209 protein-coding genes, 1 tRNA gene, 1 other RNA gene, 2 pseudogenes and 2 riboswitches (2 of these 215 cut by a window edge) are annotated in these 226,343 nt (G+C 67.3%); of the genes and pseudogenes, 98 read left to right on the top strand and 115 right to left on the bottom strand.

Annotated features, from left to right (window positions below; translation table 11 throughout):
* The 3 genes in view from AC3EF3_RS13210 to AC3EF3_RS13200 are tightly spaced (at most 31 nt apart) and all read left to right on the top strand, a layout consistent with a single transcriptional unit that may run on beyond the window.
* Positions 1-1,161, top strand: partial view of an aconitate hydratase gene (locus tag AC3EF3_RS13210; protein WP_488532611.1) — the 3' end only. The gene continues 1,713 nt to the left of window position 1, outside the view; the window shows 1,161 of its 2,874 coding nt (coding positions 1,714-2,874); its start codon lies off the left edge, out of view; it ends in the stop codon at positions 1,159-1,161.
* A complete protein-coding gene (locus tag AC3EF3_RS13205) occupies positions 1,158-2,081 on the top strand; it encodes a BLUF domain-containing protein (protein ID WP_488532610.1) in 924 nt (307 codons plus the stop codon). The genes AC3EF3_RS13210 and AC3EF3_RS13205 overlap by 4 nt, the downstream gene beginning before the upstream one ends.
* Before the next feature lie 31 nt (positions 2,082-2,112).
* Positions 2,113-3,234 carry an FAD-dependent monooxygenase gene (locus tag AC3EF3_RS13200; protein WP_488532609.1) on the top strand — a complete coding sequence of 374 codons (1,122 nt, stop codon included), beginning with the start codon at positions 2,113-2,115 and terminating at the stop codon, positions 3,232-3,234.
* Here AC3EF3_RS13200 and kynA read toward each other — a convergent pair.
* Genes kynA through AC3EF3_RS13180 form a run of 4 tightly spaced genes read right to left on the bottom strand, consistent with a single transcriptional unit; the run spans position 3,231 to position 6,308 of the window.
* Positions 3,231-4,073, bottom strand: coding sequence for a tryptophan 2,3-dioxygenase (gene kynA, locus AC3EF3_RS13195; RefSeq protein WP_488532608.1), 843 nt, complete (start codon positions 4,071-4,073; stop codon positions 3,231-3,233). The genes AC3EF3_RS13200 and kynA overlap by 4 nt on opposite strands.
* Positions 4,073-5,329 carry a kynureninase gene (kynU, locus tag AC3EF3_RS13190; RefSeq protein WP_488532607.1) on the bottom strand — a complete coding sequence of 419 codons (1,257 nt, stop codon included), beginning with the start codon at positions 5,327-5,329 and terminating at the stop codon, positions 4,073-4,075. Before kynU ends, kynA begins: the two co-directional genes overlap by 1 nt.
* Positions 5,326-5,952 (bottom strand): arylformamidase, encoded by a 627-nt coding sequence (kynB, locus tag AC3EF3_RS13185; protein WP_488532606.1) that lies wholly within the window; start codon positions 5,950-5,952, stop codon positions 5,326-5,328. The genes kynU and kynB overlap by 4 nt, the downstream gene beginning before the upstream one ends.
* A gap of 20 nt (positions 5,953-5,972) precedes the next feature.
* Positions 5,973-6,308 (bottom strand): YkgJ family cysteine cluster protein, encoded by a 336-nt coding sequence (locus AC3EF3_RS13180; RefSeq protein WP_488532605.1) that lies wholly within the window; start codon positions 6,306-6,308, stop codon positions 5,973-5,975.
* Positions 6,309-6,388: 80 nt separating this feature from the next.
* Between AC3EF3_RS13180 and AC3EF3_RS13175 the strand changes: the two genes are divergently transcribed.
* Entirely contained in the window at positions 6,389-6,763 is a 375-nt protein-coding gene (locus tag AC3EF3_RS13175) for a hypothetical protein (protein WP_488532604.1), read from the top strand.
* A 57-nt stretch (positions 6,764-6,820) separates the two neighbouring features.
* On the top strand, positions 6,821-7,048 hold the full coding sequence (locus tag AC3EF3_RS13170) for a hypothetical protein (RefSeq protein ID WP_488532603.1): 228 nt from the start codon (positions 6,821-6,823) through the stop codon (positions 7,046-7,048).
* A 3-nt stretch (positions 7,049-7,051) separates the two neighbouring features.
* Here AC3EF3_RS13170 and argF read toward each other — a convergent pair whose 3' ends face one another.
* Both argF and AC3EF3_RS13160 read right to left on the bottom strand, forming a co-directional pair.
* Entirely contained in the window at positions 7,052-7,969 is a 918-nt protein-coding gene (gene argF / locus AC3EF3_RS13165) for an ornithine carbamoyltransferase (protein WP_488532602.1), read from the bottom strand.
* Positions 7,970-7,971: 2 nt separating this feature from the next.
* Positions 7,972-9,159 (bottom strand): acetylornithine/succinylornithine family transaminase, encoded by a 1,188-nt coding sequence (locus AC3EF3_RS13160; RefSeq protein ID WP_488532601.1) that lies wholly within the window; start codon positions 9,157-9,159, stop codon positions 7,972-7,974.
* Positions 9,160-9,390: 231 nt separating this feature from the next.
* On the opposite strand from AC3EF3_RS13160, the gene AC3EF3_RS13155 reads away from it, so the two are divergent.
* Positions 9,391-9,708 carry a DUF3579 domain-containing protein gene (locus tag AC3EF3_RS13155; protein ID WP_488532600.1) on the top strand — a complete coding sequence of 106 codons (318 nt, stop codon included), beginning with the start codon at positions 9,391-9,393 and terminating at the stop codon, positions 9,706-9,708.
* 21 nt (positions 9,709-9,729) lie between these two features.
* Here the strand turns inward: AC3EF3_RS13155 and AC3EF3_RS13150 are convergent, their stop codons facing one another.
* Positions 9,730-9,984: a hypothetical protein gene (locus AC3EF3_RS13150; protein ID WP_488532599.1), complete on the bottom strand. Its 255-nt coding sequence runs from the start codon at positions 9,982-9,984 to the stop codon at positions 9,730-9,732.
* A 73-nt stretch (positions 9,985-10,057) separates the two neighbouring features.
* Here AC3EF3_RS13150 and AC3EF3_RS13145 point away from each other — a divergent pair, with 73 nt between their 5' ends.
* Positions 10,058-11,743, top strand: a complete 1,686-nt coding sequence (locus AC3EF3_RS13145) for a winged helix-turn-helix domain-containing tetratricopeptide repeat protein (RefSeq protein ID WP_488532598.1) — start codon at positions 10,058-10,060, stop codon at positions 11,741-11,743.
* A 117-nt stretch (positions 11,744-11,860) separates the two neighbouring features.
* On the opposite strand, the gene rpsT is transcribed toward AC3EF3_RS13145, so the two are convergent.
* The gene (gene rpsT / locus AC3EF3_RS13140; RefSeq protein ID WP_488532597.1) at positions 11,861-12,163 is read right to left on the bottom strand and encodes a 30S ribosomal protein S20; all 303 of its coding nucleotides are present in this window, start codon (positions 12,161-12,163) and stop codon (positions 11,861-11,863) included.
* Positions 12,164-12,277: 114 nt separating this feature from the next.
* Between rpsT and murJ the strand changes: the two genes are divergently transcribed.
* Together murJ and AC3EF3_RS13130 are read left to right on the top strand one after the other, a co-directional pair.
* Positions 12,278-13,843: a murein biosynthesis integral membrane protein MurJ gene (murJ, locus tag AC3EF3_RS13135; RefSeq protein ID WP_488532596.1), complete on the top strand. Its 1,566-nt coding sequence runs from the start codon at positions 12,278-12,280 to the stop codon at positions 13,841-13,843.
* A 58-nt stretch (positions 13,844-13,901) separates the two neighbouring features.
* Positions 13,902-14,753, top strand: coding sequence for a SirB1 family protein (locus tag AC3EF3_RS13130; protein ID WP_488532595.1), 852 nt, complete (start codon positions 13,902-13,904; stop codon positions 14,751-14,753).
* On the opposite strand, the gene AC3EF3_RS13125 is transcribed toward AC3EF3_RS13130, so the two are convergent.
* The 4 genes and pseudogenes from AC3EF3_RS13125 to AC3EF3_RS13110 all read right to left on the bottom strand — a co-directional run bounded on the left by AC3EF3_RS13125 (position 14,750) and on the right by AC3EF3_RS13110 (position 18,434).
* Positions 14,750-15,517, bottom strand: coding sequence for a ParA family protein (locus AC3EF3_RS13125; protein ID WP_488532594.1), 768 nt, complete (start codon positions 15,515-15,517; stop codon positions 14,750-14,752). The two genes, AC3EF3_RS13130 and AC3EF3_RS13125, sit on opposite strands and share 4 nt — an antisense overlap.
* 82 nt (positions 15,518-15,599) lie before the next feature.
* Positions 15,600-16,590 (bottom strand): annotated as a pseudogene (locus tag AC3EF3_RS13120) (GlxA family transcriptional regulator).
* Positions 16,587-17,153: a cysteine hydrolase family protein gene (locus AC3EF3_RS13115; protein WP_488532593.1), complete on the bottom strand. Its 567-nt coding sequence runs from the start codon at positions 17,151-17,153 to the stop codon at positions 16,587-16,589. The pseudogene AC3EF3_RS13120 and the gene AC3EF3_RS13115 overlap by 4 nt, the downstream one beginning before the upstream one ends.
* Before the next feature lie 84 nt (positions 17,154-17,237).
* Positions 17,238-18,434, bottom strand: a complete 1,197-nt coding sequence (locus AC3EF3_RS13110; RefSeq protein ID WP_488532592.1) for an MFS transporter — start codon at positions 18,432-18,434, stop codon at positions 17,238-17,240.
* Here AC3EF3_RS13110 and AC3EF3_RS13105 point away from each other — a divergent pair.
* From AC3EF3_RS13105 to atpE, 7 genes are all read left to right on the top strand, one after another.
* On the top strand, positions 18,433-19,557 hold the full coding sequence (locus tag AC3EF3_RS13105) for an AIR synthase-related protein (RefSeq protein WP_488532591.1): 1,125 nt from the start codon (positions 18,433-18,435) through the stop codon (positions 19,555-19,557). The two genes, AC3EF3_RS13110 and AC3EF3_RS13105, sit on opposite strands and share 2 nt — an antisense overlap.
* Before the next feature lie 10 nt (positions 19,558-19,567).
* Entirely contained in the window at positions 19,568-20,638 is a 1,071-nt protein-coding gene (locus tag AC3EF3_RS13100) for an AI-2E family transporter (protein ID WP_488532590.1), read from the top strand.
* A 5-nt stretch (positions 20,639-20,643) separates the two neighbouring features.
* Entirely contained in the window at positions 20,644-21,318 is a 675-nt protein-coding gene (hda, locus tag AC3EF3_RS13095; RefSeq protein WP_488532589.1) for a DnaA regulatory inactivator Hda, read from the top strand.
* Positions 21,315-22,001 carry a histidinol-phosphatase gene (locus AC3EF3_RS13090; protein WP_488532588.1) on the top strand — a complete coding sequence of 229 codons (687 nt, stop codon included), beginning with the start codon at positions 21,315-21,317 and terminating at the stop codon, positions 21,999-22,001. The genes hda and AC3EF3_RS13090 overlap by 4 nt, the downstream gene beginning before the upstream one ends.
* Positions 21,998-23,569: a polynucleotide adenylyltransferase PcnB gene (pcnB, locus tag AC3EF3_RS13085; RefSeq protein WP_488532587.1), complete on the top strand. Its 1,572-nt coding sequence runs from the start codon at positions 21,998-22,000 to the stop codon at positions 23,567-23,569. The genes AC3EF3_RS13090 and pcnB overlap by 4 nt, the downstream gene beginning before the upstream one ends.
* A 6-nt stretch (positions 23,570-23,575) precedes the next feature.
* The gene (folK, locus tag AC3EF3_RS13080) at positions 23,576-24,043 is read left to right on the top strand and encodes a 2-amino-4-hydroxy-6-hydroxymethyldihydropteridine diphosphokinase (RefSeq protein ID WP_488532586.1); all 468 of its coding nucleotides are present in this window, start codon (positions 23,576-23,578) and stop codon (positions 24,041-24,043) included.
* 65 nt (positions 24,044-24,108) lie between these two features.
* Positions 24,109-24,351 carry a F0F1 ATP synthase subunit C gene (gene atpE / locus AC3EF3_RS13075; protein WP_488532585.1) on the top strand — a complete coding sequence of 81 codons (243 nt, stop codon included), beginning with the start codon at positions 24,109-24,111 and terminating at the stop codon, positions 24,349-24,351.
* On the opposite strand, the gene AC3EF3_RS13070 is transcribed toward atpE, so the two are convergent.
* A complete protein-coding gene (locus tag AC3EF3_RS13070) occupies positions 24,348-24,824 on the bottom strand; it encodes a protein-tyrosine phosphatase family protein (RefSeq protein WP_488532584.1) in 477 nt (158 codons plus the stop codon). The genes atpE and AC3EF3_RS13070 overlap by 4 nt on opposite strands.
* Complete coding sequence (locus tag AC3EF3_RS13065; RefSeq protein WP_488532583.1) at positions 24,821-26,749, bottom strand: c-type cytochrome; 1,929 nt, start codon at positions 26,747-26,749, stop codon at positions 24,821-24,823. Before AC3EF3_RS13065 ends, AC3EF3_RS13070 begins: the two co-directional genes overlap by 4 nt.
* A 79-nt stretch (positions 26,750-26,828) precedes the next feature.
* Here AC3EF3_RS13065 and AC3EF3_RS13060 point away from each other — a divergent pair, with 79 nt between their 5' ends.
* Complete coding sequence (locus AC3EF3_RS13060; RefSeq protein ID WP_488532582.1) at positions 26,829-27,005, top strand: hypothetical protein; 177 nt, start codon at positions 26,829-26,831, stop codon at positions 27,003-27,005.
* On the opposite strand, the gene AC3EF3_RS13055 is transcribed toward AC3EF3_RS13060, so the two are convergent.
* Complete coding sequence (locus AC3EF3_RS13055) at positions 26,999-27,271, bottom strand: 2Fe-2S iron-sulfur cluster-binding protein (protein ID WP_488532581.1); 273 nt, start codon at positions 27,269-27,271, stop codon at positions 26,999-27,001. The genes AC3EF3_RS13060 and AC3EF3_RS13055 overlap by 7 nt on opposite strands.
* A 21-nt stretch (positions 27,272-27,292) precedes the next feature.
* On the opposite strand from AC3EF3_RS13055, the gene AC3EF3_RS13050 reads away from it, so the two are divergent.
* Both AC3EF3_RS13050 and AC3EF3_RS13045 read left to right on the top strand, forming a co-directional pair.
* The gene (locus tag AC3EF3_RS13050; RefSeq protein WP_488532580.1) at positions 27,293-28,183 is read left to right on the top strand and encodes a DUF808 domain-containing protein; all 891 of its coding nucleotides are present in this window, start codon (positions 27,293-27,295) and stop codon (positions 28,181-28,183) included.
* Positions 28,111-29,244 (top strand): annotated as a pseudogene (locus tag AC3EF3_RS13045) (methyltransferase); the annotation flags it as partial. The gene AC3EF3_RS13050 and the pseudogene AC3EF3_RS13045, both read left to right, overlap by 73 nt.
* Before the next feature lie 414 nt (positions 29,245-29,658).
* Here AC3EF3_RS13045 and AC3EF3_RS13040 read toward each other — a convergent pair.
* Complete coding sequence (locus tag AC3EF3_RS13040; RefSeq protein WP_488532579.1) at positions 29,659-30,129, bottom strand: hypothetical protein; 471 nt, start codon at positions 30,127-30,129, stop codon at positions 29,659-29,661.
* Positions 30,130-30,158: 29 nt separating this feature from the next.
* Between AC3EF3_RS13040 and AC3EF3_RS13035 the strand changes: the two genes are divergently transcribed.
* Both AC3EF3_RS13035 and AC3EF3_RS13030 read left to right on the top strand, forming a co-directional pair.
* On the top strand, positions 30,159-30,935 hold the full coding sequence (locus AC3EF3_RS13035) for a hypothetical protein (RefSeq protein ID WP_488532578.1): 777 nt from the start codon (positions 30,159-30,161) through the stop codon (positions 30,933-30,935).
* Between the two features lie 121 nt (positions 30,936-31,056).
* Positions 31,057-31,656: a L,D-transpeptidase gene (locus tag AC3EF3_RS13030; RefSeq protein WP_488532577.1), complete on the top strand. Its 600-nt coding sequence runs from the start codon at positions 31,057-31,059 to the stop codon at positions 31,654-31,656.
* Between the two features lie 12 nt (positions 31,657-31,668).
* Here AC3EF3_RS13030 and AC3EF3_RS13025 read toward each other — a convergent pair whose 3' ends face one another.
* From AC3EF3_RS13025 to AC3EF3_RS13005, 5 genes are all read right to left on the bottom strand, one after another.
* Entirely contained in the window at positions 31,669-32,109 is a 441-nt protein-coding gene (locus tag AC3EF3_RS13025) for a DUF4864 domain-containing protein (RefSeq protein WP_488532576.1), read from the bottom strand.
* 189 nt (positions 32,110-32,298) lie between these two features.
* Positions 32,299-33,078, bottom strand: a complete 780-nt coding sequence (locus AC3EF3_RS13020) for an NUDIX hydrolase (protein ID WP_488532575.1) — start codon at positions 33,076-33,078, stop codon at positions 32,299-32,301.
* A 22-nt stretch (positions 33,079-33,100) separates the two neighbouring features.
* A complete protein-coding gene (locus tag AC3EF3_RS13015) occupies positions 33,101-34,099 on the bottom strand; it encodes a PA2778 family cysteine peptidase (RefSeq protein WP_488532574.1) in 999 nt (332 codons plus the stop codon).
* Between the two features lie 19 nt (positions 34,100-34,118).
* Positions 34,119-34,484, bottom strand: a complete 366-nt coding sequence (locus tag AC3EF3_RS13010) for a PA2779 family protein (RefSeq protein ID WP_488532573.1) — start codon at positions 34,482-34,484, stop codon at positions 34,119-34,121.
* A gap of 144 nt (positions 34,485-34,628) precedes the next feature.
* Positions 34,629-35,015, bottom strand: a complete 387-nt coding sequence (locus AC3EF3_RS13005; RefSeq protein ID WP_488532572.1) for an HPF/RaiA family ribosome-associated protein — start codon at positions 35,013-35,015, stop codon at positions 34,629-34,631.
* A gap of 194 nt (positions 35,016-35,209) precedes the next feature.
* On the opposite strand from AC3EF3_RS13005, the gene AC3EF3_RS13000 reads away from it, so the two are divergent.
* Positions 35,210-35,836: an alpha/beta hydrolase gene (locus tag AC3EF3_RS13000; protein ID WP_488533787.1), complete on the top strand. Its 627-nt coding sequence runs from the start codon at positions 35,210-35,212 to the stop codon at positions 35,834-35,836.
* Positions 35,837-35,840: 4 nt separating this feature from the next.
* Here AC3EF3_RS13000 and AC3EF3_RS12995 read toward each other — a convergent pair whose 3' ends face one another.
* On the bottom strand, positions 35,841-36,926 hold the full coding sequence (locus AC3EF3_RS12995) for a substrate-binding domain-containing protein (protein ID WP_488532571.1): 1,086 nt from the start codon (positions 36,924-36,926) through the stop codon (positions 35,841-35,843).
* Between the two features lie 94 nt (positions 36,927-37,020).
* Between AC3EF3_RS12995 and AC3EF3_RS12990 the strand changes: the two genes are divergently transcribed.
* The 3 genes from AC3EF3_RS12990 to AC3EF3_RS12980 are packed head-to-tail and all read left to right on the top strand — an operon-like array spanning position 37,021 to position 39,250.
* Positions 37,021-37,752 carry an ABC transporter permease gene (locus AC3EF3_RS12990; RefSeq protein ID WP_488532570.1) on the top strand — a complete coding sequence of 244 codons (732 nt, stop codon included), beginning with the start codon at positions 37,021-37,023 and terminating at the stop codon, positions 37,750-37,752.
* Positions 37,749-38,453: an ABC transporter ATP-binding protein gene (locus tag AC3EF3_RS12985; protein ID WP_488532569.1), complete on the top strand. Its 705-nt coding sequence runs from the start codon at positions 37,749-37,751 to the stop codon at positions 38,451-38,453. The genes AC3EF3_RS12990 and AC3EF3_RS12985 overlap by 4 nt, the downstream gene beginning before the upstream one ends.
* On the top strand, positions 38,450-39,250 hold the full coding sequence (locus AC3EF3_RS12980) for an ABC transporter substrate-binding protein (protein ID WP_488532568.1): 801 nt from the start codon (positions 38,450-38,452) through the stop codon (positions 39,248-39,250). Before AC3EF3_RS12985 ends, AC3EF3_RS12980 begins: the two co-directional genes overlap by 4 nt.
* Here the strand turns inward: AC3EF3_RS12980 and modC are convergent.
* The 6 genes from modC to AC3EF3_RS12950 are packed head-to-tail and all read right to left on the bottom strand — an operon-like array spanning position 39,247 to position 44,553.
* Positions 39,247-40,317 (bottom strand): molybdenum ABC transporter ATP-binding protein, encoded by a 1,071-nt coding sequence (gene modC, locus AC3EF3_RS12975; protein ID WP_488532567.1) that lies wholly within the window; start codon positions 40,315-40,317, stop codon positions 39,247-39,249. The genes AC3EF3_RS12980 and modC overlap by 4 nt on opposite strands.
* On the bottom strand, positions 40,314-40,979 hold the full coding sequence (gene modB / locus AC3EF3_RS12970) for a molybdate ABC transporter permease subunit (RefSeq protein ID WP_488532566.1): 666 nt from the start codon (positions 40,977-40,979) through the stop codon (positions 40,314-40,316). Before modB ends, modC begins: the two co-directional genes overlap by 4 nt.
* A 6-nt stretch (positions 40,980-40,985) precedes the next feature.
* Positions 40,986-41,753 (bottom strand): molybdate ABC transporter substrate-binding protein, encoded by a 768-nt coding sequence (gene modA, locus AC3EF3_RS12965; protein WP_488532565.1) that lies wholly within the window; start codon positions 41,751-41,753, stop codon positions 40,986-40,988.
* Positions 41,732-43,027 carry a TRAP transporter large permease gene (locus AC3EF3_RS12960; RefSeq protein WP_488532564.1) on the bottom strand — a complete coding sequence of 432 codons (1,296 nt, stop codon included), beginning with the start codon at positions 43,025-43,027 and terminating at the stop codon, positions 41,732-41,734. The genes modA and AC3EF3_RS12960 overlap by 22 nt, the downstream gene beginning before the upstream one ends.
* Positions 43,020-43,529 (bottom strand): TRAP transporter small permease, encoded by a 510-nt coding sequence (locus tag AC3EF3_RS12955; RefSeq protein WP_488532563.1) that lies wholly within the window; start codon positions 43,527-43,529, stop codon positions 43,020-43,022. Before AC3EF3_RS12955 ends, AC3EF3_RS12960 begins: the two co-directional genes overlap by 8 nt.
* A 55-nt stretch (positions 43,530-43,584) precedes the next feature.
* Entirely contained in the window at positions 43,585-44,553 is a 969-nt protein-coding gene (locus AC3EF3_RS12950) for a TRAP transporter substrate-binding protein (protein ID WP_488532562.1), read from the bottom strand.
* 96 nt (positions 44,554-44,649) lie between these two features.
* On the opposite strand from AC3EF3_RS12950, the gene AC3EF3_RS12945 reads away from it, so the two are divergent.
* From AC3EF3_RS12945 to AC3EF3_RS12930, 4 genes are all read left to right on the top strand, one after another.
* Complete coding sequence (locus tag AC3EF3_RS12945; protein ID WP_488532561.1) at positions 44,650-45,330, top strand: aspartate/glutamate racemase family protein; 681 nt, start codon at positions 44,650-44,652, stop codon at positions 45,328-45,330.
* Between the two features lie 14 nt (positions 45,331-45,344).
* Entirely contained in the window at positions 45,345-48,944 is a 3,600-nt protein-coding gene (locus AC3EF3_RS12940; RefSeq protein WP_488532560.1) for a hydantoinase B/oxoprolinase family protein, read from the top strand.
* 802 nt (positions 48,945-49,746) lie between these two features.
* A complete protein-coding gene (locus tag AC3EF3_RS12935) occupies positions 49,747-51,942 on the top strand; it encodes a type I secretion system permease/ATPase (protein ID WP_488533786.1) in 2,196 nt (731 codons plus the stop codon).
* Complete coding sequence (locus tag AC3EF3_RS12930; protein WP_488532559.1) at positions 51,939-53,363, top strand: HlyD family type I secretion periplasmic adaptor subunit; 1,425 nt, start codon at positions 51,939-51,941, stop codon at positions 53,361-53,363. Before AC3EF3_RS12935 ends, AC3EF3_RS12930 begins: the two co-directional genes overlap by 4 nt.
* An 11-nt stretch (positions 53,364-53,374) precedes the next feature.
* Here the strand turns inward: AC3EF3_RS12930 and AC3EF3_RS12925 are convergent, their stop codons facing one another.
* Complete coding sequence (locus AC3EF3_RS12925) at positions 53,375-54,604, bottom strand: glycosyltransferase family 4 protein (protein ID WP_488532558.1); 1,230 nt, start codon at positions 54,602-54,604, stop codon at positions 53,375-53,377.
* A gap of 648 nt (positions 54,605-55,252) precedes the next feature.
* Here AC3EF3_RS12925 and AC3EF3_RS12920 point away from each other — a divergent pair.
* Together AC3EF3_RS12920 and AC3EF3_RS12915 are read left to right on the top strand one after the other, a co-directional pair.
* Positions 55,253-56,077 (top strand): hypothetical protein, encoded by an 825-nt coding sequence (locus AC3EF3_RS12920; protein WP_488532557.1) that lies wholly within the window; start codon positions 55,253-55,255, stop codon positions 56,075-56,077.
* 11 nt (positions 56,078-56,088) lie between these two features.
* Entirely contained in the window at positions 56,089-68,313 is a 12,225-nt protein-coding gene (locus AC3EF3_RS12915) for a putative Ig domain-containing protein (protein WP_488532556.1), read from the top strand.
* 201 nt (positions 68,314-68,514) lie between these two features.
* Here the strand turns inward: AC3EF3_RS12915 and AC3EF3_RS12910 are convergent, their stop codons facing one another.
* The 11 genes from AC3EF3_RS12910 to gyrA form a co-directional block, all read right to left on the bottom strand.
* Positions 68,515-69,069 carry a ComEA family DNA-binding protein gene (locus AC3EF3_RS12910; protein ID WP_488532555.1) on the bottom strand — a complete coding sequence of 185 codons (555 nt, stop codon included), beginning with the start codon at positions 69,067-69,069 and terminating at the stop codon, positions 68,515-68,517.
* Positions 69,070-69,146: 77 nt separating this feature from the next.
* Positions 69,147-70,154: an ADP-glyceromanno-heptose 6-epimerase gene (gene rfaD / locus AC3EF3_RS12905; protein ID WP_488532554.1), complete on the bottom strand. Its 1,008-nt coding sequence runs from the start codon at positions 70,152-70,154 to the stop codon at positions 69,147-69,149.
* Positions 70,151-71,074, bottom strand: a complete 924-nt coding sequence (rfaE1, locus tag AC3EF3_RS12900) for a D-glycero-beta-D-manno-heptose-7-phosphate kinase (protein WP_488532553.1) — start codon at positions 71,072-71,074, stop codon at positions 70,151-70,153. The genes rfaD and rfaE1 overlap by 4 nt, the downstream gene beginning before the upstream one ends.
* Positions 71,071-72,204 (bottom strand): lipopolysaccharide assembly protein LapB, encoded by a 1,134-nt coding sequence (lapB, locus tag AC3EF3_RS12895; RefSeq protein WP_488532552.1) that lies wholly within the window; start codon positions 72,202-72,204, stop codon positions 71,071-71,073. The genes rfaE1 and lapB overlap by 4 nt, the downstream gene beginning before the upstream one ends.
* A complete protein-coding gene (locus AC3EF3_RS12890) occupies positions 72,194-72,469 on the bottom strand; it encodes a LapA family protein (protein ID WP_488532551.1) in 276 nt (91 codons plus the stop codon). Before AC3EF3_RS12890 ends, lapB begins: the two co-directional genes overlap by 11 nt.
* Positions 72,470-72,506: 37 nt before the next feature.
* Positions 72,507-72,812: an integration host factor subunit beta gene (locus AC3EF3_RS12885; protein WP_488532550.1), complete on the bottom strand. Its 306-nt coding sequence runs from the start codon at positions 72,810-72,812 to the stop codon at positions 72,507-72,509.
* A 45-nt stretch (positions 72,813-72,857) separates the two neighbouring features.
* Entirely contained in the window at positions 72,858-74,534 is a 1,677-nt protein-coding gene (rpsA, locus tag AC3EF3_RS12880) for a 30S ribosomal protein S1 (RefSeq protein WP_488532549.1), read from the bottom strand.
* A 132-nt stretch (positions 74,535-74,666) separates the two neighbouring features.
* Positions 74,667-76,661: a bifunctional 3-phosphoshikimate 1-carboxyvinyltransferase/cytidylate kinase gene (locus AC3EF3_RS12875; RefSeq protein ID WP_488532548.1), complete on the bottom strand. Its 1,995-nt coding sequence runs from the start codon at positions 76,659-76,661 to the stop codon at positions 74,667-74,669.
* Between the two features lie 16 nt (positions 76,662-76,677).
* Entirely contained in the window at positions 76,678-77,550 is an 873-nt protein-coding gene (locus AC3EF3_RS12870; protein ID WP_488532547.1) for a prephenate dehydrogenase, read from the bottom strand.
* A complete protein-coding gene (gene pheA / locus AC3EF3_RS12865; protein ID WP_488532546.1) occupies positions 77,550-78,635 on the bottom strand; it encodes a prephenate dehydratase in 1,086 nt (361 codons plus the stop codon). The genes AC3EF3_RS12870 and pheA overlap by 1 nt, the downstream gene beginning before the upstream one ends.
* Entirely contained in the window at positions 78,632-81,271 is a 2,640-nt protein-coding gene (gene gyrA, locus AC3EF3_RS12860) for a DNA gyrase subunit A (RefSeq protein WP_488532545.1), read from the bottom strand. Before gyrA ends, pheA begins: the two co-directional genes overlap by 4 nt.
* A 235-nt stretch (positions 81,272-81,506) precedes the next feature.
* On the opposite strand from gyrA, the gene ompA reads away from it, so the two are divergent.
* The 5 genes from ompA (at position 81,507) to AC3EF3_RS12835 (ending at position 84,768) form a co-directional block, all read left to right on the top strand.
* Positions 81,507-82,184, top strand: coding sequence for an outer membrane protein OmpA (gene ompA, locus AC3EF3_RS12855; RefSeq protein ID WP_488532544.1), 678 nt, complete (start codon positions 81,507-81,509; stop codon positions 82,182-82,184).
* A gap of 65 nt (positions 82,185-82,249) precedes the next feature.
* Entirely contained in the window at positions 82,250-82,960 is a 711-nt protein-coding gene (gene ubiG / locus AC3EF3_RS12850) for a bifunctional 2-polyprenyl-6-hydroxyphenol methylase/3-demethylubiquinol 3-O-methyltransferase UbiG (protein WP_488532543.1), read from the top strand.
* Entirely contained in the window at positions 82,960-83,634 is a 675-nt protein-coding gene (locus AC3EF3_RS12845) for an HAD-IA family hydrolase (RefSeq protein WP_488532542.1), read from the top strand. The genes ubiG and AC3EF3_RS12845 overlap by 1 nt, the downstream gene beginning before the upstream one ends.
* Positions 83,635-83,647: 13 nt before the next feature.
* Positions 83,648-84,023, top strand: a transfer-messenger RNA (tmRNA) gene (ssrA, locus tag AC3EF3_RS12840).
* Positions 84,024-84,042: 19 nt separating this feature from the next.
* Positions 84,043-84,768: a 16S rRNA pseudouridine(516) synthase gene (locus tag AC3EF3_RS12835; RefSeq protein ID WP_488532541.1), complete on the top strand. Its 726-nt coding sequence runs from the start codon at positions 84,043-84,045 to the stop codon at positions 84,766-84,768.
* Here AC3EF3_RS12835 and AC3EF3_RS12830 read toward each other — a convergent pair whose 3' ends face one another.
* Positions 84,769-85,539 (bottom strand): alpha/beta fold hydrolase, encoded by a 771-nt coding sequence (locus tag AC3EF3_RS12830; protein ID WP_488532540.1) that lies wholly within the window; start codon positions 85,537-85,539, stop codon positions 84,769-84,771.
* A 49-nt stretch (positions 85,540-85,588) separates the two neighbouring features.
* Between AC3EF3_RS12830 and AC3EF3_RS12825 the strand changes: the two genes are divergently transcribed.
* The 5 genes from AC3EF3_RS12825 to ntrC all read left to right on the top strand — a co-directional run bounded on the left by AC3EF3_RS12825 (position 85,589) and on the right by ntrC (position 91,208).
* Positions 85,589-86,389, top strand: coding sequence for a competence/damage-inducible protein A (locus AC3EF3_RS12825; protein WP_488532539.1), 801 nt, complete (start codon positions 85,589-85,591; stop codon positions 86,387-86,389).
* Between the two features lie 207 nt (positions 86,390-86,596).
* Positions 86,597-88,015, top strand: coding sequence for a type I glutamate--ammonia ligase (gene glnA / locus AC3EF3_RS12820; RefSeq protein ID WP_488532538.1), 1,419 nt, complete (start codon positions 86,597-86,599; stop codon positions 88,013-88,015).
* A gap of 138 nt (positions 88,016-88,153) precedes the next feature.
* Positions 88,154-88,639, top strand: a complete 486-nt coding sequence (locus tag AC3EF3_RS12815; RefSeq protein WP_488532537.1) for a hypothetical protein — start codon at positions 88,154-88,156, stop codon at positions 88,637-88,639.
* On the top strand, positions 88,584-89,690 hold the full coding sequence (gene glnL / locus AC3EF3_RS12810) for a nitrogen regulation protein NR(II) (RefSeq protein WP_488532536.1): 1,107 nt from the start codon (positions 88,584-88,586) through the stop codon (positions 89,688-89,690). The genes AC3EF3_RS12815 and glnL overlap by 56 nt, the downstream gene beginning before the upstream one ends.
* A 39-nt stretch (positions 89,691-89,729) precedes the next feature.
* On the top strand, positions 89,730-91,208 hold the full coding sequence (gene ntrC, locus AC3EF3_RS12805) for a nitrogen regulation protein NR(I) (RefSeq protein WP_488532535.1): 1,479 nt from the start codon (positions 89,730-89,732) through the stop codon (positions 91,206-91,208).
* Positions 91,209-91,211: 3 nt separating this feature from the next.
* Here the strand turns inward: ntrC and AC3EF3_RS12800 are convergent, their stop codons facing one another.
* Positions 91,212-91,961 (bottom strand): SDR family NAD(P)-dependent oxidoreductase, encoded by a 750-nt coding sequence (locus AC3EF3_RS12800; protein ID WP_488532534.1) that lies wholly within the window; start codon positions 91,959-91,961, stop codon positions 91,212-91,214.
* A 182-nt stretch (positions 91,962-92,143) separates the two neighbouring features.
* Here AC3EF3_RS12800 and AC3EF3_RS12795 point away from each other — a divergent pair, with 182 nt between their 5' ends.
* Entirely contained in the window at positions 92,144-92,506 is a 363-nt protein-coding gene (locus AC3EF3_RS12795) for an ArsR/SmtB family transcription factor (RefSeq protein WP_488532533.1), read from the top strand.
* Here AC3EF3_RS12795 and xth read toward each other — a convergent pair whose 3' ends face one another.
* Genes xth through AC3EF3_RS12765 form a run of 6 tightly spaced genes read right to left on the bottom strand, consistent with a single transcriptional unit; the run spans position 92,507 to position 97,017 of the window.
* Positions 92,507-93,283, bottom strand: a complete 777-nt coding sequence (gene xth, locus AC3EF3_RS12790) for an exodeoxyribonuclease III (protein ID WP_488532532.1) — start codon at positions 93,281-93,283, stop codon at positions 92,507-92,509.
* 4 nt (positions 93,284-93,287) lie between these two features.
* The gene (locus AC3EF3_RS12785) at positions 93,288-93,887 is read right to left on the bottom strand and encodes a DUF4337 domain-containing protein (RefSeq protein ID WP_488532531.1); all 600 of its coding nucleotides are present in this window, start codon (positions 93,885-93,887) and stop codon (positions 93,288-93,290) included.
* 3 nt (positions 93,888-93,890) lie between these two features.
* A complete protein-coding gene (locus tag AC3EF3_RS12780; RefSeq protein ID WP_488532530.1) occupies positions 93,891-94,388 on the bottom strand; it encodes a dihydrofolate reductase in 498 nt (165 codons plus the stop codon).
* A gap of 4 nt (positions 94,389-94,392) precedes the next feature.
* Entirely contained in the window at positions 94,393-95,208 is an 816-nt protein-coding gene (locus AC3EF3_RS12775) for a thymidylate synthase (protein ID WP_488532529.1), read from the bottom strand.
* Between the two features lie 8 nt (positions 95,209-95,216).
* Positions 95,217-96,641 (bottom strand): FAD-binding oxidoreductase, encoded by a 1,425-nt coding sequence (locus tag AC3EF3_RS12770; protein WP_488532528.1) that lies wholly within the window; start codon positions 96,639-96,641, stop codon positions 95,217-95,219.
* Entirely contained in the window at positions 96,625-97,017 is a 393-nt protein-coding gene (locus AC3EF3_RS12765) for a DUF2069 domain-containing protein (protein WP_488532527.1), read from the bottom strand. The genes AC3EF3_RS12770 and AC3EF3_RS12765 overlap by 17 nt, the downstream gene beginning before the upstream one ends.
* Positions 97,018-97,047: 30 nt before the next feature.
* On the opposite strand from AC3EF3_RS12765, the gene AC3EF3_RS12760 reads away from it, so the two are divergent.
* Entirely contained in the window at positions 97,048-98,313 is a 1,266-nt protein-coding gene (locus tag AC3EF3_RS12760) for a YihY family inner membrane protein (RefSeq protein ID WP_488532526.1), read from the top strand.
* On the opposite strand, the gene AC3EF3_RS12755 is transcribed toward AC3EF3_RS12760, so the two are convergent.
* Positions 98,248-99,525 (bottom strand): cytochrome P450, encoded by a 1,278-nt coding sequence (locus tag AC3EF3_RS12755; protein ID WP_488532525.1) that lies wholly within the window; start codon positions 99,523-99,525, stop codon positions 98,248-98,250. The two genes, AC3EF3_RS12760 and AC3EF3_RS12755, sit on opposite strands and share 66 nt — an antisense overlap.
* A gap of 68 nt (positions 99,526-99,593) precedes the next feature.
* On the opposite strand from AC3EF3_RS12755, the gene AC3EF3_RS12750 reads away from it, so the two are divergent.
* The gene (locus AC3EF3_RS12750) at positions 99,594-100,379 is read left to right on the top strand and encodes an alpha/beta fold hydrolase (RefSeq protein WP_488532524.1); all 786 of its coding nucleotides are present in this window, start codon (positions 99,594-99,596) and stop codon (positions 100,377-100,379) included.
* Here the strand turns inward: AC3EF3_RS12750 and AC3EF3_RS12745 are convergent.
* Complete coding sequence (locus AC3EF3_RS12745) at positions 100,376-101,179, bottom strand: alpha/beta fold hydrolase (RefSeq protein WP_488532523.1); 804 nt, start codon at positions 101,177-101,179, stop codon at positions 100,376-100,378. The two genes, AC3EF3_RS12750 and AC3EF3_RS12745, sit on opposite strands and share 4 nt — an antisense overlap.
* A gap of 1 nt (position 101,180) precedes the next feature.
* The gene (locus AC3EF3_RS12740) at positions 101,181-102,479 is read right to left on the bottom strand and encodes an O-acetylhomoserine aminocarboxypropyltransferase (RefSeq protein ID WP_488532522.1); all 1,299 of its coding nucleotides are present in this window, start codon (positions 102,477-102,479) and stop codon (positions 101,181-101,183) included.
* A gap of 95 nt (positions 102,480-102,574) precedes the next feature.
* On the opposite strand from AC3EF3_RS12740, the gene AC3EF3_RS12735 reads away from it, so the two are divergent.
* From AC3EF3_RS12735 to AC3EF3_RS12705, 7 genes are all read left to right on the top strand, one after another.
* On the top strand, positions 102,575-103,039 hold the full coding sequence (locus AC3EF3_RS12735; protein ID WP_488532521.1) for a CBS domain-containing protein: 465 nt from the start codon (positions 102,575-102,577) through the stop codon (positions 103,037-103,039).
* 30 nt (positions 103,040-103,069) lie between these two features.
* Entirely contained in the window at positions 103,070-104,167 is a 1,098-nt protein-coding gene (gene aroC, locus AC3EF3_RS12730) for a chorismate synthase (protein WP_488532520.1), read from the top strand.
* A gap of 122 nt (positions 104,168-104,289) precedes the next feature.
* On the top strand, positions 104,290-104,475 hold the full coding sequence (locus AC3EF3_RS12725) for a DUF3606 domain-containing protein (RefSeq protein WP_488532519.1): 186 nt from the start codon (positions 104,290-104,292) through the stop codon (positions 104,473-104,475).
* 98 nt (positions 104,476-104,573) lie between these two features.
* Positions 104,574-105,581: an SDR family oxidoreductase gene (locus AC3EF3_RS12720; protein ID WP_488532518.1), complete on the top strand. Its 1,008-nt coding sequence runs from the start codon at positions 104,574-104,576 to the stop codon at positions 105,579-105,581.
* Positions 105,582-105,621: 40 nt separating this feature from the next.
* Entirely contained in the window at positions 105,622-106,389 is a 768-nt protein-coding gene (locus AC3EF3_RS12715) for an alpha/beta fold hydrolase (RefSeq protein WP_488532517.1), read from the top strand.
* Between the two features lie 47 nt (positions 106,390-106,436).
* Positions 106,437-107,099, top strand: coding sequence for a DsbA family oxidoreductase (locus tag AC3EF3_RS12710; protein WP_488532516.1), 663 nt, complete (start codon positions 106,437-106,439; stop codon positions 107,097-107,099).
* A 105-nt stretch (positions 107,100-107,204) separates the two neighbouring features.
* Positions 107,205-107,999, top strand: a complete 795-nt coding sequence (locus AC3EF3_RS12705; protein ID WP_488532515.1) for a sensor histidine kinase — start codon at positions 107,205-107,207, stop codon at positions 107,997-107,999.
* Here the strand turns inward: AC3EF3_RS12705 and AC3EF3_RS12700 are convergent.
* The 7 genes from AC3EF3_RS12700 to AC3EF3_RS12670 form a co-directional block, all read right to left on the bottom strand.
* Positions 107,996-108,403, bottom strand: a complete 408-nt coding sequence (locus AC3EF3_RS12700) for an Hsp20/alpha crystallin family protein (RefSeq protein ID WP_488532514.1) — start codon at positions 108,401-108,403, stop codon at positions 107,996-107,998. The two genes, AC3EF3_RS12705 and AC3EF3_RS12700, sit on opposite strands and share 4 nt — an antisense overlap.
* Positions 108,404-108,416: 13 nt before the next feature.
* Positions 108,417-108,863: an Hsp20/alpha crystallin family protein gene (locus AC3EF3_RS12695; protein WP_488533785.1), complete on the bottom strand. Its 447-nt coding sequence runs from the start codon at positions 108,861-108,863 to the stop codon at positions 108,417-108,419.
* Between the two features lie 111 nt (positions 108,864-108,974).
* Positions 108,975-111,869 (bottom strand): aminomethyl-transferring glycine dehydrogenase, encoded by a 2,895-nt coding sequence (gene gcvP / locus AC3EF3_RS12690; protein WP_488532513.1) that lies wholly within the window; start codon positions 111,867-111,869, stop codon positions 108,975-108,977.
* A gap of 25 nt (positions 111,870-111,894) precedes the next feature.
* Positions 111,895-112,272, bottom strand: a complete 378-nt coding sequence (gene gcvH, locus AC3EF3_RS12685) for a glycine cleavage system protein GcvH (RefSeq protein ID WP_488532512.1) — start codon at positions 112,270-112,272, stop codon at positions 111,895-111,897.
* A gap of 27 nt (positions 112,273-112,299) precedes the next feature.
* The gene (gene gcvT, locus AC3EF3_RS12680) at positions 112,300-113,433 is read right to left on the bottom strand and encodes a glycine cleavage system aminomethyltransferase GcvT (RefSeq protein WP_488532511.1); all 1,134 of its coding nucleotides are present in this window, start codon (positions 113,431-113,433) and stop codon (positions 112,300-112,302) included.
* Positions 113,434-113,477: 44 nt separating this feature from the next.
* Positions 113,478-113,577: riboswitch (glycine riboswitch) on the bottom strand.
* 15 nt (positions 113,578-113,592) lie between these two features.
* A riboswitch (glycine riboswitch) is annotated at positions 113,593-113,688 on the bottom strand.
* Positions 113,689-113,714: 26 nt separating this feature from the next.
* Positions 113,715-114,998, bottom strand: coding sequence for an MFS transporter (locus AC3EF3_RS12675; RefSeq protein WP_488532510.1), 1,284 nt, complete (start codon positions 114,996-114,998; stop codon positions 113,715-113,717).
* A 223-nt stretch (positions 114,999-115,221) separates the two neighbouring features.
* Entirely contained in the window at positions 115,222-116,895 is a 1,674-nt protein-coding gene (locus tag AC3EF3_RS12670; protein WP_488532509.1) for an electron transfer flavoprotein-ubiquinone oxidoreductase, read from the bottom strand.
* Between the two features lie 69 nt (positions 116,896-116,964).
* Between AC3EF3_RS12670 and AC3EF3_RS12665 the strand changes: the two genes are divergently transcribed.
* Positions 116,965-117,747 (top strand): SDR family oxidoreductase, encoded by a 783-nt coding sequence (locus AC3EF3_RS12665; protein WP_488532508.1) that lies wholly within the window; start codon positions 116,965-116,967, stop codon positions 117,745-117,747.
* Position 117,748: 1 nt separating this feature from the next.
* Here AC3EF3_RS12665 and AC3EF3_RS12660 read toward each other — a convergent pair whose 3' ends face one another.
* The gene (locus tag AC3EF3_RS12660; protein WP_488532507.1) at positions 117,749-118,336 is read right to left on the bottom strand and encodes a peroxidase-related enzyme; all 588 of its coding nucleotides are present in this window, start codon (positions 118,334-118,336) and stop codon (positions 117,749-117,751) included.
* A gap of 39 nt (positions 118,337-118,375) precedes the next feature.
* Here AC3EF3_RS12660 and AC3EF3_RS12655 point away from each other — a divergent pair, with 39 nt between their 5' ends.
* Complete coding sequence (locus tag AC3EF3_RS12655; protein WP_488532506.1) at positions 118,376-118,762, top strand: carboxymuconolactone decarboxylase family protein; 387 nt, start codon at positions 118,376-118,378, stop codon at positions 118,760-118,762.
* On the opposite strand, the gene AC3EF3_RS12650 is transcribed toward AC3EF3_RS12655, so the two are convergent.
* On the bottom strand, positions 118,759-119,307 hold the full coding sequence (locus AC3EF3_RS12650) for a LuxR C-terminal-related transcriptional regulator (protein ID WP_488532505.1): 549 nt from the start codon (positions 119,305-119,307) through the stop codon (positions 118,759-118,761). The two genes, AC3EF3_RS12655 and AC3EF3_RS12650, sit on opposite strands and share 4 nt — an antisense overlap.
* 108 nt (positions 119,308-119,415) lie before the next feature.
* Between AC3EF3_RS12650 and AC3EF3_RS12645 the strand changes: the two genes are divergently transcribed.
* The 4 genes from AC3EF3_RS12645 (at position 119,416) to AC3EF3_RS12630 (ending at position 122,686) form a co-directional block, all read left to right on the top strand.
* The gene (locus AC3EF3_RS12645) at positions 119,416-120,114 is read left to right on the top strand and encodes a CoA transferase subunit A (RefSeq protein ID WP_488532504.1); all 699 of its coding nucleotides are present in this window, start codon (positions 119,416-119,418) and stop codon (positions 120,112-120,114) included.
* Between the two features lie 13 nt (positions 120,115-120,127).
* The gene (locus AC3EF3_RS12640; RefSeq protein WP_488532503.1) at positions 120,128-120,763 is read left to right on the top strand and encodes a 3-oxoacid CoA-transferase subunit B; all 636 of its coding nucleotides are present in this window, start codon (positions 120,128-120,130) and stop codon (positions 120,761-120,763) included.
* A 1-nt stretch (position 120,764) separates the two neighbouring features.
* Positions 120,765-122,144, top strand: a complete 1,380-nt coding sequence (locus AC3EF3_RS12635; protein WP_488532502.1) for a CoA transferase — start codon at positions 120,765-120,767, stop codon at positions 122,142-122,144.
* 110 nt (positions 122,145-122,254) lie between these two features.
* Positions 122,255-122,686, top strand: a complete 432-nt coding sequence (locus tag AC3EF3_RS12630) for a hypothetical protein (RefSeq protein ID WP_488532501.1) — start codon at positions 122,255-122,257, stop codon at positions 122,684-122,686.
* Here the strand turns inward: AC3EF3_RS12630 and AC3EF3_RS12625 are convergent, their stop codons facing one another.
* Entirely contained in the window at positions 122,687-122,965 is a 279-nt protein-coding gene (locus AC3EF3_RS12625; protein WP_488532500.1) for a hypothetical protein, read from the bottom strand.
* 282 nt (positions 122,966-123,247) lie between these two features.
* Here AC3EF3_RS12625 and AC3EF3_RS12620 point away from each other — a divergent pair, with 282 nt between their 5' ends.
* On the top strand, positions 123,248-123,904 hold the full coding sequence (locus tag AC3EF3_RS12620; RefSeq protein ID WP_488532499.1) for a head GIN domain-containing protein: 657 nt from the start codon (positions 123,248-123,250) through the stop codon (positions 123,902-123,904).
* On the opposite strand, the gene AC3EF3_RS12615 is transcribed toward AC3EF3_RS12620, so the two are convergent.
* Positions 123,905-124,474 carry a DNA-3-methyladenine glycosylase gene (locus AC3EF3_RS12615; RefSeq protein WP_488532498.1) on the bottom strand — a complete coding sequence of 190 codons (570 nt, stop codon included), beginning with the start codon at positions 124,472-124,474 and terminating at the stop codon, positions 123,905-123,907. It abuts the gene before it with no gap.
* Between the two features lie 23 nt (positions 124,475-124,497).
* Here AC3EF3_RS12615 and imuA point away from each other — a divergent pair, with 23 nt between their 5' ends.
* From imuA to infA, 5 genes are all read left to right on the top strand, one after another.
* Entirely contained in the window at positions 124,498-125,214 is a 717-nt protein-coding gene (imuA, locus tag AC3EF3_RS12610) for a translesion DNA synthesis-associated protein ImuA (protein ID WP_488532497.1), read from the top strand.
* Positions 125,183-126,469 (top strand): Y-family DNA polymerase, encoded by a 1,287-nt coding sequence (locus AC3EF3_RS12605; protein ID WP_488532496.1) that lies wholly within the window; start codon positions 125,183-125,185, stop codon positions 126,467-126,469. Before imuA ends, AC3EF3_RS12605 begins: the two co-directional genes overlap by 32 nt.
* Complete coding sequence (locus AC3EF3_RS12600; RefSeq protein WP_488532495.1) at positions 126,462-129,620, top strand: error-prone DNA polymerase; 3,159 nt, start codon at positions 126,462-126,464, stop codon at positions 129,618-129,620. The genes AC3EF3_RS12605 and AC3EF3_RS12600 overlap by 8 nt, the downstream gene beginning before the upstream one ends.
* Positions 129,621-129,657: 37 nt before the next feature.
* Entirely contained in the window at positions 129,658-131,805 is a 2,148-nt protein-coding gene (locus tag AC3EF3_RS12595; RefSeq protein WP_488532494.1) for an FUSC family protein, read from the top strand.
* 102 nt (positions 131,806-131,907) lie between these two features.
* Positions 131,908-132,174, top strand: coding sequence for a translation initiation factor IF-1 (gene infA / locus AC3EF3_RS12590; protein WP_488532493.1), 267 nt, complete (start codon positions 131,908-131,910; stop codon positions 132,172-132,174).
* A gap of 45 nt (positions 132,175-132,219) precedes the next feature.
* Here the strand turns inward: infA and AC3EF3_RS12585 are convergent.
* Positions 132,220-132,293: transfer RNA gene (locus tag AC3EF3_RS12585), tRNA-Gly, on the bottom strand.
* Between the two features lie 86 nt (positions 132,294-132,379).
* Between AC3EF3_RS12585 and AC3EF3_RS12580 the strand changes: the two genes are divergently transcribed.
* On the top strand, positions 132,380-132,595 hold the full coding sequence (locus tag AC3EF3_RS12580) for a helix-turn-helix domain-containing protein (protein ID WP_488532492.1): 216 nt from the start codon (positions 132,380-132,382) through the stop codon (positions 132,593-132,595).
* 12 nt (positions 132,596-132,607) lie between these two features.
* On the opposite strand, the gene AC3EF3_RS12575 is transcribed toward AC3EF3_RS12580, so the two are convergent.
* The 6 genes from AC3EF3_RS12575 to AC3EF3_RS12550 form a co-directional block, all read right to left on the bottom strand.
* Positions 132,608-132,826, bottom strand: a complete 219-nt coding sequence (locus AC3EF3_RS12575; protein ID WP_488532491.1) for a DUF1059 domain-containing protein — start codon at positions 132,824-132,826, stop codon at positions 132,608-132,610.
* 86 nt (positions 132,827-132,912) lie between these two features.
* A complete protein-coding gene (locus AC3EF3_RS12570; RefSeq protein ID WP_488532490.1) occupies positions 132,913-134,805 on the bottom strand; it encodes a sensor histidine kinase in 1,893 nt (630 codons plus the stop codon).
* 7 nt (positions 134,806-134,812) lie between these two features.
* Entirely contained in the window at positions 134,813-135,478 is a 666-nt protein-coding gene (locus AC3EF3_RS12565) for a response regulator (protein ID WP_488532489.1), read from the bottom strand.
* A 114-nt stretch (positions 135,479-135,592) separates the two neighbouring features.
* Positions 135,593-136,324 (bottom strand): SGNH/GDSL hydrolase family protein, encoded by a 732-nt coding sequence (locus tag AC3EF3_RS12560; protein WP_488532488.1) that lies wholly within the window; start codon positions 136,322-136,324, stop codon positions 135,593-135,595.
* 140 nt (positions 136,325-136,464) lie between these two features.
* A complete protein-coding gene (locus tag AC3EF3_RS12555) occupies positions 136,465-137,283 on the bottom strand; it encodes a mechanosensitive ion channel family protein (RefSeq protein ID WP_488532487.1) in 819 nt (272 codons plus the stop codon).
* 125 nt (positions 137,284-137,408) lie between these two features.
* The gene (locus AC3EF3_RS12550) at positions 137,409-138,950 is read right to left on the bottom strand and encodes an amidase (RefSeq protein WP_488532486.1); all 1,542 of its coding nucleotides are present in this window, start codon (positions 138,948-138,950) and stop codon (positions 137,409-137,411) included.
* Between the two features lie 70 nt (positions 138,951-139,020).
* Between AC3EF3_RS12550 and alaS the strand changes: the two genes are divergently transcribed.
* Positions 139,021-141,645 (top strand): alanine--tRNA ligase, encoded by a 2,625-nt coding sequence (alaS, locus tag AC3EF3_RS12545; protein WP_488532485.1) that lies wholly within the window; start codon positions 139,021-139,023, stop codon positions 141,643-141,645.
* 3 nt (positions 141,646-141,648) lie between these two features.
* On the opposite strand, the gene AC3EF3_RS12540 is transcribed toward alaS, so the two are convergent.
* From AC3EF3_RS12540 to AC3EF3_RS12525, 4 genes are all read right to left on the bottom strand, one after another.
* Entirely contained in the window at positions 141,649-142,782 is a 1,134-nt protein-coding gene (locus AC3EF3_RS12540) for an ABC transporter substrate-binding protein (protein ID WP_488532484.1), read from the bottom strand.
* Between the two features lie 122 nt (positions 142,783-142,904).
* Positions 142,905-143,618, bottom strand: a complete 714-nt coding sequence (trmB, locus tag AC3EF3_RS12535) for a tRNA (guanosine(46)-N7)-methyltransferase TrmB (RefSeq protein ID WP_488533784.1) — start codon at positions 143,616-143,618, stop codon at positions 142,905-142,907.
* The gene (gene gluQRS, locus AC3EF3_RS12530; RefSeq protein WP_488532483.1) at positions 143,602-144,486 is read right to left on the bottom strand and encodes a tRNA glutamyl-Q(34) synthetase GluQRS; all 885 of its coding nucleotides are present in this window, start codon (positions 144,484-144,486) and stop codon (positions 143,602-143,604) included. Before gluQRS ends, trmB begins: the two co-directional genes overlap by 17 nt.
* Positions 144,487-144,490: 4 nt before the next feature.
* A complete protein-coding gene (locus AC3EF3_RS12525; RefSeq protein ID WP_488532482.1) occupies positions 144,491-145,438 on the bottom strand; it encodes a LysR family transcriptional regulator in 948 nt (315 codons plus the stop codon).
* A 121-nt stretch (positions 145,439-145,559) separates the two neighbouring features.
* Between AC3EF3_RS12525 and AC3EF3_RS12520 the strand changes: the two genes are divergently transcribed.
* The 3 genes from AC3EF3_RS12520 to AC3EF3_RS12510 are packed head-to-tail and all read left to right on the top strand — an operon-like array spanning position 145,560 to position 147,643.
* Positions 145,560-146,264 carry a pirin family protein gene (locus tag AC3EF3_RS12520; protein WP_488532481.1) on the top strand — a complete coding sequence of 235 codons (705 nt, stop codon included), beginning with the start codon at positions 145,560-145,562 and terminating at the stop codon, positions 146,262-146,264.
* A 39-nt stretch (positions 146,265-146,303) separates the two neighbouring features.
* Positions 146,304-146,750: a DoxX family protein gene (locus AC3EF3_RS12515; RefSeq protein WP_488532480.1), complete on the top strand. Its 447-nt coding sequence runs from the start codon at positions 146,304-146,306 to the stop codon at positions 146,748-146,750.
* Positions 146,747-147,643, top strand: a complete 897-nt coding sequence (locus AC3EF3_RS12510) for a pirin family protein (RefSeq protein ID WP_488532479.1) — start codon at positions 146,747-146,749, stop codon at positions 147,641-147,643. The genes AC3EF3_RS12515 and AC3EF3_RS12510 overlap by 4 nt, the downstream gene beginning before the upstream one ends.
* Here AC3EF3_RS12510 and AC3EF3_RS12505 read toward each other — a convergent pair.
* Positions 147,618-148,361, bottom strand: coding sequence for a sulfurtransferase (locus AC3EF3_RS12505; RefSeq protein ID WP_488532478.1), 744 nt, complete (start codon positions 148,359-148,361; stop codon positions 147,618-147,620). The two genes, AC3EF3_RS12510 and AC3EF3_RS12505, sit on opposite strands and share 26 nt — an antisense overlap.
* A 34-nt stretch (positions 148,362-148,395) precedes the next feature.
* Here AC3EF3_RS12505 and dnaE point away from each other — a divergent pair, with 34 nt between their 5' ends.
* Positions 148,396-151,851, top strand: coding sequence for a DNA polymerase III subunit alpha (gene dnaE / locus AC3EF3_RS12500; protein WP_488532477.1), 3,456 nt, complete (start codon positions 148,396-148,398; stop codon positions 151,849-151,851).
* A 142-nt stretch (positions 151,852-151,993) separates the two neighbouring features.
* Positions 151,994-152,893, top strand: coding sequence for a hypothetical protein (locus AC3EF3_RS12495; protein ID WP_488532476.1), 900 nt, complete (start codon positions 151,994-151,996; stop codon positions 152,891-152,893).
* A 9-nt stretch (positions 152,894-152,902) separates the two neighbouring features.
* Here the strand turns inward: AC3EF3_RS12495 and tolA are convergent, their stop codons facing one another.
* Genes tolA through ribD form a run of 10 tightly spaced genes read right to left on the bottom strand, consistent with a single transcriptional unit; the run spans position 152,903 to position 160,331 of the window.
* Positions 152,903-153,727, bottom strand: coding sequence for a cell envelope integrity protein TolA (gene tolA, locus AC3EF3_RS12490; RefSeq protein ID WP_488532475.1), 825 nt, complete (start codon positions 153,725-153,727; stop codon positions 152,903-152,905).
* A gap of 7 nt (positions 153,728-153,734) precedes the next feature.
* Positions 153,735-154,160, bottom strand: a complete 426-nt coding sequence (locus AC3EF3_RS12485) for a biopolymer transporter ExbD (RefSeq protein ID WP_488532474.1) — start codon at positions 154,158-154,160, stop codon at positions 153,735-153,737.
* A gap of 1 nt (position 154,161) precedes the next feature.
* A complete protein-coding gene (tolQ, locus tag AC3EF3_RS12480) occupies positions 154,162-154,854 on the bottom strand; it encodes a protein TolQ (protein WP_488532473.1) in 693 nt (230 codons plus the stop codon).
* On the bottom strand, positions 154,851-155,270 hold the full coding sequence (gene ybgC / locus AC3EF3_RS12475) for a tol-pal system-associated acyl-CoA thioesterase (protein WP_488532472.1): 420 nt from the start codon (positions 155,268-155,270) through the stop codon (positions 154,851-154,853). The genes tolQ and ybgC overlap by 4 nt, the downstream gene beginning before the upstream one ends.
* Positions 155,267-156,451, bottom strand: a complete 1,185-nt coding sequence (locus AC3EF3_RS12470) for a pyridoxal phosphate-dependent aminotransferase (RefSeq protein WP_488532471.1) — start codon at positions 156,449-156,451, stop codon at positions 155,267-155,269. Before AC3EF3_RS12470 ends, ybgC begins: the two co-directional genes overlap by 4 nt.
* Positions 156,448-156,948, bottom strand: a complete 501-nt coding sequence (gene nusB, locus AC3EF3_RS12465; RefSeq protein WP_488532470.1) for a transcription antitermination factor NusB — start codon at positions 156,946-156,948, stop codon at positions 156,448-156,450. Before nusB ends, AC3EF3_RS12470 begins: the two co-directional genes overlap by 4 nt.
* The gene (gene ribH / locus AC3EF3_RS12460) at positions 156,948-157,409 is read right to left on the bottom strand and encodes a 6,7-dimethyl-8-ribityllumazine synthase (RefSeq protein ID WP_488532469.1); all 462 of its coding nucleotides are present in this window, start codon (positions 157,407-157,409) and stop codon (positions 156,948-156,950) included. Before ribH ends, nusB begins: the two co-directional genes overlap by 1 nt.
* A gap of 10 nt (positions 157,410-157,419) precedes the next feature.
* On the bottom strand, positions 157,420-158,547 hold the full coding sequence (gene ribBA, locus AC3EF3_RS12455; RefSeq protein ID WP_488532468.1) for a bifunctional 3,4-dihydroxy-2-butanone-4-phosphate synthase/GTP cyclohydrolase II: 1,128 nt from the start codon (positions 158,545-158,547) through the stop codon (positions 157,420-157,422).
* Positions 158,548-158,605: 58 nt separating this feature from the next.
* Positions 158,606-159,229 (bottom strand): riboflavin synthase, encoded by a 624-nt coding sequence (locus AC3EF3_RS12450; RefSeq protein ID WP_488532467.1) that lies wholly within the window; start codon positions 159,227-159,229, stop codon positions 158,606-158,608.
* A gap of 4 nt (positions 159,230-159,233) precedes the next feature.
* Positions 159,234-160,331 (bottom strand): bifunctional diaminohydroxyphosphoribosylaminopyrimidine deaminase/5-amino-6-(5-phosphoribosylamino)uracil reductase RibD, encoded by a 1,098-nt coding sequence (gene ribD / locus AC3EF3_RS12445; protein WP_488532466.1) that lies wholly within the window; start codon positions 160,329-160,331, stop codon positions 159,234-159,236.
* A gap of 150 nt (positions 160,332-160,481) precedes the next feature.
* On the opposite strand from ribD, the gene AC3EF3_RS12440 reads away from it, so the two are divergent.
* The 8 genes from AC3EF3_RS12440 to AC3EF3_RS12405 all read left to right on the top strand — a co-directional run bounded on the left by AC3EF3_RS12440 (position 160,482) and on the right by AC3EF3_RS12405 (position 169,378).
* Positions 160,482-160,913, top strand: a complete 432-nt coding sequence (locus AC3EF3_RS12440; RefSeq protein ID WP_488532465.1) for a type IV pilin protein — start codon at positions 160,482-160,484, stop codon at positions 160,911-160,913.
* Positions 160,913-161,425, top strand: a complete 513-nt coding sequence (locus AC3EF3_RS12435) for a GspH/FimT family pseudopilin (RefSeq protein WP_488532464.1) — start codon at positions 160,913-160,915, stop codon at positions 161,423-161,425. Before AC3EF3_RS12440 ends, AC3EF3_RS12435 begins: the two co-directional genes overlap by 1 nt.
* Complete coding sequence (gene pilV, locus AC3EF3_RS12430; RefSeq protein WP_488532463.1) at positions 161,422-161,973, top strand: type IV pilus modification protein PilV; 552 nt, start codon at positions 161,422-161,424, stop codon at positions 161,971-161,973. Before AC3EF3_RS12435 ends, pilV begins: the two co-directional genes overlap by 4 nt.
* Before the next feature lie 7 nt (positions 161,974-161,980).
* Positions 161,981-163,036, top strand: coding sequence for a PilW family protein (locus AC3EF3_RS12425; RefSeq protein ID WP_488532462.1), 1,056 nt, complete (start codon positions 161,981-161,983; stop codon positions 163,034-163,036).
* Positions 163,036-163,599, top strand: coding sequence for a pilus assembly PilX family protein (locus tag AC3EF3_RS12420; RefSeq protein ID WP_488532461.1), 564 nt, complete (start codon positions 163,036-163,038; stop codon positions 163,597-163,599). The genes AC3EF3_RS12425 and AC3EF3_RS12420 overlap by 1 nt, the downstream gene beginning before the upstream one ends.
* A gap of 28 nt (positions 163,600-163,627) precedes the next feature.
* Complete coding sequence (locus tag AC3EF3_RS12415; protein ID WP_488532460.1) at positions 163,628-168,316, top strand: PilC/PilY family type IV pilus protein; 4,689 nt, start codon at positions 163,628-163,630, stop codon at positions 168,314-168,316.
* A gap of 130 nt (positions 168,317-168,446) precedes the next feature.
* Positions 168,447-169,007, top strand: coding sequence for a GspH/FimT family pseudopilin (locus AC3EF3_RS12410; RefSeq protein WP_488532459.1), 561 nt, complete (start codon positions 168,447-168,449; stop codon positions 169,005-169,007).
* Between the two features lie 95 nt (positions 169,008-169,102).
* Positions 169,103-169,378, top strand: coding sequence for a hypothetical protein (locus tag AC3EF3_RS12405; RefSeq protein WP_488532458.1), 276 nt, complete (start codon positions 169,103-169,105; stop codon positions 169,376-169,378).
* Positions 169,379-169,561: 183 nt separating this feature from the next.
* Here AC3EF3_RS12405 and AC3EF3_RS12400 read toward each other — a convergent pair whose 3' ends face one another.
* Positions 169,562-172,930, bottom strand: coding sequence for a transglutaminase family protein (locus tag AC3EF3_RS12400; protein ID WP_488532457.1), 3,369 nt, complete (start codon positions 172,928-172,930; stop codon positions 169,562-169,564).
* A gap of 97 nt (positions 172,931-173,027) precedes the next feature.
* Here AC3EF3_RS12400 and AC3EF3_RS12395 point away from each other — a divergent pair, with 97 nt between their 5' ends.
* The 5 genes from AC3EF3_RS12395 to AC3EF3_RS12375 all read left to right on the top strand — a co-directional run bounded on the left by AC3EF3_RS12395 (position 173,028) and on the right by AC3EF3_RS12375 (position 180,261).
* Positions 173,028-175,385 carry a DNA internalization-related competence protein ComEC/Rec2 gene (locus AC3EF3_RS12395; RefSeq protein ID WP_488532456.1) on the top strand — a complete coding sequence of 786 codons (2,358 nt, stop codon included), beginning with the start codon at positions 173,028-173,030 and terminating at the stop codon, positions 175,383-175,385.
* Between the two features lie 65 nt (positions 175,386-175,450).
* Complete coding sequence (locus AC3EF3_RS12390; protein ID WP_488532455.1) at positions 175,451-176,947, top strand: circularly permuted type 2 ATP-grasp protein; 1,497 nt, start codon at positions 175,451-175,453, stop codon at positions 176,945-176,947.
* A 2-nt stretch (positions 176,948-176,949) separates the two neighbouring features.
* Positions 176,950-177,909: an alpha-E domain-containing protein gene (locus tag AC3EF3_RS12385; protein ID WP_488532454.1), complete on the top strand. Its 960-nt coding sequence runs from the start codon at positions 176,950-176,952 to the stop codon at positions 177,907-177,909.
* Between the two features lie 17 nt (positions 177,910-177,926).
* Positions 177,927-179,591, top strand: a complete 1,665-nt coding sequence (locus AC3EF3_RS12380) for a tetratricopeptide repeat protein (protein WP_488532453.1) — start codon at positions 177,927-177,929, stop codon at positions 179,589-179,591.
* A 55-nt stretch (positions 179,592-179,646) separates the two neighbouring features.
* Entirely contained in the window at positions 179,647-180,261 is a 615-nt protein-coding gene (locus AC3EF3_RS12375) for a TMEM175 family protein (protein WP_488532452.1), read from the top strand.
* Between the two features lie 3 nt (positions 180,262-180,264).
* Here AC3EF3_RS12375 and mltB read toward each other — a convergent pair whose 3' ends face one another.
* The 4 genes from mltB to AC3EF3_RS12355 all read right to left on the bottom strand — a co-directional run bounded on the left by mltB (position 180,265) and on the right by AC3EF3_RS12355 (position 185,339).
* Entirely contained in the window at positions 180,265-181,368 is a 1,104-nt protein-coding gene (mltB, locus tag AC3EF3_RS12370) for a lytic murein transglycosylase B (RefSeq protein WP_488532451.1), read from the bottom strand.
* Entirely contained in the window at positions 181,368-183,371 is a 2,004-nt protein-coding gene (locus AC3EF3_RS12365) for a transglutaminase TgpA family protein (RefSeq protein WP_488532450.1), read from the bottom strand. The genes mltB and AC3EF3_RS12365 overlap by 1 nt, the downstream gene beginning before the upstream one ends.
* A gap of 64 nt (positions 183,372-183,435) precedes the next feature.
* On the bottom strand, positions 183,436-184,416 hold the full coding sequence (locus AC3EF3_RS12360) for a DUF58 domain-containing protein (RefSeq protein ID WP_488533783.1): 981 nt from the start codon (positions 184,414-184,416) through the stop codon (positions 183,436-183,438).
* Positions 184,417-184,418: 2 nt separating this feature from the next.
* Positions 184,419-185,339, bottom strand: coding sequence for an AAA family ATPase (locus AC3EF3_RS12355; RefSeq protein WP_488532449.1), 921 nt, complete (start codon positions 185,337-185,339; stop codon positions 184,419-184,421).
* 48 nt (positions 185,340-185,387) lie between these two features.
* Between AC3EF3_RS12355 and AC3EF3_RS12350 the strand changes: the two genes are divergently transcribed.
* Genes AC3EF3_RS12350 through AC3EF3_RS12340 form a run of 3 tightly spaced genes read left to right on the top strand, consistent with a single transcriptional unit; the run spans position 185,388 to position 188,413 of the window.
* The gene (locus AC3EF3_RS12350) at positions 185,388-186,341 is read left to right on the top strand and encodes a histone deacetylase family protein (RefSeq protein ID WP_488532448.1); all 954 of its coding nucleotides are present in this window, start codon (positions 185,388-185,390) and stop codon (positions 186,339-186,341) included.
* A gap of 1 nt (position 186,342) precedes the next feature.
* Positions 186,343-187,137 (top strand): enoyl-CoA hydratase, encoded by a 795-nt coding sequence (locus AC3EF3_RS12345; protein ID WP_488532447.1) that lies wholly within the window; start codon positions 186,343-186,345, stop codon positions 187,135-187,137.
* 7 nt (positions 187,138-187,144) lie between these two features.
* On the top strand, positions 187,145-188,413 hold the full coding sequence (locus AC3EF3_RS12340; protein WP_488532446.1) for a mechanosensitive ion channel family protein: 1,269 nt from the start codon (positions 187,145-187,147) through the stop codon (positions 188,411-188,413).
* Here AC3EF3_RS12340 and AC3EF3_RS12335 read toward each other — a convergent pair.
* From AC3EF3_RS12335 to AC3EF3_RS12325, 3 genes are read right to left on the bottom strand one after another with little or no spacing between them, the layout of a single operon-like run.
* On the bottom strand, positions 188,382-189,674 hold the full coding sequence (locus tag AC3EF3_RS12335) for a TRAP transporter large permease (RefSeq protein ID WP_488532445.1): 1,293 nt from the start codon (positions 189,672-189,674) through the stop codon (positions 188,382-188,384). The genes AC3EF3_RS12340 and AC3EF3_RS12335 overlap by 32 nt on opposite strands.
* On the bottom strand, positions 189,671-190,156 hold the full coding sequence (locus AC3EF3_RS12330; RefSeq protein ID WP_488532444.1) for a TRAP transporter small permease: 486 nt from the start codon (positions 190,154-190,156) through the stop codon (positions 189,671-189,673). Before AC3EF3_RS12330 ends, AC3EF3_RS12335 begins: the two co-directional genes overlap by 4 nt.
* Positions 190,153-191,166 (bottom strand): TRAP transporter substrate-binding protein, encoded by a 1,014-nt coding sequence (locus tag AC3EF3_RS12325; protein WP_488532443.1) that lies wholly within the window; start codon positions 191,164-191,166, stop codon positions 190,153-190,155. Before AC3EF3_RS12325 ends, AC3EF3_RS12330 begins: the two co-directional genes overlap by 4 nt.
* 303 nt (positions 191,167-191,469) lie before the next feature.
* On the opposite strand from AC3EF3_RS12325, the gene AC3EF3_RS12320 reads away from it, so the two are divergent.
* The 4 genes from AC3EF3_RS12320 to AC3EF3_RS12305 are packed head-to-tail and all read left to right on the top strand — an operon-like array spanning position 191,470 to position 195,954.
* Positions 191,470-192,219 (top strand): electron transfer flavoprotein subunit beta/FixA family protein, encoded by a 750-nt coding sequence (locus tag AC3EF3_RS12320; protein ID WP_488532442.1) that lies wholly within the window; start codon positions 191,470-191,472, stop codon positions 192,217-192,219.
* Positions 192,220-192,221: 2 nt separating this feature from the next.
* On the top strand, positions 192,222-193,154 hold the full coding sequence (locus AC3EF3_RS12315; protein ID WP_488532441.1) for an electron transfer flavoprotein subunit alpha/FixB family protein: 933 nt from the start codon (positions 192,222-192,224) through the stop codon (positions 193,152-193,154).
* Between the two features lie 12 nt (positions 193,155-193,166).
* Entirely contained in the window at positions 193,167-194,957 is a 1,791-nt protein-coding gene (locus tag AC3EF3_RS12310; protein WP_488532440.1) for an acyl-CoA dehydrogenase, read from the top strand.
* A gap of 13 nt (positions 194,958-194,970) precedes the next feature.
* A complete protein-coding gene (locus AC3EF3_RS12305; protein ID WP_488532439.1) occupies positions 194,971-195,954 on the top strand; it encodes an NAD(P)H-dependent flavin oxidoreductase in 984 nt (327 codons plus the stop codon).
* Here AC3EF3_RS12305 and AC3EF3_RS12300 read toward each other — a convergent pair.
* The 3 genes from AC3EF3_RS12300 to AC3EF3_RS12290 are packed head-to-tail and all read right to left on the bottom strand — an operon-like array spanning position 195,951 to position 198,901.
* Positions 195,951-196,952: a cytochrome d ubiquinol oxidase subunit II gene (locus AC3EF3_RS12300; RefSeq protein ID WP_488532438.1), complete on the bottom strand. Its 1,002-nt coding sequence runs from the start codon at positions 196,950-196,952 to the stop codon at positions 195,951-195,953. The genes AC3EF3_RS12305 and AC3EF3_RS12300 overlap by 4 nt on opposite strands.
* 10 nt (positions 196,953-196,962) lie before the next feature.
* Positions 196,963-198,324: a cytochrome ubiquinol oxidase subunit I gene (locus AC3EF3_RS12295; RefSeq protein ID WP_488532437.1), complete on the bottom strand. Its 1,362-nt coding sequence runs from the start codon at positions 198,322-198,324 to the stop codon at positions 196,963-196,965.
* A 1-nt stretch (position 198,325) separates the two neighbouring features.
* Positions 198,326-198,901, bottom strand: a complete 576-nt coding sequence (locus AC3EF3_RS12290; protein WP_488532436.1) for a GbsR/MarR family transcriptional regulator — start codon at positions 198,899-198,901, stop codon at positions 198,326-198,328.
* Between the two features lie 119 nt (positions 198,902-199,020).
* On the opposite strand from AC3EF3_RS12290, the gene AC3EF3_RS12285 reads away from it, so the two are divergent.
* Complete coding sequence (locus AC3EF3_RS12285) at positions 199,021-200,106, top strand: PA0069 family radical SAM protein (RefSeq protein ID WP_488532435.1); 1,086 nt, start codon at positions 199,021-199,023, stop codon at positions 200,104-200,106.
* Here AC3EF3_RS12285 and AC3EF3_RS12280 read toward each other — a convergent pair.
* The 4 genes from AC3EF3_RS12280 to grpE all read right to left on the bottom strand — a co-directional run bounded on the left by AC3EF3_RS12280 (position 200,103) and on the right by grpE (position 204,531).
* Positions 200,103-200,603 carry a MarR family winged helix-turn-helix transcriptional regulator gene (locus tag AC3EF3_RS12280; protein WP_488532434.1) on the bottom strand — a complete coding sequence of 167 codons (501 nt, stop codon included), beginning with the start codon at positions 200,601-200,603 and terminating at the stop codon, positions 200,103-200,105. The genes AC3EF3_RS12285 and AC3EF3_RS12280 overlap by 4 nt on opposite strands.
* A gap of 69 nt (positions 200,604-200,672) precedes the next feature.
* A complete protein-coding gene (dnaJ, locus tag AC3EF3_RS12275; protein WP_488532433.1) occupies positions 200,673-201,818 on the bottom strand; it encodes a molecular chaperone DnaJ in 1,146 nt (381 codons plus the stop codon).
* A 71-nt stretch (positions 201,819-201,889) separates the two neighbouring features.
* Positions 201,890-203,827 carry a molecular chaperone DnaK gene (gene dnaK / locus AC3EF3_RS12270; protein ID WP_488532432.1) on the bottom strand — a complete coding sequence of 646 codons (1,938 nt, stop codon included), beginning with the start codon at positions 203,825-203,827 and terminating at the stop codon, positions 201,890-201,892.
* Positions 203,828-203,910: 83 nt separating this feature from the next.
* Positions 203,911-204,531 carry a nucleotide exchange factor GrpE gene (grpE, locus tag AC3EF3_RS12265; RefSeq protein WP_488532431.1) on the bottom strand — a complete coding sequence of 207 codons (621 nt, stop codon included), beginning with the start codon at positions 204,529-204,531 and terminating at the stop codon, positions 203,911-203,913.
* 167 nt (positions 204,532-204,698) lie between these two features.
* On the opposite strand from grpE, the gene AC3EF3_RS12260 reads away from it, so the two are divergent.
* The 3 genes from AC3EF3_RS12260 to AC3EF3_RS12250 all read left to right on the top strand — a co-directional run bounded on the left by AC3EF3_RS12260 (position 204,699) and on the right by AC3EF3_RS12250 (position 207,019).
* Positions 204,699-205,082, top strand: a complete 384-nt coding sequence (locus tag AC3EF3_RS12260; protein WP_488532430.1) for a RidA family protein — start codon at positions 204,699-204,701, stop codon at positions 205,080-205,082.
* Between the two features lie 90 nt (positions 205,083-205,172).
* Entirely contained in the window at positions 205,173-206,255 is a 1,083-nt protein-coding gene (locus AC3EF3_RS12255; protein ID WP_488532429.1) for a sensor histidine kinase, read from the top strand.
* Positions 206,252-207,019, top strand: coding sequence for a LytR/AlgR family response regulator transcription factor (locus AC3EF3_RS12250; RefSeq protein WP_488532428.1), 768 nt, complete (start codon positions 206,252-206,254; stop codon positions 207,017-207,019). The genes AC3EF3_RS12255 and AC3EF3_RS12250 overlap by 4 nt, the downstream gene beginning before the upstream one ends.
* A gap of 150 nt (positions 207,020-207,169) precedes the next feature.
* Here the strand turns inward: AC3EF3_RS12250 and AC3EF3_RS12245 are convergent, their stop codons facing one another.
* From AC3EF3_RS12245 to AC3EF3_RS12200, 10 genes are all read right to left on the bottom strand, one after another.
* Positions 207,170-208,336: a fumarylacetoacetate hydrolase family protein gene (locus AC3EF3_RS12245; RefSeq protein WP_488532427.1), complete on the bottom strand. Its 1,167-nt coding sequence runs from the start codon at positions 208,334-208,336 to the stop codon at positions 207,170-207,172.
* Entirely contained in the window at positions 208,333-208,659 is a 327-nt protein-coding gene (locus AC3EF3_RS12240; RefSeq protein WP_488532426.1) for a winged helix-turn-helix transcriptional regulator, read from the bottom strand. The genes AC3EF3_RS12245 and AC3EF3_RS12240 overlap by 4 nt, the downstream gene beginning before the upstream one ends.
* Positions 208,660-208,750: 91 nt before the next feature.
* The gene (locus AC3EF3_RS12235; protein ID WP_488532425.1) at positions 208,751-209,233 is read right to left on the bottom strand and encodes a MarR family winged helix-turn-helix transcriptional regulator; all 483 of its coding nucleotides are present in this window, start codon (positions 209,231-209,233) and stop codon (positions 208,751-208,753) included.
* Positions 209,230-209,988 (bottom strand): ABC transporter ATP-binding protein, encoded by a 759-nt coding sequence (locus AC3EF3_RS12230; protein WP_488532424.1) that lies wholly within the window; start codon positions 209,986-209,988, stop codon positions 209,230-209,232. Before AC3EF3_RS12230 ends, AC3EF3_RS12235 begins: the two co-directional genes overlap by 4 nt.
* Positions 209,988-211,757 carry a branched-chain amino acid ABC transporter ATP-binding protein/permease gene (locus AC3EF3_RS12225; RefSeq protein ID WP_488532423.1) on the bottom strand — a complete coding sequence of 590 codons (1,770 nt, stop codon included), beginning with the start codon at positions 211,755-211,757 and terminating at the stop codon, positions 209,988-209,990. Before AC3EF3_RS12225 ends, AC3EF3_RS12230 begins: the two co-directional genes overlap by 1 nt.
* Positions 211,757-212,794 carry a branched-chain amino acid ABC transporter permease gene (locus AC3EF3_RS12220; protein ID WP_488532422.1) on the bottom strand — a complete coding sequence of 346 codons (1,038 nt, stop codon included), beginning with the start codon at positions 212,792-212,794 and terminating at the stop codon, positions 211,757-211,759. The genes AC3EF3_RS12225 and AC3EF3_RS12220 overlap by 1 nt, the downstream gene beginning before the upstream one ends.
* A gap of 1 nt (position 212,795) precedes the next feature.
* Complete coding sequence (locus AC3EF3_RS12215) at positions 212,796-213,929, bottom strand: ABC transporter substrate-binding protein (protein WP_488532421.1); 1,134 nt, start codon at positions 213,927-213,929, stop codon at positions 212,796-212,798.
* Between the two features lie 26 nt (positions 213,930-213,955).
* On the bottom strand, positions 213,956-214,720 hold the full coding sequence (locus AC3EF3_RS12210) for an SDR family NAD(P)-dependent oxidoreductase (protein WP_488532420.1): 765 nt from the start codon (positions 214,718-214,720) through the stop codon (positions 213,956-213,958).
* Positions 214,717-216,495: a feruloyl-CoA synthase gene (locus AC3EF3_RS12205; RefSeq protein ID WP_488532419.1), complete on the bottom strand. Its 1,779-nt coding sequence runs from the start codon at positions 216,493-216,495 to the stop codon at positions 214,717-214,719. Before AC3EF3_RS12205 ends, AC3EF3_RS12210 begins: the two co-directional genes overlap by 4 nt.
* Positions 216,496-216,497: 2 nt before the next feature.
* Positions 216,498-217,271, bottom strand: coding sequence for a crotonase/enoyl-CoA hydratase family protein (locus AC3EF3_RS12200; RefSeq protein ID WP_488532418.1), 774 nt, complete (start codon positions 217,269-217,271; stop codon positions 216,498-216,500).
* Positions 217,272-217,370: 99 nt separating this feature from the next.
* Here AC3EF3_RS12200 and AC3EF3_RS12195 point away from each other — a divergent pair, with 99 nt between their 5' ends.
* Positions 217,371-218,231, top strand: a complete 861-nt coding sequence (locus AC3EF3_RS12195; RefSeq protein ID WP_488532417.1) for an amidohydrolase family protein — start codon at positions 217,371-217,373, stop codon at positions 218,229-218,231.
* A gap of 42 nt (positions 218,232-218,273) precedes the next feature.
* On the opposite strand, the gene AC3EF3_RS12190 is transcribed toward AC3EF3_RS12195, so the two are convergent.
* Positions 218,274-219,755 carry a glycine betaine ABC transporter substrate-binding protein gene (locus AC3EF3_RS12190; protein ID WP_488532416.1) on the bottom strand — a complete coding sequence of 494 codons (1,482 nt, stop codon included), beginning with the start codon at positions 219,753-219,755 and terminating at the stop codon, positions 218,274-218,276.
* An 80-nt stretch (positions 219,756-219,835) separates the two neighbouring features.
* Here AC3EF3_RS12190 and AC3EF3_RS12185 point away from each other — a divergent pair, with 80 nt between their 5' ends.
* A complete protein-coding gene (locus AC3EF3_RS12185) occupies positions 219,836-220,438 on the top strand; it encodes a 3-keto-disaccharide hydrolase (protein WP_488532415.1) in 603 nt (200 codons plus the stop codon).
* 10 nt (positions 220,439-220,448) lie between these two features.
* Here the strand turns inward: AC3EF3_RS12185 and AC3EF3_RS12180 are convergent, their stop codons facing one another.
* The 5 genes from AC3EF3_RS12180 to AC3EF3_RS12160 form a co-directional block, all read right to left on the bottom strand.
* Positions 220,449-221,210, bottom strand: coding sequence for an SDR family NAD(P)-dependent oxidoreductase (locus tag AC3EF3_RS12180; protein ID WP_488532414.1), 762 nt, complete (start codon positions 221,208-221,210; stop codon positions 220,449-220,451).
* A 10-nt stretch (positions 221,211-221,220) separates the two neighbouring features.
* Positions 221,221-222,519, bottom strand: a complete 1,299-nt coding sequence (locus AC3EF3_RS12175) for a TRAP transporter large permease (protein WP_488532413.1) — start codon at positions 222,517-222,519, stop codon at positions 221,221-221,223.
* On the bottom strand, positions 222,516-222,965 hold the full coding sequence (locus AC3EF3_RS12170) for a TRAP transporter small permease (protein WP_488533782.1): 450 nt from the start codon (positions 222,963-222,965) through the stop codon (positions 222,516-222,518). Before AC3EF3_RS12170 ends, AC3EF3_RS12175 begins: the two co-directional genes overlap by 4 nt.
* 95 nt (positions 222,966-223,060) lie before the next feature.
* Positions 223,061-224,026 carry a TRAP transporter substrate-binding protein gene (locus AC3EF3_RS12165; protein WP_488532412.1) on the bottom strand — a complete coding sequence of 322 codons (966 nt, stop codon included), beginning with the start codon at positions 224,024-224,026 and terminating at the stop codon, positions 223,061-223,063.
* Positions 224,027-224,059: 33 nt separating this feature from the next.
* A complete protein-coding gene (locus AC3EF3_RS12160) occupies positions 224,060-224,860 on the bottom strand; it encodes an NAD-dependent epimerase/dehydratase family protein (RefSeq protein ID WP_488532411.1) in 801 nt (266 codons plus the stop codon).
* 47 nt (positions 224,861-224,907) lie between these two features.
* On the opposite strand from AC3EF3_RS12160, the gene AC3EF3_RS12155 reads away from it, so the two are divergent.
* Positions 224,908-225,696, top strand: a complete 789-nt coding sequence (locus tag AC3EF3_RS12155) for a FadR/GntR family transcriptional regulator (protein ID WP_488532410.1) — start codon at positions 224,908-224,910, stop codon at positions 225,694-225,696.
* Positions 225,697-225,766: 70 nt separating this feature from the next.
* Positions 225,767-226,343 carry the 5' portion of a Bug family tripartite tricarboxylate transporter substrate binding protein gene (locus AC3EF3_RS12150; RefSeq protein WP_488532409.1) on the top strand. 386 nt of this gene lie beyond the right edge of the window, so the window shows 577 of its 963 coding nt (coding positions 1-577); its start codon is at positions 225,767-225,769; its stop codon lies off the right edge, out of view.

Raw genomic sequence — 226,343 nt, 5'->3', positions numbered from 1 at the left:
GACCTGGTCTGCGCGGCGGTGCTTTCCGGCAACCGCAACTTCGAGGCGCGCATCCACCCGAACATCAAGGCCAACTTCCTCGCGAGCCCGCCGCTGGTGGTGGCCTACGCCATCGCGGGCACCGTGCTCAAGGACCTGATGACCGAGCCCGTCGGCAAGGGCCACGGCGGCGAGGACGTGTGGCTGGGCGATATCTGGCCGACCAGCGACGAAGTGCACAAGCTCCTGAAATACGCGCTCCATGGTGACGCGTACCGCGAGAACTACGCGAAGGTGAAGGCCGAGCCGGGCGCGCTGTGGCAGGGCATCCACGGCGTCAGCGGCGAGACCTACACCTGGCCGAAGAGCACCTACATCGCGCAGCCGCCGTTCTTCGCCGAGTTCAAGCTCGATGCGAAGGGCGAGCCGGGCGGCGCGCAGGAAATCGAAGTGCGCAATGCCCGCATCATGGCGCTCTTCGGCGATTCGATCACCACCGACCACATCTCGCCCGCCGGCTCGATCAAGGAGAGCTCGCCCGCCGGGCAGTGGCTGCTCGCGCACGGCGTGATGAAGCCGGACTTCAACAGCTACGGCTCGCGGCGCGGCAACCACGAGGTGATGATGCGCGGCACCTTCGCGAACGTGCGGATCAAGAACCTGATGATCCCCGCGCGCGCGGACGGCTCGCGCGAGGAAGGCGGCCTCACCCTCTACCGCGACGCGCAGGGCCAGGCCGAGAAGATGTTCATCTACGACGCGGCGATGAAGTACATGGCCGAGGGCCGGCCCACGGTGATCTTCGCGGGCGAGGAATACGGCACCGGCTCGTCGCGCGACTGGGCGGCGAAGGGAACGCAGCTGCTGGGCATCCGCGCCGTGATCGCGCGCAGCTTCGAGCGCATCCACCGCAGCAACCTCGTGGGCATGGGCGTGCTGCCGCTGCAGTTCCAGGGCAGCGACACCTGGCAGTCGCTGCGGCTGGATGGCAGCGAGCTGGTCGACATCTTCCCGGACCCGCAGTTGCGCCCGCAGAGCGCCGCACGCGTGGTGATCACGCGCGCCGACGGGTCCCGGCAGGAGATCGCGGTGACGCTGCGCATCGACACGCCGATCGAGGTGGACTACTACAAGCACGGCGGGATCCTGCCTTTCGTCCTGCGGCAGTTGCTCGCGCCGTGACTTCCACGGGCGTCACTCGCGTCCTGCGCGCCAGCACTTCGCGCGTCACCGGTTCGGTGATGGAGGAGCTGTTCGCCGCGCGCGACCGCATCGTCCAGGAGCGCATCGAGGGCTTGAGGGCCTCGCTCATGTACTCGAGCGGCTGGTTCCTCCTGTGGCTGGAAGGCGGCGACGAGGCCGTGGACATGGTGCTCAAGCGCTCGTCGAAGCACCGGCGCCTGCACGCCAAGCCTCGCGTGATCCATCGCAGCCGGGGCATCGCGACGCTGGACGAGCCGCTGACCGTGATGACCACGCAGTGGCCCGAGACGCCGGACAACTTCGGGCTGCGAATCGATGCGGTGGAGCACGCCCGGCCGGCCCTCGAGCCGGGCGAGATGTGGCGTCGGCTCGCCGAGCCCTGTGCCCTCGCGGACGCCGAGCCGACGCGGCGCGTCGCACTGGTCGGCGCGGACGACACGCATCCGCTGGACTTCGTGCGCCAGCTGGCGGACCGCTTCCGCTCGCCCGTGGTGTACCAGCGCTTCGCGAGTTCCGAACTCGGTACGCGCGATGTCGGCACGGCCTACGTGGACCTGCCGGTCGACGGCGCGCCGACGCGGGTACAGGTGCTGGGCCGCCGGGCGCTCGTCAACCGCATGGTGCGCGAATCGCTCAAGCGGGTGCACAAGCTGGCCGTATGGCTCGGGCCGCATCCTGGCACGGCCGTGGAGCTGGTGGACAGTGTCGCGGGATTCATGCACGCGTCGCCGGGCGTGCCGGAGATCGACCTGGTGGGCCACCGCCCCGAGACGGCGCGCAGCGTGCGCGAGTACCTGTGCCGCCAATTGGGCCGCACGGTCCCGGGCCGCGCGGTCGAAGCGACGGAAGCGCACCTGCTCGAGGTGCTGTTCGCCCCCGCGCTTCCGCGGGCCACTTAGGGGCGGGTGCCCGGGCGGGCAGAATCCGCCCATGACTCTTCGACTCGTCATCGCCGGCGGCGGCATCGGTGGCCTCGCCGCGGCCTTGGCCTGCCGGCGGTCGGGGTGCGACGTCCGCGTCTTCGAGCAGTCGCCGGTCCTCGGCGAAGTCGGCGCCGGCATCCAGCTGGGTCCCAACGTGACGCGCGTGCTCGCGTCGTGGGGCCTGGGCGATGCACTCAGGCGTGTGGCCGCGCAGCCGCGATCGCTCGTCGTGGCGGACGCCGCGCGCGGCCACGAGTTGGCGCGCATGCGATTGGCCGAGGCCATGGTGGAGCGCTATGGCGCGCCGTACCTGACCATCCATCGCGCCGACCTGCAGCAATTGCTTTGCGATGCCGCGCGGGACGCCGCCGCCGTGCTGGAGCTGGGCACACCTGCCATGCAGGTCGATGCGGACGCGCTCGTCGCCGCCGACGGCGTGTGGAGCACGCTGCGCGCACAGGTCGTCGACGACGGGCCGGCCCTGCCCAGCGGCCATATCGCCTATCGCGGGCTCGTGGACCAGGCGCAATTGCCCGCGCCCCTGCGGCGCGAGGACGTCCAGCTGTGGCTCGGCCGGTCCACGCACGTCGTCGCCTATCCGGTGCGGCGCGGCGAACAAATGAACATCGTCGCGCTCGTCGAGGCTCCAGGCCGCGCCGCGTCGCAGGACTGGGACCAGGGCGGGGTCGCCGGCGAACTGCTGCGCGCGATGGGCGGCATCGCCCCCGGGCTGCGCGCACTGGTGGACGCGATCCCGTCGTGGCGCGTGTGGAGCCTGCACGATCGCCCGCCCGTGGCCGGCCCGCACGCGATGGCGCGCGGGCGCATCGCGCTGCTGGGTGACGCGGCGCATCCGATGCTGCCGTACCTCGCACAGGGCGCGGGCATGGCGATCGAAGACGCCGATGTGCTCGGCCGGGTGCTGGCCGACGCCTCGCCGGACACGGTGCCGGATGCCTTCGCGCGCTATGCGCAGGCGCGCTGGCGCCGCTGCGCGCAGGTGCAGGCGGCGGCGCGCCGCAACGCGAGGATCTTCCATGCCAGCGGGCCGCTCCGCTGGGGACGCGACGCGGCGATGCGCGTACTGGGCGAGCGGCTGCTCGACCAGCCCTGGCTGTACGCGCGCTAAAGGTCGGTGCGCAGCTTCCAGATCTCCGGGAACAGCACCACGTCCAGCATCTTGCGCAGGTAGCTCACGCCGCCGGTGCCGCCGGTGCCGCGCTTGAAGCCGATGATGCGCTCCACGGTGGTGACGTGGCGGAAGCGCCAGAGGCGGAAGGCGTCCTCGAGGTCGGTGAGTTCCTCGCCCAGCTGGTACAGGTCGAAGTACTTGTCGTTCTCGCGATAGACCGTGAGCCACGCCTGTTCCACCTGCGCGTTCTCGACATAGGGTTGCGTCCAGTCGCGCTCGGTATGCGATGGCGGGACCGGCAGGCCGCGTGCGGCGAGCAGGCGCAGCGCCTCGTCGTAGAGCGAGGGCGATTCGAAATAGGAGCCGACCTGCGCGTGCAGGTCGGGCCGGTGCTCGTGCGGCTTGAGCATCGCGGCGTTCTTGTTGCCCAGCGCGAACTCGACGCAGCGGTACTGCACGCTCTGGAAGCCGCTGGAGTTGCCGAGATAAGGCCGGATCGCGCTGTATTCGGGCGGCGTCATGGTCGCCAGCACGTCCCACGCGTGCACCAACTGCTCCATGATGCGCGAGACGCGCGCGAGCATCTTGAAGGCGCTGCCCAGTTCGTCGCGCGCCACGCACGAGATCGCCGCGCGCAATTCGTGCAGCATCAATTTCATCCACAGTTCGCTGGTCTGGTGCTGGATGATGAACAGCATCTCGTTGTGGTCGGGCGAGAGCGGCCGCTGCGCGGCCAGGATCTTGTCCAGCTGCAGGTAATCGCCATAGCTCATGGCCTGGCTGAAATCGGTGTGCGCGCTTTCGGCGCGCACGATGTCCTCGGGCTTGTGGGCCATCAGGTCACCGCCTGTTTCTGGTTGAACTCGGGCCGGCGCCACTCTCCGGATTCGAACACCTGCCGCAGGTGTTCGACGGCGTTCCACACGTCCTGGAACGTCGTGTACATCGGCGTGAAGCCGAATCGCAGGATATCGGGCGCACGGAAGTCGCCGATCACGCCGCGCGCGATCAGGGCCTGGACGATCGCATACGCGCCTTCGCCGCGCGCCAGGCAGACCTGGGAGCCGCGGCGCGCAGGATCGCGCGGCGTGACGATGGCCAGGCCCTGTCCGGCGCAGCGTTCTTCGACCAGCGCCATGAACAGCCGGGTGAGCGCGAGCGACTTGACGCGCAAGGCTTCGATGCCACCGAGCGGCTGCGCGGCCAGGAACGCATCGAGCCCGCATTCGAGCGCCGTCATCGACAGCACCGGCTGCGTGCCGCACAGGTAGCGCGCGATGCCCGGCGCGGGCCGGTACCCGGGCGTGAACTCGAAGGGCGCGGCATGGCCCCACCAGCCGGCGAGCGGCTGCTCGAAGTCCTCGCGATGCCGCGGATGCACCCACACGAAGGCCGGAGCGCCCGGGCCGCCGTTCAGGTACTTGTAGCCGCAGCCGATCGCGAAGTCCGCGTCGGCCGCAGGCAGGTCGAGCGGCACGGCGCCCGCGCTGTGGCACAGGTCCCAGACCGCCAGCGCGCCCACGGCGTGCGCGGCGTGCGTGACCGCGCGCAGGTCGTGCATCGCGCCGGTGCGGTAATTGACATGCGTGAGCATCAGCACGGCGACGTCGGCTTGCAGCGCGGGCAGGGCCTGCTCGTCGTCGACCAGCCGCAGTTCGCAGCCGCGCTCGCGGCACAGTGCCTGCGCGATGTAGAGGTCCGTCGGGAAGTTGCTGCGCTCGCTGAGGATCACGTTGCGCGAGGGGTCGCGCGTTCGTGCGATCGTGATCGCGGCACTCAGCACCTTGTAGAGGTTGATCGACGTGGTGTCGGTCGCGACGACTTCGTTGGGCCGTGCGCCGACCAACTGCGCGATCTTGTCGCCCACGCGGCGCGGCATCTCGTACCAGCCGGCTTCGTTCCAGGACCGGATCAGTCCCTGGCCCCATTCCTGGTTCACCGCGCGCGCGATGCGATCGGGGACCGATTTCGGCATCGCGCCCAGCGAATTGCCGTCGAAGTAGATCACGCCTTCGGGCACGATGAAAAGATCGCGCAAGCTGCGCAGCGGGTCCCTCGCGTCCAGCGCGCGGCAGTCCTCCAGCGTCGTCATAGCTGCCTCAGCACCGCGCGCACGGGCGACGCGTCCGCGGTCACGAGTTTCAGGGGCAGGGCGATCAGCTCGTAATCGCCTTCGGGCACGTCGTCGAGCACGAGGTTCTCCAGCACGCGAAGATCGAGCCGGCGGATCGCCTGATGGCTGTCCAGGGTCTTGCTCGCCGCGGGGTCGATGCTCGCGGTGTCGATGCCGACCAGCTTTACGCCGCGTGCGGCGAGCTTCTCGATCGTGTCCGGCGCATACGCCGCCAGGTGTTCGTCCCAGCGGTCGACGGGCGCGTGCTCGTAAGTGCGCACGAGCACGCGCGGCGGCAAGCCGTGCACCGCATGCTCGAGGTGGTGCCACTCGATGAGCGGCCCGCAGCCGATGGCATGGATGACGCGGCACGGGCCCAGGTAAGGGGCGAGCTCGACATGGCCGATCGTCGTGCCTTCGTTGTCGTAATGAAGCGGCGCGTCGGCATGCGCGCCCACGTGGGGCGAGAGCGCGATGCGACTGACGTTCACCGGGCAGCCGGGTGCGAGTTGCGCGGTCCACTCCTGCGAGTAAGGCGTGTCGCCGGGAAACACCGGCGAGCCCGGCGCCACCGCAGGGGAAATGTCCCAGATCCTTTTCATGCGGCGGAGTGTGAACCGCCTCAGAACATCGTGGTGTCGGTTAATTCCAACAGGCCGTGCCGTGCCCGTGCCCGGTTGCAAGCGTCGCTGCCGGTCTGGAGTTCGTGGCAGGGCGAGGGCCGCCATTCGTAGATCGCGCAGCTCGCGCTTTGGCCGATGGTTCCGACGAGCGCGGCGCAACGCGGGCGCGCGTAATCGGTGCCCCGCATCCTGCATTGGGAGGAGGTCACTTCGACGGCGAGGCCCTCGGGCACGCGACCGCCCAGCGACTCGAGCTCCTCGGCCGCGAAGTCGACGCGGAAGCTCGCGCAGCAGGCCCCGCATTCGAGGCAAGGGTGTACCCGGTCAACCGCCATGCACGTCAACGGCCGCGCCGGCGCTTGCGTTGCAGGCGAACTGTACGTCGATACAGTGAATCGTCAACCAGGAGGAAACCATGGAACTTCAGGCGGCACGCCAGATTATCGATACGCTCGCGCAGGGCATCCATCCGGTCACGGGCGAAGTGATGCCCGAGGACAGCCCCTACAACGCACCACCGGTGATCCGCGCGCTGTTTGCGGTGTCGCAAGCGCTCGACGGCGGGCCCATTGCGGCCCCGAAGCCGCGCCGCGACTTGCCGCCCAACGCAGGCAAAGCCTGGCTGCCGGCGGAAGACGGCCAGCTCGAGACGGCTTTCGCCGCCGGCGTCGACGTGAAGCAGATTGCCGACGAACTCGGTCGCACGACCTGGGCCATCGAGGCGCGCCTGGTGAAGCTCGGCAAGCTGCCGCCCAAGCCGGGGATGCGGGTGACGGCGCCGGTGAACTGATCGCATGGCGGACGGGGTGCGCGCGTAAAGTGGGGCAAGGAACAAGCCACGCACCCGATGACGCCTTATCTCGACCTCGACGGTGACTCCGGCATCGCGGCTTTCGAAATCGGCGACACCTGGATCCAGGTGGAGTTCAAGGACGGCGGGTGCTATCTCTACGACGGCGTCAAGCCCGGCGTGGCGCATGTCAAGGAGATGTCTCACCTCGCACCCTCCGGAAGGGGCCTGAATACCTACATCAACCGACATGTCCGCGACAACTTCCGCAGAAGGCTCCGGTAAGTCTCAGACCTTCCCGAGCAGCAGGTACTCCATCAGCGCCTTCTGCACGTGCATGCGGTTCTCGGCTTCGTCCCACACGACCGACTGCGGACCGTCGATGACTTCGGCTTCGACTTCCTCGCCGCGGTGCGCGGGCAGGCAGTGCATGAAGAGCGCATCGGTCTTGGCCGCGCGCATCATCTCCCGGTCCACGCACCAGTCGGCGAAGGCCTTGCGGCGCACTTCGTTTTCGGCCTCGTAGCCCATGCTGGTCCACACATCGGTGGTCACGAGGTCGGCGCCGGCGCAGGCCTGCATCGGGTCCTTGAAGACCTTGTAGCTCTGTTCGCTGCGGATGCCGGCCAGGGCCTGGTCGACTTCGTAGCCCAGGGGCGTGGAGACATGCACCGTGAAACCGAGCAGGTCGGCCGCCTGCAACCACGTGTTGGCCATGTTGTTGCCGTCGCCGACCCATGCCACGACGCGGCCTTCGATCGAGCCGCGCTGCTCGATGAAGGTGAAGATGTCCGCGAGCACCTGGCAGGGATGGAACTCGTTCGTCAGGCCGTTGATCACCGGTACGCGCGAGTGCGCGGCGAAGCGCTCGATCTTCTCCTGCCCATAGGTGCGGATCATCACGAGGTCGACCATGCGGCTGATCACGCGCGCCGTGTCCTCGATCGGCTCGGCGCGGCCCAGTTGCGTGTCGCCCGTGGTGAGGTTCAGCACGCTGCCGCCCAGCTGGTACATGCCGGCCTCGAAGCTCACGCGCGTGCGCGTCGAGGCCTTCTCGAAGATCATCGCCAGCGTGCGGTCCACCAGGGGGTGGTACTTCTCGTAGTTCTTGAACTTGCGCTTGATCTCGGTCGCGCGCTGGAAGACCCACGCGTATTCGTCGGCCGTGAAGTCCGAGAACTGCAGGTAATGCTTGATCGGTTCCATGGTCACTCGCCCAGGAAGTGTTTCACGATGGGTGCCAGCCGCGCGACGATCTCGTCCGCGTCGGCTGGCGTGAGGATGAGTGCGGGCACCAGGCGGATCACGTTGTCCGCGGTCACGCTGATCAGCAGGCCATTGTCCGCCGCGCGCTGTGTCAGCACGCCGCAGGGCTTGCCCAGCTCGATGCCGATCATCAGGCCCTGGCCGCGGATTTCGGTCACGCCTTGCAGGCCGCCGAGCTCGCGCTCCAGTGCGGCCTTCAGGTGCGCACCGACCTTGGCCGCGTTCTCGAGCAAGCCTTCTTCTTCCATGATGCGGATCGTCTCGACACCCGCGCGCATGGCGAGCGGATTGCCGCCGAAGGTCGTGCCGTGGTTGCCCGGCTGGAAGATGTTGGCGGCCTTCGGCCCGGCGACCACCGCGCCCACGGGCACGCCCGAGCCCAGGCCCTTGGCGAGCGGCATCACGTCCGGCACGATGCCGGCCCACTGGTGCGCGAACCACTTGCCGGTGCGGCCCATGCCGCATTGCACCTCGTCGATCATCAGCAGCCAGTCGCGCTGGGTGCACAGCTCGCGCACCTGCTGCAGGTACTCGACGCGCATCGGGTTGACGCCGCCTTCGCCCTGGATGGTCTCGAAGAACACCGCGACGATGTTCCTGTTGCCCTCCGTCTTCGCCTTCAGGGCGGCGAAGTCGTTCAGCGGCACACGCACGAAGCCTTCGACCAGCGGGCCGAAGCCTTTCTGCACCTTCTCGTTGCCGGTGGCGGAAAGGGTGGCGATGCTGCGGCCATGGAAGGCCTTCTCGTACACCACGATCTCCGGCCGCTCGATGCCGCGGTCGTGACCGTACTTGCGCGCGAGCTTGAGCGCGGCCTCGTTGGCCTCCAGCCCCGTCGAGCAGAAGAAGGCGTTGGTCATGCCGGCCAGCTCGGCCAGCCTGGCCGCGAGCTTCTCCTGGTTCGGCACGTGGTAGTAGTTGGACGTGTGGATCAGCTTCGCGACCTGGTCCTGCAGCGCCGGCACGAGCTTCGGGTGCCCGTGGCCGAGCGTGTTCACCGCGATGCCGGCCAGCGCGTCGAGGTATTCGCGGCCGTTCACATCCCACACTCGCACGCCTCGGCCGTGCGACAGCGCGATCGGCAGCCGGCCGTAGGTGTTCATGGTGTGGGGCGATGCAGCCTCGATCATCGAAACGTTCCTTTCACAGGTCCAGAAAAGAAAATCGGCTCAACGAGGAGCCGCTGAGGCCCAATTCTAGGCACACGGCTTGCTGCGGTTGGATGACGATTCCGCATCACTGCGATGCACCGGCGCCGCATGACGGCGGCCGGATAGAAGTCTTATATAAGATACAATAATTGTTGCGCTGCAGCACTCGGGCGATCCCCTTGGAGGCAACGCATTGCGATCCTTCTACCGATGGTCTCGAGCAGCGCGAAAGAACTCTTCATCATGGGCGTGACCCGCGACGGGCGCACGTTCCGCCCCAGCGACTGGGCCGAGCGCCTTGCGGGCGTGATGAGTCCTTTCCGCCCGGGCGGCGCGCAGCCAGGCAGCCATCTCAGCTATTCGCCCTGGTGCGTACCCACGGTCGTCAACGGCATCAAATGCGTGGTGGTCAACACCGCCTTGCGCCAGGCCGAGCCCATGGCCTGGGACTTCGTCGTGAACTTCGGCAAGGACAACAACCTGGAGATGGGCGAGGCCTGCCTCATCCCCGAGCCCGCGAAGAAATAGCGGGCGACGTCGAGCAGCGGATCAACGACCGCTCGAGTCCAGCACGGAGAACTCGCCCGCCAGGGTGGCCGCCACGGACAGACCGGAGGCGTCGCCGGCCTGGACGGGCACCGAACGTTCGGGCTGCCCATCCGGCCACAGGACGCTCACGACCGACGCCGCAACCAAAGCGGCGCCCGCCCAAAACGCAAACCGCAGGGTCGCTCGTTTCGACAGGGGAGCGGACACGGCGTTCTTGCCGAGAGCTTCGTTTGCTGAAATCATGGGGTTCGTCATGGCTTCCTCCGCCGGGTGGGTTGGACCGGTTCACCTTAGGCGCGCGGTCCGGGCCCGAACGACGAGACCCCGAATGAACCCCGAACTTGCCGCGAAAGATGCCGAGGCCGTGCTTCGATTCGCGGGCTTCGAGATCGACCTGGACCGCGGCGAACTTCGCGTGGCGGGCAAGCCGGCGGCGTTGCGACCCAAGAGCTTCGAGCTGCTGGTCCTGCTGGCCCGGCATCCGGGACGCCTGATGACCAGGGAAGAACTCGTCGACGCCCTGTGGCCCGACGTGATCGTGACCGCCGACTCCCTCGTGCAGTGCATCAGCGAGTTGCGCGCAGCCTTGGGCGGGCGCGGCCAGTCACTCATCCGCACGCTGCCGCGGCGCGGCTACATGCTCGACGCCCAGCCCGTCGGCGCCAGCGAGGCCGGGCCGGTCTCAGTGGTCGCGGTGGGGTCCGTGCGCCGCTGGCTGGTCCCGGCCGTCGTCTCCGGTGCGGCAGCACTCCTGGCGGCCGGCATCTGGTACAGGTGGTACGCAAATCCGCTCGACAACACGGCCGCAGCGACTGCCCAGCACCGGTCGATCGCGGTCTTGCCCTTCAAGAACCTCAGCGGGGACCCCGCGCAGGACTATTTCGCTGAAGGCGTCACGACCGACGTGACCGGCGCTTTGTCGGCGTTCCCCAGGACCCTGGTCGTCGACGAGGCATCAACGCGGGTCTATCGCGGGGAAAGCCTGAACCTGCCCCGCATTGGCCGGGAGCTGAACGTTCGCTACGTCGTGGTCGGGGAGGTGCGGCGCGCCGGCTCCGACGTGCATATCGACGCGCGGTTGCTGGCGGTGGATACCGGTGCCGTGCTCTGGAGCGATGCGCTCGACTACTCCGGCGATCGAGCCTGGAGCTGGCGGCTCGACATCGGGCCGCGCGTGGCCCAGGCCCTCAACCTGCGCCTGGACGAGACGGCGCTGGAGCGTCCGTCGGTCGGCCCGCACGACGCCATGGAGCACACGATGCGGGGAATGGCCACGCTGAGGCGCGGCACACAACGCCCGGACTACGAAGCCGCTGCCCGGGAGTTTCGGGCAGCGCTGAAGCTCGCGCCGGACTTCTCGTCGGCCTGGGCGGGCCTGAGTCTCGCGTTGACCGAGCCGATCTTTCAGCGCATGGTCCCGCAGCCTTTGCCGCAGTTGCGCGAGGCTGAAGAAGCGGCCGACCAGGCCATGGGGTTCGACGTGAACAACCCGGTGGCGCACTTCGCCCATGCGCAGGTCCTGATCCTGAGAGGCCGCCTGGAATCCGCCCTGGAAGCCTTTCAGCGCTGCGTCGCGCTGAACCCGAGCGACGCGTCGGCCTACGGACGCATTGGCGTGGTCCTGATCGAGCTGGGGCGTGCCGGCGAGGCCATCGCGCCGGCCGAGGTGACCCTGCGCTTGAGCCCCAAGGATCCGAAGCGCGCCGCTTATGCCCACTTCACGATGGGCATGGCGCTGTTCCATCTTGGGCACGACGACGAGGCCTACGCGGAAATGCAGAAGATGGCGGCCGCCAATCCGCGCATCGGCTTTTCCTATCAATGGATGGCGGCGATCGACGCCTTGCACGGACGCGATGCCGCCGCCAAGGAAAACCTCGCCCATTACATGCAGCTGATCCCGATCCACACCATCAGCGGCCTGAAGGCCACCGAGCGATCGAAGAATCCGGTCTTCGTGCAGCAGCGCGAGCGCTTCTACGAAGGGCTGCGCAAGGCCGGGCTGCCGGAGTGAGGGCCTGGCGGGCAACAAAAAAGCCGTCTTGCGACGGCTTCTTGCTTTTGCTGGCAGCGCACCCGTTTCAAACGGCGCCGGCTCGAAAGCCTGCGGGCTGTGACCTGATGGGGACCGTCAGGCGGCGGCTTGCGCCAGGGCTTTCACCTTGGCGGCCAGGCGGCTCTTGTCGCGAGCGGCCTTGTTCTTGTGGAAGACCTGCTTGTCGGCCACGGTGTCGATGATGCTCTGCGCCTTGGCGAAAGCTTCAGCAGCCTTGGTCTTGTCGCCGGCGGCGGCGGCCTTCTCGACGTTCTTCACCGCGGTGCGGTATTTGGAGCGCAGGGACGTGTTCGCAGCGTTGAGCTTGACGTCCTGGCGCGCGCGCTTGCGACCCGACGCGAGGCGCGGGTTCTTCTTCTTGGGTTTTCCAGAAGCCATGAATGTGTTTCCTTGTGTCTGAGGATGATGCCAGCAAAGCCCACCATTATAGCCGTCACTGCCGTCCGGTGCCGAGGGCGGGCGGGCTCGCGCGGCTACACTCGCCCGCACCCGATGAGCCTCTTCAAAGCCGCTTCCACCGTCTCGCTGCTCACCCTCGCTTCCCGCATCACGGGCCTCGTGCGCGACCTGCTCATGGCGGCCACCTTCGGGGCGAGCGGATTGACCGACGCATTCAACGTCGCGTTCCGCATTCCCAACCTGTTTCGCCGCCTGTTCGCCGAAGGCGCCTTCAGCCAGGCCTTCGTGCCGGCCCTGGCGCATTCCAAGGAGACCGACGGCGAGGCCGCCACGCAGCGCCTGATCGACGGTGTTGCCACGGCGCTCGCGTGGGCGCTGGTCGCGACCTGCGTCGTCGGCGTGGCGGCCGCACCCGCGCTGGTCTGGGCGCTCGCGAGCGGCTTCAAGAACACGCCGCACAGTTTCGACGCCGCGGTGTTCATGACGCGCTGGATGTTCCCGTACATCGCGTTCATGTCGCTGGTCGCGCTGTCGGCAGGCATCCTGAACACGTGGAAACATTTCGCGGTGCCGGCGGCGACGCCTGTGCTGCTCAACGTGGCGATGATCCTCGCCGCGTGGCTGGGCGCGCCGTGGTTCCGCAGCCTGGGCATCGAGCCGATCTACGCGATGGCCGGCGGCGTGATCCTGGGCGGCGTGCTGCAGCTGGGCGTGCAGGTTCCCGCCTTGATCCGCATGGGCCTGCTGCCGCGCATCGGCACGAGCTGGGCGGCGCTGAAGCAGGCGCTCGCCGAGCCGGGCGTGCGCCGCGTCGCGTCCATGATGGCGCCGGCGCTGCTGGGCGTGAGCGTCTCGCAGATCTCGCTGATGATCAACACGCAGATCGCGTCCTGGCTGGGGCCCGGCAACGTGACCTGGCTCGATTACGCCGGACGGCTGATGGAGTTCCCGACGGCGCTGCTCGGTGTGGCGCTCGGCGTGGTGTTGATGCCCCAGCTCGCCGGCGCACGCGCGAGCGGCGAGACGCTGCGGTATTCGTCGATGCTGGACTGGGGACTGCGGCTGGTGGTGCTGCTCGCCGTGCCCAGCTCGCTGGCGCTGGTCGTGTTCAACGTGCCGCTGATCGCGACCCTGTTCCACTACGGTGCCTTCAAGGACACCGACGTGCTCCAGGTCGCGCGGGCGCTCGCCGGCTATGGCGCGGGCCTCGTGGGCCTCGTCGCGATCAAGGTGCTCGCGCCCGGTTTCTACGCGAGCCAGGACATGAAGACGCCGGTGCGCATCGCGATCGTCGTGCTGGTCGTCACGCAGTTGCTGAACATCGCGCTCGTGCCGTGGCTGCGGCAGGCCGGCCTGGCGCTGTCGATCAGCCTCGGCGCGATGCTCAACGCGGGCTGGCTGCTGGTCGGCCTGATGAAACGCGGCAGCTACAAGCCATCGCCGGGCTGGGGGCGTTTCCTGCTCCAGGTGACCGCGGCCACGGCGCTCGTGACGGTTTTCCTCATGTGGTCGGCCGCATCGTTCCAATGGATCGCCTTGCGATCGCAACCGCTCGCGCGCGTGGGCCTGCTCGCCGGCGTCCTGGCCGCTTCGGCCGCCATCTACTTCGGCGCGCTCTGGGCCGCGGGCCTGAAACTGCGGCAATTTCTCTCGCACTGAGCCATTCGGCGCGGGCTCGCGGCTTGACGCGTCGGGAGCGTCGCATTACAAAGTCCGCATGCTCCTGAATTTCACGGCGCCGACGTCCCTCGAGTACTTCAGCGCACTGGTGCAGAGCGACGACGAGTTCCCGTTGCTGGAGGCGGCCTGCAGCATCGCGCAGGACGAGTATCCCGAACTCGACGTGCAGCAGGTGCTCGGCGAAGTCGACCAGCTGCTCGCGCGCCTGAAGCGCCGCCTGCCCGCCGATGCGGCCGCGTTGCAGCGCCTGCGCGCGCTGAACCAGTTCTTCTTCCGCGACCTGAGCTTCGGCGGCAATGTCAACGACTACTGCGACCCCGACAACAGCTACCTGAACGTCGTGCTGCGCACGCGCCGCGGCAACCAGATCGCGCTGGCCGTGCTGTGGATCGAGCTCGCGCAAGGCCTGGGCCTGCACGCGCGCGGCGTGTGCTTCCCCGGCCACTTCATGGTCAAGGTGAACCTCCCCAAGGGCCAGGTGGTGATCGATCCTTTCAGCGGGCAGTCGCTCTCGCGCGAGGAACTGGAGGAAAGGCTCGAACCCTACAAGCGCCGCAGCGGCCTCATCGACGAGTTCGAGGTTCCGCTGGGCCTGTACCTGCAGGCTGCGCCGGCGCGCGACATCATCGCGCGCATGCTGCGCAACCTGAAGGAGATCCACCAGGCGCAGGAAGACTGGCAGCGGCTCATCGCGGTGGAAGACCGCCTGCTGGTGCTGCTGCCCGAAGCCTGGGCCGAGTACCGCGATCGCGGCCTGGCCCACGCTGAGCAGGGCCACAGCCAGCTCGCCGTCGTCGATCTCGAGACCTACCTCATTCACGCGCAGGACGCGCTCGACATCGACGCCATCGCGGACCGCGTGGCCGATCTGCGAAGAGAGAAGAGCTAACGCTTCAAGAATTGCGGCACTTGCGTGCGCTGGGCCGCCACGCGCAGCGTGGGGGCCAGCCGGGTGCCGCGTATGGACGATTCCTGCGCCGGCATCGGCGTCACCGGGCCTGCCGCGACATGGGTCGCGACCGCGGGCGACACCACGGGTCGGAGCCAATCGAAGACGGGTTGCCATTGCGCGAGGTCCGCGGCCGCCTGCGCGGCCGGCAGGTCGAACAAGGTGAGGCCACGCTCGATGCTGCGCGGGTACAGCTGCGTTTCGCGCAGGCTGCCCAGGAACGGCACGCCGATCGCTTCGGCCCACTGCTGCAACACCTCCGCGCCGTTGGTGCGGCCGTTGATGCGCATGCCGACCGCGCCGATCCGGCAGCGGCCGCTGGCCAGGCGCGGCAGGGCCGCAAGCTCGGCATGGCATTGCGCGGCCGATTCACGGTCGAACATCGAGGCACCCACGGGCATCACGATCGCATCGGCGAACATGACGGTGCGCGCCAGCTCGAAGCCGTGCAGGCCGCCGGGCGTATCGAGCACGACGTGGCTGATGCCGGCAGGCACCTTGAGCATGTTCTGGTCCATGGCCCAGGGCGCGATGGGGGGCAGGGACGCGGGACGGCGCCGCAACCAGGCGCGGCTGGACTGCTGCTTGTCGACGTCGCCGAGCATGACGGCATGACCGAGCTGCGCGCACCACGCGGCCACGTGGGCGGCGAAGGTGCTTTTGCCGCTCCCGCCCTTGCGGTTGACGACGGCGATGACGGGCATCGGGCTCCTCCTCTATGGGAGGCCCAGTCTCCTATCAAATGAGGGAGCCGTCCACAAAACGAGATGTTGCCAATTGTTTGTGCTAGCGGTTTTGTAGCGTCCAGACGTCAGACGGGCGTCCCGCGAGGCCCAAGGCGTGCCATGCCCGCCGCAATTGCGTGTCCGAGGAAAAGCCCGCGAGTTCGGCGGCCTCCGTCACGCCCTGGCCCGATTCGAGGGCGGCCTGCGCGAGCGCGAGGCGGATGCGGCGCAGGTACGCAAGGGGCGCCGTGCCCGCATGTTCGACGAACAGGCGCGTGAGGTGCCGCGGCGACGTGCGGCCCACTTCGGCCATGCGCGCGACGCTCCACTCGCGCTGGGGCTCCGCGCAGACCGCGTCCTGCACGCGGTGCAGTACCGGGTGCATGTGGTCGCGATGGGCGAGGAAGGGCGAGAGTTCCGGGTCCTGCGGCCCGCGCCTGAGGCCCACGACCATGGTCTGCGCCACGCGCGAGGCGAGCGGCGCGCCGCACTCCTGCGCGATCAGTTGCAGGGCGAGGTCGATGCCCGGTGGTGACGCCGGCGCTGGAGGCGACCGGGTCGTCGAGCACGAACACGCGATTGGCGACGACCTCGCAGCGCGGCGCGATCGCGCGCAGTTCGTCGAGATGGTGATGGTGCGTCGTTGCGCGCCGGCCATCCAGCAGGCCCGCATGCGCCGCGATGAGCGAGCCGGCGCACACGGTGACCACTCGCAGGCCGTCGTGACCCGGCGTGAGGCCGCGCAGCCAGTGCAGCGTTTCGGCGGCACCGGCCTGCCTGGCGTCGAAGCGGCGGCCCGGCATGCCCACGAGCACGATCCATGCGTTGCGAGGCGGTGTTTCCGGCAACGGCTCGACGCCCGCCACGGCGATGCCCACCGACGTGCGCGGCGCCTCGATCGGCCCGACGAAGCGCAGGTCGAAGCGCGGTGCGTGCCCGCCTTCGGCGAGGCACTGGTTGGCGATGCGGAAGGCCTCGGCCGGCCCGGCCCAGTCCAGCACCAGGCTGCCGGGCAGCAGCAGGAACAGGACGGGGATCGGCGGCTTCGTCACGCCGCGGGCGCCATCCGTTCGACGGCTTGCGGCACCGTGCAGATCGTGGCGAAGCGATCCTTCAGCACGGTGGCCGTGCGCTGCCGGATGTCGCCGCAGGAAAGTATCGAGCCGTCCTCGTTCTTCATGTCGAAGGTCAGTGTCGCTTCGGTCACGTAATCGACCGCGAAGCCCAGGTCCGACGCGTGGCGCGTGGTCGTCTCGCAGCACTGTTCGGTGCGGATGCCGCTCACGACGAGGCGCTGCACGCCGTTCTGCGTGAGCCAGACGTCCAGGCCCGTGCCCACCAGTGCGCTGTGGCGCGACTTGTGGAAGGTCGCGGCCGGCTGCACCTCGCGCAGGCCTTCGAGCGGGCGCACGTGGCCGGATTCGAGCGCGAAGGGGTTCGCGGCGGTCGCCGGTCCGGCGACGTGGAAGACGCGCACGATCGGCACGCCATGCCGCTGCGCGCCTTCGATCAGCGCGTTCTGCGCCTCGAGATAGGCCGGCAGCTCGCGCTCGGTGAAAAACGGGCGGTGGCGGAAGGATTCCTGGATGTCGATCAGGAGCAGGGCGGATTTCATGGGGTCACCTCGGGTTGCGATGGGACGGATCATGCCTTTGCAAATCCGGACCGGCCATTCGGCGCCGGACCAGTTTCGATCAATTCAGGACATGCCCGGCGGGCGCCGCGCCAGGCCCGCGAGCGCCACCCCGGCGAAGCCCGCGCCGCACCAGAACGTCACCGACGCGCCCCATTGGTCCCACAGCCATCCGGCCAGCGCACTCGCTGCCAGCAGCGCCACACCGCTCACCAGGTTGAAGAAGCCGAACCCCGTGCCGCGCAGGTCGGGCGGGGCCGATCCCGCGACCATTGCCGAGAGCAGGCCTTGCGTCATCGCCATGTGCAGGCCCCACAAGGCGATGCCGGCCCACAGCAGCGGCCCCTGGCCGGCCATCGCCAGCAAGGCGTCGGAGGCGACCAGCACGAGCAGGCCACCCGCCAGCAGCACGCGATGGCTCATGCGGTCGGCGAGTTTGCCGAACGGGTACGCGCCCACGGAATACACGACGTTCATCGCGATCAGGACCAGCGGCACCAGCGCGAGTGCCAGCCCGCCCTGCTGCGCGCGAAGGACGAGGAACGCCTCGGAGAAGCGGGCCAGCGTGAAGACGCCCCCCACGACCACCACCCACCAGTAGGCCGGCCCCATGCGGCGCAGGTTCTCGCGCTTGACCGGGAATTCGCGCTTGCCGCCCAGCGTGGCGTCGGGTTCGCGGACACCGAACACCAGCAGCGACACCGACAGCACGGCCGGGATCACGGCGATCCAGAACACGGCGCGGAAATCGTTGGCCCACAGCAGCATCAGGCCCATGGCCAGCAGCGGTCCGATGAAGGCGCCCACCGTGTCCAGCGCCTGCCGCAGGCCGAAGGCGGCGCCGCGGATCGAAGGGGGCGTGACGTCGGCGATCAGCGCGTCGCGCGGCGCGCCGCGGATGCCCTTGCCGACGCGGTCCGACAGTCGGGCGACCAGCACCAGCCCGGCGCTGTTCGCGAGCGCGAACAGCGGCTTGGACACCGCCGCCAGCCCGTAGCCGAGCACCGCCAGGGGCTTGCGCCGGCCGATGTAGTCGCTGAGCACCCCCGAGAAGACCTTGGCGATCAGGGCGGTGGCTTCCGCCAGCCCCTCGATCACCCCCACGGCGAGTACGCTGGTGCCCAGCGTCGTCACCATGAACACCGGCAGCAGGCTGTGGATCAGCTCGGACGAGGTGTCCATCAGCAGGCTGACGAAGCCCAGCGCCCAGACGGCGACCGGCATGCGGGGGGTGTTCGTGGCGAGCGGCGATAATTTCGTCATGAATTCGAATGCTTCGGGCCAACCGGGCACCCTCAGCTACGAGCAGTCGGGCGTCAATTACGAGCTCATCGACCCGCTCAAGGTGGCCGCGCAGCGCGCTGCCGCCGCCACCGCCGGGCACCTGGCCGCCCACGGCTTCTCCGAGGTGAAGGCCTCGCGCGGCGAATCCGCGTACGTCGTGGACGTCGGGCCCTTCTACCTCGCTTCCATCGTCGAGTGCCTCGGTTCCAAGGCGCTGGTCGCCGACGAGATGCAGCAGCTGACGGGCAAGAGCTACTACGACAGTATCGCCCAGGACACCATCGCGATGGCGGTGAACGACCTGATCACCGTGGGCGCGACGCCGCTGGTGATTCAGGCCTACTGGGCCGCGGGCGGTTCCGACTGGTTCGGCGATGCGCAGCGATCGAACGCGCTGGTCGAAGGCTGGAAGAAGGCCTGCGAAGTCTGCGGCGTGGCCTGGGGCGGCGGCGAGACGCCGGCGCTGGCGGGCATCGTCGAGGGCGGGCGCATCGACCTCGCGGCCTCGTGCACGGGTCTCATCAACCCGAAGGAGCGCCTGTCGGTCGGCGACAAGCTCGCGGCGGGCGACGCGATCGTGCTGCTGGCATCCAGCGGCATCCACGCCAACGGCCTGAGCCTGGCGCGCAAGCTGGTCGAGCGGCTGCCTCAAGGCTACCTGACGAAGCTGGCCGACGGGTCCACCTACGGCGAGGCGCTGCTCGCGCCGACGGTGCTCTATTCGCCGGTGACCGAAGCCCTCTACAAGGCCGGCATCACGCCGCATTACTGCGCGAACATCACGGGCCACGGCTGGCGCAAGCTCCTGCGCCATCCCGCGCAGCTCACGTACCGCATCGACCGGGTGCCCCCGGTGCCGCCGGTGCTGTCGTTCATCCAGCAGCAGGCCAAACAGGACGACCGCGAGGCCTACAGCACGCTGAACATGGGTGCGGGATTCGCACTGTTCGTCGACGCGAAGGACGCGCAGTGGACCGTCGATGTCGCGCGCGGCTGCGGCATCGAGGCGATCGTCGCCGGCCGACTCGAAGCCGGCCCCAAGCAGTTGCTGATCGAGCCGCTCTCGATCCGCTTCGGCGACGACGACCTGCAACTGCGCTGACCCCGAACGGATGCAACTGACGCCCACCCAGAAACGCGCCGCCACCTGGCTGCTGTTCGCGTTGCTGGCGGTGTTCGCGCTGCGCGCGCTCGGGCCGGTGCTCACGCCCTTCATCGTGGGGGCGGTCTTCGCCTACATCCTGGCGCCGCTGGTGGAGCGCCTGTGCGAGGTGAGCGGCAACCGCCTGCCGCGCGTGCTCGCCGTGGTCGTGGTCGAACTGCTGCTGGTGCTCGCGCTCACGCTGCTGGTGCTGTTGGTCGTCCCGGTCTTCTACAAGGAGCTGCCGCAGATCCGCGAGCAGCTGCCCACCGTGTTCGACAAGCTCGACAGCACGCTGGGCCCCTGGCTGAAGGAGCTGGGCATTCGCGTGGCGCTGGACCTCGGCAGCCTGAAGGCGCAGGCGATCGGGTACCTGAACGCGAACTACAGTGACGCCATGGCGTCGCTCTTTTCGTCGCTGCGCCTGGGCGGCAGCGTCGCGGCGGTGGTGGTCGCGAACCTGTTGCTGATCCCGGTGGCGCTCTTCTACCTGTTGCTGGACTGGAAGACCTTCGTGGCCCGCCTCTTCGAGCTCGTGCCGCCCGCCGCGCGGCCGCGGGTCGATTCGTTCACCAGCGAATGCGACGCCGTGCTGGGCCAGTACCTGCGCGGCCAGCTGATGGTGATGCTCACGATGGCGGTGTACTACAGCACGGGCCTCGCGCTCTTCGGGCTCGATCTCGCGCTGCCGATCGGCGTGTTCACGGGACTGGCCATGTTCGTGCCTTATGTCGGCTTCGGCATCGGCCTGATCCTGGCGCTCCTCGCGGGCCTGTTGCAGTTCGCGTCGGCCAAGGCCTTCATCATGGTCGCGGCCGTGTACGGCAGCGGGCAGATCGTCGAAGGCTTCTTCCTCACGCCGCGGCTGGTGGGCGAGCGCATCGGCCTGCACCCGCTCGCCGTGATCTTCGCGCTGCTGGCGTTCGGGCAGTTGTTCGGGTTCGTCGGCGTGCTGGTCGCGCTCCCGGCCAGCGCCGTGCTGCTGGTGGCCATCCGGCGCCTGCGCGCGGGCTACATGGGCAGCAGGCTGTACCAGGGGTGAGGTCGATGAAGCAGATTGCGCTCGACATCGGCATCGCCGCGCCGCCTTCGCTGGCGAACTTCTTCGCCGGGCCGAACGAGGCGGCGGTGAAACACCTGTTGCTCTGGGTCGGAAGCCCCACGCGCTCGCCCGTGCCCACCTACCTGTGGGGCGCGAGCGGCAGCGGCAAGACGCACCTGCTGAAGGCGGTGGAGGAGGCCTTGCGCGAGCAGGGCGCGACCGCCGGCTGGCTCGACGCCGGCGTGCTCGAGCCGCCCCCGTTCGACGAGCGCTGGGCCGTCGTGCTGCTGGACGAGGTGCATCTCTACACGGCCGTGCAGCAGCACGCGGCCTTCAACTGGTTCGTGAACGCACAGACGTTGCAGCGCGGCGTGCTCGCCGCCGGCACCGTGCCTCCCGCGGACCTCAAATTGCGTGAGGACCTGCGCACGCGCCTGGGCTGGGGCCATGTCTTCCGGCTGCAGGTGCTCAGCGAACCGGAGCGCCGCGCCGTGCTGCGCCAGGCTGCCGACGAGCGCGGCGTCTTCCTTTCCGACGAAGTCATGGATTACATGCTCACGCGTTTTTCGCGCGACCTCGCGAGCCTGATGCAGTTGCTCGGGCAGCTCGATGGCTACGCCCTGCAGACCAAGCGCGCCATCACCATTCCGCTGATCAAGGCGATGCTGGAGGACGAGTGAAGCCCGGGCACAAGCGCATCGCGCTGTTCGACCTCGACCACACGCTGCTGCCGATCGATTCGGATTTCACCTGGGGCGTGTTCACGCAGACGATCGGGTGGACCGACCCGGTGGAGTTCAAGCGGCGCAACGACGAGTTCTACGAGCATTACAAGGCCGGCACGCTGGACGTCCACGAGTACGTGCGCTTCGCGACCGACGCCGTGCGCAGGAAGGGCTCGAAAGCCGCGGCCGAGGCGCACCAGCGCTTCATGGCCGAAGTCATCGCCCCCGAGATCCGGCCCGAGGCGCTGAAGCTCGTGGAGCAGCATCGCGCTGCCGGTGACGAGGTGGTGATCGTCACGGCCACCAACGAATTCGTCACGGCGCCGATCGCGAAGGCCTTCGGCATCGAGGAGCTGATCGCGGTGAAGCTCGCGCTGGACGGCGACGGCTGGATCACCGGCGAGATCGATGGCGTGCCGTCGCTGCGCGAAGGCAAGGTGCACCGCGTCGCCGAATGGCTGCAGGCCCGGGGGCTGGGCTGGGAAGACGCCGAGATCACCTTCTACTCCGATTCGATCAACGACCTGCCGCTGCTCGAGCAGGTCGATCACCCGGTCGCCACCAATCCGGACGAGAAACTGCGCGCCGTCGCCGTGCAGCGCGGCTGGCGCATACTCGACCTGTTCGACAACAAATGATCAAGCGATTCATCGACAAGCTGCTGGGCAGCACCAAGTCCGCCCGCCCGAATTTCGGCAAGCGGCGGGAAGTGGGCCCCGAGGAACACGGCATCGACCCGGCGCTGGTGGACGAGCGTGCGCTCAACGTCGTGCACACGCTCAAGGAAGCGGGGCACGAAGCCTATATCGTGGGCGGCGCGGTGCGCGACCTGCTGCTGGGCCTGCGCCCCAAGGACTTCGACGTCGCGACCGACGCGACGCCCGAGCAGGTGAAAGGCCTGTTCCGCCGTGCCTTCATCATCGGCCGGCGCTTTCGCATCGTGCACGTGGTGTACGGACGAGGCCGCGAGCACGAGGTGATCGAGGTCTCCACCTTTCGCGCCTACATGGACAACGCGGCGGCCGAGCAGGTGGCCGGAAACGAGAAGACCAGCCGCAGCGAGCTCGCCGGCCTGAAGCACGCCGTCGATTCCAGCGGCCGCGTGCTGCGCGACAACGTCTGGGGCCCGCAGGAAGAAGACGCGACGCGGCGCGACTTCACCATCAACGCGATGTACTACGACCCCGAGACGCGCACGGTGGTCGACTACCACGGCGGCATCAAGGACGCGAAGAAGCGCGTGCTCAGGATGATCGGCGACCCGCTGACGCGCTACCGCGAGGACCCGGTGCGCATCATCCGCGCCGTACGCTTCGCGGCGAAGCTGAACGGGCTGGGCTTCAAGCTCGACCCGAAGACGGGCGCGCCGCTGAAGGAAAGCCTGGCGCTGCTGCAGGACGTGCCGCAAAGCCGCCTGTTCGACGAGATGCTCAAGCTCCTGCAGACGGGGCACTCCCTCGCGACCATCGAGCAGCTGAAGGCGCTCGGGCTCGCAGGCATTTATCCCTTGCTGGACCTGGTGGTGGAGCGCGCCGACCAGGCTTTCGTGCGCAGCGCGCTGCAGGACACCGACCGCCGCTGCGCCGAAGGCAAGCCGGTCGCGCCGAGCTTCCTGCTCGCGTGCGTCCTGTGGTCGGACGTGCGCGACGGCTGGTCGCGGCGCCTTGCGCAGAAGATGCACCCGTTCCCCGCACTGCAGGAGGCGATCGACGATGTGTTCGACGCGCGCATCGGCGACGTGTCCGGCCGGGGCAAGCTCGGCGCCGACATGCGCGAGATCTGGATGATGCAGCCCCGTTTCGAGAAGCGCAGCGGCAATACGCCGTTCACGATGGTCGAGCAGCCGCGCTTCAGGGCCGGCTTCGATTTCATGCGGCTGCGCGCGGATGTCGGCGAGGTCGACGTCGTGCTGGCCGACTGGTGGCAGGAATTCAGCCAGGCGAGCGACGCGGTGCGCGAGGACCTGGTGGCGCAGTTGCGCGAAGAGCAGCACCGCGGTGCCCGGCGCGTGCGTGCACCGCGCGCGGACAAGCCGGTGAGCACGGAGCCCCGGCCGGAGCCGCAGCGGCAGCAGCAGCCGCAGGCCGAGGGTGAAGACTCGCTGCAGGCGGGCGAGGCACCGGCCAAGAAGCGCCGCCGCCGTCGCCGCAAGCCGGCGGGCGATCGCGCGGCCGCGCCGACGCCGGCGCCCGGCCCGCAAGAGTAAGCCGCCGTGCGCGACGCCGTCGTCGCCTATGTCGGCCTGGGGGCGAACCTGGGCGATGCGGCTGAGGCGGTTCGCGACGGGATCGCCAAGCTGGCGCGCTTGCCCACGACGCATGTGGGGCGCACGTCGTCGCTGTATCGCACGGCGCCGCACGAAGCGAGCGGTCCCGATTTCATCAATGCCGTCGCGCAGCTCGAAACGCGGCTCGATGCGATGACGCTTTTCGCGGAACTGCAGCGCATCGAGAACGAGGCCGGGCGCGAGCGTCCCTACCGCAATGCGCCACGCACGCTGGACCTGGACCTGCTGCTGTACGGCAGTGCGCGCATCGACAGCCGGCGCCTCGCCGTGCCCCACCCTCGGCTGAACGAACGCGCCTTCGTGCTGGTGCCGCTCGCCGAGATCGCACCCGCGCTCGTCACGCGTGAACAGCTGGCCGCCGTCGCAGGCCAGGCCGTCGAGCGGCTCGCATGACCTCCGGCGTAATTGGCGGGGCGCAGCCCGGCCCGCATCATGAGGCCATCACAACGGAGGTCTTCATGAGCGACACAGGACTGATTGCGGTGGCATGCGGGTTGATCATCGGGCTGGGCGCCATCGGCGCCTGCCTCGGGATCGGCACGATGGGCGGGCGTTTCATCGACGGCGCGGTGCGCCAGCCCGAGATGATGGAGCCGCTGCAGACCAAGATGTTCCTGCTGGCGGGCCTGATCGACGCCAACTTCCTGATCGGCGTCGGCATCGCGATGATGTTCGTGTTCGCGAATCCGTTCGCGCACTAGAACCACTCGACGAAGCCCGACTGCTCCGCGTTCTGCGGGTTCGATCCCGCGGCGCGCACTCCTTCGAGCGCTTCCTCGGTGGGCAGGCCGAGTGCCTTCAGCACGCAGGCCGCGGCGCTCCCGGTGCGGCCCATGCCGGCAGCGCAATGCATCATCACCGGCTCGCCCGCACGCAGGGCCCGCACCACGCGTTCGATGCCGCGGCGGAAGGCCCGGGGCTCTTCGGGCACGCCGAAATTCGGCACCGGCAGGTGCACCCATTCGCAAGGCAGGCCGCCGTGTTCGATGGCCGCGTGGTACTGCGGCGAGAGCTCTTTCACCTCGTCGCGCGGCGTGAGGCACACCACCATCCTGAGGCCCGCATCACGCGCGTCCTGCTCGAACTCGCGCCACGAGGCGAACCGGCCGGGCATGGAAGACAGCCACAGCGACCCCGGCACGCCGGCCGGCAGTTGCACGCGTCGCAGGCTCATGGCGCCGTGCTGCTCCTTTGCTGCGCGACCTCGAACTCGCTCACCGCGCCCGAACGGTTGCCCCAGGACATGCGGATGTAGCTCAGGGCAGCGGCGATGTCCTCGTCGCTGAGGGTCGTCGCATACGGCGGCATGCCGAAGGGACGCGGGTTGGCCGCCGTCGCGGGCGGAAAGCCCCCGCCCAGCACGATCTGCACGAGGTTGGAGGTGACCGGCAGGTTCACCGCGCGATTGCCCGCCAGTGCGGGGTAGACGCCCGGCCTGCCTTCGCCCTTGTCGCCATGGCACTGCGCGCAGCGATCACCGTAGATCTTCTCGCCGCGTTCGGCGACGCGCCCGGGAAGCGCCGCCGTGCGGTCGGGCTCACCGATGCGCTGCAGCGCCTTGAACCATGCGGTGATCGCGCCGGCCACCCCGGGCTCGCGGGTTGCGGGCTCCGGCACCGCCTTGAGGAACACCGCCATCGCCTTCGCGTCCTCCGGCGTGAGGTATTGCGTGCTTTGCAGCACGACCTCCGCCATCGGGCCCAGCACCGTCCCGCGTGGCGCGACGCCGGACAGCAGCAGCCGCTCGACATGGGCGATGTCCCACTCGCCGACGCTGGCCTCGTTCCTCGATGCCAGCGAGGGCGCGTACCAGTTCTGCATCGGGATGACCCCGCCCGAGAGGTCCATCATGTTCGCCTGCGCGCCGAGCGCGTTGCGTGTCGTGTGGCAGGCGCTGCAGTGGCCGAGCCCGCTCACCAGGTACGCGCCGCGGTTCCATTCGGGCGGTTTCGCCTTGTCGGGCTCGAAGACGCCCGGCTTGAAGTACATCGTGCGCCACGCCCAGAGCGCGGCTTGCGTGCCGTACGGCCAGCGCAGCCGATGCGGCGTATTGGCACGCGGCGTGGCAGGCAGGCCGCGCAGGAAGGCATAGATCGCATCCGAGTCCTCGCGCGTCACCTGCGTGTAGTTCGGGTAGGGAAACGCCGGGTACAGGAGACGCCCGTCGCGCGATCGACCCTCGTGCAGCGCACGCCAGAAGTCGTCGGCCGACCACGCGCCGATGCCCGCCGCGCGATCCGGCGTGAGATTGCTCGAGTACACCGTGCCGAACGGCGTCTCGATCGCGCGTCCGCCCGCGAACGGCGCGCCGCCGCGCTCGGTGTGGCACGCGATGCAATTGCCCACGCGGGCGAGGTAGGCGCCGCGTGCTGCCGCGGGCGCTTCCACGCGGGCGGGCGTCGCCTTCGCTTGCGGCGCGGCCGCGCTGCCGCACTCCAGCGTCGGCTTCTTCTCGATCGAAGCGACGGGATGCGCGTCGGCGGGCAGCGGTTGCGCGGCCAGCCAGGCGGCGACCGCCGTGAGGTCTTCCGGTGCCAGCTGCTTCGCGATCTTCGCCATGCAGTCGGGCGCCTGCGCGCGGCGCTGCCCGGCCCGCCAGGCGCCGAGCTGCGAATTGAGGTAGTCGCGCGACACGCCCAGCAGGCCCGGCGTGTTCGGTTGCGCACCCGTGAGCCGGTCACTGTGGCACTGCACGCAGGCGGGAATCTTTTTCGCGTCGTCGCCTTGCGTCGCCAGTACGCGGCCGCGCTCGAGCACCGCCGGTGGCAGTGTCGCGGGTTGCGGCGGCGGGTAGGGCAGGTCCAGCGATGCGAAGTACTGCGCCAGTTCGAACACGTACGGCTCGGACAGCGGGTCCAGCAGCCGCGCCATGAGGCCGTAATGGCGGCGGCCTTCGCGGAAATTCAGCAGCTGGTTGTAGAGGTAGCCGGCGGGCTTGCCCGCGATGCGCGGGTAATAACCGTCCGGCCCGGCGCGGCCCTCCTTGCCGTGGCACGACGTGCACGCGAGCGCACGCTGGGCGATCGTGTCTTCGAATTGCGGTGGTGCGGCCGTCGCGAAGCCGCAGACGAACCAGAAGCAAAGAAGGACGAGGCGCATGCGCCGACTATGCCACCGCGCGCCGGAGGCGGGCAGCAGTCCTACAGTGCAGCCGGCCCCGCCGGCCTAGATTGGCTGCATGACTTCCCCCAAATCACCCGAAGCCGCCAGGGAGCTCGACAAGCCCCTGCCGCCGGAAGAGGACAAGCCGGACACGAACGACGTCCAGCATCACCCGGACCCGAAGGCCGAACCGATCCCGGGCGTCGACCACAAGTGGCACCCGAAGAGCCCGTACACCACCGGAAACTACTGAGCCGGAATCTCGATCTCGACTTCGCCGCGGGCCTGCGCGACGCAGGGCAGGATCCAGCCCTGGGCCCGCTCCTCGGGGATGAGCCCCGGCCACTCCACCACGTAATGGATGTCGCCGCGCACCAGCAGCGCGATGCACGTGCGGCAGGTGCCCGTGCGGCACGAGCTCGGCACGTCGAGGCCGGCACGCAGCGCGGCGGCGAGCAGCGTCTCGTCCTCGCGAGCGCTGATCGTGTGCCCGCCGTAGCGCACCAGGTGTTCGGCCATGGCCCATCATAATCAGCGCCCATGGCCTCCAGCCTGCTTGCCCTTCTCGACGACATCTCCACCATCCTCGACGACGTCTCGCTGCTTGCGAAAGCGGCGGCGCAGAAGACCTCGGGCGTCATCGGCGACGACCTCGCGCTCAATGCGCAGCAGGTCGCGGGCGTGCGCGCCGAGCGCGAGCTGCCGGTGGTGTTCGCGGTCGCGAAAGGGTCGCTCGTCAACAAGGCGATCCTGGTGCCCGCCGCGCTGGCCATCAGCGCCCTGGCGCCCTGGGCGGTGACGGTGCTGCTCATGATCGGTGGCGCGTTCCTGTGCTACGAGGGTTTCGAGAAGCTCGCTCATCGCCTGTTGCACTCACGGGCCGAAGATGCCGCGGAGCACCAGGCGCTGGCGCGGCAAATGGCCGATCCGCAGCGCGATCCGGTGGACATCGAGCGCGACAAGATCCGCGGGGCGATCCGCACCGATTTCATCCTGTCCGCCGAGATCATCGCGATCACGCTCGGGACCGCGGCGGGCGCGGACCTGCTGCAGCAGGTGATCGTGCTCGCGGGCGTCGCGATCGCCATGACCGTGGGCGTGTACGGCGTGGTCGCGGTGATCGTGAAGCTCGACGATTTCGGTTTCTACCTCACGCGCCGCTCGCGCGCGCTGCCGCAGCGTGTCGGCCACGCGATCGTGCGGTCGGCGCCTGCGCTGATGAAGACGCTCTCGGTCGTGGGCACGGCGGCGATGTTCATGGTCGGTGGCGGCATCCTGGTGCATGGCTTCCCGTTCCTGCACCATGCGATCGAGGACCTCACGCACTCGGCCGTCCTCACCCTGGTGCTGAACGTGCTGGTGGGCAGCATGGCCGGTGCGATCGTGCTGGGCGTCGTGGCTCTCGCGCGGCGCTCGATGCGCAAGTCATGACCCGCAGGCTGGACGTCGACGACACGCTCACGGCCGACGCGGCCTTGCGGCTGGCGAGCGAGGGCAACGACCTGGTGTGGCGCGGCGACTATCACAACGCTCGCCAGCTGATGCAGGCGATGGCTCGGCGCGCGGACCGCAAGCGCCGGCGCGCGAAGCCGCCCGCATCCATGCTCGATGCCTTCCACCAGCACCGGCAGGCGCAGGGCCAGCGGGCCGGCATCCTCAATCGCCTGCTCGTGCCGATGGAGGGCGACTACCGCGTCCCGCTGCCGCGCGCGCCCGATGTGGCCGATGCCTGCCGGGAGGCCTGGGGTCCGCCGGACGGCGCGCCCCGGCTGGTGCCCTTGAGGGAGTTGCTCGGGCTGATCGGTGCGCACGAGTGGCGCAGGCGGGGCGTGGAGATTCCGGCACTCGGGACAGCGCCGGACAACCGCATCCATCCCCATTACGGCGTGTTCTCGCCGGTGCGCGGCGAATACCTCGACCTGGTCGCGAAAGCGCCGCTGCCGTCGAAGGAACTCGCCTTCGACATCGGCACCGGCACCGGCGTGATCGCGGCGCTGCTCGCCCGGCGCGGCGTGCAGCGCGTCGTGGCCACCGACCTCGACCCCCGGGCGCTCGCCTGTGCGCAGGACAACGTCGACCGCCTCGGCCTGGCCGGCAAGGTCGAAGTGGTCCGGGCCGACCTCTTCCCCGAAGGTGCGGCCCCGCTGGTCGTGTGCAACCCGCCGTGGCTGCCGGCGCGCCCGAGTTCGCCGCTCGAGCACGCGATCTACGACGAGGACAGCCGGATGCTGCGCGGCTTTCTCTCGGGCTTGCGCGCACACCTCGCGCCCCGCGGCGAGGGCTGGCTGGTGATGTCCGACCTCGCCGAACACCTGGGGCTGCGTGCCGCGGGCGAGCTCGCGGGCTGGATCGAAGCCGCCGGCTTGCGCATCGTCGCGAAGGAGGGCACACGCCCGCGCCACCCGAAAGTCGGCGACGCGTCCGACCCGCTGCATGCGGCGCGCGCGAAGGAAACGACCTGGCTCTGGCGTCTTGGCGCGGCGGCAGGGTAGGCGGACTCCTACGCGGGCTCAAGCGCTTGGCGGATATGGCTGTGCCAGTCTGTATCCGAAGATGGCAGCCAATTACCACGAGTTGCCCGAAGGACCTGCATGAAATCGCCTACCGCCCTCGCGAACTTCTCCACGTCCGGTCGCGCGGCAGCTCGCGCATTCGATCCATCTTTCGATGCCTGCGAGGACGATGTCGCGCTTGGCTGCGAGTGCGCCAACCCGGCGCTGCAGATCGAAGTGTGGAGCCACGAGAGCGCTGCACAGCCGCAAATCGTGACAGTGCCGGTCCTACAGGCTGTGCCTGCATAGACCCACTTCTGCGCTCCATCCCCATCGATAGGCTTCGAGGCAGTCGGCCATTTCGAGCCGGCTTGTTTCAACCTCGATCCCCGCACCGGGGAGTATTTCCTTTTTTCAAGGAGCGAAAGACATGACCACGACCAAAAAAACGCTGACGACGTTGGCCGCCGCGGCGGCGCTGGCCATCGGCGGCTTTGCGATGGCGCAAGGGACCAGCAGCTCGGATTCGGCCACCGCGGGCGGCGGCGGCACACCGTCCACGATGCAGAAGACCGACAAGAGCACGGGCGGTTCGACCGGCACACCAGCACCCAGCGCATCCCCGAGCACGAGCGCCTCTCCGAGCACCAGCAGCTCGACCTCCCCGAGCACGAGCGCGACGACGACCCCGAGCACCAGCTCGAGCACCGCCAACAGCTCGTCGAGCCCCAGCACGTCCAGCATGGGCGCGGCGGGCACGAGCGGCAGCACGACGAGCAGCGACACGTCGTCTTCGACCTCCAGCAACACCGCTTCGACCGACACGACGACATCGAGCGGCGCGGCACGCGCGGACCGGAACTGAGCGCCCTGCCGATGCCCCATCGGGCTCACCCCCCGATGGGGTTGTCGCCATGACCCGACGAGAGACCGCCAGCGCCCAGCCCAGCTCCGAACTCGCGCAGTCGCTGCGCCGGGGCGCGCTGATCGGTGCCGCGGTGCTCGTGCTGGTCCTTCCCCCTGCGGTGCACTTCGCATCGCGCTTCGCCAGGAGTTCCCCGCCGGCCACGACCGTGCAGCCGCGAGGCGGTGTGCACCCGGCCGACCTGGGCGGCGAGACAGCCTCGACCGACGTGCGCCGGATGGCCAACTGGGTCGCGGTTTCCGGTGACAACGGGACGCGCGCCTTCGTCATCATCGACAAGCCACGAGCGCGGGTTTACCTGTTCGGGCCCGATGCGCGCCTGCGCGCGGCGGCCACGGCCTTGCTCGGCTCGGCCCGCGGGGACGACACGTTCCCGGGCGTGGGCGACAAGCCCATCAAGGACGTGCTGCCCGAAGAGAAGACGACCCCGGCCGGCCGCTTCATCGCCCGCGTCGGCGAGAGTTCCACGCGCCACGAGGACGTGGTGTGGGTCGACTATGAAGCGGCCGTGTCGATGCACCGGATCATCAAGGTCCCCGAGCGCCTGAAGGCGATGGCCACGCCCGACGTCGAGGACAACCGCATGTCCTTCGGCTGCATCAACCTGCCCGATGCCTTCTACGAAGGGCAGTTGCGGCCGGCCATCGACCGGCACGGGCTCGTGGTCTACGTGCTGCCCGAAACCCGGCCGATCGAGCAGACCTTCGCATCCTTCTACGACGTCGATCCCGCGACAAATGCGCCCTTGAAGATGGCGCAACACTGACTTTCTCCGCACTTGGCCCCACTGTTGTGTAACAGGGCCTTGTCGCGGCGCAGCTCATCGTTAACATCGGTCCCCTGCTGAGCTTGCGCGTGCCGCGCGCCGGCACCGATGGGGGACTCGAATGTTTTGGAAGGCCGTGGCCGCGGCGTCGTTTGCCGTGGCCGCCGCGGTGCCGGCCGGCGCCGCCCCGCTGACGCCCGATGCGCGCCAGCTGCATGACCGGATCATCTCGGCAAGCGACCATGGCGAGCGTCCATTCGCCATCGTCGACAAGAAGGCGGCGCGCATCTTCGTGTTCGATGCCTCCGGGCGGATGCAGGGCGAATCGCCCGCGCTGCTCGGGCAGGCGCCGGGTGACGAGAGCGCGCCCGGTGTCGGCGAGCACACGCAGCAAGGTTTCGTGCCTTTCGAGGAGCGCACCACGCCCGCCGGCCGCTTCGTCGCGCAACCGGGCGTCAATGCCTCGGGCGAGCAGGTGATCTGGGTCGATTGGGGCAGCGCCTTCGCCATCCACCGGCTGCGTCCCGGGCCGTCGCAGCGGCCGCGCGAGCTGCGCCTCGCGTCGTCCCGGCCCGAGGACCATCGCGTGTCCTACGGCTGCGTGGTGGTGCCGGTGCGCTTCTACGACGACGTCGTGCAGCGCTGGCTGGGCGGGGGCCCCGCGGTGGTCTACGTGATGCCCGAAGGCGGGGCGCTGCAGGACATCTTCAGCGCGCTTTGAAAGTCCGGCGCCTCACACGGGGAGCCACTGGTTCTCCGTCACGACGCAGCCGCTGATCGCCCAGGTGTTGTCGGCCTGGCGCTCCACCGCGAACATCGCCATCCACGACTTCATCCGCTGGTCCGTGATCTCGACCAGCTGCAGCACCGTGGTGCCGTTCGCCTCGGGCTTCTGGAAGACGACCGTGGCGGGGCGATACACCATCGGGTAAGTGCCTTTCACCATCGCGGAGAAACGGCCGGCGTCGCCGATCGCCTTGCGCACGGCCGGCGTCGTCGTGGCGAACGCCCCGGCGGCATCGTCGCTCGCGAAGGCCACCAGTTGGGCCATGACGATGCGCTCCACTTCGCGCGTTTCCTCTTCGGTGAGTGCGCCGGCATGGGTCTTGATCGCCGTCGTCGCGGCAATAGCCACGGCGACCAGGATGATGAGGCGCATCAACAGAGAAGGCATGGCCGCGCTCCCGAAGCTGGATGCGGCCGGGCCCGCTGGACAATGTTCTCGCGTTTCGCCGATGGCAGCGAAAGCCCGATACCTGTCTTTGTGGCGCGTGGCGCCGGCCGGCTACTGCAGTTTGGGAAAGCCCGGCCAGCTGCGCCGCAGGGTGGCGCGCCGTCGGCATGTAGGGGGCTTTCGCTGCGCCTAGTCCGCGAACAGCGCGTCGAATCCGCCGGCCGGCTCGAACCGGCCATGCACGTGGTGCAGCCGCGTCGGCCCGGGCAGGGCGCGCTCGCGCACGGAGTGGCGCTCGTCGCCGGGATAGCAGATCACGCGGATGCCGTCCTGCTGGAACGGCTCGGGATGGACCAGCGGCGGCTGCCGCAAGCGTGCCGCAACGATCGCCTCGTCCACGCCCGGGTAACGCGACAGGTGGGCCAGGCTCATGATCTGCGGCGGCGCAAGCTCGATCGCGCCGTCCCAGTACTGGCGCAAGGCCTGGCGCGGCGCCAGCCACGCACTCTCGATGGCCTCGTGGTCATCGTGGCGCGGCTCCTGGCCAGGCGGCACCCGCGCGAGGAAGAAGCGGGCATCGAAGCGCTTGCGGATCACGCCACCGACCGCGGGCGTGATCCAGCGCGACCACGGCACGAGGTCGCTGGCGGCCAGCTTCACCCCGGCCTCTTCAAATGTCTCGCGCAATGCGGCGGCGAAGATGGCGGCCGCCTCGACCGCAGAGAGCGACGGCTCGTTCAGGGCCGCATGCAGCTCCTGCGGCGTGCGGTCGAGGCGGGCCAGTGCCGACGCCTCGGCATCGCTTGCATCCACCTTGCCGCCCGGAAACACGTACGCGCCGCCGAGCACGTCCGACAAGCCGTGCCGCTTCAGCAGGAAGACTTCCAGTCCCGACGCGCCATCACGCAGCAGCACCACGGTGGCCGAGTCGCGAACCGGCGATCCCGATGGCTCGAGATTGAAATCCATGCCGAGAGGTTAGCAGAGCGCTTCAACGGCGATTGCCGGCCCTCTGTTGCGCCAGGCGCTGCAGGATCAGCGCGCGCGTGGACTTGATCTCGGAGGCGAACGGACTGTGCGGGTCCGAGACCTTCTCGATCTGCGCGAGCGCCTCGCTGTTGCGTCCGGCATCGGACAGCGCCTGCGCCAGGTTGTTGGTGACGATGGCCGATTGCGGGTGCTTCTGCTGGGCCTCGCGCAACAGCGCGATCGAGCGTGCGTTGTCGCCGCGGTCGTGGTGGAGGTTGGCGAGGCCGATCATCGCCGGCAGGTTGCCGGGCCAGCGCTGGAGCGTCGCCTCGTAGCCTTTCATCGCGGCATCGGCGCCGCTCACGCGCGCCATCGCGATCACGGCATTGACCCAGCCGTCCTCGGTCGCCGTGACGGGGACGCGGTCCGGCGTGGTGACGACCATCGCCCAGCGCTTGCCCGGGATCCACTCGCGCTCGAAGTAGGTGAAGGGCATCTCCTGCCGCGGCTTTTTGCCTGAGCGCAGGTAGATCGTGCCCGACGGGTAGTCGAAACCGTTGACCACGGCGTAGTGCCACTCGGGGAACATCGGCGACATCACGCCCACGTCCTGCAGCACGACGACAGGATTGCCGGCCGCGACTTCGCGCAACACGTCGGCATAGCTCGGCGCAAGCTGGTATGTCACGCGCCCCCGTGTCCGCGGCGCGGCCAGCATCTCGAGCTGGAGGCTGCCCTGGCGCGCGGGCAGGAACACCTGCTTGACCAGGTCCTCGGGCGTGACGGCCAGGCCGGTGTAGCCCAGCACGGTCGCCAGCGCCGCCGGCCCGCACTGGTAATCCTCCTGCGGGAAGAACGGCACCGACGTCAGTTCGACGGTGCGCGGCACGCCTTCGGGCCACGCGCTGCGCAAGGCGACCGTCTGCGGCACGAGCTGCGCGCAGCCGGCCAGCAGCGCGGCGACCGCGAATGCGAGAAGGCCCGCGCTGCGGCGGGCCGACGCTTTCGATCCCGCCGTCATGCGGCGGCCGCTTGGCGCATCACTTGCGATACGCGAAGTACCAGACCGCGGCGACAACGATCACCACGGCGGCCCAGCCCCATCCGCTCATCGCGCCCGCAGGGGCGGTCTGGATGTCCTGGGCCAGCGCGTGCACTTCCTGGTCGGTCATCGACGCGACGCGTTCGCGCGCGGCTTGCGGATCGACCCCCATCGCCTGCAGCTGGGCGGTGGTCTCCGCGCGATTGAGTACGCTCATGACGACGGTGCGATCCGATTGCGCCCCTTGCGCGGCCGCAGCCTGGTCCGCGCCGATCATGCCGGCCCGCGCCGTCTGGAACGACAGCGCCAGGAGCGATACCACCAGAACGCGGCAGGTCATCTTCTTGATTGTGGATGTCATCATCAGGCTCCTTGGAAGTTGAAGCGCCCGCGGCGAAGACCCCACCAAGGCGCGAAACGAATATACGCGCGCGCACGATTTTCGTGTGGGTCTGCAGTGGCGGCAATACGACTCATCAATACGCCGTGTGACAACCCGCAGTGCGTCTTACGTGAGTTCCTCACCCGGCTTCACTTCGGTCGCTTCGGGCTCGCGGCGGATCGTGTCCCGCACGCGGTGCTCATGCCGGTCGAGTTTGCCCAGGGTGTGCTCCAGCGCACGCATGAGCTTGGTCGACGCGCCGCGGATGGCTTCGTCCATCGTGGCGCCATGGTGCTGCACCGCGACCGGCTGGTGCCCGTTCAGGCGCGCCTCGAGCATGCAGCGCATGTCCTGCGCTCCCTTCCTGCCCTTGGCCTCGTCCGTGAGCTGCACCTCGACGCGCGTGATCTCGTTGCGAAAGCGCGCGAGTTCCTCGTTCAGGAAATCGTCCACCCAGCGTTCCAAGGTGTCCTTGCCCGTGAGGCCGTCGCCGGTGTTCACTTGCACTTGCATGTCCAGCATCCTTTCGTCCGATGTGCTTGCTGTCCAACCCAGTTTGGGCGCACCGCAGCGCGGCAGGTGTAAGGCAACGTCGGGATGCGGCTGTCGGACGCCTCGGGCCGGGCACACAGTATGCTCGCGTGTCGCATTTGAAACCCGAGAGAGATACCGCCGTGCTGGACACCATCGACATCGAGACCGCGCCCATGCCCCGGACCAGCATCATCGTGCTGCACGGGCTGGGCGCCGACGGCAACGACTTCGTGCCGTTCGCGCAAGAGCTTGACCTGCGACCGGTCGGGCCGGTGCGCTGGGTCTTCCCGCACGCGCCCGTGATGCCGGTGACGATCAACGGCGGCTATCGCATGCGCGCCTGGTACGACGTGCTCGCCGGCGACCTGCGCCAGCGCCAGGACGAGAAGGGCTTGCGCCACTCGCAGGCCCTGGTCGAAGAACTGATCGCGCGCGAAGTGGAACGCGGCACGCCGGCCAGCCGGATCGTGCTCGCGGGTTTCTCGCAGGGTTGCGCGATGGCGCTGCTCACGGGCCTGCGCCACAAGGAGCGGCTCGCCGGCATCGCGGGCATGTCGGGCTACCTGCCGCTGGCGGAAATGACGCGGAGCGAACGCGCCGACGCCAACCAGCTCACGCCCGTCTTCCTCGCGCACGGGACGACGGACCCGGTGGTTCCCCTCGAAGCCGGGCGGAAGTCATGCGAGGCGCTTCGCGCGCTCGGCTACGACGTGCAATGGCACGAGTACGCCATGCCCCACTCGGTGTGCATGGAGGAAGTGCGCGACCTGAATGCCTGGCTGTTGAAGGTGCTGGCCTGAACCGTCATTTCCTGAACTGCCACCAGGGCAACTGGTCCTTGAGGCTCAGCACCTCGCCGCTGCGCATCGGTTCGTAGCCGGGCAAGGTGTGCAGGCGCTGTTGCCAGGCCCTGCTGCGCAGGAATTCGCGCAGGGCTTGCACCGGCGGCTCGTCGAGTGCGTCTTTGAGGCAGACGAGGTAGTAGTCTTCTTTCAGCAGCGGCACGAAATCCAGGCCGCGGGCGCGTGCGGCGGGCTCGATGCCGAGGCCCGCATCCGCGGCTCCCGACGCCACGGCGAGTGCGACGGCGGCATGTGAAGGTTCGGCGCTGGCATAGCCTTCGATCACCCTGGGCTCGATTCCGGCTTCGGCGAGCAACTCGTCGAACAGCACGCGCGTGCCGGTGCCGATGGCGCGGTTGACGAAGCGCGCGCGTTTCGCCGCGATGTCGGCAACGCATTGCACGCGCAGCGGGTTCCCCTTCCCGACGATGAGCCCCTGGCTGCGGCGCGCGAAGCCGATCAATTTGTGGTGGCCGGTTTGCAGCAGCGGCTGGTAGGTGCGCTGGGCGAGGGAGCCGGGCCGGCGCTGCGGCGGCACGTGGAAGCCCGCCATCACGCAGCGGCCCTGGTTCAGCCCCGTGATCGCGTCGACGCTGCCGCAGAAACGGATGTCCAGGTGCAGCCGCGCGCGGGCGGCGTCCTCGCGCAGGGCTGCCAGCGCCTCGTCATGGCTGGCGAACAGCGTGAGCACGTGCGCGCCTTCGTCGAACGCCACGGCGAAGGTGCGCTCGAGGTCGGCGTGCAGCGCCTCGATCTGCGGCGCGAGCCGCGCCTGCGCCTGGCGCTCTGCCCACAGCAGCTTGTCGCCGAACTCCGACAGGCGGGCGCGCTGGCCTTTCTCCCACATCACGAGCGGCTGGCCGAGCTCGGCCTCCCAGCGTTTGAGTTCGCCCCAGACATGGCGATACGACAGGCCCAGTGCCTTGGCCGCCGCGGAGATCGATCCGTGCTCGCGCACGGCGCCGAGCAGGTCCATCAGCGCATTGCCGATGGCCGTGCGGCGGCCGGCTTCCGCCGCGAACGAGTAGGAGAGGCAAACCTTGCGCACGGCCCGGAGTATCGCCGAGCCGCTATGCAGGCCGGTTCATAGCTCGCTTGCCCTATCGCCCGGGCGCCATGACATCGGTAGCATGCCACTCTGGATGAATACGTTCAGCGGGAGCTTCGCGCGGGCCTGGGACCTGGTCGCGGGGTTGGATCAAAACCTGGTCGAGATCGTGGCGCGCTCGCTCGCGGTGAGCGGCGCGGCGTGCCTGATCGCGTGCACGTTCGGCCTCGCGGCCGGCGCGTGGCTCGGTGTCGCGCGTTTTCGCGGCCGCGGCGTACTGCTCACCGTCCTCAATACGATGCTGGCCCTGCCTTCGGTGGTGGTCGGCCTGGTGGTGTACCTGCTGCTGTCACGCTCGGGCCCGCTCGGATCCTTCGGCTGGCTCTTTTCGCTGAAGGCGATGGTGGTCGCACAGGCCATCCTCGTGCTGCCGGTCGCCGCCGCGCTCACGCGCCAGCTTGTCGAGGACGTCGACGCCGCGAGCGGCGAGCAACTCGCTTCGCTGGGCGCCGGCTCGGCGCTGAGGGCACTGCTGATCGCCTGGGACGAACGGTATGCCTTGCTCACCGTGATCATCGCGTGCTTCGGCCGCGCCATCTCCGAAGTCGGCGCCGTGATGATCGTGGGCGGCAACATGGAAGGCTTCACGCGCGTGATGACAACGGCCATCGCGCTCGAAACGAGCAAGGGCGACCTGCCGCTCGCGCTGGCGCTGGGCTTCGTGCTGCTCACGGTGGTGTTGCTGCTCAACGCGCTCATCGCGGGCGTGCGGCGGTGGCGGCTCGACCGGGTCGATCGGCCGGTGCTGCAGGAAGCGGCGGTATGAGCGGCGTGGTGCAGGTGCGGTCCGTGGACGTGCGCTTCGGCCGCGTGCACGCGCTCAGCGCCGTGAACCTGCGCATCGCCGGGGGCGAGTGCGTCGCCGTCATCGGCGGCAACGGCAGCGGCAAGAGCACGCTGCTGCGCCTGCTGCACGGGCTGGTCCAGCCGGCCGCGGGCTCCGTGCTGCGCGACGGCCGCGCCCGCCAGGCGATGCTGTTCCAGCGGCCTTACCTGCTGCGCACCAGCGCCCTGAACAACGTCGCGCTGGGCCTGTGGATTCGCGGCGGCATGAGCTGGGTAGAGTCGCGCGAACGCGCCTTGCTGGCGCTCGGCCGGGTCGGCCTGAGCGCGCAGGCCCTGCGCAGCGCGCGCGCCCTGTCGGGCGGGCAGCAGCAGCGGCTGGCGTTGGCGCGCGCGTGGAGCCTGCAGCCGGACGTGCTGTTCCTCGACGAGCCGACCTCCAACCTCGATCCGCACGGCAAGCGCGAAGTCGAGGCGCTGATGGAGGAGTTCGCCCATGGCGGCATGACGCTCGTCTTCGCCAGCCACAACCTGGGGCAGGTCAAGCGGCTCGCGAGCCGAGTGGTCTATCTCGAGCATGGCCGGGTGCTGGCGGACCTGCCCGTGCGTTCCTTCTTCGATCACGAGGTGCTGGCGCGCACCTCGCACGATGCCGAAATGTTTTTGAAAGGTGAACTGGCATGACCGTCTCACGCGCGCTGTCCGCGCTCTTCGCTTTCTGCATCGCGCTCGCCGCCCATGGCGAGACGATCACGATGGCGTCCACCACGTCCACCGAGCAATCGGGGCTCTTCTCGCACCTGCTGCCCGAGTTCAAGAAGGCGACAGGCATCGACGTGAAGGTCGTGGCCGTGGGCACCGGCCAGGCGATCGACATCGCCCGCCGCGGCGACGCCGACGTGCTGTTCGTGCACGACCAGGCGGCCGAGGAGAAGTTCGTCGCCGAAGGCGGGGCGGCGAGGCGCTACCCCGTCATGTACAACGATTTCGTGCTCGTCGGGCCGAAGGCGGATCCGGCCGGCGTGAAGGGCAGGGACGTCGTCGAAGCGCTGAGGAAGATCGCAGCAGCGAACGCGCCCTTCGTCTCACGCGGCGACAAGAGCGGCACCAATGCGGCGGAGCTGCGTGACTGGAAGGCCGCGGGCATCGACAACAAGGGCAGCGGCTACAGGGAATGCGGCTGTGGCATGGGCCCGGACCTGAACATCGCCAGCTCCACGAATGCCTACACGCTCGCCGACCGCGGCACGTGGCTCAGTTTCAGGAACCGCGGTGATCTCACGATCCTCGTCGAGGGCGACAAGCGCCTGTTCAACCAGTACGGCGTGATGGTCGTGAACCCGCAGAAGTTCCCGCAGGTGAAGGCGGCGCAGGCGCAGAAGTTCGTCGACTGGGTCACGTCGCCCGAAGGGCAGGCCGTGATCGCCTCGTACAAGATCAACGGCGAGCAGCTCTTCTTCCCGAACGCCAACGCACGTTAGCCGACGAGCGCGACGGACTTCACCTGCGCCCAGACGGCCTGCCCGGGTGCGAGTTCGAGCGAGTGCGCCGCGCGCGCCGTGATGCGTGCGAGCAGGATCGAGCCCTGCGACCGCAGGCGCACGGTCACCTGCGAAGGATTGGAATCCGCCGCGACTTCGGCAACCGTCACTGGGACGATGTTCTGGATGCTGCTGCCCTGCGGCTCGCGCGTCGTGACGCTCACGTCCCGCGCGAGCACGCGCAGGCGCGCCCGGCGACCCAGCGCCAGGCCGCTGTCGCGCAACCACAGGCTGCCGCCGTCGAAAGCGATGCGGGCGAGCTGCCAGCGTTCGTCGCGCTCGGCCACGATGCCCTCGAGCAGCGCGCCCGCTTCGTCGCCGAGCATGGCGGCCGCGTCGATGCTCGACAGGACCTCGCCCGCCGGGCCACTGGCCTTCACGCGCCCCTGGTCCATCAGGGCGACCGTGTCCGCGAGCCGCGCGACCTCGTCGATCGAATGCGTGACGTACAGCATCGGCAGCTTCAGCTCGTCACGCAATTTCGACAACCACGGCAGGATCTCCTGGCGGCGGGCCGCATCGAGCGCGGCGAGTGGTTCGTCCAGCAGCATCAGCTGAGGCGCGCTGGCGACGGCGCGCGCGATCGCGACACGCTGTCTCTCGCCGCCCGAGAGCGATGCCGGCCGGCGGCCGAGCAGGTGCGCGATGCCGAGCAGCTCGATCGCCGCATCGAGCGAGGCGCCGCCCGCGCCGGCCCGTTTGCGTCCGTATTCGACGTTGGCGCGCACGTCCAGGTGCTCGAACAGGCTCGCTTCCTGGAACACGTAGCCGACCGCGCGTTGCCAGGTGGGCAGGAAGACGTGCTCGTCCTGCCAGGTCTCGCCGGCGATGCGCACGAGCCCGGGCTGCGCGCGCTCCAACCCGGCCACGCAACGCAGGACGCTGGTCTTGCCGGCGCCGGATGGCCCGAACAGGCCCGTGATGCCGGTGGCCGGCAACTCCAGGTCGACGTCGAGCGTGAATCCCGCGCGCGGCAGCACCAGCCGGATGCGATCGGCCGCGTTCACGGCATCACCCGCGCGCCGCGGCGGGCGTAAAGGTTGATCGCGAGCAGCACGACGAAGGAGAACGCGACCATCCCCGCTGCCAGCCCGTGCGCCTGCGCATATTCGAGCGCCTCGACGTGGCCGTAGATCTGCGTCGAGACCACGCGCGTCTTCCCGGGGATGTTGCCGCCGATCATCAACACCACGCCGAACTCGCCGACCGTGTGCGCGAAGGTGAGGATCGCGGCCGTGACGAAGCCGGGCCGCGCGAGCGGGACGGCGACGGAGAAGAACGCGTCGAGAGGGGATGCCCGCAGCGTCGCCGCCGCCTCGATCGGCCGTGCGCCCACGGCTTCGAAGGCATGCTGCAGCGGCTGCACGGCGAAAGGCAGCGAGTAGATGACCGAGCCCACGAGCAGGCCGCCGAAGGTGAAAGGCAGCGCCAACATGCCCAGCGGGCCGTCCGGCCCGAGCGCGACGAGCAGGTAGAAGCCCAGCACGGTGGGCGGCAGCACCAGCGGCAATGCGACCAGCGCACCGACGGCTGCACTCCAGCGGGAGGACGAACGCGCGAGCCACCACGCGAGCGGTGTCGCGATGGCGATCAGGATGAGGGTGGTGAGCGCCGCCAGCTTGCCCGTGAGCCAGATCGCATCGAGGTCACCGGCACTGAAGGCGGGCATGGCGGGTCAGGGCGAGAGTTCGTATCCGTAGGCGCGGATGATGCCATGCGCCTTGTCGCCCTTCAGGAACTGCGCGAGCTCGCGCGCGGCGGCGTTGTCCTTGCCCTTGGCGAGGACGACCGCATCCTGCTGCAGCGGCGCGTGGAGCCGGGCGGGGACGACCCAGGCCGATCCTTTGGCGATCCGGCCGTCCTGCGTCACCTGCGACAGGGCGACGAAGCCGAGTTGCGCATTCCCGGTGGCAACGAACTGGAAGGCCTGGCCGATGTTCTCGCCCTGCACGATGCGCGGCTGCAGCCGCTCGAGAAGTCCCATGTGCTGCATCGTTTCCACCGCCGCCCGCCCGTAAGGCGCGAGCTTCGGGTTGGCGATGGCCAGCCGTTCGAATTCGCCGCGCGCGAGTACCTCGCCCTTGCCGTCGACGAAGTCTGGACGAGCGCTCCACAGGACGAGCCGGCCGAGGGCGTATGTGAAGCGGGAGCCGGGCACGGCCAGGCCTTCCTGCTCGAGCCGCGCGGGCGTCTCGTCGTCCGCGGCCAGCAACAACTCGAAAGGCGCGCCGTTCCTGATCTGCGTGTAGAAGGCGCCCGTCGAGCCGAAGGCGAGCCTGGCGCGGTGGCCGGTCTGCGCCTCGAAGGCCGCGGCGATCTTCTGCATCGGCGCCGTGAAGTTCGCGGCGACCGCGACGGTGACCTCGCCAGCACGCGACACCAGCGCGCCAAGCGCCAGCGCCGCGGCGAACAGTCCGCGAACTACATGTGTCCGGGCAGCCATACGGCGATCTGGGGGAAGAACCACAGCAGCAGCACCATCGCGCACATGAGGAAGAAGAACGGCATCGTCACGCGGGCGATCCAGGTGATCTGGCGGCCCGTCATGCCTTGCAGCACGAACAGGTTGAAGCCCACCGGCGGCGTGATCTGCGCCATCTCCACCACGATCACGATGAAGATGCCGAACCACAGCAGGTCGATGTGTGCGGCGTTCACCGTCGGCAGGATCACGCCCATCGTCAACACCACCATCGAGATGCCGTCGAGGAAGCAGCCCAGGATGACGTAGAAGACGGAGAGCGCGAGGATCAGCCCGAAGGGCGACAGGCCCAGCGATGCGACGAACTCCGCCAGGTGGCGCGGCAGCCCGATGTAGCCCATGGCCAGCGTGAGGAACTGCGCGCCCGAGAGGATCAGCGCGATCATGCAGTACAGGCGGGTGGCGCCGAGCAGCGAATCGCGGAAGGTCTGCCAGTTGAGCGAGCGCTGCACGGCCGACAGGAGCAGCGAGCCGACGACGCCCACCGCCGCGGCCTCGGTCGCCGTCGCAAAGCCGGTATAGATCGACCCGAGCACCGCGGCGATCAGCAGGACGACGGGGATGAGGTGGCGCGACTCGAAGACCCTCTCGCCGAAGGTCATGGACCGGTCCGGCGGCGGCACGCGTTTCGGGTTCATCGCGGCCCAGATCGCGAGATAGGCCGAGAACATGGACGCGAGCACGATGCCGGGAATGATGCCGGCGATGAACAGGCGCGCGATCGACACGTCGGCCGTCACGCCGTACACGATCATGATGATCGAAGGCGGGATCAATAGGCCGAGCGTTCCGGCACCGGCCAGCGAGCCGATGGTGATGTCGTCCGGGTAGCCGCGCTTGGACAGCTCGGGCAGTGTCATCTTGCCGATCGTCGCGCAGGTGGCGGCGGACGAACCCGACACCGCCGCGAAGATCGTGCAGCCGATGACGTTCGTGTGCAGCAGCCGCCCGGGCAGGCGGGTGACCCAGGGCGCGAGGCCCTTGAACATGCTCTCGCTGAGCTTCGTGCGAAAGAGGATCTCGCCCATCCAGACGAACAGGGGCAGGGCCGTGAGCGTCCAGCTCGAGGCGGCGCCCCAGACGGTGAGCGCCATCGCGTCGCCGGCGGGGCGCGAGGAGAACAGCTGCATGCCGATCCAGGCCACCCCGGCGAGCGTGAGGCCGATCCACACGCCCGTGCCGAGGAGGGCGAAGAGCGCGACGATCAACAGCGTGGTGATGGCGACTTCATTCATTGTGGAGTGCCTCCTCGCTTTGGGCGACCACGCGCCGGCCCGTGAATTCGAGCCACCATTCGTCCATGAACGCCACGAGCAGGACGACGGCGCCGAGCGCCATCGAGAGCTGCGGGACCCACAAGGGCGTCGCGTCGTTGCTGGTCGAGATGTCGTTGAAGGCGTGCGAGTTCCACGCGAGGCGCACCGAGTACCACGCGAACAGGCCCGCCAGCAGGACGGCGGCCGTCAGCGCCCACATTTCCAGCGCGTGCAGCGCGCGTCCCTTCAGCCGCCCGAGCAGCAGCGTGACGCGGATGTGCTCGTTGTGCTTGAGCGTGTGCGCGAGGGCGAGGAAGCCCGCGGCCGCCATGCTGTAGCCGGCGTAGGCGTCGGTGCCCTGGAAGTTGATGCCCAGCTGGCGCGTGACGATGGACGCCAGCACCATGGCCAGCACGCCGATCATGGCGAGGGCGGCGAGCCAGGCGGCTGCGTCGTAGAGGAAATCGAGTGTTCTTCGCATATGAAAAATCCCGCAGCACCGGGAGGTACTGCGGGATCGGCTCTCCGTGGTGGCGTTATTGCTTGTGGTAGGCGTCGACCAGCGCCTTGCCATCCGGGCCGGCCTTGTCGAGCCATTCCTTCAGCATGGTGTCGCCGACCTTCTTCAGGTCCGCTTTCAGTTGCGGGGGCGGCGTGACGATTTCCATGCCGTTCTGCTTGAGCAGGTTGATCGTGCGCGCGTTTTCGGCCTTGGACATCTGCCAGCCGCGGGCCTCGGCATCGGCGCCCGCCTTGAGCAGGGCGGCCTGCGTCGCCTTGTCCAGGGCATCGAAGGCGGCCTTGTTCATGATCACGGCGTTCTTCGGCAGCCAGGCCTGCGTGTCGTACCACTTCTTCAGGTGCTCGTAGGTCTTGGTGTCGTAGCCGGTCGAGCCCGAGGACATGTAGGAATCCACGACGCCGGTGGCCAGTGCCTGCGAGAGCTCCGCCGCCTGCACGGTGACGGGCTGCGCGCCCACCAGTTCGGCGATGCGCCCCGTGGCCGGGCTGTAGGCGCGCCACTTCAGGCCCTTCATGTCGGCCGCGGAATTGAGCGTGCGCTTCGTGTAGATGCCTTGCGGCGGCCAGGCCACCGCGTACAGCAGCATCATGCCCTGCTCGCCGAGCTTCTTCTCGAGGAAGGGCCTTTGCGCCTTGTACAGTTTCATGGACGCGTCGTAGCTGTCCGCGAGGAAGGGGATGCCGTCCGCGCCGAACAGCTGCCACTCGTTCTGGAAGTTCACCAGTAGGATCTCGCCGATCTGCGCCTGGCCTTGCTGCACCGCGCGCTTGATCTCGGGCGCCTTGAACAGCGACGCGTTCGGGTGCACGGTGATCTTGAGCTTGCCGCCCGAAGCCTTGTCCACGTCGTCGGCGAACTTGACGAGGTTTTCGGAGTGGAAATTGCTGGCGGGGTAGGCGGCGGGCAGGTCCCATTTGGTCTGGGCGAAGGCGCCGGTAGCGAGGCCCAGCGCGGCCACCGCGATCAGCTGTTTGAGTTTCATGCGCTCTCCGGGAGAATTGCAGGAATGGAAGCGCCGAGGATAAATGCAATTGCCGGGCCGGCGCCATCCGTATTTGCACCCCGCGGCTTTGTCGGCGTGCTGACGCTCGACACGCGCTTTCCGCGGCTGCCGGGCGATATCGGCAATCCCGCTTCTTTCGGCGTACCGGCACTCACGCGGACGGTCCACGGCGCGCGGCCGGAGCAGGTGGTGCAATCGGCTGCCGCCCAGCGCGGCGCCGGGCTCCTCGCGCCATTCCTGCGCACCATGCACGAACTCGAAGCATTGGGCGCCGTGGCCATCACGACCAGCTGCGGCTTCCTCGTGCTGATGCAGCAGGCGCTGGAGGCGCAGGCGCGCGTGCCGGTCGTGACGTCCAGCCTGCTGATGCTGCCGGGCCTGTTCGAATCGCATCGCCGCGTGGGCGTGCTCACGATCAGCGCGCGTCACCTCGATGGCGACTTCCTCGCCGCGGCCGGCGTGCCGTCCTCGCGCATGCAAGATGTCGTGATCGAAGGCGTGGCATCGGACGGCGAGTTCGCACAGGTGTTCCTCGGCAACCGTTCCACGCTGGATTTCGCTCGCGCGCGCGCTGACGTGGTCGAAGCCGCGCGGCGCCTGCGCGCCCGGGCGCCCGACGTCGCCTCACTGGTGCTCGAATGCACCAACATGCCCCCGTATGCGCGCGACATCGAGGCGGCGACGGGCCTGCGCTGCTGGTCGCTGCTGCAGTCGGAGCGCCCGCTGGCGGCCGTGCGCTTACGATCGCCGATCTGACGACGGATAGACACATGCATCAAGCCAACACGCCGCAAGCCCGCTGGCAATTCTGGATCGACCGCGGGGGCACGTTCACCGACATCGTGGCCAAGCGTCCGGACGGCAAGCTCCTCACGCACAAATTGCTCTCGGACAACCCGGAGCAGTACCGCGATGCGGCCGTGGCCGGCATCCGTCACCTGCTGGGCTTGCGATCCGGCGAGCCGGTGACGCCCGCGCTGGTGGAATCCGTGAAGATGGGCACGACGGTGGCCACCAATGCGTTGCTCGAGCGCAAGGGCGAGCCGACGCTGCTCGTCACGACTCAGGGTTTCCGCGACGCGCTGCGTATCGCCTACCAGAACCGGCCGCGCCTGTTCGATCGGCACATCGCGCTGCCCGAGCTGCTGTATTCGTCCGTGATCGAAGCGCACGAGCGGGTCGGCGCGAACGGCGAAATGATCCAGCCGCTGGAGGAGGCGCACCTGCGCGAGGCGCTGGAGAAGGCCCATGCGAGCGGCCTGCGCAGCGTGGCCGTCGTGTTCATGCACGGCTACCGCTTCACCGCACACGAGAAGGCGGCGGCGCGGCTCGCCGGCGAGATCGGCTTCGCGCAGGTGAGCACCTCGCACGGGACCAGCCCGATGATGAAGTTCGTCAGCCGCGGCGACACCACGGTGGTCGACGCCTATCTCTCGCCGATCCTGCGGCGCTATGTCGACCAGGTGGCGGGCGAAATGCCGGGCGTGAAGCTCTTCTTCATGCAGTCGTCCGGCGGCCTCACGGACGCGCACGCGTTCCAGGGCAAGGACGCGATTCTGTCGGGGCCCGCTGGCGGCATCGTCGGCATGGCGAGGACGGCGCAGCTGGCCGGTCATCACAAGGTGATCGGCTTCGACATGGGCGGCACGTCGACCGACGTGTCGCACTTCGCGGGCGAGTTCGAGCGCGAGTTCGAGACGCAGGTCGCCGGTGTGCGCATGCGCGCGCCGATGATGAGCATCCACACGGTGGCCGCGGGCGGCGGCTCGATCCTGGAGTTCGATGGTTCACGGTTCCGCGTCGGGCCGCAAAGCGCCGGCGCCAATCCCGGGCCCGCGAGCTATCGCCGCGGCGGCCCGCTCGCGGTGACGGACGCGAACGTGATGGTCGGCAAGATCCAGCCGCGCTATTTCCCGAAGGTGTTCGGACCGAAGGCGAACGAGCCGCTGAGCGAGGAGATCGTCCGGCAGAGATTCGGCGAACTGGCCGGCCGCGTCGGCCGCCCGGCGGAAGTGGTGGCCGAGGGCTTCATCGACATCGCCGTGCAGCAGATGGCCAACGCGATCAAGAAGATTTCGGTCGCACGCGGCTACGACGTCACACGCTACACGCTGCAATGCTTCGGCGGCGCCGGTGGGCAACATGCGTGCCTCGTCGCCGATGCGCTGGGCATGAGCCGCGTATTCGTGCACCCGTTGGCCGGGGTGCTGTCGGCCTACGGCATGGGCCTGGCGGACCAGAACGTGATCCGCGAGCAGGCCGTCGAGCTGCCCCTGACGCAGGTCAACCAGCCGCGGGTGGCCGAAACCCTCGATGCGCTGGCCGCCGCTGCGCGGGGCGAGCTGGAAAGGCAGCAGGCGAACACGGGCCAGGTGACGGTGCACCGGCGCGTGCACGTGCGCTACGAAGGCAGCGACTCGGCGCTCGTCGTTCCCTTCGGCGACCTCCCGGCGATCGTCGCCGGGTTCGAAGCCGCCTATCGGCAGCGCTTCGCGTTCCTGATGCAAGGCAAGGGCATGATGGTCGAAGCCGTGTCGGTGGAAGCCGTGGTCGCGGGCGACGCGCCCGCGGAGCCGCGCCTCGAAGTGCAGCCGGCGCGCGAGACGCCGCGGCGCGAAACGGTGAAGATGTATTCGGGCGGGCAGTGGCACGAGGCCGCGCTCGTCGTGCGGGAGGACCTGCGTCCGGGCGACGTGATCGCGGGCCCGGCGATCATCGCGGAGAAGAATGCGACGACCGTCGTCGAGCCGGGGTGGGAAGCGCAGCTCACGTCGCTGGACCACATCGTGCTGGAGCGCCGGGTGCCGCGCACGCAGCGGTTCGCCGCGGGCACGCGGGTCGATCCGGTGTTGCTGGAGGTGTTCAACAACCTGTTCATGAACATCGCCGAGCAGATGGGCCTGCAGCTGCAGAACACGGCTTACTCGGTGAACATCAAGGAGCGGCTGGACTTCTCGTGTGCGCTGTTCGATGCGCAGGGCAACCTGATCGCCAACGCACCGCACATGCCGGTGCACCTGGGCTCGATGGGCGAATCGATCAAGACCGTGATCCGCGAGAACGCGGGCCGCATGTCGCCCGGCGATGTATACGTGCTCAATGACCCGTACCACGGCGGCACGCACCTGCCCGATATCACGGTGATCACACCGGTGTACCTGGATGCCGGCGAGGGCCGGCCGCTGTTTTATGTGGGCTCGCGCGGGCACCATGCCGACATCGGTGGGATCACGCCCGGATCGATGCCGCCGTTCTCGACGCTGATCGAGGAAGAGGGCGTGCAGATCAACAACGAGAAGCTCGTGGACCGCGGCGTGCTGCGCGAGGCCGAGATGGTCGCGCTGCTGAAAAGCGGCAAATACCCGAGCCGCAATCCCGGCCAGAACATGGCCGACCTGAAGGCGCAGATCGCGGCGAACGAGAAGGGCGTGCAGGAGCTGCGCAAGATGGTCGAGCAGTTCGGGCTCGAGGTGGTGCAGGCCTACATGAAGCACGTGCAGGACAACGCCGAGGAATCGGTGCGGCGCGTGATCACGAAACTGAAGGACGGCGAGTTCACATTGCCGCTGGACAACGGCGCGCAGATCCAGGTGGCGATCCGTGTCAACGCGAAGGACCGCAGCGCCGAGATCGATTTCACCGGCACGTCGCCGCAGCAGGTCAACAACTTCAACGCGCCGACGGCGGTGTGCATGGCGGCGGTGCTGTACGTCTTCCGCACGCTCGTCGATGACGAGATCCCGCTCAATGCGGGCTGCCTCAAGCCGCTGAAGGTGATCATCCCGCCGCATTCGATGCTCAATCCCGACCCGCCGGCCTCGGTGGTCGCGGGCAACGTCGAGACCTCGATGTGCATCACGAACACGCTGTACGGCGCGCTGGGCGTGATGGCGTCCAGCCAGTGCACGATGAACAACTTCACCTTCGGCAACGCGCGCTACCAGTACTACGAGACGATCTCGGGCGGCAGCGGGGCGGGCGAGGGTTTCGACGGCACGAGCGTCGTACAGACCCACATGACCAACTCGCGCCTCACGGACCCCGAGGTGCTGGAGTTCCGTTTCCCGGTGCGGCTGGAGAGCTACCGGATCCGCGAGGGGTCGGGCGGCGCGGGCCGGTGGAAGGGCGGCGATGGCGGCGTGCGCCGGGTGCGTTTCCTGGAGGCCATGACCGCGAGCATTCTCTCCAACGGCCGCAAGCACGGCGCCTTCGGCATGGCTGGGGGCCGGGCAGGACAGGTGGGCCTCAATCGTGTCGTGCGCGCGGACGGGCGCCAGGAGGAGCTGGGTCACATCGGATCGGCCGAGATGCAGCCGGGCGACGTGTTCGAGATCCACACGCCCGGGGGCGGCGGGTTCGGCGCGCCATGAAAAAAGCCCGCCGGGTGGCGGGCCTTCTATTGGTCCCAAGTGCCCATAGGAACGGAGGGACTCGGCTAATGAGCTGAGGTCACGCTCAAGCCGCGGCTCCGGCGCGCCGGCAAATCCGAATACGCGTCCAACCGGTGCGGCCTGCCGACGGTCACCCTCAGAGATCGCGACTTCAACGCAATTCACTCGTCCGCGCTCGCGGACGAGCAACCCACGACCAAGGTATGGAAGGGCGGCGATCCGCCGGCATGTGCCGACTTACTTCCAGAACGCGCGAACCGGCCGCCGACACGGCGGAGCACGTAGCCCATGCTGACGAAGCTTTCGGGAGGTGCGTGATGCACGAGTACACCGCCGATGACCGCTGGGCTGGTACGACCTGCAGGGCGGCCCGGTTCTGGCGCTACGCGCCAATGCGAAGGGCTGGTCGCGCGCGGCCGAGGAGACCTTCTGAGACGGCTTCGTTGCACGGTGTGCAGCGCAGCACATGCTTGCCGGGGGATGCCGAGTCGCGATCGGCTGAGGGGTGGTGAGTTCTGGTCTGGAGGGCGGGTCTTAGAGCTCTGGGTCTCCTTCCAGCGGGCGCGCCTACGACGTTTCATAAATGAGGCAGTTGCCCAGCGTCTCCCGCAAGTTGAGGAGACCGCAACGCGCCAGTTGGTAGCCGTGCAACGTTGCGGCGTGGCAGCAGACAAGTTCATTGATGAATCGAGGTCGTTCGATCTACACTTCGCACAAATAGTTACCAGGGGGGCGAATGCCCGTGAGCGGCTACAACGAGCAGTCAGCAGAGACTGCTAGGGTGAGTCGTGCTTCGGAGGGAAGTGCACTCGAGCAGGATTCCTTAGGCGCTCCCGCCTTGGCGGCCCTATGCGCCATTGCCCGTCTCCATCAGATCGCGGCTGATCCGGCCGCACTCGCGCATCAACTCGGCATGCCCCCAAGTGATCGCGTCGGCGTCGACGAGCTTCTTCGAGCTTCGAAGCATCTTGGACTCAAGGCCAAGCTGACCTCAACGACCGTCGATCGTCTGCCTCTCACCCCATTGCCAGCGCTCGCGCTTCTGTCGCGTGAAGACGGAAGTCTTGATGTCGTGATCTTGGCACAGTGCGATGGGAAGCGCGTCCTGATCCAGGACCCGAGGGCAGCGGGCTCGCGACCTATGATTGAACCGGTCGAAGTGTTCACGTCGAATTGGACCGGTGATCTGATCCTGATTACCAGCCGCGCAAGCCTCATGGGAGAGCTCGCGCGCTTCGACTTCTCCTGGTTCATCCCGTCGATCGTCAAGTACCGCAGATTGCTGGGCGAAGTCCTGCTGATCTCGCTCATGCTGCAGCTGTTCGCGCTGGTCAGCCCCTTGTTCTTTCAGGTGGTGATGGACAAGGTCCTGGTTCACAAGGGACTCACAACGCTGGACGTCCTGGTCATCGGGCTGGTCACCGTCGTGGTCTTCGAGAGTGTGCTTTCGGGTCTGCGCTCCTACGTCTTCAGCCACACCACCAGCCGCATCGACGTCGAACTCGGCGCGCGCCTGTTCCGCCACTTGGTGCAATTGCCGCTGGCCTACTTCCAGGCTCGCCGGGTCGGTGATTCGGTGGCCCGTGTTCGTGAGTTGGAGAACATCCGTAGCTTCCTTACCGGCCAGGCACTCACGGTCGTGCTCGATGCGACCTTCTCGATCGTCTTCATCGCTGTGATGCTGTTTTACAGCGTGCCGCTGACGCTGATCGTGTTGGCGAGCCTGCCGCTGTATTTCATATTGAGCCTCGGCGTGGTGCCGATTCTGCGCAAGCGCCTGGACGTGAAGTTCGCCCGCAGCGCCGAGAACCACGCGATGCTGGTGGAAACCATCACCGGCATCCAGACCGTCAAGGCGAGCGCACTGGAACCCAGCTTCGCCCGCCGTTGGGACAATCAGCTCGCGGCCTACGTCAGTGCGAGTTTCAAGACACAGAATCTCGCGAGCTGGGCGAACGAAGCGGTGAACCTGATCGGCAAGCTGGTGAACGCCGCCATGCTCTGGTGGGGCGCGCACCTGGTGATTGACGGCGATCTGACCGTCGGCCAGTTCGTCGCGTTCACCATGTTCGCGCAGCGCGTGGCCAGCCCCATCATGCGCATGGCGCAGCTGTGGACAGACTTCCAACAGACCGGCATCTCGATGGCCCGCCTGGGTGACATCCTGAACACCCGAACCGAGGTGCCGCCGTCCAGTGCCGCGCAGCTGCCGCCGATCAAGGGCCGGGTAACGATCGATAGTGTGATTTTCCGCTATCGGCCCGAGGCCGTCCCCGTTCTCAAGAACATCCACCTCGATGCCCGGCCCGGCGAAGTGATCGGCATCGTCGGCCGCTCGGGATCGGGCAAGAGCACGCTGACCAAACTGATCCAGCGCCTGTATGTTCCCGAGTCGGGCCGCATCCTGGTCGACGGTATCGACATCGCCTTGATCGACGCGGCGCAGCTGCGCCGGCAAGTGGGCGTTGTGCTCCAGGAAAACCTGCTGTTCAACCGCAGCGTGCGCGAAAACATCGCGATCGCCGACCCGGCCGCCCCGATCGAAGCCGTGATGCGTGCCGCGCAGCTCGCTGGCGCGCACGAGTTCATCAGCGAACTTCCCGAGGGCTACGACACCGTGGTCGGTGAGCAAGGCAGCTCGTTATCGGGTGGGCAGCGCCAGCGCATCGCGATCGCCCGGGCCCTCTTCACGAATCCCCGGATCCTGATCTTCGACGAGGCAACAAGCGCGCTGGACTACGAGAGCGAGGCCATCATCCATCGCAACATGGCGCAGATCTGCCAGGGGCGCACCGTGTTCGTTATCGCCCATCGGCTGTCGGCCGTGCGACAAGCGAACCGCATCGTCGTACTGGAGAAGGGACACATCGCCGAAATTGGTCCGCACGAAGAGCTGGTGAACAAGCCGCGTGGACTCTACGCGCACCTGTGGCGCATGCAGGACGGCAGCCAAGTACAGCAAGAGGCCACGGCATGAATGCGCCCAGCCATCCGGTGCTGGACCTGCTGGCGCGCTACCGCACGGTTTTGTCGCTGGCCTGGGGGGCACGGCACGAACTGGCCGGGCCTGCCCGCCTGGCCGACGAAGCGGCGTTCCTGCCCGCGGCGCTGAGTCTGCAGGAAACGCCCCTGCATCCGGCGCCGCGCCGGTTCGCCTACGCGATCATGGCGGTGTTCCTGATTGCACTCCTGTGGAGCATCTTCGGCAAGATCGATGTCGTGGCGGTCGCCACCGGCCGCATCATCGTGAGCGATCGCACGAAGCTCGTGCAGCCGCTGGAGCGCAGCGTCGTCAAACGAGTACTGGTGCAGGACGGCGATCGTGTCCGGTCTGGCCAACCGCTGATCGAGCTCGATCCGACGTTCGCCAGTGCTGACAAGGCCGCCACTCAGGAGCAGGTGAAGGCGGCGCACTCGGATGCGCTGCGGGCGCGGACGATCCTGGATGCGATGTCCGGTGGCCAGGCTCGCCCCCGTGCGCGCTTCCCCACTCAATGGAGCTCGGCCGATGTGCAGGCGGCGCAATCCCAATTGGAGGCTGAGTGGTCGGACATCGCGGCCAAGCTCGCCAAGTCGGCATCGGAGATCAACAGGCGCCATGCGGAGATCGACACTGCGCGCGAAATGATCACGAAACTGGAGCTCACGCTACCCATCGCGCGGCAGCGTGAAAAGGATTTCGAGCGCCTCGCCAAGGAGGGCTACGCCGCCGAACACATGTCCCAGGACAAGTCGCGCGAGCGCATCGAACTCGAACACGACCTAGCAACGCAGAGGGCACGCCTGGCCGAAGCGCAGGCGGCACTGCGCGAAAGTGAAATGGCTCGCATGGCTTACTTGGCTGAAACGCGGCGCACGTTGAGCGACCGCGAGGCGCAATCCGAGCTCAGGCGGCAGCAGGCCACGCAGGATCAGTCCAAGGCGGAAGAAAGAGAGCGCCTGACGGTGCTCAGGGCGCCGGTCGACGGTACGGTGCAGCAGCTCGCGGCGCATACCGCCGGCGGCGTGGTGACGGAGGCCCAGACCCTGATGGTCGTGGTGCCCGTCGGCGCGCAGGTCACCGCGGAGGTGACACTGGAGAACAAGGATGTCGGGTTCGTGGACGTGGGTCAGAACGCCGAGATCAAGCTGGAGACTTTCCCCTTCACGCGCTATGGCACCGTTGCGGCCAAGGTCACGCGCGTGAGCGCTGACGCGGTGAACGACGAGAAGCGCGGCGCGTTGTTTCCGGCGACTTTGACGCTCAACGCGACCGATATCGATGTGGACGGCAAGAGAGTCCGCTTGCAACCAGGCATGAACCTGAGCGCGGAGATCAAGACTGGGCGCCGGCGGGTCATCGAGTTTCTGCTGAGCCCGATTCAGAAGGCCGCCAGCGAAGCATGGAGGGAGCGATGAGACGAATGACTCTACGCCGCCGCTTCGCGCGCCAGCTCCAGCAAGCGCAATTGCGCGGGCAGGCAGATCGTGCGCAGGTCGTAGTTCTCCACGATCGTGCGGCGGGCGCGCTCTCCGATGGAAGCGAACGCAGCCGGCTCCGTCAGGACGGCGACCACCCGCTGCGCGATCTGCTGCGGCGAGAAGAAGTCAACCAGCAGGCCGTTGTCGCTGTCGTGAATCACCTCCTCGACCGGCGCGGTCTTCGACGCCACGACCACACAGCCGGCAGCCATGGCTTCCAGCATGGACCACGACAGCACGAAAGGATAGGTCAGATAGACATGGACCTTCGAGACCTGCAGCAGGTTGAGGAAGGTGTTGTACGGGACCTTCCCGAGAAAGTGCACCCGGCTTGTATCGAGCGAGCCGGCCAGCTCGTCGAGAAGATGCGCGCGAAACGGCCGGCCATCGGTCGGGCGCGGGCCGTAGCTTGTTTCGTCACCACCGACGATCAGGATGCGCGCTTTCGGCCGCTTCGCGAGGATGGCCGGCAGGCTTCGCATGAAGCCCGGAAAGCCGCGATAAGGCTCCAGGTTCCGAGCTACGTAGGTGACCACGTCGTCACCTGCCGCCAGTTCGATCTCGGTTCCCGGGATGACAAGGCGCGCGGCAGGGTCAGGCTTGACAACAGTCGTGTCGATCCCTTCATGGACCACATGCAGCTTGGGCTGGTAGACCGGCGGATACACGGACTTCTGCCAATGGGTCGGAGTTTGGCCGAGGTCAGCGGCATCGAGGCCAATGAGGTTGCCGATGTTCTTCGTGCGCAGTCGCGGAGCATTGTCGAAAACGAGCTTTTCGGTCGGATCGAAGCCCACGTCCGCGCCGCGGCGGCGATAGAAAAACTCGAAGTAGCCGATCAGGGGCGACTTGGGAAAGACATCCTTCAGATACCACAGCTCGCCCCAACCGTTGTGGGCCAAGACTACGTCGGGGACGAAGCCGGTGTCCTTCAAATCCAGCGCCAGCCGCGCGACGTTCTGCGCGTTCAGAACGGCCGCTTCAGTGTCGCGAAGGTAATGGTGCACACCTGTCGTAGCGGAGCGATGTGGCTCGTACGCGATCACCTTCACCCCCGGCAGACTCGCGTTGCGTCGCTGGGTTGCGAATGTCACTTCGTTGCCCGGTATGGAAGCAAGGTGGCGCGCCAAGTGCAGGTATTGGCCGGGGAAGTTTTGGTGAGCAAACAAAAATCTCATACCTGGTCTTCAGGGTTGCGATTTATGCCGGGCGTCCGAGAGGAAACAACAAACCCAAAAGGCTTGCCTTGGCCCCAATTTCGCTGATAGCAGCTAGCGCTCACGAAGCCTACGAAATCCGAGATCTCCGATTTCTCAGTATAGAACGACCTTCGCGAGGCGAGTTAGAGCCTCCAATCATATTCAACAGAACGGTTGTGGGCGAATGGTACGTGGTTTCGGCCGCTTTAAGTTGTGAGGATGCCTAGCAACTCGGTCGAGCGCGCCGCCCATATGCGAAATTCCATTATCGCGAAGGTGTATGGGTCCGCACTCCGCCGCTGACTGACTGAATTAATCAAAGAGGCAAATCTGATGTTCGGCGGCTGAGCACTGCACGGTCACCACACGCGCCAACACGAGAGTGAAGTCCGTCAGGTGCAAAGGCCCATAGGGCGGTACGACCTCGTCGCGCCGGGTTGGAAGACGAACTGTTAAGTGAGGAGGAAAAGTGGCGACGAACATTGAACATGCGCAAATTGGCCGCGGTGACCTGTCTGCTGGGGTGTTCCGCGACGGCGCGGACGCCGCAAGACTTGTCAGCCTGAGAGAAGGTGGCGATGGCAATGTTCTGGATGGGTGTAAGGATCTTGAGCGGAGGAACGCGTCGTGATAAAGCTGTTCAAACAAACGATCGCTGCAATCTTTGTGGCGACCAATTTGCTGGGGTGTTTGGCCACCGCCAAGAAGCAGGCTCTTCCAGAGCGACAAAAGATCGCAATGGCGATGTTTAACGATCGTTGTAAGAAGGCGGGAGAGTTTATTCATAGGAGCGTTGATGGCGTCGAAGGGATTTACCTGCTCAAACTCCGGCCGTCCAAAGTTAACTACGAAAGTCAGTTTGAATTGGACGATCCTTACGGGCATGATGCGGGCGGTGATCTATACATTCTGAACTTCCTGCGAGGCTTTCAGCATCAGTTGGCGAGCGAGCCGGCGCCAGCTTCGCCGCGCTCCGGCTATATGTATGTTGAAGCTCAAGATGTCAAGGATGGAAAGCGGTATCGCTACACGGGGTCTTTTCGAGAGGTCATCCACACGTCCAGCGTGCTGGCGGGAGGCGACGGCAAGACAACCTTCCGAACCAATGAGTTCGTTCTCAGTCGCGCCCCAGCGGATGGCAGGCCGCCTCACTACGGCGTAACCTACGACGACATCTCAACTCTAGAGGAGCGCAAGTACTGGATTGCAGGGAGTTCGCTCAAGGTAATTGACTTGCAAACCAATGAGGTGATTGCCGAACGCGTCGGCTATATGGTCGACTGGGCGCAAGGCAGCACCGCAGGTGGCCGCTCTCCTTGGCTATTTGCGGCGGACAACGCCTGCCCTGACTTCAACAGTAACCGGGGTCGGCGTGTTCCGGGCCCGGCGTTTTCTGCGCAGGTCGGCCAGACACTCCAGTTCGTTGAGAAAGTCCTGAGGCCATCCAGATAGGGATAAGAGAAATGACAACTCCAAATATTTCCGAGTTTTCTGCCTATGCAAACTTGCAAATGGCGGCGGAGGCGTTTCTCGTACAAGACGAGGCCACGGGTGAACTCAAGGCCGATATCAAATCGGCATTGCTGGAAGGGAATGGCTACGCTACAAAATTTACGGATGAGCAAGCAACATCCTTTCTCGAGCAATGGGAAGTCGTGGCTCAGCAGGCCAATACACCAACGGGCTTCAGCGGCACGCTATTCAAGAACAAAGCCACCGGCGAACTGGTTCTGAGCTTCCGCTCGACCGAATTCATCGACGACGCTGCGCGAGACAACCAAGCCACAAACTCCCTGGAAATTGTGCGGACCGGCTACGCCTGGGGGCAGATCCGGGACATGGAGGCGTGGTACCAGGAGGAGCTCACGGCTGACGGCGGCCCGCTGGCCAGCGGGCAATCCTTCAGTGTCACTGGCTACAGCCTGGGCGGACATCTCGCGACGGTGTTCAATCTGCTGCACGGCAACGAAGGCCAGTTGCAGCAAGTCGTCACCTTCAACGGCGCGGGCGTGGGCGTTGTGGCCAGCAGCACCAATCTGGCCAGCTTGGTCGCGCAGTTCACGAGCTTGTCGGCCAACGCGGACGGTCACGCGTTCACGTTTGGTGATCCGAACCTCACGGCTCTGTACGAGCGAGCGCGCGAGCAATACCAGAGCGGCGGCAGCATCAGCGCAGCGGATCGGACAACGCTGGAGGAACTAGCTCACCCGTCCTCTTACAGCGGCATGGGACCGGATCCGCAGGCCCAGCAAGTGCTGCAGGCCATCAGCCGCATCGATGCTATCCGCGCCGAAGTTGCGCGCGTGGCCAGCCTGACCAGCGGAGACGGCCACAGCCCCCAGGTGGTGCCCGACGACGCCATTGGCCAGGAAGATTTGGACTACCAAATGGCCGTGCTGACGGTGGCTGCCAGCACAAGTGCAGCCAGCATCGCCGATAGTCGGAGCCGTGCTTACAGCGGCAAGGTCTACGTCAACCCCGGCCAGCCGGCGGCCAACCAGTTCGACGTGGTGGGCGACACCACGCCCTCGGCGGTAGCCAACAGCCAGTGGCACTTGGGCGCAGACGTGCGCGAGTTCATCGAAGACCAGCCGCTATATCGCGGTGGCGTCGGGGGAGCGGCGGCGCTGGCCTCGCTAGAGAACTTCGGGGTCAAGCTGCTGGTCAGCGGCTACGCTACCAGGGACTTCGGGGACACCCACAGCCTAGTGCTGCTGGTCGATTCGCTGGCGGTGCAGAACACACTGCTGCAACTGGTCGCCCCCGCGCAGCGAGACGCGGCAGCAGGCGCACTCAAGCAGTACCTGCAAGACGCCTCCAACCTGCGCAAGCAAGATGGTGCGCTCTTTGCCGGATCGGACCAAGGCAAAGCCGAAGGCGACGTGCTGGAGAACATGGTCAACGCGCTCGCATCGATGCTGCACGCGAACGCACCGGTCCTCAAGGGCAACCCCGACGGCGGCACGTGGTTCAACGTGAATGACGCGAACGGCTACACTGGCCGCACGACGTTCTACCAGGCGCTGCAGGTGATCCAGAACAGCAGTGCGTACACGGCGCTGCTGGGCGCCGTCCAACTCACCGCCCCGCCCACTGAGGCGTCGGTCGCGAAGCAGGACTTTGGCGCGTTCCTCAGCCTCGTCTACGCATCGCCGTTCGCGTTGAAGTTCGCCGGCAGCGTTCCCGCTGATCTCCAAACGGCGCAGCAAGACCTGTACACGAAATGGAGCCAAGACCAGGCCCTGACGCCGCTGCAACGCTCGCAAGGCTTGGCCAACTACAGTGACGGCTACTTGGCGGCACGCGCGGACTTCGTGCGCCGGGTGCTGTACTACAACGACCAGAACGCGCGCTACGACACCAGCAGCGGCGGCACAGTGGCGGGCGACGCGAACGCGACGCGGTACGACGCCAGCGACATCGTCTGGAGTGATCAGTTCAGCGGCGTCCACATCCAGCGCGGGGGCATCACGGCCAGCACTCGCTACGTGGAGTTCGCCAGCGCCGCCGCCGGGGCGTTGGAAGGCGCGAGCCGCGACGACCGCCTCTTCGGCGGTGCGGGCAATGACACGCTCAAGGGGCAGGCCGGCAATGACGATCTCGAAGGCTCCGGCGGCAATGACTCACTCGACGGCGGTGCAGGAAACGACTCCTTGCGCGGCGGCGCGGGCGACGACACGTACACGTTCTCCGGCACGTGGGGCAAGGACATCCTCATGGACATCGATGGGCAAGGCAGCATCACCCTGAATGGCGTGCAGCTCGCGGGTGGCGACGGGAGCGGTCGCGCCTGGGTGCAAGAGCGGCCCGACGGACCCAACATTCGCTATACGGTGATGAACGACACAGCCTCGTCTACCGGCAAACAGCTGATCGTCACCGTCGACGGCGACAGCGCCGACAACATTGCTATCAAGAACTTCGATCTCGCGAAGGCGCAAGGCGCTGACGGGTACTTGGGCATCAAGTTTGGCCCAGCGCAAGTAGCAGTGGAAGAAGGCAGCGGGAAGAGTTTCTGGGAAAACCCGGGCGCGAGTCTCGACGCCCTTGCAGGCAAGGCGTCTGACCTCGGCGCTGGCCAGACGTTTACGGTCTACTTGAGCGAAGCCAAAGACTATGCGCAAACGCTGATCCTCGAGGTGCAGGGTCTTGAGCAATCGCCGATCAAGGGCGTGTTCGGCGACGAGACGTTGGACGCCGACGGCGCGACCATCATCATCGCGCCAGGCCAGACCGAATTCTCATTTGCGCTATATGCCTCGGGCCGAGCAACGAGCGCAGAAATGGGGCGGCTCACGGTTACGGTCCAAGATTCCGATGGTCAAAGCATCACCAGTAACACTTGGGGTTTGAACGTCGATGCAAGGAGGGACTCGGCCAACACCCTCACCGGCGACTTCACCAAGAAGATCGCCGACAACACCAACCAGTACGAATTCGGCGCCGACGGCAACTACGTCATCGATCCGAATAATCCGTCCTCGCCCGGTGCGAACGACCTGATCACGGGCACCGACCAGGCCGACCATATCCAGGGGCTCGGCGGCAGCGACGCCCTCTTCGGCGGTGCGGGCGACGACTCCATTGAAGGCGGTGACGGCGCCGACGTGTTGCAAGGCGGCCTGGGCGCCGACACTATCGACGGCGGCGCGGGCGACGACATCATCTACGGCTCGTCCACCGGCGGCATCGACAAGCCGAAAACGGTCGGCGCAGAAGACCTGTTCAGCCCGGACCCGATCGTCTACTCCGGATTCGGTTGGAACATCACTGAGAATGGCAGCACCGGCATCAACGGCCTGCCTGCGAGGCAACTGAGCGACACGTTGCTTCGCGACGAGCAATTCGGGGATGCGGGCAACGTCATCGGTGCGGGCACGGGGGACGATCGCGTGTACGCGGGCACGGGCGATGACCGAATCGACGCGGGCGATGGAAACGACATCGTCTATGGAATGGGCGGCTCGGACCTGCTGCTCGGGCAGGCGGGCAATGACTTCATTCTGGGTGATGGTCCTGCGCAAGACCAGCCGGGCCTAGTGGTCTATACCTCCGAAGATCAGCAGGGTCGAGACTTCCTGGATGGCGGCGAAGGCAACGACACGCTTATCGGCCAAGGCAATGACGATGTCGTCTACGGCGGTCTGGGCGACGACCAGGTCTGGGGCGACGACGGCGATCTCACCCGCACGCCGGCTTCGATTGCAGGCAACGATTACCTGGACGGCGAAGGCGGCAACGACACACTGGTCGGCGGCGGCAAGGACGACACGCTGTACGGCGGAGAAGGCAGCGACCAAATGTGGGGCGATGGTGGCCGCTTCATGCCCGATGAGACGAGCTACCTCGCCCCGACACTTGGCGGCGACGACTACCTGGACGGCGAGGCAGGCAACGACACCTTGCTTGGTCAGAGCGGTAACGACACGCTGTTCGGTGGCACGGGCGACGACGTTCTGGAGGGTGACGACAACGCCGCGCGCATCCCCGGCCAAAACCACGGGCAGGACTATCTGGATGGCGAAGACGGAAACGACACGCTGATCGGCGGCGGCAGCGACGACACCCTGTACGGCGGTGATGGAGCAGACCAACTGCGTGGTGACGACGTCGACATGGATGCGCAGTTCTCCGGCAACGATTACCTCGATGGCGAAGGAGGCCTGGACACGCTGGTCGGTGGCTTTGGGTCCGACACGCTGTACGGCGGTAGTGGAGTCGACCTGCTCTACGGTGACAACGAGGGTGCCGGCACCGCATCGGACGGCAACGACTACCTGGACGGAGGAGAAGACAACGACACCCTGCTGGGCGGCGGCGGCAACGACACCTTATACGGCGGCAGCGGCGACGATGTCCTGCTCGGCGATGACAACGCGTCGACGGTGCTGACCAGCGCCAACGACTACCTCGACGGTGAGGACGGAAACGACACCTTGGTGGGTGGGGCCGGTGACGACACGCTCTATGGCTCGGCGGGGAACGACGAACTGCAGGGAGGCGCCGGCGACGACGTGCTGGACGGCGGGGCGGGCAACGACGACCTCTACGCAGCCGAAGGCCGCGACACGCTTTATGGCGGCGAGGGCGACGATACGCTGCACGCCGGCACCGGCGACAGCACGCTGGTGGGCGGCGGCGGCACGGACACCTACATCATCAAAGCCGATTCGGGCAGCGTCACCATCGATGGGGCAGGAGGCAACAATCTTGTTATCTTCGAAGCGAGCTCCCTGACCAATATCGTGGGTGCGCAGGTGACCGGCGATAGCTTGGACATCACCTTCGCGGACGGACGGCGGCTGACCGTTTCGGGGGCGGCGGCATATCAATTCGGCTTCGATGCACAGACGTCGTACAGCCAATCCCAGATGGCGGACGTTGCCACGCGGGCCCTCCTCGCGGGAGGGGCGGCCGGACAATCCATCGTCAACTACGACGACGGATTCGGGAGCATCATCGGCTCATCGCTCAAGACCGTGGACCCGCAAGGGAATACAAGCGTCACGTACTTCGACGGTGCGAACACCACAGGAGCTGCCACCAGCGATGTATGGAGCAAGCCGGATGGTAGTCATGGGTCTGACACCTTCAATCCAGACGGATCCAGCACTGGGACGGTCGCATTTGCGAGCGGAAGCTGGACGACCTACAACGACGATGGACTGGGCGGCCGCCTTGAAACGAACTTCAATGCCGCCGGCCAAAGGATCAGCGACAGATGGTTCCAATTGGACGGCAGCCACGGCAGCGACGCATTCAATTCCGACGGAACAAGCACAGGCATCGCATATGCACCGGACGGAAGCTACTCAATTTACACCGATGACGGCCATGGCCACGTCGCAACCTTGGCTTTCGATGCGACCGGACATCCCATTCCGGTCACCTCGACAATCGTGTTTGCCGATGGAACATACCAGGTCCGTACGGACGATGGTGCCGGCAACATCACCTCGGTGGTGTACAGCGCAAATGGTGTGAAACTCAGCGAGTTGTGGGGCAAGGCCGACGGCACCCACGGGACCGAGACATTCGCACCCGATGGATCGAGCAGCGGCACGACCTTCAACGCTGACGGCTCCTACGCGGTGTTGTCCACGAACACGGTCGGCACGAGGACGACCTCGAACTACAGCGCCGTCGGCAACCTCCTGGGCGGCTCGGTTGAACAGAGCCAAGGGCTGAACCGGATCATCAGCTACACCGACGCGAGCGGCGCCAAAACCGGCGAGACATGGGTGCGCCCGGATGGAAGTTCCGGGTCCGATCTGGTGACCCCCTATGACTTCAACGGGGTTTCCAACCTCGTCGCGCGGGATCTCGCAACCTACCCCGGAGAGGTTCGTGGTTGGTGGACCAGCGCCGATCAACAAGCCGGCGACAGCTACGACTACTACCCTGGATATAGCTATGAGTGGGGGGCAGCGGGGCCCAGCGGCGGGAACAGCTGGTGGTTGAGCGGAAATGGTGGGGTGCAGGCCTCGTCTGGCAGTACGTGGTATCAGGAGGACCCGAATGGGGATATCACTGAGAGCGCCTATTACGGTTGGCTGACCACTCCTGGCTCGAGTCAAAACGACTTCTACATTGAAATGGGATTCGAGTCGCCGCAGGCCGTGCTCGCGGACCCAAATAAATTCCCGGGCTACGGAATGGATGGCCCACTGAGCGGCACGCTCGAGCTCTGGGACATCAGCACGGGCGTGCACGTGTACGAGGAAACCAGCGTGTACGGCACGCGATATTTCGGCTTGGGCACTGCCCAGAAGCTGGGACCCGTCCAGTCGCCAGTCACGATGACGTTTGGCGGGGCTGGCGCTTATGACGTGCTACAGGAAGACGGCCTAGGTAACGGCATCTTCACTCGCTACAGCAGTGACTCCGTCAGGCTCGCCGATTTGTGGTTTCACAACGATGGCAGTCATGGCGTCGACAGCTACTACGTGGACGGCAGCAGCGCCGGCGTGAGCGTCGACGCTTCACAGCACTACTACAAGTTTACGACAGACGCGCAGGGCAACATCACGTCGATGACGGCGTACCCGGGTCCAAATGCCACGGGAAATTCCACCAGCCCAACACTGCCGGCACCCCAAGGCGTCTCGTCCACCATCATTGCGACGATGGGGCCGGGTGCGGGCGCGCCGCTTCCCACTCCGCCGAGCTCCGGGGGCGTCGTGATTCCCGGCGGAGGATTGGTCAACGGCCCTGGATGGGGATACCTCACCACCAGCCCGGAAATCCACATCAATCTGCCGGACGGCTCAATACTGGTCGAAACCGACCCGAATTACACGCAGAGTGTGAACGTCAACGGCGTCACATACAGCTGGACCTACGCGCCGGCAGGACAGCCCACTGTCAGCTCCCGCGACGACGGACAAGGGAACGTCATCAGCTACTTGTACTCCGCTTCGGGTGGGATGACCGGCCGCAGCGTCACGAGCACGGCCGCTGACGGGACCGTGACGACCCTGCAATATGACGCGAGCGGCAATTTGACTGGATCGAGCGTGCGCACGAGCGCCACGCTGGGCCAGGTCACGACGCTCACGACGAGCAACTACGACGCTGGCGGCGTGTTGACCGGCAGGATCGTGCAGTGTGCGGACGGTCTGGGAGATGCGAGCACGACGAACTACACGGCCACGGGTGCTTTGCTGAGTTACACGGTCAGCGCCATCACCGGCACCAACCAGGTCACTACCAGCACGTACAACGCGCAGAACGTGTTCATGTCCGCGCAGGTCGGTACGGTGTTTGCCGATGGCACTGCGGAGACCGACTACTACGACGCCGGCGGTAATCTCACTTCCAGCGTGGTGGCCAAACTCGGGGACGACGGCAACGTACAGGACGCGTACTACGACAGCGCGCAAACGCTGACAAGCTATTCCACGATCGGAGTTGACGGCACCGGCAATCGGGTTGTCACAACGTTCAATGCGCAGGGCGCCAAAGTCGCGAGTGACACGTTGTTCACCAACGGAACGCAGGCCAGCGTCAGCTATGCCGGCGACGGCTCCACGGTCACCACGACGACCGCGCTGGACCATTCGTACAGCGTGACCAGCCGCACCTCGAGCGGCAATGTCACGACAACCGAATACAGTGCCGCAGGAGTGAAGCTGGGCGACACGTGGACGCGCATAGATGGCTCGCACGGCGCGGACACCTTCAGTGCCGACGGGTCCTCCACCGGTCAAGGCACGTACGCCGATGGCAGCACCGCCACGTTCACGATCGACAGTAATGGGCGGCAGACGGCGACCTATCGCGACGCGAGTGGCAACGTCACGCGCATCATTGTCACGACGGTCGACGCCGGAAAGACCGTCGTGACCACTTTCGACGGGCAAGGTACGAGACTCAGCGATCGCTGGTGGTCGACGGACGGCGCGTACGGATCACAGGACTGGACGAATCTGGCGGATGTGCATTCGGAGTCACACGCCGCCGACGGCTCCTACTCTGTCACGGACGACGACAGCCAAGGCAACGTCACCACAACCAACTACGCCGCGGATGGGCGCAAGACCGCAGACGCCTGGACCAAGTCCGACGGCAGCGCGGGCAGCGAGACCTATCAGTCCGACGGTTCGTACAGTGTCGCGATCAGTGACGGCCACGGTAATAGCACTGTCACGCAATACTCGGCTGCGGGACACAAAATCAGCGACTCTTGGACGGCAGCCGATGGCACGTCGGGCAGCGACGTTTACCGACCCGACGGCACATACAGTGTCACAGTGAACGATGCCCACGGCAAGACGACGACCACGCAATACTGGATGAATGGCTTCAAGGCCAGCGATAGCTGGACCGATACCGACGGAAGTTACGGCAGCGACAACTTCCAGGAGGGAACGGGAGTTGCCTATTACCCCGACGGCTCGCACAGGGTCTACCAGTACTGGACCGACACCGACGGCAAGTCGCAATTGTTCGACGCGAATGGCAACGAGATCGAGGACGACTGGTGGTACTCGGACGGAGGCACGTATTGGCAGCGGAACAGCTATGACAGCACGGGGTTTTACACCGGTGACACGTACGGCGGCAGCGACGGCTCTACAGGGTACGACGTTTACAACCTGGATGGGAGCAAGTATGGCGAAGAAGACTGGCCCGATGGCAGCTGGTACAAATACACTGGCACCGCGAGCGGCGACGCCTGGGAGAGATCGGACGGGTCGCACGGCACGGATTCCTGGACCAGCACGGGTTATGCAAACCAGACCTTCAACGCGGACGGAAGCTCAGAAACCTACTCCGTCAATATCGATAACGGCGTGTACTCGTACACGCAAGCGTATTACGACGTCAGTGGCGCTGAAACACACGACCGGTGGAGCCGAGGCAACAGCTACGGAACCGACATTTTCAACGCCGACGGTTCCAGCTCCGGAACGACTACGAACTCGGACGACACCTTCAGCAGCTACGTCAACGACGGTTTGGGCGACGTCACCACGACCTACTTCGATGCCAGCGGCAACCGAGTGAGCGATGCGTGGATGCGCGCCGATGGTTCGCACGGCACTACGAGCTTCAATGCGGATGGCACCGCATCGGGCATGCGCATCAGCGCGGACGGCAGTACGACTACGTTCGTGAATGCACCGTTGACTGTGTCGGCCGGCGAACCCATCGCCGCGCAGAACGCACTCACGGGCAGCGCATGGGCTTTCAGGGTGTCCGACACAGCATTCAGCGAGGCGGACTTGGGCGACATGCTTACATACGCGGCGTCGCTGGCCGATGGCAGCGCACTGCCCGCTTGGGTCAGCTTCGATGCTCGCACCCACACGTTCAGCGGAATACCGCCGGACGCCGCTGCCGGAGATCTGAACTTCAGGGTCACAGGAACGAATACTGAAGAATCCAGCGCGAGCGAGCTGTTCACCCTCTCGATCACGAAGCGCAACCAGCCGCCGCTCGTAAGCGCGACGCTACCCGACCAGGTGGGTGCGGAAACGCGGGAGCTCAATGTGCAGTTGCCGGCGAACCTCTTCACCGATCCCGACCCGGGCGACACGCTGACCTGGAGCGTGCAGCAAGCATCAGGCCAGGAGTTGCCCTCATGGTTGGCGTTCGATCCGACCATACGCACGCTGAGTGGCACGCCTGCTCCGGGCGAGGGCGGAATCTGGGCCCTGCGCGTGAGCGCGACGGATTGCGCCGGTTCAAGCGCGAGCGAAACCTTCAATCTGGTGATCGATCGTGCTCCCGTACTCGCGCAAGCGCTCGCGGGACAGTCCGCGAATGAGCGCCAGATGTGGACCTTCGCAGTTCCTGCAGGAACGTTCACGGATGCGGATACCGGCGACACGCTCACGTACAGTGCATCTCTTGCCAATGGCGCGGCCTTGCCCTCTTGGCTGAGCTTCGATGCCATCACCGGAACTTTCAGCGGCACGCCGCCGCAAGGCTCCGCCGGCTCCCTGAATCTGCAGGTAAACGCCGTCGACGGCGCGGGCTTGAACGCGAGCGCGAGTTTCGCTTTGACTGTCGTGCACGTGAATCAAGCACCTATCGTGAGCGCCACCATGGCGGACCAGACCGGTGCAGAGACACGCGAGGTCCGCGTGCAACTGCCTGCGGACCTGTTTACCGATGCCGACCCCGGCGACCCACTGACCTGGAAGGTGCAGCAGGCCTCGGGCCAGGCCTTGCCTTCGTGGCTGTCATTCGATTCGATCACCCGTACGTTAAGCGGCACGCCCGCAGTAGGTGACGGCGGGACGCTTGCGCTGAGCGTGAGCGCTACCGACGCTGCCGGCGCGAGCGCGAGCGAGGCTCTGAATCTGGTGATCGATCGCGCCCCGCAATGCGCACAGCCCTTGTCGGCCCAATCGGCGACTCAGGGCCAGGGGTGGACCTTCACCGTGCCCACCAGCACGTTTGTCGATCCGGACGCGGATCCGCTCACGTATGCGGCGACCCTCGCCGATGGTTCTGCCCTGCCGTCCTGGATCACATTCGATGCCGCGTCGCGAACCTTCTCCGGCACCCCGGGCAACGCAGATGTTGGTAACGTGACACTGAAGGTCTCGGCGGCCGACCCTCAGGGCCTGCAGGCCGTGGGCACGTTTGCGCTGGCGGTAGCTAACGTGAACGACGCACCCGTGGTCGCGCAGCCGATTGCCAGCCAGAGCGTGAATCAGAATGCGGCTTGGACCTTCGTCATGCCGGCGGGCACCTTCGTCGATCCCGATGTCGGCGACTCGCTGAGCTATTCGGCGGAACTGGTCGGCGGGTCCGCTTTGCCGGCTTGGCTGACTTTCGATGCATCGGCCCGCACGTTCAGCGGCACGCCAGCCAATGCGGACGTCGGTAACCTGAACATCGCAATTACGGCGACCGACGGTTCCGGCGCGATTGCGATGACGGCCTTTGGTCTGACGGTCGTCAATGTGAATGACGCGCCGGTGGTGGCGCAGGTTCTGAGCGAGCAGCAGGCGATGCAAGGCATCGCTTGGACTTATACGGTTCCTTCGGGCGCGTTCCTCGACCCCGATGTGGGAGACCAGTTGTCCTATCGCGCGATAGCTGCCGACGGCGGCGCCCTGCCGTCGTGGCTATCGTTCAACGCGGCAACTCGCACGTTCAGTGGCACGCCGGGCAACAGCACGGGCGGTGTCTGGTCGCTGGGCGTGATTGCCACCGACACGTCCGGCGCGCGCGCGAGCCAGTTGTTCAGCCTGGCGATCGGGGAGACGCTCAGCGGCACCGGTGGCGGCGACTCGCTGACAGGATCCGCGGGAGGCGATCAGATCGACGCCTTGGGCGGTAACGACACCGTTCACGGCGGTGCCGGTAACGACACCATACACGGCAGCGGCGGCAACGACTTGCTTTACGGGGACGACGGCAACGATTCGCTGTACGGGGACGATGGCAATGACACGATCTACGGAGGCACAGGCAATGATGTGATCGAAGGTGGCGGCGGCAACGACACCATCGATGGCGGATCGGGCGCCGATACCATGACCGGCGGCGCCGGCGACGACCTGTACATCGTTGACAACCCGGGTGACGTGGTGACCGAGCTTTCCGGTCAGGGCGTGGATACCGTGCAGTCCTCAGCCAGCCTCACTCTGGGTGCGAACATCGAGAAGCTCACATTCATCGGCAACGGCGCGATCGACGGCACGGGCAATGAGTTGGCCAACGTCATCGTGGGCAACGACAGCGCCAACTGGCTGCGGGGCGTGGGCGGCAATGACACTATCACCGCCGGCGCCGGAAATGACACGCTGGAGGGGGGCACCGGCAACGATTCGCTGAACGGCGGCCTTGGCGCGGACACCTACGTGTTTGCTCGCGAAGACGGTCAGGACACGATCGTCGACGTCGACGCCACCGCGGGCGTGCAGGACGTGCTGCAGTTCGGTACCGACATTGCGGCCGACCAGCTGTGGTTCAGGCAATCCGGAGGCAATCTTGAGGTGTCGGTGATCGGGACCACCGACAAGACGACGATTTCGGGCTGGTACATGGACACCGCGCACCACATCGAAATCCTGCGCCTGTCCAACGGCCAGCAATTGCTCGACAGCCAAGTGCAGAACCTCGTGCAAGCGATGGCGTCTTTCGCGCCTCCGCAGCAAGGACAAACCACGCTGCCGCCCAATTATCAGGCCTCCTTGGAGCCGGTGATTGCTGCGAACTGGCATTAGTCAGTGGTCGGCGCGCTGGGGCCGGGCCGCTCAGCATGGAGGGCAAAGCAGACGCTCTACTAGCTATGTAAGAGAGGGGAATTCGGGCAGACATCCGCCCAGAACGCGTCAAGCGGCTGCACTGGGCGTTTGCTACGTCATAGCGCGCCCATGAAAAAAAAGCCCGCCGGGTGGCGGGCCTTTTCCCGAGCAGCGCGGGGCTTACTTCTTGGCGCTCGCGGCGCTGGCCGCCGGCTTGGCTTCCTTGGCGGCAGCCTTCTTCGCCTTCGCTTCTTCCTTCTTGGCCTTGGCTTCCTCAGCCTTCTTGGCCTTCTCTTCGGCTTTGGCCTTCTTGTCGGCTTCCTTCTTGGCCTTGGCTTCCGCCTTGGCGTCCTTCGCAGCCGAGGCAGGCGCGGCGGCCGAGGCAGCCGCGGCCGTGGTGGTCGCCTTCTCGGTCTTCGCGGCGGCAGCCGTCGTGGCCGGCTTCTTGGCTTCCGCCGCGGCAGGCGCACCGCTGAACGGCGCGCCGTTCACCGTCACGCCTTCGGCGGAGAACTTGGCGGCGTTCTTCTCGCCCACGCCCTTGACGCGGTCGATGAAGTCTTGCCAGTCCTTGAAGTTGCCCTTCTTGCGCTCCTCGACGATCTTGCTCAAGATGCCGGGGCCGATGCCCTTGACCGCGTCCAGCTCGGCGGCGGTCGCCTTGTTCACGTCAACGGCGGCAAAGGACGCCGCGGCGTACAGCATGGCCAGCAAGGCCAGGATTTTCTTCAGCATGGTCGCTCCTAGAGGTGGGCCGGCTCCATCCGGCCGGGCTTTCCCGTAACGGCAGCGGCCCGCCAAGGGTTGACCGCTCAGGACCGGGCGAGGGTTTGCATGTAGCGCGCGACGCCGGCCGCCACGTCGGCGAACACGTGGTCGCAGCCGCAGGCCCTCAGTTTCGTGAGGTCGGCCTGCGTGTAGCACTGGTATTTGCCGCGCAGGGCGTCGGGGAAGGGGATGTACTCGATCAGCCCCCGCCCGGCCGCAGCCGCGGTGTCCATCGGCGCACCGCCATGCAGCGCGTTGACCACCGCTGTCGCGACGTCGTTGAAGGGCTGCGCGCGGCCCGTGCCCAGGTTGAAGAGGCCCGACTTGCCCGGGTTGTCAAGGAACCACAGGTTGACGGCCACCACGTCGTCGACGAACACGAAGTCGCGCTTCTGGTCGCCCGGGCCGTAGCCACCGTATTCGCCGAACAGCTTGACCTTGCCCTGCTCGCGGAACTGGTTGAACTGGTGGAAGGCGACGCTCGCCATGCGGCCCTTGTGCTGCTCGCGCGGCCCATAGACATTGAAGTAGCGAAAGCCCACGACCTGCTTCGCCTTCGACTTCGCCGCGCCCGCGAAGTCGTCGCCCAGTTCGCGCCGCATGCGCTGGTCGAACAGCAGCTTGGAGTAGCCGTACACGTTCAGCGGGAGCTCGTACTTCGGCTCCTCGCGGAAGGTGTCGGTCCAGCCGTAGGTCGCCGCCGAGGACGCATACAGGAGGCGCGCGCCACGTTCACGGCAGGCGGCGAAGAGCCCGCAGGACAACGTGTAGTTGTTGTCCATCATGTACTTGCCGTCGCTCTCCATCGTGTCGCTGCACGCGCCTTCGTGAAAGACGGCTTCGACCTTGCCGAAATGGCCATCGGCGAAGGCGTCGTAGAAGAGGTCGGCATCGACGTAGTCGGCGATCTTCAGGTCGGCGAGGTTGCGGAACTTGTCGCCGTGCCTGAGGTCGTCGACGGCGATGATGTCGTCGATCCCGCGGGCGTTCAGGCCCTTGACGATGTTGGAGCCTATGAACCCCGCGGCCCCGGTCACGACATAGCGCGTCATTCGAACAACTCCTCGTACGAAACGGTCGCGGTGCCGAACTTGCCCACCACGATGCCGCCGGCCTTGTTGGCCAGGGGCATCGCCTCGCGCAGCTTCATGCCCGCGGCGACCAGGGCGGCGAGCGTGGCGATCACCGTGTCGCCCGCACCCGTGACGTCGAACACCTCGCGCGCCTGCGCATCGACGTGCACCTCGCCCTGCGCATCGAACAGCGTCATGCCGTCTTCGCCCAATGTCACCAGCAGGGCGTCGAGCTTGAGCGCGTCGCGCAGCTGCTGCGCCTTTGCACGCAGTTCATTGTCGTCCCGCCAGCTGCCCACGACCTGCTGAAGCTCGGCGCGATTGGGCGTGATCACGGTCGCGCCGCTGTAGCGGTGGTAGTCCGACCCTTTCGGGTCGATCAGCACCGGTTTGCCGGCCGTGCGTGCGAGGCTGATCATCTTCGGGATGTGCGCGAGCCCGCCCTTGCCATAGTCGGAAAAGAGCACCGCATCGTGCTGGCCCACGAGCGCATCGAAGGCCTCGTTCTGGCTCGCCAGCGCCTCGTGGTCGGGCTCGTTCTCGAAATCCATGCGCAGCAGCTGCTGCTGGCGGCCGATGACGCGCAGCTTCACGGTGGTCTTCAGGCCCGGGTCACGCTTGAGGTGGGTATCGATGCCCGTTTGCTTCAGGAGCGCCTCGAGGCGCTGCCCGGGCTCGTCCGCGCCCACGACGCCGAGGAAGGCCGCGCGCGCCCCCAGTGTGGCGATGTTGTACGCCACGTTGGCGGCCGCGCCGACGCGCTCCTCCTCGCGGCTGACCTTGACGACCGGCACGGGCGCCTCGGGCGAGATGCGCTCCACCGCCCCGTGCCAGTAGCGGTCGAGCATCGGGTCGCCGACCACCAGCACGCGCGCGTTGGCGAGTTGTTGCTTGTTCATAGTTCTTCCACCCTGCGGGGAGGATAGCTGTCCCAGGCCTGGCAGCCGGGACATTGCCAGAAATGTTGCTTGGCTTCGAAACCACAGGCGGCGCAGCGGTACCGCATGAGCGGCCGCGCGGCGTAATCGAGCGCGCCCTGAACCAGCGGATGGAACTGCTCGTGCTCGAGTTTTTCCGACGCCAGCCACTTCGATGCGGCCACCAGCGAATGTTCGCGCTCGAGGTGCTTCAGGTACCACTCGCGCGCCGCCGTGCTGTCCGGCTCGAGGGCGACGATAGCCTCGAGCACGTCGAGCGAAGGCCCCTGGTCGTAGGTGCCGCGCAGGAGCTCCAGCGCTTCGCCGCGGCGGTTCGTCTCGATGGCGATTCCGGCCAGCGACCGGGCCATCAGCGGAACGGAAAGCGGCGCCGAGCGGGAAAGGCGCACGAGCGTGTCGAACGCGGCCGGCGCATCGCCCGCGCGCCGCTGCAGTGCGGCGAGTTCGATCCCGGGGCGCGCCGCCTCGGGGGCCGCCTTCGTCGCCTCGCGCAGCAGCCGCTCGGCCTCCTGCGGTGTCGCGGTCGCGGCTTGCTCGCACAGGTAATGCGCCAGCCGGCCGCTGAAGCTGCCCTGGCCCGCGGCTTCGAGCTTGCGGGCGATTTCGGCGGCATGGGGCCAGTCGCGCGTGCGTTCGTAGATCGCCAGCAGGGCGAGCAGCGCCTGGCCTTCATAGGCCGAGCCTTCGAGCTTGCGCAATGCGTCTTCGGCACGATCGAGCAGGCCGGCCTTCAGGAAGTCCAGCGCCAGCGCGTGCTGCGCGCGATGCCGCTCCTCCCGGCTCAGGTCGCCGCGCGACAGCAGGTGCTCGTGCACGCGCACGGCGCGGTCGTACTCGCCGCGGCGGCGGAACAGGTTGCCCAGCGCGAAATGCAGCTCGGACGTGTCCGGGTCACTGCGCACCGCCTCGATGAACGCGTCGATGGCCTGGTCCTGCTGTTCGTTCAGCAGGAAATTCAGGCCCCGGAAGTAGGCCTTGGGCGCGCGGCGGTTCTCGATGCGCAGCTGCCGCAAGTCCAGCCGCGAGGCGAGCCAGCCCAGGACGAACGCCAGGGGCAGGCCCCAGAGGACCCAGCTCAGGTCAAAGTCCATGGTGTCCCGTGCTCGCTTCTCCGGCCGCAGCCATCTTCTGGTGGGCGCGGCGCGCGGCCATGCGGTGCTTCCACCAGCGCGGCACCATGCCCAGTGCGCCGACCACCAGGCCGGTCGCAAAGGCCGCGAGCACGACGAGCACCAGCGGGGCGTGCCACACCGTGCCGAAGAAAAAGTGCACCGCCGTGTCCTGCTGGTTGTTCAGCGCGAACGCGAAGAGGGTAAAAAAAATGGCTGCCTTGAGCAGCCACAGGATGTATTTCATTCGGGCGCCTCGGTCCCGCCGATTGTAGGTGCCCGATTCAGGGCTTCTCGTTCATCTCCGCGGTGCGCCTGTCCACCGCCTCGCGCAGCGCCTTGCCGGGCTTGAAGTGCGGCACCCGCTTTTCGGGGATGTGCACGCTCTCGCCCGAACGCGGGTTGCGGCCCATGCGGGGCGGGCGCCGGTTGATCGAGAAGCTGCCGAAGCCGCGGATCTCGATGCGGTGCCCGCGCACGAGCGCGTCGCTCATCGCGTCCAGGATCGTCTTGACGGCGTATTCGGCATCACGGTGAGTGAGCTGGCTGAAACGAGCGGCCAGTTCTTCGACGAGATCGGAACGGGTCATGGCAAGACAAAACACGGCGAGGTTGCCCCCGCCGCGTCCTTCCGCTTATTTTTCCAGCTTCGCCTTCAGCAGCGCGCCGAGGTTCGTGGTGCCCGCGTTCTCGCGCGCGGACTGCTGCGCGAGGTTCGCCATCGCGCCTTGCTCGTCGAGCATGTCCTTCTGCTTGATGGACAGCTGGATGTTGCGCGTCTTGCGGTCGATGTTCACGACCACGGTGGTCACTTCGTCGCCTTCCTTCAGCACGTTGCGCGCGTCTTCCACGCGGTCACGCGAGATTTCGGAGGCACGCAGGTAGCCCACGATGTCGTTGCCCAGGTCGATCTCGGCGCCCTTGGCGTCGACGGTCTTGACCTTGCCGCTCACCGAGGAGCCCTTGTCGTGCACCGAGGTGAACGTGGCGAACGGGTCGCCGTCGAGCTGCTTGATGCCCAGGCTGATGCGCTCGCGCTCCACGTCGACGGCCAGCACGATCGCTTCGACTTCCTGGCCCTTCTTGTAGTTGCGCACGGCCTGCTCGCCCGGCTCGTTCCAGGAGAGGTCGGACAGGTGCACCAGGCCGTCGATGCCCGCGGCCAGGCCGACGAACACGCCGAAGTCGGTGATCGATTTGATCGGGCCCTTCACGCGGTCGCCGCGCTTGGTGTTCTGCGCGAACTCCTGCCACGGGTTGGCCTTGCACTGCTTCATGCCCAGGCTGATGCGGCGCTTGTCCTCGTCGATCTCCAGGACCATCACTTCGACCTCATCGCCCAGCGAGACGACCTTGCTCGGCGCGACGTTCTTGTTGGTCCAGTCCATCTCGGACACGTGCACCAGGCCTTCGATGCCGGGCTCGAGTTCCACGAACGCGCCGTAGTCGGCGATGTTCGTGACCTTGCCGAACATGCGGGTGCCGGTGGGATAGCGGCGCGAAACGCCCATCCACGGGTCGTCGCCCATCTGCTTCAGGCCCAGCGACACGCGGTTCTTCTCGGTGTCGAACTTGAGGATCTTGGCCGTGATCTCCTGGCCGGCCTGCACCACCTCGCTCGGGTGGCGCACACGGCGCCACGCCATGTCGGTGATGTGCAGCAGGCCGTCGATGCCGCCGAGGTCGACGAACGCACCGTACTCGGTGATGTTCTTGACGACGCCGCGCACGACCGAGCCTTCCTTCAGCGTCTCCATCAGCTTGGCGCGTTCTTCGCCCATCGAGGCTTCGACCACGGCACGGCGCGACAGCACGACGTTGTTGCGCTTGCGGTCCAGCTTGATGACCTTGAACTCCAGGGTCTTGTTCTCGTACGGGGTCAGGTCCTTGATGGGACGGGTGTCGATCAGCGAGCCGGGCAGGAAGGCGCGGATGCCGTTCACGAGCACCGTGAGGCCGCCCTTGACCTTGCCGGTGGTGGTGCCGGTCACGAACTCGCCGGACTCGAGCGCCTTTTCCAGCGCCATCCACGAGGCGAGGCGCTTGGCCTTGTCGCGCGAGAGGATCGTGTCGCCGTAGCCGTTCTCGATCGCGTCGATGGCCACGGACACGAAATCGCCCACCTGGACTTCGATCTCGCCTTTGTCGTTCTTGAACTCGTCGATCGGCACATACGCTTCGGACTTGAGGCCGGCGTTGACGACGACGAAGCTGTGCTCGATGCGCACGACCTCGGCGGTGATCACCTCGCCCTGGCGCATGTCGGTGCGCTGCAGCGATTCTTCGAACAGTTGGGCAAAAGATTCAGACATTGGGTTTCCTTGCACGTCACGCAGGTTTCCGCCGGCACGATTGCCGAGCGTTTTTATGGCTGGAGACGGCTTCTTGCGGTTCATGAACCGCGGTTAAGTTCAACAACCCCACAGGCCGGGTGCGCTGGCGCGCTAGGACGAGGACCGTGGGACCCTTCGCTTCTCTTCCCACCACTGCAGCACCTGTGCAACCGATTCCTCGATCGTCTGGTGCGAGTTGTCCAGAAGGAAAGCATCTTCGGCGGGTTTGAGCGGTGCGACCGCGCGGGAGGAGTCCCGCGCATCGCGCGCTTCCAAAGCTGCGCGAAGACCTTCAAGTGTAACCGAAATCCCTTTTGAAATCAATTGCTTATGGCGCCGGCCCGCACGCTGGGCGGCGCTCGCCGTGAGATAGACCTTCAGCGGGGCGTCGGGAAAGATCACGGTACCCATGTCGCGGCCATCGGCGACCAGGCCCGGCAGGCGGCGGAAACCGTGCTGCAGCGAGACCAGGGCGATGCGCACGGCCGGCAGGGCGGACACCTTCGATGCGTTCATGCCGGCCTCTTCGGTGCGGATCGCCTCCGTCACCTCCAGGTCGCCGAGCAGGACCTTGTCATTCGTGAACCGCACCGGCAGTTTCTCGGCGAGCTCTGCAATGGCTGGCTCGTGGGCGACGTCCAGCGCCAGCCCTGCACGGATCGCCGCGAACGCGGTGATCCGGTACAGCGCGCCCGAATCGAGGTAGTGGTAGCCCAGACGCTGGGCGACCAGGGAGGCGAGGGTTCCCTTGCCCGATGCCGTGGGGCCGTCGATGCAGATGACCGGGATGTGCGCCGGGGGCGTCTGCGTCACCGCGAACATCGCCTCGAAGTACTCGGGGTAGGTCTTGGCGACGCACTTCGGGTCCTCGATGCGCACCGGCAAGGCCGCCGGGTTGAACGCCGCGAGGGAGAAGCACATCGCGATGCGATGGTCGTCGTAGGTATGGATGCTCGCGGCCTGCCACGTGGCGGGTGGCGCGATCCGGATGAAGTCCGCGCCTTCGTCGACGGTCGCGCCCAGCTTGCGCAGCTCCGTCGCCATGGCGGAGAGCCGGTCGGTCTCCTTCACGCGCCAGCTCGCGATGTTGCGCAGCGTGGTCGGCCCCTCGGCGTACAGCGCCATGGCGGCGAGCGTCATGGCGGCGTCCGGGATGGGGTTCGCATCGAGGTCGATCGCCTTCAGCGGCCACGCGCCACGGCGCACTTCGAGGTGGTTGGGGCCGCTGCGCACGTCCGCACCCATGGCGCGGGCCGCGTCGACGAAGCGGATGTCGCCCTGGATGGACGATTCGCCCACGCCTTCGATGCGAAGCGGCTGCCCTTGCGCCGCGATCGCGCCGAGGGCGACGAAGTAGCTGGCCGAGGACGCATCGGCCTCCACGTGGATCTCGCCGGGCGAGCGGTAGGCGCTGCCCGCGGGAATCGTGAAGCGTTGCCAGCCGTCGCGCGCCACGGCGATGCCGAAGCGCCGGAGCAGGTTCAGCGTGATCTCGACGTAAGGCCTGGAGATCAGCTCACCCACCACTTCGACCACGATGTCCTTCGCCGCGACCAGGGGCAAAGCGAGCAACAAGGCCGTGAGGAACTGGCTCGACACATCGCCGCGCACGCGAATCGGGGCACCGAGCTTCAGCCGCGGCGGATGGATGCGCAGCGGCGGGTAGCCTTCCTGGCCCAGGTAATCGATGTTGCAGCCGAGCTGGCGCAGCGCATCGACCAGGTCGCCGATCGGCCGCTCGTGCATGCGCGCGACGCCGCTCAGTTCGAACTCGCCGCCGACCAACGCGAGTGCCGCGGTGAGGGGGCGCATCGCGGTGCCCGCGTTGCCGAGGAACAGGCGGGCATGGGAGGCCGGCGCCCGTCCGCCCAGGCCCGTGACCTCGAGGGACCTGCCCACGTGCTTCACGCCGCAGCCGAGCGCGCGCAGCGCATCGAGCATCACGCGCGTGTCGTCGGAATCGAGCAGGTCGTGGACGGCGGTCGTGCCGCCGGAGAGCGCGGCCAGCAGCAGCACGCGGTTCGAGATGCTCTTGGAGCCGGGCAGCACCACGGTGCCCGCGGCCCGTTCCAGCGGGGGGATGTCGAGAAAGGCGGTGGAGAACATGCGCCTGGCGCGGTGATCAGGACCTGCGGGCGTTCATGCGCCATTGCGCACGGGTGCGGCTGGCCTGGTCGATCAGCCCTTCCAGCGCCTCGCTGTTGCCGATCTCGATCATCTGTTCCATCGCGGCCAGCGTTTCCCTGAAGATGGCCGACTGCTGCAGCAGCTCCTGCCGGTTCGCGAGCAGGATGTCGCGCCACATCTTGGGTTCGGACGCCGCGATGCGGGTGAAGTCGCGAAAGCCCGGCCCGGCCAGGTCCATGAAATCCGCACCCTGCTTCTGGGCGGTGATCCCGTTGATCAGCGCGAAGGCGATCAGGTGGGGCAGGTGGCTCACCGCGGCGAACGCCGCGTCGTGCGCTTCGGGCGTCATCTGCGACACCTTGCACTGCAACGCTTCCCACACCTTCACCGCGCTCTTGACGTGCTCGGGGTCGGTGCGGTCCACCGGCGTGAGGATCACCTGCTTGCCCTGGTACAGCTCCGCGTCCGCGTGCTCGACGCCCGATGCCTCCTTGCCGGCGATCGGGTGGCAGGGCACGAAGGCCCCCACGTTGTCGCGCAGCACGCGGCGGGCCGAATCGATGACGTCGCGCTTGGTCGAGCCGACGTCCATGATCAGCATGTCCTTCGTGACCAGATGGCGGATGGCCTTCAGCGTCGCTTCGGTCGCGGCGACCGGCACGGCCAGCAGCACGATATCCGCGCCCGACACGGCGAGCAGCGCCGATGGCGCTTCCACGTCGATTACCCCCATGGACAGCGCGCGCTGGGTGGTCGAAGGCGACTTGCTGTAGCCGACGACGCGCTTGACGAGGCCCGCGCGCTTGAGCGCCAGCGCGAAAGAGCCGCCCATGAGGCCGCAGCCGATCAGGCCGAGCTGTTCGAACATCAGCCTTCCCCCACAGGGTAGGTGCCCAGCACTTTGAAGAAGGCACAGAGCGATTGGAGTTCCTGGAGCGCCTGCGCGACGCGTGGCTGCGACGGATGGCCCTCGAGGTCGATGTAGAAGTAGTACTCCCACTGGCCGGAGCGGGCGGGTCGCGACTCGAAGCGCGTCATCGAGACGCCGTGCCGCTTCAGCGGGACCAGCAGGTCGTGCACGGCGCCCGGCTTGTTGGGCACCGAAACCACGAGGCTCACGCAGTCCCTGCCCGAGGCCTGCGGCGCTTCGAGCACCTGGGGCAGGCAGATCACGGCAAAGCGCGTGCGGTTGAATGCGTCGTCCTGGATCGCGTGCGCGGCGATGTGCAGGCCGAATTCGCTGCCGGCACGCTCGCTGGCGATCGCGGCCCAGGCGGAGTTCGTCGCGGCGAGGCGCGCGCCTTCCGCGTTGCTCGAGACCGCGCGGCGCTCCGCGTCGGGGAGATGCTTGTTGAGCCAGCCCTGGCATTGCGCCAGCGCTTGCGGGTGCGCGAGCACCACCTCGATGCCCTGGATCGAGTTCTCGCGGCGCAGCAGGTGGTGGCGCACCAGCAGGCTGATCTCGCCGATGATGTGCAGCGGCGAATGCAGCAGCAGGTCGAGCGAGCGCGTCACCACGCCTTCCGTGCTGTTCTCGACCGGCACGACGCCGAATTCCGCCGTGCCCGCCGTCGCGGCCTGGAACACTTCGTCGAAGCTCACGCAGGGCACGTGCTCGATGCTCGAGCCGAAGAAGTCCACGGCCGCCTGCTCACTGAACGTGCCCGCGGGTCCGAGGTAGGCCACCCGCTGCGGCGCCTCGAGCGCACGGCAGGCCGACATGATCTCGCGCCAGATGTGGGCGACGTTGCGGTCCTTCAGCGGCCCGGGGTTGGTCGCCTGCAGCTTGTTGATGACTTCCGCCTCGCGATCGGGCCGGTACACGGTCGAGCCTTCCCGTCGCTTGAGCTCGCCCACTTCGTTCGCGAACCCCGCGCGCTTGTTCAGCAGCGCGAGCAATTCGCGGTCGACTGCGTCGATCTCCGCGCGCAGTTGCGCGAGGTCCTTCTTCATGCCGCCTCGCCGGGGCCGCCGTCCTCGCCGTCCGCGGTCTCGACGCCTTGCGCGGCGTCGTTCTCGACGATGCGCTGCAGCCCCGAGAGCTTGGACCCTTCGTCCAGGCCGATCAGCGTCACTCCCTGGGTGGCGCGGCCCATCTCGCGGATCTCGCTCACGCGGGTGCGCACCAGCACGCCCTTGTCCGTGATCAGCATGATCTCGTCTTCGGTGTGCACCAGCGTGGCCGCCACGACCTTGCCGTTGCGCTCGCTTTGCTGGATGGCGATCATGCCCTTGGTGCCGCGCCCGTGGCGGGTGTATTCGACGATGGGCGTGCGCTTGCCGAAACCGTTTTCGGTGGCGGTGAGCACGCTCTGCTGTTCGTCCTCGGCCACGAGCATGGCGATCACGCTCTGGCCGTCATCGAGCATCATGCCGCGCACGCCGCGCGCGTTGCGGCCCATCGGGCGGACGTCGTTCTCGTCGAAGCGAACGGCCTTGCCGCCGTCCGAGAACAGCATCACGTCGTGCTTGCCGTCGGTGAGCGCCGCGCCGATCAGGTAGTCGCCCTCGTCGAGGTCGACGGCGATGATGCCGGCCTTGCGCGGGTTGCTGAATTCATCGAGCGCGGTCTTCTTCACGGTGCCCATGGACGTCGCCATGAACACGAAATGGTCCGCCGGGAAGCTGCGGAATTCGCCCGTCAGCGGCAGCACGACGTTGATCTTTTCGCCGTCGGCCAACGGGAACATGTTGACGATCGGCCGGCCGCGCGAGCCGCGCGAACCCGCGGGCACTTCCCACACCTTCAGCCAGTACAGCCGGCCGCGGTTGGAGAAGGCGAGCAGGTAGTCGTGCGTGTTGGCGATGAAGAGCTGGTCGATCCAGTCGTCTTCCTTGGTCTGGGTCGCCTGCTTGCCGCGGCCGCCGCGCTTCTGCGCGCGGTATTCGCCGAGCGGCTGGCTCTTGATGTAGCCGGCGTGGGACAGCGTCACCACCATGTCGGTCGGCGTGATCAGGTCCTCGGTCGCGAGCTCCTGCGCGTTGTGTTCGACCACGCTGCGGCGCGCGCCGATCTTGGTCTGGCCGAACTCCTGCTTCAGGGCCGTGAGTTCCTCGGCGATGATGGCCGACACGCGCTCGGGCTTCGCGAGGATGTCCAGCAGGTCGTCGATCTCCGCCATCACTTCCTTGTACTCGGCGACGATCTTGTCCTGCTCCAGGCCGGTGAGGCGCTGCAGGCGCATCTGCAGGATTTCCTGCGCTTGCGTGTCGGAGAGGCGGTACAGGCCATCGGCCTGCATGCCGTACTCGCGCTCGAGACCTTCGGGGCGGTAGTCGTCCGCGTTGACGCGAGAGCCGTCCTCCTTGGCGCGCGTGAGCATCTCGCGCACCAGGCTCGAATCCCAGCTGCGGCTCATCAACTCTGTCTTCGCCACCGGCGGGGTGGGCGACTCGCGGATGATGCGGATGAATTCGTCGATGTTCGCGAGCGCGACGGCCAGGCCTTCCAGCACGTGGCCGCGTTCGCGTGCCTTGCGCAGATTGAACACCGTGCGCCGCGTGACGACCTCGCGCCGGTGCTGCAGGAAGACCTCGATCAGCTCCTTCAGGTTGCACAGCTTCGGCTGGCCGTCGATGAGGGCGACCATGTTGATGCCGAAGGTGTCCTGCAGCTGGGTCTGCTTGTACAGGTTGTTCAGGACGACTTCGGGCACCTCGCCGCGCTTGAGCTCGATCACCAGGCGCATGCCCGACTTGTCGCTCTCGTCCTGGATGTGGCTGATGCCCTCGATCTTCTTTTCGTTGACGAGCTCGGCCATGCGCTCCTGCAGCGTCTTCTTGTTGACCTGGTAGGGGAGCTCGTCGACGATGATCGCCTGGCGCTGGCCACGGTCGATGTCCTCGAAGTGGCATTTGGCTCGCATCACGACACGTCCGCGCCCGGTGCGGTAGCCCTCCTTGACGCCGCTAATGCCGTAGATGATTCCCGCCGTCGGGAAGTCCGGCGCCGGGATGATCTCCATCAGCTCGTCGATGCTCGCCTGCGGGTTGCGCAGCAGGTGCAGGCAGCCATCGACCACTTCGTTCAGGTTGTGCGGCGGGATGTTCGTCGCCATGCCCACCGCGATGCCGGCCGACCCGTTCACCAGCAGGTTCGGCACGCGCGTGGGCAGGACCAGCGGTTCCTTCTCGCTGCCGTCGTAGTTCGGGCCGAAATCGACCGTCTCCTTGTCGATGTCGGCGAGCATCTCGTGCGCGATCTTCGCCAGGCGGATCTCGGTGTACCGCATGGCGGCGGCGTTGTCGCCGTCCACCGAGCCGAAGTTGCCCTGGCCGTCCACCAGCATGTGGCGCATGGAGAAGTCCTGCGCCATCCGCACGATCGTGTCGTACACCGCCTGGTCGCCGTGCGGGTGGTACTTGCCGATCACGTCGCCGACGATACGGGCCGATTTCTTGTACGGCCGGTTCCAGTCGTTGTTCAATTCGTGCATCGCGTACAGGACGCGACGGTGCACGGGCTTCAGGCCATCGCGCGCATCCGGCAGGGCCCGCCCGACGATCACGCTCATCGCGTAGTCGAGGTAGCTTCGCCGCATCTCCTCTTCGAGGCTGATGGGCAGGGTTTCCTTGGCGAATTGGGTCATGAAAAGGGGGGTGAGAGCGGGCGCGGGAAACCTTTGATTCTACGGTCAAGGGCCTTGTCGCTCGCCAGCAACATCGGTGCGCTATTCAGGTTTTGTCCTACGGCGGCCGCATGTCCCGACCGTTGATTGTGTAAGCTCGTGTGGCACAATAAATTGCGACGCTTTTGGTGATGGGCACCTTAAACGTAGTTTTCACGCAGCGCGGCTGCGCTTTTTTCCCCTCAAGAGGAGAACCATGAAGAAACTGAACAAAGTGGCGCTGTTGCTCGCCGCCGCTGCGATGGCAACGGGCGCGGTCGCCCAGACCCGCGTGACCGCTGCCGACGGCGGCAACCGCGTCGACAACTGGGTGAACGGCTCCGGCGAAGTGGTCTGGAAGAACGGCACCAACGAACTTTGCTGGCGCGATGCCAACTGGACCCCCGCCACCGCCGCCACGGGCTGCGACGGCGCGCTGGTCGTCCAGGCTCCCCCGCCGCCGGTCGCTGCTCCGGCTCCCGCGCCGGCTCCCGCCCCGGCCCCGGCGCCCGCGCCGCAGCCGCCCGCCGCGACCAAGGTGACCTACGCCGCCGATGCCTTCTTCGACTTCGACAAGGCTGTGCTCAAGCCCGAAGGCAAGGCCAAGCTCGACGACCTGACCAGCAAGGTCAAGGGCATCAACCTCGAAGTGATCATCGCCGTCGGCCACACCGACTCGGTGGGCAAGGACACCTACAACCAGAAGCTGTCGGTGCGCCGTGCCGAAGCCGTGAAGGCCTACCTGGTCTCCAAGGGCATCGAGAAGAACCGCGTGTACACCGAAGGCAAGGGCGAGAAGCAGCCGGTTGCGGACAACAAGACCGCCGAAGGCCGCGCGAAGAACCGCCGCGTGGAAATCGAAGTGGTCGGCACGCGCTCCGCTGGCAGCCAGTAAGAGCTTCGCGCTCACCGAGAAAGCCCCGCCTCGCGGGGCTTTTTCTTTGGGACAATCGAACTGCCATGATCGACACGACCGTCAATGCCGACCCGGCGGAACTCGCGAAATTTTCCGAGCTCGCCCATCGCTGGTGGGACCCGGAAAGCGAATTCCGTCCGCTGCACCAGATCAATCCCTTGCGGCTGGAGTGGATCCAGTCCTTGCTGCCGCTGGCGGGCAAGCGCGTGCTCGACGTCGGCTGTGGCGGCGGGATCCTGAGTGATTCGATGGCCCGCAAGGGGGCCGAAGTGGTGGGCATCGACCTCTCGGGCAAGGCACTGCGCGTTGCACAGCTGCATGCCCTGGAAGCGCAGACACCGAACGTGCAATACCGCGAGATCAGCGCGGAAGCGCTGGCCCAGCAGGAGCCCGAGGGCTTCGATGCCGTCACGTGCATGGAGATGCTGGAGCACGTGCCTGATCCGGCCTCGGTCGTGCGGGCCTGCAGCCGGCTCGTGAAACCGGGCGGATGGGTGTTCATTTCGACCATCAACCGCAACCCGAAGTCCTTCCTTTTCGCGATCGTCGGGGCGGAGTACGTGCTGAACCTGCTGCCGCGCGGCACGCACGAATACATGAAGTTCATCCGGCCGAGCGAACTGGCCGCGTATTGCCGGGCGGCAGGACTCGAGGTGACAGGCTCGCGCGGCATGGAATACAACCCGGTCACGCGGCGCTACTGGCTGTCGTCCGACAGCTCCGTCAACTACCTCATCGCCACGCGGAAGTCCTGATGTTCGAGAACGTACGGGCCGTGCTGTTCGACCTGGACGGCACGCTGATCGACAGTGCGCCGGATCTCGGCGCCGCCGCGGACCGCATGCGCGTGGCGCGCGGACTGCCGTCGCTGCCGCTCGAGCGCTACCGGCCGATGGCCGGCGCGGGCGCGCGCGGCATGCTGGGCATTGCCTTCGGCATGACCCCCGATGCGCCCGAGTACGAGGCCATGCGCGAGGAGTTCTTCGTGAATTACGAGAACGCGATGACCGAGCGCACGGTGATCTTCGAGGGGATCCCGTCGCTGGTGGCGAGCCTGCTCGAACTCGGGCTGGCGTGGGGCGTGGTCACGAACAAGTCCATGCGATTCACCGGTCCGCTCACGGAGCAGATGGCGTTGTTCAAGAGCGCGGGCGCGGTCGTGGGCGGCGACAGCACGCCGCATGCGAAGCCCCACCCCGCGCCCTTGCTGGAGGCGGCGCGACGGCTGGGCTTGCAGCCTCAGCAATGCATCTACGTGGGCGACGACGAGCGCGACATCATCGCGGGACGTGCCGCGCACATGGGGACGGTGGCCGCCACTTACGGCTACCTCGGCAGCAACGCCGACACTTACCTCTGGAACGCCGATGCGCGCGTCGATTCGCCGCTGGAGCTCCTGGCACTCTTGAAAAAGCCGCGCGAGGCGTAAAATGCGGGTTCTTGGGGCTGCACCGGTTTCGACGTGGGTTCGGACGCGTGGCAGGGCATGTCGAGCTGAATGTGCTCGTAAAACTGATTCAAACAAACTAACTGCGAACGACGAACGTTACGCTCTCGCCGCTTAATTGCCGGTGAGCTTCGCAACAGCAGGCCTATGGGCTGGGCAAGGGTCCTTTCGGGGGTCCAGGCTGCGAAGGTACTTTCATAGGCTGGTCCGGCGCCGGGTCACTTGGCGCGGGACGAGAAAATAGGTGACTGGCGTCCTGTGCGGCGTGCCGCTGCGCGGCACAGGAGGCGAGACTCAACCAGACGGCTAAACATGTAGAACTGTGCGAAGAAGGCTTGCGGACGCGGGTTCAATTCCCGCCAGCTCCACCATCCATCACCTGGGCGCGCGTTGACGCTCGAGGACATCCTCTTCACGCAAGGTTTCGGCACGCGGCGCATCTGCGCCGGGCTCGTGCAGCAAGGGCACGTCGCGATCGGCGGTGACGTGGTCGTCGATCCGCAAGCGGACTTCGCTGCCGAGGGTCTCGAGTTCGAAGTCGACGGCTTCTCGTGGACTTACCACGAGAAGGCCTACCTGATGATGAACAAGCCCGCGGGCATCGAGTGCTCGCAGAAGCCGTCGGCCTACCCGAGCGTGTACACGCTGCTGCCGGCGCCCTTGCGGCAGCGCCCGAACAAGGGGTCCACGCCGGGCGTGCAGGGCATCGGGCGTCTCGATGCGGACACCACGGGCCTGCTGCTGCTCTCCGACGACGGCACCTTCATCCATCGCATGAGTTCGCCCAAGCATCACGTGCCCAAGGTCTACGACGTTGGCGCGAAGCATCCGGTGGATGCCAGGCAGGTGGCGCGGCTGATCGAAGGCGTGGTGCTCGACGACGATCCGAAGCCCGTGCGTGCCGCCGCCTGCGAGATCACCGGCGAGCGCGAACTGCGCCTGACGATCACCGAAGGCAAGTACCACCAGGTCAAGCGCATGGTCGCGGCCGCAGGCAACCGCGTCGAGCGCTTGCACCGGTCCCGCATCGCGGAGTTGTCCCTGCCGCCGGACCTCGCGCCGGGGCAGTGGCGGTGGCTGACCGGCGGCGACCTCGCGGCGCTGCGCGCCCGCTGATCAGCCGATCTTCTGCAGGAAGCGCGCGACGAGCTGCAGCGCCGCTTCGGGCTGGTCCTTGTGCGGCGAATGGCCGCAACGGGGCAGCACCTCGCGTGTGATCGGGCCGGCCGGATGGATCTCCTCGATCTGCCGCAGCGTGCCGTAAGGATCGTCCTCGCCCTGGACCGCGAGCACCGGCGCGTGGATGCGTCGGCATTCCGCGCGGATGTCGAAGTCGCGGAAGGCGGGAGCCAGCCAGATGTCGTTCCATTGCCAGAACGCGGTGTCCACGTCGTCGTGGTAGCGCGCGAGCCGCGACCGCAGGTCCGCCTTTTCGTAGGCGTCGCGGGCCTGTTCGATGGAGCGAACGGAGACATCCTCCACGATGACGTGCGGCGCCATCACGATGCAGGCGCGCACGGGGAAATGCGCGGCGTGGACCAGCGAGATCGTCCCGCCGTCCGAATGCCCGAGCAGCACCGGCGCCTCGGCGCCCAGTTTCGCGAGCAGTTCCGGGAGCACGTCCAGAGCTTCGCGATGCATGTAGTCGGGGCCCAGGCGTCCGGCGCCCCGCACATCGGGAATCGATTGCGACTTGCCGTAGCCGCGCCGCGAATACACGAAGCCGGCGCGGCCCGTGGCTTCGCAGACTTGGCGCGGCCAGTCGCGCCACATCGCCACGGACCCCAGGCCCTCGTGGAGAAACACGATGGGCGCGAGCTGTGTCCCCTCGGACCCGGGAAGCCGCTCCAGCTCGAGCGCAGTACCGTTGACCTGGATCGTTTCCATGAGCCACGATGTTAGTAGCTCGCGAAAAGGGACGCGTTAGCATCCGGGAATGGCACAAGCATTCGGGCTCGTCATCGTCGGCGACGAGATCCTCTCCGGCAAGCGCGCCGACAAGCACATGCCCAAGGTCATCGAATTGCTCGCCGCGCGTGGCTTGCAACTGGCCTGGGCCGAGTACGTGGGCGACCAGCCCGAGCGCATCGTCGCGACGCTCAAGCGCGCTTTCGACTCGGGCGACGTGGTGTTCTCCTGCGGCGGCATCGGCGCCACGCCCGACGACCATACCCGCCAGTGCGCGGCCCAGGCGCTCGGGGTGGAACTGGTGCTGCATCCGCAGGCGGAAGCACTGATCCGCGAGCGCATGCAGGACGTCGCGCGCGAGCAGGGCATCCCTTACGAGCCCGACCGGCCCGACAACGTCCACCGCCTGAACATGGGCGTGTTCCCCAGGGGTGCCAGCATCATCCCGAACCCGTACAACAAGATCCCCGGCTTCACGGTGGGCCGGGTGCATTTCGTGCCTGGGTTCCCGGTGATGGCGTGGCCGATGATCGAGTGGGTGCTGGAGGAAAACTACCGGTCCCTGTTCAACCAGACACCTCAGGTCGAGAAGTCGGTGATCGTGTTCGGCTCGATGGAAGCAGCGCTCACGCCGTTGATGGAGGCCATCGAGCGCGATCACCCGGCCGTGAAGGTCTTCAGCCTGCCCAGTGTCGACCATCCGCGGTGGGGCCGGCACATCGATCTGGGCGTGAAGGGCGAGCCTGCCGCCGTCGATGCTGCCTTTGCGCAGCTCATCGCCGGGCTGACGGCCCTGGGCGTGAAACTTGGCCCCGAATTGGTGCGATAAGCTCATTGCACCAAAATCGGGAACGACCCGCCGTCCCCATTCTGGGGCGCTCAGCCGTGCAAAACGCAAGGCTTCTGTAGGGAAAAGCATGCAGGATCGCGGACAATCGCGCAGCTCTGCGGGGCGTGCCATGCACCAGCTTTTGGCATAGAACCTGCATCCTCAGCGGCACCCATTTCAATCAACCATCGATACCAGGAGAACCTGATGGCAGCCAAGAACGTCGCCGACGTCATGAAGATGGTGAAGGAGAACGAGGTCAAGTTCGTCGACTTCCGCTTCACCGACACCCGCGGCAAGGAACAACACGTGACCGTGCCGATCTCGGCTTTCGACGAAGACAAGTTCACTTCGGGTCACGCCTTCGACGGCTCGTCGATCGCCGGCTGGAAGGGCATCGAAGCGTCGGACATGCTGCTGATGCCGGATCCGGCCACTGCCAACGTCGACCCGTTCTTCGAAGAAACGACGCTCTTCCTCACCTGCGACGTGCTGGAGCCGGGCGATGGCAAGGCCTATGACCGCGACCCGCGCTCGATCGCCAAGCGCGCCGAGGCGTACCTGAAGGCCTCCGGCCTGGGCGACACCGCCTTCTTCGGTCCCGAGCCCGAATTCTTCATCTTCGACGACGTGCGCTGGGGCGCGGACCAGTCCGGCTCGTTCGTGCACATCGACGAGTACGAAGCTCCGTGGAACACCGGCAAGGTGATCGAGGGCGGCAACAAGGGCCACCGTCCGACCACCAAGGGCGGCTACTTCCCCGTGCCGCCGGTCGACAGCATGCAGGACCTGCGTGCCGAGATGTCGCTGATCCTCGAGTCGCTGGGCATCCCGGTCGAAGTGTTCCACCACGAAGTGGCGGGCGCCGGCCAGAACGAGATCGGCACCAAGTTCTCGACGCTCGTGCAGCGTGCCGACTGGACGATCTGGCTGAAGTACGTCGTCCACAACGTCGCGAACGCCTACGGCAAGACGGCCACGTTCATGCCGAAGCCCGTCGTCGGCGACAACGGCTCGGGCATGCACGTGCACCAGTCCGTGTGGAAGGACGGCAAGAACCTGTTCGCCGGCGACGGCTATGCGGGCCTGTCGGACTTCGCGCTGTACTACATCGGCGGCATCATCAAGCACGCCCGTGCGCTGAACGCGATCACGAACCCCGGCACCAACAGCTACAAGCGCCTGGTCCCCGGCTTCGAGGCGCCCGTGAAGCTCGCGTACTCCGCGCGCAACCGCTCGGCCTCCGTGCGCATTCCGTACGTGGCGAACCCGAAGGGCCGCCGCATCGAAGTGCGCTTCCCCGATCCGACCTGCAACCCGTACCTCGGCTTCGCCGCGATGCTGATGGCGGGCCTCGACGGCGTGGAGAACAAGATCCATCCGGGCGAAGCCGCCACGAAGGACCTGTACCACCTGCCGCCGGAAGAGGACGCGAAGATCCCGACCGTGTGCCACAGCCTCGACCAGGCTCTCGACTACCTGGACAAGGGCCGCTCGTTCCTCACCAAGGGCGGCGTGTTCACGGACACCATGATCGACGCGTACATCGAGCTGAAGATGCAGGAGGTCACCCGCTTCCGCATGACGACGCACCCGATCGAGTTCGACATGTACTACTCGCTGTAAGGACATACAGCTTGTTGTGTAAAAGGACCGCTCCGGCGGTCCTTTCTCGTTTTGAATCAATGGGTTGTTTGGCTTTTTTGATGAGTTGCGTGATACTGGAAGTTCCCCTCGCGCATTCCGTTGCGAAAGGAACGAGCCATGAAGTACGCCTACCTCACCCTGGTGGCGGTGGCTGCGATGGCAGCCACGGCCCAGGCGCAGACGAAGATTTACCGCTGCGGCAATTCCTATACGAACAGCGCGTCCGAAGCGCAGGCCAAGGGCTGCAAGCTCATGGACGGCGGCAATGTCACCGTCGTGGAAGGCACGCGCGTGAACAGCGCGCAGGTGAAGGTGGCCACGGCGCCATCGTCCGTGACGTCGCAACGCATCAGTGCCGACGAGCAGAAGGCGCGCGACAGCGACGCGCGGGCCATCCTCGAAGCCGAGCTGAAGAAGGCCGAGGCGCGTCACGAGGAACTGGTCAAGGAATACAACAGTGGCGAGCCGGACAAGGTCGGGCCCGAGCACAAGAACTACCAGAAGTACCTGGACCGCGTCGCGGAACTCAAGGCAAGCATCGCGCGCAATGAAGAAGACATTGCCGGCATCAAGCGGGAGCTGGCGCGCGCCGGCTCAAGGTAGCCGCTTCCAGTCGCTCGACCTGCTCGCCACGCTGGTGGCGGTCGTGACGGCCGAGGGCTCCGTCCTCTTCGCCAACTCCGCGCTCGAAGACGCCCTGGGCATCTCGCGCCGCGCGATCGAAGGCTCCAACTTCCCGAATTGCTTCACCGACCCGACGGCGCTGCAGAATGCGCTGGCGGGCGCGAGCAGCAACGAGTTCGCGGCATTGCGCTACGACGGCTGGCTCCTGCGGCCGAACGGCAACGCCGAGCCCCTGCAAGTGCACGTGGTGGTCGCCCAGACCGATGCCCCCGGCGAATTCGTGATCGAGCTGCTGCCGCTGGACACGCAGGCCCGGCAGGACCGCGAAGAGCGCCTGATCGGGCAGGCGGAAGCGAACAAGGAGCTCATTCGCAACCTGGCACACGAGATCAAGAACCCGCTCGGCGGCATCCGCGGCGCGGCGCAACTGCTCGAGATGGAAGTCGAGGGCAAGGAGCTCAAGGAATACACCAAGGTCATCATCCACGAGGCCGACCGGCTGCAGACCCTGGTGGACCGCCTGCTGGCGCCGCATCGCCGCCCGCACGTCGTGGGCGATGTCAACATCCACGAAGTGTGCGAGCGCGTGCGATCGCTCATCGTGGTGGAGTTTCCCAAGGGCCTCAAGGTCGTGCGCGACTACGACACCTCGATCCCGGATTTCCGCGGCGACCGCGAGCAGCTGATCCAGGCCGTCCTGAACATCGCACACAACGCCTGTGAAGCGCTGGCCGAGCGCATCGCGCAAGGCGACGCCGAGCTGGTCTTTCGCACGCGCATCGCACGGCAGGTCACGTTCGGCAAGCAGCGCTACCGACTGGCACTGGAATTGCATGTGATCGACAACGGACCCGGAGTGCCGGAAGGCATACGGGACCGCATCTTCTTTCCGCTGGTGTCGGGAAGGGAGGGCGGTTCCGGGCTGGGCCTGACGCTGGCGCAAACGTTCGTGCAGCAGCATCATGGGCTGGTGGAATGTGACAGCGTGCCGGGGAGGACGGACTTCAAGATCCTGATTCCGTTGCCGTGACGACGATTGATTGCGAATGACCCGAGGTGAGCACAAAGCATGAAGCCGATCTGGATCGTTGACGATGACCAATCCATCCGCTTCGTGCTGGAGAAGGCGCTCCTGCGCGAGGATTTGCCGTCCCGCAGTTTCACCAATGCCCGCGAGGTGATGCTGGCGATCGAAGCCGAGGAGGAAGGCCCGCAGGTCCTCGTCAGCGACATCCGCATGCCCGGGGGCTCGGGCCTCGAACTGCTGAACAAGGTCAAGGAAAGGCATCCCGGCCTGCCCGTGATCATCATGACCGCCTTCTCGGACCTGGACAGCGCCGTCTCGGCCTTCCAGGGCGGCGCGTTCGAATACCTGCCCAAACCGTTCGACCTGCCCAAGGCGATCGAATTGATCCGCCGGGCGGTGGAAGAAAGCCAGCGCGAGGAAGTGGCCGAGGAGCGCATGGCCGCCGCGCCAGAAATGCTGGGGCAGGCCCCGGCGATGCAGGACGTGTTCCGCGCCATCGGGCGCCTGTCGCAAAGCAACGTGACGGTGATGATCACCGGCGAATCGGGCACGGGCAAGGAACTGGTCGCGCGCGCACTGCACAAGCACTCGCCGCGGGCCAACGGGCCGTTCGTGGCGATCAACACGGCGGCGATCCCGAAGGACCTGCTGGAATCCGAGCTGTTCGGCCATGAGCGCGGCGCCTTCACCGGCGCGCAGACCATGCGGCGCGGGCGCTTCGAGCAAGCCGAGGGCGGCACGCTATTCTTGGACGAGATCGGCGACATGCCCTTCGACCTGCAGACGCGCCTGCTGCGCGTGCTGTCGGACGGGCACTTCTACCGCGTGGGCGGCCACAACGCCGTGAAGGCGAACGTGCGCGTGATCGCCGCCACCCACCAGGATCTCGAGCAGCGCGTGAAAGAGGGCAACTTCCGCGAAGACCTGTTCCATCGCCTGAACGTCATCCGCCTGCGCCTGCCGCCGCTGCGCGAGCGGCGCGAGGACATCCCGACGCTGGCGCGCCATTTCCTGCAGCAAAGCGCGAAGCAGCTGGGCGTGGAGCCCAAGCGAATCTCCGATGCCGCGATCGCGCAGCTCTCGTCGTTCGCATTCCCGGGCAACGTGCGCCAGCTGGAAAACGTCTGCCACTGGCTGACGGTGATGGCGCCGGCGCAGTTGATCGAGCCCAAGGATCTGCCGCCCGAGATCGCACCGGGCCATGCCGAAGGTGTCGCGGTCTCAAGGCCTGCTCCGGCCGAACCAGTGCGCGCCGAAGCCGTGGTCGCGCCCATCGTTTCCACGCCGCCGGCCAACGGCTCAGCGACCTGGGAGACCGGCCTGGAAGCCGAGGCGCTCCAGCTGCTCGCGGCCGGCCGTCACGACGTGTGGGAGGCGCTCACCAAGCGCTTCGAATCGCGCCTGATCCTCACGGCCCTGGCCAACACGCGCGGCCGCCGCATCGAGGCCGCGCAGAAGCTCGGCATCGGCCGCAACACGATCACGCGGAAGATCCAGGAGCTCGGGCTGGATTCGCAGTGATCGCTAGCGCAGTCCGCCCCCCGCGCGGATCGTCTCGCCGGTGATCCAGCGCGACTGGTCCGACGCGAGAAACACGGCGGCCAGTGCGATGTCTTCGGGCTCTCCCAGCCGTGCGAGCGGCGTGTCGGCGGCCTTCTGCTTCTCGAGATCACTGCCGATGATGCCGAGGCGCTCCACGCCTTCCGAGCGCGTCACGCCGGGCGCGATGGCGTTCACGCGGATGCGCCGGGGGCCGAGCTCGCGCGCGAGCGTGAGCGTGATGCTGTCCACGGCAGCCTTCGTCGCCGAGTAGATCACCGAGCTCACCAGCGGGTTCGTGCTGACGATGGAGCTCAGGTTGATGACGCTTGCGCCCGCGTCGCCAAAGCGCCTGGCCGCTTCCTGCGTCGCGAGCAGGGTGCCCAGCACGTTGACGTCGAACTGCCGGCGGTATTCGGCCTCGGTCACGTCCTGCAGCGGCTCGAAGCGGTAGACCCCCGCGTTGTTGACGAGGATGTCCAGCCGCCCGAACGCCTCGTGCGCTGCGGCGAACAGCCGGCGCACCTCGTCGGCCTTCGCCACGTCCCCCTGGATGGCGACGGCGCGGCTGCCTGCTTTCGCGATCGCGTCCGCCGTGCGCTGCGCGCCGTCGCGGTCCGAGGCGTAGTTGACCACCACCGAGGCGCCCGCCTCGCCGAGCGCGCGGGCGATGCCGGCGCCGATACCCTTGGATGCGCCGGTGACAACGGCGACCTTGCCTTCGAGCTGCTTCATCTCCAGTTCCTCTTCAGTTGAGTAGTTCAAAAAACCCGAACAACGGGAGTTGCGGACGATACGCCGGAGGGACGCGACGCGGAAGCGGGCCGCGATTGGCCCTGGCGGCGCCAATAGTTCGTGAAAGCCGGACTACGGTTTCACGGGATCATGGGACAATGGGGGTGGCTCGCCCCGTGTCCATGAAACCACTCGTCCATCCCGCCGCCGAGGACATCACCGTCGAGGGCATCCTGCATGCGCTCGCGGACCCGGTGCGCATGCACATCTTCGCCGAGATCGCCGCGGCTGGCGGGCCGGTCACCTGCTCGCCTTTCCTCGAGGTGGGCATGCGGCCCGTCCCGAAGTCCACGCTATCGCAGCATTTCCGCGTGCTGCGCGAGGCCGGCCTCATCCGCAGCGAGCGCAAGGGCGTGGAGATGCACAACTTCGCCCGCACGGAAGACCTGAACCCGCACTTCGCCCCGCTGCTGCAGGCGATCGTCAAGGCGCACAAGGAGCAGGTCGCGCGCGATGCGCGCCGTCGGCCGAAGAAGGGCGGCTGATCAGAACTCGACGGTCACCGGGGCGTGATCGCTGGGCTGCTTCCACTTGCGCGGCGTGCGGTCAATGGTGCACGCCTTCACGGCCGGCTTCAGCGGCTCGCTCACCAGGATGTGGTCGATGCGAAGGCCGCGGTTCTTCTGGTAGCCCAGCATGCGGTAGTCCCACCAGCTGAAGCTCTTCTCGGGCTGCTCGAACAGGCGGAAGCTGTCGACCAGTCCCAGTTCCACCAGCTTGCGGAAGTGGTCGCGCTCCTCGGTCGTGTGGTGGATGGTCTCGCGCAGGCCCACCGGGTCGAAGGAGTCGCGGTCCTCGGGTGCGATGTTGAAGTCACCGAGCAGCACCAGCCGCTCGTGCCCGTCGACCTGGGCGCGCATGTAGTCGCGCAGGCCGCGCAGCCATGACATCTTGTAGTCGAACTTCTCGGTGCCGGGCGCCTGCCCGTTGACGAAGTAGCCGTTGACGACGCGCACGGGGCCGGTGGGCGTGTCGACGGTCGCCGTCAGCAGCCGCGAGTGTTCGTCGGCGAAACCATCGATGTTGCGCACGACGTCGCGCAGCGGGTGCCGGCTGAGGATCGCGACGCCGTTGTAGGTCTTCTGCCCGAACACCGCGCAATGCTCATAACCCGCGCCGCGCAGCACGTCGAGCGGAAACTTGTCGTCGGTGAGCTTCAGCTCCTGCAGGCACAGCACGTCCACCGGATTCGCCGCCGTCCAGTCCAGCACGTGCTGCAGCCGCGCCGTGAGCGAGTTGACATTCCAGGTGGTGATCTTCATCGGGTCAGATGTGCAGCATGGCCAGCGCGCCGATCACGACGCCGACACCGCTCATGGCGAGCATGGCCCATTCGAGCCAGCGCTTGCGCGTGAGCAGCGCGATGGCGGCCATGGCGATCGAGATCTGCAAGGCGGTGGTCGCCTGCGCCCAGCGGTGATGGACGTGCATCTGCGCGTCGCTCTGCTTGTCCCAGTCCGTGGCTTCGGCTTCGAGCTTGTCGGCGGCGAGCTTGACCTCGGCCTTTTCGGCCTTGTAGCGCTCGACCTCCTTCCTGTAGAAGTCCTTCTTGTCCTCGGCCACGATCGCCAGCGCCAGCTCCGACAGGTTCTGCTTGCTGCTCTTGGCCTGGTAGTAGTTCCACTGGTTGGACGCCTCGGTCTTCTTGATCGCGGCGTTGTTCTTGTACAGGCTCGCGTTGGCCTGCGTCGCCCCGCCCATGTACGCGAAGATCGCGCCGACGGTGGAGATGATCGCGGTGAACATCGCGATCTGGTTGATCATGCTGCCGCCGGCCGGCGCGTGATGGCCTTCCGCCGCATGCTGCGTGGCGTGCTCGATCTCGTGGTCGTGCGGGCCGTGGACGTGGAAACCGTGTCCGGACATTTTTCAGGCTCCTCGCTCTGCTTTTGTATAGGTGACGAAACTGTAGTCGAACCCGGCGGACGAATGATGACGCTCCCGGCGCGATTCGGTCCATTCCGGGCCCAGCGCCGGCATCCATACATCGCCGTCGAAATCGCGCTCGATCTCGGTGACTTCGGCAACATGCGCCAGCGGAAGCGCCTGGGCGAAGATCTCCGCGCCACCGATCACCCACACCTGCGGGTCGTCGGCGCACAAGGCAAGGGCTTCGGGCAGCGAAGCGGCGCGCTCCGCGCCCGGGGCGCTCCAGTGCGCCTGGCGCGTGACGACGACGTTGCGGCGGCCAGGCAGCGGGCGGAAGCGCGGCGGCAGCGACTCCCAGGTCTTGCGGCCCATGACCACGGGCGCGCCCATCGTCACCCGCTTGAAATGGGCGAGATCCTCGGGCAGGTGCCAGGGCAGGACACCCGCCTTGCCGATCACGCCGTTGGCGGCGCGCGCATAGACCAGTCCGAGCTTCACGGCTTCAGACGGCGACCGGCGCCTTGATCGCCGGGTGGCACTGGTAATCCAGCACCTCGAAATCCTCGTACTCGTAATCGAAGATCGAGGCCGGCCGGCGCTTGATGTTCAGCACGGGATAAGGGTAGGGCGTGCGCGAGAGCTGCAGTTCCACCTGTTCGTGGTGGTTGCTGTAGATGTGGCAGTCGCCGCCGGTCCACACGAAGTCGCCCACGCCCAGGTCGCATTGCTGGGCCATCATGTGCGTGAGCAGCGCGTAGCTCGCGATGTTGAACGGCACGCCCAGGAAGATATCCGCACTGCGTTGGTAAAGCTGGCACGAGAGCTTGCCGTCCGCGACGTAGAACTGGAAGAAGGCGTGGCAGGGCGCCAGCGCCATCTTCGGGATGTCGGCCACGTTCCAGGCGCTCACGATGATGCGGCGCGAGTCCGGGTTCGATTTGATCGTCTTGACGGCTTCGGCGATCTGGTCGACGTGCCCGCCACCCGGCGTCGGCCAGCTGCGCCATTGCACGCCATAAACGGGACCGAGGTCGCCGTCCTCGCGGGCCCATTCGTCCCAGATCGTCACGCCGCGCTCGCGCAGCCAGTTGTTGTCGCTCGAACCCTTGAGGAACCAGAGCAGCTCGTAGATGATGGACTTCAGGTGCACCTTCTTCGTCGTGACGAGGGGAAAGCCCTCGTCCAGGTCGAAGCGCATCTGGTATCCGAACACGCTGCGCGTACCCGTGCCGGTGCGGTCGGTCTTGGGCGTGCCATGCGTGTAGACATGGCGCATGAAGTCTTCGTATTGCGAGCGGACCGGGCGCGGGGCGTTCATGGCGCGGATTATGGCGTTCTCTCCAGGCGCACGACGCGGCCCGGATTCATGATGTCCTGCGGATCCAGCGCCTGCTTGATCGCGCGCATCATGGCCAGCGCCGGCGCGGGCTTGTAGTCGGGCAGCTTGTCCACCTTCAGGCTGCCGATGCCGTGCTCCGCGGAGATCGAACCGCCGAAGCGGTTCACCGCGTCGTAAACGACCGTGTTGACCTTCTCTTCCCAGTCACGTAGAAAGGCCACTGAATCGATGCCTTCCGGGCACTGCACGTTGTAGTGCAGGTTGCCGTCGCCCAGGTGGCCGAAGTTCACCAGGCGCACGCCGGGGATCTCCCGCCGCAATTGCGCGTCCGTCTCGCGGCAGAACGCGGGGATGCGCGACACCGGCACGGAGATGTCGTGCTTGATGTTCAGGCCTTCCTCGGCCTGGGCCAGCGGGATGCTCTCGCGGATGTGCCACAGCTGGTGCGCCTGCGAGAGGTTTTCCGCGACGACCGCATCGGTGACGCAGCCCTGCTCGATCGCGGTTTCCAGCAGCCGCTCGAACTGCCCGCGCGCGTGCAGCTCCGATTCCTGGTCGGACGTTTCCAGCAGCACGCAGAAAGGGGACTGTTCGTGGAACGGGACGCGCATCTTCGGGAAGTGCCTGGCCACCAGGCCGAGCGCGAACTGGCCCATCATCTCGAAGCCGGTCAAGGTCGCGCCGAGCTCGCGGTGCGCCATGCCGAGCAGGCGCACCGCCGCTTCGACGTCGGGCACCGCGGCCCACGCAGTGAGCGTCGCGACTGGGAGGGGATAGAGCTTCAAGGTGGCGGCCGTGATGATGCCCAGCGTGCCTTCCGCGCCGATGAAGAGGTCGCGCAAATCGTAGCCCGTGTTGTCCTTGCGCAAGCCCGTGAGGCCGTCCCAGATCTCCCCCTGCGCGTTCACGACTTCCAGCCCGAGGCACAGCTCGCGCGCATTGCCATAGCGCACGACCTGCGTGCCGCCGGCGTTGGTCGACAGATTGCCGCCAATGGTGCAACTGCCCTCGGCCGCGAGGCTCAAGGGGAAGAGCAGCCCCTTGCCGCGCGCGGCATCCTGTACCGCTTGCAGGATGCAGCCGGCCTCCACCGTCATGGTCAGGTTCTCGGCGTCGAACGCGCGGATCGCGTTCATCCGCGTGAGGCTCAGGACGACCTGCGTGCCGGTTTCGTCGGGCGTCGCGCCGACCACCATGCCGGTGTTGCCGCCCTGCGGCACGATGCTCGCGCCCGCGGCCGCACAGGCCTTCACGATGCGCGCGACTTCCGCGGCCGAGGCGGGGCGCACGACGGCCAGCGCCTTGCCGCGCATGCGCTTGCGCCAATCCTGTTCCCAGGCCGAGAGATCGCCTTCCGTCAGGACATGGGCCGCGCCGGCAATGGCGCGCAATTCGTCAATCAATGTCGTCATGGTTTCGCAGTCGCAGGCGTACGTGGGCGGCGCAGGCACCGAAGATCGCGAGGCACAGCACGATCTCCGCACCGGCCAGCGCCAGCAAGGTCCCGCTCGCGCCGTAGGCACGCACCACGCCGTCGATGAAATACAACCAGACCAGCAGGCTGAGCCATCGATAGGTGTACATGCGCATGCGCAGCAGGCCGACGAGCGGGATGCACAGGGGCAGCGCCTTCAGCCCCGCGATCACCGGCGAGCCGCCAGGGCGGATCGGCGCCAGCCACAGTTCCCACGCGAGGCTCAGGACGATGAGGGCGACAAGGCTCGCCACCGCCATCCAGCGAGTCGCATCGACGGTGGCGGGCGGAGGAGACGGCGCGGGGACCTGCATACGTTCGTGACACTGGCATCATAGCGGCCCATGCCCGCCCGCCAGCTTCTCGCCGACCTCCAGCGCTTCCCGTGGAAGTCCACGGCAAGGACATTGCTCGAGCGGTTCCGCGAAGACCGGCTCGGCGTGCAGGCGAGCAGCCTGACGTTCACGACGACGATGGCGCTGGTGCCGTTCTTCACCGTCGCCCTGGCGGTGTTCACGGCCTTCCCGATGTTCAGCAAATTGCAGGCGGCGCTGCAGGCATGGCTGGTGCAAAGCGTGATCCCGGACGCGATCGCCCGGCAGGTGCTCGGCTACCTGACGCAGTTCGCGTCCAAGGCCAGCCGCCTCGGCGTGGCCGGCGTGGCGGCGCTGTTCATCATCGCGATTTCGCTGGTCCTCACGATCGACCGCACCTTGAACGGCATCTGGCGCGTGCGGCGGCAGCGCCCGCTCGGCCAGCGCGTCCTGATCTACTGGGCCGTGATGACGCTCGGCCCGCTGCTGCTCGGTGCTTCCTTGAGCCTCACGTCGTATGTGATCTCCGCGTCGCGCGGCCTCGTGTCGGGTGTGCCGGGCGCGCTGCAGGTGGTCTTCGACCTGATCGAGTTCGCGCTGCTTGCCGCCGGACTCACGGCGCTCTACCGCTTCGTGCCCAATACGCATGTACAGCGCGCGCATGCGATGGCGGGCGGCATTTTCGCGGCGATCGGGATCGAGCTCGCGCGGCGCATCCTCGCGTACTACCTGGGCAAGGTGCCGACATACTCCCTGATCTACGGTGCCTTCGCCACGCTGCCCATCCTGCTGCTGTGGATCTACATCGCCTGGCTGGTCGTGCTGTGGGGCGCCGTGATCGCGGCCTACCTGCCCAGCCTGCTGGCCGGCCACCGGCGGCCGGGCGGCACGCCCGGATGGCGGTTCGAGCTGGCGATCGAAGTGCTGCGCGCGCTGGCGGCGGCACGCGCGACGCCGCGCCATGGCCTCAACATCGAAGAGCTGTCGCAGCACCTGCGCATCGACCCGCTGCAGCTCGAGCCCGTGCTGGAAGCGCTGCAGTCGCTCGACTGGGTGGCGCGCGTGAACGAAGTGAAGGACGAGGCGGACACGCGCTACGTGCTGCTCGCCGATGCGGGCGTGACCTCGCTCGCGCCTTTGATGGAGCGGCTGCTCCTGGTGCGCTCCAACCTCACCGAAGCGCTGTGGCTGCGCAGCGGCCTGCGCGGCCTGCTGCTGAAAGACGTGCTCTCAGGCGATCTCGAAGGGCGCGTGCAGGAAGCCGCGGAAGCGCGCGCGGCCGCCGCGCGTGGGTGAATCCGTGAGCGCATAGCGCGGAAATCGCGCCAGGAAGCGCGCGATCGCGATGCGCCCCTCCAGCCGCGCGAGGCTCAGGCCGGCGCACTGATGGATACCGAGGCCGAAGGCCAGGTGCCGGTTGTTCTCGCGCGCGAGATCGAGCACATCGGGGTGGTCGAACTGCGACCCGTCGCGATTCGCCGCGCCTATGCCCAGCGTGACGAGCGCACCGGCTTCCAGCGGCGCGCCGCCCACGTCGCAGGCCCGCAGCGCGCGCCGGTTGCCGAGCTGGTTCGACGACTCGAAGCGCAGGAACTCGTCGACGGCCGGCGTCATGAAGCCTTCCTGCGCCGCAGATTCGTTGGCGTGCGAGCGCAGCTGCCCCAGAAGCTGCGCCTTCGCCTGCGGCCATTCCTGCAGGGCGACGAGCGCATTGCCGATGAGGTTGGTCGTGGTTTCGTGGCCCGCGTTGAGGATGAAGACGCAGTTCTGCAGCAGCTCCGTTTCGCTCAATTGCCCGTCGGCGCCCTCACCCTGGATCAGGCGCGTGAGCACGTCGTGTTCCGGATCGCCCGGATGCTTTCGCCGGTCCGCGACGAGCCCCTTGAGATAGCCGGTGAATTCGGTGACGCTGCGGTTGCCCAACGCTTCCTGCTCGGGCGTGAGCCTCGGCTCCAGCGCACCGAGGATGGCCAACGACCAGCCGCGCAGCGGGCCACGGTCTTCATGCGGCACCCCGAGCAGGTTGCCGATGATCTCCACCGGGATGGCCGCCGCGAAATCCTCGATCAGGTCGCCGCCGGCCAGCCGCCCGATACGGTCGAGCAGTCGGTCGACCAGTTCGACCAGTCCCGGCCCCATCTCCGCGATCGCCCGCCGCGTGAGTGCGCCCATGATGAGCTTGCGCACGCGGGTGTGCAGGGGAGGGTCGTTGAACACCAGGCTGGTCGTGTGGTGCTCCAGCAGGGCCGAGCCCTCGCCGTACTTGGGGCCGAACTCCACTTTCTTGTCCGAGCTGAAGGTATGAGCGTCGCGGTACACGGCGGCGAGGTCGGCATAACGCGTGAGGAAGACCGAGCCGTCCGGCAGGCGCTTGACCGGCTCGCTCTCGCGCAGGCGCGCGTACACCGGATAGGGATTGGCATAGAAGTCCGGCGGCAGCGCGCGCAAGTCGAACGATGCCGCGATTTCGGCCGCACGCTCCGCGGTCATGGCTGGGGTGATCACCATGGCGGCCATTGTGCCGACGGGTTGCGTCCATTGCACGCCGCGCGGCGCGGGCGTACGCTCTCGCGGCCATGGACACCATCCCATCGAAGGACGGCACGCGCATCGCGTTCGAACGCACGGGTTCGGGCCCACCGCTCGTGCTCGTTCACGGCACTACCGGCACGGGCAAGCGCTGGGCGCCCGTGGTGCCGTTGCTGTCGCCGCACTTCACGTTGCACTGCGTCGACCGCGTGGGGCGCGGTGAGAGCGGGGAGCATCCTTCGTACGCGATGGAGCGCGAGTTCGAGGACGTGGCGGCGGTCGTCGATGCGAGCGGCGGCCCCGTGGACCTCCTCGGGCATTCCTTCGGCGCGATCTGCTCGCTGGAAGCAGCGCTGCGCACGAACCGCATCCGCAGGCTGGTGCTGTACGAGCCGCCGATCCCCACGCCCGGCGTCGAGGTCTTTCCGCCGGGCAGCATCGAGCGCATGCAGGCGCTGCTCGACGCGGGCGATCGCGAAGCCGTGCTCACCGTGTTCTTCCGCGAGGTGAACGGCATGCCGCCGGCGGAGTTCGACAAGTACCGCGCCTCGCCCGCCTGGCCGATGCGCATCGCCCTGGCACACACGATGCCGCGCGAGATGCGCGCCGTCGAGGTTTATCGCTTCGAGCCGCAGCGCTTCGGCGCGATGAGCGTGCCTACGCTGCTGCTCCTGGGCAGCGAGAGCGCACCGTATTTCGGCGCCGCGACCCGGGCGATCGAGCGGGCGCTGCCCGATGCGCGCACGCGTGTGCTGCCCGGCCAGCGGCACGTCGCGATGGACACCGCGCCGCAGCTCTTCGTGGACGAGGTCCTGCGCTTCCTCGGCGATTAGGCGACGAAGTCCCGGATCGCGGCCAGGACCTCGTCGGGGGCTTCGGTCATCATCTGGTGGCCGCCATTGACGGCGACCGTGCGGCCATCACGCGCTTTCTCCTGTAGCGAGCGGGCCATCTTCGGCAGCGTCATCGAGTCGCGCTTGCCGAGAACGAACAGCACCGGGCACTGTACGCGGCCCATCGCCTCTTCGCCGCCACGGTAAGCATCGCAGGCCTGGAAGCCGCGATGGAACAGGTTCACGCGGGAATTGCTCGCGAGCACGCGGCGCTTGAGCGCACGCGACGCACCCGGCAGCCAGGTGCCCGGGCCGAGCGCGGAAGGCGGTGGCGCCAGCGTCGAATGCGAGAAGACGTTGTCGATCTCGATGGCTTTCATGGGGTCGTCGAGCGAGGTGTCGAGCAGCAGGGGCGACACCTTCATCGGATAGGCGGTGCCGACCATCACGAGCTTTTTCACGCGCCCGGGCGAGCGCGCGGCGACTTCCATCGCCACGAGTGACCCGAAGCTGTGCCCGATGACGGTCGCGGTCCGCACGCCCGCCGCATCGAGCAGTGCGATGACGAAGTCGGCCGCCTCCTCGACGGAGCGAGGCGGCTCGCCGCCGCTGCGGCAATGGCCCGGCAGGTCGGGCGCGAGCACGGCGAAACCGTGGTGGGCGAAATAGCGCGTCTGCAGGATCCACACGCTGTGGTCGTTGAGCACGCCGTGAACGAAAACGAGCACGGGCTTTTCGGGATCGAAGGCCTTGCCGCCGGTGTAGCAATAGGTCTTCGCGCCGTTGACGATCAGTTCCATGTCAGGCGGCCCTTTCTGCGGCCTTCAGCGCGCGCTTCAGGTCCTCGATCAGGTCGGCCGGATCCTCGAGGCCGATCGACAGGCGGATCGTGCCTTGCGTGATGCCGGCGCCGGCCAGCGCCTCGTCGCTCATGCGGAAATGCGTCGTGCTCGCCGGGTGGATCACGAGCGAGCGGCAATCGCCCACGTTCGCCAGGTGGCTGAACACTTTCAGCGTGTCGACGAAGGTCTTGCCCTGTTCGCGGTTGCCCTTCATGTCGAAGCTGAACACCGAGCCGGCGCCCTTGGGCAGCAGCTTCTGCGCGAGCTTGTGGCTGGGATGTGATTCGAACAGCGGGTGGCCCACCCGCTCGACGAACGGGTGCGAAGCCAGGAACTCCACCACCTTGGCCGTGTTGCTCATGTGCCGTTCCATGCGCAAGGACAAGGTCTCGATGCCCTGGAGGATCAGCCAGGCGGTGTGCGGGCTCATGCAGGCGCCGAAGTCGCGCAGGCCCTCGCGCCGCGCACGCAGCAGGAACGCGCCCACCGTCGATTCCTCGCTGAACACCATGCCGTGGAAGCCGTCGTACGGGGCCGTGAGTTCGGCGAACCGCCCGGATGCTTCCCAATCGAAGCTGCCGCCATCGACCACGACGCCGCCGATCACGGTGCCGTGGCCCGAGAGGAACTTCGTGGCCGAGTGGTAGACCAGGTCCGCCCCCAGCCCCAGCGGCTGCATGAGGTAAGGCGTGGTGAACGTCGAATCCACCAGCAACGGCAGCTTCGCTTCGTGGGCAATCCCGGCAACGACCGGGATATCGAGCACGTCCAGTCCCGGGTTGCCCAGCGTTTCGCCGAACAGCAGCTTGGTATTCGGCCGGATCGCGGCGCGCCAGCCGTCGATGTCGCCGGGCTTGACGAAGGTCGTCTCGATCCCGAAGCGCCGCATGGTGTAGTGCAGCAGGTTCTGGGACCCGCCGTACAGGGCCGTGCTCGCGACGATGTGCGAGCCTGCGCCCATCAGCGTCGCGATGCTGAGGTGCAGCGCCGCCTGGCCGCTGGCCGTGGCGATCGCGCCGATGCCGTTTTCCAGCGCAGCGACGCGTTGTTCCAGCACGGCCGTGGTGGGATTGCTGATGCGTGAATAGACGTGGCCGGAGCGTTCGAGGTTGAAGAGGGCTGCCGCGTGGTCGCTCGACTCGAAGACGAACGAGGTCGTCAGATGGATGGGCACCGCGCGCGCCCCGGTCGCGGGGTCGGGCGCGGCGCCGGCGTGCAGCGCCAGCGTGTCGAAGCCGGGGTCGGAGTAGCCGGGCAAGGGGAGTCTCCTCGTTGATCTGCCGCTATGGCAGCGCCTGCGATTGTGGGCTATATTGGCCGCAACGGCATTGGCTGCATTCGAGGAGACGGTTCATGAAGGTCAGCGACATCCTGCGCGTAAAGGGCAACACGCTGTACACCGTCACGCCGGAAGAGCCGCTCGCACGCGCCGTCGAGGTCATGGCCGAGAAGGACATCGGCTCGCTCGTGGTGATGGAGCACGGCGACCTGGTCGGCATGCTCACCTTCCGCGAAGTGATCGTCGCCATCGTGAAGAACGGCGGCAGCGTCGGCGCCACGACGGTGCGCTCGGCCATGGACGACCACCCGCTCACCTGCACGTCGGAGACCGAGCTCGACGAGATCCGCCGCATGATGCTCGAGCGGCACGCCCGCTACATGCCGGTCATGGACCGCCGCATGCTGATGGGCGTGATCAGCTTCTACGACGTCGCCAAGGCGGTGGTCGAAAGCCAGAACTTCGAGAACCGGATGCTCAAGGCCTACATCCGCGACTGGCCCGGCGGCGAAGAGCAGCAGCCCGGCGTGCAGCTCTGACGCGTCGCACCGCTCGGGGATAATCCCTGCATGAGCGGCAACACCTTCGGCACCCTTTTCGCCGTCACCAATTTCGGCGAGTCGCACGGCCCGGCGATCGGCTGTGTCATCGACGGCTGCCCGCCCGGGATGGAACTCTCGGAAGCCGACATCCAGCCCGACCTGGATCGCCGCAAGCCCGGCACCAGCCGGCACGTCACCCAGCGGCAGGAAGCCGACCAGGTGGAGATCCTGTCCGGGGTGTACGAGGGCAAGACCACGGGCACACCGATCTGCCTGTTGATCCGCAACACCGACCAGCGCAGCAAGGACTATTCGGAGATCGCGCAGACCTTCCGACCGGGCCACGCGGACTACACCTACCTGCAGAAATACGGCCTGCGCGATCCGCGCGGCGGGGGCCGGGCGTCGGCCCGCCTGACGGCGCCCATGGTCGCGGCCGGCGCGGTGGCGAAGAAATGGCTCGCGCAGAAGTACGGCACGACCTTCCGCGGCTGCATGCAGCAGGTCGGCGAGATCGCGATCCCGTTCGAGAGCTGGGAGCACGTGCCCAACAACCCGTTTTTCGCGCCGATCGCGGACGTCTCGCACCTCGAGACGTACATGGACAGCCTGCGCAAGGCGGGCGATTCCTGCGGCGCGCGCATCCGCGTGACGGCGAGCCATGTGCCTGCGGGCCTGGGCGAGCCCCTGTTCGACCGGCTCGATGCGGATATCGCCTACGCGATGATGGGCATCAACGCCGTGAAGGGCGTCGAGATCGGCGCGGGCTTTTCAAGCGTCACCCAGCGCGGCACGACGCACGGCGATTCGCCGACGCCACAGGGCTTTCGCACCAACAATGCCGGCGGCGTGCTCGGCGGCATCAGCACGGGGCAGGACCTCGAGGTGTCCATCGCGATCAAGCCGACCAGCTCGATCATCAGCCCGCGCGAATCGATCAACCTGCAAGGCGAGCCCGTGGATGTGGTGACCAAGGGCCGCCACGATCCCTGCGTCGGCATCCGCGCAACGCCCATCGCCGAGGCGATGCTGGCGCTCGTCGTGATGGAGCACGTGCTGCGCCAGCGCGCGCAGAACGGCGACGTCGTGCCGCCGCTCAAAGCCATTCCCGCTTCCGCGCCCTGAAAGCGCGTGCCGCTCGCGCGGACCCTGCTCATCCTTCGGGCCTGTGGATGCGGCCGGCGCGAACGGAACTCGCGCCCCTGCGCTGAAGTCTCAACGGCATCACGTCTCGGAAAGGAACCGGTATGGAGCAATCCGTGCAGACCACGTCCAGCCAGCGCATCGACCTCACGCGATCCGCGGATGTCGCTTACTGGTGCCGCATCTTCGACGTTTCGATCGACCAATTGCGCGACGCGGTCCACCATGCCGGCCACCAAGTGGCGGAAGTCCGCCGGTACCTTTCGGCCTCCCGGCCGCAGACGAGCTGACGCTGTAGTCGTCGTCCTACCCCTGGCCGCTTGGCTCCTTGACGCCCGGGCGCAGCGGCGCGCGGGATAGTGCTCCTTGCACTGACGAAGGAGCAAGCATGGTGGATAAACCCAAGGCGAAGGACGCCGGCCGCGGCGCCCAGGCAACGGCCGAGAAGCAGCGCGAGATCCAGCGCGAGCAGGACAACAAGGACCAGGCGCAGGACAAGCAGGACGGCGGGCAGAAAGGCGACAAGGCTGTTCAGGCCGGCGCCCGCCAGCAACCGCAGCCGCCACTGGATGAGCGGCACCACGAAAAGCCCGGCATCGAGGCGCAGATGCAGCTCAAGCCGCGCTTCGACGCCCCTGACTACAGGGGCAGCGGCAAGCTCGAAGGCAAGGTGGCGATCATCACCGGGGGCGATTCGGGCATCGGCCGCTCGGTCGCGGTGCTGTATGCCCGCGAAGGGGCGGACGTGGCCATCGTGTACCTGACCGCGCACGAGGACGCGCAGGAAACGAAACGCTGCGTGGAGAAGGAAGGCCGGCGCTGTCTCCTGGTCCCGGGCGACGTGAAGGACTCGAAGTTCTGCAGTGAGGCCGTCGAGAAAACCGTCAAGGAATTCGGCCACCTGGACGTGCTCGTGAACAATGCGGCCTTCCAGGAGCACGCCCAGTCCATCGAGGACATCACCGACGAGCGGCTGGAGGAAACCTTCCGCACCAACATCTTCGGTTACTTCTACATGGCGCGCGCGGCCGTGCCGCACCTGAAGGAAGGCTCCAGCATCATCAACACCGCCTCGGTGGTCGCGCTGCGGGGCAGCTCGCACCTGCTCGATTATTCGTCGACGAAGGGGGCCATCATCGCGTTCACCCTGTCGATGGCGCAGAACCTCATCGACAAGGGCATTCGAGTCAACGCAGTCGCGCCCGGCCCCGTGTGGACGCCGCTCAATCCCGCCGACCAGAAGCCGGAAGCCGTCAGGAGTTTCGGCCAGGACACGGTGATGAAGCGCCCGGCCCAGCCCGAGGAACTGTCGCCCGCGTATGTGTTCCTGGCCGCGCCGGTGTGTTCAAGTTACATCACCGGCATCGTGCTGCCCGTGACGGGGAAGATCGGTTGACGTATAAACGCGGCCAGTTGCACCATACGACGGGCCGCCGATGCCGCGACTGAATTTCGTCAGGGAAGGAAAGGGACCGACCATCGTGTTGGCCCACGCGCTCGGCTGCGACCTCACGATGTGGGACGAGGTCGCGGCCCAGCTGGTCAAGGGCTTCACCGTCCTGCGCTACGACCAGCGCGGCCACGGCAAGTCGGACCCGGTGCCCGGCCCCTGCACGATCGCAGACCTCGCCGACGACGCGGCGGAACTGGTCGCGCGTGAAGCCGGCCGTGAGGTGCACTTCGTCGGCTTGTCCATGGGCGGCATGGTGGCGCAGCAGATTGCCGTGCGCCACCCCGAGCTGGTGAACAGCATCGTCGTCGCGAATTCGTCGAGCCATTACGACGAGACTTTCCGGGGCATGTGGCGCTCGCGGGTCGAGACGGCCTTGAATCTCGGCATGCCCGCGGTCGCCGACAAGGTGATGCCGCGCTGGTTCACGCGGGGTTATCGCGAATCGCCCGCAGGGCCGCGGCGCATCGCGCAGCTGCGCGCCGTGCTCGAGGCGATGGACGCCCGGACCTATGCGGCCTGCGCCGAGGCGGTGGGCCGCATCGATTTCTTCGCGACCAACCCGTTGATCGCCTGCCCGGCGCTCGTCATTGCCGGCACGCAGGACGAGGTCACGCCCGTTGCGATGTCGCACGCGATCTGCAATGCGATCTCCGGCGCCGAGCTGGCCACGCTGGACGCCGCGCACCTCAGCGCCGTGGAGCGGCCGGAAGAGTTCGCGGGCCTGGTGGCGGGGTTCATCCACCGCATCTGAAAGCTCACGCGCAGCAAGGTTGCGCGAACGGGGCTAGCATGCGCTGCATGAACGCGCCGCAACTCAAGATCGATTTCGTTTCCGATGTCTCCTGCCCCTGGTGTGCGATCGGGCTCGCCTCGCTCGAGCGCGCCCTGGAACGGCTGGACGGGCAGGTGGGGGCGCAATTGCACTTCCAGCCTTTCGAGCTCAATCCGTCGATGCCTGCGGGCGGGCAGGACATCACGGAGCACCTCACGCAGAAGTACCGCACGTCGCGCGAGCAGCAGGCCGCGGCCCGCGAGGCGATCCGCGAGCGCGGTGCGAGCGTCGGCTTCGACTTCCGCAAGGAAGGGCGTGACCGGATCTACAACACCTTCAATGCGCATCGCCTGTTGCATTGGGCCGGCCTGCAGGACCCGCAACGCCAGCTCGCCCTGAAGAAGGCCCTGTTCCAGGCCTACTTCACCGAAGGGCGCAGCCCCGAGGAGGCGCAGGTGCTGCTGGATTGCGTGGCCAAGGCCGGCCTCGACGTCGCCCGCGCTCGCGAGATCCTCGCCGGCGACGAGTACGCCCAGGACGTGCGCGGGCAGGAAGAGTTCTACACGAGCCACGGCATTCATGCGGTGCCGGCCGTGATCGTGAACGACCGGCACCTGATCCAGGGCGGCCAGCCGCCCGAGGTGTTCGAGCAGGCCTTGCGGCAGATCGCTTCGGCAGCGATCGCCTGATCAGCTGCGGGCCTCGACGAGGCCGGGTCCTACACGCCAATGCAGAAACCGGATGACACAATCCGGTACATCAGGAATACCGGCCTTTCCTGGCGGAACCGCGGCATGAACGTGCAGGCGCCATCGCTCGAGGACGAATTGCAGGACCTGCACGCCCGACTGGGGCGCTTGCGGAGCGAACTCGCGGCCGAGCGCAGCGCGCGCGAGAAGGCGCAGAAACAGGTCGCGCTCAAGGATGAATTCCTCGCCGTGGTGGCGCATGAGTTGCGGGCGCCGCTGGGGGCGATCCTGGGCTGGGCGCACATGTTGCGCCGCGCCCGCGCGCGGGACGACGTCGAGCGGGGCCTCGACGTGATCGAGCAGAGCGTGCATGTGCAGGCCAAACTGATCGAGGACCTGCTCGTGATGAGCCGCATGGCTTCGAACAAGCTCCGGCTCGACCTCGAACCGGTGGACCTGCGCTCGGTGATCGATGCGGCCGTGGAATCGGTGCGCCCGCTGTCGGACGAGAAGGAAATCCGCATCATCCGCTCGCACGGCCCGCCGGTCGAAGGTGTCCAGGGTGATCCCATGCGCCTGCAACAGGTGCTGGCCAACCTGCTCACCAACGCGATCAAGTTCACGCCCGCGCGGGGGCGAATCGAGATTTCGCTGAAGTCCTCGCCGGGATGGGCGGTGGTCACCGTGGCGGACTCGGGCTGCGGCATCGCACCCGAGCTGCTGCCGCACGTGTTCGAGCGTTTCCGGCAGGACCCGTCGGCCGCGCGCGCTCACGGCGGCCTGGGACTGGGCCTTGCCATCGCGCGGCACCTCGTCGAGCTGCATGGCGGCCGGATCGAGGCGCGCAGCGAAGGTGAAGGCCGCGGCGCGACCTTCACCGTGCGCTTGCCACTCGTTTAGGCGGTCCGCACCTCGATGCGGCGGGGCCGCGCTTCCTCGATCTTCGGGATCGCGAGGCGCAGCACGCCATCCTTCAGCGACGCCTCGATCCGCTCCGAGTCGAGCTCGCGGCTCAAGGTGAAGCTGCGGCGGTAAGTGGGGAACTGCGCTTCGCCGTAGACCAGCTCCATGTTCGGGGGGCCTTCGATCGCGGCGGTCGCCTCGATGGTCAGCGTTTCGCCGTCCACACGCACACCGAGCTGCTCGCGCGCCACGCCGGGCAGGTCGGCCAGCAGCGTGATGCCCGACTCGTTCTCGAACACGTCGACGGGCGGGATGACGAAGGGCTGCTCGCGACCTTCCGCGCGCTCGTCGGTGCGGCTGGCGAGCCGGTTGTCGGAAGTCTGGACTTGGTTGTTGGCCATGGCATGTCCTCCTTCAGTTCACGTCGATGCGGCGCGGCTTGCTCGATTCGCGCTTGGCGACCGTGATGCGCAGCACGCCGTCGCGGTACTTGGCCTCCACACGCGCGGGATCGGCCTCCTCGGGCAGGTTCACCACCCGGCGGAAGCTGCCGGCGAAGCGCTCCTGCGCGTACACGCTGGTCGCGTCGCCTTCTTCGGGAACCTGGCTCTTGCGCTCGCCGGCGATGACCAGCAGCCCGCGATCGACGGTGATCTGCAGGGCCGAGGCGTCGAGGCCGGGCGCGAAGGCCATGATTTCCACGGCATCGGGCGTGGTGCCCACGTTCATGACAGGAAAGGTCGCGCCGCTCAGGGCGCGGATGCTCGACCGCTCGGACGGCCGGAACACCGAGTCGAGAAGGCTCTGCAGGCGGTTCAGTTCCGAGAAGAGGTCCGCAGCAGGCCTGAGTGATGAAGCCATCATCTGAGATCTCCTGATCGACGTTGTCGAAACACGCGCAGCCGGCTGGCCGCGCGGTCAGGAGGTAATGGCGGCCGTCAGGATTTCAAGACGGTCGCCCGCCCAGCCGTTTCACTCGTAGGCCGAAGTGGGCACGCAGCTGCAGAACAGGTTGCGGTCGCCATAGACGTTGTCCACGCGGCCGATGGGCGGCCAGTACTTCGCGTGGCGGCGTTCGTCCAGGACGGCCGCGCCGACCTCGCGCGGGTAGGCGTGCTTCCACTCGCCCTTCATCAGTGCAGCGGCCGTGTGCGGCGCGTGCTTGAGCGGGTTGTCGTCCTGCGGCCATTCGCCGCGCTCGACGCGCCGGATCTCCTCGCGGATGGCGATCATTGCCGCGATGAAGCGGTCGAGCTCATCGAGCGTCTCGCTTTCGGTCGGCTCCACCATCAGCGTGTTCGCGACGGGGAACGACAGCGTCGGCGCGTGGAAGCCGTAGTCGATCAGGCGCTTGGCCACGTCCTCGGCCATGACGCCGCTGGTTTCCTTGAGGTGCCGCAGGTCCAGGATGCACTCGTGGGCGACATGGCCGTTCTCGCTGGCGTACAGCGTGGGGTAGTGATCGCGCAAACGCGCGCTGATGTAGTTCGCCGAGAGAATGGCGGTTTCGGTCGCGAGCTTCAGGCCCTCGGCGCCCATCATGCGGCAGTACATCCAGCTGATCGGCAGCACCGCGGCGTTGCCCAGGGGCGCGGCCGACACGGCGCCGACGCCATGGCTCTTCACGCCACCGGTCTCGTGGCCGGGCAGGAAGGGCACGAGGTCCTCGACCACGCACACGGGGCCCACGCCCGGGCCGCCGCCGCCGTGCGGGATGCAGAAGGTCTTGTGCAGGTTCAGGTGGCTCACGTCGCCGCCGAACTCGCCCGGCGCCGCGACGCCGACCAGCGCGTTCATGTTCGCGCCGTCCACGTACACGCGGCCGCCGTGCTGGTGCACTATCTGGCACAGCTCCTTCACCTGCTTCTCGAACACGCCATGGGTCGAGGGATAGGTGATCATCACGCAGGCCAGCTTGTCCCGGTGCTGCTCGCACTTGGCCTCGAGGTCGGCGAGGTCGACGTTGCCGCGCTCGTCGCAGGCCGTCACGACCACCTGCATGCCCGCCATCTGCGCGCTCGCCGGATTGGTGCCGTGCGCGGACGAGGGGATCAGGCAGACGTTGCGGTGCGCGTCGCCGCGGCTCTCGTGCCAGGCCTTGATCGCCAGCAGGCCCGCGTACTCGCCTTGCGAGCCGGCATTGGGTTGCAGGCTGATGCCGGCATAGCCGGTCGCCTGGCACAGCCACTCGCGCAGCTGCGCATCGAGCTCCGCATAGCCTTGCAACTGGTCGGCCGGCGCGAAGGGATGGACGTGCGCGAACTCGGGCCAGGTGATCGGGATCATCTCGCTCGTCGCGTTCAGCTTCATCGTGCAGCTGCCCAGCGGGATCATCGAGCGATCGAGCGCGAGGTCCTTGTCCGACAGCGCGCGGATGTAGCGCAGCATCCCGGTTTCCGAGTGGTGCGTGTTGAACACCGGGTGCGTGAGGAACGCGCTGGTGCGGCGCAGCCCCTCGGGGATCAGCGAGTCGATGCCTTTCTCGAACTTCGCGATGTCGGGCAGCGGCTGGTTCGGCCTGGCGAACACTCTCCACAGCATCTCGATGTCGGCGCGCGTGGTCGTCTCGTCCAGCGAGATGCAGATGTATTCGTCCCAGGCCGTGCGCACATTGGCGCGCATCGAATGGGCCTTCGCGACGAGCTGCTGCGTGGCTTCGCCCGTGTGCAGCGAGATCGTGTCGAACGCGCCGTGCTGCAGTCGCGGCGCGTGACCGAGCTGCTCCAGGCCCTTTGCCAGGATCGCGGTGTAGCTCGCGACGCGCTGCGCGATGCGCTTGAGGCCCTGCGGGCCGTGGTACACGGCGTACATGCTCGCGAGCACCGCCGGCAGCACCTGCGCCGTGCAGATGTTGGACGTCGCCTTCTCGCGGCGGATGTGCTGCTCGCGCGTCTGCAGCGCGAGCCGGTAGGCGGGGTTGCCGTGCGAATCGACGCTGACGCCGACGAGACGCCCGGGCAGGGAGCGCTTGAATTCATCGCGGCATGCCAGGTAAGCGGCATGCGGACCGCCGGCGCCCATCGGAACGCCGAAGCGCTGCGTGGTACCGCAGGCGATGTCCACCTCCCACTCGCCGGGCGGCGTGATCAGCGTCAGCGCGAGCAGGTCGGCGGCGACGATGAACGCGGCGCCCTTCGCGTGGACGGTGGGCACGTCGGCGCGCATGTCGTGAATCTGGCCGCTGGTCGCCGGGTATTGCGCGAGCACGGCGAAGTAGTCGCCCTGCAGTGCCGTCGCCCATTCCTCGGCGGAGTTCGCAACAGCGACCTCGATGCCCAGGGGCCTGGCGCGGGTCCGGATCACCTCGATGGTCTGCGGATGGCAGTCGCCCGCCACGACGAAGCGCTGGCTCTTGCTCTTCACACTGCGCTTGGCAAGCGTCATCGCTTCGGCGGCCGCGGTGGCTTCATCGAGCATCGACGCGTTGGCGATGGCCATGCCCGTGAGGTCGCACACCATCGTCTGAAAGTTGACCAGCGCCTCCATGCGGCCCTGGCTGATCTCCGCCTGGTAGGGCGTGTACGCCGTGTACCACGCAGGGTTCTCGAGGATGTTGCGCAGGATGACGCCCGGCGTGTACGTGCCGTAATAACCCTGGCCGATGAAGCTCTTGAAGACCTGGTTCTTCGAGGCGATCGCCTTCAGCTCCGCCAGCGCCGCCGCTTCGCTCGCCGGCGGCGGCAACTTCATCGCGGCCGAACGCGCGATCGAGCGCGGCACGATGCTGTCGATCAGCGCGCGGCGCGACGCCTCGCCGATCGCGGAAAGCATCAGCTTCTCGTCGTCCTCGCTGATCCCGATGTGTCGCGGGATGAATTCGGAAAGGTTCTCGAGCTCGCCCAGGGGGCGGGCGGAAGGCATCAGCATGCAAACTCCGTCAAGACACTGGAACTCAGTGCGCGTTCTTCGTGAACTTCGCGTACTCGGGCTCGTCCATGAGCACGTCGAATTCGGCCATGTCCTTGATCAGGATCTTGAAGAACCAGCCGTTGCCCATCGGGTCGGTGTTGGCCAGCGCGGGGTTGGCGCGCAGTTCCTCGTTCACCTCCGTCACTTCACCGGTGATGGGCATGTACACGTCCGCCGCGGCTTTCACCGACTCGACGACACCCGCGGTCTCGCCCTTGTTGTAGGTGCGGCCGATCTCGGGCAGGTCCACGAAGACGACGTCGCCCAAGGCATCCTGCGCGTGCAGCGTGATGCCGACGACGGCGGCCTCATGGTCTTCGAGCTGGATCCACTCGTGCTCCTGCGTGTACTTGACGGTCATGCGGTTCTCCTGGTGTTGGTCGGTTCTTCAGCCACGGTAGTAGCGGTTCGGCACGAAAGGCATGGGCGCGACTTCCATGGGCACGGGCTTGCCGCGCACGATGGCGTTCACGCGCGTCCCGGGGCTCGCGCACGAGGCCTCAACGTAGCCCATCGCGATGGGCTTGTCGATGGTGGGAGCGAGCAGGCCGCTCGTCACCTCACCGATGCGCTGTCCTTGCGTGTCCTGCAGTTCGGTGTGCTCGCGGACCGGCACGCGTTCCAGCGCGACCAGACCCACGCGCTTGCGCGGCAATGGCGCGGTGCCGTCGAGTTGGCCGAGCACCTTGTCCGCGCCCGGGAAGCCGCCGGCTCGCGCGCCGCCGGTGCGCCGCACCTTCTGGATCGCCCAGTTGAGCTGCGCTTCGACGGGCGTGGTGGTCGTGTCGATGTCGTTGCCGTAAAGGCAAAGGCCGGCTTCCAGGCGCAGCGAATTGCGCGCGCCGAGGCCGATCGGCTTGACCTCCGCTTGCGCGAGCAGGGCGCGGGCGAGCGCCTCGGCCTGCGATTCATGGACGGAGATCTCGAAGCCATCCTCGCCGGTGTAGCCGCTGCGCGTGATGAAGAGGTCTGCGCCTTGCCACTGGAACGCGCCGCCCGTCATGAACACGAGTTTCTCGCTACCGGGCACAAGGCGCTTCAATGCATCGACCGCCTGGGGCCCCTGCAGCGCAAGGAGGGCGCGCTCGGGCATGGGGACCACCTCGCAGCGCGAGCCGATCTTCGCCTTCATGTGCGCGATGTCGCCGACCTTGCACGCGCCGTTGACGATCACGAAGATGTGGTCGCCCCGGTTGACGAACATCAGGTCGTCGATGATGGTTCCCTCATCGGTGAGCAGCAGGCCGTAGCGCTGCTTGCCTTCCGCCAGCCCGATCACGTCCACGGGCATCAGGGACTCGAACGCCGCCGCCGCATCGCTGCCGGCCAGCCGCAGCTGGCCCATGTGCGAAACGTCGAACAGGCCCGCCGATTCGCGCGTCTGGCGGTGCTCAGCCATCAGGCCAGCGGGATATTGGACCGGCATCGAGTAGCCGGCGAAGGGAACCATGCGTGCGCCGAGCTCCACATGCAGGGCATGCAGCGGCGTCTTGAGAAGCTGATCTTGGCTGTCGCTGGACAAGCGGATCTCCATCAAGGGCGGGCAAACCATCGTACAGACGATGGGGCTGCCCTGCTGTCCGCTTTACCTGAGAGATTCACCCCGTAACAAGGGTTTGCTCCTTCGGTGGGCTTCGTGGCGAAGCCTCTCTCCAGCAAGGTGAACGCCCCGGCGATGCGGGGCGCCTTGTCAGTCCTGGGTGCCTGAGCGTTCGGCTGTCGCCTGCGCCTTCGGCGGCTGCGTTGACTGCGCGCAGCTCTCTCCTGACGGCGCGAATTGTACCCGCGCGCCAGGAGCCCCGGTCACGCGCGGGCGCCGGCGGGAAGCGCCGTCGCCTGCTCTGCGCGCTTGTCGTGGCCGACGGTGAAGACCAGCACGATGGCGACGACGGTCAGCAGCGCCAGGAACAGCACGGCGTAGAAATCGTTGCCGGTCCGGTCCTTCAGCGCGCCGAAGATGGTCGGGCCGATGTAGCCGCCCAGGTTGCCGATGGAGTTGATCCAGGCGATGCCGGCCGCCGCCGCGGTGCCGCTCAGGAAGGCGGTGGGCAGCGTCCAGAACACCGGCAGCGCGGTGAAGATGCCGAAGGCCGCGAGCGTCACGAAGGCCATCTTCGGGACCGGCGCCGCGTTCATCGCGGCGCCCACCAGGCCGGCGCAGATGCACACGAGCGACAGCAGGATGAAGCCCTTGCGCTCCTTCATCGCGTCGGACTTGCGGGTCCACCAGATCATCGCGATGGCGCCCACCAGGTAGGGGAAGGCATTGATGAAGCCGATCTGCACGTTCGACAGGCCGCCGAAGCCGCGGATGATCTGCGGCAGGAAGAAGCCCAGGCCGTACAGCGGCACCGTGACGCCCATGTAGACGAAGCCCAGGGCGATCACGCGCCAGTTGGCCAGCGACTGCTTCCAGGAAATCTGGTGGATGGTCTCGCGGTTGCGGCGCTCGGCATCCAGCGTGTCCTTCAGCCAGCGGCGCTCTTCCTCGGTGAGCCACTTGGCGTCGTTCGGGCTGTCGGGCAGGTACAGCAGCACGAAGACGGTGAGGACCAGCGCGGGCAGCGCCTCCAGGATGAACAGCCACTGCCAGCCATGCATGCCGGCGACGCCGTCCATGTTCAGGATGTAGCCGGAGATCGGCGAGCCGATCACGGTGGAGATCGGGATCGCGAACATGAACCAGCCGACGATGCGGGCGCGGTAGGCGGACGGGAACCACAGCGTGATGTAGAAGATCACGCCGGGGAAGAACCCGGCCTCGGCGATGCCGAGCAGGAAGCGCATGACGTTGAAGCTTGTCGTGCCGCCGACCCAGGCCTGGGCCGCGGAGATCAGGCCCCACGTGAACATGATGCGCGCGATCCAGCGGCGCGCGCCGAAGCGTTCGAGGGCCAGGTTGCTGGGCACTTCGAACAGGAAGTAGGCGATGAAGAAGATGCCGGCGGCGCTGCCGAACACGGAGCTGCTGAAGCCCAGGTCCTTCGACATGGCAGATCCGGCGAAGCCCAGGTTGACGCGATCAAGGTAGGCGACGAAGTAGCTGATCATCAGCAGCGGCAGCAGCCGCCAGCTGATTTTCGACATGGTTTTCTCTGCAGGCGAATTCATCGCAGAAGGTTCCTCAGGGAAAAAGGGATCGGGACGGCAGCGCGATCTGCCGGTGCCAGGAAGAAGGCGTGCGTTCGGACAGCTTGTGGGCTATCCAGGCAGCAGGATAGGCTGGTGCAGGGGCTCGTCGGACCCGGGTAAGCTCGGGGTTTGCTGAAATCAAGCTGACGGCTGGCCCTGCGGCCCGCCCCTGCCGCGATCACATGTTCACGTAGTTCGGGCCGCCGCCGCCTTCGGGCGTCACCCACACGATGTTCTGTGTCGGGTCCTTGATGTCGCAGGTCTTGCAGTGCACGCAGTTCTGCGCGTTGATCTGCAGGCGCGCACCGCCCCCTTCGGCCTCGACGAACTCGTACACGCCCGCGGGGCAGTAGCGGCCCTCGGGCCCCGCGTACTTCGAGAGGTTCACCTGCACCGGGACCGACGCATCGCGCAGGGTCAGGTGGGCCGGCTGGTCCTCGGCATGGTTGGTGTTGGAGATGAACACCGACGAGAGGCGGTCGAACGTGAGCTTGCCGTCCGGCTTCGGGTACGCGATCGGCTCGCACTCGGAGGCGGGCTTCAGGTATGCGTAGTCCGGCTTGTCGCGATGCAAGGTCCAGGGCATGCGGCCGCCGAACACCTTCTGCTCGATGCCGTTCATGATGGTCGCCGGCCACAGCCCCTTCTTGAACCAGGCCTTGAAGTTGCGCGAGCGGTTCAACTCGTCGTGCAGCCACGAGCGCTCGAAGGCCTCGGGGTACGACGTGAGCTCGTCGCGCTGGCGACCGGCCGTGACGGCCGCATACGCCGATTCGGCCGCGAGCATGCCGCTCTTGATCGCGGCGTGGCTGCCCTTGATGCGCGCAGCGTTCAGGTAGCCGGCGTCGTCGCCGACCATCGCGCCGCCCGGGAAGACCTGCCTGGGCAGCGACAGCAGGCCGCCCGCCGTGATCGCGCGCGCGCCGTACGAGATGCGCTTGCCGCCCTCGAGATACCAGCGGATGTTGCGGTGGGTCTTCCAGCGCTGCATCTCCTCGAAGGGGCTGAGGTACGGGTTCGCGTAGTCCAGCCCGGTGATGAAGCCCAGCGAGACCTGGTTGTTCTCCATGTGGTACAGGAACGCGCCGCCGTAGGTGTCGTTCTGCAGCGGCCAGCCCGCGGTGTGCAGCACGAGGCCCGCTTCGTGGCGCTGGGGGTCGATCTCCCACAGCTCCTTCACGCCGATGCCGTAGGCCTGCGGGTCGCGCCCGTCGGCGAGCCTGAAGCGGTCGATCAATTGGCGGCCGAGGTGGCCGCGGCAGCCTTCGGCGAAGATCGTGTACTTCGCATGCAGCTCCATGCCGAGCTGGAAATTCCCGGTGGGCTCGCCGTCCTTGCCGACGCCCATGTTCCCCGTGGCCACGCCTTTGACGGCACCTTTCTCGTCGTACAGGATTTCGGCCGCGGGAAAGCCGGGGAAGATCTCGACGCCCAGGCTTTCCGCCTGCTGCGCCATCCAGCGCACGACGTTGCCCAGGCTGACGATGTAGTTGCCGTGGTTCTGGAAGATCTTCGGCAGCGCGAAGTTGGGCACGCGAAACGACCCGGTCTCCGACAGGAACACCATCGCGTCGTCGGTCACCGGCTGGTTCAGCGGCGCGCCTTTCTCCTTCCAGTCCGGGATGAGCTCGGTGAGCGCGCGCGGGTCCATCACCGCGCCCGAGAGGATGTGAGCGCCGGGCTCGGAACCCTTCTCCAGCACGACCACGGACACGTCCGTGCCGTGCTCGGCCGCCAATTGCTTCAGGCGGATGGCGGTGGACAGGCCGGCCGGGCCGCCGCCGACGACCACGACGTCGTACTCCATCGCTTCGCGGGGACCGAACTGCGCCAGGATTTCGTCGTGCGTCATGGGAGCTTCTGCCTTGTTGTGGCGTGATAATAGTTTTCGAGCGGCTGACATTTTAGGCAGGAGACTCTTGTGAGTTACAGCATTGATCTATCGGGCCGCGTCGCGTTGGTGACCGGCGCATCGAGCGGCCTGGGCGCGCAGTTCGCGCGCACGCTGGCCCGCGCGGGCGCAGCCGTGGTGCTCGCCGCGCGCCGCGTCGAGAAACTGAAGGACCTGCGCGCGCAGATCGAAGGCGAAGGGTTCGACGCGCACGTGGTGCCGCTGGACGTCACCGACGTGGACAGCATCCGCGCGGCGGTGGCGCATGCCGAAACCGAGGTCGGCTCGATCGACATCCTCGTGAACAACGCGGGGGTGGCGTCGACCAATGCGCTCCAGGACGCGACCGAGGAGGAGTTCGACTTCGTCTTCGACACCAACGTGAAGGGCGCCTTCTTCGTTGCCCAGGAAGTCGGCAAACGCATGCTCGCGCGTGCCAAGGGCGCCGCGCCCGGCACGTACACCGGCGGGCGGATCATCAACGTCGCCTCGATGGCGGGCCTGAAGGTGCTGCCGCGCATCGGCGTGTACGCGATGAGCAAGGCCGCGGTCGTGCAGATGACCAAGGCGATGGCCCTCGAATGGGGCCGCTTCGAGATCAACGTGAACGCGCTGTGCCCCGGCTACATCGACACCGAGATCAACCACCACCAGTGGGAGACCGAGCGCGGCAAGAAGCTCATCGACATGCTGCCGCGCAAGCGCCTGGGCTCGCCTGAGGACCTCGACGCGCTGATCGTGCTGCTGGCCAGCCACCAGAGCCACTTCATCAATGGCGCCGTGATCGCGGCCGACGACGGCTTCGGCGTCTGATCTATTTCTTTTCCCTGGGCACCCGTCCCATCAGGTAGAACTCCGGGTTGGGCATCATGTTAGAGAAGCTCGCCATCCGGTTCGACAGGCCGAAGAACGCCGTGATCGCGGCGATGTCCCAGATGTCCTCGTCCGAAAAGCCGTGCGCGTGCAGCGGCGGGAAGTCGCTCTCGCCGATCTCGTGCGAGCGCAGGCACACCTTCATCGCGAAGTCGAGCATCGCCTTCTGGCGCGGCGTGATGTCGGCCTTGAGGTAGTTCACCGCCACCTGGTCGGCCACCAGCGGCTTCTTCTCGTAGATGCGCAGGATCGCGCCGTGCGCGACGACGCAGTACAGGCACTGGTTCGCGGCGCTCGTCGTGGTGACGATCATCTCGCGCTCGCCTTTGGTGAGGCCGCTGTCGCGCCCGACCGTGTCGGGCGCCATCAGCGCGTCGTGGTAGGCGAAGAACGCGCGCCACTCGGCCGGGCGGCGCGCGAGGGCCAGGAAGACGTTGGGCACGAAGCCGGACTTCTCCTGCACCTCGAGGATGCGGGCGCGGATGTCGTCGGGCACGTCCTTGATTTCCGGAGCGGGGTAGCGGTTCATGCCGCGATTATCCTGTGGGCACGTCAAGAAGGAGCACCCATGGAACTCTCGAACGATCCCGTCACGCAGGCCGGCCTCGCGACCCGGCGCAAGGTCCTGGGCAACGACTACGTGCAGGCCGCGCTCGACAAGGCGACGCCATTCAATGCGCCGCTGCAGGAGCTCGTCACCCGGAACGCCTGGGGCAACACGTGGCAGCGCCAGGGCATCGACCTGAAGACGCGCAGCATCGTGACTGTTTCGATGCTGGTGGCGCTGGGCCGCATGCATGAGCTCAAGATCCACGTGCGCGGGGCCCTGAACAATGGCGTGACGCCCGGGGAACTGCAGGAGATCTTCCTGCATGCGAGCGTCTATTGCGGCTTTCCGGCGGCGGTGGATGCGTTCCGCACGGCGAGCGAGGTGATCGAGACGAAGCAGGGCTAGGCCGCGCCGGCCATCAGCTTGTGCACGAGGTCGGCCGTCGTGCTGGCCTTGTACTTGCGCATGAGGCGTGCCCGGTAGATCTCCACCGTTCGGTGGCTGATCGTGAGCGCCTTGCCGATCTCCTTGCTGGTCATGCCGTCGAGCAGCCGCGCGGCCACTTCGCGCTCGCGGGCGGTGAGCTCGGCCTTCACCGGGCGCTGCGAGCTCAGGTCCTCGAAGGCCCAGATGCCCGATTCGTGCGGCGCGTCGCGATTGAGCGCATGGCCCGTCACGTGGCACCAGAACACTTCGCCGTTGGCGCGCTTCATGATGCGGTCGTCCGCGTAGTGGCCGCGGGCGTTGAGGATCGGCGCCATGCGCGCGCCCAGCCGCTCGTATTCGTCAGCGCTCGGGTAGAGCACCATGAAGGACTGCCCCACCAGCAGGTCGTGCGACCACCCGAACATGTCGCACAGCTGCTGGTTGCAGTCCACAATGGCGCGATTGCGCGAGACGCACAGGCCCACGGGCGCGAGGTTGAATGCCAGGCGGTAGTCCACGTCCACGGGGCTAACCTTTACGAAGAACTACGTAGCGCATTAGGTAGTATCGTAGCGGCATTCCGCAGCTGAACGGCTGAGGGTTTACACGCGCGTTTTCCAGGAGTCCCACTCGTGAACAAGCTCTATCCCAACGCCGCGGCGGCGCTCGATGGCGTCGTGAAGGACGGGCAGCTGCTCGCCGTCGGCGGCTTCGGCCTGTGCGGCATCCCCGAGGCGCTGATCGAGGCGCTCAAGGCGAGCGGGGTCAGGAACCTCACCGCCATCTCCAACAACGCCGGCGTCGACGATTTCGGCCTCGGCAAGCTGCTGCAGACGCGCCAGATCAGGAAGATGATCTCGTCGTACGTCGGCGAGAACAAGGAGTTCGAGCGCCAGTACCTCGCGGGCGAACTCGAGCTCGAATTCACGCCGCAGGGCACGCTCGCCGAGAAGCTGCGCGCGGGCGGTGCCGGCATCCCGGCGTTCTTCACGAAGACCGGCGTCGGCACGATGGTCGCCGAAGGCAAGGAGCTGCGCGAGTTCGACGGCGAGACCTACGTGATGGAGCGCTCGCTGGTGCCGGATGTCGCACTCGTCAAGGCGCACGTCGCGGACAAATCGGGCAACCTGCGCTTCCGCCTGACGGCGCGCAACTTCAACCCCGCCGTCGCGATGGCCGGCAAGGTCTGCATCGTCGAAGTGGAGAAGATCGTCGAGGTGGGCGAGCTCGCGCCGGACGACATCCACCTGCCCGGCATCTACGTGCACCGCATCGTGCACAACCCGAATCCCGAGAAGCGCATCGAGAAGCGCACCACGCGTACCGCCTGAAGGAGTAGCAGACATGCCCTGGACCCAAGAGCAGATGGCCGCCCGCGCGGCGCAGGAACTGCAGGACGGCTTCTACGTGAACCTCGGCATCGGCATCCCGACGCTGGTGGCCAATTACACCGGCGACAAGGAAGTCTGGCTGCAGTCGGAAAACGGCATGCTGGGCATCGGCCCGTTCCCGACGGACGCGGAAGTCGACGCCGACCTGATCAATGCCGGCAAGCAGACGGTGACCACGATCAAGGGCTCGTCGATCTTCGGCAGCCACGATTCGTTCGCGATGATCCGCGGCGGCAAGATCAACCTGTCGATCCTGGGCGCGATGCAGGTGAGCGAGCACGGCGACCTCGCCAACTGGATGATTCCCGGCAAGATGGTCAAGGGCATGGGCGGCGCGATGGACCTGGTCGCCGGCGTGAAGCGCTGCATCGTCCTGATGGAGCACGTGGCGAAGAAGAAAGATGGCAGCGAGGACTTCAAGATCCTGCCGAAGTGCACGCTGCCGCTGACGGGCGTGGGCGTGATCGACCGCATCATCACCGACCTGGGCGTGATGGACGTGACGCCGCAAGGCCTGAAGCTCGTCGAGCTCGCACCGGGCGTGACGCGCGAATTCATCCAGTCGAAGACGGGCGTTCCGCTGCACTGACGTGAACGCGCGGGCGGCGCTCCAAGGGCTCTGGCGGCTCGCCGGGCTGCCGGTGGAAGCGCTGCCCCTCGCGCACCTCACCGGGTCGGACCCGGTGCTCCCTTCGTCCTTCGCCGTGGGCGCGGCGGCGCAATCGACCATTGCGGCTGCGGCATTGGCTGCCTGCGAAGTGGGCTACCTGCGCGGCGCGCCACGCCAGCGTGTCAGCGTGGACATGACGCACGCTGCGCTCGAATGCACGGGCTGGTTCGCCATCGATGGCCGGGTGCCCGAGCTGTGGGATCCGTTCTCGGGCCTGTACCGCTGCAAGGACGGCTGGGTGCGCATCCACGCGAACTTCCGCCACCACCGCGACGGGGCGCTGCGGCTGCTCGGGCTCGATCCCGCCACCGCGACGCGAGAGGACGCGCAGGCCGGCTTGATGCGGTGGAAGGCGGCCGACTTCGAGACCGCGATGGCCGGCGCGAAGCTCGTCGCCACCGCGCTGCGCACATTCGAGGAATGGGACGCGACGCAGCAGGGCCGCGCGATCGCCGAGCAGCCGCTCTTCACGATCGACCGCATCGCCGACGCGCCGCCTGTGGCATTGCCGCCGCTGGCGCACGACCAGCGTCCGCTGGAAGGCATCCAGGTACTGGACCTCACGCGCATCCTCGCGGGACCCGTCGGTGGCCGGGCACTGGCTGCCTACGGTGCCGACGTGATGCTGGTGAACTCGCCGCATCTCCCCAACATCGAGGCGATCGCCGACACCAGCCGCGGCAAGCGCTCGGCGCACGTGGACCTGCGCACGCCGGAAGGCCGCGCCGCGTTGGATGCCCTGGTCACGCAGGCTCATGTCTTCGTGCAGGGCTACCGGCCGGGCGGGTTGCAGGCTCTCGGCTACGGCCCCCGCGAGCTGGCGGCCAAGAGGCCCGGCATCGTCTGCGTCTCGCTCACGGCGTACGGCGTGCAGGGTCCTTGGGCGCCCCGCCGCGGATTCGATTCGCTGGTGCAGACCGCGATGGGCTTCAACCACGCCGAAGGGGAAGCGGCCGGCGAGGGCAAGCCGCGCCCCTTGCCCATGCAGATCCTGGACGAGGCGACCGGCTACCTCATGGCGATGGGCGCAGCGGCCGCATTGCGGCGCCAGCAGCTCGAAGGCGGCAGCTGGCACGTCCAGGTGTCATTGGCGCAGACGGGCGGGTGGCTGCGGTCGCTCGGCCGCGTCGCGGGCGGGTTCACCTTGAAGAAGCCGGCGATCGAGCCCTACACCGAAGTCACGGCCTCGGGATTCGGCGAGCTGAAGGCGTTGCGTCACAGCGCGGTGTTCGAACGCACGCCGGCGCGATGGGTGCGCGCTTCCGTGCCGCCCGGCACCGATCCGCCACGCTGGAAGTGAAGTTCAGCCGTCGATGCGCGCTGACAGGCGGACTGGTGCGCCGCCTGCAAAAGCGCGAACATCGGGGCCCGATCATGCTGTCGAGCCGCGCCCTGCGGCAGGAGGGTTCCATGCGCGTTCACCCCCATTTGCTACTGGCGTGCCTGCTGGGCATGGCGAGCCTGCCGGCCTGGGCCTGCTATACCGTCTATGACGGCAGCAACCGTATCGTCTACCAGTCGGACAAGCCGCCGGTGGACATGAGCCGGCCACTGCATGAAACGCTGCCGCAGCGGTTTCCCGGCGGGCACCTGGTCTTCGATGTCTCGGCCGAATGCACCGTGATCAGCCCGGTGGCGCTGGGCGACGGCGGACCGATCGCGCGCACATCGTCGCCGCTGCTGACCAACCAGCCGACGCCCCAACCGGTGCGGGCGCGGCGTGACTTGCACGGTATCGCGGTGGTCCCGGCCGGCGAAGTCCAGATGAGGGCGGGCGTGACCGTGGTTCCTTCGACGGCCGTCATGGGCGGTCCCGCCGCCATCCCGGCGCAGGGCCGCTGATCAGCCGTGCAATTCGCCCGGGGCGCTGAGCGGCCCGAATGCTGACGTGCCGCCGGCCAGTTCGGCGATGATCTGGCGGGCCTTGTGCTCTGCGGTCGTCACGGCTTCCAGTTCCGAGCGGCAACCCGCCGCGCTCGTGAGCTTTTCGACACCCTGGGCCGACCACACGCTCTGCGGCTGCTCCGTGCACACCTTCGCGTAGCCGACGTACGAGCCGCTGGCCACGACCGAATAAGCTGCAATGAAGTAGCCCTTGTAGGGGCCGCTGATGCGTTCCATGCAGACCATCCTATGCAGCAATTACGTCCTGCATAGGTCCAGCATCAATCGGAAACACACGATACAGCAGGGCGGCAGTTTTTCCTAGCGCGGCATGCAGCCCATCGCGCCATCCTGCAGTTCGTCGCAATGAAACTGCGTACGGCATCACAGTCCCGTAGCATGGTCGCACTTCGAAACACATCCCGGAGATGGGCCATGCACGACTGCTCTTTTCACCCCCGCATCGCGGCTTTCCTGTGCGGTGTATTTCTCATTGTTTCGCCCGCGAGGGCCGAGACCGTGAAGGGCAACGGTGCCGTCCGCACCCAGGCACGGGCCGTGAGCGGCTTCACGGGCGTGGGCCTCGGGATCCGCGCGCACGTCGAAGTACGTCAGGGCGACGCGGAAGGCATCACGGTCGAAGCGGATGAGAACCTGTTGCCGCTGATCGAGACCGTCGTGCGGCACGGCTCGCTCGAGATCAAGCCGGTGCGGCGCCACCTGGAGCTCGACTCCCCCTCGATCAAGGTGATCGTGCAGGCGCGCGAGCTCGACAACCTGGCGGTCGGCGGCTCGGGAGACATCACGGCCGAGGCCTTGCGTGCGGGCAAGCTTGCGCTGGAGATCGCCGGTTCCGGCCTCATCGAGCTCAAGCGTGTCACCGCCGACAGCATTCACGTGGACATCGGGGGCAGCGGCGACGTCAAGCTCGCGGGCTCGGCCAGGCGGCTCGACGTGTCCATTGCAGGCTCGGGCGATGTGCTGGCGCCTGCATTGGTGGCGGACCAGGTGGGCGTGGAGATCGCCGGCTCGGGCGCCGCACAGGTGGCCGCCCGCAACAGGCTCAACGTGGAGATCGCGGGCGACGGTTCCGTCAACTATGCGGGCGACCCCGAAGTGAAGCAGACCATCGCCGGCTCGGGCCGCGTGAAGCGCACCGGGCCGCTGCCGCAGTGATCAGGCGAAACGCCGGCTGAGGAAGGGCGAGCCTTCGAGGCCGAAGCGCCAGTGCACTTCCATCGCCTTGCTGATGCCGATGCGCGGGCCGGCGACCACGCGCTGCGCTCCTTCGGGGGCGAACACCTGGAAGGGCGCGCGGTCGAGGCGGCAGCCATTGAGCTCGCGCGTGATCGCAAGCGCCTCACCGACCTTGCCGGGCCCTGAGCAGAGCAGCCGCAGGTCATCCTGGCCGCGGCGCTGTCGCATCTTCCCGATGCCCTCGAGCGGTTCGATCGCGCGGATGAGCACTCCCGCGCCGTGGCCTTCTTCGCGGCAAACGAAGTTCAGGCACCAATGGATGCCATAGGAGCGGTAAACGTACGCGCGGCCGGGCGGGCCGAACATCGCGGCGTTGCGCGGGGTCAGCCCTGAATAAGTGTGCGACGCCGGGTCGGTGCGGTCGTAGGCCTCGGTTTCAACGATGCGGCCGCCCACGCCACCGACCAGCAGCACCGCACCGATGAGCGAACGCGCCACTTTTTCCGAGGAACCGGCGAAATCGTCTGGATGGAGTTGTCGTCGCTTCATCAATTACTGTATAAATAACCAGTATGCCGTCCCGTCTCGCGATCGTCGAAAACCTGCCTCATGTGTGGCGGGCGCCGGAGCTCGCACGCGCCGGCGAGGTGGTGCCCACGGGCCATGCCGCGCTCGACGCGCAATTGCCCGGCGGCGGCTGGCCGGTGGGAAACCTCGTCGAGATTCTGCAGGCCCGCGCGGGTCGGCATGCGTGGCAGTTGCTGCTGCCCGCGCTGGTCCACGCCACGGGCGAGGAGGTGGGGCCCGTCGTGCTGGTCGATGCGCCGCACCTGCCTTTCGGCCCGGCGCTGAAGGCGCAGGGCCTCGCGCCGTCGCGGCTGCTCAAAGTGCAGGCGCGTGATGCGAAAGCCGCGCTGTGGGCGAGCGAGCAGGCCCTGCGCTGCGCGGACGTGGTCGCGCTGATGGCGTGGCTGCCGCGCTGCCGCGGCGCCCAGCTGCGGCGATTGCACCTGGCCGCTGCGCAGCACGGCAAGTTGCTGTTCGTCTTCCGCGGCGTCGATGCGAGGAACGAATCGTCGCCCGCGCGCGTGCGCATCGAACTGGAGGAAAGCGAAGCGTTGCGCGTGCATGTCCTCAAGCGCCGCGGGCCGCCGCTGGCCGCGGCCATCGAACTGCCGGCGCGCCCGCTGCGCTTGCAGCGCCTGCTCGAATCGCGCAACACCGCGCGCCCCGCCACCCCCCACAGGGAACGATCGCATGTTCTGGATCGCACTCTCGCCCTCGCATGAGGACGAACGCAGCGCGTGGGGCTGGCATGCGCTCGCGTTCACGCCGCGCGTGGCCTGGCTCGACGAGGCGCTGGTGCTCGAAGTCTCGGCCACGCGAAGGCTGTGGGGCGGCCGGCGCAAGCTCCTGCATCGTTTTCTGGACACCGGCGAGGTGCTCACGCCTTCGCCGTGGGCCACCGGCGGGACCGCGCAGGTCGCCCTCGCGCTGTTGCGCCTGAAACGCAGGAACGAGGAGGCGCCCGCCGCCATCCCCGACGGCCTGCCCGTGGACACGCTCACCGCCGCGCAGCCGCATGCCGGCATCCTCGAGCGCATGGGCTGTCGCACCTGGGGGCAACTGCGTGCCTTGCCACGCGCGGGCCTGGCGCGCCGCTTCGGCGCGGCGCTCGTGGCCAGCCTCGATCGCGCCTACGGCGAGGCGGCCGAAACGTACACCTGGCTCACGCCGCCCGAAAGCTTCGACGTGAGACTCGAACTCGCGGCACTGGCCACGAGCGCGCCCGAACTGATGTGGACGGCGCAGCGGCTGCTGTCGCAACTGCAGCTGTGGCTGCGTTCGCGCAACCGCGGCGTGCTCGCGATCGAAGTCGAATGGACGCTGGACCTGAGGCGCCTGAACGGCAAGCCCCTGCCGCCGACCGAGGCCATGCAGGTGAGGACGGCGCGCCCCACGCAGGACATGGCGCATCTGCGCCGCCTGGTGAACGAGCACCTCTCGCGTGCGCAGCTCGCTGCCCCCGCCAACCACCTGCGCCTGCGCACGATCGAGACGACGCCCTGGGGCGGCATCCCCGCGAGCCTCCTGCCCGAGGACAACAAGCCCGGCGAGAAGCTGCACGAATTCGTCGAGCGCCTGAGCGTGCGCCTGGGCGAAGGCAACGTGCTCGTCTGCGAAGACCACGAGGACCACCGGCCCGAGCACATGGAGGAATGGGTGCCGGCCAGGAGTCTCCCTCTGCCCTCGGGGGAGAAGTCGGGGGGCACGTGCGATGCGATCTATCCCACCTGGCTCCTGCCGGATCCGGTCGAACTCCAGACGAAGGCCGACGTTCCCCACTACGGCGGCCCCTTGCGCCGCCTCACGCGCCTGTACCGCGTCGAGACTGCCTGGTGGGAAGAGGGCGGCCCGGCCTGCCGCGACTACTTCATCGCGCGCAGCAGCGAGGCGGGACTGGTGTGGATCTACCGCGAGCGCCCGATGGGCGAGGGGCTGTCGCATTCTTCGCGCTGGTACCTGCAGGGCCTCTATGCCTGATCTGCTGCCGCGTTATGCCGAGCTGCATTGCATCAGCAATTTCAGCTTCCAGCGCGGGGCTTCGCACCCGCAGGAACTCGTGCGCCGCGCGTACGACCTGGGCTACGAGGCGCTGGCGATCACCGACGAATGCTCGGTGGCCGGCGTCGTGCGCGCGTACAGCGGCTGGAAGGAATACAAGGAGCTCGTGCCGCAACCGCATCCGTTCCGCCTGCTGTTCGGATCGGAGTTCGACATGGGCGATGGCCGACTCATCGCGCTCGCGTGCGATCTCGAAAGCTGGGGCGGCCTGTGCGAGTTCATCACCGCCGCACGGATGAACGACGCGAAGAAAGGCGAATACCGCGTCGGCTGGGACTTCAGCGACCTCTCGTTGCTGCGGGGCTGCCAGGTCCTCTTCGCACCCAAACGCGGGGCTTTCGACCTGGAGCGCCTGCACATGTTGCGCGAGCGCTTCGGCGCCGACCTGTGGCTCGCCGTCGAACTGCCGTGCCTCATGGACGACGACCTGTGGCTCGCGCAGATGCGCGAAGCGGGCGCGGCCGCGGGCGTGCGCCTGGTCGCGGCGGGCGACGTGCACATGCACGTGCGCTCGCGCAAGCCCCTGCAGGACGTGATCTCGGCGGTGCACCTGGGCAAGCCCGTGGCCGAATGCGGCTTCGAGCTGCAAGGCAACGCGGAGCGGCACCTGCGGCAACGCAAGCGGCTGGCGGAAATCTACCCGCAGGATCTGCTCGCGGCGACGGTCGAAGTCGCGAAGAAGTGCAACTTCAACATCGAGGAAGTCAAATACAACTATCCGCGCGAAACGGTGCCGGAAGGCCTCACGCCGACGCACGCGCTTCGTCGCTTCGCCTATGCCGGCGCGCGCGAGCGCTATCCGGAAGTCGTCCCCCTGAAGGTGCGTCAGCTGCTGCGCAAGGAGCTCGTGCTCATCGAAAAATGCCAGTACGAGATGTTCTTCCTCACCGTGCACGACATCGTGCGATACGCGAGGAGCCGCGGCATCCTGTGCCAGGGGCGCGGTTCGGCGGCGAACTCGGTCGTCTGCTATTGCCTGGGCATCACGGCGATGGACCCGATGGATTCCGAGCCGCTGCTGGAGCGCTTCATCAGCGTGGACCGCCGGAGCGAGCCGCCCGACATCGACGTCGATTTCGAGCACGAGCGGCGCGAGGACGTGATCCAGTACATCTACGGCAAGTACGGGCGCGACCGGGCGGCCATCGCGGCCGTGGTGATCACCTACCGCACACGCAGCGCGATCCGCGACGTCGGCAAGGCGCTGGGCGTGCCGGAAAAACTCGTCGATGCCTTCGCCAAGGACCACCACTGGTTCGAGGAGAAGCTCGCGACGCAGCGCCTGCAGCAACTGGCGGAACTGACGCAAACGCCGATCGGCGAGCACCTCGCGCGCCAGTGGATGGAGCTCACGTGGAGCCTCATGGGCTTCCCGCGCCATTTGAGCCAGCACGTCGGCGGCTTCGTGCTCACGCAGACGAAGCTCACGCGGCTGGTGCCCGTCGAGAACGCGAGCATGAAGGAGCGTTCCGTGATCCAGTGGGACAAGGACGACCTCGAGGACATGGGCCTGATGAAGGTGGACGTGCTCGCGCTGGGCATGCTCACGGCGATCCGCCGCTGCCTGGAGTTCGTGGGCCAGCGGCGCGGCACGCCGTTCACGATCTACGACATCCGGCCCGGCGACGAACCCACCTACGAGATGATCCGCCAGGCGGACACGGTGGGCGTGTTCCAGATCGAGAGCCGCGCGCAGATGTCGATGCTGCCGCGCCTGAAGCCCACGCGCTTCTACGACCTGGTGGTGGAGGTCGCGATCGTGCGGCCGGGGCCGATCTCCGGCGGCATGGTGCACCCGTACCTGAAGGCGCGCGAGCGGAAGGCGAAGGGCCTGCCGATCGAATACGAGAAGCCGGCGCTCGAAGCGGCGCTCGGCCGCACGCTGGGCGTGCCGATCTTCCAGGAGCAGGTGATGCAGATCGCGATGGTCGCCGCGGGCTTCACCGCGTCCGAAGCCGACCAGCTGCGTCGCGCGATGGCCGCATGGAAGCGCAAGGGCGGCGTGGACCGGTTCCGCAGCCGCGTGATCGAGGGCATGCGGGCCAACGGCTACCGCCTCGAGTTCGCCGAGGCGATCTTCAAGCAGATCGAAGGCTTCGGCGAATACGGTTTTCCGGAAAGCCACGCCTACAGCTTCGCCCTGCTGGCGTATTCGAGCAGCTGGCTCAAATGCCACGAGCCCGAATGCTTCCTGGCCGCGATGCTCAATTCGCAGCCCATGGGCTTCTATTCGCCCTCGCAGCTGATCCAGGATGCGAAGCGCCACGATGTGATGGTGCTGGCGGCGGATGTGTCGGTGAGCGATTGGGATTGCAAGCTCGAATGGGGAGAGCAACCACGGCCCGCGGTCCGCCTCGGCCTGCGTTATGTCGGCGGCCTTGGCGAGACGGCCGGCCGGCGCATCGTCGATGCGCGCGGCAGCGAGCCTTACCACAACGTCGAGGACGTCACGCTGCGTGCCGGCCTGGACACGCGCGACCTGAAGGCGCTGGCGGCGGGCGACGCCTTGCTCTCGCTTGCCGGCCACCGGCGCCAGCAGGTGTGGGAAGCCTCGGCGCAGGTGAAGCCGCCCGAGCTGCTGCGCAATGCGCCGGTGAACGAGGCGCCGATCGAGCTGCCGCATGCGCACGAGGGCGAGGAGATCGTGTTCGATTACGCCTCGCTCGGCTTCACGCTGCGCCGCCATCCGCTCGCGCTGCTGCGGCCGAAGCTCGCGAGGCGCAAGCTGCTCAACGCGGACGAGCTGAAGCAATTGCCGCACGGACAGCGCGTGTCGGCCTGCGGCATCGTCACGGTTCGCCAGCAGCCGGGAACGGCCAAAGGCACGATCTTCGTCACGCTGGAGGACGAGACGGGACCCGTCAACGTGATCGTGTGGGAATCGGTGCGCGAGAAGTGGCGCGATCCCCTGCTGCGCGCGAAATTGCTCGCCGTGCACGGCACCTGGCAGCGCGACGTGGAAAGCGGCGGCAACGTCTGCCACGTCGTCGCCGAGCGGCTGGAGGACCTCACGCCCCTGCTCGGCCGGCTCGGCCATCAGTCGCGCGCGACCAGCCGCGATTTCCACTGAGCCGCACCCGCCCCACAGGACGGCACAATCGGCGGCTATGTTCCGCCTGCACGACGCCCCTTCCGCCTTGCGCCGCGCCGCGCGGATCGCGTTCAGCTCCTATGTGACCAACGGCCTCGCGACCGCGGCGGGCATCCCGCTGGTCTCGGCCATCGTGCACTACTTCTTCGGCCCATTGGCCGCCGCGACGGCCACGGTCGGGGTGATCGTCGTGACACCGCCCGACCAGGTCGGGCCGAAACGCGGCAAGCTCGCGCAGCTGCTGCCGGCCGCCGTGCTCGCGATCCCGCTGTTCTACGGGGTGCAGGCGCTGCGCACCGACCCGCTCTGGCTGTCGGCGCTTCTGGTCTCGGCGAGTTTCGTCGCCTTCCTCGGGGCCGCGTGGGGCAAGCGCGGGCTGCCGATCTCGATCTCGATGATGTTCGCGATGATCTTCTCGCTGGCCGCGCAGCAGCCGCCGGGCCGCCACCCGGAGCTCGAAGCGACGATGGCCTTCGCGCTCGGCATCGCGATCTACCTCGTGTACTCGGTGGCAGTCCACGCACTGCTCAATCCGCGCTACCGCGTGCTCGTGCTCGTCGACTCGCTGCTCGCCGTCGCCCGCCTCATGCGCACGCAGGCGAGGCAGTTCAAGGCGCGGGGCGGCGACGCGAAGTTCGTGGCCGGCCTCATCAGGTTGCAGGCGGCGCTCGCGGACCAGCTGCAAGCGGCGCGCAATGTGCTGCTGGAGTCGCCGCGCACGCCACGACGCCAGCGGTTCGCGGCGATGCTGCTGCAGATCCTGGACATGCGCGACCACCTCGTCGCGTGCGCGCTGGACCTCGACACGCTCAAGGCCGACCCGCAGCAGCGCGAATTCCTTTCCGCGCTCGGCGACGAAATCGACCTGCTGGCGCGGGAAGTGGAAACACTGGCGGACGGGCTGCTGCTGGCGCGAGATCCCGAGCCGTTCGAGCGCCCCCCGGTGGCGCCGCCCGAAGGCACCAGCCTGCTCGCGCGGTCGCTGGCCGGCCGGGTGCGCCACATCCACGAGGAAGTGGAGCGGCTCATCGCGCTGGCCCGCCGCGAGCGCGAGCCCGACATCGAGATCGTGCGCACGGCGTGGCAGTTGTTCGTGAGTCCCACCAGATGGTCGCTGCAGCCTTTCCTGCAGCTTTGGCGCTGGGATGCGCCGCCGCTGCGGCATGCGATCCGCGCCGCCCTCGCGATCGCGGCGGGGCAGGCCATCACGCTGGTGCTGCCCTGGGGCACGCACGACTACTGGATCCTGCTCACGATCGTCGTCGTGCTGCGCGGCAGCCTGGCGCAAACGCTGGAGCGCCGCAACAGCCGGGTCGCCGGCACGCTGCTCGGCTGCGTATTGGCCGGTGCGCTGCTCTATGCCAACGCGCCGGCGGCATTGCTGCTGGTGGTCGTCACGCTCGCGCAGGCGATCGCGCATGCGTTCGCGATCCGCCGCTACCTGGTCACCGCGGTTGCCGCCACGGTGCTGGCCCTGACGCAGGCGCACCTGCTCAACGCGGGCATCGCGCCGGTGTTCGAAGTGGGCGAGCGCATCGGCGATACGCTGATCGGTGTCGCGCTGGCCTGGATCTTCAGCTACGTGCTGCCGTCGTGGGAGCGCGGACAGCTGCCGGCCCTGATCAAGCGCGTGCTCACCGCCCAGTCGAAGCACGCGCAACAGGCGCTCGCGCTGGGCACGCTCACGTCCATCGACAACCGGGCGGAGCTCGCGTGGCGCCTCGCGCGACGCGAGGTGTACGACAGCGTGTCGGCGCTCGCGCAGGCGGCACAGCGCGCACTGGCGGAACCGCGCGCGGTGCAGCCGCCCATGAATTCGGTGGAGCGTGTGCTGGCGCACAGCTACCAGTTGCTCGCGCAGCTCACGGCCGTGAAGACCATGTTGCTGCAACGGCGTGACCGGCTGCACGTCGACGAGATTCGCGAGCCCCTGCAGCAAGCCGCGGATCGCCTGCAGGCGGTCCTCGCGGGCGCGGGCGACGCGAACGCTGCAGAGCCGGCGGACACGGCGGAACCCGCGGGCAACCTGCCCGACCCTTTCGAGCAGGACCTCAGTCCCTGGCTGCTGCGGCGCCTGCAGCTGGCGATCGACATCGCCGCCGCATTGCGCGCAGAGGCCGGGCAAGTTCGCAATGCACTCGCGACGGGCGCCGATCGCGTATAGTGTCTGGTTCTCCTGGTCGGCTTCCTAGTGCCCTAGCCGACGATCCGCTTGTTCCCCGGTGGCGCCAGGTTCCTGTTTTCGCACCCAACCTGGAGCAAACCGATGGCCAAGGAAGAATTGATCGAAATGCGCGGGAAGGTGGCCGAGGTGCTGCCCGATTCGCGCTACCGCGTGGTCCTCACGAACGGCCACCAACTCGTCGCCTACACGGGCGGCAAGATGCGCAAGCACCGCATCCGCATCATCGCCGGCGACGACGTGACGCTGGAACTCTCGCCCTACGACCTGAACAAGGGCCGCATCATGTTCCGCCACCTGCCCGAGCGGCGCGCCGATGCTCCGCCGCCGGGGGCGTTTCGCCGTCGTTGAGCTGAGGCAGGGGCTGCTCTTCAAGCCCCACGAACCGGGTGGGAGTGGAGCGGGCGATGGGAATCGAACCCACGTCTTGAGCTTGGGAAGCTCAGGTCCTGCCATTGAACGACGCCCGCAGGGTGGGCGCATTCTACCGCTGCGCAGCGTACATTCCGTTGCGCTTCTTCAGGCAGCGCCGTCGCGCGCGGGCTATACGTTGCACATGCAACTGACCGTGCACGACAGCGCGCTGCCGCCCCTCACGCCGCGAGAGCGCGAGGTGCTCGGCTGGGTGTCGTACGGCAAGACCGACGCCGACATCGGCGCGCTGCTCCACATCAGCCGGCGCACGGTGCAAAAGCACCTGGAGCACGCTTACGTGAAGCTCGGTGTCGAGACGCGCACGGCCGCCGTGCGGCGCGCGCATCTCGATCTCTGAGGCGGTCCCGGATTACGCCGCAACCTGTGTCGGTGCCTCGATGGGCGGCGTGCCCTGCTTGATGGCCGAAGCGAGCGCCGCCCGGAACTCGGGCGTGTCCTGGTGGCCGTGGACCGCGACCGCGTGCTGGACCGCAGCCTCTACCAGCTCACGCTCGCTGTCGGCGGAGATCGCGACAGTGCAGTTGTTCTCGCTCGGGAATTCCCGGCAATCGACATATAGGCGTGCCATGGATCGCTCCTTCGGTAGGTGGGCCGCATCGTGAACCCGGCCTTTGCACGCCCCCAATACGCACGATTGCGTATGGCGGCCGGAGGCTAACGGAGTTCGAGCGGCCGGGAGAGCGGCGACGCCGCCGGGTCGCCGCGCTCCACCCGAAGCTTCAGCGTCACGCACACGCCGCCCTCCGGGGCTGGGTCGATGTGGAGCTGCGCCCCGATGGCGGTGGCCCGCGACCGCATGTTGTCGATGCCGCGCCCGCCGCGGCGCCGTGCTGGCATCTGCGCGGTACCGCCGCCGGCGAGGCCGATGCCGTTGTCGGCGATCTGCAGCGTGACCGCGGATTCGTCGTCGTGCAACAGCGCGCGCACGACGATGCGTGATGCCTGCGCGTGCTTGAGGATGTTGGTGAACGTCTCGAGCAGGATGCGCTGCACGTGCGCCACCATGTTGGGCGAGAGTTCCCGCAGCTCCGGCAGTTCGGGCACTTCCCAGGCGACGGCGATGCCCGCTGCCTGCAGCCGGGGCTGCAGGCGGTAGCGCAAGGTGGCGAGCATGGTGGCCAGGTCGTCGTTCGCCGGCTGCAGGGAATCCACCGCCATGCGCATTTCGTCGAGTGCGAGCTCGACGTGCTCGCGCAGCGATGCTGCGTCCGCTCCGGGCCGCGCGACCAGATTGAGCAGGGCCACCAGTTGCGAGCCGACGCCGTCGTGGATCTCCCGCATGATGCGCTGGCGTTCATTGGCCACCGCCTGGTGGTGCTGCTGCTCCCTCAACGCATCGAAAGCCGCGCGCAGCTGGTGCTCGCGTTCGTCGACCCGGCGCGACAGGTCGGCGTTGAGCGCATGGAAGTTCGCGACCGTGCGGCTGTAGCGGGTGGCGATCAACCACGCCATGATCGGCACGAAGGCGAACATGGCGTGCTGCAGATAGGTGACCTGCAGCCCGGAGGCACCCGACAGCCGGACGGCGATCAGGTCGTGCAGACCCGCGAGGATCGACGCCGCGAGCGCGGCCGCGATCACCCAGGCCCGGGCGCCACCATCGTCGGCCCACGCCCTGCGCACGACCAGCGACAGGGCGGCGCAGGACATGGGCACGATGCAGACGATCCCGAGAGTCAGAAGCCACGGAACGCCGAGCAGGAACGAGGAAGCGGTGAGCAGCGTGCTGAGCACGATGGCCAGGTCGATCGCCCGGTTCATCGGGCGAGGCACCGGGCCGACGGCCAGCAGGGAAAAGCGGCACATCAAGGCCATGTGGGCCAGGTAGCAACTCGCCACCACGATTCCCAGCAGGGGCCACGGCAGAGGAACATCGGGCCAGGCGCGATCGACGATGCGCACCACGCCCAGCGCAGCACCCAGGCAGAACCAGCCGTAGACCGGTTCGCGCTGGCGCAGCCACAGCACGCCCGTGAGGGCCCCCATGCCCACCAGGCCTGCCGCGAACACCACGAGGGCGATCGCGCGCCAGCGGCGATGATCGTCATACACGGCCTCGACAGCCGCGAGGGTCCCGTAGCGCAGCACCGACAGGCCCCCGAGCCGCTGCGGCTGCACGGTGACCTCGACGCGCAGCTCGTTGGGTCGATCGGCATGAAGCAGGGCCGCGGGCACGGCCAGCATCAAGGGGTTCTTGGCGGCGTCGTAGGACGGATCGCCCAGCGTGCCCCAATGCTGGACCGTGTTGCCGTTGATGCGGACGTCGACCTGGTTGCCCACGCGCGAGAAGAGCAGGGCCATGGGCTCCGGCCCGCTGCGGGGCGGCAGCTGGATGCGGTAGACGGCGTGCCCGCCGCGTCCGGGAAAGTCCTTGTCCCATCGCCGCCAGAGATCGACCGGGCCTTCGCGGGCAGGTGCGCCGTCGGGCTCGATCAGTGCCTGGGCGGCGCCGATCAACGTGAGCGAATCCTCGGAAGCGGCCCGGGCCCCACTGGCGGCCAGCCAGGCCAGCGCAAGGGCCAGCCCGAACGCGAAGGTCCGCCCCATGAGCACGCTAGCGCAGCAGGCCCAGTTGGCGCGCCTCGAAGAGCGCCTCGGCCTTGTTGTGCACGTCCAGCTTGCCGTAGATGTTCCGCACGTGGCTCTGGACGGTGGTCAGGACGATGCCCATGCGCTCGGCCACCTCGCCGTAGGTGAAGCCGCGCGCAATCAATGCCAGCACCTCCGATTCGCGCGGTGACAGCCAATCGTTCCCGGCGGGCGCTGCGGCGGGCGGCGCGTCGGGACGGGCCTGCCAGCGCACGAGCAGCTGGCGCGCGATGGTCGGCGACATCGGGGAACCCCCGGCATGGAGACTCAGGATGTGCATGGCCAGGTCGGCTTCGGTGCCATCCTTGAGCAGGTAGCCGCTGGCGCCGGCTTCGAAGGCGCTGAGCATGTGGGCCTCGTCGCCGAAGATCGTGAGCACCATCGTGGCACAGGCCGGCTGCAGCTGGCGGCAGCGGCGGATCACGTCGAGGCCCGGGCAATCCGGCAGGCCCAGGTCCACGAGAAGGACGTCGACCGGGTTGACGGCGAACCATGCGAGCAGTTCAGCGGCCGTCGAAGCCCCGAAGAGGAAACGCAGGCTGGGTTCCGCGCCGATCACGCGTTCGAAGGTTTCGCGCATCGCAGGGTCGTCTTCGACCAGGGCGACGCGGACGGGGACTTGGCTTGACATCAAGGGGCGAACGGGCGATTTGCAGCGCCGATGTTCGCACGGGCGCGGCCCCGGCATCCATAGGCACCCACCCCATGAACAGGGGATGTGCGCCCACGCCGGCGCCGATAGCGCTCACCAGCCCTTGTCGTCGAGCGCCTGCTTCACGCGCTGCGCGACGAGCACCGAGCCTTCGTTGCGCATGTGGATCTCGTCGTAGCGGAAGGAGGAAGGCAGCACGTCGCTCTGGTAGTCCGCCACGTCCTGCGGGTTGTTCGGGTCGTAGTGGGCGATCAGCCAGGCGCGCACATCGACGTAGTTGCCCGGGTACCGCGCCGCGAGGTCCGCATTGAGCTGCAGGATGGTGGCGTAGCCCTCGGTGCCCTTGACCTCGTCGGGCTTGGCCTGGTTCAGGACCGAGAGCACGAGGAAGTGCGTGTTGCCGGGCGCGAGGTGAGCGATCGATGCGGCGATGTCCGCCTTGATCGTCGCGGGATCGCGGTCGTTGTTGTGGCCGTACCAGAAGACGCTGATCCAGTTCGTCATCGACGTGTCCGCAAGCTGCTGCGCGGCGATGACGGTGGAGGTCTGGCCGGGGAAGCCGCCGTCGAACACCACGCGGTTCGGCACCAGGACCTGCAGGTTGAGCGCGACCGGCGGCGTCAGGGAGTCGCCCCAAAACGCGATATTGGGCGACAGGGCTGCCGAGGGAGCGGCAGCGGCCGGGGCGGGGGGCGGTGCAGGCGCCGGCGCCGGCGCGCTCCCGGCTTGGGAGGAGTCCACGACCGAGCCGCCCGATCCACCGCCGCCGCCGCAGGCGCCGAGCAACGCCGCCACGCCGATGCACATCGCGCTTCGCCGATCCATGGCCTGCCTCTTCGAGCTAAAGACCCGGCCATTCTCGAAAGCGCGGCACGCCCGGGTGTGTAAGCAAACCGAATCAAACATCACGGCCGCAACAAAAAGCCCCGCAGTGCGGGGCTCATCGATGAGGCAGCGCGTAAAGCTCAGCCGCCTTCGCTCTCGTGGCGCTTGTTGGCCGGCCGGTACTGCGTGCCGCGGTCCTCGAAGACACCGGCGTTCTCGGCGCGGCGCTCCATCGCTTCGCTCGCGCGCGCCATCTTCGGCTTGTCCTCCTGCGCCCGCGCGTACCACTTGCGCAGGATCTCGCCGGCGGTCTCGCGGCCACCCAGGCCGAACGCCAGGCCGGCCCCGAGCGCGAGCGCACCGACGAACGCCATGAAGAGCGTGTTGACCAGCGTGGTCGCGATGCCGATCTGGTTCACCGCCACGACGATGGCGAAGGCCCACACCAGCGCCGAGGCCAGCTTCGCCAGCGTGTTCGGGTTGGAGATGCCCGCTTCGGCCGCGGAGCCGCGCACGAGGTTGGACAGCGCCCGCGCGGCCAGCCCGCCGATCACCAGCACGACCACCGCGACGACCACGTTCGGCAGCCACATCAGCAGCGAGCGCAGCACGTCGGACACCGCAGGCAGGCCCAGCGCGTCGAACGCCACGACCAGGGCGATCAGGCGCACGAACCATTTCACGACGAGGCCGATCATTCCGGAGGCGTCGACACCCGCGTTCATCTTCTCGACGAAATCCGCAAGGCCGGAGCGTTCGGCGAGGCTGTTGAAGTGCACCGTACGCAACAGCGCCGCCACTGCGCGCTCGATGAGCGACGCGATGAACCAGCCGATGATCAGGATCAGCGCGAAGCCGATGATCTTGGGGATCGCGGAAAGGAACAGGGCCAGCGCCGCGGTGAGCGACGTCATCATCGCCGAGCCCCAGTCGGAAATGTTGGAAGACACGTTGTTCATGGTCAGCTCCGAGGAATGCCACGCCCACTCTCGGACTGCGGCCGGGGCGCTCGGGTCGGACCAGTGCTGCGCCGGATGTAGGAGCGCGCTCGACGCGCGTGACTCAGGCTCGGGCGTTGCCCGCCTCAGCGGGCGGGCTGCGGCGGCTTGCGGTGCCGGGTCGCCTGCTCGTAGGCGTAGGCGATGCGGATCAGCTTGCCCTCCGACCAGGCCGTGCCGACCAGCGACAGCCCGACGGGCAGGCCCCGCACGAAACCCATCGGCACCGTGATGCTCGGGTAGCCCGCCACGGCCGCGGGCGACGAACTCGCGCCCTGGAACGAGTCGCCGTTGACGTGGTCCGTCAGCCACGGGGGCGAACCCGTCGGGGCGATGATCGCGTCGAGCTTGTGCTGGCTCATCGGGCCGTCGATGCCTTCGCGCGCGAGCCGCCGCGCTTTCTCCGCGGCCTTGAGGTAGGCCTCGTCGGTGAGCGGACCCTTGGCCTGCGCCTTCTCGAACAGTTCCTGGCCGAAGATCGGCATTTCGCGCGCGGCGTTCTTCTCGTTGAAGGCGATCACGTCGGCGAGCGAGTGCACCGCGACGCCGGGACGCGTGGCGAGGTACGCGTTCAGGTCCGCTTTCAGTTCGTGCAGCAGGACCTCGAGCTCGTCCTCGTCGTAGTCGCCCAGCGAACCGAAGTCGGCCGGATCGACGATCTCGGCGCCGAGTTGCTTCAGTTGCGCGATCGCCTGCTCGAACAGGCGGTCCGCATGCGGGCTGTAGCCGGTGACCTTCTTGCGCGCGATGCCGATGCGCACGCCCTTCAGGTCGCCGCCAACGAGGAACTTGCGGTAGTCGCCTTCGATGTGGCCCTGGGCCGCTTGCGTCGCCGGGTCCTGCGGGTCGATGCCCGCCATGGCCGTGAGCAGCGCCGCGGCATCCGAGACGCTGCGCGCCATGGGGCCGGCCGTATCCTGCGAGTGCGAGATCGGGATGATGCCGCTGCGGCTCACGAGTCCCACGGTGGGCTTGATGCCCACCAGCGCCGCCATGCCGCTCGGGCAGACGATCGATCCGTCCGTTTCGGTGCCGACCCCGACGGCCGCGTAGCTCGCCGCGATCGCCGTGCCCGTCCCCGAGCTCGATCCGCAGGGATTGCGTTCGGCTGCGTACGCGTTCGTGGTCTGCCCGCCGACGGCGCTCCAGCCGCTCGACGACTTGTTCGACCGGATGTTGGCCCACTCGGACAGGTTGGTCTTGCCCAGGATCACCGCGCCCGCCTCGCGCAACCGTGCGATCACGGAGGCGTCCTTCGGAGCCGGTGCACCTGCCAACGCGAGCGAGCCGGCCGTGGTCGGCATCTTGTCGCCCGTATCGATGTTGTCCTTCACGAGCACCGGGATTCCGTGCAGCGGCCCACGGACATGGCCCGTCTTGCGTTCGCGATCGAGCGCCCGCGCAATGGCGATCGCGTCCGGGTTGGTTTGCAGCACCGCGCGGGTCGCGCGATCGAAGCGCGCGATGCGCGCGAGGTAGGCGCGCGTGACCGATTCCGAGGTGGCACGGCCCGCGGCCATGTCCTGCTGCAGCTGCTCGATCGACGATTCGACGATGCGGGGCTGCGCGAAGGCCGGCATCGCTGCCAGCAGCGCGGCACATGCCAACAGGCGGAGGCGGGCGATCATGGCGCGACTATAGCGGCAGCGGTCCGGGAATACCCCGAAACCTATAATCAAAGGTTCAGCCGGAATGCCCATGCCCACTCCCAAATTCACCGTCGCCGAGATCCGCCAGAGCTTCCTCGACTTCTTCGCACAGCGTGGCCACACCGTCGTGGCTTCGAGCCCGCTCGTGCCCGGCAACGACCCGACGCTGATGTTCACCAACTCGGGCATGGTGCAGTTCAAGGACGTGTTCCTCGGCACCGACAAGCGCCCCTACGTGCGCGCGGCGTCGGTACAGGCCTGCCTGCGTGCCGGCGGCAAGCACAATGACCTCGAGAACGTCGGTTACACCGCCCGCCACCACACCTTCTTCGAGATGCTGGGGAACTGGAGCTTCGGCGACTACTTCAAGCGCGATTCGCTGAAATGGGGCTGGGAGCTGCTCACGAAGGTGTACGGCCTGCCGCCCGACAAGCTGTGGGCCACGGTCTACATCGACGACGACGAGGCCTACGACATCTGGACGAAGGAGATCGGCCTGCCGCCCGAGCGCGTCGTGCGCATCGGCGACAACAAGGGGGCGAAGTACGCCTCCGACAACTTCTGGATGATGGCCGACACGGGGCCCTGCGGCCCGTGCTCGGAAATCTTCTACGACCACGGGCCCGGGATTCCGGGCGGCCCGCCCGGCAGCCCGGACGAGGACGGCGACCGCTACATCGAGATCTGGAACCACGTGTTCATGCAGTTCGACATGCAGCCGGACGGCTCGGTGCGTCCGCTGCCCGCGCCTTGCGTCGATACCGGCATGGGCCTGGAGCGCCTGGCCGCGATCCTGCAGCACGTGCACAGCAACTACGAAATCGACCTGTTCGAGAAGCTGATCGCGGCTGCGGCGCGCGAGACGCACACGAAGGACCTGTCGAATCCCTCGCTGCGCGTGATCGCCGACCACATCCGTGCCTGCTCGTTCCTGGTCGCGGACGGCGTGATCCCGTCCAATGAAGGCCGCGGCTACGTGCAGCGCCGCATCATCCGCCGCGCCATCCGCCACGGCTACAAGCTGGGACAGAAGACGCCGTTCTTCCACAGGATCGTGCCGGACCTCGTCGCCCTGATGGGCGACGCCTACCCGAATCTCGCGCGCGACAGGCAGCGCATCATGGACGTGCTCAAGGCCGAGGAGGAGCGCTTCTACGAAACGCTGGCGAACGGCATGGAGATCCTCGATGCGGCGCTGGCGGGCGGGCAGAAGGTCCTGCCGGGCGACGTCGCGTTCAAGTTGCACGACACCTACGGCTTCCCGCTGGACCTGACCAACGACGTGTGCCGCGAGCGGGGCGTCGCTGTCGACGAGGCGGGCTTCAACGTGGCGATGGACAAGCAGCGCGCCCAGGCGCGGGCGACGGCGAAGTTCAGGATGGACCGCGCGCTCGAATACGCGGGCGATGCCAACCGCTTCGTCGGCTACGAGAAGCTCCAGGAACAGGCCAAGGTCGTCGCCATCTACGTCGAAGGCGCGCAGGCGAGGGAAATTGCCGCGGGCCAGGACGGCATCGTGGTGCTCGATACCACCCCGTTCTACGCCGAAAGCGGCGGCCAGGTCGGCGATGCGGGCGTGATCGAGTTCGGCGCCGCGCGCTTCGCCGTCGAGGACACGCAGAAGATCAAGGCCGACGTGTACGGCCACCACGGCACGCTCGAGACCGGCATCCTGAAGGTCGGAGACGCGGTGGTCGCGAAGGTGGACACGCAGCGCCGCGCGGCGACGATGCGCAACCATTCCGTCACGCACCTGATGCACAAGGCGCTGCGCGAAGTGCTGGGTGCGCACGTGCAGCAGAAGGGTTCGCTGGTCGATGCCGACAAGACGCGCTTCGACTTCACCCACAACGCGCCGGTGACGGAAGCGCAGGTTCGCGAGATCGAGGCGCGCGTCAACGCTGAAATCCTCGTCAACGCCCCGACGCAGGCGCGCGTGATGGACATCGAGTCCGCCAAGGCCACCGGCGCCGTGATGCTGTTCGGCGAGAAATACGGCGAGACGGTGCGCGTGCTGGACATCGGCACCAGCCGCGAGCTGTGCGGCGGCACGCACGTCGCGCGCACGGGCGACATCGGCTTCTTCAAGATCGTGGGCGAAAGCGGCGTGGCCGCCGGCGTGCGTCGCGTGGAAGCGGTGACGGGTGCCAACGCGCTCACCTACGTGCAGGGGCTCGAAACCACGGTGCAGGCGGCGGCCAGCACGCTCAAGGCGGCGCCGACCGAGCTGCAGTCGCGCGTGACGCAGGTGCTTGAGCAGGTGCGCACGCTGGAAAAGGAAGTCGCGCAGCTCAAGGGCAAGCTGGCGTCGTCCAGGGGTGACGACCTCGTCGCGCAGGCGGTGGACGTCAAGGGCGTCAAGGTGCTCGCGGCGCGGCTCGACGGCGCCGACGCGAAGACCTTGCGCGACACCATGGACAAATTGAAGGACAAGCTCAAGTCGGCCGCCATCGTGCTCGCGGCGGTGGACGGCAGCAAGGTCCAGCTCGCCGCCGGCGTCACCGCCGACAGCATGGGCAAGGTCAAGGCCGGCGAGCTGGTGAACTTCGTCGCCCAGCAGGTCGGCGGCAAGGGCGGCGGCAAGCCCGACATGGCCATGGCCGGCGGTACCGACGCGAGCAAGTTGCCGGGTGCCCTGCAATCGGTGCAGGGCTGGGTCGCCGAGCGGGTCTGACGCCTAGCGGACGATCTTCCCGTCCGGCGTGATCGTCACCAGGTCGATCGCGCGGACGGAATCGCGCACGCCGGCGCGCAGGTTGATGCGGAAGCCGCCGATGTCGTAATCGGTCATCGAGGCCATCGTCCGCTGCAGGGCCGCCTTGTCGAACTTCGTGCCCACGCCGGCGCGCCTGACGGCCTCGGCCAGCGTCTTCGCGGCGATGAAGCCTTCCAGGCTCTCGTACGACGGCGTCTGGTCCGAGTTGTCGATCGCCTGCAGGTATTCCTTGACGATCGGCGTCGCCGAGCTCTTCGGCGAGGGCACCACCTGCGAGACGACCACGCCGCCGATCTCCTTGCCCAGCGCGGTGAAGAGCGGGTCGATCCCCACCACCGAGAAGTTCAGGAACGAGCCCGCATAGCCCGCCTTGCGCGTCTTGCGGATGAAGGCGGCCGTCGAATTGAACAGCGACACCTGGATGATGGCCTGCGGGTTGCCTTTCATGATCGTCGCGACGGCCGCATCGACCTTGTCGCTGTTGACCGGCACGAAAGCCGAAGCCACCAGTCCCGGGAGCTTCTCGTCGGCGATCGCCTGCTGCACGGCGGCGAGGCCTTCGCGCCCCATGGCGTCGTCCTCGGCCAGCACGGCGATGCGCGTCTGCCCCAGCGTCGCGCAGTGGCGCACCATCTTGATGGCTTCGTCCGCGAGGCTCGGGCGCACGTGGAACACGTTCGCGCGCCTGGCGTCACGCAGCGTGTCCGAGGCGGCGAAGGGCGCGAAGAAGATCGCGCCTTCCTTCGCGGCGACGTCCGCGCCGGCGACGCTGCTGGCCGTGCCGACGAATCCGAACAGCACGTCGGCGCCGTCGGCAAGCAGCTTCTGCGCGTTCGCGGCCGCCTTGGCGGGCGAATAGCCGTCATCGAGCTGGCGCAGCTCGAACTGGTAGGGCGCGTTCTTGCGCGAATTGAAGTTGTCGACGTACAGCCTCGCGCCGGCCGCGAACGCCAGCCCGATCTCGCTGGCGGCGCCCGTCAGCGGCACCGACTGCCCGAGCACGATCTTGCGGGCGCCCGCCTTCTGGCCCCACGCGCTGGCAGCGAAGGCGGTAACGAACGAAGCGCCCAGCACGGTTCTTCGATTGAGGGACATGTGAGCTCCTTCCCGAACCCCAAAGGCCCGATTGGACAATAGTTCAGCTGCTACAGCGCGGCAAATGCGCCATGCAATTTGTTCATGGCGTGCACTTGTGCACGCTATGGCTCATGCAGGGTTCATGCCCGCGGGGTGCGCGTGCGAAACACCATGTCCCACACGCCGTGACCCAGTTTCAGGCCGCGGTTCTCGAATTTGGTGAGCGGGCGGTAGAACGGCTTCGCCGCGAAGCCTTCGGCCGTGTTCTCCAGCGAGGGCTCGGCGGCGAGCACTTCGAGCATCTGCTGCGCGTAAGGCTCCCAGTCGGTCGCGCAATGGATGTAGGCGCCGGGCGCGAGGCGCGTCACGAGCTTCGCCACGAAGGGCGGCTGGACCAGGCGCCGCTTGTTGTGCCGCTTCTTGTGCCACGGGTCGGGGAAGAAGATGTGCACGCCGGCCAGGCAGTGGGGCGCCAGCATGTGGTCAATGACTTCCACCGCGTCATGCTGAACGATGCGGATGTTGGACAGCTGCTGCTCGCCGATGCGTTTGAGCAGCGCGCCGACGCCGGGCGCGTGCACTTCGCAGCAGAGAAAGTTGTCCTGCGGCATGACTTGCGCGATGTGCGCCGTGGCTTCACCCATGCCGAAGCCGATCTCGAGGATGGTCGGTGCCTCGCGGCCGAAGGCGGCAGCGAGGTCCAGCGGCTTCGGCTGATAGGGCAGGATGAACCGGCCGCCCAGCTCCTGAAGGGCGCGGGCCTGGCCGGTGGTCACGCGTCCGGCTCGTTTGACGAAGCTGCGGATGCCGCGCGGATGTTCGATGCGCTCGGGATGGTCAGTCACCGGCCCGATTGTAGGTAGCGCGCCATTGCGCCATCCATGTGGCGAGGGCGGATCGCAGGTCGCCGGACTGCGGGGCGAGCCCCAGTGTCCGTACGGCGACGTTGAGGGCCTCCAGCGGACGCGACGTGTCCACCGGCTGCGCCCCGTTCTGCTTCGACAGCTTTTCGCCGTTCGCGCCGAGCACCAGGGGCGTGTGCAGGTAGCGCGGTGTCGGCACGCCGAGCGCCTTCTGCAACTGGACCTGGCGCGCCGTGTTGTCCGCGAGGTCTTCGCCGCGGACGACGTCGGTCACGCCTTGCTGCGCGTCGTCGACGACCACGGCCAGTTGGTAAGCCCAGAGGCCGTCGGCGCGCTTCAGCACGAAATCGCCCACTTCATGGTCCACGTCCTGCGATTGAGCGCCGAGCCGGCGATCGACCCAATGAGTGATGCCGGGCTCGACGCGAAAGCGCCATGAGCGCGGCGCGCGGCCTTGCAGCCCCTGGCGGCAGGTCCCGGGGTATGCCAGTTCGCCGTGGCGCTCCTGTCGCCGGCCGAGCGCGGCCAGCGCCTGTTCGATGTCCTTGCGCGAGCAGGCGCACGGGTAGGCGCGTTGCGCACCGACGAGCGCATCGAGCGCGCGCTGGTAGATCGCCCCGCGCGTCGATTGCCATACCGGGTCGTCGTCCGGCACGAGCGCGCAGTCCTGCAACTGCTTGAGGATCGTCCCGGCCGCGCCCGGCACACAGCGCGGCGTGTCGACGTCCTCGATGCGCACCAGCCAGCGTCCGGCGTGGGCGCGCGCGTCGAGCCAGCTCGCGAGCGCGGCGACGAGCGAGCCCGCGTGCAGCGGGCCGGTAGGCGAGGGCGCGAAGCGCCCGATGTACCGCGCCGGCACGCGTTCACCCCCCCGAAGCCGGCATGTAATGGCGCTCGAGCAGGGCGCGCCGGGTCGCCGGGCTTTCCAGCTGGTCCAGCCACCACTTGACGGCCCGCCCCGGGGTGGCGCTGGTCCGCCACGCGTAGCTCAGGCGCGTGATGCGCGTGCGGCGCTGCACTTCCTTGACGACCAGCGCGCCGCGCTCGACGTAGGGCCGCGCCATCGGCTCGGGCACGAAGCCGCCGCCCAGGCCACGCAATTGCGCGTCGAGCTTGGCGCGCATGGTGCCCACCGTGAACACGTCCTGCCCGGCCAGCAGGCCATAGGTCGCGGGCATGCCTTGCTTGACCGAATCGGCCACGGCGATGGCGCGGTGCTTCAGGATCATGTCGTCGCTGATCGGCTCCTTGGCCTGGGCGAGCGGATGGTGAGGTGCGACCGCATAGACGAACAGCACCTCGCCGAGCGGCTGGCTGTGGATGCCCACCGTGGTGCCGGGTTCCATCACGATGCCGATCGCGAGGTCCGCCTGGCCGGACGTGAGCGCCTCCAGCGTCCCCGTCAGCACCTCCTCGCGCAGGCGCAGGCGCGTGGTCGGCGTGAGCTCGAAGAAGGCCTGCGCCAGTTCCATCATCGTGAGCCCGGAGATCGCCGTGTCGACCGAGATGGTGAGCTCGGTCTCCCAGCCGGTGGCCACGCGCTTGACGCGATTGGCCACGGCGTCGATCTCCTGCAGCAGGCGCGCGCCCTCGCGCAGCAGTTCGGCACCGGCGTCGGTCACGCGCGCCTGGCGCGAGCTGCGGTCGAACAGCAGCACATCCAGCGCATCCTCGAGCTGGCGCACCCGGTAGGTGACGGCGCTGGGCACCAGGCCGAGCTCGCGTGCCGCGGCCGCGAAACTGCCGCTCTGCGCGACGGCCTGCAGCAGCGACAGGGCATCGGGCGTCAGGACTTCGCGGGGCGTGGCCATGGGGTAGGACGGGGTTGTTTTCAGTTTTTTTGAATGATGCCATCAAAGCCGGGAAGTCTTCCGACAGGCCTTCGGGATCAAGATCACCGCCATCGAAACGATAGGCGAAAGGACGCGAACCATGCTTCAACTGCGCAAGTCACGCGACCGCGGCTATGCCGACCACGGCTGGCTGAAGTCGTTCCACAGCTTCTCTTTCGCGGACTACTACGATCCCAAGCACATGGGCTGGGGCAACCTGCGCGTCATCAACGAAGACCGGATCGCCCCGGGCATGGGCTTTGGCGCCCACAGCCATCGCGACATGGAGATCATCAGCTACGTCCTCGAAGGCAACCTGGCGCACAAGGACAGCATGGGCAACGTCAAGGGCATCCCGCCCGGCGACGTGCAGCGCATGAGCGCCGGCACGGGGGTGACCCACAGCGAGTTCAACCACGCGCCCAACGAAACCACGCACTTCCTGCAGATCTGGATCGAGCCGAACACGCGCGGCATCCCGCCCAGCTACGAACAGAAGACCTTCGACGCGGGCGAAAAGCGCGGACGGCTGCGCCTGGTCGCTTCGCCGGACGCCGCGGACGGGTCGGTGCTGGTCCACGCCGATGCGCGCATCTACGCCGGGCTCTTCGATGGCGAGGAGAGTGCTACGCTTGAGCTCGATGCCAGGCGCAGGGCCTACGTGCACCTCGTGCGAGGCGAGCTGGAAGTGAACGGGAGCAAGCTGGCCGGCGGCGACGCGGCCCTGCTCGAGAAGGAATCGCGTGTCACGCTGTCGGCGGGACGCGATGCAGAAGTGCTGGTCTTCGACCTCGCGGGCCAGTGAAATCACCAACCACCATAGGAACCGTTAGGAGTGAGCAAGATGTATCAGGATAAAGAGAACGGCGCGTGGGATGCGCTCGCCCTGCTGGGCAGGCTATTGATCGCATATTTCTTCGTGCCGTCCGGCTGGGGCAAGCTGATGGGCTTCTCGGGTGTGACGGGCTACATCGCCAGCAAGGGCGTTCCGCTGCCCGAAGTGTGCGCGGCGATCGCCATCGCGGCGGAGCTGGGCCTGGGCCTGCTGGTGCTGGTCGGGTGGAACGCACGTTGGGCCGCGCTGGGCATGGCCATCTTCGTTGCCGTGATCACCCCGATCTTCCACAATTACTGGGCGGTGCCCGAAGCCCAGGTGTACATGCAGAAGCTGAACTTCAACAAGAACCTCGCCATCACGGGCGGTCTGCTGGCTTTCGCCGCCTTCGGAGCGGGCCGCTTCAGCCTCGATGCGCGCCGGGCTGCGAGCGGAAGGCGCGTCCAGCCTGCATGACGGTGGAGCTCGCGCTCACCGGTCACGAGAAGGATCTCGGCGGGGGCTTCATCGTGCGCCGCCTCCTTCCGGCGATGGCCCGGCGTAACGTCGGGCCATTCATTTTTTTCGACCACTTCGGCCCGGTGACCGAAACGCCGGGCACGGCCCACGACGTCAGGCCGCATCCGCACATCGGGCTCGCGACGGTCACCTACCTGTTCCAAGGGGCGATGGTGCATCGCGACAGCATCGGCAGCGTGCAGCAGATCGAACCCGGGGCGATCAACTGGATGTCGTCCGGCCGCGGCATCGTGCATTCGGAGCGCAAGCCGCACCCGCTGCGCGAGCAGTCCTATCCGGTGCATGGGCTGCAGTTGTGGACGGCCTTGCCGCTCGCGCATGAAGAGGACGAGCCTTCGTTCACGCACACCCCGGCCGATGCCATTCCGCAACTCGCACTCGGTCCTGCGCAGGTGCGCGTGCTGGTCGGCTCGGCTTTCGGCGCGACTTCTCCCGTGCACACCTTGTGGCAGACGCTGTACCTCGACGTGATGCTCGAACCCGGCGCGTCGATCGAGATGCCCGCGCTCGCGCCGGAGATGGCGATCTACCCGGTGCAGGGGGACGTCGTCATCGACGCCGCGACGCTTCCCGCGCGCACCATGGCCGTCCTGCGGCCGGGCGAATCGACGACCGTGTACGCGCAGCGCGCGGCACGCTTCGTCGTGATCGGCGGCGAGCCGCTCGACGGGCATCGTCACATGTGGTGGAACTTCGTCTCCAGCCGCAAGGATCGGATCATCCAGGCCAGCGAGGACTGGCAGGCGATGCGCATGGGCCGCGTGCCGGGCGACGACGAGTTCATCCCGCTGCCGCCGACGCGCTTCACACCTCCCGAGCCGCGCTCCTGAGCTGCGCGTCGAGCGCGACGCGCTCGTCGAAGACGAAGCATTCGCCGCGGAAGTGCGCGCCGCCGGTCTGCTCGAAATAGTTGAGGATGCCGCCTTCCAGTTGCCACACGTTCGGCAACCCCGCGCCCTGCATGTACAGCGCCGCCTTCTCGCAGCGGATGCCGCCGGTGCAGAAGCTGATCACCGTCTTGCCTTCGAGCTCGTGCCGGCGCGCATCGAGCGCGGCCGGGAACTCGCTGAACTTCTTCAGGCGCCAGTCGATCGCGCCCTCGAACGTGCCGTGGTCCACTTCGAAGCCGTTGCGCGTGTCGAGCGTGACGACGGGCCGCCCGGCATCATCGTGGCCCTGGGCGAGCCAGCGGGCGGCGGTGCGCGCATCGACCGTCGGGGCGCGTTCATCCCCGGGCCGGATGGCGGGCCGGTCCATGCGGATGATTTCGCGCTTGACCTTCACGAGCAGCCTGCGGAACGGCTGCGCCTCGGACCAGCTTTCCCTGGGCTCGAGAGCCGCAAATCGGCTGTCCGTCCGCAGAACCCCGAGAAACTCGCGCACCGCAGTTTCCGCGCCGGCAAGGAACAGATTGATGCCCTCCGTGGCCAGCAGGATGGTGCCGCGCAAGCCGAGGGCCCGCGCCTGCGCCAGCAGTGCGTCCCGCAAGGCGGCGGGATCGTCGATCGCGACGAATCGATAGGCGGAAACGTTGAGGACGGAATTCACGAGTCAGGGATTCTAGGTTTCCTACAATGGCCCCATGTTCGTCCACCTGCGCCTGCACACGGAATTTTCGATCGTCGACGGCACGAACCGCATCGACGACATCGTGGAGGCCGCGGCACGAGACCACCAGCCGGCGCTCGCGGTCACGGACCTCAACAACCTCTTCGGCGCGATCAAGTTCTACAAGGCGGCCCGCTCGGCCGGCGTGAAGCCGGTCATCGGCTGCGAAATCCTGCTGCAAGGCCTGGCCAAGGACCCGGGGGCCCTGTCGCGCATCGTCGTGCTGGTGCAGAACCGCCAGGGTTACCTGAACCTGTGCGAGCTGCTCGCCCGCGCATGGACGAAGAACGTCGTCAAGGCGCAGGGCGTGTGCAGGCTCGAATGGCTGCGTGAACTGGGCGAAGGGCTGATCGTGCTCTCGGGCGCGCAGGCCGGGCCCGTGGGGCAGGCGTTGGTGCAGGGGGACGAACAGCGCGCGAGCGACGCGGCCCTGGCGCTCGCGGCGATCTTCCCGCACCGTTTCTACGTCGAGCTGCAGCGCGCCGGCCGCAACGACGACGAGGTGCATGTCGCCGCGGCGGTGCAGCTGGCGGCGCGGCTCAAGCTGCCGGTGGTCGCAACGCACCCGGTGCAGTTCACGCAGGAAGACGACTACGAGGCCCACGAGGCACGCGTGTGCATCTCCGAGGGCGAGATCCTCGCGAACCCGCGGCGCGTGCGCAAATTCACGCGCGAGCAGTGGTTCAAGCCGCAGGCGAAGATGGAGGAGCTGTTCGCCGACGTGCCCTCGGCGGTGTCGAACACGCTGGAGATCGCCAAGCGCTGCAACCTCGTGCTCGAGCTCGGCAAGCCGCAGCTGCCGGCGTTCCCGACGCCGGGCGGCATGCCGATCGAGGAGTACTTCCGGCTCGCCTCGCACGAAGGCCTGAAGGAGCGCCTCGAGCATCTCTATCCGGACCCGGTCGCGCGCGGGAAGCAGACCCCGCGTTACGTGCAACGGCTCGAGTTCGAGATCGAGACCATCCTGAAGATGAAGTTCCCGGGGTACTTCCTCATCGTGGGCGACTTCATCAACTGGGCGAAGAACAACGGCTGTCCGGTGGGACCGGGCCGCGGATCGGGCGCCGGCTCGCTGGTGGCGTACGCGCTCAAGATCACCGACCTCGACCCGCTCGAATACGAGCTGCTGTTCGAACGTTTCCTGAACCCCGAGCGCGTGTCGATGCCGGACTTCGACATCGACTTCTGCCAGGCGAACCGCGACCGCGTGATCGATTACGTCAAGGAGAAGTACGGCAAGGACGCGGTGAGCCAGATCGCGACCTTCGGCACGATGGCCGCGCGCGCCGCGATCCGCGACGTCGGCCGCGTGCTCGACATGAGCTACACCTTCTGCGACGGGATCAGCAAACTGATCCCGAACAAGCCGGGCCAGCACATCACGATCGCCGACGCGATCAAGCAGGAGCCGCTGCTGGCCGAGCGCCTGGAGAAGGAAGACGAGGTCAAGACGCTGATCGGCCTGGCGCAGAAGCTCGAGGGGCTCACGCGCAACGTCGGCATGCACGCGGGCGGCGTGCTGATCGCGCCGGGCAAGCTCACCGACTTCACGCCGCTGTACCAGCAGCCGGGCAGCGAATCGGCGGTGAGCCAGTACGACAAGGACGACGTCGAAGCGGCGGGCCTGGTGAAGTTCGACTTCCTGGGCCTGGCGACGCTCACGATCCTGGAGATCGCCAAGGACTTCATCCGCGAACGCCACCCCGACCAGAAGGACTTCGCGTTCGAGAACGTGCGACTGGATGATGCCGAGACATATCGGCTCTTCGCGGACGGCAAGACCGAGGCGGTGTTCCAGTTCGAATCGCGCGGGATGCAGGGCATGCTGCGCGATGCGAAGCCGACGCGGCTGGAAGACCTCGTCGCCCTGAACGCGATGTTCCGGCCCGGCCCCATGGAGAACATCCCGTCCTTCTGCGCGCGCAAGAACGGCCGTGAGGACGTGATCTACCCGCATCCGCTGCTCGAGCCCGTGCTGTCGGAAACCTACGGGATCATGGTCTACCAGGAGCAGGTGATGCAGGCCGCGCAGATCCTGGGCGGCTACTCGCTCGGCGGCGCCGACCTGTTGCGCCGCGCGATGGGCAAGAAGAAGGCGGAGGAGATGGCCCAGCACCGGGAGATCTTCCGCAAGGGCGCCGCCGGAAAGGGGATCGCCCAGGGCAAGGCCGACGAGATCTTCGACCTGATGGAGAAGTTCGCGGGCTACGGCTTCAACAAGTCGCACGCCGCCGCGTACTCGCTGCTCGCCTACCACACGGGTTGGCTCAAGGTCCACTACACGGCCGAGTTCTACTGCGCGAACATGACGGTGGAAATGGACGACACCGACAAGTTGAAGGTGTTGTTCGAGGACGCGCAGCATTTCGGCATCACCTTCGAGCCGCCTGACATCAACCGCGGCGTGTACCGCTTCGAGCCCGTGTCGGACAAGGTGATCCGCTACGGCCTGGGTGCCGTGAAGGGAACGGGCCAGCAGGCGATCGATGCGATCGTGGCGGCGCGGGAGGAAGGCGGCGCGTTCAAATCGCTCTACGACTTCTGCTGCCGCGTGGACCGCACGCGGATCAACAAGCGCACGGTGGAGGCCCTGATCAAGGCGGGTGCCTTCGATGCGTTGCAGCTCAATCGCGCGTCGCTGGTGGCCTCGATCGATCGCGCGTTCGATTTCGCGAACGCCGCCGAGGCGAATGCGAACCAGGGGGGCCTGTTCGACATGCCCGATTCGCACGCGGCCAGCACGCAGGAGCCGCCGCTGGTCGAAGCGATGCCCTGGGGCGTGAAGGAGCGCTTGACCTTCGAGAAGACGGCCGTGGGCTTCTACCTGTCGGGTCACCTCTTCGACGAGGTCGCGCTCGAAGTGCGCCGGTTCGTCAGGCGCCGCGTCGACGACCTGATCGACAGCCGCGAGCCGCAAGTGCTGGCCGGCATCGTCGGCGATTTCCGCGTGATCAACGGTCAGCGCGGCAAGCTCGCCATCTTCAAGCTCGACGACAAATCAGGCACGATCGAGGCGACGGCCGACGAGGCCGTGGTCAACGCCAATCGCAACCTGCTCAAGGACGATGAACTCGTCATCGTGCAGGGGCGCCTGCAACCCGATCGCTTCAACGGCGGCTACCGCCTCAACGTGCAGCAGGTGTGGGACCTCGCCACCGCGCGCTGCCGCTTCGGCAAGTTCCTGCGCGTGGCGGTCAATGGCCACGCGCCGGACGTGAAGCGCCTGCTGCGCGAGTTTCCGCCGGTGCGCGAACGCACCGAGCAGGGCGACCTGCTGCGCGGACTGCCGATTCGCCTGTCGCTCCGGCGCGACGGTGCCGAAGCGGAGATCCAGCTGGGCGACGAGGCGCGCTTCTTCCCGAGCGATGCGGCACTCGCGTCGTGGACCGCGCAGGCCGACCAGGGCGTCGCGCAGATCATCTACGACTAGGATGACCCGCCCGCGCCGCGCTTGACCGCTGTCAAGTTTTCGACAAATCGGTCCCCTGGCGCGGGTTGTCCCGAATGCCGCTGCGGCCTCGCGCTTGAGAAGCTGTGGCCGTCACGCAGGAAGTTCTGCGGTGGAGGGGACGATGTTGGAAATCAAGAAACTGCTCGGAACGGGCATTGTCACGCTCTGGTGTTGCGGCGCGAACGCGCAATCGTGTGCGGGCGGCCTGTTCCTCAATCCGCAGGTGGTTCGTGGCGAGCTCGCCGCGCAATCCGATGCGGCCGTGCGCGAACTGGTGGACTTCCTCAAGCCGAGCGGGCTGCCGGTGTCGCCGGTGACGAACGTGCGCGACGAGGAAGATGTCGCCCGCGAGCTCAAGCGGGCGCAGCCGCCCTGCTGGGTGTACGGCAACCCGGTGGTGGGCCTGGCCTCGGGTTACACGCCGGTCACCGTCAACACGGACCCGATCTCCGCCGCGGTGCTGGTGGTCGCGGACGAGGGCACGACCAAGGGCAAGCCGGTCGATCTGCGCACGCTGCCGCAGCCCGAGCAGGCGCGCGTGCTGGATCGCCTGAAGAAGAGCGAGTGTTTCGGCATCAAGGGCGGCGTGACGACGGCACTGGTCAAGGCCGAGAAACTGTGCGGCACCATGACCGAGCTGCCCCCGCAGCAAGGCCTGGGTCAGAGCTTCCTCGTCGTGAAGGCCGCGTTCTCATGGAAGCCGGAGCGCTGGGTCGGGCTGGTCACGCGCGAGAAGTCGGCGATGGCCGCGACCATGGACGGCAAGGTCAGCTCGGACCCGCGCATTGCGAATGCGCGGCTCGTCGTGGTGCCGATTCCGCGCACGAGCTGGGGCTATGGCCTGTACGTCAGCGACCGCGCGCCGGCCGATGCGGTCCGCAACGCCGTGCGGCAGTTCGGCACGTTGGCCGGGGCCCGCCGTTCGCTGCAGCAAGCCCTCGACATCGGCGACAAGCCGCAGTTTGCCGCACCGTCGGCGTCGGAAGTGCAGGCGATGCGCGCGGCGATCGCCGCGCATTGAGCACGCGGCTCAGCCCTTCAGCTTGAATTCGATGATGAGGGGCGTGTGCACGCGCCCGTCGACGTCGCGCGGCAGGATTTCCGTCCTGTCGAGCGCGCGCAGCACGGCGTCGTCCCAGGACTTCACGCCACTGGGCTTGGTGACGCGGCGCGAAACGATCGTGCCGTCGGGCGCCATGCGCACCTCGACTTCGGCGGCGGGATTGCCGGGCGCGTCGTCCATGAAGACGATGTTCGGCTTCACGCGCGCGCGGATGCGGCCGGCGTAGCTGTCGGAAGGGCCGGCGGACTTCGCTGCCGTTCCCTTCGAACCCGGTGCACCCGTACCGGCCGCGTCGGCCATCATCCGCGCCAGGTTCTCCTTGCGAATCTGCTCCAGCCTTTTCGCTTCGAGCTCCTTCTTCTGCTTGTCCTTCTTCGCGAGCTCTTCCTTCTGCTTCTTCTCCTCCGCGAGCTTCTGCTGCTCGTCGAGCTTCTTCTTCTGCGCTTCGAGCTGCTTGCGCTGCTGCTCTTCTTCCTCTTCGCGCCGCTTCTTCTCGCGCTCGACGGCGATGTCCGGCTCTTTCGCCACGGGTGGAGGAGGCGCCGGTGGCACGACCACGGGCGGCGCCTTCACTTCGGGCTGGGCCGGCGCGGGCGGCGGGGCGGCTTCCTGCGGGATGCTGGCCCACAGCTCGGCTTCGACCGCAGCATTCTGGTCGTCGCGCTGCCAGTTGATGCCCCAGGTGAGCGCGACCAGGAGCAGCAGGTGCGCGATGACCGCCAGCACGAAGCCGCGCACCGCGGCCGGTTCGCGCGGCGGTGCAAAGGCGAGGCTGTCGGCGCTGGCCTGCATGGCGCAGTTACTTCACGACCTGCACGGACAGGCCGACGCGCTGGACCCCGGCGCGTTGCAACTTGTCCATGACGTTGACCACGAGTTCGTACTTCACGCTCTTGTCGGCGGCGATGACGACGGCACTGCTGCCGGCGGGCTTGCCTTGCTGCGTCTGGAGCACCGTCTGCGCGAGGTCCGCGATCGGCACGCTCATCGTCTTCTCGTCCACCTTGACGTCGATGCCTTCGTCCTTGCGGATCAGCACCTGCACGACCTGTTCCGGCGGCTTGGCGCCCCGGCCCACCCGGGGCAGGTCGATCAGGCTGGGCGTGATCAGCGGCGCCGTGACCATGAAGATGATCAGCAGCACCAGCATGACGTCGATGAACGGGACCATGTTGATCTCGTTCATCGTGCGGCGGCCGCGGCCGCGTTGGGCGACGGCCGGCATGTCAGTGGCCGGACGCCGACTGGGCGCCCAGGTTGCGCTGCAGGATGTTCGAGAACTCCTCGATGAAGGTCTCGAGGCGGATGGCGACACGGTCGATGTCGCGCGCGAAGCGGTTGTACGCGACCACCGCGGGAATCGCGGCGAACAGGCCGATGGCGGTGGCGACCAGCGCTTCCGCAATGCCGGGGGCGACGGTGGCGAGCGTCACGGTCTGCAGGGCGCCCAGGCCGACGAAGGCGTGCATGATGCCCCACACCGTGCCGAACAGGCCCACGTAGGGCGACACCGAGCCGACCGACGCCAGGAAGGACAGGTGCGTTTCCACCGCATCGAGCTCGCGCTGGAAGCTCGCGCGCATGGCGCGGCGGGCACCGTCGAGCAAGGTGCCCGCATCGGCGATGCGGCGCTCGCGCAGCTTCTGGTATTCACGCATGCCGCTCGCGAAAATGCGCTCCATCGGGCCGGACATCTTGACGTGCTGCGCGGCGGAGGCGTACAGGTCGTTCAGGCTGGTGCCGGACCAGAACTCGCGCTCGAAATCCTCGTTGAGCGAGTTCACGCGCTTGAGCGAGAAGAGCTTGCGGAAAATGGCGGCCCAGCTCGCGATGGAGACGCCCAGCAGCAGCAGCATGACGAGCTTGACCATCCAGCTCGCGTTGATCACCAGTTGCAGGATCGAGAGATCGTTGTTCATTGTCGGGATGCTTTCAGGGCTTCGAGGATGCCCGGCGGGATTCTGGCAGGCTGCAAGGTGGCGGCCGAGACCCAGCCGATCCGTATCGTCCCTTCGCACAGCAACTCGCCGGTGGCGGGCCGCAGCGCCTGCTGGGCAATTATCAAAGAGGCCCGCCCCGATTCCTTGATCTCGGCCGTAACAAGAAGTTCGTCGTCGAGCCGTGCCGGCCTGAGATAGCGTACCAACGTTTCACCCACGACGAACATGCCGCCGGCGCGCTCGCGCAGGTCCTGCTGGCCGATGCCCAGCGAGCGCAGCCACTCGGTGCGGGCCCGCTCGAAGAATTTCAGGTAATTGGCGTAGAAGACGATGCCGCCCGCGTCCGTGTCCTCCCAGTACACGCGCACGGGCCAGGTGAAGGCGCCGCCGCTCAAGCGAGCATGTCCCCCAGCCGTTGCGCGGCTTCCTGCAGGTGCTCCATCGAGCTGGCGGTGGAGAAGCGGATGAAGTGGGGCGCCTGCGCGACCCCGAAGTCGCGGCCCGGCGTGACTGCCACGTGGGCGCGCTTCATGATCTCGAAGGTGAGGTCCCAGCTGTCCTTCACACCCAGCCGCTGGCAGATGTCCGAGCAGTCGGCCCAGGCGTAGAACGCGCCATCCGGCACGACCGGCACCTTGAAGCCGACTTTCTCCAGCGCCGGGATGAAGAAGTCGCGGCGGCGCTTGAACTCGGCGCGTCGCCGCTCGTATTCCGCGATGCTCCCGGGCTCGAAGCAAGCCAGCGCCGCATGCTGCGCGATGGCGCTGGGGCAGATGTACAGGTTCTGCGTGAGCTTCTCGATCGCCAGCACCACGTCCTCGGGCGCGACGACCCAGCCGAGGCGCCAGCCCGTCATGTTGAAGTATTTCGAGAAGCTGTTGATGCTGATGATCTCGTCGCTGATCGACAGGGCGGTGTGCCCGAAAGTCTCTTCGTACGAGAGGCCCAGGTAGATTTCATCGAGCAGCGTGATGCCGCCCTTGCCGCTGACGAATTCGTGGATGCGGCGCAGCTCCTGAGGGTGGATCGACGTGCCCGTGGGATTCGACGGCGAGGCCAGCAGCACGCCGCGCGACCTGTCGTTCCAGTGCTCGGCGATCTTGGCGGCCGAGAGCTGGAAGCGCTCGCCGGGCGTCGAGGGAATGCGCACCGGCTCGCCGCCGGCCACGGTGACGAAGTGGCAGTTGCACGGGTAGCTCGGGTCCGGCATCAGGATCTCTTCGCCCGGCTCGATCAGCGCGAGGCAGGCAAGCTGCAGCGCCGCGGAGGCGCCCGCCGTCACGACGATGCGCCGGGCAGGCACGTCGACGCCGAAGCGCTCGTGGTACCAGCCGCTGATGCGGTCGCGCAGGCTGTCCAGGCCCACGGCATGCGTGTACTGCGTCCTGCCGGCATCGATCGCGCGCCGCGCGGCTTCCTGCACGAGCGGCGGCGCGGTGAAATCCGGCTCGCCGATGTTCAGGAAGATCATCGGCCTGTCGGTGTGCGCCACTTCGCGCGCAAGCTGCGAGGCGGCCTTCGCCACCTCCATCACGTAGAAGGGCTCGATCTTCTCGATCAGCTTCGCAACCCTCATCTCGCCTTCCCGGAGGCCCGGTCGGCCTCCACTTCCGTGGCCCGCAATTTCGGCGCGAGCCCGTTGAGCACGGCATTGACGTACTTGTGGCCGTCCGTGCCGCCGAACTCCTTGGCGAGTTCGATGCATTCGTTGAGCACCACGCGCCAGGGCACGTCCGACGCATGCATGAACTCCCACGTGCCGATCCACATGACCGCGTGCTCGATGGGCGAGATTTCGTCCAGCTTGCGATCGAGCAGGGGGGCGATCAGCGCGTCCAGGTCCCCGGCTTCGTCCACGCAGCCGTGCAGCAGGGCATCGTAATGGACCGAATCGGCCTTGTGGAAGCCCGCCAGGTCGCGCGTGAACGCGTCGATGGACGCGGCATCGTTGCGGCCGACGAGGTACTGGTAGAGGGCCTGCAAAGCGAACTCGCGTGCGCGGCTGCGCGCGGGCTTGGCCGAGGCCTTGCGCGCGCCGGTGCTGGTCGTGCCGGGTTTCTTCGCGGTGGCCATCAAAGATCGTCCAGCAGGTTGCACATTTCCACAACGACACGCGCCGCGTCGCGGCCCTTGTCGACCTGGCGCGCAACCGCCTGTTCCTCATTCTCGGTCGTGATGATCGCGTTCGCGATCGGGACCTGGTAGTCGAGCGACACGCGCGTCACACCCGCCGCCGATTCGTTCGCCACCAGCTCGAAATGGTAGGTCTCGCCGCGGATCACGCAGCCGATCGCCACCAGCGCGTCGTAGCCGCCCTTCTCCGCGAGCGCCTGCAGCGCGACCGGGATCTCCAGCGCGCCGGGCACGTTCACGTGGTCGATGTTGCCTTCGGGCACCCCCAGGGCGAGCAGTTCCTCGCGGCAGGCCTGGAACAGCGTGTTGGTGACGCTCTCGTTCCAGCGGGCCTGCACGATACCGATGAAGAGGCCCTTGCCGTCAAGCCGGCCGGCGTTGCCTTTTTCTGCGCCAAACATGTTCTTTTTTCTATGAAGTGTGGGGCGGGGAAATGTGTGGAGGGATGTAGCCCGCGATCTCCAGGCCGTAACCCGCCATGCTGGGCATGCGCCGGGGCTTGCCCATCAGGTTCATGCGATGCACGCCGCATTCGCGCAGGATCTGCGCGCCGACGCCGTAGGTGCGCAGGTCCATGCGTCCGCGCTCGGGCGCCTGCGCCGCGCGGGCCGTGCCTTCGAACTGCGCGAGAAGCTGCTGCGCGTCCTCGCCGCAATTGAGCAGCACGGCCACGCCGCGGCCCTCTGCGGCGATGTGTTTCAGGCTCGCATCGAGGCTCCACGAGTGCATCGGGCGACCGACCTCGAGCGCGTCGAAGATCGACAGCGGCTCGTGCACCCGCACCGGCACCACGTCGGCCGGAGTCCACTCGCCCTTGACGAGTGCGAGGTGCAGGCCATCGCTCGGCTTGTCCTTCCACGCGTGCGCCGTGAAGTCGCCCCAGATCGTGCGCAGCGGGCGCGAGCCGATCTTGTGCACCAGCGACTCGTGGCGGCTGCGGTACTCGATCAGCGAGGCGATGGTGCCGATCTTCAGGCCGTGCTCCGCGGCGAAGGCCTGCAGGTCGGGCAGCCGCGCCATCGTGCCGTCGTCCTTCATGATCTCGCAGATCACGGCCGCGGGCGTCAGGCCCGCCATGCCGGCGAGGTCGCAGCCCGCCTCGGTGTGGCCGGCGCGCATCAGCACGCCGCCGTCCACCGCCTGCAGCGGGAAGATATGGCCGGGCTGCACGAGGTCCTCGGGCCTGGCGTCCTTCGCGACGGCCGCTTGCACCGTGCGCGCGCGGTCGGCGGCGGAGATGCCGGTGGTCACGCCTTCGGCCGCTTCGATGCTCACGGTGAACGCCGTCCCCATCTTCGTGCCGTTGCGCGCCACCATGGGCGGCAGGCGCAGGCGCTCGCAGCGCTCGCGTGTGAGCGTCAGGCAGATGAGGCCCCGCCCGAAGCGCGCCATGAAGTTGATCGCCTCGGGCGTCACGTGCTCGGCGGCCAGGACCAGGTCGCCTTCGTTCTCGCGGTCCTCTTCGTCGACCAGGATCACCATGCGGCCCGCGCGCAGGTCGGCGACGATCTCCTCGACGGAAGAAATCGGTTGCGTCATTCGAAAACCTCCGCACTTCGTGCTGCGGTGCCATGAGCCTTCGGAACGGCCGTGCGGCTCATGCTTTCACTCCCGAGAGCATGCGCTCGACGTAGCGCGCGATGAGGTCGATCTCGAGGTTGACGCGGCTGCCCGCCTTCAAGTCGCCGAGGGCGGTGTTCTGCACGGTGTGGGGGATCAGGTTGATGCTGGCCTCGGTGCCGCCTTCCAGGTCCCTCACGCTGTTGACGGTGAGGCTCACGCCGTTGACCGTGATCGAACCCTTGTACGCGAGGTACTTGCCCAGGGCGCGCGGGGCGAGGACGCGAAGCTCGTAACTCTCGCCGACCGGTGCGAAGTGCGTGACCGTGCCGATACCGTCCACGTGGCCCGCCACGATGTGGCCGCCCAGGCGGTCATGGGCGCGCAAGGCCTTTTCCAGGTTGACGGGGCCCGCCTGCGCGAGGCCGGCGGTCTTGTCCAGCGATTCGGCCGAGATGTCGATCGTGAATTCGCCGCGCTCGGCGGCGAAGCTGGTCACCGTCATGCAGGCGCCGTTGAGGGAAATGCTGTCGCCCAGCTGGACGTCGTCGAGGTAGCCGGCGGGCGCCTGCACCGTCAGGCGCTTGCCATGCTGCGAAGAGCTGCCGAGGTCGTGGACGGCGGCGATGCGCCCCACGCCGGTGATGATTCCGGTGAACATCCCGCTATTTTCGCAGGGATCGCGCCACGACACGCAGGTCCGGCCCGACCCGCTCGATCGACGTCATTTCCAGCGGCAGGGCCTGCGCCAGTTCGGCGATCGGGCCGAAATTGGCCATGTCGCGCCCGCGGCCGATCAACTTCGGCGCCAGGTAGACCAGCAGTTCGTCCACCAGCCCTTCGCGCAGCAGCGAGCCATTGAGCTTGTGCCCGGCCTCGACGTGCAGCTCGTTCATCTCCCGCCGGGCCAGGTCGCGCAGCATCGCGGCGAGATCGACCTTGCCGCCGGGGCCGGGCATTTCGATGACGGTGGCACCGCGCGCTTCGAGGGCGGCGCGCCGACCCGCGTCCCGCACTGCCGTGTAGATCAGCAGCGGCCGTCCTTCGACGAACATGCGTGCGCCGGGGGGCGTCTCGAGCCGGCTGTCGACGACGACCGCCATGGGCTGGCGCGGCGTGGACACGAGGCGCACGTCCAGCCGCGGATCGTCTTCCAGCACCGTGCCGATGCCGGTGAGCACGGCGCCGGCACGTGCGCGCCAGGCGTGGCCGTCGGTGCGTGCCGCCTCCGACGTGATCCACTGGCTGGCGCCGTTCTCGAGCGCCGTCTTCCCGTCGAGCGAGGCAGCGACCTTCATCCGGACCCACGGCGTCCCGCGCTGCATGCGGCTGAAGAAGCCGATGTTCAATTCGCGCGAAGCCTCGGCGCCCGGGCCGACTTCCACGGCGACGCCCGCGGCGCGAAGGCGCTCGAAGCCTTCGCCGGCCACCAGCGGATTCGGGTCGGTGAGCGAGGCCACCACCTTGCCGATGCCCGCGGCGACCAGGGCATCGCAGCAGGGCGGGGTGCGGCCATGGTGGGCGCAGGGTTCGAGCGTCACATAGGCTGTGGCACCGCGCACGTCCAGGCCGCGCGAAGCCGCATCCCGCAAGGCCATGATCTCCGCGTGCGCTTCGCCGGCGCGCTGCGTGTGGCCCGAGCCGAGCACCCGGGCGCCGTCGGCGGACACGATCACGCAGCCCACGCGCGGATTGGGCTCCGACAAGCCCACCGCACGGGAGGCGAGCTCCAGGGCTTGCAGGATGGGACTGGCGTCGGGCATGCGCTGATTGTGCGTCATGGCGCACGGGCGCTACACCGCCGCGACCATTCAGCGGCGAATCCCGACCGGTCGTCGGCGGCAGGGCGGCTCCCGGCCGGCCCGCGGCTATGTTCCAGTCCGGATAGTGCCAGCCGGGCACGAGGAGAACACATGGACAAGACGAGGCAGGGCGGCTTCACACTGGTGGAGCTGATGATCACGGTGGCCATCATCGGCATCCTGGCGGCAGTGGCGTATCCGAGCTACACGGAGCACATCAAGCGCGGCAAGCGCAGTGCGGCCGAGAGTTTCATGGTCACGCTGGCGAACAAGGAGGAGCAGCAGATGCTGAACACGCGCTGCTACTTCGGCTACCCCACCGACGCGACCTGCACGCCGCCTTCGATCACGGTGCCGAGCGACGTGTCGGGCAACTACACGATCACCATCACGGCTTCCATGTCGACCACGCCGGTCGCCTATACGATTACCGCGGCGCCGACCAGCACGATGAACGACGCGAAGTGCGGAACGCTGACGTACACGAACGCCGGCGTCAAGAATGCTACGGGCAGCAGCGGGGTCGGCGGGTGCTGGAAGTGATGGCTGCGAACCGCCTTCCCCGCAAGGCCGGCGCCCCCCCGGGAGCGCAGGGCGGTTTCACCCTGGTCGAATTGCTCACCACCCTGGTGATCCTCGGGATCATGATGGGCCTGGCAGTGCCGTCCTTTCGCAACTTCGTCAACGGCCAGCGGGTGAAGTCGGCCTCGACCGAGCTCATGACGGCCGTCCTGATCGCGCGCAGCGAGGCCGTGAAGCGCAATTCGGGCAGCGTGACGGTCGCGCCGACCTCCGGCGGCGACTGGACCACGGGCTGGACCGTCACCGCGGGCGGTGCCCCGGTGCACAAGCAGGAGGCCCTGCAATCCATGGCAGTGACAACTTACAGCGACTCGGGCTGCGGCACGGCGGCGCCCGTATCCAGCATTGCCTTCGGCAATACCGGCCGGCCCGCCAACAGCAGCTGCTTCAAGCTGACGTCGAGTTCGACCGACGTTGCCCGGTGCGTCAAGGTCGACGCGAGCGGGATTCCATCCTCGGGGAGTTGTCCGTGAAGAAGCAATCGCTGCAGCAAGGCGCGACGCTGATCGAAGTCCTGGTGTCGCTGGTGATCCTCATGGTCGGCCTGCTGGGATTGGTCGGCGTCATGATCCAGAGCCAGCGCGCGCAACTGGAGTCCTACCAGCGCGTGCAGGCGCTGATGCTGGTGCAGGACATGGCGGCGCGAATGAGTGCGAACAAGGCCGTGGCGACCTGCTATGTGCTCGCCGGCGTCATCGGCAACGGCAACACCACGGTGCCGACCACGTGCACGGTCGCCACGGCGACGGCTTCGCAAAAGGACCGGGTGGTCCGGGACCTCACCGAATGGCGCGACCTGCTGCTGGGCGCCTCCGAAACGGCGGCCGGCAGCACCAACTCGATCGGCGGCGTTCTCGGCGCGCGCGGCTGTATCACCCAGAACGGCAACCTTTACCAAGTGAGCATCGCGTGGCAGGGTTCGGCGGCGACGTCGGCCCCCCCCGTCGCTTGCGGGCAAGGGCAGTTCGGAACGGACGACGGCTTGCGCCGGGCGGCCAGCGTGACGGTCGAACTCAGCTGAGCGAGCCATGAACTACAGCAAATTTTCCATCGGGCAGGCTGCACGCCAGCGCGGCTTGACGCTGATCGAGTTCATGGTGGCGATCGTGCTCGGCATGATCCTGGTTGCCGCGATCGCGACGCTGATCGCGAACCAGAGCACCAACCGCGCCGATATCGACCGCTCCGGCAAGATGATCGAGAACGGGCGCTACGCCCTGCAGGCCATCGCACAGGATGCGGAGATGGCCGGTTATTGGGGGTCGATGCCGAAGACCCCGGACCCGCCCGCCGCGCTGCCCGATCCCTGCGCAACGACCGTTTCTGCGCTGCAGGACGCCATGGGCCTGCACGTGCAGGGCTACGACAACGCGGCCACGGTGCCTACCTGTCTGAGCAACGTGAAGGCGGGCACCGACATCCTCGTGGTTCGGCGCGCGGACCCGGACACGAGCGGTGTCGAAACGGGCGGGCTGGTGGACTGGGCCAAACTGAACGCTGGCCAGATCTACCTGCAGACGGGGGTCAATACCGCGACCGATGGTTTCGGGTTCGTTCTGGCCCTCGCGACCGGAAATGCAACGACCGACTCGACGACCTTCAACTTGACAAGGCGTGGGACCACGAATGCCGCAAGCCCGCGCAAATACGTGGTCCACATCTATTACATCGCCACATGCGACGTCTGTTCGGGTGCAGGCACCGACACGGTCCCTTCGCTCAAGCGCGTGGATCTCCAGCTCGCGGCCGGTGCGATGGGCATGGCCGCACCGGTCACGATCGCGCAAGGGATCGAGGACATGCAGATCGACTACGGCCTGGACAACGACCCGGCAGGGGGCGACGGCGCGCCCGACGGTGCATTCGACAGCGGCACCACGTTCAGCGTCGCCAACTGGGGCGACGTGATGGCCTTGAAGGTCAACCTGCTGGCGCGCAGCACCGAGGCGACGCCAGGGTATGCCGACACCAAAGCCTACGTCGTGGGCGACAAGAACGTGGCGGCTGCCAATGACGGCTACCGCCGCCACGTGTTCGTGCAATCGGTGCGCATCGTCAATCCCAGCAGCAGGAGGGCCGGCTGATGGCACGGCGCGCACAGTCGGGCATCACCCTGGTGGTGAGCCTCATCATGCTGATCGTTCTGACCTTGCTCGTGGTCTCGGCCATCCGCTTCAGCAACATCAATCTGCGGATCGCCGGCAATGCCCAGACCCAGGCGGAAGTGGAAGCCGCGACCCAGGTGGCCATCGACAAGACGGTGGAGTTGATCCAGGCCTATCCGAACGTGAGTGCCGTGCCGGCCCAGCCGGGCATGCAGATCACGACAGGCGGGGCGACCTACAAGGTCGACGTCTCCCAGCCGGTCTGCAACCTGAGCACCAACGTCGTCACCACCCAACTGGACCCGACCAAAGCGGCCGACCGTGCCTGCTTCAGCGGGGGCAATACCGATCCTGTGTTCGGGCCCGATGGCAAGCCGATTCCGCAGCCGAGCGATTGCAAGGACCAGAGCTGGGAGATCAACGCCGCGGTGGAAAACGCCACGGCGCAAGGCGCCAACCTGACCATCACCCAAGGCGTGTCGCTGCGCGTGGGTTCCCAAGTCACATGTGCCACGCCCGCTGGCCCGACACCCAGTCCCTAGGAAGGGCCCTCGCGGGCCTGGAGCCGAAATGAAGAAACTGCAACACCTCGTCCTGCTGTTCGCGTTCGTCCTGATGGGCTATTCCTCCGGGCTCCACGCGGAGGACACAGACCTGTACGTGGCGGACGCGGCGAACCGGGGCACGCCCAACGTGCTCATCGTCATCGACAACGGCGCTAACTTCAGCGCGAGCGCCAGCGTCGGATGCACCGGCTACCTGGACGGTTCGGGCGCGCCGTCCGCCGGCACCAGCAACGCGGCGGGCGTGATTCAGTGCGCACTGGTGAACACGATCCAGTCGCTGCAGGACAGTGCCGTGAACATCGGCATCATGGTGAGCAATGCGAACAGCTTCGCGGAGACGCAGGCCACCACCAATCCTTCGTTGGGCGGCTATCACGAGCTCTGCGCCGGCGGCGGCCTCGGAGGGTGCCTGCTGCGCCCGCTCAGGTTGATGGATGCCCAATCGGGGAACAAAGCGAGCCTGATCAACTTCATCAAGGGCTGGAAGATTACGGGGCAGAGCGACGCGAACGGTTTCAACGTCAAGGTGAACAGTTCGTACCAGGCGGAGACCATGCAGGAGGCCTGGGCGTACTTCAGCGGCAAGACGGGCATGTCCGGCAAGACCTATTCGCCCTCGGTTCTGTTGAACGGCTGCCAGAGCAACGTCATCGTCTACATCAGCAACACCCAGAAGAATCCGAATTCGAGTGAATCCAACGATGCGAAGGCGGCGCTGGCGGCGCCCCAGGTCGGGGCGACCGCCGACCAGCTCGCGGGCATCACCGGCGTCATCAATTTCACGCCGCCGATCTGTGGCGGCTCGGGGACCAGCAGCATTTACACGCTGCAGACCGACAACAACTGGGCGGACGAATGGGCGCGCCTGATGAATCAGATCAATGCCGGCGCGAGGAATGTCCTCACGTACACGATCGGCATCGAGTCTTCGACCAGCCAGTGCTCGGCGGACACCTTCGGCATGATGGCGTCGATGGCGAACGTGGGCGGCGGCGAGTTTTTCCGCGTGTCGAGCGTGAGTGACCTGAGCAGCGCATTGGCCAAGATCCTGAACCAGACCCAGGCCGCCAACAGCGTGTTCTCGTCCGCGAGCCTTCCGGTTTCCGTGAACGCGGATGGCAGCTACCTGAACCAGATCTATCTGGGCATGTTCCGGCCAGACTCGTCAGCGGGGCCGCGCTGGTTCGGCAATCTCAAACAGTACCACCTGGTCAAGAACAGCGCGGGCGCGCTCGTCCAGGGCGACGCCAACAACCAACCGGCGATCAACCCGACGACTGGCTTCATTTCACCAACGTCCCTGAGCTTCTGGACGTCGAAGAACACAAGCTCGGTGCCCGATTCGATGGGCGGCTTCTGGAAGAATGCGCCGGCCTCGCAAGGAACGCTCAAGAGCCCCTACGACTATGTCGACGGTGAAGTGGTGGAAAAGGGCGGCGTGAGCCAGCAGGTGCGGCTGGAGAGCATCACCGCGAATTTCTCGGCGACCGCGCAGACCTCGACCAACCCGCGCCGCATGTATGTCTACTGCCCGGACGGAAGCGCCACCTGCCCGAAGGACCTCACCGCTGCGACGAACCAGTTCTCGACGTCCAACAGCGCCATCCCATCCAGCGCATTCGGCAGCGACTCCATCGTGCCCATCAATTCCATCATCCGTTCGGGCACGACCGCGCTGGTGAGCACCAGCGGCAACCATGGCTTCAAGTCCGGCACCGTGGTGACGATCAGCGGCGCCGCCCAGCCCGAATACAACGTCACGCAGACGCTGACGTCGTCGACCGTCAACAGTTCGACGACGTTCACCCTGACAGGCCTGCCCGACTATCCGGCTTCGCCATCCCAGGGCACTTACACCATCGGGCCGCCCGTCAGTGGAACAACGGTCAACATCGTGTCGATGTCGCGCGCGACGCACACCACGGGCGGCTACAACACCGAGTCGGTCACCGTGAATACCGACGTGGCCGGCGGCTTCACCACCACGTCGAACGTCACGATCACGGGCGCGTCGCCTTCCGTCTACAACTATTCGGGCATGCCGACGTCGGTATCCGGCACGGCACTGACGTTCGATGTCGCTGTCACGCCCGCGACGCCGGCGGCCAACGCCTACGTGATGCAGCTGGCGCCCACCACGTATCCGGCCCGGTCCGTGACCCTGACCAACCCTGTCGCGGGCGAGATCGACGGCGACACGTCCCCGGTGGCCCACGGCTTGCACGCCGGCCAGAAGGTGGTCATCACCGGTGCGAACACCAACAGCAAATACGCGGGAACGTACACGATCGCGAGCGTGACCTCGAACACTTTCAAGATCACGACTGCAGGCACCAGCGTTAAGAACCAGTCGAGCGAATCGGGCACGGTGAGGCCGGACACTACGGCTCAGGGCATTGTCACGTTGACGCGCGATGCGAGCACCGACGTGGCCTACGCGACGGCGACCGGCCTGCCCGCCAGCTGGTTCGGCGCCGCGGCGAACGATACGGCCGTGATCAACGTCTCGAAGACCTCGGGCTCGGCGACCAACGAGTCAGCCTACGTGGCCAGTGGCGTGACGGCTACCTGCGCGAACGCCGGCTGCACGACATTGACTTATCCCATCACCGTGTCGCCCAGCTCCACGGTCACGCTCAATTCGGCCAAGGTCGGCCCGCAAAGCGTCACTACTGCGGTACTGCCTGCTGGACGAATCCAGCGTAGTGGCACGACCGTCACGGTTTACGGGCCGTTCGTGGACAGCAACGGACTGCCGGTGACCTTTACCAACGGACAGATCCTGGCGATCGCTGCCTCCGGCACGGCGCGGGCTTCCGAAGACGGGTACCTCGGCACCTGGAGCATCAGCTGCAGTTCGACTTGCCCCTCGACAAGCGCAACCGCGCTGTCGTCGTCGTCGTCGTTCACGCTGACGCGTACGGACGGCAGCACGGTCACACTGACACCGGCGACGCCGGCCACGGGCGTCGGCATGACTGCCTACGCCGCCGGCACGCCGCCCGACCGCGACACGCTGATCCGCTGGATCCGCGGCGAAGACAACTTCGGCGGCGAGAAAGGCCCGGGAAGCCCGGTCACCGTGCGACCGTCGGTCCATGGCGACGTGCTGCATTCCCGGCCGGTCGTGATCAACTATGGCGGCAGTCTGGGCATCGTCGTGTTCTACGGCTCGAACGACGGCGTGTACCGCGCCGTCAACGGCAACCAGACCACGGGCAACATCAACGGCGTGCCGCCGGGCGGGGAACTGTGGGGTCTGGTACTGCCCGAGCATTTCACGCAGTACAACCGTCTGCGGCAGGACTCGCCGGAACTGAAATTCCCCACCACCACTCTGGTCAGTGCCCGGCCGAAGGATTACTTCGTGGACGGCCAGACTGCGGCGTACCAGCTGACCAATGCCGACGGCACGATCAACAAGGCCTACCTGTTCATCACGATGCGGCGTGGCGGGCGCTTCATGTATGCGCTCGACGTGACCAACCCGCTCGTGCCGACGGTGATGTGGAAGATCAGCAGTGCGGATGCGGGCTTCGGCGAGCTCGGTCAGACCTGGTCGCGCCCGCGGGTCACGCTGGTCCAGGGGGGCACCCAGACGACGCCTCCGAGCCCCGTGCTGATCTTCGGCGCAGGCTATGACCCGGCAGAAGACAGCCAGGCTCCCAGAACCGACACCATGGGCCGGGGCATCTACGTTGTGGATGCGCTGACAGGGGCGCTGATCTGGAGCGCGAGTTCCAGCTGCGGCACGTCGACCGCGACCTGCCTCAATGTGCCGGGCATGCAGTGGGCGGTGCCTTCGGACATGGCTTTCGTCGATCGCGACGGCAACGGTTTCACGGACAAGGTCTACTTCGGCGACATGGGTGGGAACCTGTGGCGCGCGGACGTCGCGGCCGCCTCCACGAGCAGCTGGACGGTGACCAAGATCGGCGCGCTGGGCTGCGACGAGGGGACACCGTCGACGTCGACCCATCTGTGCGTGAACGGCACGGCCCCGCGCAAGTTCTTCTTCCCGCCGGCGGTGCTGGCCGTGAAGGCCGCCGGGGCGACCGGCTCGTTCGACGCGATCTCGATCCCGTCGGGCGACCGGGAGCACCCGCTGAAGGAGGATACCAATCCGGCCTCGGCATACTTCGTGACCAACCGCTTCTTCATGGTCAACGACCTGGGCACGCAGGTCATCACCGACCCGGCGACGCAGACCGGTGCGTTGCCGACCCAGAACGTGACACAGGCCAGCCTCTTCAACGCGACCAGCGCGCCGTACGACGCGACCGCCTCCGCCCAGAAGCCCACGGGGTTCTACATCACGTTTGCCACCAGCGAGAAAGGCGTGAATGCACCTCTGGCCACCAGTGGGCAGGTGTTCTTCGCGACCAATCAACCCACGACCGTCGATGCAAGCTGCAGCGCCAACCTGGGCCTGGCCAAAGCCTATGCCGTGAGCCCGTTCCTCGGTACGGCGACGAGCAACCTCATCATCGGCGGGGGCCTGCCGCCGAGCCCGGTGGCCGGCCTGATCAACATCACGACCACGAACCCCACCACGGGTGTCAGCACGACGTCCCAGGAGAAGTTCTGCATCGGTTGTGCGGCGCAGTGCACGACGTGCTCGGCGCTGGAGAACAGCCCGCCGCCCAACATCATCTCGAAGAACGTCAAGCGTACCTACTGGTACAAGAAATAGCGCGAAGCGGCGATCGCAAAGCCGGTGGTCTCCTGGACTACCGGCTTTTGTCTTTGGTGCGAGGTATTTCGCAGGAAAGCGGGTAGTACTTCCCGCCTGGGGCGGCGAGCCGGAACCTATCGTTCCGGCCATGAACACACCCGTCGCTCCCCGCCCCACCCGCGGCTTCACCCTCGTCGAACTCGTCACGGTGCTGGCGGTTGCCGCGATACTCGCGGGCATCGCGCTACCGGCGTTCACCGGCCTCATCCGGTCGACCCGGCTCACGTCCGCCACCAACGACCTGTTCGCCAGCATCCTTCTCGCGCGCAGCGAGGCCGCACGACGCAACAGCCGGGTGACCTTGTGCAAATCCGCCGACGGCAACCGGTGCGCGGCATCGGGCGGCTGGGAGCAGGGCTGGATCATCTTCCACGACACGAACCACAACGGCGCGCGCGACCTCGGCGAGGAGATGCTGCTGCGCGCCCAGGCCATGTCGGACGACCTGCACCTGTCGGGCAACCTCAACGTCGCCAAGTACGTCTCGTACACACCGACCGGCGAGGCCAGGCTGGCCGGCGGAGCTTTCCAGGCCGGGACCATCACCCTGTGCAATCCGTCGCTGCAGCGCGAAGAGGCGCGCCAGATCGTCATCAGTTCCGCGGGCCGCCCGCGCGTGCAGAAGGCGCAGGTGGAGCAATGCGTTTGACCGGTGAGCCCCACAAACGGACCAGCCCGTTTCCTACAGTTGCGCTGGATCCCGGCCCCAAGAATGGTCCTGTCCAAACCAGACAGGGAGTTCCCATGTTCAAGACCACCATGCTTGCCAGTGCGCTCATCGCGGCCGGTGCGCTGGGCCTTTCCGGCTGCGACGTCAAGAAAACGCAGGAGGGGAAATACGAGGTGACCCCGCCCGACGTCAAGGTCGGCAAGACCCAGAAGGAAGTCTCGGTGCCCAAGACCGTCGAGACCGAGAAGAAGACCATCGAAGTGCCGAAGGTCGACGTGAAGACGGCGAAGGAAAAGGAACAGGAGCAGCAGCAAAAGCAGATGGGCGCGTCCGGCACGACGAGCAAGTGATGCTCCCCAAGCGCGATGCCTGGCGTTTGTCAAGTACACAACCGCGATGGCATGCTTACCGTTGCCCGTTTCGCGGGCACGCCAGCGCAGGCCGCATGAATGCTGCGTCCGGCGCGGACGCCCGCCACAAACCAACAGGGTTATCCACAGCGGCGGTGGATATCGCGCCCCGCCGTGATCTCCTCAACCTGGACGACGCAGGTCCAGCGTGAACGGAAATTCCCTGCTTGCCGCGACATCGACGGTGGCCTGCGCGACGCGGATCGCGCCGGGTGTGTGGCCCATGCGGAAGAAGCGCGCGAGGCGCCGGCTTTCGGCTTCGTAGGAATTCACCGGGAAGGTCGAATAGTTGCGGCCTCCCGGATGCGCGACGTGGTATTGGCAGCCGCCGAGCGAGCGCTTCATCCAGGTGTCGACGATGTCGAACACGAGCGGCGCATGCACGCCGATCGTGGGATGCAGCGCGGCAGGAGGGGCCCAGGCCTTGTAGCGGACGCCGGCGGCGAATTCGCCGGCCGTGCCCGTCGGCTGCAGCGGCAGCGGGCGGCCGTTCGCGGTGATGACATGGCGGCTGTCGTTGAGGCCGGTCACGCGTACTTCGATGCGCTCGAGCGAGGAGTCGACGTAACGCACCGTGCCGCCGATCGCGCCTTCCTCGCCCATCACGTGCCAGGGCTCGAGTGCGTTGCGTAGTTCGAGTTCGATGCCGCCCGATTGCACGCTGCCCAACAGCGGGAAACGGAACTCGAAGTGCGGTGCGAACCATTCGTCGCGGAAGGCGTAGCCGGCCTCGCGCAGTTCGGCGAGCACGTCCTTCATGTCCATCCAGAGGAAGGTCGGCAGCAGGAACCGGTCGTGCAGCACGGTGCCCCAGCGCGTGACCGGCGCGCGGCGGGGCTGGCGCCAGAAGCGCGCGACCAGGGCGCGCAACAGCAACTGCTGCACCACGCTCATGCGCGCATGCGGCGGCATTTCGAACGCGCGCAGTTCCAGCAGGCCGAGGCGCCCGGTCGCGCTGTCGGGCGAATAGAGCTTGTCGATGCAGAACTCGCTGCGGTGCGTGTTGCCGGTCACGTCCACGAGGATGTTGCGCAAGGTGCGGTCCACCAGCCAGGGCGGCATCGCCTCCCCGTGGATCGCGCGGCTGCGTTCGATCTCGGCCAGCGCGATCTCGAGCTCGTAGAGCTGGTCGTTGCGGGCTTCGTCCAGGCGCGGTGCCTGGCTGGTCGGGCCGATGAACAGCCCCGAGAACAGATACGAGAGCGCCGGGTGGTTGTGCCAGAAGAGCAGCAGGCTCGCGAGCAGCTCGGGCTTGCGCAGGAAGGGCGAATCGGCCGGCGTCGCGCCGCCGAGCACGAAGTGGTTGCCGCCGCCCGTGCCGGTGTGGCGGCCGTCGGTCATGAACTTCTCGGCCGAGAGGCGCGATTGCCATGCCGCGTCGTACAGGAACTCGGTGTGTTGCACCAGCTCCTTCCAGTCCTGCGCCGGATGGATGTTCACTTCGATCACGCCGGGATCGGGCGTGACCTGCAGCAGCTTCAGGCGCGGATCGCGCGGCGGCGGATACCCCTCGAGGACGATCTTCACCTGCAGCTCGCGCGCCGTGTTCTCGACGGCCGTGAGCAGCTGCAGGTAATCCTCCAGGCGTGCAAGCGGCGGCATGAAGACATAGAGCGCGCCGCTTTGGCCGCCGTGCTCGCGCTCGGCCTTCGGGCCGTTGGCGCGCTGCGGGTCCCGAGCTTCGACGCACAGGGCGGTGCGTGTGACATCGCGGGCGGATTCGAAGCGGGACGGCAAACGATGTTCGGCAGTTTCAGCCTCGCGCCCGCGCGGTTGAAACGCCACGTTCACCGGCAACGGCTCGCGCGGCGCAAACGGGTCCTGCGCGAACAGGTGCGGGTACTCCGCCTGTGACACCCACGGCAGCGAATCCAGCGGCAGGCGATAGCCCATCGGCGAATCGCCCGGCACGAGGTACATGCGCTCGTCGCGGAAGAACCAGGGCCCGGTCGTCCAGGTCACGCCGGCGAGCGCGGGCGACTCGGCACTGGCCTCCAGCGGCAACGCATAACCCACGACCGCACCGAGCTTCTGTTCGAACACGCGGCGCAGCCGGGCCCGTTCGAGCTCGTCGTCCAGGCGCGCGTCGAGCGGATCGACGTTGACCGGCAGGCGTCGCTCGCGCCACAGGTAATAGAAGACGTCCTCGTAGCCCGGCTGGATGTATTTCCCGGTGATGCCGATCTTTCCCGCCAGCGTGCGGATGAAGCGGCCGGCGTCCTCGCTCGTGTAGTGATGGGTCTCGCGTTCGTCCGCGAAGAGCGACGCGTCGCGCCAGCACGGCTGGCCGTCGGCGCGCCAGTAGATCGACAGCGCCCAGCGCGGCAACTGCTCGCCCGGGTACCACTTGCCTTGCCCGAAATGCAGGAAGCCGCCGTTACCGTATTCGGCGCGCAGGCGCTGCACCAGGTCGGTCGCGCAGAGGCGCTTGGTCGGGCCGAGCGCGTCGGTATTCCATTCGGCCGCATCGCGATCGTCGACGGCGACGAAAGTGGGCTCGCCGCCCATGGTCAGGCGCACGTCGCCGGCCACGAGGTCGCGATCCACGGCGTCGCCGAGCGCGAGGACCTCGGCCCACTGTTCTTCGGTGTAGGGCTTGGTGACGCGCGGTGATTCGTAGATGCGCGTGACCTGCATGCGATGCGCGAACTCGACCTTCGCCTCGTCGACGAGGCCTTCGATCGGCGCGGCGCCCGAGGGCTGCGGCGTGCAGGCGAGCGGAATGTGGCCTTCGCCGGCGAGCAGGCCCGAGGTGGGGTCGAGCCCGATCCAGCCGGCGCCCGGCAAATACACCTCGCACCACGCGTGCAGGTCGGTGAAATCCACCGACGTGCCGCTCGGGCCGTCGAGGGCCTTCACGTCGGGCGTGAGCTGGATCAGATAGCCGGAGACGAAGCGCGCGGCCAGCCCGCAATGCCGCAGCAGTTGCACGAGCAGCCAGCCCGAATCTCGGCACGAGCCGCTGGCCAGTGCCAGCGTGTCCTCCGGCGCCTGCACCCCGGGCTCCATGCGGATCAGGTACTTGATGTCGCGCTGGAGCATCCGGTTGACGTCCACCAGGAAATCGATCGTGGCGCGCTCGGTTCGATCGATCTTGCGCAGGTAGTCCTGCAGCAGCGGCGTCACGGGATCGGTGGCGAGATACGGCGCGAGCTCCTGCGCGACCAGCGGCTCGTACTTGAAGGGGAATTTCTCGGCGCCCGGCTCGAGGAAAAAATCGAAGGGGTTGTAGACCGCCATCTCGACGACGAGGTCCACCGTTACCTTGAACTCGGTCGTCTTCTCCGGGAAGACCAGGCGCGCCTGGTAGTTGGCGAACGGGTCCTGCTGCCAGTTGACGAAGTGCTTCGCCGGCTCGACCCTCAGCGAATAGGAGATCACGTTGCCGCGCGTGTGCGGTGCCGGCCGCAGCCGCACCACCTGCGGGCCCAGCTGCACCGGCCGGTCGTACTTGTAGTGGGTGACGTGGCTCAGTGCGGCATGGATCGACATGAGGCCCATGCTAGCAAGAGTGGGGCCCGCCGGCGCGTCATGCGCATGAATTCGCTGCGTGTCCGCCGTTCGCGGCTGCCGAACGTTGTCAGGGTCCATGCGAAGCCGCCTCACGCCCACCTTGCTCGGGATCGCGGCGGGTACGGCATGGCAGTTGCAGCAGCCGGAGCTTTGGCCGGGGTGGTGGTACGGCGGCGTGCTGCTGGCGGGGTCGGCCCTCTCCCTGTGGCGGAAAGCTGGAGTGAGGGCACTCGCTGGCGCAACCCTCGTCGCCTTCGCACTCACGGGCCTGCGGGCCATCGCCTTCCAATCGCACGCGCTGACCCCCGCTCTCGAAGGCCGGGACATCCCCGTCATCGGCGTGATCGCGGCCATGCCGCAGCGCAACGAAACCGGGCTGCGTTTCCGTTTCGAGGTGGAAGGGCCGTCCACCCTGCCGCCGCAGATCTACCTGGGCTGGTACGGTGCAGCGGCCATCGATGATGCCGGGGGCATGGACCTCGCGCGCAGTGTGCCCGAGCTGCATGCGGGCGAGCGCTGGCGCTTCAACGTGCGCTTGAAGGCGCCGCACGGCAACGTGAACCCCTTCGGCTTCGATTACGAGCTGTGGCTGTGGGAGCAGGGCCTGCAGGCGACGGGCTATGTGCGCAGCGGCCCGCACGATCCGGTACCGGAGCGCTTGGCCGACACATGGCGGCATCCGGTCGAAAGTGCGCGCCAGTCCGTGCGCGACGCGGTGTTCAGGCAGGTGTCCGATCGGAAGACCGCCGGCGTGCTGGCGGCGCTGGTCGCGGGCGACCAGAACGCCATCGAGCGCGGCGACTGGGATGTCTTCCGTGCAACCGGCGTTGCCCACCTGATGAGCATCTCGGGCCTGCACATCACCATGTTCGCGTGGGCCGCCGCCCTGATGGTGGGCTGGTTGTGGCGGCGCAGCTCGCGCCTGTGCCTCGGGTGGCCCGCACAACACGCCGCGCTGGTCGGCGGCATCGCGCTGGCCGCGGCCTATGCGCTGTTCTCCGGCTGGGGCGTCCCGGCCCAGCGCACGATCTGGATGCTGGCGACCGTGGGTGCCTTGCGCCTGTCGGGCCGGCGCTGGCCCTGGCCGCAGGTCTGGCTGCTGGCGTGCGCCGTGGTGGTCCTGATCGATCCCTGGGCGATGCTGCAGGCGGGCTTCTGGCTGAGCTTCGTCGCCGTCGGGGTCCTGTTCGCGACCGACCCGGGCGCATCGCCAACGAAGCCGGCGTCCCCACGCGCGAAGATCGTGCAGAGCGTCTGCGCTTCGCTGCACGAGCAATGGGTCGTCACCATCGCCCTCACGCCCTTGACGCTGCTGCTGTTCGGGCAGGTCTCCGTCGTGGGGCTGCTCGCGAACGCGATCGCGATCCCGTGGGTCACGCTGGTCGTGACGCCGCTCGCGATGGGCGGGGTCGCGCTCCATCCGCTGTGGGCCGCGGCGGCGGGTGCCTTGCAGGCACTGCAGCTTTACCTCGAGTGGCTGGCCTCGTTGCCGTTCGCGACCCTGTCGATGGCCGCGGCCCCTTTGTGGGCCGGGGCATGCGGCGTGGCTGGAGGCCTGCTGCTGGCGATGAAGCTGCCGGTCCCGGTGCGCCTGCTGGGCATTCCCCTGGTGCTGCCGGTGCTCTTGTGGCAAGCGCCGCGGCCCGCGCCGGGCGATTTCGAAGTGCTCGCGGCCGACATCGGGCAGGGCAACGCGCTCCTGGTGCGAACGGCCGGCCACACGCTGGTTTACGACACGGGGCCCCGATACAGCACCGAAAGCGATGCTGGCCATCGCGTGCTGGTGCCGCTGCTGCGGGCGCTCGATGCCCGCGTGGATCTCGTCATGCTCAGCCACCGCGACGCCGACCACACCGGCGGCGCGACGGCGGTGCTGGCGATGCAACCCCAGGCTGCGCTCACGAGTTCGCTCGAGGACGCGCACGAGCTCCAGTCGATCCGCAAGTCCGAGCGCTGCATTGCGGGCGCGCACTGGCATTGGGACGGCGTCGACTTCCTCGTGCTGCATCCGCAGGCGGCCGATTACGGCGCGCCGGCCAAGCCCAACACCATGAGCTGCGTGCTGCGCATCACGACCGGCGCACGCACGGCGCTGCTCGCCGGCGACCTCGAAGCGGCGCAGGAGACGCGGCTCGTCGCAGCCGATGCCCCGGTGAAGTCCGACCTCCTGCTCGTGCCGCATCATGGCAGCAAGACCTCGTCGACCAGCGCCTTCCTCGACGCCGTGCACCCGGCGTTCGCCCTCGTGCAGGCGGGCTACCGCAACCGCTTCGGCCACCCGGCGCCGCCCGTCATGGAGCGCTATCGCGAGCGCGGCATTTCCGTGATCGACTCGCCGCATTGCGGGGCGGCGCGCTGGTCGTCGGCACAGCCCGATCGCGTCGCCTGCCAGCGCGACGAGGCACGCCGCTACTGGATGCATCGCGCGCCTTGACCGAAAGGCCTGTCGCACGGCCTGGAAATTGCTATCCTGTGGTCAACGTTTCCCGATCCGCCGCCATGCAGAAATTCGACGAGATGCTCTCCCTGCTGTCCGAAGGCGGCGACCTGCAGTTCCAGGCGCAGGGCCCCGGCGGGCAAAGCCAGGTCCAGGCCCAGGGCGTGCGCGACCATTACCGCGCTTATGCCGAATGGCTGGCCCGCCAGCCTCAGGAGGTGATGCGGGCGCGGCGCGAAGAGGCGGAGATGATCTTCCGCCGCGTGGGCATCACCTTCGCGGTCTACGGGGCGAAGGACGAGGACGGCGCGGGCACCGAGCGGCTCATCCCTTTCGACCTGATCCCGCGCATCATTCCCTCGGGTGAATGGGCCGCGATGGAGCGGGGCCTGGTGCAGCGCGTGACGGCGCTCAACCGCTTCCTGCACGACGTCTACCACGACCAGGAGATCCTGCGTGCCGGTGTCGTGCCGGCCGACCAGGTCCTGAACAACGCGCAGTACCGGCCGGAGATGAAAGGCATCTACACGCCGCACCGCGTGTACTCGCACATCGCCGGCGTCGACATCGTGCGCGCGCCCAACGCCAAAGGCGAGGGCGAGTACTACGTGCTGGAGGACAACCTGCGCGTGCCCAGCGGCGTGAGCTACATGCTGGAAGACCGCAAGATGATGATGCGGCTCTTCCCCGACCTGTTCTCGATGCACAAGGTCGCGCCGGTCATGCACTACCCGGACCTGCTGCTCGATACCTTGCGCTCCTGCGCGCAGCCGGGCGCGCCCGACCCGACGGTGGTGGTGCTCACGCCCGGCATGTACAACAGCGCGTACTTCGAGCATGCCTTCCTCGCGCAGCAGATGGGTGTGGAGCTGGTCGAAGGCCAGGACCTGTTCGTGAAGGACCGCTTCGTCTACATGCGCACCACGCGCGGGCCGCGCCGCGTCGACGTGATCTACCGGCGCGTGGACGACGACTTCCTCGACCCGTCGGTGTTCCGTCCGACGTCCACGCTCGGCTGCCCCGGCCTCGTGGACGCGTACCAGGCGGGCAACGTCACGATCTGCAACGCGATCGGCACGGGCGTGGCCGACGACAAGTCGATCTACCCCTACGTGCCGAAGATGATCGAGTTCTACCTGGGCGAGAAGCCGATCCTGAACAACGTTCCGACCTACATGTGCCGCCAGAGCGAGGACCTGAAATACGTCCTCGACAACCTGCCGGACCTCGTGGTGAAGGAAGTGCACGGCGCCGGCGGCTACGGCATGCTGGTCGGCCCGGCTTCCACGAAGAAGGAGATCGAGGAGTTCCGCGCGGCGCTGATCGCCCGGCCCGAGGGCTACATCGCGCAGCCGACGCTCTCGCTGTCGAGCTGCCCGACCTTCGTCGATGCCGGCATCGCGCCGCGCCACATCGACCTGCGCCCGTTCGTGCTGTCGGGCCAGGAGGTGCAGATGGTGCCCGGCGGCCTCACGCGCGTGGCGCTCAAGGCCGGCTCGCTCGTCGTGAACTCGTCGCAGGGCGGCGGCACGAAAGACACCTGGGTGCTGGAGGAGTGACCATGCTTTCGAGAACGGCAGATCACCTCTTCTGGATGTCCCGCTACACCGAGCGCGCGGAGAACACCGCCCGCATGCTCGACGTCAATTACCAGACCTCGCTGCTGCCGCAATCGGCCGCCGTCGCCCAGGTCGGGTGGCAGGGCATGCTGTCGATCAGCGAACTGATGCCCGCCTACCAGGCCAAGCACGGCGACATCACGCCGGCGCGGGTCATGGAATTCATGGTCAAGGACGAGAGCAACCCGTCGTCCATCGTCTCGTGCCTGAAGGCGGCGCGCGAGAACGCCCGTGCGGTGCGCGGCTCGCTCACCACCGAAGCCTGGGAGACGCAGAACCAGACCTGGCTGGAAGTGAACCGCATGATCCGCTCCGGCGAGTTCGAGCGCGACCCGGGCCAGTTCTTCGAATGGGTGAAGTTCCGCTCGCACCTGTCGCGCGGCGTGACGGTGGGCACGATGCTGATGGACGAGGCGCTGCACTTCATGCGCCTGGGCACCTTCCTCGAACGCGCGGACAACACGGCGCGGCTGGTCGACGTGAAGTTCCACGCGGTGCAGAGCGACTTCTTCGGCGCCGCCAGCGAGAAGGACCAAGAGTACGACTTCTACCACTGGAGCGCGATCCTGCGTTCCGTCTCCGGCTTCGAGATCTACCGCAAGGTGTACCGCGACGTGATCAAGCCCGAGCGCGTGGCGGACCTGCTGATCCTGCGGCCGGACATGCCGCGCTCGCTGCATGCCAGCATGAACGAGGTCGTCTCGAACCTCGCGGCCGTGGCGAACGACCAGTCGTCCGAAACGCAGCGGCGCGCCGGCAGACTGAGGGCCGAACTGCAGTACGGTAGCATCGACGAGATCCTGGCCACCGGCCTGCACGCGTTTCTCACGCAGTTCCTCGATCGCGTGAACGAGCTGGGCGGGCGCATCAGCCGGGACTTCCTGATTCCCGCCACGATTTGACGACGAACCCCAATCCGATGGAGCAGGGCGTCGCCCTGCTGCAAGGGGGGCGATTCCACGAGGCCGTGCAGGCCTTCGCCGTCGCCCTGCGCGCGCAGCCGCTCGCCGTCGATCCCCGCATCGGGCTGGTCCAGGCCTTCAACGGCATCGGCGACGGCTGGGCCGCGGCCGCGTGGTTGAGCGATGCCTGCCGCGTCGCGCCCCAGCGTCCCGCGCTGTGGCAGGAGCTGGCGCGCTTGCTGGCCGCGCAACAGCGTGAGGCGGAAATCGAGCCGCTACTGGTTGCGGCGCTCGCGGCGAATCCCGACGACGTGCCGCTGCTGCTGATGGCCGGCGAATACCACCTGCGGCGCAAGTCCTACGCGCAGGCGCTGCCCGCATTCGAACGCCTGCAGGACCTGCGCGCCGACGACTCCACGGTGGTGCTCAATTACGGGTTCTGCCTGGAGCACACGGGTGCCGTCGAGAAGTCGGTGCATGCCTATCGCCGCGCGCTCGCTCGCAAGCCCGATTTCATGGAAGCGCATGTCGACCTCTCGGGCGTGCTGTGGCGCATCGAGGATTTCGACGGCGCGCTCGTGCACGCGCAGAAGGCGGTGGAACTCGCGCCGGACAACGCGCATGCGGTGCGCATCCTTGGCACGGCCCACCTGAATCTCGAACGCCTGGAGCAAGCCGAGCGCCACCTGCGCCGCTCGCTCGAGCTGCTGCCCGAGTTCGCGCTGGCGGAAATCGACCTCGCCTTCACGCTGCTCGCCGCCGGGCGGCTGGAAGAGGGCTGGAAGTTCTACGCCCGCCGCTGGCGCGACACCGATCGCATGAAGCGGCCCGCTTTCTTCAACCCCGAGCTGGAATGGCGCGGGCGCACGGCGCAGCCGCTGCAGGGCAAGCGGATCGCCGTGTACGCGGAGCAGGGCCTGGGCGACGTCATCCAGTTCATGCGCTATGCGCGCGAGCTGCAGGCCGACGGCGCGACCGTGTCCGGCGTGATCCAGCCCGAGCTGGTGCCGCTGGTCGAACACAGCCTGCCGGGCGTCCTGTGCCTCACGACCGATCGCGTCCTGCAGGCCGACTACCACGTCGCCTTGCTCGACTTGCCGATGCACTACGGCACGACGCTGGCCACCATTCCCGCGTCCGTGCCTTACCTGCGTGCGCCGGAAGCGAAGGTGCGGGAATGGGCGCAGCGCATGCCGGCGCGCGAAGAGCGACTGCGCCTCGGCCTCGCCTGGTCCGGCTCGCTGCGGCAGGTGAACAACAACAACCGGGCGATTCGCCTGAGCCAGTTGATGCCGCTGCTGGAGAGGGCCGAACTGCAATGCTTCAGCCTGCAGAAGGGCGAGTGCGGCGTGTTCACCGACGTGGCGCCGGATGCCGGGCAGCTCGTCGATCTCACGGCCCACTGGCGGGACTTCACCGACAGCGCGGCGATGATCGAGAACCTGGATCTCGTCGTCACCGTCGATACGTCCATAGCGCACCTGGCCGGCGCGATGGGCAGGGAAGTGTGGGTGCTGCTGGCGCCGAACGCCGACTGGCGCTGGCTGGTCGATCGCGAGGATTCTCCCTGGTACCCGACGATGCGCCTCTTCAGGCGCAGGTTCGGCGAGACGCGCCCGGCGCACGTGCAGCGCGTGATGGCTGCTCTCGGCGAGCGGCTGGCCGGGACGCGCATCACCTGACGATCAGGCGGTCGGTTCGGGCGGACCGTTCCCGGCGCGGTTGTATAAACGGGCCATGGGCAAGCAGCGACTCGAGGCCTTCAGCGACGGCGTGATCGCCATCATCATCACGATCATGGTGCTCGAGCTGAAGGTGCCGCACGGCGCGACGATCGACGTGCTCGAGCCGCTGATCCCGGTGTTCCTGAGCTACCTTTTGAGCTTCGTCTACGTCGGGATCTACTGGAACAACCACCACCACATGCTGCATGCGGCGCGCCAGGTGTCCGGCGGCGTGCTGTGGGCCAACCTGCACCTGCTGTTCTGGTTGTCGCTGATGCCTTTCGCGACGGGCTGGATGGGCGAGAACCATTTCGCGGCGTGGCCCTCGGCGGTGTACGGCTTGGTCCTGCTGATGGCGGCGATCGCCTACTGGCTCCTCCAGCAGGCGATCATCGCGTGCGACGGGCCCGATTCGCTGCTGAAGACTGCGGTGGGCTTCGACTGGAAAGGCAAGCTCTCGCCGCTTGCGTACATCACCGCGATCGCCTCGACCTTCTTCCTGCCCTGGGTCGCGCAAGCGCTGTACGTGCTCGTCGCGCTGGTGTGGCTCGTGCCCGACCGGCGCATCGAACGGGCGATCGGCATGCACCCGGCGCATCATCACGCGTCGCCCAACGGGTCGCGCTAGGGATCAGGAGCCGCGCTCCGCCGCCAGGGCCGCCTTCACTGCATCGCCCAGTTCGATCACCGCCATCGCGTAGTAGCTGGACCAGTTGTAGCGCGTGATCACGTAGAAATTCTCGGTGCCGGCCACGTACTGCGGCGGGTTCTCGCCGTTCTGCAGTTCGATGAGCGCCAGCTTGCCCGGGTGTTCGCGCCCGGGCGTATCCAGCACCGCGCCCAGGTCGGTGAACTTCTCCGGGCTGAAGGTGGGCAGGATGTCGGGTGCGAGCAGCGCCTCGATGTCCAGCCGCGCCGGGTCGAAGCTCACGGGGTAGTGCGTGGGCACGCCGGGCTGCCAGCCGTAGCTGCAGAAGTAGTTCGCCACCGAGCCGATCACGTCGGCGGGGCTGCCGCGCAGGTCGACGCGCTGGTCGCCGTCGAAATCGATCGCCCACTTCGCCCAGCTGCTCGGCATGAACTGCGGCATGCCCATGGCGCCGGCGTAACTGCCCAGCGGCAACTGCGGGTCGCCCTGGCGCTCGGCCTGGGTCACCAGGAATTGCTCGAACTCGCTGCGAAAGTAGCTCGTGCGCTCGGCCGCGCGCGGATGCGACTGGGGGAAATCGAACGACAGCGTCGCCAGCGTGTCCAGCACGCGGAAGTTGCCCATCTGCTGGCCGTAGATCGTCTCGACGCCGATGATGCCCACGACGATTTCCGGCGGCACGCCGAAGTCCTGCTGCGCGCGGGCGAGCGTCGCCTCGTTCTCCTTCCAGAACCGCACGCCCGCGGCGATGCGGATCGGCTCGACAAAGCGGCTGCGATAGACCTCCCAGTTCTTGGGCTGGCCCGGGGGCGCGGGCTGCATCAGGCGTACCACGACGGGCAGCATCTGCGCGTGCTCGACGGCGGCGCGCACCCATGAGCGATCGAGGCCGCGGCGCTCGGCAAGTTCATCGGCCCACTGCAGCGCGTCCTCGCGGCTGGCGTAAGGCACGCCGCGGTACGGGGACGCGGTCGCACTGGTCTTGATGCGCGTGGGTTTGTTGGCCGCCACCGCGGGCTCCGCGGCCGTGACGAGGCCGACGGCGATGGCGAGCGGGAGGAAGGCAGGGCGAAATACGGCGGACATCAGGCGGGCCAGGGAATCTGTCGGAGCTTTCGTTGCAACGCGCGCACACTGGTGGCGCAGGACGGGGCATAGCGCTGCATTTCGAGCTCGAGCAGCCAATGCGCCAATGGTGCACCCGCTTTCCCGTACCGTGATGTCACGATCGTCGCCATTTGCCGCGGCGGCGCGGCCGGTGCGAGTGCCATGCCTTGCGCCGCCAGCCGCCGGCGGACACGGTGCAGCAGCCGCAGCCAAGGGTCGTGCTCGCGGCGATCCCAGAGGGTCCAGGCCGCGCCGCCCAGCGCCACGATCACGATCAGCCCGATCAGCACATAGGCGAGGTCTTCCCAGCTCGGGGTGGAAAAGCCGATGTCCTTGAGCAGGTCCAGCTGGCGGCTCTGCGTGTAATTGAGGATGCGCTGGTTCCACGCGTTGTTGACGGCTTCCCACGCCGAACGCAGCCCTTCGGCGAGTCCGGGCGTCACGTCGCCGAAGGCGGCGGCGAATGCGCCCCGCCGCGCCTGCACCCGCTGCAAGGAGCCGATGCGGCCGGGCATGACGGCACCCGTGGGATCGACGCGCACCCAGCCCTCGCCGGCGAGCCACACCTCGGTCCACGCATGGGCATCGCTTTGCCGCACGATCCAGTAGCCGTCGACGCTGTTCATTTCGCCGCCCTGGTAGCCGGTGACGATGCGCGCCGGGATGTCCATCGCGCGCATCAGGACGACGAAGGCGGACGCGATGTGTTCGCAAAAGCCTTCCTTGCGGTCGAACCAGAATTCGTCGGCGGTGTTGTCGCCGTACACGCCCGGTTCCAGCGTGTAGCGGTAGCCGCCGGTGCGCAGTCGCTCCAGCGCAGCGCGCACCAGCGCCGGGGCGCCGCCGCGTGCGAGTTGCGGGTCCGCGCGCATCTGGCGCGCGAGATCCACCGTGCGGGGGTTGGAGCCGGGCGGCAGCAGCAGGTACTCGGGCGGCAGCGCCGCGATGCTGCGCGGGCCGTGCCGGAAATTCGTGTAGCTCTCGGCCTTGTAGCGCAGCAGGTCGACCACCGGGCGGTTGACCATCCACGCCAGCTCGCCCGTCATGACGGGCTCGAAGCCCGGCACGCGCGGCGGGCGGGGTGCCGCATCCAGCGTCATGATCCAGAGCCGGTTGCTCGGCTCCAGCGTGACTTCGTAGCGCACCGGTTCGCCGGACACTTGCAGCTGCGCCGCGGGCCCGGCCGGCGCCGCCAGGGGAGCGAGCCGCGATTGCAGCGGCCGCCACTCGCGCCCGTCGAAGGTGGACAGCACCGGGCCGCGGAAATACAACTCGCGCTGCGCGGGCACACGGCCCTCGAACTTCACGCGCATGGCGATGCTGTCGTCCAGGGCCAGCGTCGCGATGTTGCCCACCTGCATCGTGTTCGAGAGGCCGGTGCGGCCGGCCATCGCATCGCTGGGCGTGCCCCAAAGAGGCCCGAGCCGCGGGAACAGCACGAAGAGCACGGCCATGACCGGCGCGCCGAGCAGCGTCATCCACCCCGCCGTGCGCGCGGCTTCGGCCAGGGGCGGCTTGCCCACCGGCATGTGCGCGTTGACGAGCGCCGTGAGCAGCCCGAGCAGCGCAACGAGCATCGCCGCCGCCGTCGTGAGCGACTGCGAGAAGAAGAAATCGGTGAGCATCATGAAGAAGCCCAGGAAGAACACCACGAAGATGTCGCGCCGCGCGCGCAGCTCCAGCGTCTTCAGTGCCAGGAGCACGAGGATCAGCGTCACGCCGGCATCGCGCCCGAGCACCGTGCGGTAGGTGAAGGCCGTCGCCGCCACGGCGATGAACAGCAGCGCGATGAGCCAGCCCTTGCCGGGCAGCGGCTTGGATGCGAGGGCGAGCGAGCCGCGCCATGCCAGCACGCCGATCGCGAGGACGCCGCACCACCACGGCACGTGCGCGAGCTGGGGCAGCATGATCCAGCCGATGACGGCCAGCAGGAACAGTGTGTCGCGCGTGTCGCGCGGCAGGGCTTCGAGCCGGGTCAGCATAGCGCTCGACGAGCCGCCTCTAGAGCGCGCGCCCCCTTGGGGGGTACGGCATTGCCGTTGGGGGTCAACATACGGCCAACGCCTCGAGGCAGCGGCGCTTGTGCGCCTCGCCGTTGGCCGGCGCGATCTGGACCCCCGGCAGGCGCAAGCCGTATTCCATGCCGAGGCGATCGGCCTGCAGCACCCACGCGGCCAGGCGCGAGAGGCGCTTTTCGATATCGCTGGTGCCGGCCCGCTGGAAATCGAGCCACAGCTCCCAGCGCTGCGCCTGCTCGGCGTCGCGGCTGACGAGCTCGCCGGTCTTGGCGGCCTTCTTCCACACCACCAGCTTGAGCGCATCGCCGCGGCGGTAGGAACGCACGCCGTCGAATTCGCCGCCGGCCTGCAGGCGCGAGCGCGCGGCGCCGCCGGCGCGCGGCTCGCCCGGCGGCAGCGGCGGCGGGAAGGCCTCGGGTTGCGGGTAGACGAGCACCTGCGCCGCAGGCCGCCACACCGTCCACACGCGGAAGGTGCCGAGGGGAAAGCGGGTTTCCGCCGTCAGCGGAGGCACGCGATGCAGCCCGCGGCGCCCGGGCCTGAAGGCCACGTTCACCGTACTGCTGCCCAGGGCCGGAACGTCGGTCCACACCCATTTGTCGTCGACAGTCGAATCGAGCACCGCCAGCCCGATGCCGTGGCGCACCGACTTGCGGCCGTTCGTGAGCACGATGCGCAGCATGGCGCTGGCGCCCGCGAACTGCGGGTCCGGCGCCATCAGGTTCATCGTGAGTCCGCGCAAGGTCGCGTGGCACACGTGCATGCCCACCACCGCACAACCCGCGAGCAGGAACGTGAGCAGGTAGCCGAGGTTCAACCGGTAATTGATCGACGCGATCACCAGCACCAGCAGCGTCGCGCCGAGCATGAACCCGGCGCGCGTGGGCAGGATGTAGACGTTGCGCTGGGTGAGCGTCGTGGTGTCGGACAGCGGCAGCCGCGCCTGCCACCATTCGCGGAACCGCTGCCGCGTGTAGGCGATCGGGTTCAGCGTCAGCGTCGGGGTCATGTTCACGGCAGGGGAACAGCCTCCATCATCGCGCGAACCTGTTCGACCGGGCCGCGGCCCGCATCGCCGGCCGGGATCAGGCGGTGCGCGATCGTCTGCGGCAGGATCGACTGCACGTCATCCGGCGCGATGTAGTCGCGACCGCCGAGCATGGCCTGGGCCTTCGCCGCGCGGACCACGGCGATGCCGGCGCGCGGCGACAGGCCCTGCAGGAACCATCGCCCCGAACGCGTCGCGGCGACGAGATCCTGCACGTAGTTCAGCAGCGGCTCGGCCGCGTGCACCTGCATCACTTTCTGCTGCAGCAACTGCAGGTCCACCGGCGTGAGCGTGTTGCGCATCGCCTCGACCATGCCCCGGCGATCCGCGCCGGCCAGCAGTTCGCGCTCGGCGGCGCGGTCGGGGTAGCCCAGCGAGATGCGCATCAGGAAACGGTCGAGCTGCGATTCCGGCAGCGCGAAGGTGCCCAGCTGGTCGTGCGGGTTCTGCGTGGCGATCACGAAGAAAGGCGAGGGCAGCGCGCGCGTCTCTCCTTCGACGGTGACCTGGCGCTCTTCCATGGCTTCCAGCAGGGCGCTCTGCGTCTTGGGGCTGGCGCGGTTGATCTCGTCGGCCAGCAGGACCTGCGCGAATACCGGGCCGGGATGGAAGACGAAAGCCTCCTTCCCGCGCTCGTACACCGACACGCCGGACAGGTCGCTGGGCATCAGGTCCGCCGTGAATTGCACACGCGAGAAATGCAGGCCGAACGAGCGCGCGAGCGCGTGGGCCAGCGTCGTCTTGCCGACCCCGGGCACGTCCTCGATGAGCAGGTGGCCGCCCGCCAGCAGGCAGGCCACGCAGTCGCGCACCTGGCCGGATTTTCCGACGACCACCGTGTTAAGCTGGTCAAGGAGCGCCTTGAGCTTTTGTTGTGCTTCCATGTGAGGCCAGACCATAGCTCAAAAAGGGCGCCGCAGAGAGCGAGACACGTGAACAAGACGGGCTATTTCACGCACGAGGATTGCCGGCGCCACGAGATGGGGCCCGGCCACCCGGAATGTCCCGAGCGGCTGGCCGCGATCGAGGACCGGCTGATCGCCAGCGGGGTCATGGATGCACTGGACCGCCGCGAGGCACCGCTCGCGTCCCTGGGCGACATCGAGCTGGCGCACGACCGCATGCACATCGCCGCGATGCGCGGGCTGGCGGACCGGCTCGCCGAGGAGGTCGCCGCCGGCGGCCGGCCTTACGCGCGCATCGACCCCGATACGGCGATGAACCGCTACAGCTGGGATGCCGCACTGCGAGCGGCCGGCGCCGTGCTTGCGGCCGTGGACGCCGTGATGGCGGGCGAGCTGGAGAACGCGTTCTGCGCCGTGCGCCCGCCGGGCCACCATGCCTGCCGCGACCATGCGATGGGCTTTTGCATCTTCAACAACGTGGCGATCGGCGCGCGCTATGCGGTGCGTCGCCATGGCCTGCAGCGCGTGGCCATCGTCGACTTCGACGTGCACCACGGCAACGGCACCGAGGACATCCTCGCCGGCGACGAGCATGCGCTGATGGTGGGCCTGTTCCAGCACCCGTTCTATCCCTACAGCGGCACCGAGCATCCCGCCAGGAACATGGTGAACCTGCCCGTGCCCGCGTACACGCGCGGCATGGCCATCCGCGAACTGGTCGACGCCGCCTGGCTGCCGCGCCTGGAGGAATTCGAGCCGGAGATGATCCTCATCAGCGCGGGCTTCGATGCCCACCGCGAAGACGATCTGGGCCAGCTCGGGCTGGTCGAAGCCGACTACCAGTGGATCACGGCGAAGGTCAAGGACGTCGCCGCGAAGCACGCGAAGGGGCGCATCGTCTCGTCGCTGGAAGGCGGCTACAACCTCGATGCCCTGGGGCGCAGTGTCGAGGCCCATGTTCGCGTCCTCGCGGACCTCTGACATGAAGAACGATTTGCCCGTCACCGACGCCGTGCTGTACCAGCGCGACGGCCGCGGCGTCATCACGCTCACGATGAACCGCCCGGCGAACTTCAATGCGCTGTCGGAAGAGATGCTGGCCGCGTTGCAGGCGGCACTCGATCGCGTCAAGGACGACGAGGGCGCGCGGGCGGTCGTGATCGCCGGCGCGGGCAAGGCGTTCTGCCCGGGCCACAACCTGAAGGAAATGAGCGACAACCCTTCGCTCGAGTACTACCGGCACCTGTTCGACCAGTGCAGCCGCATGATGCTGGCCATCATGAAGTTGCCCGTGCCCGTGATCGCGCGGGTGCACGGCATCGCGACCGCGGCGGGCTGCCAGCTCGTGGCGCAATGCGACCTGGCGGTCGCCTCGAGCGAAGCGAAGTTCGCGGTGAGCGGCGTGAGCTACGGCCTCTTTTGCTCCACGCCCAGCGTGCCGTTGCTGCGCAACGTGCCGCCGAAGCAGGCGATGGAGATGCTGGTGACGGGCGAGTTCATCACCGCCCAGCAGGCGCTCGAGCGCGGGCTGGTCAATCGCGTCGTCGCAGCCGACCAGCTCGATACGGAGATCGGCAAGCTCGTGGCCAGCATCCTCGACAAGCCGCGCACCGCCATCGCGATGGGCAAGGAGCTCGTGTACCGCCAGCGCGAGATGGGCATCGAGGCGGCGTACCAGCTTGCCAACCAGACGATGGCCGTGAACATGATGGACTCGTGCGCGCAGGAAGGCTTCAAGGCGTTCACGGAAAAGCGCAAGCCGGCCTGGAAGCCGTAATCCGAAGATGATCGAACTCGACAAGCTGGTCCATGACCTGGGCCACCCGGGTGTGCCTTGGGAAGTCGCCGCACTGCTGGGCTGCCTGCTCCTTGCTTATGCGATCTGCTGGCTGATGGGCCGGCGGGTGGCGGGCGATTCCGTCTTGTTCGGCCGCGCCATCGTGGACGGCGTGCTGTTCCCGTTGCTGGCGCTGGCATTCACGTACGGCGCCTTCCTGTACTTCGCGCAGCAGCAGCCGGCGGCCTTGTTGCGCATCGCGGTGCCGGTGCTGATTTCGCTGGCGGGCATCCGCTTCCTCGCGCGCGTGCTGACGGTGGTGTTCCCGGCATCCGGCTTCGCGCGCCTGATGGAGCGCCTGTTCTCGTGGCTCGCCTGGATCGCCGCCGTCCTGTGGATCGTCGGCCTGCTGCCCGAGGTGATGGAGCAGATGGAGGCGGTGCACTTCGTCTTCGGCAAGACCCGGGTGTCGCTGCTGGCCATCGTGCAGGGCGTGCTGTCGTCCGGCGTGGTGATGGTGATCGCGCTGTGGATTTCCGCGACGCTCGAGCGCAAGGTGCTTCGCGAGACGGTCACCGACCTGTCGCTGCGCAAGATGGCAGCGAACGCGATCCGCGCCACGCTCCTGCTGGTGGGCCTGCTGTTCGCGTTGTCGGCGGTGGGCGTGGACCTCACGGCGCTGTCGGTGCTCGGTGGCGCATTGGGCGTGGGCCTCGGCTTCGGCCTGCAGAAGCTCGCGGCCAATTACATCAGCGGCTTCGTGATCCTCTTCGAACGCAGCCTGCGCATCGGCGACACGATCAAGATCGACGGCTTCGAGGGCGTGGTCACCGACATCAAGACGCGCTACATGCTGATCCGCGCCCTGAATGGGCGCGAATCCATCGTGCCGAACGAGAAGGTGATCACCGAGCGCGTCGAGAACCTGTCGCTCGCCGATCCGCGCATCCTGCTGTCCACCGACGTCACCGTGGGATACGACAGCGACCCGGCGCAAGTGCAGCGCATCCTGTGCGATGCCGCGCTGGCCGCCCAGCGTGTGCTGAAGGATCCCGCACCCGTGGCGCACCTCGTTCGCCTGGGCGCCGACGGCCTGGAGTTCTCGCTGTTCTTCTGGATCCAGGACCCGGCGAACGGGCAGTTGAACGTCAGGTCGGAGATCAACCTGCGACTCCTGCAGGGCCTGCGCGCGGCGGGCATCGACATCCCGTTCCCGCAACGCGTGGTGCACCTGCGCAGCGACGCTACCCCATCAGCGACGGCAGCCACAAGCTGAGCTGCGGGAAGGCGATGAGGACCGCGAGCATCACGACCAGCACGAACACGAACGGCCAGCAGCCGCGGTAGATCGCGCCCAGGCCGACGCCGGGCAGCAGGGCGTTGAGGACGAACATGTTCATGCCCACCGGCGGCGACACCAGCCCGATCTGCACCACCATGACGATCAGCACTCCGAACCAGATCGGGTCGTAGCCCAGCGACGTGATCACGGGGAAGAACAAGGGGATGGTGAGCAGCACCATCGTGAGTTCTTCCATCACCGTGCCGAGCACGACGTAGATCAGCATCATCGCCACGACCACCATCGTGGGCGACAGGCCGCTGCCGGTGATCAGGTCCTTCAGGTCGCCCGGCATGGTCGTGAAATTCACGAAGTTCGCGAACACGGTCGCGGCGATGAGCAACGTGAACAGCATCGCGGTCGTGCGTGCGGACTCGACCAGCACTTCGTACAGCGCGCGCCAGGACAGCCGTCGGCGCGCCAGGGCGAACAGGAACGCGCCCGCCGCGCCGAACCCGGCGCCCTCGGTGGCCGTGAAGATGCCGCCGTAGATGCCGCCCAGGACCACCACGACCAGCACCAGCACGCCCCAGATCCCGCGCAGGGCCGCCCAGCGCTGCGGCCAGGTGCTGCGTTCGCCCGGTGGAGCATGCGCCGGATCGCGCCAGGTGATCCATGCGATGCCCAGCATCATCAGCAGCGCGCTCAGGAGGCCGGGAAGCACGCCGGCGGCGAACAGCTTGCCGATGTTGGTTTCGGTGATGATCCCGTAGATCACCATGATGGTGGACGGCGGGATCATGATGCCCAGCGTGCCGCCTGCGGCAATCACCCCCATGGACAGCTCGTCGCTGTAGCCGAGCCGGTTCATCGAGGGGTAGGCGACCTTGCCCATCGTCGCTGCGGTCGCGATCGAGGAGCCGCAGATGGCGCCGAAGCCCGCGCAGGCGGCCACCGTGGCATGCGCAAGGCCGCCGCGCACGTGGCCGATGAAGGCGTAGGCGGCCTGGAACAGCTCCTGCGCCAGCCCGGCGCGCGCGACGAAGTTGCCCATCAGGATGAACAGGGGGATCACCGAGAGGGTGTAGGCGAACCCCGTTTCGTGCACGACCTGGGCGACGCTGGCGAGCGCCGGGTCCAGCCCGCGCAGGTGGGCCATGCCGCCGAGGCCGACCAGGCCCATGGAGAAGGCCAGCGGCACGCGCAAAAGGGCGAGAAGGAAGACCAGCGCGAAGCCCGTGAGCGCCTCGATCACAGCGGCGTTCCCTCGCCTTCGGCGAGCTCGGGCGGCGGCTGGAAGATCAGCGCGACGTGCACGAGGCCGGCCAGGCCGCACATCACGGCCATTCCGTAGATGAACGGTGCCTTGGGAACGTGCAGCTGCGCGGTCGTTTCGCCGCTGGCGAGGAATTCGCCTGCAGTGCGCCACATGAGGGCGGCCAGCGCCAGCAACAGGATCGCCAGCAGCAGGTGGATGATGGCCTTCTGGGCGCGCAGCACGGTTTCGGGCAAGTAGCGGTCGAGCGAGTCGAACAGCACGTGCTCGCCGCGCAGGGACACCAGCGGCAGGGCCGCGAAGATCACGACGACCATCAAGAGCTCGGTGAGCTCGAGCGAGCCGCGGATGGAGTTGCTGGCGAGCTTGCGGCCGAGGACGTCCAGGAACGTCAGCGCCATGATGGCGAAAAGGGCACCGGCGGCGAGCGCGCCGCTCAGCACTTCGAGCGTCTTCTTCACTTCTCCTGCTTCGCGATCTCCGCACGGAAGTCGGCGAGCACCTTGGCGGCGTTCTTCAGGCCCTTGCCCTCCGCGTCCTTGACCCACCTGTCTTCCAGGCCCGCGGTCCTGGCCTTGACGTCCGACACGAATTTCGCGTCGGCCTTGGTGATCTGCGTGCCGTTGGCCTGCATCAGCGCCGTCGCCCGGCGGTCCACCTTCTCCCAGTTGCGGCCGAAGATGCGCGCGGCGGTTTCGTGGGAGGCGGCGTCCACGGCCTTCTTCTCGGCGGGGCCGAGCTTGTCGTACTTGCCCTGGTTCATCATGAAGACGAAGCTGGTGTTGTACAGGCCCCCCGGGAAGGTCGTCACGTACCTGATCAGCTTGTCGATCTTGAACGACTCGGCGGACTCGGCCGGCAGCAAGGTGCCGTCCATCACGCCGCTGGACAGCAGCTCATAGTTCTCGGTCGCGGGCTTGAGCGTCGCGTTCATGCCCAGCGTCTTGACGATTTCGTTGACCATCCCGCCGCCCACGCGCCACTTCAGGCCCTGCAGGTCATCCACCTTCGTGACCGGGCGCTTCGTGTTCATGAGCATGCCCGGGCCGTGCGTGAAGAACGTGATCACGTGCACGCCTTGGTGCTCCGCCGCGAATTCGGGATGCTTGCTCGCCACCTTGTCGAAGGCCACCGACAGCGGCTCGGCGCCGTTGCCAAGGAACGGGAACTCGGCCATTTGCGTGAGCACGAAGCGCCCCGGCGTGTAGCCATGCACGGTGAACGACACGTCGGCCAGGCCGTTTTTCACCGCATCGAAGGTGCCGGGCGGGTTCGCGACCGCGCGCGGCAGGACGTTGCACTTGACCTTGCCGGACGAGTTCTTCTCGACCAGGTCGCACCATTCCTTCTGCGCGATGCTGAGCGCGTGGGTCGGCGGAACCCAGCTCGACACCGTGAGCACGGTCTGGGCGCAGGCCGGTGCGGCGGCGAAGGCGGCACCCGCCGCGACAGCGAAGGCAATTCGTTTCATCGACAACTCCTTCTGATGGATGCGGACGAATGTAAGGTCGCGTCTCGAACGCCACGGTCCTGACTTACCCGGATTCACCGACCGCGAGGTTGGCGAACTGTCTTCCTGCGGACAGCGGCTCGAGCGAACGCCCTAACAAGCGCCGAAGCGCTGCCTATAATCAAAATCGAACGAGCGTTCTTTTTTGCCGGATGCCCCCGCTTTGACGGCGGAACGACAATGGCCGCGAGGCCCCGGCGCCTAGAATCCAGATATTCCGTTTACGTAAACGTCAATTCCCAGAAACTCGCAAGGAGACCCAGCATGAAGGTCCTGGTCCCGGTCAAACGGGTGGTCGATTTCAACGTGAAGGTCCGCGTCAAGTCGGACAACACGGGCGTGGACATCGCCAACGTGAAAATGAGCATGAACCCCTTCGACGAGATCGCCGTCGAGGAGGCGGTGCGCCTGAAGGAGAAGGGCATCGCCACCGAGGTGATCGCGGTGTCCTGCGGCGTCGCGCAATGCCAGGAGACGCTGCGCACGGCCATGGCGATCGGCGCCGACCGCGCCATCCTCGTGGAGACGACCGATGAACTGCAGCCGCTCTCGGTGGCCAAGCTGCTCAAGGCCATCGTCGACAAGGAGCAGCCGGGCCTGGTGATCCTGGGCAAGCAGGCGATCGACGACGACTGCAACCAGACCGGCCAGATGCTGGCGGCGCTGGCCGACCTGCCGCAGGCCACCTTCGCTTCGAAGGTCGAAGTGGCCGATGGCAAGGCAAAAGTGACGCGCGAAGTCGACGGCGGCCTGGAGACCGTCTCGATCACGCTGCCCGCGGTCGTCACCACCGACCTGCGCCTGAACGAGCCGCGCTACGTCACGCTGCCCAACATCATGAAGGCCAAGAAGAAGCAGCTCGACACGTTCAAGCCGGCCGACCTGGGCGTGGACATCAAGCCGCACCTGAAGACCCTCAAAGTGGCCGAGCCGCCCAAGCGCGGCGCCGGCGTGAAGGTGCCCGACGTCGCGACGCTCGTGGCCAAGTTGAAGAACGAAGCGAAGGTGATCTGACCATGACCGCACTCGTCATTGCCGAACACGACAACGCGACCCTCAAGGGCGCGACCCTCAACACCGTCACGGCCGCTGCGAAATGCGGCGGCGACGTCCACGTGCTCGTCGCGGGCCACAACGCCGGTGAAGTGGCGAAGCAGGCCGCGCAGGTCGCGGGCGTCTCGAAAGTCCTGCACGCGGACGGCGATCAGTTCGCGCACGGCCTCGCCGAAAACGTTGCTGCGCAAGTCCTCGCGATCGCCGGCAACTACAGCCACATCCTGTTCCCGGCCACGGCCAGCGGCAAGAACATCGCCCCGCGCGTGGCCGCGAAGCTCGACGTCGGCCAGATCTCCGACATCATCAAGGTCGATGCCGCGGACACCTTCGAGCGCCCGATCTACGCGGGCAACGCGATCGCCACGGTACAGAGCCTGGACGAGAAGAAGGTGATCACCGTGCGCACCACCGGCTTCGACGCCGCGCCCGCCACCGGCGGCTCGGCGGCCGTGGAGAGCGTGGCGGCCGCGGCCGATTCGGGCAAGAGCAGGTTCGAAGGCAACGAGATCGCCAAGAACGACCGGCCGGAACTCACCGCCGCCAAGATCATCGTCTCGGGCGGCCGCGCGCTGGGCTCGGCCGAGAGGTTCCAGGAGGTGATGACGCCGCTCGCGGACAAGCTGGGCGCCGCCATCGGCGCCAGCCGCGCCGCCGTGGATGCAGGCTACGCCCCGAACGACCTGCAGGTCGGCCAGACCGGCAAGATCGTCGCGCCGCAGCTGTATATCGCCGCGGGCATTTCGGGTGCGATCCAGCACCTGGCGGGCATGAAGGATTCGAAGGTGATCGTGGCGATCAACAAGGACCCGGAAGCGCCGATCTTCTCGGTGGCGGATTACGGGCTGGAAGCGGACCTGTTCACGGCGATTCCCGAGCTGATCAAGGCGCTGTAAGCGGAGACCCTCATGAGCTACAAGGCCCCCGTCAAGGACATGCTGTTCGACATCAAGCATCTCGCCGCCATCGACGAGATCGCGAAGATGCCGGGCTTCGAGGAAGCGGGATTCGACACGGCGCAAGCCGTGCTCGAGGAATGCGCGAAGTTCAACGAGGGGGTCGTGGCGCCGCTGAACGTCACGGGTGACCGCAACCCTTCCTCGTGGAAGGACGGCGAGGTCACCACGACGCCGGGTTTCAAGGAAGCCTTCCGCCAGTTCGCCGAGGGCGGCTGGCAGGGGCTGCAGCACCCGCAGGATTTCGGCGGCCAGGGCCTGCCCAAGACGATCGGCGCCGCGTGCGGCGAGATGCTCAATGCGGCAAACCTGAGTTTCGCGCTGTGCCCGCTGCTCACCGATGGCGCGATCGAGGCATTGCTCACGGCCGGCTCCGATGACCTCAAGGCCATCTATCTCGAGAAGATGGTCAGCGGCGAGTGGACCGGCACGATGAACCTGACCGAGCCGCAAGCCGGCTCGGACCTGGCGCTGGTGCGCTCGCGCGCCGAGCCGCAGCCCGACGGCACGTACAAGATCTTCGGCACGAAGATCTTCATCACGTACGGCGAGCACGACATGGTGAAGAACATCGTGCACCTGGTGCTGGCCCGCGTGTCCGGCGCACCGGAAGGCGTCAAGGGCATCAGCCTGTTCGTCGTACCGAAGTTCCTGGTGAACGAGGATGGCTCGCTCGGCGCGCGCAACGACGTGCACTGCGTCTCGATCGAGCACAAGCTCGGCATCAAGGCCTCGCCCACCGCCGTGCTGCAGTACGGCGATCACGGCGGCGCGATCGGCTACCTCGTGGGCGAGGAGAACCGCGGCCTCGAGTACATGTTCATCATGATGAACGCCGCGCGCTATGCCGTCGGCGTGCAAGGCATCGCCGTGGCGGAACGTGCCTATCAGCAGGCGGCGGCGTACGCGAAGGAGCGCATCCAGTCGCGGCCGGTGGACGGCTCCATGAACAAGAGCGCGCCCATCATCCACCACCCCGATGTCAAGCGCATGCTGATGACGATGCGCGCCTACGTAGAAGGCTGCCGTGCGATGGCGAGCGTGGCTGCGGCCGCGTACGACGCCTCGCACCATCATCCCGATGCGGAAATGCGCCGGCAGAACCAGGCGTTCTACGAGTTCCTGGTGCCGCTGGTGAAGGGCTACAGCACCGAGATGAGCCTGGAAGTCACGTCGCTCGGCGTGCAGGTGCACGGCGGCATGGGCTTCATCGAGGAGACCGGCGCGGCGCAGCACTACCGCGACGCGAAGATCCTCACGATCTACGAAGGCACGACTGCGATCCAGGCGAACGACCTGGTCGGCCGCAAGACCGCGCGCGACGGCGGTCAGACGGCGCGCGCGATCGCTGCGCAGATCGAGAAGACCGAGGGCGAACTCGCCAGGCGCGGCAGCGTCGCGGCCAAGGCCATGCACAAGCGGCTCGCCGCGGCGCGGCAGGCGTTCACCGACGCGGTGGCCTTCATCGCGTCGAACACGAAGTCGTCGCCAAACGCGGCCTTCGCGGGCTCCGTGCCTTACCTGATGCTGGCCGGCAACCTCGTCGCCGGCTGGCAGCTGGCGCGTTCGCTGCTGGTGGCCGAGGACCTCGCGGCCAAGGGCGAAGACAAGGCGTTCATGGAGGCGAAAGTCGCCACGGCGCGCTTCTATGCCGAGCACATCCTCGCGAAGGCGCCCGGCCTGCGCGATGCGATCGTCGAAGGCGCCGACAGTGTGACGGCGCTTCCCGTGGAAGCGTTCTGACTTCGAGGCATTGATGTCCAAACTCCCGACTGCCCTCAAGAACCTGCGCCTGCCCGTCATCGGCTCGCCGCTGTTCATCATCAGCAACCCCAAGCTCGTGATCGAGCAGTGCAAGGCGGGGATCGTCGGCTCGATGCCCGCGCTCAATGCGCGGCCGGCATCGCAGCTGGACGAGTGGCTGCACGAGATCACGGAAACGCTGGCCGCTTACAACCGCGCGAACCCGGACAAGCCGGCCGCACCCTTCGCGATCAACCAGATCGTGCACAAGAGCAACGACCGGCTCGAGCACGACATGGAAATGGTGGTGAAGTACAAGGTGCCGGTGATCATCACGTCGCTGGGCGCGCGCACGGACGTGAATGACGCGATCCATTCGTACGGCGGCATCGTGCTGCACGACATCATCAACAACGCCTTCGCGCACAAGGCCATCGAGAAGGGCGCGGACGGCCTCATCGCCGTGGCGGCGGGCGCCGGCGGGCATGCGGGCATCAAGAGCCCGTTCGCGCTGGTGCAGGAAATCCGGCAGTGGTTCGACGGCCCGCTCGCGCTGTCCGGCTCCATCGCGACCGGCGGCGCCGTGCTCGCGGCGCAGGCCATGGGCGCGGATTTCGCCTACATCGGCTCGGCCTTCATCGCGACCAACGAAGCGCGTGCCAGTGAAGCCTACAAGCAGTGCATCGTCGAGAGCAACTCCGACGACATCGTGTACTCGAGCCTCTTCACGGGCGTCCACGGCAACTACCTCAAGCCTTCGATCCGCGCGGCGGGGCTGGACCCGGACAAGCTGCCCGAGAGCGACCCGACCAAGATGAACTTCGGCGGCGGCGAGGGCAGCAAGCCCAAGGCCTGGAAGGAAATCTGGGGCTGCGGCCAGGGCATCGGCGCCGTGAGCGAGGTCGTCGGCGCTGCAGCCCTGATCGCGCGGCTGAAGCGCGAGTACGACCAGGCGCGCGAGCGGCTCGGCCTCGTGCGCGAGGCCGAGGCGGCCTAGTAGTACAGCTCCCGCGCGCGTCCCCAGAACACGCGGTACATGAAGATCGTGTAGATGACGATCGCCGGCAGCGTGATCGCGACGCCGACGAAGATGAACATCAGCGACTTCGCATCGGCGGCGGCTTGCCAGATGGTGAGGCGGTCGATGACGATGTACGGGTACAGGCTGTAGGCGAGCCCGAGGAACGAGAGCACGAAGATCAGCACCGTGCCGCCGAACACCACCCAGCCGTAGCCCGCTTGCACCACGCGCGGACGCGAGAGCACGTGCCAGGCCGAGAAGAACGCGGCGGCGCAGGCGACGGGAATCGGCAGCAGCGCGATCAGTTGCGGCAGCGCGAACCAGCGCTCGAAGACCGTGTGGCTCACGAGCGGTGTGGCGAGCGAGATGCCGACGAGCGCGGCGCCCATCGGCCACAGCGCCTTGCGCGCCCATGCCACGGCGCGCTGTTGCAGCTCGCCATCCGTCTTCATGATCAGCCAACCCGCACCGAGCACGGCGTAGGCGGTGGGCAGCGTCACCGCGATGCCGATCGCAAACAGCTGCGGCCACAGGCCATGGTCGAAGCCGGTGAGATAGCTGCCCAGCATCCAGCCTTGCGCTGCTGCCGCGAGCAGCGAGCCGAGCGAGAACAGCCGGTTCCACAAGCCTTTGTGCGCGGCGCGCGCCTTCACACGGAAATCGAAAGACACGCCGCGGAGAATGATGCCGATCAGCATGACGGCGACCGGCAGGTACAGCGCCGTCAGCACGATGCCATGTGCGATCGGGAAGGCGATGAGCAGCACGCCGATGCCCAGCACCAGCCAGGTTTCGTTGGCATCCCAGAACGGGCCGATGCTCGCGACCATCACGTCCTTCTGGGGGTCGGTGGCGAAGGGCAGCAGGAGGCCGACGCCCAGGTCGTAGCCGTCGAGCACGACATACACGAGCAGTGCGAGGCCCATCACGCCCATGAAGACGAGGGGAAGGATGTCTGCAGCGGTGAAGTTCATGGTCGTCTCCTCACGCGCGCCCGCGGACTGGTTCGGCCGTCGTCGGTCGCTGGGGACCCTGGCCCGCCGGCTGGGCCGGGTGGCTGGCCATGTACATCAGCACGAGTACATAGGACACCAGCAGGAAGGCATAGAGCGCCAGGTAGGCGATGAGCGTGGACAGCACCGTCCCCGGCTCGTGCGGCCCCACGAGGTCCGCCGTGCGCAGCAGGCCGTACACCAGGAACGGTTGCCGGCCGATCTCCGTGACGCACCAGCCCGCCAGCGTGGAGACCCAGCCGGCGAAGGTCATCGCCGAGAGCACGCGCAGGTGCCACGGCGAGAGCGCGCCACGCCGCAGCCCCCAGGCACACCACCAGGACACCGCCAGCATCAGCAGGCCCACGCCGACCATGATGCGAAAGCTCCAGAACACGCCCGCCACGGGCGGATGCGCGTTGGGAAAGGCATCGAGCCCCTTCAGTTCCGCGTCCAAGTCGTGCGCCAGGATCAGGCTCGCGAGCTTGGGCACCTGCAGGGCGTAATCGGTCCGGCCTTCCTTCTCGTTCGGCCAGCCGAAGAGGGTCAGCGGCGCGCTCTTTTCGGTGTGCCAGATGCCTTCGATCGCCGCGATCTTGGCGGGCTGGTGTTCCAGCGTATTCAGGCCGTGCTGGTCACCCACGAAGATCTGCAGCGGGATCGCGATCGCCGCGGCGATCACGCCCGCGCGCAATGCGTGGCGGGTACCGCCGTTCGCAGTGCCCCGCAGCAATTGCCATGCGGACAGGCCCGCGATCAGGAACGCCGCCGTGAGCGTCGAGGCGAGCATCATGTGCGTGAGCCGGTAGGGGAACGAGGGATTGAAGATCACCTCGAGCCAGCTCGTCGCATGAAAGCGTCCGTCGATGATCTCGTAGCCCTGCGGCGTCTGCATCCATGAGTTGAGGCTCAGGATCCAGAAGGCCGACGTCGTCGTGCCGGCGGCGACCATCAGTGTCGCGAACAGGTGCACCCGGTCCGAGACGCGGCTGCGCCCGAACAGCATGATCCCGAGGAAAGTCGCCTCGAGGAAGAACGCCGTCAGCACTTCGTAGCCGAGCAGCGGCCCGGCGATGTTGCCCGCGCGCTGCATAAAGCCCGGCCAGTTGGTGCCGAACTGGAAGCTCATCGTGATGCCGGTGACCACGCCCAGCGCGAAGGTCAGCGCGAAGATCTTGGTCCACAGGTAATAGGCCTCTTCCCACTGGCGCGCCTGCGCTGCGTCCTTCGCGCCGCTGCGCCGCAGCCGGAAGTAGACGATGAACCAGCACAGCGCGATGTTGATCGTCGGGAAGAGGATGTGGAAGCCGATGTTCGCGGCGAATTGCAGGCGCGAGAGCAGCAAGGTGTCCATGTCAGCCTTCCAGTTTCCGCGGGCCCTTGCCCGTCACTCGGTCCTTCAGCTCGAGCACGCGCGTCACGCGCGCGCCCATGCCCATGAGCTGCAACGCCGTCTCGGGCGCGAGCTTCTGTACGTCGTCGAACCAGGTCACCAGCCGCTCGATCAGGTCGTGCATCTGGCGCATGCGCGCCTGCGCGTGCTGGTCGGCCTCGTTGCGCGGCTCCTCCAGCAGCGCCATGCGCAGCATCGAAAGCGTGGGCTCGATCTCGCGGCGGCGGCGCTCCTCGGCCAGCACGCGGAAGATCTCCCACACGTCCTGCGGCGCCTCGAAGTATTCGCGCCGGTCGCCGGGGAAGTGGCGCAGCCGCACGAGCCGCCACGATTGCAGCTCCTTCAGCCCCATGCTGACGTTGGAGCGTGAGAACTCGAGCGCGTCTCCGATCTCGTCGGCATTGAGCGGCCGCTGCGCGATGAAGAGGAGGGCGTAGATCTGCCCCACGGTCCGATTGATGCCCCACCGGCTGCCCATTTCGCCGAAGTGCGCGACGAACTGGGCCGACAGTGGTGGCAGGTGTTCCTGCAATGACATGGCGCAATTGTAGGAGAGATTTTCGTGATTTCAGTAACTGCTGAAATTACAGAACTCAGCCGAGGGTCTTTGCTCGCGCCCACGTTGCATCAAATGCTGTATGCATGTACAGTTATGGAGTGAGCGAAACCCGCATTCCCCTCCAGGCTCTCAAGGGTCGCGGCGCGGCGACACGGCTGGCACACCGGTTCGAGAAAGACGAGCGCCACGACTTCGACGACGGCTGGTCGTCGCTGCAGCAGTGCGTCGACGAGCGCACCGTCCCCAAGACCGAGGTGATCTGGGAAGACGCGCGCAGCATCGTCACGGGCAACGATTCGCCGGACGTCTACTTCGACCGCTCGATCAACCCGTATCGCGGCTGCGAGCATGGCTGCATCTACTGCTACGCGCGGCCGACCCACAGTTACCTCAACCTCTCGCCCGGGCTGGACTTCGAGACGAAGATCATCGCGAAGCGCAACATCGCGCCGCTGCTGCGCGCGGAACTCGCGAAGACGCATTACGAGCCGAGGCTGATCGCGATCGGCACGGCGACGGATTGCTACCAGCCGGTGGAGCGCGAGTTGCGGCTCACGCGTGCAGTGATCGAGTTGATGCACGAGACGAGGCACGCCTTCGGCATCACCACCAAGTCGAGCGGTGTCGAGCGCGACCTGGACCTCATTGCGCCGTTGGCGCAGATGCGCCTGGCGGCGGTGAGCGTCACCGTGACGTCGCTCGATGCGGAGCTGGTTCGCAGGCTCGAGCCGCGCGCGGCCGCGCCGCATCGCCGGCTGCGCACGATCAAGGCCTTGTCGGAGGCGGGCGTGCCGGTGGCCGTCAGCCTTGCGCCGCAGATTCCCTTCCTCACCGACGACATGGAGCAGGTGCTCGAGGCCGCCTGGGAGGCGGGCGCACGCAGTGCCTTCTATCACGTGATCCGGCTGCCGTGGGAAGTCAGCCCGTTGTTCCGCCAATGGCTGGAGCTGCACTACCCGCAACGCGCGGCGCGCATCATGGCGCGCATCCACGACATGCGCGGCGGCAAGGATTACGACAGCGATTTCGCCACGCGCATGAAGGGCACCGGTCCCTGGGCCGAGCTGATCGCGCAGCGCTTCGAGAAGGCGACGCGGCGCATCGGCTTCAACCGGGAGCGGATCGTGCTCGACACGAGCCAGTTCCGCCGGCCGGGCGGCGCCGGTCAGGGCCAGCTCTTCTAGGAGACCGGTTCGCTGCTCTCGCGCTGCTGCTGCGCTTCCAGGCCTTCTTCGGCCGTCGTGAGCTCATCGGCTGTCTTGCGCACGCGTGCCAGCAGGGCGATGAGCTGGTTGGCTTCGGCCGGTTGCAGCGACGTGCGCAGCCGTTCATCCCGCGCGCCGAGCGTGCGCCAGATGGCATCGATCTTGTACCGCCCGGATTCGGTGAGCTCGAGGTGTGCCGATCGCGCATCGCCGGTGATGGTCCGGCGCGACACAAAGCCGCGGCTCACGAGGCTGGAGACGACACGGCTGATCTGCGCCTTGTCCGCCCCGGCATCGGCGGCGACGTCGCGCAGGCGAACCGGCTGCAGGCTTTCGATGAGGGCCAGGGTCCGGACCTGCGCCAGGCTGACGTCGTGTTCGCGGCGCATGTGCATCGCTGCGCCGCGACGCAAGGCATCCGCCGTGCTCGTCACGTGGTAGGAGAGCAGGTTGCGATACGCGGGCTGTCTGTCCATGACCCCCTCGCGGAAAGAGCCTCAGCGGTCAACGCATTGTGCTCTTCCCGTCGGGGAAGTCAAAGGTTGTCAGGCGCTGAAGAATCCCCTCAGCTTGTCGGCCCAGGATTCCTCGGTGGGCGAGTGCTTGGTGCCGCCCTTCTTGAGCGATTCGTCCAGCTCCTTGAGGAGCTTGCGCTGGTGCTCGGTCAGGCGCACCGGCGTTTCCACCGCGATGTGGCAGTACAGGTCGCCGGGATAGCTCGATCGCACGCCCTTGATGCCCTTGCCGCGCAGGCGGAACTGCTTGCCGGCCTGCGTGCCTTCGGGGATCTCGATCACGGCGTTGCCGGCCAGCGTCGGCACGTCGATCTCGCCGCCCAGGGCGGCGCGCGTCACGGTGATGGGCACGACGCAGTGCAGGTCGTCGCCGTCGCGCGTGAAGACATCGTGCTTCCGGATGCGGATCTCGATGTAGAGGTCGCCCGGTGGCCCGCCGTTGGTGCCCGGCTCGCCATTGCCGGCGCTGCGGATGCGCATGCCGTCGTCGATGCCGGCGGGGATCTTCACCTCCAGCGTCTTCTGCTTCTTCAGGCGGCCCTGGCCATGGCAGGTGGGACAGGGCTCGGGGATGATCTTGCCCGTGCCGCGGCAGTGCGGGCAGGTCTGCTGCACGGAAAAGAAACCCTGGCGCATCTGCACGACGCCCGCCCCATTACACGTGGTGCAGGTCTTGGCCTGCGTGCCGGGCTTCGCGCCGCTGCCGTGGCAGGTTTCGCAGCTCTCCCACGAGGGGATGCGGATCTGCGCTTCCTTGCCGGCCGCCGCTTCCTCCAGCGTGACCTCCATCGCGTACGAGAGGTCCGCGCCGCGGTAGACCTGCCGGCGCCCGCCGCCCGCGCCCGGCCGGCCGCCGCCGAAGATGTCGCCGAAGATGTCGCCGAACGCCTCGGCGAAGCCGCCGAAGCCTTCCGCCCCCGGTCCGCCGAAGCCGCCGCGCATGTTGGGGTCCACGCCCGCGTGGCCGAACTGGTCGTAAGCCGAGCGCTTCTCCGGGCTGGAGAGCATCTCGTAGGCTTCCTTGGTTTCCTTGAACTTGGCTTCGGCGTTCTTGTCACCCTCGTTGCGGTCAGGGTGGTACTTCATCGCGAGCTTGCGATAAGCCTTCTTGATCTCCTCGTCCGAAGCGTTCTTCGGCACGCCGAGGATTTCGTAATAGTCTCTTTTGGTGGCCATCGTTTCTCGTGTTCTTCAAGCGACAACGCCGCGATGAACGCGGCGGGTCGCTGGTGAACTGATGCTCGCGCTCAGCCCTTCTTGACCTCTTTGACTTCCGCGTCGACGACATTGTCGTCGCCAGGCTTGGCTTCCGCGCCGCCGGCCTGCTCGCCGCCACCGGCAGCCTGGGCGGATTGCGCGGCCTGCATGTCGGCGTACATCTTCTCGCCCAGCTTCTGGCTCGCCGTCATCAGCGCCGTCGTCTTCGCCTCGATCGCGTCCTTGTCCTCGCCCTTCAGGACGCCTTCGACGTCCTTGATCGCGGCTTCGATCTTCTCCTTCTCGCCCGCATCGAGCTTCTCGCCGTACTCGCCGAGGCTCTTGCGCACGCTGTGCACCAGCGCTTCGCCCTGGTTCTTCGCCTGCACCAGTTCAAGCTTCTTCTTGTCCTCGGCGGCGTTCAGCTCGGCGTCCTTCACCATCTTCTGGATCTCGGCCTCCGACAGGCCCGAGTTCGCCTTGATGGTGATCTTGTTCTCCTTGCCCGTGCCCTTGTCCTTGGCGGACACGTGCAGGATGCCGTTCGCGTCGATGTCGAAGGTCACCTCGATCTGGGGCAGGCCGCGCGGCGCCGGCGGGATGCCTTCGAGGTTGAACTCGCCGAGCAGCTTGTTGCCCACGGCCATCTCGCGCTCGCCCTGGAACACCTTGATCGTCACGGCCGGCTGGTTGTCGTCGGCCGTGGAGAAGGTCTGCGAGAACTTCGTCGGGATGGTCGTGTTCTTCTGGATCATCTTGGTCATGACGCCGCCCAGCGTCTCGATGCCCAGCGACAGCGGCGTGACGTCCAGCAGCAGCACGTCCTTGCGGTCGCCCGCCAGCACGGAGCCCTGGATCGCGGCGCCCACGGCCACGGCCTCGTCGGGGTTCACGTCCTTGCGCGGCTCCTTGCCGAACAGCTCCTTGACCTTCTCCTGTACCTTGGGCATGCGCGTCTGGCCGCCCACGAGGATCACGTCGTGGATGTCGCCGATGGACACGCCCGCGTCCTTGATCGCGATGCGGCAGGGCTCGATCGTGCGCTCGATCAGGTCGTCGACCAGCGCTTCGAGCTTGGCGCGCGTGAGCTTGATGTTCAGGTGCTTCGGGCCCGACGCATCGGCCGTGATGTACGGCAGGTTGATGTCGGTCTGCGAGCTGTTGGACAGCTCGATCTTCGCCTTCTCGGCGGCTTCCTTCAGGCGTTGCAGGGCGAGCACGTCCTTGGACAGGTCCACGCCCTGGTCCTTCTTGAACTCGCCGATGATGTAGTCGATGATGCGCTGGTCGAAGTCCTCGCCGCCCAGGAACGTGTCGCCGTTCGTGGACAGCACCTCGAACTGGTGCTCGCCCTCGACGTCCGCGATCTCGATGATCGAGATGTCGAACGTGCCGCCGCCCAGGTCGTACACCGCGATCTTGCGGTCGCCCTTTTCCTGCTTGTCCAGGCCGAAGGCCAGGGCCGCGGCCGTCGGCTCGTTGATGATGCGCTTGACTTCCAGGCCCGCGATGCGTCCCGCGTCCTTGGTCGCCTGGCGCTGCGAGTCGTTGAAGTACGCGGGCACCGTGATCACGGCTTCCGTGACCGGCTCGCCGAGGTAGTCCTCGGCCGTCTTCTTCATCTTGCGCAGCACCTCGGCGGACACCTGCGGCGGCGCGAGCTTCTTGCCGCGCACTTCCACCCAGGCGTCGCCGTTGTCGGCCTTGACGATCTGGTAGGGCATGAGGTGGATGTCCTTCTGGACTTCCTTCTCCTCGAACTTGCGGCCGATCAGGCGCTTGACGGCGTAAAGCGTGTTCTTGGCGTTGGTGACCGCCTGGCGCTTGGCGGAAGCGCCGACGAGGATCTCGCCGTCTTCCTGGTAGGCGACGATGGACGGCGTGGTGCGCGCCCCCTCGCTGTTCTCGATCACCTTGGGCGTGTGGCCTTCCATGATGGCGACGCACGAATTCGTGGTGCCGAGGTCAATGCCGATGATGCGTCCCATGCTGTTTCTCCTGGATCTACGATTGTTGGTTACTTGTGGATAAGGTGTGGCGTTTCAAGCTCGTTCGGGCGATCTCGTCCGGACTATTTCGGCGCCGCCACCGTGACCAGCGCCGGGCGCAGCACGCGCTCGGCGATCAGGTAACCCTTCTGCAAAACGCTGACGATCGTGTTCGGTTCCTGTGGAGTGCCGGGCACCATCGAGATCGCCTGGTGCTGGTGCGGATCGAACTTCGCGCCCGCGGGCGGGTTGATCTCGACCACCTTGTTGCGCTCCAGAGCACTCTTGAGCTGCCGCAGTGTAGCTTCGGCGCCTTCGTGGATCTTTTCGGCCGACGCGTCCTTGTGGGCGAGGCCGGCTTCCAGGCTGTCCACCACGGGCAGCATGGATTCGGCAAAACCTTCCACGGCGAACTTGCGCGCCTTCGCTATCTCTTCCTCGGCGCGGCGCCGGGTGTTCTGCATGTCGGCCTGGGCGCGCAGGAACTGCTCGCCAAGCTCCTTGTTCTTTGCCTGCAGCTCGGCGATCCGGGCCTGGGCCTCGGACAAGGCGTCGGCGTCATTGGCGGCCTGGGCGGTCTCCTGCTGCGGCTCGGAAGGCGCAGTTGCCTGGGCCGGGGAGGCGGGTTGCTGTTGTCCCGCCGCGCTGGCCGGGGCCGCCACGGGGTCGTCCAGGGTGGGTTCGATCCGGGTGGGCTCTTTCATTGGGAATCTTGGGTGTTTCTTAGCTGGAAATGAGGACTCGCCAGCAGCTTGGGGCCCCCAAACCCTTTTCAAGGGTGCGGGACGGCGGGTCCTCGCGAAAAGTCGAGCTCGGCGCCGGCGAAGCGCGGGATTGTAGAGTGGAGGGTTGTCCCAAGGAGAAAACCGCCATGTCCCGCCGCCTCATCAGTACCGGATCCCCCTTCGAAGCCCAGATCGGCTATTCGCGCGCCGTCGCCGACGGCGAGTGGGTCTTCGTCTCCGGCACCACAGGCTACGACTACAAGACGATGACCATCTCGGACGACGTGGCCCAGCAGGCGGACCAGTGCCTGAAGAACATCTCGGCCGCGCTGGAGCAGGCCGGCGCGACGCTGGCCGACGTGGTCAAGGTCACCTACGTCCTGCCGCGCGGCGAGGATTTCGAGGCCTGCTGGCCGGTGCTGCGCAAGTACTTCGGCGACGTGCGGCCCGCCTGCATGATGATCGAAGCCCGCCTGCTCGACGCCAAGATGAAGATCGAGATCGAGGTGACGGCGAAGAAGCGCGCCTAGGCGTCATTCGCACCCGCCTATCCGCTGTTCGTCGCAAACACGAGCGCCGCGCCTTGACCCCGGTCGAGCCGCGGCCGTAAGGTTCGCGCCGTGGTTTCGCCAACGTCCGACCCGTCCGCTCCCGAGCCCGCGCCGGGGCGCCGCTTCCTGCCGCGCCCGCGCGCCCTCGTGGGTGTGGTCATCGCGGCCGCGGTGTTCGCCGTGTTGCTGCGGCCCCTGACCCGCAACACCTACGTCGAGGTCCTCGGCGAACTGCTTCTGGTCGGCATGATCCTGCTGGCGGCGTTCACGGCCGCGGGCGCCTGGAGTCAGCGCCTGGTGCCGCGCTGGGTCGCGCAGGTCATCGCCGTCGTGCTGGCCGCGCCCCTGGGGCCGCTGATCGTGCAGCTGCTGACGGCGGGCGGCGATTTCTCGCGCTTCGTGAATTCGCCGCCGCACGTGCGCGGCTATTTCCTCATCACCATGGCGGCGCTGGTCATCGGCACCTTCGCCGCGCTGGGCGCGCTGGTGCGGCAGCGCGACGCGCAGGCGCAGGCCCAGGTGCTGAAGTTCGCGCTCGAGCGCGAGATGCTCGAGCGGCAGGCGGCCGACGCGCGGCTGAAGCTGCTCACGGCCCAGATCCAGCCGCACTTCCTGCTGAACACGCTGGCCAATGTGCAGGAACTCATCGAGAGTGGCTCACCACGCGCCGCGCCGCTCTTTCGCAGCCTGATCGCCTACCTGCGCAGCAGCCTGCCGCAGTTCCAGCAGGAGGATGCGACACTGGGCGACGAAGCCGCGCTGGTGCGCGCCTACCTGGACCTGATGCACATGCGCATGCCGGACCGCCTCGCCTACCGGCTCGATATCGCGGACGACCTGAAGGGCCTGCGCTTTCCGCCGATGGCGCTGCTCACGCTGGTGGAGAACGCGATCGAGCACGGGGTCGACCCGTGCTGCGAACCGTGCCGCGTCGAGGTTGGCGCGCGCCGCTCCAGCAATGGCATCGTGCATCTGTGGGTCGCGGACACCGGCGTCGGCATGTCCGAGGACGCCGGCGAGGGCACGGGACTGAAGAACCTGAAGGAGCGCCTGAAGGCCGCCTACGGCCCGCAGGCACGGGTGGAGCTGTCCGAAGTGCAGCCCCAGGGGGTGCGTGCCGACATCCATTTGCCCGAGGCCGTGAACGCATGATTGCTGCCACCGCCCTGGTTGCCGACGACGAACCGCTGCTGCGTGAGCGGCTGGTTGCGCTCCTGAAGCCGCTGTGGCCCGGCCTCGAGGTGGTCGCACAGGCACGCAACGGCCGCGAGGCCGTGGACTTCTGCGAGGACCTGCACCCGCAAATCGCTTTTCTCGACGTCCACATGCCGGGCATGAACGGCATCGAGGCGGCGCGCTGCATCGGGCGCAATGCGCATGTCGTGTTCGTCACGGCCTTCGACAAGTACGCGGTCGAGGCCTTCCGCCAGGGAGCGATCGACTACTTGATGAAGCCGGTGGAATCCGAGCGGCTGGCCCACACGGTGCAACGCCTGCAGGAGCGCCTGGCGGCCCCGTCACCGCTGCCGGCCGGCTACGAGGAGACGCTCGAGCGCGTCGCCCGTGCACTGCGCGAACAAATTGCGCAGCCCGCGCACCTGAAATGGATCAAGGCCTCTGTCGGCACAGCCGTGAAGCTCATCCCGGTCGATGAAGTGATCTACCTCAAGGCGGACAACAAGTACACGCTGGTGGTGTGGGAAGGCGGCGAGGCGCTGATCCGCAAATCGATCCGCGACATGGCCGATACGCTCGATCCGCAGCGCTTCGTGCAGGTGCACCGCTCGGCGATCGTCTCGCTGGACCGCGTGAGCCAGTTCGTCCACCTGGGCGATGGCGGGGAAGTGCATCTGAAGGGTCGCGCGGAGAAAGTGCCCGTCAGCCGCAGCTACGTGCACCTGTTCCAGCAGATGTGAAGAGGGGAGGGCTCATGCCGACAAGGCGCCCTCCACCCTCCATGTCCCCCGCCGCAAGGTCGGCCTACGCCGCCCTTGCGAGCTCCTCCTTTACTTCCGTGATCCGGCCACCCGGCGTCCGTGGACCGCGCGCGGCGGTCGCACGCCAAGTCACTTGCGCTTCGCCAGGTCCTTCATCAGCGCGCGCACGCCATAGGTCCAGGGCGCCACGCGGTCGCTGGTGTTGACGCGGTTGGCGAGCGTCCCGAGCTTTGGCGTCGAGACCGTGACCACGTCACCGACGACGTGCGTGAAACCCTGGCCCGGACCGTGCCGGTCCTGCGTCGGCGCGAACATCGTGCCGAGGAACAGCACGAAGCCGTCCGGGTACTGGTGGTTCGGCCCGATCGCCTGGCCCACGAGGTCCAGCGGGTCGCGGCTGATCATGGACAGCGAGCTCGACCCGTCCATCACGAAGCCCTCGGGCCCGGTGACCTTCATCGCGAGGTCGCAGCGGCGAACGTCGTCCATCGTGAAGCTGTCGTCGAAGATGCGGATGAAGGGGCCGATCGCGCAACTGCCGGTGTTGTCCTTGGCCTTGCCGAGCAGCAGCGCGCTGCGGCCCTCGAAGTCGCGCAGGTTGACGTCGTTGCCCAGCGTTGCGCCGATCGTTTCGCCGCGGCTGTTCACCGCCAGCACGATCTCGGGCTCGGGGTTGTTCCATTCGCTCTTCGGATGGATGCCGATCTCCGCGCCGGTGCCCACCGCGCTCATCGGCTGCGATTTGGTGAAGATCTCCGCGTCGGGACCGATGCCCACTTCGAGATACTGGGACCACACGCCTTGCGCGATGAGCACGTCCTTCAGCTGGGCCGCCTCGGGCGAGCCGGGCTTCACGGCGGCGAGGTTCTCGCCGATCACCGCGACCACCGCGGCACGCACGGCCTCGGCCTTCGACGCGTCGCCGCGCGCCTGCTCCTCGATCACGCGCTCCAGCATCGACGACACGAAGGTGACCCCCGACGCCTTGATCGCCTGCAGGTCGCAGGGCGCGAGGAACCAGGGCTGCGATGCATCGCGCGTGTCGCTCGCGCTGTTGCGCAGGACCTGCGTTGTGGATCCGACGAGGCGGCCGCGGTGGCTGCGCAGCAGCTGCGGCAGGTCGGGCAGCTCCAGCAGGTCGCTGCAGGTGGGCGCCAGGTGCGAGATGTCGTGCACGTCCTCGCGCGTGACGCGGACGAGCAGGGCGCCCTGGCCTTCGACGTGCACGCGCCCGACGAGCAGCGCGGCGTCCGCGTCGGACGGCAGGGCGGAAGCGGGGGTGAGATGTTCTTTCATGATGATGTCGTGGCGGATTTTTTCTTGGCCTGCAGCGCAGACCATTTGGCCGCGAAGGCCGGGAGTTCGTTGAGGCGCTTGAGCAGTTCGGAGCCCGCCGGCGTGACGACGTAGCCCTCGTTGTTGTGGTGCACGAAGCCCGCTTCGCGCAATTCCTTGATGCGGGTATTCAGCGTGTTGGGCGTGATCCCGCCCACGCTGTCCTGCAGCAGGCGGAAGGTCTGTGCATGGCCGTCGCGCAGCGCCCACAGCACGCGCATCGCGTACCGCGCCTCCAGCAGCCCCAGCAATTGGCTTGTGGCGGCGTGCTCCTTTGAACTCATGCTCCTCCTGGATCGCGCTGCGCTTTTGCGAAGCGGGGAGGCGAGTGTACGCAGTTCCTGCTACACAAACAATAGCAAGATGCGTGATTTGCTACAGATAGACTTTCTGAAGCAGCCGGATCAGGGTTTTCACCTCTGCGGCCGTGAGCCTGCCCGCGGCCTCGGCCTCGAGTTGCTGGGCCGTTTTTTCCGCGTCGCGCATCAGCTTCTGGCCCGCGGGGGCGAGGTGCAGGCCCATGGCGCGGCCATCGCGCGGATGGGGCTGGCGCACGATCAGCCCGCGCTTCTCCAGCGCATTCACCATGCCCACGAGGTTGGGCGGCAGGATGCCCAGCGCGGTGCAAAGCTGGCGCGAGGTGATGCCCGGGTTGTGCGTGATGAGCGACAGCACCGAGAAATCGACCGGCCTCAAGTCATAAACCGCCATGCGCTTGAGGAACAGCTCGATCACGGCCAGTGCCGCGCGCCGGGCGTTGTAGCCGATCAGCCCTTCGAGGAAGCGGGTGTCCACCTTGTCGACGGATGGGGCGGCGGCGTTCTTGACGGCGCGGCGGGCGGGGGAAGACGGACTCATGCCGTTTCCCGGATCCAGGCGGCACGCGCCTGCCGCGACGCCCCAAGGTAGGTATCGATCACGCGCTCGTCATGCGCCAGTTGGGACGCCGGTCCTTCCAGGCGCAGCTCGCCGGTTTCGAGCACGTAGCCGTAATCGGCCACATCGAGCGCGGCGCGCGCATTCTGCTCGACGAGCAGGATGCTCGCGCCGCTCGCGCGCAGCGTGTCGATGATGCGGAAGATCTCGCGCACGACCAGCGGCGCGAGGCCCAGGCTCGGCTCGTCGAGCATCAGCAGCTTCGGCCGCGACATCAGCGCACGGCCCACGGCCAGCATCTGGCGCTCGCCGCCGGAGAGCGTGCCCGCCATTTGCGCGCGCCGCTCCTTCAGGCGCGGGAACAGCGCGTAGACGCGCTCAAGTTCCTTCTCCCGGTCCGGCATGCGCAACTTCATCGCGCGCCAGCCACCGAGCAGCAGGTTGTCTTCCACCGGCATCGTGCCGAACAGCTCGCGGCGTTCGGGCACGAGGGCGAGGCCGTCCATCACGCGCTCTTCCAGCGTGAGCTCGGCGAGATCCTTTCCGTCGAACGTCACGCGGCCACGGCAGGGCAGCGCGCCCATCAACGCATTGAGCATCGTCGACTTGCCGGCGCCGTTGGGGCCGATGACGGTGACGACCTGGCCCGCTTCGAGCTTCAGGTTCACGCCCGTGAGCACTTCCGCGCGGCCGTAGCCGGCGTGCAGGTCCTTGACTTCGAGCAGCGGGCCGGCCATCAATGCTCCGTCCCCAGGTACGCGGCACGCACGGCGGGGCTCGCCTGCACCTGCGCGGGCGTGCCTTCCATCAGGCGCGTGCCGAACTCCATCACGACGATGCGATCCGCCAGGCCCATCACGAAATCCATGTCGTGCTCCACCAGCAGGAGGCTCATGCCTTCCGACTTCAGTTGGCGCAGCACCCGCGCGAGGGCCTGCTTCTCCTTGTGGCGCAGGCCGGCGGCCGGCTCGTCGAGCAGCAGCAGCGCCGGGTCGGTGCACAGGGCGCGGGCGATCTCCATCAGCCGCTGCGGCCCCATCGCCAGGTTGCCCGCGAGCTCGTGCATGCGATCGGCCATGCCGATGCGCGCGAGCTGCTTTTCCGCTTCGGCGAAGAGACGCCGTTCCTCGTCGCGGTCCATGCGCAGCATCGCGCGCGTAGTGCCCATCTCGCCGCGCAGGTGGCCGCCCAGCGCGACGTTCTCCAGCACGGTCATGTCCGGGTTCATCTTCACGTGCTGGAAGGTGCGCGAGATGCCGCGTGCGGCGATGGTACGCGAGGGCAGCCCGCTGATCTCCTGGCCGCGGAAGCTCACGCGACCGGACGTCAACGCGAGCACGCCCGTGATCAGGTTGAAGGTGGTGGACTTGCCGGCGCCGTTGGGGCCGATCAGCGCCACGATGTCGCCGGCACGGATGTCGAAGCTCACGTCGTTCACCGCGACCAGGCCGCCGAATTCCTTGCGCACCTTGTCCACCTGCAGCAGCGCCTCGCCGTGCGAGGGCTTGTCGCGCTGCGGCAGGGCGGCGACGTTGTCCCAGTCGCGTGTGCGCCGTACTTCGGGCACCCAGCGGCGGAAGAAGGTCCACAGGCCGTCGGGCGCGTACTTCAGCACCACGACCAGCACGATGCCGAACACGATGGTCTCGAAGTTGCCGCTGGTGCCGATGATCTTCGGCAGCAGCACCTGCAACTGGTCGTCCGTCAGCTTGACGACGGCGGCGCCGAGGAATGCGCCCCACACATGCGAGACACCGCCGAGCACCGCCATGAAGAGGTATTCGATGCCCTTGCCGAGCGAGAAGGGTGTCGGGTTCACCGTGCGCTGGAAGAACGCGAAGAGCCAGCCGGACACGGCGGCGAGCACCGCCGCGATCACGAACGCGACCAGTTTGTAGCGGAAGGTGGAGACGCCCATCGCCTCGGCCATCGTGCTGCCGGACTTGAGCGAGCGGATCGCGCGGCCCGGCCGTGAATCGAGCAGGTGGGTCACGGCGACGGCCGCGACCAGGGCGAAGATCCAGATCAGCAAATGCAGGCCGCGCCCGGTACCGACGTCGATGCTGCCGATGTGCAGGGTCGGGATGCCGACGAGGCCGTCGTACTTGCCCAGCCAGTCCATGTTGGCCATCGTGTAATTGAGCGCGAGGCCCCAGGCGATGGTCGCGAGCGGCAGGTAATGGCCCGACATGCGCAGCGTGATCGCGCCGACGACCAGCGCGGCGGCGATCGCAATGCCCACGCCGAGCAGCAGGGCCAGCCAGGGCGAGGCCGCGAGTTTCACCGTCATGAAGGCCGCGGTGTAGGCGCCGATGCCGACGAAGGCCGCCTGGCCGAAGGACGTGAGGCCCGACACGCCGGTGAGCAGCACGAGCCCGAGTGCGACGAGCGCGTACATGCCGATGTACGAGCTCTGCGAAATCCAGAAGTCCGGCACCGGCAGCGCCGGCAGCGCGATCATCAGGAGCGCGAAGAGCGGAAAGCCGAAACGGCGCAACGCAGCCATCAATGCTCCTCGCTGTGCGGATCGCGCAGCGACCGCCACAGCAGCACCGGCAGGATCGCCGAGAAGACGATCACTTCCTTGAAGGCGCTGGCCCAGAACGAGCCAAAGCTTTCCAGCAGGCCGACGCCCAGCGCGCCGACCAGCGCGAGCGGATAGCTGGAAAGCCCCGCGAACACCGCTGCGACGAAGCCCTTCAGGCCGATCAGGAAGCCGCTGTCGTAGAAGATCGTCGTGGTCGGCCCGATCAGCAGGCCCGACAGCGCGCCGATGAAGGCGGCCATCGTGAAGGCGAGGCGCCCCGCACCGGCCGACGAGATGCCCATGAGGCGCGCGCCGAGGCGATTGACGGCCGTCGCGCGCAAGGCCTTGCCCACGAGCGTCTGCTCGAAGAGCAGCCACAGCATCACGATCAAGGCGATCGACACCAGGAAGATGATCACGGTCTGCCCCGTGAGCGACAGCGCTCCCGCGGAGAAGCGCGCATCCCAGAAGCTGGGGTTGCGGAAGCCCTCGGCGCCGAAGAAGAACAGGCCCAGTCCCACCAACGCGAAATGCACGCCGACGGAGACGATCAGCAGCACCAGCACCGACGCGTCGGCCAGCGATTCGTAGGCGATGCGGTAGATCAGATTGCCGAAGGGCGTGACCAGTGCAAGCGTGAGCAGCGCCTGCGCGAGCAGCGGCCACCCGCGGGGCGCCGCCCAGAGCGCGACGAGCGAGATCACGACCGGAAAGGCGAGCGTGCGCGCCACCTGCTTCGCGATGCGCGAGGCGCGGCGGCGTTGCCGGACCCCATTGACGATGTCCGACAGCGCCACCACCCCCGCCAGCACGAGCAGGAACCACACCGTGCCCGGCACCTTGCCCGCCTGGAACAGGGCGAGCGTGAGCGCGCCGAACGCGACGAACTCGCCCTGCGGGATGAAGATCACCCGCGTGACGGCGAACAGCAGGACCGTCGCCAGCGCCAGCAGCGCGTAGACGGCCCCGTTCGTCAGCCCGTCGAGGGCGAGGATGGACGCGATCGACAGGTCCAAGTTACTTCTCGACCACGAACTTGCCGTCCACCACCTTGAGCATCACGCCGGTCTCGTTGGTGTAGCCCCAGTGGTCGTCCTTGGTCCAGTTCATCACGCCGTGCGCGAAGATCGTGCGGCCCATGGTTTCCATCGCATCGCGCAGCGCGGCGCGGAACTCCGGCGTGCCGGGCTTGGCCTTCTTGAGGGCGACGGGCACGATCTTCTCCATCACGATCGCGAAGTCGTAGGAATGGCCGGCGAACTGGTTGCGGGAACCGGGGCCGTTCGCCTTCTCGAAATTGGTCACGAAGTCGACCGCCGCCTTCTTCGACGGGTGGCTGTCGGGCAGCTGCTCGGCGACGACGGCCGGGCCGGAGACCACATACGTGCCCTCGACATCCTTGCCGCCGATGCGAACGAGGTCGGGCGTGGCCGCCGCGTGCGTCTGGTAGATCTTGCCCTTGTAGCCGCGCTCGACGATCGCCTTTTCGGGCATCGCCGCGCCCGAGCCGGACGCCACGATGATCATCGCGTCGGGATTGGCCGAAGACAGCTTGAGCGCTTGCGGCGTGACGCTCGTGTCGGTGCGCGCGAAGCGCTCGACGGCGACGATCTTCATGCCGTTCTTCTCGGCCTCGGCCGTCGCGGCCTTCAGCCAGAGTTCGCCGTAGGCGTCCGTGTAGCCGAGGAAGCCGATCGTCTTCACGCCCTGCTTCTTCATGTGCTGGAACATCGCGTGGGCCATCACGTCGTTGCCTTGCGGCAGGCGGAACAGCCACTGGTCGTGGCCGGGAGGCACGCCCACCGGCGACGCGGCGACCTGCAGCGTCTTCGCTTCGGCCGTCACCGGCGCCATGGCGGCGGCAACGGGAGTGAGGCACGAACCCAGGATCACGTCGACATGGTCTTCGGAGATGAGCCGCTTGGCGTTGCTCACCCCCTTGCCCGGGTCGCTCGCGTCATCGAGGATGATCAGGTTCACCTTCTCGCCGGCGATGGTCTTCGGGAACAGCGCCAGCTGCTTCTGCATGGGGATGCCGAGGCCGGAACCCGGGCCCGTGAGCGACAGCACGACGCCCACGTTCACGTCCGCGAGCGCGGCGGCGGAAGCCACCAGCGTGGCGAGGGCGATCAGGGTCTTCTTCAATTTCATCGTTGTCTCCATGGAGTGGTGGGTTTTCAGCGCGGCGCCATGCGCAGCGCGCCGTCGAGCCGGATCACCTCGCCGTTGAGGTGCATGTTCGTGACGATATGGCAAGCCAGCTGCGCGAACTCTTCGGGTTTGCCCAGCCGGGACGGGAAGGGAATGGACGCGGCGAGCGACTGCTGCACCGGTTCGGGCAACTGTTGCATCAGCGGGGTCGAGAACAGGCCCGGGGCGATCGTGCAGACACGGATGCCGTGCTGCGCCAGGTCGCGCGCCATCGGCAGTGTCATGCCCACCAGCCCGCCCTTGGACGCGCTGTAGGCCTGCTGGCCCACCTGGCCGTCGAAAGCGGCGACGGAGGCGGTGAAGAGCATCACGCCGCGCTCGCCGTCTTCCAGGGGCGCCAGCTTCGCGCACTCGGCGGCGAACAGGCGGCTGACGTTGTACGTCCCGATCAGGTTCACGTTGATCACGCGCGCGAAGTCTTCCAGCGGCGCGGCATTGCCGTCCTTGCCGACGATGCGTCTGGCCGTGCCGATGCCGGCGATGTTCATGCAGATGCGCGCTGCACCGTGCTTCCCGGCGGCCTTGGCGAGGGCCGCCGTGACACTGTCGGTGTTCGTGATGTCGCACCGGCAGGCGACGCCGCCGATCTCCTGGGCGACTTTCTCGGCCAGGTCCTCGTTGACATCGAGCACGGCGACCTGGGCGCCGCAGCGCGCGAGTTCGCGCGCCGTCGCCTCGCCCAGGCCCGAGGCGCCGCCGGTGACGATGGCAGCTTGTCCTTCGATCTTCATGGTGTCTCCGGTTTCAAGGTGAGCGGCAACTGGTCGTCGTGGAAGGCCTGCACCAGCGCGTCGCGGTGCTTGAGTACGGCGCGCTGGTTGATCGATCCCTTGTCGGTGATCTCGCCCTTGTCGATCGACGGCGGCTCTGCCAGCACGTGAAGGCGCGCGACCCGGTTGGCGCTGCCGGTGGCGGACGCGGCAAGTTCGTTCAGCACCTTCTGGAAGTGCCGCCGCATATCGCTTTCGCTCAACTGCCGCAGCTTGGCCGTCGGGAAGACGAGCGCGCCGACTTCATTGCGGTTGATCCCCGTGATCACGGCGTCCTGCACGTAGGGCGCACCGGCCGCGATGATCTTCGCGCGCAGCGGACCGACGCTGACGAAGGTGCCGGTGGCGAGCTTGAAATCCTCCGCGATGCGGCCGTCGAACTTCAGGCCCTTGTGCGGGTCCTGCGGGTCGATCCACAGGACGGCGTCGCCGGTACAGAAGAAGCCTTCGTCGTCGAAGTTCTCCGCGGTTTCCTGCGGCGCGCGCCAGTAGCCCGGCGTGACGTTCGGGCCCTTGTAGCGGATCTCGGTCTTGCCGTCGATCGGCACGAGCTTGAGCTCCATGCCCGGCGTCGGCAGCCCCAGGTAGCCCGACTTCACTTCGGGGCTGGTGATGAACACCGCGAAGGGCGAGGACTCGGTCATGCCGAGGCCGGTGCCCATCACGATGCGTTCGCCCAGCTCGGCTTCCTCGAGTTCGTGCAGGAGGTCCCACACCGGTTGTGCGAGCGCGGCGCCGGCATAGAAGAACATTCGCACTCGCGAGAGCAGGTTCTTGCGCAGCACCTCATCGGCCTTCATCGCGTGCGCGATCGCCTCGAAGCCGGTCGGCACGTTGAAGTACACGGTGGGCGCGATCTCGCGCAGGTTGCGCAGCGTCTCGGCGATGCCCGCCGGCGTGGGCTTGCCGTCGTCGATGTAGAGCGTGCCGCCGTGGTAGAGCGTCAGGCCGAAATTGTGGTTGCCGCCGAAAGTGTGGTTCCAGGGCAGCCAGTCCACCAGCACCGGCGGCTCTTCGCCCAGCACCGGCATCGACTGCAGCATCTGCTGCTGGTTGGCGCACCACATGCCGTGCGTGTTGATCACCGCCTTGGGGAGCTTGGTCGACCCCGAGGTGAAGAGGAACTTGGTGATGGTGTCCGGGCCGGTGGCCCGCATGGCCGCATCGATGGCAGGCGTGGGCGCGCTTTCCGGCGGCATGCCGTACACAACCTCGACTTCGGGTGGGACCGAGGCCTGCACGGCCTTGCCGTAGCGCGCCTCGTCGGCCGCGAACACAAGGCCCGGCGTCAGCGTCTTCAGGACGTGCCGCAGCTTCTCGTAGTCCTGGCTGATCGTCGAATAGGCCGGCGACACGGGGCAGTACGGCACGCCGGCATAGAGGCAGCCGAGCGCGAGCAGGGCGTGCTCCAGGCTGTTCTCGCTCAGGATCGCGACGGGCTTCTCGGCATTCAGGCTCCGATCGAGCAAGGCCTGCCCGATGCGGCGAGCCTTGGCAAGCGCTTCGCCATAGGTGACGTACTGCCACTCGCCCGTGCTGCCGTCCTCGTTGCGCGCGCGGCGCGCCATGAGGACGCGATCGGGCGCCGTGTTCGCCCAGTGCACGAAGCGGTCGGTGAGCCGCTGCGGATACGGCTGCAGGTCCTGGGCGGCGCGCACGTACACGACGCCGCCGGCGGCTTCGCGCAGCGCGCAGCGGGTGACGCCGAACTTCAGCGGGCGATAGCGGGCAGCCATGCTCAGGCCTTCTTGACCTTGGGACCGCGGCCCTCGAGGAATTCGCGCACGCGGGTCTTGGCTTCGGGGGCGCTCTGTGCGATCGCGGCCATCAGCGCCTCCGTGAGGAAGCCCTGGTCCGCCGGCTGCTCGGCGATGCGGGGCAGCGCGTGCATCAGCGCGTAGTTGGTGAGCGGCGCGTTCTTCGCAACGCGTCCCGCCAGCTCCATTGCTTTCTCGAAGGCCGTGCCGGTGGGGACGATGTATTGCGACAGGCCCACGCGCTCGCCTTCCTTCGCGTCGTACACGCGGCCGGTGAACATCATGTCGGCCATGCGCGCTTCGCCGATCAGGCGCGGGATGCGCACGGCGCCGCCGCCGCCGACGAAGATGCCGCGCGAGCCTTCGGGCAGCGAGTAGAACGCCGTCTCGTCGGCCACGCGGATATGGCAGGCCGCCGCGAGCTCGAGCCCGCCGCCCACCACGGCGCCGTGCAGCGCCGCGATGACCGGGGCGGGGCCGAATTGCACCGTGTCCAGCGCCGCGTGCCACATGCGCGAGTGATGCAGGCCGGCGCCGGCGTCGCGCTCCTTGAGTTCGGACAGGTCCAGGCCGGCGCAGAAGTGGTCGCCCTCGCCGTCGAGCACGATGGCGCGCACGGTGTCCGGCAGGTTCTCGAACACGTCGCGGATGCCGAGGATGAGCTCGTCGCTGATGGCGTTGCGCTTGGCGGGACGCGCGAGCCGCACGACGGCGATGGCGTCCTGCAGTTCGAGTCGGATATCGGGTGAGGTCATGGAATTTGCGGGTTGGGCGGATTATTGTTATAAACCATAACCAGTTCAAGCCGCGTCGCCTAGGGCTTACCCTAGGGCGACGACGAATCCGGAGACACCATGGACCACGCCAACCTCGTCGCCATCGACATCCACACGCACGCCGAAGTCAGCTGCTGGAATCCCTTCGACAACTACGGCGAGGAGTACGACCGGGCGGCCGACAAGTACTTCAAGAGCAGCCGCCGCCCGACGATCGCGGAGACCATCGAGTACTACCGCAAGCTGAAGATCGGCCTCGTGATGTTCACGGTGGACAGCGAATCCCAGCTCGGTCGCCGCCGCATCCCGAACGAGGAGATCGCGCAGGCGGCACGCGAGAACAGCGACATGATGATGTGCTTTGCCAGCATCGATCCGCACAAGGGGAAGATGGGCGCGCGCGAGGCCGAGCGGCTCATCAAGGAAGAAGGCGTCAAGGGCTTCAAGTTCCACCCGACGGTGCAGGGCTACCACCCGTACGACAAGATGGCCTGGCCGATCTACGAGGTCATCAACGCGCACAAGATGCCGGCGATCTTCCACACCGGCCACAGCGGCATCGGCTCGGGCATGCGTTGCGGCGGCGGCCTGCGCCTGGAATACAGCAACCCGATGCACCTGGACGACGTGGCCATCGACTTCCCCGACATGCAGATCGTGATGGCGCACCCGAGCTTCCCCTGGCAGGACGAGGCGCTCTCGGTCGCCACGCACAAGCCGAACGTGTGGATCGACCTGTCGGGTTGGTCGCCGAAGTACTTCCCCAAGCAGCTGGTGCAGTACGCGAACACGCTGCTGCGCGACCGCGTTCTCTTCGGCAGCGACTTCCCGCTGATCACGCCCGAGCGCTGGATGAAGGACTTCGAGGAAGCGGGCTTCAGGCCCGAGGTGATGCCCGGGATCCTGAAGGGCAATGCCGTGCGGCTGCTCGGGTTGTGAAGGAGCCCGTCATCCCGGCCTTGAGCCGGGATCCGGTGTCTTTCAGCGACGGCGCATGGCGCGCTCGCCGAGCTCGAACAGCAGTTCACTGATCAGCGCCAGTGCCGCGGCGGGGATGGCACCCGCGAGCAGGAGTTGGCTGTCGCTCAGGGCCAGCCCGGTGACGATGCGCTCGCCATAACCCCCCGCGCCGACGAAAGCCGCGATCGTCGCCGTGCCGATCGCGATGCTGGTCGCGATGCGGATGCCTGCGAGGATCGTGGGCGCGGCCAGCGGCAACTGGATGGTCCGCATGCTTTGCGACTTCGTCATGCCCAGCGCCGTCGCCGCGTCGCGCAGGCCTTGCGGCACTTCCGCGAGGCCCGTCACGCAGTTGCGCATGATCGGCAGCAGCGAATAGAGCGTCAGCGCCACGAGCGCGGGAATCACGCCGATCACGCCGAGCAGCCCGATCAGCATGGCCAGCAGGGCGATCGAGGGGATGGTCTGCAGCAGGCCCGCGATGGCGAGCAGCGTGGCGCGCGAGCGCGGATGCGGGAACGCGAGCACGCCCAAGGGGATGCCCACGATGCAGGCCGCCGCGACCGAGGCGAAGACCAGCGAGAGGTGCTGGATCGTCAGTCGCGAGAAGTCCGGCCCGAAGATGCGTTCCGCGAGCGAGCCGCGCGCCTTGGCCGGCGCTGCGCCTGCGCCCGACAGGAAGTCGCGGGCGATGTCGCCGAACTTCTGGCCCTGCAGCTCGGCCTTCGCGTTCATCGCGATCATCGCGCGCTCGTCGATGCGCCCCTGGAGCTTCTGCAGCGCGGCCCAGGCCTGCGGGAACTTCTTCGGCACGTCGAGGCGATAGAGCACCAGCGCGTCGTAGCGCGGGAAGTAGCCCTTGTCGTCCTGCAGCACCGCGAGGCCCAGGTGATCGATCTTCGCGTCGGTCGTGTAGATGTCCATGACGTCGATTTGCCTGGCGGCGATCGCGTCGTAGGCCAGCCCGTGGTCCAGGCCCGCGGGCTTGTGCGGCAGCGCATAGGCTTTCGCGAGGCCCGGCCAGCCGTCCGCACGGCCGATGAACTCGTTGGACAGGCCCAGTTTCAATTCTGGGTGCTTCGCCAGATCGCTGACGGTGCGGATGCCCAGCCGCTTCGCGTCATCGGCGCGCAGGGCCAGGGCGTAGCCATCGTTGAAACCGAGCGGGATCGCAGCGCCCAGGCCCGAAGGCGCGAGCTGCCGGTTCATCTCCTCGAGCGGCAGGGGCGTGGCGCTTTTCAGGATCTCCAGCGACACCGTGCCCGCGTATTCCGGGTACAGGTCGATGCCGCCCGAGCGCAGCGCCTCGTAGACGATCGCCGTGTTGCCCAGGCCCTCGCGCACCTCGGGCGGCGCGGGCAGGGTTGGCGCCGCCGTACGGGCCAGGATGTGGGCGAGGATGTACGACTCGGTGAAGCGCTTGGAGCCGATGCGCAAGGTGTCCTGCGCCCGCAGGGGCAGGGCGCATGCGCACAGAACGAGCAGGAAGGCGAGGCGTCGCATGGGCGGCTAGCATGCCATGTCTGCCGGCTTGACGCCCGGCAACGCACGGCTGTCCAATGGGCCCTGCGAAGGAGGCTCCCATGGCAGGAACTGGATTCGTGTTGAGCTCGCTCGCTGCGGCGGCGCTCGTGGCGGGATGCACCGCGATGCCGGGCAGCAACGGCTGGCAGACGCTGATCGACGGCAGCAAGGGCATGGAGAACTTCGTCTCCCTGGGCGGAGCGAACTGGCACGCGGAGGGCGACGCCATCGTGGCCGACCGCCGGCCGGACACCCAGGACACGCACTTCCTCGCGACGCGGCAGGCGTACAAGGACTTCGAGCTGCGCGCGGAGTTCTGGGTGAGCGAAGACGCGAACAGCGGCATCTACATGCGCTGCTCGGACGTGAGGCCGATGACCGCCCGCACGTGCCACGAGGCCAACATCTTCGACCAGCGCCCGGACCCGAGCTATGCCACGGGCGCCATCTCCGGGCTGGTGAAGGCGCCCCAGCCCGTTCCGAAGACGGGCGGCCAATGGAACACGATGGAGATCACCGCGCGCGGCACCCACATGGCCGTGGTGCTCAACGGCGTGAAGACGGCCGAGACGAACGAGGCGCGCGACGTCGCCGGCATCATCGGCCTGCAGTACGCCGGCGGCATCGTGAAGTTCCGCAAGCTGCAGGTGCGGCCGCTCTGAGCGGCGCGGCTCAGGGCATGTACTGCCCGCCGTTCACTTCGACGATCTGGCCGGTGATGTAGCCCGAGAGCTGTTCCGAGGCGAGGAACAGGAAAGCGCCTACGCATTCGTCGGCCGTCCCGAGGCGTCCCATGGGAATGGTGGCCTTGAACGACTCCAGCATCTGCGGGGTGGAGAAGCGGTCGTGGAACGGCGTGACGATCACGCCCGGCGCGACCGCGTTGACGCGGATCCTGTCGCCCACGAGCTCCTTGGCGAGCCCGCGCGTGGCGGTGCTCACGAAGCCTTTCGCGCCGGCATAGAGGAAGGCGCCCGGCCCGCCGCCGTGGCGCGCCGCGACGGACGTCACGTTGATGATGCTGCCGCCGCCGCGCCGGCGCATGACGGGCACGACCTCGCGGCAGAACGCCAGCATCGAGCGTGCGTTGATGTGCAGCACGTCATCGAAGAGCTCGTCGGTGAACTCGGCGATCGGCACGCGCTGCACCAGGCTGCCGGCGTTGTTCACGAGCACGTCGATGCCGCCGAATGCATCGGCGACGTGCTTCACCGCGGCACGGATCGCGCTCGAGTCGCGCACGTCGGCGCGCACCTTGATCGCCTGGCCGCCGGCGGCGCGCACGGCATCGACGACCTCGTTGGCGGCTTGCTCGGAGCGGTTGTAGTGCACGGCGACCTTGCCGCCGAGCTCGCCGAAGGCGCGCGCGACCGCGGCGCCGATCCCCGTGCTCGCGCCGGTGACGAGCACGACCTTGTCTTGCAGGTCCTTCATCGGTTCTCCTTCAGTGGGCGGCGCCGAGGAACAGTCCCGGCAGCCACATCGAGAACGCCGGCACGTAGGTGACGAGCAGCAGCGCGGCGATCAGCGCGCCGTAGAACGGCAGGATGGTGCGCATCACGTAGCCGACCGAGACGCCCGCGATCGCGCAGCCGACGAACTGCGTGGTGCCCACTGGCGGGGTGTTCAGGCCCAGCGCGCAGTTGATCAGCAGCACGATGCCGAACTGCACCGAGCTCATGCCGTACTGCTGCGCGATCGGCAGGAAGATCGGCGTGCACAGCAGGATGGTGGCGGCCATGTCCAGGAACGTGCCCAGCACGAACAGGATCACGTTGATCAGCAGGAAGATCAGCCACGGCTCCTTGGTGAACGCCGCGAGCGCCTGGCCGGTGAGTTCGGCCACGCCGTACAGCGAGATCAGGTAGCCGAAGGTCGACGAGATGCCGATGAGCAGCAGGATCACGCCCGTCGTCTTCACCGCCTTCGAGGCCGCCTTGATGAAGTGCTCCCACTTCAGCGAGCGGTAGACGAACACCGTGAGGCCCAGCGCGTACAACACGGCGATGGCCGCCGATTCGGTCGCGGTGAACGCGCCCGACAGGATGCCGATGAGGATCAGCGCCACGACCAGCAGGCCGGGCAGGGCCGCCGCGAGCGACACGCCGACGATGCGCCAGCCGGGGAATTCGCCCGCCGGGTAGCCGCGCTTGACGGCCACCAGGTAGGCCGCCACCAGGTTGCTGATCGTGAGGATCAGCGCCGGCAGCAGGCCCGCGAGGATCAGCGCCGCGATCGACACTTTCCCGCCCGCCGCCAGCGTGTAGATGATCATGTTGTGGCTGGTGGGCATGAGCGCGCCCACGAGAGCCGCGTGCGTCGTGACGTTCACGGCGTAGTCGGCGGCGTAGCCTTCCTTCTTCATCATCGGGATCATCACGGCGCCCATGGCGGAGACGTCCGCGACCGGCGAGCCCGAGACGCCGCCGAACAGCGTGCAGGCCACGACGTTGGACATGCCCAGGCCACCGCGCACGTGGCCCACCAGGCTCATGGCGAAGCGCACGATGCGGTCGGCGATGCCGCCGTGGAGCATCAGCTCGCCGGCGAAGATGAAGAAGGGGATCGCCAGGAACGAGAACACGTTCATGCCCGACGTCATCTGCTGGAAGCCCACCGCGAGCGGCAGGCCTTCGTACAGCAGCGTCGACAGGGCCGACAGACCGATCGCGAACGCGACGGGCACGCCCAACAGCAGCAAGAGGGTGAACGAGCCCGAGAGCAGCAACAGGGGAATCGTCATGACCAGGCAGGCTCCACTTCGCGGCCCTGCGCGAGGGCGATCACGTGTTCGATCGAGAACATCACCACCAGCACGCCGGCGACGGCGGCGGGCACGTATTTCCAGCCTTCGCTGATCCACAGCGTCGGCAGGCGGTAGCTCCACACGGAGTGCGCGAGGAAGGCGCAGTTGTAGGCCATGAGTACGCCGAAGACGGCGACCAGCCCGTGGATCAGGTACTCCATCTTCTGCCGCACGTGCTCGGGCGCGAGCACCAGCAGCGACTCCAGGCCGATGTGGCCGGCGTCGCGCACGCCCACCGCCGTGCCGAGCATCGTCACGTACAGCACCAGCAGCAGTGCCAGGCTCTCGGCCCAGGTCGGCGTGTTGTTCAGCACGTAGCGCCCGAACACCTGCCACGTCACGCACGCGATCAGCAGCACGATGCCGGCGATCCCGAGCCACATGCAGCCGCGCGCGATCGCGCGGCACAGGCGCGAGTAGGCGCCGATCGCGAGGGGAGGCGAGCCTTCGCCTGCCTGCAGGACTTCCGCGAGGCTGCTCACTGGGTGTCCTGGACTCGCTTGACCAGCGCCTTGAGCTTGGCGTCGGTGATGAATTTGTCGTACACGGGCTGCATCGCCTTCTGGAACGAGGCCTTGTCGACCTCGATGATCTGCGCGCCGCCGGCCTTCACGGTGGCCAGGGACTTCTGCTCACGCTCGTCCCACAGCTTGCGCATGTAGGGCACCGACTCCTTGGCCGCCTGGCGGATCGCCTTCTGGTCCTCGGGGCTCAGCGTGTCCCACACGCGCTTGGAGAACAGCAGCATCTCGGGCGCCATCGAGTGCTCGGTGACCGAGTAGAACTTTGCGACTTCGAAATGGCGCGAGCTCTCGTACGAGGGATAGTTGTTCTCGGCCCCGTCGACCAGGCCCGTCTTGAGGGCCGTGTAGACCTCGCCGTACGGCATCGGCGTGGCGTTGGCGCCCATGGCCTCGAGCAGCGACACCCACAGGTCGGACTGCTGTACGCGGATCTTCAGGCCCTTGGCGTCGGCCAGCGTCTTCACCGGCTTCTTGGCGGTGTAGAGCGAGCGCGCACCGCTGTCGTAGTACGCCAGGCCGATGAAGCCCTGCGGCGCGCACGCGGCGAGGATCTCCTCGCCGACCGGGCCGTCGAGCACGTGGCGCATGTGCTCCTTGCTGCGGAACAGGAAAGGCATCGTGGGCACCTGCGTCTCGGGGCAGATGTTGTTCATCGGCGCGATGTTCACGCGCGTCATCGCCAGCGCGCCGATCTTGGTCTGCTCGATCGTGTCCTTCTCGTTGCCCAGCGCGCTGTTGTTGAAGACCTTGATGCTGTGCTTGCCGTTGGTCAGTGCCTTCAGGCGCTCGCCCATGAACTTCACGGCTTCCACCGTGGGATAGCCATCGGGGTGGATGTCGGCCGAGCGGAACTCGGTGGCGCGCGCGCCGAACGCGGCGAGCACACAGGCAATGAGCGCGAGCGATGTCTTGAGCTTCATGTCGTCCTCGGGTCGTGTTGTGTTGGAAGGGAATCAGGAATCTTCGAACGGGCCGGCCTTCACGAAGGCGCCGCCCTGGTAGATGCGCGCCGGGTCCTGCGCATCGAGCGGCGGCTGCGCTTCGACCTTCGCGCGGAAGGGGTCGGAGCTGTCTCGGGGCACGAAGCCCAAGTGAGCGGCCTTGGCGTTGTCCCACCACTTGTCGCGGTTGTCCGACGCGCCATAGACGATGGTGTGCCCGACCTGCGGTGCGTACAGGCAGCAGCGCACGAGTTCCGTGAGGTCACGGTAGGAGAGCCACGTGACCAGCATGCGGCGGTCCTTCGGCTCGGGGAACGACGAGCCGATGCGGATGCAGGCGGTTTCGATCCCGTAGCGGTCGAAGTAGAAGCGCGAGAGGTCTTCGCCGTAGGACTTCGACAGGCCGTAGTAGCCGTCGGGGCGGCGCGCGGAATCGGCGTCGAGCATCTCGCCCTGCTTGTGGAAGCCGATCACGTGGTTGGAGCTGGCGAACACCACGCGCTTCGTCCCATGCCGGCGCGCGCCCTCGTAGATGTGGAAGACGCCCCGGATGTTCGCGTCGAGGATCTCCTCGAACGGCCGCTCGACCGAGACACCCCCGAGATGCACGATCGCATCGCAGCCGCGCACGAGTTCGTCCACGGCCTTCTTGTCGCCCAGGTCGCAGGGCACGACTTCCTCGCCTTCGCCGGCCGGCTCCATGGCCGCCACATCCGACAGGCGCATCACCCGCGCGTACGGCTTCAGGCTCTGCCGCAAGACTTTTCCGAGGCCGCCGGCGGCGCCGGTCAGCAGCAATCGATTGATGGTCATAAGTCGTCAGTTGTCATACGACATCTACTTTCGATTATGATTAACGCATGGCGAACGTGTCAATCGCGAAGTCTCAGGGCAATCCCGAGGTCACGCCCGAAGCGGGGCCGCGCAAGCGGCTGCGCAACCTCGCGCATGAGCTGGTCGAGGGCATAGGCGCGCGCATCCGCGAGCGGTCGCTCAAGCCTGGCGACAAGTTGCCGACCGAGGCGGAGATCATGCGCGAGTGGGGCGTGAGCCGCACCGTCGTGCGCGAGGCCTTGTCCAAGCTGCAGGCGGCGGGCCTGGTGGAGACGCGCCATGGCATCGGCACGTTCGTGCTGGAGCCGCCGGCCGCGAGCGGCTTTCGCATCGACCCGGCTGAAATCGAGACGGCGGTGGACGTGCTGGCCGTCCTCGAATTGCGCATCAGCCTCGAAACCGAGTCGGCGGGGCTGGCCGCCCAGAGGCGTACCGAGGAGCAACTGGCCGAAATGCGGCGGGCGCTCGACGAGCTGATGGCGGCCGGGCAGGCTGGCGGCCGCGACACCGTCGGGCCGGACTTCCGCTTCCACCACCTGATCGCGCTGGCCACCGGCAACCGCTACTTCGCGGACATCATGAGCCACCTGGGCGCGACGCTGATCCCGCGGGCGCGCATCAATTCGTCGCGCCTGGCGCGCGAGGACCTGCCGCAATACCTGCGACGGCTGGAGCGCGAACACGAGGAAATCTACGACGCGATCGCGCGGCGCGATCCCGAGGCTGCGCGCGCGGCCATGCGGCTGCACCTGACGAACAGCCGCGAGCGCCTGCGCCGGGCACAGGAAGCTGCGGAGGCGGCCGGGAAGAGCTGAGAAGTACGGGTTCTCCACATTCCCGGCTTGTCGGTCATCTTGTATGATGACCGACAACATGGAGACCCGGATGATCACCAGACGCCAAGTCCTCATCGCCTCGTCCGCGGCTGTCGCGGCGCCCGCCTTTGCGCAAACTTCCTGGCCGGCCAGGCCGATCCGCCTGGTCGTGCCTTACCCGCCGGGCGGGTCGTCCGACATCATCGCGCGCTCGATCAGCGAGCAGCTCTCGGCCGCGCTGAAGCAGACGGTGATCGTGGACAACAAGCCGGGCGCCAACGGCAACCTCGGCGCCGACCTGGTCGCGAAGGCGCCGGCCGACGGTTACACGCTGCTGCTGTGCGACGTCGGCGCGCTGGCGATCAGCCCCTCCGTCTATACGAAGCTCGCGTTCGATCCGGGCAAGGACTTGCGCGGCGTCACGATGCTCGCGTATTCGCCGCACCTGCTGGTGGTGCATCCGTCGGTGCCGGCGAACAACCTCAAGGAACTGGTCGCACTGTCGAAGCAGCGGCCGCTGAATTTCGCGGTGTCGGCCGTCGGCAGCGCGCCGCACCTCGCCGGCGTGGCTGTGGAACGCGCGACCGGCGCGAAATGGCAGTACGTGCCTTACAAGGGCGGTTCGCAGGCCATCACCGACACCGTCG

Source organism: Ramlibacter sp. GS1-15 (genome assembly GCF_057785015.1).
Note: the sequence above shows the minus strand (reverse complement) of the source record. Positions and strands in the feature narration are given on the sequence as shown.

Coding starts and splice junctions, on each gene's coding strand:
- AC3EF3_RS12525 (WP_488532482.1), bottom strand. CDS start 145,438: ATGGCCACGCCCCGCGAAGTCCTGACGCCCGATGCCCTGTCGCTGCTG.
- AC3EF3_RS13010 (WP_488532573.1), bottom strand. CDS start 34,484: ATGATGACATCCACAATCAAGAAGATGACCTGCCGCGTTCTGGTGGTA.
- AC3EF3_RS13100 (WP_488532590.1), top strand. CDS start 19,568: ATGCAACTGACGCCCACCCAGAAACGCGCCGCCACCTGGCTGCTGTTC.
- AC3EF3_RS12705 (WP_488532515.1), top strand. CDS start 107,205: ATGAACGTGCAGGCGCCATCGCTCGAGGACGAATTGCAGGACCTGCAC.
- dnaK (WP_488532432.1), bottom strand. CDS start 203,827: ATGGGACGCATCATCGGCATTGACCTCGGCACCACGAATTCGTGCGTC.
- AC3EF3_RS12235 (WP_488532425.1), bottom strand. CDS start 209,233: ATGAGTCCGTCTTCCCCCGCCCGCCGCGCCGTCAAGAACGCCGCCGCC.
- AC3EF3_RS12570 (WP_488532490.1), bottom strand. CDS start 134,805: ATGGGGCGGACCTTCGCGTTCGGGCTGGCCCTTGCGCTGGCCTGGCTG.
- AC3EF3_RS12210 (WP_488532420.1), bottom strand. CDS start 214,720: ATGAAGATCGAAGGACAAGCTGCCATCGTCACCGGCGGCGCCTCGGGC.
- AC3EF3_RS12750 (WP_488532524.1), top strand. CDS start 99,594: ATGGACACCATCCCATCGAAGGACGGCACGCGCATCGCGTTCGAACGC.
- AC3EF3_RS12770 (WP_488532528.1), bottom strand. CDS start 96,641: ATGACGACATTGATTGACGAATTGCGCGCCATTGCCGGCGCGGCCCAT.
- AC3EF3_RS12595 (WP_488532494.1), top strand. CDS start 129,658: ATGTTCCGCCTGCACGACGCCCCTTCCGCCTTGCGCCGCGCCGCGCGG.
- AC3EF3_RS12295 (WP_488532437.1), bottom strand. CDS start 198,324: ATGGACACCTTGCTGCTCTCGCGCCTGCAATTCGCCGCGAACATCGGC.
- ubiG (WP_488532543.1), top strand. CDS start 82,250: ATGATCGACACGACCGTCAATGCCGACCCGGCGGAACTCGCGAAATTT.
- AC3EF3_RS12195 (WP_488532417.1), top strand. CDS start 217,371: ATGGACCACGCCAACCTCGTCGCCATCGACATCCACACGCACGCCGAA.
- AC3EF3_RS12700 (WP_488532514.1), bottom strand. CDS start 108,403: ATGGCCAACAACCAAGTCCAGACTTCCGACAACCGGCTCGCCAGCCGC.
- AC3EF3_RS12300 (WP_488532438.1), bottom strand. CDS start 196,952: ATGAACTTCACCGCTGCAGACATCCTTCCCCTCGTCTTCATGGGCGTG.
- AC3EF3_RS12755 (WP_488532525.1), bottom strand. CDS start 99,525: ATGGTGATCACCCCAGCCATGACCGCGGAGCGTGCGGCCGAAATCGCG.
- AC3EF3_RS12260 (WP_488532430.1), top strand. CDS start 204,699: ATGTCCCGCCGCCTCATCAGTACCGGATCCCCCTTCGAAGCCCAGATC.
- AC3EF3_RS12615 (WP_488532498.1), bottom strand. CDS start 124,474: ATGAAGCGACGACAACTCCATCCAGACGATTTCGCCGGTTCCTCGGAA.
- AC3EF3_RS13060 (WP_488532582.1), top strand. CDS start 26,829: ATGACTTCCCCCAAATCACCCGAAGCCGCCAGGGAGCTCGACAAGCCC.
- AC3EF3_RS12775 (WP_488532529.1), bottom strand. CDS start 95,208: ATGAACGCCCCGCGCCCGGTCCGCTCGCAATACGAAGACTTCATGCGC.
- kynA (WP_488532608.1), bottom strand. CDS start 4,073: ATGGCCCACAAGCCCGAGGACATCGTGCGCGCCGAAAGCGCGCACACC.
- AC3EF3_RS12415 (WP_488532460.1), top strand. CDS start 163,628: ATGAAGAAACTGCAACACCTCGTCCTGCTGTTCGCGTTCGTCCTGATG.
- AC3EF3_RS12660 (WP_488532507.1), bottom strand. CDS start 118,336: ATGAACCGCTACCCCGCTCCGGAAATCAAGGACGTGCCCGACGACATC.
- AC3EF3_RS12365 (WP_488532450.1), bottom strand. CDS start 183,371: ATGCTGACCCGGCTCGAAGCCCTGCCGCGCGACACGCGCGACACACTG.
- AC3EF3_RS12290 (WP_488532436.1), bottom strand. CDS start 198,901: ATGTCATTGCAGGAACACCTGCCACCACTGTCGGCCCAGTTCGTCGCG.
- imuA (WP_488532497.1), top strand. CDS start 124,498: ATGCCGTCCCGTCTCGCGATCGTCGAAAACCTGCCTCATGTGTGGCGG.
- AC3EF3_RS12185 (WP_488532415.1), top strand. CDS start 219,836: ATGGCAGGAACTGGATTCGTGTTGAGCTCGCTCGCTGCGGCGGCGCTC.
- AC3EF3_RS12600 (WP_488532495.1), top strand. CDS start 126,462: ATGCCTGATCTGCTGCCGCGTTATGCCGAGCTGCATTGCATCAGCAAT.
- xth (WP_488532532.1), bottom strand. CDS start 93,283: ATGAAGATCACCACCTGGAATGTCAACTCGCTCACGGCGCGGCTGCAG.
- modB (WP_488532566.1), bottom strand. CDS start 40,979: ATGCCCGCCTTCAGTGCCGGTGACCTCGATGCGATCTGGCTCACGGGC.
- AC3EF3_RS12735 (WP_488532521.1), top strand. CDS start 102,575: ATGAAGGTCAGCGACATCCTGCGCGTAAAGGGCAACACGCTGTACACC.
- AC3EF3_RS13070 (WP_488532584.1), bottom strand. CDS start 24,824: ATGAGCCTGCGACGCGTGCAACTGCCGGCCGGCGTGCCGGGGTCGCTG.
- AC3EF3_RS12385 (WP_488532454.1), top strand. CDS start 176,950: ATGCTTTCGAGAACGGCAGATCACCTCTTCTGGATGTCCCGCTACACC.
- AC3EF3_RS12960 (WP_488532564.1), bottom strand. CDS start 43,027: ATGAATGAAGTCGCCATCACCACGCTGTTGATCGTCGCGCTCTTCGCC.
- gcvH (WP_488532512.1), bottom strand. CDS start 112,272: ATGACCGTCAAGTACACGCAGGAGCACGAGTGGATCCAGCTCGAAGAC.
- AC3EF3_RS12815 (WP_488532537.1), top strand. CDS start 88,154: ATGAAGTACGCCTACCTCACCCTGGTGGCGGTGGCTGCGATGGCAGCC.
- ribBA (WP_488532468.1), bottom strand. CDS start 158,547: ATGACGCAACCGATTTCTTCCGTCGAGGAGATCGTCGCCGACCTGCGC.
- AC3EF3_RS12845 (WP_488532542.1), top strand. CDS start 82,960: ATGTTCGAGAACGTACGGGCCGTGCTGTTCGACCTGGACGGCACGCTG.
- AC3EF3_RS13145 (WP_488532598.1), top strand. CDS start 10,058: ATGAACCCCGAACTTGCCGCGAAAGATGCCGAGGCCGTGCTTCGATTC.
- glnL (WP_488532536.1), top strand. CDS start 88,584: ATGAAGAAGACATTGCCGGCATCAAGCGGGAGCTGGCGCGCGCCGGCT.
- mltB (WP_488532451.1), bottom strand. CDS start 181,368: ATGTCCGCCGTATTTCGCCCTGCCTTCCTCCCGCTCGCCATCGCCGTC.
- AC3EF3_RS12250 (WP_488532428.1), top strand. CDS start 206,252: ATGATTGCTGCCACCGCCCTGGTTGCCGACGACGAACCGCTGCTGCGT.
- AC3EF3_RS12340 (WP_488532446.1), top strand. CDS start 187,145: ATGATCGAACTCGACAAGCTGGTCCATGACCTGGGCCACCCGGGTGTG.
- ribD (WP_488532466.1), bottom strand. CDS start 160,331: ATGCCCGACGCCAGTCCCATCCTGCAAGCCCTGGAGCTCGCCTCCCGT.
- AC3EF3_RS12200 (WP_488532418.1), bottom strand. CDS start 217,271: ATGACCTCACCCGATATCCGACTCGAACTGCAGGACGCCATCGCCGTC.
- AC3EF3_RS12230 (WP_488532424.1), bottom strand. CDS start 209,988: ATGGCCGGCCCGCTGCTCGAAGTCAAGGACCTGCACGCCGGCTACGGC.
- AC3EF3_RS12725 (WP_488532519.1), top strand. CDS start 104,290: ATGGAGCAATCCGTGCAGACCACGTCCAGCCAGCGCATCGACCTCACG.
- ntrC (WP_488532535.1), top strand. CDS start 89,730: ATGAAGCCGATCTGGATCGTTGACGATGACCAATCCATCCGCTTCGTG.
- AC3EF3_RS12205 (WP_488532419.1), bottom strand. CDS start 216,495: ATGGCTGCCCGCTATCGCCCGCTGAAGTTCGGCGTCACCCGCTGCGCG.
- AC3EF3_RS12550 (WP_488532486.1), bottom strand. CDS start 138,950: ATGATCGCCCGCCTCCGCCTGTTGGCATGTGCCGCGCTGCTGGCAGCG.
- AC3EF3_RS12940 (WP_488532560.1), top strand. CDS start 45,345: ATGCATCAAGCCAACACGCCGCAAGCCCGCTGGCAATTCTGGATCGAC.
- AC3EF3_RS12580 (WP_488532492.1), top strand. CDS start 132,380: ATGCAACTGACCGTGCACGACAGCGCGCTGCCGCCCCTCACGCCGCGA.
- nusB (WP_488532470.1), bottom strand. CDS start 156,948: ATGGCCACCGCGAAGAAACCCGGCACGACCAGCACCGGCGCGCGCAAG.
- pcnB (WP_488532587.1), top strand. CDS start 21,998: ATGATCAAGCGATTCATCGACAAGCTGCTGGGCAGCACCAAGTCCGCC.
- AC3EF3_RS12380 (WP_488532453.1), top strand. CDS start 177,927: ATGGAGCAGGGCGTCGCCCTGCTGCAAGGGGGGCGATTCCACGAGGCC.
- AC3EF3_RS12785 (WP_488532531.1), bottom strand. CDS start 93,887: ATGTCCGGACACGGTTTCCACGTCCACGGCCCGCACGACCACGAGATC.
- AC3EF3_RS12175 (WP_488532413.1), bottom strand. CDS start 222,519: ATGACGATTCCCCTGTTGCTGCTCTCGGGCTCGTTCACCCTCTTGCTG.
- AC3EF3_RS13110 (WP_488532592.1), bottom strand. CDS start 18,434: ATGACGAAATTATCGCCGCTCGCCACGAACACCCCCCGCATGCCGGTC.
- AC3EF3_RS13015 (WP_488532574.1), bottom strand. CDS start 34,099: ATGACGGCGGGATCGAAAGCGTCGGCCCGCCGCAGCGCGGGCCTTCTC.
- AC3EF3_RS12420 (WP_488532461.1), top strand. CDS start 163,036: ATGGCACGGCGCGCACAGTCGGGCATCACCCTGGTGGTGAGCCTCATC.
- rfaD (WP_488532554.1), bottom strand. CDS start 70,154: ATGACGCGCTATGTCGTGACCGGGGCCGCGGGGTTCATAGGCTCCAAC.
- AC3EF3_RS13155 (WP_488532600.1), top strand. CDS start 9,391: ATGGTCTCGAGCAGCGCGAAAGAACTCTTCATCATGGGCGTGACCCGC.
- AC3EF3_RS12440 (WP_488532465.1), top strand. CDS start 160,482: ATGGACAAGACGAGGCAGGGCGGCTTCACACTGGTGGAGCTGATGATC.
- AC3EF3_RS12315 (WP_488532441.1), top strand. CDS start 192,222: ATGACCGCACTCGTCATTGCCGAACACGACAACGCGACCCTCAAGGGC.
- AC3EF3_RS13035 (WP_488532578.1), top strand. CDS start 30,159: ATGACCCGACGAGAGACCGCCAGCGCCCAGCCCAGCTCCGAACTCGCG.
- AC3EF3_RS12345 (WP_488532447.1), top strand. CDS start 186,343: ATGAAGAACGATTTGCCCGTCACCGACGCCGTGCTGTACCAGCGCGAC.
- gyrA (WP_488532545.1), bottom strand. CDS start 81,271: ATGACCCAATTCGCCAAGGAAACCCTGCCCATCAGCCTCGAAGAGGAG.
- AC3EF3_RS12470 (WP_488532471.1), bottom strand. CDS start 156,451: ATGAGGGTTGCGAAGCTGATCGAGAAGATCGAGCCCTTCTACGTGATG.
- AC3EF3_RS12625 (WP_488532500.1), bottom strand. CDS start 122,965: ATGGAACGCATCAGCGGCCCCTACAAGGGCTACTTCATTGCAGCTTAT.
- AC3EF3_RS12640 (WP_488532503.1), top strand. CDS start 120,128: ATGCCCTGGACCCAAGAGCAGATGGCCGCCCGCGCGGCGCAGGAACTG.
- AC3EF3_RS12280 (WP_488532434.1), bottom strand. CDS start 200,603: ATGGACAGACAGCCCGCGTATCGCAACCTGCTCTCCTACCACGTGACG.
- AC3EF3_RS12675 (WP_488532510.1), bottom strand. CDS start 114,998: ATGTCGAAAATCAGCTGGCGGCTGCTGCCGCTGCTGATGATCAGCTAC.
- murJ (WP_488532596.1), top strand. CDS start 12,278: ATGAGCCTCTTCAAAGCCGCTTCCACCGTCTCGCTGCTCACCCTCGCT.
- AC3EF3_RS12515 (WP_488532480.1), top strand. CDS start 146,304: ATGTATCAGGATAAAGAGAACGGCGCGTGGGATGCGCTCGCCCTGCTG.
- AC3EF3_RS12425 (WP_488532462.1), top strand. CDS start 161,981: ATGAACTACAGCAAATTTTCCATCGGGCAGGCTGCACGCCAGCGCGGC.
- AC3EF3_RS13005 (WP_488532572.1), bottom strand. CDS start 35,015: ATGCAAGTGCAAGTGAACACCGGCGACGGCCTCACGGGCAAGGACACC.
- AC3EF3_RS13040 (WP_488532579.1), bottom strand. CDS start 30,129: ATGGGGCATCGGCAGGGCGCTCAGTTCCGGTCCGCGCGTGCCGCGCCG.
- AC3EF3_RS12825 (WP_488532539.1), top strand. CDS start 85,589: ATGGCACAAGCATTCGGGCTCGTCATCGTCGGCGACGAGATCCTCTCC.
- AC3EF3_RS12720 (WP_488532518.1), top strand. CDS start 104,574: ATGGTGGATAAACCCAAGGCGAAGGACGCCGGCCGCGGCGCCCAGGCA.
- dnaJ (WP_488532433.1), bottom strand. CDS start 201,818: ATGGCCACCAAAAGAGACTATTACGAAATCCTCGGCGTGCCGAAGAAC.
- AC3EF3_RS13055 (WP_488532581.1), bottom strand. CDS start 27,271: ATGGCCGAACACCTGGTGCGCTACGGCGGGCACACGATCAGCGCTCGC.
- AC3EF3_RS13000 (WP_488533787.1), top strand. CDS start 35,210: ATGCCCCGGACCAGCATCATCGTGCTGCACGGGCTGGGCGCCGACGGC.
- AC3EF3_RS12765 (WP_488532527.1), bottom strand. CDS start 97,017: ATGCAGGTCCCCGCGCCGTCTCCTCCGCCCGCCACCGTCGATGCGACT.
- AC3EF3_RS13065 (WP_488532583.1), bottom strand. CDS start 26,749: ATGCGCCTCGTCCTTCTTTGCTTCTGGTTCGTCTGCGGCTTCGCGACG.
- grpE (WP_488532431.1), bottom strand. CDS start 204,531: ATGAAAGAGCCCACCCGGATCGAACCCACCCTGGACGACCCCGTGGCG.
- AC3EF3_RS12670 (WP_488532509.1), bottom strand. CDS start 116,895: ATGACGCACGACGAAATCCTGGCGCAGTTCGGTCCCCGCGAAGCGATG.
- AC3EF3_RS12955 (WP_488532563.1), bottom strand. CDS start 43,529: ATGCGAAGAACACTCGATTTCCTCTACGACGCAGCCGCCTGGCTCGCC.
- ribH (WP_488532469.1), bottom strand. CDS start 157,409: ATGTTTGGCGCAGAAAAAGGCAACGCCGGCCGGCTTGACGGCAAGGGC.
- AC3EF3_RS12325 (WP_488532443.1), bottom strand. CDS start 191,166: ATGAAACGAATTGCCTTCGCTGTCGCGGCGGGTGCCGCCTTCGCCGCC.
- argF (WP_488532602.1), bottom strand. CDS start 7,969: ATGGAACCGATCAAGCATTACCTGCAGTTCTCGGACTTCACGGCCGAC.
- AC3EF3_RS12165 (WP_488532412.1), bottom strand. CDS start 224,026: ATGAAGCTCAAGACATCGCTCGCGCTCATTGCCTGTGTGCTCGCCGCG.
- AC3EF3_RS12930 (WP_488532559.1), top strand. CDS start 51,939: ATGAATGCGCCCAGCCATCCGGTGCTGGACCTGCTGGCGCGCTACCGC.
- AC3EF3_RS12655 (WP_488532506.1), top strand. CDS start 118,376: ATGGAACTCTCGAACGATCCCGTCACGCAGGCCGGCCTCGCGACCCGG.
- AC3EF3_RS12560 (WP_488532488.1), bottom strand. CDS start 136,324: ATGGATCGGCGAAGCGCGATGTGCATCGGCGTGGCGGCGTTGCTCGGC.
- pheA (WP_488532546.1), bottom strand. CDS start 78,635: ATGAAGAAGGACCTCGCGCAACTGCGCGCGGAGATCGACGCAGTCGAC.
- ompA (WP_488532544.1), top strand. CDS start 81,507: ATGAAGAAACTGAACAAAGTGGCGCTGTTGCTCGCCGCCGCTGCGATG.
- AC3EF3_RS13130 (WP_488532595.1), top strand. CDS start 13,902: ATGCTCCTGAATTTCACGGCGCCGACGTCCCTCGAGTACTTCAGCGCA.
- AC3EF3_RS12190 (WP_488532416.1), bottom strand. CDS start 219,755: ATGCGACGCCTCGCCTTCCTGCTCGTTCTGTGCGCATGCGCCCTGCCC.
- AC3EF3_RS12925 (WP_488532558.1), bottom strand. CDS start 54,604: ATGAGATTTTTGTTTGCTCACCAAAACTTCCCCGGCCAATACCTGCAC.
- glnA (WP_488532538.1), top strand. CDS start 86,597: ATGGCAGCCAAGAACGTCGCCGACGTCATGAAGATGGTGAAGGAGAAC.
- AC3EF3_RS12575 (WP_488532491.1), bottom strand. CDS start 132,826: ATGGCACGCCTATATGTCGATTGCCGGGAATTCCCGAGCGAGAACAAC.
- AC3EF3_RS13125 (WP_488532594.1), bottom strand. CDS start 15,517: ATGCCCGTCATCGCCGTCGTCAACCGCAAGGGCGGGAGCGGCAAAAGC.
- tolA (WP_488532475.1), bottom strand. CDS start 153,727: ATGCAGGCCAGCGCCGACAGCCTCGCCTTTGCACCGCCGCGCGAACCG.
- AC3EF3_RS12950 (WP_488532562.1), bottom strand. CDS start 44,553: ATGAAACTCAAACAGCTGATCGCGGTGGCCGCGCTGGGCCTCGCTACC.
- AC3EF3_RS12540 (WP_488532484.1), bottom strand. CDS start 142,782: ATGTCCCTCAATCGAAGAACCGTGCTGGGCGCTTCGTTCGTTACCGCC.
- AC3EF3_RS12245 (WP_488532427.1), bottom strand. CDS start 208,336: ATGAAAGAACATCTCACCCCCGCTTCCGCCCTGCCGTCCGACGCGGAC.
- dnaE (WP_488532477.1), top strand. CDS start 148,396: ATGTTCGTCCACCTGCGCCTGCACACGGAATTTTCGATCGTCGACGGC.
- AC3EF3_RS12565 (WP_488532489.1), bottom strand. CDS start 135,478: ATGTCAAGCCAAGTCCCCGTCCGCGTCGCCCTGGTCGAAGACGACCCT.
- modA (WP_488532565.1), bottom strand. CDS start 41,753: ATGGCTGCCCGGACACATGTAGTTCGCGGACTGTTCGCCGCGGCGCTG.
- AC3EF3_RS12320 (WP_488532442.1), top strand. CDS start 191,470: ATGAAGGTCCTGGTCCCGGTCAAACGGGTGGTCGATTTCAACGTGAAG.
- kynB (WP_488532606.1), bottom strand. CDS start 5,952: ATGAAAAGGATCTGGGACATTTCCCCTGCGGTGGCGCCGGGCTCGCCG.
- AC3EF3_RS12310 (WP_488532440.1), top strand. CDS start 193,167: ATGAGCTACAAGGCCCCCGTCAAGGACATGCTGTTCGACATCAAGCAT.
- AC3EF3_RS13025 (WP_488532576.1), bottom strand. CDS start 32,109: ATGCCTTCTCTGTTGATGCGCCTCATCATCCTGGTCGCCGTGGCTATT.
- AC3EF3_RS12630 (WP_488532501.1), top strand. CDS start 122,255: ATGCGCGTTCACCCCCATTTGCTACTGGCGTGCCTGCTGGGCATGGCG.
- AC3EF3_RS13030 (WP_488532577.1), top strand. CDS start 31,057: ATGTTTTGGAAGGCCGTGGCCGCGGCGTCGTTTGCCGTGGCCGCCGCG.
- AC3EF3_RS12485 (WP_488532474.1), bottom strand. CDS start 154,160: ATGCCGGCCGTCGCCCAACGCGGCCGCGGCCGCCGCACGATGAACGAG.
- AC3EF3_RS12795 (WP_488532533.1), top strand. CDS start 92,144: ATGAAACCACTCGTCCATCCCGCCGCCGAGGACATCACCGTCGAGGGC.
- infA (WP_488532493.1), top strand. CDS start 131,908: ATGGCCAAGGAAGAATTGATCGAAATGCGCGGGAAGGTGGCCGAGGTG.
- AC3EF3_RS13160 (WP_488532601.1), bottom strand. CDS start 9,159: ATGATCGAGGCTGCATCGCCCCACACCATGAACACCTACGGCCGGCTG.
- AC3EF3_RS13050 (WP_488532580.1), top strand. CDS start 27,293: ATGGCCTCCAGCCTGCTTGCCCTTCTCGACGACATCTCCACCATCCTC.
- AC3EF3_RS13150 (WP_488532599.1), bottom strand. CDS start 9,984: ATGACGAACCCCATGATTTCAGCAAACGAAGCTCTCGGCAAGAACGCC.
- AC3EF3_RS12435 (WP_488532464.1), top strand. CDS start 160,913: ATGGCTGCGAACCGCCTTCCCCGCAAGGCCGGCGCCCCCCCGGGAGCG.
- AC3EF3_RS12980 (WP_488532568.1), top strand. CDS start 38,450: ATGACCGTCTCACGCGCGCTGTCCGCGCTCTTCGCTTTCTGCATCGCG.
- AC3EF3_RS12305 (WP_488532439.1), top strand. CDS start 194,971: ATGTCCAAACTCCCGACTGCCCTCAAGAACCTGCGCCTGCCCGTCATC.
- hda (WP_488532589.1), top strand. CDS start 20,644: ATGAAGCAGATTGCGCTCGACATCGGCATCGCCGCGCCGCCTTCGCTG.
- AC3EF3_RS12910 (WP_488532555.1), bottom strand. CDS start 69,069: ATGCTGAAGAAAATCCTGGCCTTGCTGGCCATGCTGTACGCCGCGGCG.
- AC3EF3_RS12870 (WP_488532547.1), bottom strand. CDS start 77,550: ATGTTCGAACAGCTCGGCCTGATCGGCTGCGGCCTCATGGGCGGCTCT.
- AC3EF3_RS12520 (WP_488532481.1), top strand. CDS start 145,560: ATGCTTCAACTGCGCAAGTCACGCGACCGCGGCTATGCCGACCACGGC.
- AC3EF3_RS12170 (WP_488533782.1), bottom strand. CDS start 222,965: ATGTGGCTCGGGATCGCCGGCATCGTGCTGCTGATCGCGTGCGTGACG.
- AC3EF3_RS13020 (WP_488532575.1), bottom strand. CDS start 33,078: ATGGATTTCAATCTCGAGCCATCGGGATCGCCGGTTCGCGACTCGGCC.
- AC3EF3_RS12160 (WP_488532411.1), bottom strand. CDS start 224,860: ATGACCATCAATCGATTGCTGCTGACCGGCGCCGCCGGCGGCCTCGGA.
- AC3EF3_RS13105 (WP_488532591.1), top strand. CDS start 18,433: ATGAATTCGAATGCTTCGGGCCAACCGGGCACCCTCAGCTACGAGCAG.
- AC3EF3_RS12375 (WP_488532452.1), top strand. CDS start 179,647: ATGGGCAAGCAGCGACTCGAGGCCTTCAGCGACGGCGTGATCGCCATC.
- AC3EF3_RS12410 (WP_488532459.1), top strand. CDS start 168,447: ATGAACACACCCGTCGCTCCCCGCCCCACCCGCGGCTTCACCCTCGTC.
- AC3EF3_RS12225 (WP_488532423.1), bottom strand. CDS start 211,757: ATGGCTGCGTTGCGCCGTTTCGGCTTTCCGCTCTTCGCGCTCCTGATG.
- AC3EF3_RS13180 (WP_488532605.1), bottom strand. CDS start 6,308: ATGGCGGTTGACCGGGTACACCCTTGCCTCGAATGCGGGGCCTGCTGC.
- kynU (WP_488532607.1), bottom strand. CDS start 5,329: ATGACGACGCTGGAGGACTGCCGCGCGCTGGACGCGAGGGACCCGCTG.
- AC3EF3_RS13170 (WP_488532603.1), top strand. CDS start 6,821: ATGACGCCTTATCTCGACCTCGACGGTGACTCCGGCATCGCGGCTTTC.
- AC3EF3_RS12715 (WP_488532517.1), top strand. CDS start 105,622: ATGCCGCGACTGAATTTCGTCAGGGAAGGAAAGGGACCGACCATCGTG.
- AC3EF3_RS12890 (WP_488532551.1), bottom strand. CDS start 72,469: ATGAAATACATCCTGTGGCTGCTCAAGGCAGCCATTTTTTTTACCCTC.
- AC3EF3_RS12355 (WP_488532449.1), bottom strand. CDS start 185,339: ATGGAAGCACAACAAAAGCTCAAGGCGCTCCTTGACCAGCTTAACACG.
- gcvP (WP_488532513.1), bottom strand. CDS start 111,869: ATGCTGATGCCTTCCGCCCGCCCCCTGGGCGAGCTCGAGAACCTTTCC.
- AC3EF3_RS12990 (WP_488532570.1), top strand. CDS start 37,021: ATGAATACGTTCAGCGGGAGCTTCGCGCGGGCCTGGGACCTGGTCGCG.
- rfaE1 (WP_488532553.1), bottom strand. CDS start 71,074: ATGAACAAGCAACAACTCGCCAACGCGCGCGTGCTGGTGGTCGGCGAC.
- aroC (WP_488532520.1), top strand. CDS start 103,070: ATGAGCGGCAACACCTTCGGCACCCTTTTCGCCGTCACCAATTTCGGC.
- AC3EF3_RS12915 (WP_488532556.1), top strand. CDS start 56,089: ATGACAACTCCAAATATTTCCGAGTTTTCTGCCTATGCAAACTTGCAA.
- AC3EF3_RS12155 (WP_488532410.1), top strand. CDS start 224,908: ATGGCGAACGTGTCAATCGCGAAGTCTCAGGGCAATCCCGAGGTCACG.
- AC3EF3_RS12390 (WP_488532455.1), top strand. CDS start 175,451: ATGCAGAAATTCGACGAGATGCTCTCCCTGCTGTCCGAAGGCGGCGAC.
- AC3EF3_RS13175 (WP_488532604.1), top strand. CDS start 6,389: ATGGAACTTCAGGCGGCACGCCAGATTATCGATACGCTCGCGCAGGGC.
- AC3EF3_RS12605 (WP_488532496.1), top strand. CDS start 125,183: ATGTTCTGGATCGCACTCTCGCCCTCGCATGAGGACGAACGCAGCGCG.
- AC3EF3_RS12800 (WP_488532534.1), bottom strand. CDS start 91,961: ATGAAGCAGCTCGAAGGCAAGGTCGCCGTTGTCACCGGCGCATCCAAG.
- tolQ (WP_488532473.1), bottom strand. CDS start 154,854: ATGAACAACGATCTCTCGATCCTGCAACTGGTGATCAACGCGAGCTGG.
- AC3EF3_RS12395 (WP_488532456.1), top strand. CDS start 173,028: ATGCGAAGCCGCCTCACGCCCACCTTGCTCGGGATCGCGGCGGGTACG.
- alaS (WP_488532485.1), top strand. CDS start 139,021: ATGCCCACTCCCAAATTCACCGTCGCCGAGATCCGCCAGAGCTTCCTC.
- AC3EF3_RS13115 (WP_488532593.1), bottom strand. CDS start 17,153: ATGAAATCCGCCCTGCTCCTGATCGACATCCAGGAATCCTTCCGCCAC.
- AC3EF3_RS12885 (WP_488532550.1), bottom strand. CDS start 72,812: ATGACCCGTTCCGATCTCGTCGAAGAACTGGCCGCTCGTTTCAGCCAG.
- AC3EF3_RS12710 (WP_488532516.1), top strand. CDS start 106,437: ATGAACGCGCCGCAACTCAAGATCGATTTCGTTTCCGATGTCTCCTGC.
- AC3EF3_RS12760 (WP_488532526.1), top strand. CDS start 97,048: ATGCCCGCCCGCCAGCTTCTCGCCGACCTCCAGCGCTTCCCGTGGAAG.
- AC3EF3_RS12450 (WP_488532467.1), bottom strand. CDS start 159,229: ATGTTCACCGGAATCATCACCGGCGTGGGGCGCATCGCCGCCGTCCAC.
- AC3EF3_RS12215 (WP_488532421.1), bottom strand. CDS start 213,929: ATGAAATTGAAGAAGACCCTGATCGCCCTCGCCACGCTGGTGGCTTCC.
- rpsA (WP_488532549.1), bottom strand. CDS start 74,534: ATGTCTGAATCTTTTGCCCAACTGTTCGAAGAATCGCTGCAGCGCACC.
- atpE (WP_488532585.1), top strand. CDS start 24,109: ATGAGCGACACAGGACTGATTGCGGTGGCATGCGGGTTGATCATCGGG.
- AC3EF3_RS12875 (WP_488532548.1), bottom strand. CDS start 76,661: ATGTTCTCCACCGCCTTTCTCGACATCCCCCCGCTGGAACGGGCCGCG.
- AC3EF3_RS12405 (WP_488532458.1), top strand. CDS start 169,103: ATGTTCAAGACCACCATGCTTGCCAGTGCGCTCATCGCGGCCGGTGCG.
- AC3EF3_RS12985 (WP_488532569.1), top strand. CDS start 37,749: ATGAGCGGCGTGGTGCAGGTGCGGTCCGTGGACGTGCGCTTCGGCCGC.
- AC3EF3_RS12495 (WP_488532476.1), top strand. CDS start 151,994: ATGTTGGAAATCAAGAAACTGCTCGGAACGGGCATTGTCACGCTCTGG.
- lapB (WP_488532552.1), bottom strand. CDS start 72,204: ATGGACTTTGACCTGAGCTGGGTCCTCTGGGGCCTGCCCCTGGCGTTC.
- rpsT (WP_488532597.1), bottom strand. CDS start 12,163: ATGGCTTCTGGAAAACCCAAGAAGAAGAACCCGCGCCTCGCGTCGGGT.
- AC3EF3_RS12555 (WP_488532487.1), bottom strand. CDS start 137,283: ATGAACAACGTGTCTTCCAACATTTCCGACTGGGGCTCGGCGATGATG.
- AC3EF3_RS12180 (WP_488532414.1), bottom strand. CDS start 221,210: ATGAAGGACCTGCAAGACAAGGTCGTGCTCGTCACCGGCGCGAGCACG.
- AC3EF3_RS12830 (WP_488532540.1), bottom strand. CDS start 85,539: ATGGAAACGATCCAGGTCAACGGTACTGCGCTCGAGCTGGAGCGGCTT.
- AC3EF3_RS12745 (WP_488532523.1), bottom strand. CDS start 101,179: ATGGAACTGATCGTCAACGGCGCGAAGACCTATTGCTACACCGGCGGC.
- AC3EF3_RS12240 (WP_488532426.1), bottom strand. CDS start 208,659: ATGAGTTCAAAGGAGCACGCCGCCACAAGCCAATTGCTGGGGCTGCTG.
- AC3EF3_RS12510 (WP_488532479.1), top strand. CDS start 146,747: ATGACGGTGGAGCTCGCGCTCACCGGTCACGAGAAGGATCTCGGCGGG.
- AC3EF3_RS12360 (WP_488533783.1), bottom strand. CDS start 184,416: ATGACCCCGACGCTGACGCTGAACCCGATCGCCTACACGCGGCAGCGG.
- AC3EF3_RS12400 (WP_488532457.1), bottom strand. CDS start 172,930: ATGTCGATCCATGCCGCACTGAGCCACGTCACCCACTACAAGTACGAC.
- AC3EF3_RS12695 (WP_488533785.1), bottom strand. CDS start 108,863: ATGGCTTCATCACTCAGGCCTGCTGCGGACCTCTTCTCGGAACTGAAC.
- AC3EF3_RS13200 (WP_488532609.1), top strand. CDS start 2,113: ATGACTCTTCGACTCGTCATCGCCGGCGGCGGCATCGGTGGCCTCGCC.